Below are 200,458 nucleotides of genomic sequence, written 5' to 3'. Positions count from 1 at the left end.
ATTGTCGTGAGCATAAACTTGCCAACACGTTTAGCACGTGAAGGAGTTTGATCTTTTTTAACCATATTCTTCATATCTCTTTCAACTTTTCTTTATTATATGATATATAGCATACATGATTAATTATATTATATAAAATATAATATGCAACAATTTTTTAAAAGATAGGAACATTAGAGATGAAATTTAATAACAGTAACCCAAGCTTTCCAGATTACAACTCCTAAGCTAAAATCAAAAAATCTTTCACTTTTAGTAGAGTATCATTTATAGAAAAAAAGCCTGACTTTATTCTGTATAGTGAACAAAATCAGACTTTTATTTTTGTTATATTAATACTAACCTATCTGTACCAGATAAGCTTACAATCCTTTATTTGGAACTAAGAATGGCTAATGGAATAAGTAAGATATTCTTCTAGATATAGTACATCAATTGTATATAGCCTTTAACTGTAGAAATGATTTTTCCAAAGATGAACGTAATTTATTTAACCCTAAATAGCTTAATGTGGGAAAGAATATTTTATTAATGTTTTGATCATCTTTGGTTTGTGTATACAAAATACATTCGTTACCAAATTCTAGACGAATTTTTTCATAAGCCAAATCATCATCTATTTTTATATTATTAAGTTCAGTAATTAATTTTTTTGCATATACCAAATTCTTAAATAGCAATACTAGTGCTGCATTGTTTAACGTTGTTACAGTTTCATGCCTCCAACTAATATTATGAACAATATCATATGTATTTTTTTGATATTTTTGTATGAGCATCTGTGCCAAACCAATGATTCGTTTTCCAGGTAAAAGAAAAAGTGTATTACCAAAATTAAATAAGTCTTCATAGCGCCAGTTTTTAATTTCTGATAATAGCTCTTCTAAACGTTTAGTATCTCGTGGCATAAATAAATTTTGTCCCGTATCAGACTTTAAAAAGCTACAGGCAACTGCAGCTCTCAATAGCAAAGTTCGATTATAAGGCTTCTTTTGACTTGCCTTTAAATATATTGAAGCTAAGCTCTGAAGTTTTTTGTCGTTATCAGTTAAATAAGCTGAAACAATCTTTTGATAGTCAATGTTATCGTTTAAACTATCGGTAACAAATTCAGATGGCTTAATACGCATGCGTTCAAGCATTGCAATCACTTTTTCAAAAGACATATTAGCCTGTCCTTTTTCCCAATAATATAAAGAAGACTTAGAAGTAATGTCACGAGAAACTATATCTAAACTCATCCCTTTTTGTTTTCTTATTTGTTTAAATTTTTCGCCAAACTTAATATTCATAAAATCTCCTAATTTAAAGCATAAATTAAATAATACTTATTTACTTAACGGTGATTTTATCTGCAACAAAAAGATATTGCCTTAACAATTCCGCAAAATGCTTTACTAATCGACACGTAACGACTGTTTCAATAAGTTCATAATCAATTTATCTATTCTCTTATATTATATATAGCCAAACCAAATATTTTGGCAAGATGAAATTGTGCTTTTGCAGTAAAAAATAATCGGAAATTTGTTCTGTATACAGAAATTTTCATTTTTGTAATTAAGATTTTATATATTATTCATAATAAGAGGAATGCTGAAAGTAAGGAGATAAAGATGAAAAAAATCAGCAAATTGTGTATTTCGCTATTCGTCATAATTGCTTTACTATTTATTGGTATAAAAGTAAGTAATAATAAGCAAAATGCTAAGGCAGATCAAACTAAAATTACCTACGTAAAAAAGAAGGGTAGGACTATTAAAGTCTTTAATGTTCCTGCCTTTGAAAAAATTAACGTTAATATTAATAAAGCTCGTCTAGATAAAAGATTTATCAACCTTAAAGTTTCAACTGGAAAGAGTTTTCAGGTCAAGGCTACCGGGCCAGATGCCAAAAAAATAAAAGCTACCGTTAACAATAAAAGTCTCACTATTTCTAGCTCACACTCAATCCGTAAAGGCAGATACAAAGTCAGTGTAACGGTACCTAATAGCGATGCCTTGCAAAGCATTACTGGTTATAGCTATGGTAGTAACGTTAGTCTCCACAAATTGAACCTTACTGACATTCAACTAGCCGCAATCTATGGTGATGTTACATTAGACAAGATTAAAACTAATGAGCTAAAACTACGTCAAGTTTACGGAGATTTTACAGCAAGCAATTCAACTATAAACAAGGCAAACTTAACTACAGATACCGGTGATACGGTAATTAGTAGTTGTAAATTCCAAATGAATGCAAAGTATTCTGGTGTATGTGATGTTGAAGTTGAAGATGATTCCCAGATACTAGGCAATAGTTCGTTTAGTCTACATGAAGGAGACTTCATCATGTATGATTCACCAAAGATTGGTTATAACCTATCATGCAGCAAAAAAAATAAAATTAAATTCTTTGGTAAGTCGCACTCAACTCATTTTGAGCGAACCATCAATAATAAGCCAATGCTTACTGTTAAGGATAGGAAAGGTTATATCAGTATCAAAGATTAGAAAATAACAAGCATGTATTTCAAACAAAAGCGTTTATTTTTTACACTTTATTGTTTAATAGCTAGAAGGTAAAATACGATGAATAAAAAAATTAAATTATGTTCAATTATAATAATTCTAGGTCTAGCTGTTTTTTGCGGTGGCAAAGCAATATCCAACCAGCAAAATGTTACAGCAGCTAATCCCTCAGCCACTCAATCAGGTGATACGAGTCGAGTAATAAAAGTTGATCAGTTCAACAGTATTAAGTTCGCAGCTTATCGACCTGACATAAAAATTTCTTCAGGAAATAATTTTCAAGTTACTGTAAGTGGGAGCCAAGGAGCAGATATCAATAAAATCAAGGCTGAAGTTAAAAACAAGCAATTAGTAATCTCAGATCAACCCGAAAAATCATATCGGGATGGAAACTACTATATAAATGTTACTGTTCCTAATACAACAACAATTAAAAAACTAACTGGTTTCTGTGATTCCGGCGATTTCAGCTTGAACCAACTAAATGTTCCTCAAGTTAACATGTCATTCCACGTTGGTGACGTTAAAATTAACCATCTTAAAGCAAAAAATATTCGTCTTAAGCTAAAAAGCGGTGACCTTAAAGTTACTAGTTCGAACTTTAACAAGGCTTCATTCGCCTTAGACGAAGGTGATTTTTCTATCAGCAAAAGTAAGTTTAAAGCCAATGTAACAATGGGCGAAATGGGCTACGCCAAAGTCAAAAGTTCAAAATTGCTTGGTAACAGCTCTTTTAAATTAGCTGAGGGCAACTTCCAAATGTCCAATGCGCCAAAACTTAGTTATAAGCTTGCTACCAAACATTCAGGCATAGTTAAAGTTCATAATAAGTCTCATCATCATAATTTTTCTAAAACTTTATCACATCGATCACTTCTTAAAGTCACTAGTAAAAGCGGTGATATTAATATTAAGTAATCTTAAACAGCAACTGGGAGCTTATTAAAGTCGAAACTTTAGCAAATCCAAGATTCCACAAAATTAATGTGTTTTTTTACATTTATAGATGTAATATAGTCGTAGCCTAATCATATTAGTAACCGTTAATTCACTTCAATTAAAAAATTTAGGCTGATATTTTTATTCTAGCGTGGTAACTAAATGATTGGCTATTAATCAAATGTTTTTAAAAATAATTCTAAGTATGTTAAGCGGCTTAGTCTAATTTCACTTACCATATTCTAGAAAAATAATTTATATTGAGGTGATTTTATGAATCTAAATAAAAAAATAGTGTTCGGTTCAGTCGCAAGTATTTTAGCGCTGGGCTCAGTAGTACCGATAATTCAAAATTCAAATCTATCAACTGTATCTGCTAAATCAGCAACTATTACTTTAAATCATAATTCCTACATTTACAGCTCTAATGGTAAACGTACTAATTCCAATGGTAAAAAGACCTTAAAAACAGGTACGGTTGTAAATTCAAATGGAAAGATTTCAACTATTAATGGTAAGAATTATTATTCCATTACTAACAATGCTTATATTAAAGCCAGCAATGTAGGGATGATTGATGATCAAGTCCAAAAAGGCAATTTGCAGTTAAATTATAATTCATTTGTCTACGACAAAAACGGCAAGCGCTTATCTACATACCGTGGGAGTAAATCTAATACCCATATCAAAAAAGGCACTCCTTTAAAATATGCCACTTCTATTGAGCCTGTTGATCGAAATAGTAAACATTTTTATCTTTTAAATGACGATGGTTACAATCAATCTTGGCTACCATATGAAAAAATCGGTAATAAATATTACTACAATATTGGTGCTGGAGGCTATATCAATGCTTCGAATGTAGATAAAATTGACAATAAGCCCCTATACACTACTGAAACTTCTGTTACAATTGAAAACTCAAATATTAAGCAGCCATTTACGATTGGTACTGGCAAAGACAAAACAGAAATACAGAATGGTAAGACCTACAACGTTGACAGGATTACAGGTGTAACCGCTGATCCATCTAGTCTTACAGAATATCGTATCAGCGGTACTACCGATGCCTTTATTAGTTCTAACCTTGTCAAAACTAGGCCTCGTCAAAGATTAGAAATATATACGTATGCCACATATGTAAGTTTTAATAAATCTACAAGTACATATGACGCACATGGAAAGGCCCTACATATTGAAGGTACCCATTCTACTTTTAATAAAAATGATAAATATCCGGTTGAGGATTTAACATACATTTGGATTCCTGAAGAAAATAAGGCTGAACTATTTTACTTACTACAATATTCCTGGACTAAAAATGGTATCAAAAATAGTATACCGGGTAACTTTGTGAATGAGAGTTATCAAGGACTTATCTACGTTAAAGCATCTGATGTAAATTACTGTTCTGGACCTTATCTGAAACCAGATAATTCTCCTGAGCAGGCAAAAGCAGATGCTAACGTGGCCAAGGAAGCTGATAAAAAAGAGCTTCAAAACTTAATTAGTCAAGAAAATACGATAGTTGCCTATAAGAAGAATAATGTTATCAGATTTTGTGACGTATATTATAGCTATGCCTTAAAATTTGCTAAGAGCATAAATGACTCAAATACTGCAAGTATAGCAGAAGTTAAAAAAGCCACTTCATTATTATCTACAGCTCAAAAAGCAGTAATTAATAGTACTCCTGAACAAGACCAAATAGATAATATTTTGATAAACACTAATCCCTATCTTTATATAAAATAGAATAGCAATAATCAAAGCTAATACAGTTTAAAGCTTCATTTCGATACTTAATCGGAATGAAGCTTTTTATTTATTATTGGATTAAAACATAATTAAGACTAGTACGCTTGAAGGTTTGTTTAATCGACATTTATAGCCTCGTTAGCATGTAGTCTTTTGTAGCTTTAATATACATGTTTTTACTAATTAGCGGCATGTAACAAATCGCAAGCAGTGACTAGTATTTATTAATAGTCACTGCTTTTTTGTGTAACTTACTTGCCAAAATTTTTTCAACCTTAAAGCACTAGTTAATCAAGTTAAATTACAGTTTTATCAATGCCAATAATTATTCTACTATCAATAGTTTAGCCATAATAAAAACCTCGAAGTTGTCTTAACTTCGGGGTTCATATCAAATATCTACTCACTCTTCTTTTAATTTGCTAATAGGTCACCTGGATACTTACCAATTAGAAGTACCGGTGTTTCTGATATATCTTTATGCTTTAAATAACGTTTTAATTGTTTAATTGAAGTATCAGCTATTTGTTTATTCTTACCAGTTAATTCGCTAGCTAACGTTTGCGCTTGCTCTAATAAAGCCGAAGTAGGTTCATTATTATCTTTAGCATCCATTACTTTTAGTTCAGCATTAATTAGTGGTTGTAAGCCCTTATTAAATAGATTTTTGTTATAAATACCATTCACGTAGTTCGTATAACCTTTATATTTACCATCCTTAGAAATCAAATCAACGGAAATGCTGTTTTTAATGGTTGTCAGCTTTCTGACCTTAAATAGTGTATGGTTTTTAACAAGCTTCTTTAATACCTTTCGGCTATATGATTTACCACCCTTGGCTGCTGTATTCTTATATAACACACCTTTAGCAGCATTAGGTAATACAAAAACATACCCAGCTTTAGCTAACTTCTTAGTCCAAGCTTTATTAGTTACAAGCTTAGGTTTTTCAATTTGTGCGGCTTGGACTGTAGTATTACTTGTGGTAGCCAACAGTTGTCCCGCCGATACTATCGTTAAAACAATTAAAACTTTAACTATTTTTTTCATATGCTTTCCTCACTAGTACCAATGATGTGCTTGCCAAAATGGTTTAGCTTTTACCCATGAACCATACCGATTTTTGACATATCTATCTGCAGTTTTTTCTAGATTTACTTTACTGTAATCTCCATTAAGGTAAGACTTAGTTAATTGAAAATGCCCATAGTACTGACCATTAGTTGCCGTATACCTATAGGTGGATTCATTATAAGCAATATAAGCAATCCATACTTTTGCCGATCTATTTGCACTGCTTAAATTATCATAATACTTACGTTTTATACTTGCTGGAATATTAGCATACGGGTTACCAGTAGAATTATAACCATAAGCTCTTAAAAGATCATTGTCAAAATTTAAAATGGTATTGCCGTTAACCGTGCCTTCACTATAATCATCAGCATTTTCAACATTTTGTGGTAAGTAAATTGGTGTTCCACTAAGGATCGGTGTATCAGGATCAAGATTATTATTAAGTTGCTCAACTACTGATAACTCAAGATTATTGTTTTTAGCAATTTGTCTTAGTGATTGATCAGCTTTATTAGCAACCGGAGCCATATCATTCTTAGAAATCGAAGACAGTGCTGTCGACTTCGCTGATACAGTGCTAGTGGTCAGCATCATGGATGCTGGCACTGTTGCTAACATAATTGCAGAAGAACCTACTTCCAAAATTTTTTAAATTACATTTTTACGCCTCGTTTATAAAAAGGTAATTATAAATTACATATTATCTTTAAAGCAATTATAACATAAATTTTATTTTTTATGTTTATTTAAATATCTACTAATCTAGCTTTACTTAATGTGCATTACGCGGATAGGCGGCCATATTTTCTGCATAGCAAATTTAGAAAAAATAAAATCCTAATTTCTTCATTATTGATAACAGACTTAGAAATATACATATAGGTATCAAAAAGTCTCAAAAGCTTTTTAACTCTTGAGACTTACTACAAAAATATAATTTAACAAACAGTAATGTCGTGAAATACATGTCCCTCAAATATTTTGTGGTTAACTTACAACCCATTTCTTATAAATTAATTTCCCAAAAGGCTAACGTCGCGTACTCTAATTTTAAAAATTGGCTTTATATCATAATTTACAACACAATGCTTATGATTAATTATTCCGTCATATTCAAGTATATTACCAGTACTTTGATTCTCACTAGTTATCTTAAAATGCCTGTCTTTACTTTGTTTCAATACATCATATGTTTTCTGATCATATGAATAATACCTAAGACTGCTTTCACTTTTAAAAGCGTTATAGGCTATTGTTTCTAAAGAAAAATGATATAAGTTGATACCCATATTTAGGATAAAATAAAATACAATAGCAGCTACAATAAATTTTTCAATCCGCTTAAAGAAATCCACGATTATTTCCTCATAATGCCATAATAATATTGATTATAACTATATTCTACATCAGTTAAATCTTTATCCAAATCTTCCTGTACTTGCTTTCTATGCTTTATCTATAATATTTTTAACAATAGTAAAACCCTCTAAATTTCTTTTTGTTTTCAATCTAGGGGGCTTACATTATAAATTTATAGTCAATTAAGAAACTGTAAATGCTTCTTGTAAAGACAATGTGCAGATTTTCGCTTTATGGAGGAAAAGTAGCGAACGATAATATTAAAACTAGATATTTTGAAAAATTGAAGGATCTAACAAACTAAAATACACGGCTCCAATTAAATATCGAAGTCGTGCGTTAGTTCTTGCTTAATAATAAAGTGTTTATTTTTTAGTTGCAATTAAATTTCAGGGTTTTAGTTTAGGCTAAGCAATATTTTGACAAAATTAACGCTTATCTAAAATTTGATATGCTCTAGATAGTAAGTTATCCAAATCTTTGTCACTAACATGGCCAACAATTCTACCATGTCGACCGAAAAAATCATAATTAGGCATGAAAAAAGTAATTACACTATCAGATACTCCACTATTAATGTCAGCAAAATGACAGTATAGCTCACCCTTATCTTTATTAAGGCCATGCGTAAGAGGCATACAGATAACTAATCCCGTTTTTTGATTATATGCATTATTTGATATAACTATTGCTGGTCTCTGAATATTGCCAGATTGAAAACTATGCCCACCTTCTTCTCGTCCTGCATGAGGTTCAGCATCTATCCAAATAATATCTCCTTGTTTGGGCGCTACCACGGCATGTTCTCCTTACCAATCTGCATCGTATCAGGATTGCCTACTTTTTTAATTTCTTTTTTAAAGTCAATATCGTCATATTCACCATTAAACCACGGATTAGAGTCAATAGCCTTATAGATTAAAGTGCCATTATTTTCTTGAGTCAATTCAAATCGTTGACCAAGTTTAACACCTGCCTTACTAGGAACCGTGAGAGCAGTAGAATTACCAACTTTTCTAACAACAAAGTTACCTAATTTCTTTTCCATTAATATTAACTCCCTAATTAACGTTAGTACAAGTATACACAATTTCTAAAAAAATTGCAATTATATCTTTACAAAATCTAAGCAATATAGTCATAACATTTATTTAACATAATTTAATAAAGGCTATAGTCATTTTACACAAGATTATTTAAACCCCTATCTAATTTAACTATGATATTATAAACTGAGTATTATATTTTTCAGTTTTTATAATTATTATTTCGAAAGTTATTATGATTGATTATAGACAAAAAATAATAGACAAATTACAAACTCAATCTAAACTAAGTTTATCGACTTGTGAGTTTCAAGAAATTAATGATCTCAATCTAGATCAGTTTAATGCCATTGGATACATGGGTAATAAATTTTCTTATGTTTACTCCACTTATGATGGCAAGCTACTACATAAGATGTCAGTAATGGGAGATAAAAATCTGAGCCATGTAGAAAAAATTTTTAAAGACATAGAACAAACGTATCAAATAGCAAATTCGAAAGTTCTTATTTATATTAAAGAAGATGTTATGTTATATATGATCTGAGAAATCCTAATTTTATGTCTAAGTTCACTGCTCTCAACAGCATGGAAAATAATGGCTGTAAAATTATTAAATCAGCACAATATCATTGTAGATTCGGATTCAAAATACCTACCAATCTTGTTTTAAAAGATTCCGATAGAAAAAGCATATATAATTTATATAAGCATAGATGTGTATATTGTAATAAAAAATTACGTAAAGATGATTTTCAAATAGATCACATTGTTCCTAAGAATGAAGGCGGCAATAACTACTACAAAAATTGGGCTTTGACATGTGAAGAGTGCAATGAAGATAAAAATAATTTGATTTTTTCCTGGGATAGAAACAGTTTGGCTTTTAAAGGTAAAATGTATCTAATAAAGCTAACAAATAACTATCATTTTTATAAAATAAAAATTGGTAATGACTATAGACTAGTTAGAAAGCCAAAAAATTTTGATTTTAAAGTATACTTTACGATATACAAAAAAGTGAATAATAATATATATGTCAACAGAGATAATATAGACAGTGGTTATCAATTTATCATAAATATTACTAACTCAATTGACCTTGAGGAAATTACTGAAAATGGGAAAAAGATTGATAATAAAACAATTGAAAATATATTAGTCACCCGAAGAATAAATAAATGTAGTACAAATAAAATTGATGATTGGCTTAAGTAGTAGAAACTATTGCTATTAACCTATCTAAGAATTGGTAGTTTTTTAAAGCTAAACACAAATAAAGTCTGGCAAAGGCTATTTAAACCTTTGTCAGACCTTTACTGTACTTTGATTAATCTCCTTTTAAATTTAAATCTAAAAAGTGCAATGGTTGAAGTTAACTCTAGACTCTTTAGACTTTATTATTTTTTTATCGACTAATTTGTTTTATCTTGGTGGGCTTGTTTTTCTGCATCTTGGGCAGTGTTGCTTGGCTTTAACTTAATCCCGTAAACGAACTTTACTTCGCTACTTTTAACATAAGCATCGCCAACATCAATTTTTGAGCAGATTTTTAATTCTTTATATTAAATAACCAGTTGTTTTCAATACTATGTTTTAGTGGTTTTATCTTTTATTACTGTTTACTTCAAACGCATAGCCTACTTTAGGAATTGCTACTTTAGCAGACTGGCTGATTTTTTTACCAGTTTGGTCTTGACGAATAGTAAAATGCCCTGTTTTGCCTTTGAGCAGGCCAGCAGGAAAAACTACTTGCGTTTTTTCTGAATCAGCCGTAACAGCATACATTTTGTGGTTATTGTAGTAAAAATTCAGTGTACAGCCCTTGTTTGTTGCTATTTCATAAGTAACACTTTCTTTTGTTCGATTGCCTTTAACAGCGCACGGCACAGGTGCAGCATAATCTTTACTGGTGAGTTTTACCTTGGTAGTTGCTTTCTTGTTAGCTTTATTTATACCATACAGAGTGAAATTCTTGTAACCTTTAAATTTAAGGTTAGCGGCAAAATTGCCTGATTTATTAACTTTAGCTGTTTTAACATTTTGCTTATTATAAAATATTTTTACTTTCTTTAGTCCGTTAGCTTCACCAGTTAACTTTACTTGATTTTTATTATTATCATAAAGTGCATGAATATTTCTTAATTTGGGAACAGCTTTAACATAGGTAGTAACTGTTATAATGTCGTTTGTATCGTTAATTTCTTCCGCGCTGAATAAGGCTGGTGTAGAATATATCGCATTCATACCTCTAATATCGCAAGATTGAATACTATAAAATCGATTTGATGGATTCATCACTGATATACTATCAGAGGCATTGTGATCCAACCCCAATGCGTGTCCTAGTTCATGTTCCGCTACATTAACTCGTTCACTCTTTGAATAATTATAATATGAAAGAGCAGCTCTATTTAATAGAACCTCATTACTAACAATTTGACCAGTACTAGTATTATATGAAGTATGAGTAACACCTGTTATTCCCAATTCATTTGATCCATCATAGCTACTTACAGTAGTTTTAGAATTATTTGCAGCTTTTTTCCAATAAAATCCATTATTGCTCCATGCGTTAGTAGCTGCATTCCAAACATCTTTATAATAACTTGATGTTGATAAATCATAATAATATGCATTGGAATATTTATATCGCCAAGGATTAGCAGGGGTAGTATAAATGGTTGCTGCATTAACTTGAGATATTTCAACAACACTACTACTAATAATTCCTAGTCCTATTATTGCTATACAAAAAGATGATAATATATTTATTTTTATTTTCATTTTCATAAGACTCATATCTTTCTAATCAATTTATCAAACCAAACTATACCTTTTATTATAAAGAAATCGCTTTCGAAAATTATTATAGTAAATTTACTAAAAAATTCAAACCGAAAATTTTATAGCTGTATCAACCAATGGTAGTATCATTAATAATAGAGAATATGCTAAATTAGGTAGATTTCTAATGGTAATAGCATGAACTGTCAGCAACATGAAATCGATCAAAATTGTAATTGCTGCAGTTATGAATGCCAATATTCTCCACCCTTTGTTTAACCACAACGTATTTTTAGTATTAAAAATTATTTTGTGATTTTCCATTTATATTATTTTTAAAGTTTGCCCTAAGCAAATCTGCCTTTGCTTATGCTGTATCCATCTTATTCGCATAACTATTATGACTTTAAAGCACTACTTTATCTCGGTTAACTTATTATTTTCTAGTACCCAATGCCGAAAGCCCAAGTCTTTTGCCCGCTGGTAATTAATGTGATGTGAAATCATAATGACCGTTTTATTAATGCTTGCAAGCATTTTTTCCACCTGTAAAGCATTTGCCGGGTCAAGGTTAGCGTCTATTTCATCGGCTAAAATTATTTGTCGGTTAAACACTAATGCACGAGCAATTTCCAGTCGCTCGCACTGTCCGCCAGATAAGTTGCAACCATTGCCTTGGCAAACATACTCTAAAGGCTGACCACCAAGCTCTTGATCAAGGCCCACTTCCCTTAAGCAGGTTATTAACAGTTCATCAGGGAACATTAAACCTAAACTTAAATTGAAGCGTATTGTTTCATTAAAAATATAGGGGCTTTGCTGAATTAAAGCAAAGTACGCGGGATTAATCTCAGGTTGAGCTTGACCATCGACGCGATAAGCCAGCTTCCCTTCAGCTGGGTGCAAAGTTCCCATAATTAAGTTAAAAATAGTGCTTTTGCCAGCTCCCGAAGCGCCAGTTAACAAAATCTTATCACCCTGATTGATTATAAACTGGGCATGATCAAGAATCGTTTTCTTTCCAAAAGAAAACGTTATTCCTTCTCCTGCTATTTTATTTATCGTCGCCTTATCACTTGTAATTTGTGGCTTTTCCTCAACAACTCGTTTAGAAAGAACATTATTAATTGATTTTCTGAGCGCAATTGTTGTTTTGATCGTTGCAAAATCGTTAATTGCTTCTCTTAATGGCTGCATGACCTGCCCACTAGCCAAGTAAATAGATAAAATAATTGAAGAAGTCACACTTTGCTGGTCGATCATTAAATAAAAGCCAAAGCCAACTGGTAAAAACAAAGCAATTAGAGAGCAAAGCCAGGAAATTATTTGCACGTTCATTCTGCCATTATTCAAAGATTGGTAGGAACGTTCAGTTGTAGCCAACTGGTCGTTGATTTTTTGATCAATTGGCTCAAAGGCGCCATAACGCAAGATTGTCTCCCTACCGCCCAATAAATCACGCATCTTTTCAACAAATTTACCATTATTTTTCGACCAAACGGCTGAGCGCACTGATAGCAGTGGTTGAAAAAGCCTTGGTACAAATAATTGGGGCAGTGCAAAAACAATAAAGACAATACCTAAAGTCACATTAAGCCGCAAAATAAAAATTGTTGAAAAAAGTGACATACATAGATCAGCAACCACCTCAACTAATAAATTAAAATAATTTGTTTCAATTAACTTAAAGTCGTTAATTAAAGTTGAAAGTTCCGTATTAGTATCAATTCGTTCAAAAGTGGCCTTTTTGATATAGTCAGATTTCAGTTGTGTATTGAGCAAATAAATGATTCGGTTCTGAATTCGAGTGTGTAACCAAATGGCAACGTAAACCACAGAATAAGCTAGAACTGAAATACAAATGAACTGAATAAATTTCTCAACTGAACTATTTTGAGTGAAATTCGGTAAGTAACCAATAACAGCTGAATTCACTACACCTTCAAAAGAACTTACTAATAAGGTAATAAATAGGATGATAAGCAAGCTTTTGGGAATAATTGCGATCATTTTTTTAATTCCCATTATTGATTTCCTCAAGCAATATATATAAAATTTTCTTTCATTATATTTTAATTTTTTATCAGTATAATTTACTTTTATATAAAAGTCAAACAATACTGTAAAATATTTTTCTTTTCTTACAAAGTGTATCTTAATATAATATATTATTATATAAGCAATATACAATCATGCTATATTAGATAAATTTTTAAATAAAAATAGTCTAGCTTTTTCTCTAGACTATTTAGACTTTATTATTTTTTTATTGACTAATTTGTTTTATCTTGGTGGGCTTGCTTTTCTGCATCTTGGGCAGTGTTGCTTGGCTTTAACTTAATCCCGTAAACGAACTTTACTTCGCTACTTTTAACATAAGCGTCGCCAACATCAATTTTTTCGTTAACATCTGGCTGAGTAGCATAGAATTGATGACCTTTAAGGTGATAGAATAATTCTGCCTTATTTTCAGCAGGCACCCAAAGATATAGCAGCTTATCTACTTTAATGAATCCACCCTGTTTTCTGATTCTTTGACCGTGATGGTCTTGCATAGTGCCGTCTGCATTATAAACATCTACGTCTTTAGTAAACTTGATGTACGAAAAAGTCTCATTATCATAGTCATGAACAGGTAATTTCTTGGCCGCCTTAACATCTACTCCCCAAAGCCAATCATGGGTGCCTTTAATACGATAAATTGTCCCATTTGGCACAGCCGTGCTGATTGCATCAGCACGGCTACCTTCTTCACAACGATCGACTTTGAATTTTGTTCCCTTTTTAGCGTGCTTTATAACTCTAATCATACCGTTATCTTCATAAATTGGCGTACCTAGAGTAAAGGTGACCGTTACTGTGGTTTCTTCAGTACTTGAGCCAGTTATCGCTCCTAAATTTTGCGCTTTGATATATTGCTTTTTTGGACCACCGATGCGGTAATATAATAGACCATTTTTAAATTGATAGGCACCGCCATAGGTAGTTACCGTACTGCCAGCTTTGATGACTTTTGGTTCAGCTTTACGCGTGCTAGAAGCATAAACATACGAATTATGGTTTACTTTACGCTTTACACCGTCAATATTATTAGCTTTTAGGTATTGCTTTTTATTTTTTACTTTATAGTAAGGAGCATGCGGCTCAGTTCCAATAATTATCGGCTGATCATCAAGAATAACTTTGGAATAAGCATGGTATTTCCCTTTAACTTTTTTGCCTTCCTTAGAATAGGCCTGAGCATCATGCATAATTGTCTTGGAAATAGAATGACTTGCAGCATGAACTGAATTTAGTTGGCTGCTTGGACCAAAAGAAATGACGCACAGTGCTGCAACTATCAAATATTTAACTTTTTGCTTCATAATTAGTTGCCCCTTTTTACTCAACTTTAATAGTACATTTTTATTATATGTAGTTTTTGGGTTGATTAAAATGAAAAAAAATAATATTGATAAAATAGACAACGATTTTAACGTAATGAGCTTCTCGAAGCTCATTTGATTATTAACAAATCGCTCGTCAGAGTGAGAAGTTCACTAATTTTGCCAACCAAATTAATTGCAATATTGACATTAAAATATACCAATCATTTTTCTGCTTTTATTTCTATTATTACCCCATTAAATTAATTGAAATTTTGCTGTGTAACTACTATTACATAGCATATTTATGGCATGCTTAATGCGTCCAAATACTTCTTTAGATATTTTTTTCGATCTTTCGGGTTATATTGTGTAATAAAGCGTGGATGCTCCAAAGGGATTATTTTTCTAAAGAACTGAAAATTATTATTAATCTTTTTCAATTCTTTATAATTATCTCCACAACCGATGCAATAACAAATTGAGGTATCTATACCAAAATTTATTTGAAGTTGAATTGATTTAATAATAAATGGCATTAGTAATTGTTCAACTTGCTTGTTTTCATAGTAATTACAATTAACCTCATTACCTCTTGAATTAATTTTGCTCAATCCTAAAGGAAAAACAAAGCCTAAATAAAAGTGTTTATAAAATTGTTCAGTTCCACCATAATTATCTATAACTTCATGTAAAAAATCCGAAGAGGCCTTGCTAACATGATAATTTTTAATATAATATCCAGTCAACTCTTGTAAACGATTCATATCCTCAAATGGAATACCAGTAATTGCAGTTCCTCTCCTTGCTGGAGAGCTTCCTAATATTAAGCGACGCTTAATATTATCATCGAAATATATTTTGTAAAAAGAATTAGATATTTTACGGACTAAATTTCCTTCTTTTCCTTTGTATGGGTTAATCAATTTAAAAGGGCAAGGTAATTCAATAGACAATTTCCCTAATTTTTCGTTAAATTTAATTATTTTTGTATAATAAGGTTGGTTCATAGTTTTTCTATTATCAATATTGATTTGTTTGATTGCTGTATAAGTTGGAATTTCTTAAAGTATTACTTTTATCAAGTTTGCTTAAATATTATAAAAAGTTATTGACAAAGTTTTTTCGGTTACTGATTTTTTAGAATTCTATATTACACGTTTTTAATACCATTCTTATATACTCTTTTTTTATTTATTTCCATTTTTTTAACTATGTCTTCCCCTAAGTCACTATCAAGAATCTCTGAAATTCCCAATAAAAAGATTGCTACATCTGCTAATTCTTCATTTATATTTTCTTTATCCTTCTTATGCCATGCTTCAAAAAGTTCATTAGCCTCGCCATATAATCTAAGTAGTTCATATTCAACATCAGTTGTATTAAAACCATGTTTCTTTTTGTTTTCAATAATAGCCTTTTGTATTTTTCTTGTATCAATTATCATATTACATCCCTCCAAGACAAAAACATTACCTACATTCAAGGCAGCGAAGTCACTGCCCTTTATCTGGTTAACAAAATTAGATATAGTATTGGTCATGCTCTAAAGCAGTTTCATCAAAATTAACTATTTTAAATACATAGTTCTCAAAAGAGTACATCCAATTATTGTCATAGTCTTCAAAGTCTTTATAGGTTGTCGACCTTTTGATTGTTTCACTATCATCATCTTCGTCTATGTCTGATTCTGCTATAAACGGTTTTGAAGAAATGTTAAAATTCGCATGTATAGCTCCCAAAAGATTTAGTAAATTCAAAAAATCTTTTCCTGAGTTTACACAAACGGTTAAAGATTTGAAAGAATTATTATTTTCTCCAAGATAAGCTCTTGCTCTATTATAATCTTCAACAGACTCCGCCTTGCAATTGTCTATACTAGTTATATTTTCTTTAACAGTAACTGTCGGAGCTTGCTTTTTTAAAAAATCCAGTATCTTTTTTAATTTTAAAAATTGTTCAGCATTCATTTCTTAATCATACCATTTAAAAGGACGTGTGTGGAAACATGATTTTCCCCAAGAAGCAATCAATATTACCGCTTAAAACGGCATAACCATGTCGCCCACGCGTATAGGAGTGAGAATACTGCCACCAAGCTTGGTATCGACCTATACCTCAGCTGATCTTAAGATGTTTACATAGGTTTTTTTAGAAGAAGCTAAGGTAGTTTCCATATTGAAACTTTGTTTATTAGCAATAAAAGAATGAATGTTTTTAACTTCAATTCTCATTGCTTTCAAGTTGCTTACAGGGTCGCGCCAATCCCAGTGGTTTTCAGGGGCAATTTTATCAGCATTAGCACGCCAATTTTTGGTCGTTCACTTGCAGCTATTGAGCTATACAAAGTTGATTTTCCAGCTCCATTAACTCCTGCAAACATATAAAGGTCTATGCTCATCTGATAAAATCTTTACGATTAATTATCTGTTTCTGTCTTAATTGTAGCGCGCGGTCACGGATTGCTAGCCAAAAGTTGGTATCAACTTGATTAGTCGAGTTGTCAATCATTTTGTTAATCTGATCATAGTCCACATTCTTAATGTCTTCTTCTAATTGCTTTGGACTAACCATTATTTTTACTCCTCTCTTATAGCCTGGACGCTACTAGTTACGACAATTATATCATTTAAAAGTATGTGTTCTATTGTAATGTCTTGTTATACCAATTAACTTAACCATAGAATTGCTTTTTCAGCGTATCTCTTATCTGAGTTGGTTATCAATTTTAATTAAAAACTCTATAATCGTAAACAACTATCTTTAAGTAAATAATCAACATAGTGAGCCCTACCATATTATTCACAAAACAATTAACAGTCATTTTATATCAACTGCTTTAAAAATTTGAGGATCTATCTCCTCATTTCTATGTGATACTACTATGACAGTTTCGACATGGCTAAGTAAATTATTCAAAATATCTTTAGCTGATTTAAGATCAATATTTGAAAAGCTTTCATCTAATAAGATTAGTTTACCTTTAGGATCAAGTATACGCGCTAAGGCAACTCTTTGCTGTTCTCCACCGGATAATGAATCTGGATTCCAGCTATTATCAACTTTGTAGTTGTTCTTAACCTTTTCTAGCAATTTACCACTAATATTACGTCCTAATTTAATATTATAATCTATTGATTGTGGAAATATCGTAACATTCTGTGGTTCATAAACAATAATATTATTAATTACAGTTTGAGGTATCGTTTTAATATCAACCCCATTTAGAAGCACCTTACCTTTTTGAGGCTGTAATTGATTAGTTGCAAGTTTTAAAAGTGTACTTTTTCCACGACCTGATTTCCCATTTAGCTTATAAAAGTTATTTTTATTAAAAGTAAAAGAAAAATCGGTTAGTATCTGATTTTTTGAACCAGGGTAAGAAAAGGAAACATTTTCAAATGACAGGGATACAAACTCCTTGGGGAAGTCCATAGTAGCAAAACTTTGAGTATTACGCATGAGCTTCCTAGAAGGAACTAATTTAGCAAATTTTTCAAACAAACTAGTGGTTGATAATAACTGAGAAAAGTATTGATCAACAATATTAGTAGAATCAAAAACCTTTGTTGCTAATTCTGCAGTAGCCAATATGGCCCCTGCTGTTAACAAACCCTTGAAATGGAGATAGCCCGTAATACCAATAATTATTAATTGACTACCAATATTTATTACTCCAGTAACTATACCTATTATTGACCGCCTAACAGCATTCTTAACATTTGCTTGTTTTAGTAAGTTTGAACCTCTGCTAACTAATTTTTTTAATTCTCCTAAGACATTAAATGCATATAAAGTTTCATATCCGTGTAATCCACTACTTGTAATTTTTAAAAATTGTTCATTCGCTTCTGAAACACCCTTAATTCCATTTGATAAATAATTTTTACAAATCTTGGGGACTATAATCATAATAATCACCAAAACAATAGCAGCAATAAAAAGCCAAATATTATAAGTATATAAAGCAAATAGGGAGAAAATTGCATTCCCAGAAAAACGGATAATCAGAAAAAAGGTATCAATGCCTTCTTTTTGTATCATGTTGGTATCGTTCTGTAAATAAGATTCATAATAATCAACAGGTTTGCTCTTAAATTCAGACTGTGTTAATTCAACAATATTATTGGTAACTTCTGCTCGAATATCAGTTAACATATTTTGGGTTACGGTTTCTTGAACATAACTTTCAAGTAAAGAGATAATAAAGCTTGTAACCCACAAGGCGAAAATAATAAGGAGTGTTTTGCCGAAATATAATAGTTGCTTTCCAATTAAATAGTTAGCAAGTTGCGCCATTTTAGTAGCAGCATACACCTGTAATACTGAATTACATAATAAAAGAAAACATGTTAATAAAACTGCACCAAAATGTTTTTTAAAATATACCCTCATTGCCTTCCCCTCATAAATTTTTTGTAAATTAGTGATTAGGTATTTTTAAAAAATGAACAGTCCTCTAATTTACAGGAATTTTTAAAATCTCCTTTTTAAGTTCAACCTGATTTACTTCACCATAGAATTCAAGGGTGGGCCAACTTCGGCTATACTCTTTTTGGTAAAAATAATAACTGATGTGGCAAGATTCAGACCTAAACTATCAAATAAACCAACTGCTTGCTTTTTATCAGATAGACTTAATTGGAACCTTTTTCTGTATCTAGCTTTACTAATCATCTTATTAAAAATGGATCACCCATCAAACACACAATGTATAGTCATTAGATTACTATCAACAGGGAAGCAATTCAATACTTACTAAAAAGTGATATAAAAATCCTCCAAATTGGGCTACAATTCGGAGGATAATTTTTAACTATTAGGTCAAAATCTTAGAAAGTCTTTTAAATAAATTCTTATTCGATGTCTGCATGATTTTTACGCATTGAAGTTTCATCTATACCAGTAATTTTCATCAATTTAAGCGAAATTGCATCAAATAATAATAATGACATCTGTTCAAATAATGAACCCATTGGTTGCAGAGAAGTAGTTTGTGAAACTTTAGATTGCGCAGCAATCTTAATTACTGTATCTGCTACCTTAGCCAAGGGAGAATGTACATCAGTAGTAATTATTACTACCTTAACGCCATTACTAACAGCAACTTTAGCTTGCGCTAACAATTGCATTGAGCATCCCGAAGCTGAATTAATTATTAACAAATCGCCCGGTTGAGTGTGGGGCTCACTAATCTCACCAACCACACTAATAGTGAAGCCTAATTGCATCAACCGATTAGCAAACGCTCGAATCATTAATCCTGAGCGGCCCGCACCAGAAAGATAAATGCGCTTAGCATTACGGATTAACCGGATCAATTCACTAACTTCTTTACTAGCTAAAGGATCCGGAACATGTGCTAACTCATCTAAAATTACTACTAACTCACTCAATTTGTCATTTCCTTTCCTGTCAATTTATCCGTTAAATTAGCAGCTAAATCAACCAATGGCAGATTAGTCAAATCGTGGATAAATTCTTCTGATTGGAATAACTTCATTAAATTGCGAAGCATTGTCAAATGCTGCTCACCTTTAGCCAAGGCCAGGTTAAACAAAAACTTACATTCAACCTGCTTTTTAGCATCTTCCATTAGTCCGAAACTTACAGGCTGAATTAAGCGAACAAAGCTAATACTACTTTTTTTAACTAAATTTGAATCACCATGTGGAATCGCAATGCCTGTCCCATCAGCTAGCCTGAGGCCAGTGGGAAATTGCTTTTCACGATCAATACAAGCTTGTGAAAAAGCTGGGGTAATTGCATCTTTTTTCAGCATTGCCTGACCAGCAAATTTGATTGCTTCCTGATAAGTTAAAATATCTGGGGTTCCTTCATTTACAAAAATCTCAATGTTCATTGCATGCCCTTTATTTAGTTAATTCATCTTTAATTTGCTCTAAAACTTCGTCTTCATTTATCCCAGTTAACAATGCTGAGCCAACAATTACTGGCGTTTTTACGCCTGGACGATCAAGCTTGGTTGAAGAAACGATTAAATCCTTACTATTAAAAGTATCATCTGTACAGTCCATGAGTGAAGCTTTATCAAGTTCTGCCTGCACTCCCTGTTCATCTAAATAATCTTTTAATCCGGCCAACATAATTGATGATGAGGCAATACCATTACCACACACTACTAAAACTTTTTTCATTTTTATTCCTCTTTTCGTTATCTTATTACCTATTAATTAGCGGTAGAATTATCAATTTCAATTTGTTTTCGTTCCCGCTTTTTTAGCCAGTAACCGAATAAAATTACGATGGCTGCAACTGCTAAATAACCAAAAATTCCTACGTGTGAAACTGCAGCAAATAATCCAGTTAAAGGATTTGCCGATGGGTTTAATGACGAATACATTACGCCCTTTTTTGCACCAGCACCAAATTGCTGAAATACCTGGTTTGTAGCTGGTGTCATCCAGGAAGCAATATATAATCCTCCACCAAACAAGAATACAGAAGCAAGCCAAGTTCTAATAATATTGCCTTTAAAGACTGGAACCATTGCGGCAATAAAGAAAACAAATTGGGATAAATCACCCATTGGCATAACTTTGTTACCTGGAAGAATAACTGCTAAAATCACAATAATTGGAATCAGTAATAAAGCAGGTGCAATTACCGCTGGATTACCAATAATTAAAGCAGTATCCATTCCGACAGTGATTTCACGATCTGGAAAACGTTTGACCATTTTTTTACGAACAGCATTGGATAAAGGAACTAATCCTTCCATCATAATCGAAGTCATCTTCGGCAGTAATAGCATTACAGCTGCTAAGTACATCCCTAATTGCAGGCTGCTAATAATTGCATGGTATGGATCGCTCCAACTATAACCAACTAGTCCCAAGCAAACCCCAATCAGAAAACCAACCATTGTCGGATCACCGAAAATACCAAATTTTTTCTGTATACTCTCAGCCGTAGCATTCCAGTGACGGACACCAGGAATGTGATCAAAAAGCCAGTTAAACGGGTACGCAAAGAATAAATAAGTATTAGCAACAGGGTGCGAAATTGAGACCCCTTTTGGCAAATTGTAAAATTCATTATTGTTTTTGGCACCCAAATCGGCTCCAATTAAGGCAATCATGTGAAAGATTGCTGCAGTCAATACACCATAGAGAAAATTGCCTGAATAGGCATAGACAATTGCACCCATTGATGCGTTTTGGTGTAAGTTGAAAACATCCACATTAACACAATCTGTTAGTCGCAAAACTAGCATAATTATATTAGTGGCAACACAAAGTGGAATGATAATGGCACCCATACTAGAGCCAAATCCCATTACTGCTGTTGCGGCACCACCAACATCAATTGCAGATAGCGAGGAGCCCGTCTTAGCTGATAAGCCCTTGATTGCTGGTTGCATCTTTTCGAGCATGAATGTTACTACCATGCTCAAAGCGATAAAACCAATCCCAACTTTCATTGCTGATTGGGTCGATTCTGCCCAAGACCGCCCAAGCAGTTTCATTAATAGTAAGAAAATTACGGGAATAAAAATAAAATTCCCAATATCATTAATAAACTGAGTAATAATCGCCATCAGAATCAAGCCTCACAATCGTCTTCAAAACCCATATTCCATGCTACAAAATCCGGTTTAGACAATAGCCGATTATCATCAGCTTTCGCTTCCAATAGGTTCTTTTTTGAATTTTCACGAGCAGTTCTAAAATCAAACGGCTCATCCAAAAAAGCATCCAGAATCATTTCATGGTAGGGTAAACCATTAACTCTCATCCCTAAGCCAATAATTTGAACGTTGTTACTAAGCCGCGCCCGTTTAGCTGAATACGGGTTAGTTACGGCAGTTGCTCTAATTCCCCAATGCTTATTGGCTTGCATTGTAAATCCAATACCTGTCCCGCAAATATAAATTCCTAAGCGACATTGATCTCGCTGAATTACTTCAGCCATTTCATCTGCTAATTTAGCATAAGTGTTTTTGCCATCTTGAGGTACTTTAACAGGATCAAAAACTATTTCATATCCCTTAGTATTCACTAAGTAATCCTTCAGTTCCTCTTTTCGGGTAAACCCAATATCATCACAAGCAATTGCAATTTTCTTTTTCATCTAATCATCCTTTCACAAAGCCAACTAAATAATCCGCTTTCATTGATTAAAACCAATTATAAACTTTGTTTTTATTGTTTTCAATTGCTTTTTTATTGTTTTTTAGCCAAAAAACCAATTTTAAAATTGGTAATAGTTTGTAGTTATGGCTTAAACTACTTTTTAATTATTAGTGAACAGCTTTTTAGTGGTATCATAATTACATGTTTAATAAATCGAGGTAAAATCATGAAGTTAATGGCCGATCGCCGCAATAATATCTTGGAAGAAGTCTTAAAAAAAGGGACTGTTTCCGTCCATGACTTAGCGCAAAAATTTGGCGTTTCTTATGAGACAATTCGGAAGGATTTAACTTATTTAGAAAGCCAAAAGCTGATCATCAAAGGTCATGGTGGAGCAACTTCAATTCAAAATAACGTTGAAAACCCCTTTAATGTTCGTTCAGAAGAAAATATCGAGTTAAAACAACAATTGGCACAATCTGCTATGTCCTTAATTCCAAATGGAGCAACTGTTATGCTAGGAACAGGCAGTACAGTACTGGAACTAGCTAAACTGCTAATTATGCGTGATGATTTAAAAATATTCACCAACTCTTTGCCTGTTGCCACTTATCTATTAAGTTCAAACAGTGAGTGTTATTTACTTGGTGGTAAATTGCGCTCAAAGAGTTCCTCTGTTTACGGCGGTTGGACAGAGAGTCTGCTTAAGCAAATTCAAGTTAGCATTTGCTTTTTAGGATCTGATGGTTTTTATAATTTTGCGGGCCCAACCAGTCCATCATATTCAGATGCTTCAATTGATGCCGTGATCTTGCAGCAAGCACGGAAAAAATATATCTTAGCCGATAAGACTAAGTTCAAACGTACTAGTCTCTATCAAATTACCCAGTGGAGTAATATCACCGGCTTAGTTACCAATAAAAATGCCGAAGAAGATCTGTTAGCTAAAGTTAAACAGCAAACGGTAGTAATCACAGCCTAACGATTACACTGTTTAAATTAATTTGAACACCAAAAAACCCCTAATTAGCACTTCTAATTAGGGGTTTACTTTTAATTATTTAAATGAATTAAATTACTTTTTTGCCTGATAACGTGACTTACCGTTCAAGTAAGTTTCGCTCAATGTCATATCAGGGTTCAAGACAATAAAGTCAGCAGGCTTATCAGGAGCAATTGAACCACATTTATCTAAGATATTTGCGCTTTTAGCTGGTACATATGACGCCATCATAATTGCTTCTTCTGGGGTGGCGGCATTCCAGTCAACTACATTCTTAATAGCGACATTTAACTGCAAGATACTACCAGCAAGGTTATCGCCGTCCTTAAGACGGGCCATACCATCTTTGACGTAAACTGGCAATTCACCAAGCATATAGTCACCATCTGGCATCATTCCAGCTTCCATACAGTCAGTGATTAAACAAATATGTTCTGCACCCTTAATCTTAATTAATGACCGAACCAATTCTTTTTTCACGTGGTGCCCATCACAAATCAATTCATCAGTAACATTATGCAAGTCCATTGCTGCATTTGAAATTGATGAGTCATGGTGTGACGGATCAGGCATGCCATTGAAAGTGTGCGTAAACATGGTTGCACCTGCTTCAACGCCAGCTTTAGCTTGTGCGTAAGTTGCACTTGAATGGCCCAAGGAAACGACAACGCCCTCTTTAACAACAGTGCGAATGAATTCCTTCGCACCCTTTCTTTCAGGTGCAAGGGAAATTTTGTTAAGTAAACCTTCTGATTGATCACGCCAATCATTAAATTGCTTAATACTTGGATCTAGCAAGTACTTCGGGTTCTCAGCACCAGCATGTTCTGCAGTAAAGTATGGACCTTCAAAGTGCAGTCCCTGAATCTTAGCACCAGTTTCTTCACCCTTACGGGCACCGAACATTTGACAAATTCTAGTTAAAGTATTTTCGTCCGCAGTATAAGTAGTAGGCAACCAGCTAGTAACGCCTGAGCGCAAGAAGCCTTCAGACAAACGGTTAATACCATCCCATTCGCTTACCATTACATCTTCTTTTAAAGAACCGTGAACATGCGTATCAACCAATCCGGGTGCAATCCATTTACCAGGATAATCAACAATCTTACCTGTTGGGGTTTCGTTTTCAGGGTAGTAAAAACCAAACTTACCATCATCTTGAACTTCAAGGTAACCGCCATCTTCAGTTACATTTTCAAGAAAAAACTTGTCAGCATGAATATAATACGTCATAATTTTTGCCTTTCACTTAAAAACTCGAACTTTGTCTTTATAAGTCCATTTTAGCTTAATGCACTGGTCATTACCAGTTGAATTACAAATAGTACGGAAAGTTTTGTTTTTTTAGTTATAATAGGTATAGGTAGACTATATAGGAAGCAAAATCATGATACAAGACACGCAAATAAATAGACATCAATTAGGGGCATTGACCGGTGCAAGTAAGTGCGATAACTATTATGAGTTGCACTTTGCAACTGGTGAAGTGGCGCACTTCTACATTTTGGCCGATGGAATTTTTCGTCTAATCCTTGATCCCGAACAAAATTTCACTGAACAGCCAGCTTCATTTATTCAGCTAGCTAAATTTGATAACAATGCTTTTGAGCGTTCACAGGTACGGGCAACTAACGACTCATTAATTATTCACTCGGGTAATTACCAAGTTATTTTTTGGCAAAAGCCGGCTATTATGAGTATCTTCGATGAAACTTTGCACCGAACGAGAATGTCGCAATCTAGCCCATTAGAGCTTGGTGCTGAGCAAACTAGCGAATTTTTAGTCCAAAATAAAAACGAATTTTACTTTGGTGGCGGTTTACAAAACGGCTATTTTAGTCACAAGGGCCGGAAAATTCAAATTAAGCATGACCAGATCACAGGCGACGGCGGGGTTGTCACGCAAGTACCATTCTTCTGGTCCAACGCAGGCTATGGTGAATTACGTAATACTGTTCAAAGTGGTACATATGATTTTGGGCAGAAAAATCACAGCGTCACTACGTTGACACACCAAGATCAACTTTTTGACAATTTTTACCTGGTGGGCAACACCCCGCAGGAACTTCTTGCTAAATTTTATCAGCTAACTGGAAAACCTGTCCTATTGCCTAAATATATGCTTGGCTTAGGACATCTAGGTAATTTTTGTACCACTCTTTGGCAGCCTAGTGCAGCATCAGTTCGCAACGCAACAAAAATTAACAATAATTTTTATCTGCGGACGCGCGATGAAAATTCTGCCTCGGGAAAAGCATCACTTAACGGTGAAGAAAATTATCACTTTTCAGCAAGGGCAATGATTGACCGTTATAAAGCCATGCACATCCCATTAAGCTGGTTTGTACCCAATTACGGCGTTCGAGCAACTAATGAGCAAGCTCTCGCCTTTTTTAACGACTATGCGTTAAATCAAGGCGTTCATCCCGGCTTATGGCATGAAGAAGACGCAACTTTACCAGCAAAAACTGCCTTTACTTACAGTAATAACCCCAACTTAACTGCTTCGGATACTGAGAAACTGAAAACAGAGCTGCAACGTAAGCGGCCACTGGTCTTAAGTAACTCCGGCTTTGCCGGTATGCAAAAAGACGCCGCCATAATCTATGGTGATGTTGGGGGTAATTGGGAGAGTATCGCCACTCAAGTTGCCGGTTTAGTAGGCTCTAATTTGTCAGGACAGCCACTTGCTGGAGCGGCAGTTGACGGCCTTTTAGGCGGTGGCAATGCGCAAATTAATGTTCGCGACTTCGAATGGAAAGCATTCACACCCCTTCTTTTCAACATTGATGACCAAGGAGATTTTAGCAAGACACCGTTTGCTTATAATCGTAAAATTACGGAAATTAACCGCGCCTATTTACAGTTGCACAGCCGTCTTAAAAATTATTTATACACTCTTAATGCACAGGCACGCGAAGGCAATCTTATCTTGCAGCCACTATTTATTGCTTTTCCAGATGAACGGACTAATTACACCGAACAATTCGGTACCGAGTTTATGCTAGGTAACAATTTGCTAATTGCACCTATTACTAACGGCCGCGAAGATGAAGAAGGCAATTCCCGCAAGGACAATTTATACCTGCCGGGTAAGCACACGATGTGGATTGATCTTTTTACCGGCGAAAAATATGCTGGTGGTCGTGTTTACAATAACTTAACCTACCCAACCTGGCATTTGCCAGTCTTTGTCCGTGGTGGCAGTATCTTTGATTTTGGCAAGCGTGACTATGTCATTTATCCGCAAGGAAACAGCCAGGCAGAAATATACGACGATGATGGCTTAACCGATTTTGAACATAACTATTGCAAGACTCAGGTTGCCAGCAAGCTTGATGAGGAAAAGCTGACAGTTACTATTAATCCGGTTAAAGGCGAATACCCTGATCTGGAAGCAGAGCAAGGAACCAATTTAACTTTATTATGCGATTTTTATCCTGATAATGTTATTGTTAAAATAAATGACCAAATTGTTCCACTCCAGGTCTACGGCTCGCTTGATGCCTTTAACCTAGCGCACGAAGGGATTTTTTATAATACTAACTATTCCTTAGCTGAATTTGATCAATATCATGACCAAAAGCAAAAGGCCCTCCAAATTAAGCTTGCTAGCCGTGAAATTGCGACTACCAAAATTGAAGTGACGGTGCGTAACTTTACTTACAGCAGCAAAGTCATGGTTCATTCAATTACCAGTGGGATTATTCCCTCACCGAAACTTCCTTCAGTTGATTCCAGCAAAATCACAGCTCATTCATTTGAACTCGCTTGGTCGCAAGCTGACGAAGTTCAAGTTGAAATTAACAATATCCTGTACGAAGGAATTAAGGGTAATAGTTTTACGTTCCATGAACTGACGCCTAATACCCGCTATATCATCCGAATGCGCTATGTTGTGGGCAATCGCGTATCAGAATGGTCTGATTTTTTCGGCGTAATTACTAAGCACGCAGCCGAGGACTATGCAATTCAGGAGATTACCGTTTCCAGCAACTGCGATAGCAAGCCGCACCATCCACTCGCATACTTGACCGACCTCAAGATGGCCAGTGAATGGCAAACTGAGCAGAGTATTGCGCCTGATAAGCCTCTGGAATTAACTTTTACCTTTAATGATATTGAAAAGTTAAGTCGGATGACCTTTGTTCCCCGTAACATTGATCACGAAGGCGACCCCATCGATATCAGTGTTTCTGTTTCAACTGATGGTGAAAATTACAACTTGTATGCCGAGCACCTAAAGTGGCGAGCCGACAGTAAAAATAAAGTAGTTGGCTTACGCGATGTGCGGGCAAAGGCCGTTCGTCTCACCATTTATCAAAGCTCAGGACCTTTGGTTGCTGCGCGTGAAATCATTTTTTTCAGAGCTAAACGATAACTAAATAGCGGTAAAACAAAAAGAAGAGTCTGAGTAGAAACTAGCTCTTTGAATAAAGAAACAGGCAAAACACTTTTTTCAGTATTTTGCCTGTTTTTTAAATACTTTAGTATATTTGATTGTTTTCATCATTTATCTCGCAAGCTTCAACTATTCATCCGAGTTGAGCATTTCTTCTAATTCTTCAAAACTATGAGCCTCTGGCAGCTTCTTTTTTCCAGCTAAATCGTCGGTCACTTCTTGTAAAGAGTCGCTTAGCTCTTGGTTAGGAAAAGAATAGTATTTAGGTAACCCATTGTTAGCTACAGTAGTTACTATCATTCGAACAAATTCAGAAATAGTCAAACCATGATTAGCAAGTACTGCTTTTGCCTTATTTTTAGTTGCTGAATCAATTCTAGCTTCAATTCTATCCATATTTACCACCTCATTGTCATTGTACGCCAAAAGTCGTACAAAAGCCATTATATAGTTTTAATCAATGATATTAAGAAGCGCCACTTTTTTAATTTAGCAGTTCTAGAGAACTAATTTCTACTTATGAGATACTTAGTCATTCAACATATTTATTACAAAAAAACTCACATGGATCAAGGTAGAAGAATTAAAAGCTGTAATCAAGAAAAAGCAGAAAAAACACTAAAAAATGTTTTTTCCGCTTTATTTTAGTTTAAAGAGCTAGTTTCTTGCCAAACTCTTCTTTTTTGTCTCTAAAAACTTAGTAAGCTTAAAACCAGGTAGTCGAAGATAAAGCAATATCTTCATTTTTATCTGGCTGATTTAACTTAGTAAGCAAGTCAATGCCCTCCTTAGATAGCGTCATGCTTCGAGCAAGCTCACTTAATTTGATTAATAGCCTGCTTCGTACCTGATACTCATTTTCATGTTGCTTTAATTGCGAAATTGCGGCAGTAATTAAAGCTTGTTCATTTTTCTTGGGTAAGTTCTGCTTTTCTAATAACTTCAGTAAATCCATTTTTACTACCATCTTTTCGATACCTAATAACATAGTATTTTAGGACTAGTTCGCCCTAATCATAGCAGTTTTAGCTTTAATATATAACTAAAATTCTATCATGATTTTAAGCTGATGATTCATTAAAAAATCAACTCTTGAACTTAATCGTTTGAATTTCTTGTCCGTGTTCAACTTCACCAGGTGAAATTGGTGAAACAGAATCAATAATATCCATATTAGTATAAACAATAATCACCGTATCATCATAATTTGCTCCAGTAATTGCCGCTGTGTCCATCTCAGCCAGCGGAGCACCTTGTTTAACTGAATCACCCTCTTGGACAAAGACATTAAAAGGTTCTCCCTTTAATTCAACCGTATCAATCCCCAAATGAACCAATATTTCCAAATTATTTTTTGCCGTGATTCCGATAGCATGCTTGGTGGGAAAAACGGTAGTAATTTTACCTGCAATTGGAGCATAAATTTTCCCATCTGTTGGCTTAATCGCAAAACCGTCTCCTAACATTTTAGTCGAAAACACTTCATCTTTGACTTCTGTGAGTGGCAACAATTCGCCGTCTGCCGCCGCACTTACCGTAAAATCTTTCTTTTTAAATAAATTAAACATTTGTTATCACCTTTTACTTCTTACTACTTAACCAAATGGTCAAAATTAAACACAAGCCAAATATAAGCAGAAAAATTACTGAAGCTCCCCGAATCAGTTTATTATTACTCTGCTCTTTCTGGTTTATACCATTTGTGCGAACAAGTCCACCCATAGCCAATAATACGCAAATAAAATTACCCGCCATGACTTGACCAATTGCCTGGCACAGCATAAAAAAGCGGTAAGTAGGTAAATCGGTTAAAATTTTTTCCTTATTTAGCCACAAATAATAGCCAAAGATAAAGTTGATAATCATCATAATCATGTCAACTGCAATTATCGGAGTTGCCGTTAAGATCACGGCTAAACTTTGTGCAGTTAAACTGGCTTCGTAAGCAACAAAGCCGGCAAAAAATAGCGGTATGATAATTAAAGCAGCAATATAAGTGTTTAAAATTTTGCCGGTATCTAAATGGGCTCTATCTAAAAGTCTAATAACAAAATTGTTCGTTTTACTTATCATTTTGTTCACTTTTTTCTTTCCGCCAAATATCAAACTTATTTACCAAAAAATCAACTAATGAATAAGCCATAATAAATGAGGCATTTTTGGTAGTAGTAAATTTAATTGTAGGATAGTAAAAATTATAATCAGAAAGCGAAGCAAGTTCGTTTTGCTTTAAGTCCGTGAAAGAAACGTAACGTAACTTATTATTAACTAATTCAAACTTCGTTAGTTCGTCATTAATTTCTTTATTATCGCCTGTGTATGAAATAATAAACAGCATATCCCCTTTTTGCGCAATTTTACCCACCATTTCCAACTCGCTAATCGCGGCAGGCAGTACAATCGAAGAAATACCAAAAAGTAACAATTCATGCGATAAATAATTGGATAACATTTGCTGAATCCAGCCTGTTGAATAAATATAAACGTTACTAGCATTGCTTAGCTCAGTATAAAATCTGGCCAAGTCAAGCGAGTCAAAATATTTACGTAAATTCTCAGTTTCTTTTTCCAGATCTGCTCCAAAGTTATTGGCAAAGTTCATTTTATTGTTATTCTGCTCATTTTCTAAGCAAACCTCATTTAAATAAAATTTTAATTCGGTATAGCCACTTAAACCAAGATGCTTACACAAACGAAAAATTGCCGATCTCGAAACATACAATTTTTCTGCTAATTCGGAAAGACTCAATTTCTTACACAATTTAGCATTGTCTAGAACAAATTGAATGATCCGTATTTCAGAATCATTCAACTTGCTACTATTTTGATAAATTAGGGATTTTAATTTTGACATTAATACGCTCCATATAAAATAGTTACTAATTCATTATACTTAACTTTTAATTATAACTTTTAATTATAAAAGCGCTTTAAAGTCATTGAGCTTTGTTCTAATTAAGATCGTTTTTTATTAATTCTTGCATAGCTTCAAGAACTTGAGCAACATCTAGCCCCACAATAACCTGGATGGCTTTGCCATGATGCACAACGTTAATTGCTTTAGCTTCTTTAAACTGGGCATCCGAGCCCATTTTAGCGGGATCCTTGACAGATACTCGCAAGCGGGTCGCACATGAACTTAATTCAGTAATGTTTGTGGAACCACCTAGCAAGTCGAGAAAGGCCGTAGCCCTAGTAATGTAGGGATCACTTTCCGCCGAGCTACCTGAAGTTTGAGCCTGCTGCTTGGCCTTTTTGGCTTGATATTCTTTCTTATTTAACAAATGAACATCTTCGCTGTCTGCTTCTCGGCCGGGAGTCGCATAATCAAATTTTTCGATCATAAACTTAAAGATAAAGAAGGTAATTGCCGCAAAAATCAAGCCAATTGCAAATTGAACTAAATAGGTCTGCCAGTGGTTTGCCCACAAAGGAATCCAGTTTTCAGCTGCCATATCGATACTTCCAAAAATAAAGTTACCAACTACACCAAAACAAAACATTACAGTATTCATAGTAGCAGCTAAAACAGAATAAATGATCCATAAAACAGGAGCTGCAAATAAGTAAGTAAAGTCGATTGGCTCTGTAATGCCAGCAAAAAAGGAAGTTAACGCAGCCGGAATCAATAAGGCTGAAGTCTGTTTTTTCTTGTCCTTTTTAGCAGTAACATAAAAGGCTAGACAAATTACTGGAGCCAAGAAAATTTTTTCGTTGCCCCATAATTGAAAGCCCATTGCCGGGGCTAATTGCTTTAAAGGCTTTGTACTTAAGGCAAACTGGGTTAGATGCTTTAACCACCAAGGCTGCAAACCTCCAGCTACTACTGCTGGACCATATTGAAATGGAATATAAACCAAGTGATGCAAACCCGTAGGAATTAAGACTCGATTCAAAAAATTATAAATCCAAACGCCAATTACGCCACTATTAAGGATAAAATGTTGCATTCCACTAATTCCCAGCTGAACTTTTGGCCAGCCCCAGCAAGTGATGAAGGCAAGAGGAATCATGACAAAAAAGCCAAGAATATAAACATATGTTGAACCCTGAAAGGTTCCTAGCCATTCAGGCAGCTTTTTGTCAAAATAATGGTTATGTAACCAAATTACTATTCCTGCAACTACCAATGCGCCAATCATACTGGTATCAAGTGTCTTAATACCAGCTATTTCCGTCAAGCCATGGTTGGTTGAGTTTTCTATTAGTTGAATTTTAGTAAAGTTAGGTATACCGAAGCTTGCACCCCAATGTGTTAAAATTGCACCAATAAAATAATTATATGTCATATAAGTAATTAATGACTCCATTGCGGCCCTTCCCTTAGCCTTATTAGCTAGGCCAATTGGTAAACCGACCACAAAAAGCAATGCTTCCTGTTTAAAAACCGTCCAGCCACCGGCTGTAACTGTATCCCAGATAGAGTTCCAAGTCGTACCTTGATTGGCAAGCGAACCAAAAACAGCTTGATTAGTAAACAGACTACCAATTGCTACTACAATTCCCGCAAACGAGAACAAAAGTACAGGTACGAACATTGCCGCTCCAAACTTTTGGAATTTCTGCATCATAAGCAATCAGCTCCTAACTAGTTAAGTTCTGGCCAGTATGGCTTATTTACTAGAATCATATCGTCAAGAATCTTTTTGGCAACCAGAGCATCTGGAACAGTTTTATTAAGTGCAAACGCCTGCCACATTTTGGTATAAGAATGGTGTTCATATGCATCAACCACAAGTTTCTCACAAGTTTGTTGTTCTATTATCATCGCACGTTCAAATTCGCCGGATCTGCCAGTTGCCATTGGCTGAACACCGTCAGCACCAAACCAGCACGGTACTTCAACCACCGAATCAGGATCAATATTAGCAATTGCCCCATTATTAGGAATGTTAGCAAAGAATTTTTCGTGCGTATTATAGGCAATTGCATGACAAATATCGACAATATAATTTGAATGTTCCACGTTTGCTTCCCAGATATTACCTTTTGCGGTTCCTGCGTCCACAATGCGCGCACATTCATCAAAGACAATCTTTTGTCGATATTCCCGGATCTCATCGGTTCTAGTGTGTTGTGGGTCAGCATTTGCGACTTCATATTGCGGATAATAATAATATTGCAAGTAAGTATTAGGCAAAGTCTCTGGATCTAGTACATAACAATCCTTAGCTTTCTTAAATGTTTCCGCCCAGCTTTTTTCGGTTTCCTGATCAAATTTGCCTCCAATCCAGTAACCATTTTGAGCAATATAATCTTTAAGTTGTGGCATTAAATCCTTACCAGTTTTTTTGTCACGAACTTCCTTCCACCAGCCAAAGTGGTTAAGGCCATAATAATTAACATCCAGGTCATGGTAATCATTTAAGCCACAAATCTGAGCCATTCTAGTCATGATTTCAACCGGCATGTCACAAATATTGATTACTTTTGCATGCGGCCGCAAGCGTCGGCATGCTTCTGCAACAATGGCAATGGTATTAGAATAATTAATCATCCAAGCATTTGGTGAATATTTCTCCATCCAGTCGATAATTTCGATAATGGCTGGAATTGAGCGCAGGCCATAAGCCATCCCGCCGGGTCCGGTAGTTTCTTGCCCATTAACCCCATATCTTAAAGGAATTTTTTCATCATAACTGCGCATTTTATATTTGCCGACCCGAATTGATCCCATTACGAAATCAACATCAGTAAATGCTTCTTTAGGATCAGTGGTATACGAAAATTCTATTTGGGGTGCACGTTCTTTTATGATAATTGCGCAGGCATCACCAATTTTCTTTTGTCTTTCTTCATCGTTATCATAAAATTTCAGCTTTCTGAGTGGAAAACGATCCTCATTAGCAATTAAGCTTAAGACAAAGCCGGGTGTAAAAGTGCTACCCCCACCGGCAATTACGACAGAATAACGTTTATCAGTTGCAGACATTGTTTTCTCCTTTTTTAATCAAATTGCCCAATTTGAGCTGTCTTCATAAGCTAGCTTATTTATATTTATATCAGATTTTGCTCATTTTGTATCCGCTTTCTGAAAAAGCGAATAAGTATTTCATAACTTGAAATAAGCGTTTCGCGCGCTGAAATATATTTCAAAAAGAATTATCCCAAGATCTAGTTGTACTAAAAAAGCACTGTAGTTACTCACCTACAGTGCTTTTAAAATGATTTTTAAAGTTAAAAATGACTAAATCCTGGTCATTCAAACCGGTCTTTCTTAATTACACGATAAATGGAAATGACCAAAACTAAGATTGCACAGAGTATGGCAACGTATGCCATAGGACCAACACTAATTGCAGCTTGTGCTTGCTGACTAGCCATTCGGTTTTCCACCGCGTATTCCACAATCCATTTACGCAATAACCGTGGAGTCAAAATAAAAGTTATGGTAGCAATGACTGACGCGACTAGTGCCGTATTTCGTGAATAAGGCTCACGGAAAAACTGTGCCATGACGCAGAATGCTGGTGCTATCATCAACACAAGAACCCAAATAATAATCAGCCTGCCGGCGCTACTATTCATCATTTGCGCACTATTAGTCGCATAGCGGTACTTGCCCCAAAGTTGTCCCCCAGTAAAAGTATTGAGCAAGCTAAGAATATATGAGCCTTGTTGCCCATAAATCCCGCCACGATTCGATAAAATGCCTTGGATAACTTGTAAGCCGTCGGTTGAGCCTGCTTCCGGAAAATTAACAGTGACAACTTTCTTCATGTAAGTTGCTAAAAACATGAGAATAGAGCCACCAAATTGCAGTGCGCGCAGCATATTAAGCTTTCTGGAAGCCTTCATTTTAAATTCCAGGCTGAGAACACGATCTGGGTGATGGCTATGACCGATGATGAAAATGCCGACAGCCACTATTATTGCTAATAGCAATAATAACCACCATAATTTAGCCATCACAAAAAAGATGGCCAATACAACAATCGCCACTGCGACATAAGGCCGATCAGAAAAGATTTCCCAAAAGTTTAGTTTAAGGTGACGGTAATCAGCTCGTGGTGATTCAGCCGGATTCTCTTTAGCGGGCCTTTTGGTAGCAGCAGAATTAACCGCTTCAGCATTCTCATTCGCATACTTTTTGCGATATTCACGTCTAGTCATATGTGAATCCTGACTCATACAGCACCCTTCCTTTCAGAGACAATATCTTATCACGTTTTGGGGCTAAGTTTACCCTTTTTTGCAAATTCTTAGCAATTTTATTGTGCTAGAATAAAAAAGATAATGTTTTTGTTAAAAATTCAAACGGAAAGATGAGGATACTTTGAAAAGTTCAGATAAGTTGCCAGCTGGATGGCACAAAGCCTTTTATACCCTGTGGCTAGGTTGTTTCATTACAGGAATGGGTTACTCGATGACAATGCCCTTTATTTCACTGTTTATTGCCGACCTTGGTCATTATAGTCAATTACAAATCAGTCTTTACTCAGGCTTGGCTTTTGCAATGACATTTATTGCCCAGGCAATAGTTTCACCTTATTGGGGCAATTTAGCTGACCGTAAGGGCCGCAAATTGATGTGTATGCGTGCTTCAGGCGTAATGGCTCTGACTATCACAGCTACCGGATTTGCTCCCAATGCAATTTACATCATTGTCATGCGGTTTATTCAGGGAGCTTTTTCTGGCTACATTAATAATGCTACCGCATTGATTGCTGGTGAAACTCCTCATCAAAAAAGCGGTTGGGTTATGAGCCAAATGATGACCGCCGGAACTGCTGGAAACTTAGTTGGACCTTTACTTGGCGGAATTCTATCTAATTTCTTTGGTAACTGGCTAGGTGGAGCCTGGGGATACCGAATTCCCTTCTTCATCACTGGGTTTTTAATGGTTTTAGTCTTCTTAGGTTCAACTTTCTTAGTTCACGAAAAATTTACCCCGGTTTCGCGTGAAGAAATGAAGCCAATGAAAGAAATTATGCATACTTTGCCTAATGTTAAGTTAATTATTGCGATGTTCGCAACAACGCTGTTAGTTCAAGCCGCCAACATGTCAATTGACCCGATTGTTTCACTTTACGTAAAATCAATGATGCCCAACAGTAAAAATATTGCCTTTGTTGCTGGTGTCGTTGCTGCAACACCGGGACTTGGTACGTTGATTGCCGCTTCTAAAATCGGCCACAAAATGGACGAAATTGGCCCGCTAAAGATTCTTCGCGTTGGACTAATTGTTGGCGCCATCCTCTTTATTCCAATGGCACTCACACATTCACCGTGGGTATTAGCTGGATTGCGCTTTTTGCTGGGAATTGCCAGTGCCGCAATGCTGCCAGCGGCTCAAACGGTTTTAACTCTTAACACGCCACCAGAAAGCTTTGGTCGCATTTTCAGTTACAACCAGTCCTTTCAGGCAGTCGGATCAGTCTTTGGTTCATTAATGGGGTCAACCATATCCGGAGTATTTAATTATGCGACTGTCTTTTGGACTACTGGCTTAACTTTATTGATAAACTTTATTCTGATTATCTTTTTTAGTTTTCACCAGCCCAAACGTCAGTAAGCACTAGCTCTTTTAAAAAATAAAATAAAAACTAAAGGACTAGTTCGAGCTATTAGCTTAGAACTGGTCCTTTTAGCTTGTTCTTAAATTCAGTAAAAACCGGACTTAATTTTCCTTGGTTTTAATCATGACGACAACCGTAATACTGAAAACTAAAATACTGGTAATCAGCATCCCTAACAGAGCAACGTTAGCATTTGATGCCGCTGAAATACTGGTAAACAGGATTGTCATTAATGGTGTAATCACTAACAAAATTGTATTTAACAGGCCAACTGATGATGACAAAATCTTGCGGTCAACCGTTGCAACCAGCCATTGCGTTAACTTCGGACTAGCTGTTCCTACAAAAAAGCCTAATAAGGCATAAGTAACTAAACAAAAAATTATTTGTTTACTCATCGTGGACACGAGAACGCAGGCTGCGGATAATAAAGCCAGTAAAACGATCACATAGACCGAAACCTTTTTAAAAATCATTGTTCCCACAATACTGCCTAGAGCAGAGCCAACCGCTGCTGCTGCGCCAATAATTGCAATTGTGAAAGTATAGGTCCCAATGACCATTACGCTTTTATTGCCAGCAACAACAATCGATAATATTGGCTCAATTGTACTCAAAATACCATTCATTAAAGCAATAACCATCACGGTAGTTAACAGGCCTCTCGCCTTTTTAACCTGGCGAAAAGACAAGGCAAGCGTACCCAAAAAGCTTTGTTCATCAACATCTTGATTAATTGCTGTTTCTTTATTTTTACGGGCAATCGACAAATAAATTAGTCCAGCAACAATAAAGGTTAAGCCATTAATAACCGCTAAAGTCGAATAAGACATGAACAATAACAATCCTGAACCAACAAACTGCGCAATGGTCGTAATCACTTGGGAAACGCCACTTGTGAAACCTGTTGCCTTAGCAACTTGGTCTTCTTCTACTAAATCAACTACTAAAGGTGTTGACAGGCCACTTGAATACGTTCCGGCTGTATCAGAAATGAAGTTAATGACGATAACCATCATTACCAGATTCCAGCCGGCAATATTTTGACTAAAAAGAAAACCAACTAATAAATAGAGTGCCCCCCTAATCATTGCAAGCCAAACAATCTTTTCGTATTTGTTATGCGTCCGATCGGCAAGATAGCCCCCGACACTTGAAAGCAGTCTAGGTACCGACTCGGAAATGGCAATCAGTGAAAGAGCTAATGAGTAATTTTTTAGCTTGCTAGCATAAGTCATCAAGGCTAAGTAAAAAAGAATATCACCAGCACTTGACAGGATACTAGCGATTGAAAATCGTCGATAATATTTATTTTTGAAAAATATATCCATGAATTAATTTACACCCTCTATTTATTTACTAATAACTTAATTATATTTGTGTTAAAATTTTAAATAATGAAAGTGTCATATATGAAACTAATTTTCGGAGAAATTTTGATGACTATTGGAAATTTATTACGGCAATATCGGCAAGAGGCAGGTAAGACGCAGCGGGCATGGATCGGTGATGTTGTTAGCCCCTCGTTTTATTCTAAAATTGAGAAGAATACTACTAGGATTTCTGCTCAGGATTTGATTGAAATACTGCGCTACAACCATATTGATCTTGCTAGTTTTTTTAGCAAATTAGATTACCGGTCAAAATCTGAAGACGAACTCAAGAAAAACGTAATTTCCAAATCAATAGATGCCTATTATGAGTTTGATATCGATCAGCTCTCAGCAATTAAAAATGCCATCGCTAAAAGTGCTGTGTATAACAAAGAAGACCTGATTCTTAAGCTCAATACCTTAATTTACACTGCCAACAGTTCACCTGAAAAACTCAGTTTAAAAGAAAAGCAACAGTTAAAAGCCAAATTTTATAATGAAGATAATTTGGACCAAGAGTCACTAAAAAATTTCTGTAATTACATGTATTTTTTTGACTTTACCAGTAATTTAATGATTACCAAAAAATTTCTCAAAAAATTTGGTAGAAGTAATGATGAAAAAATCCAATTTTTAGTCCTTGGTATTTTAATTAACATGGTTGGTATTAGCATTAAGCATCAATCTTATGAAAATGCCGCACAAATGATCACAATGTCAAAGAAAGTGCCTACTAAACCCAGTACATGTTTCAGTAAAATGGTGCTCTTCTTACTAGAAAATTTAATTAATTATCACTATGAGCCATTACAAGTTTATCTTGATAATTGTGAAATGCAGGTTAAACAGCTTTCCTTAATTGGAATGGAAAAATTCAGTCAGCAATGTCAAAAATTGATCGATGAAAATACCAACTAATCGCTAATTTTGGGTTTAAGAAAAAGCGTGATTTAAAATCACGCTTTTTCTAATATTAGCTAAACTCTATTTTTGGCCAGCATTATAATACTTCAAACTGCCAATTTCGCCGACCAAGTTAAATTTACCCTTTTGTAAACTAATTTAGTGACCGAGTCATTCGCAAGGCCGATTCCTTGAAAAGTAGGGTAATTTTGCGTTGACAAAAAGAGATTAATTGCCATCCCAGAGCTCACAACTAAAACGTTTTCGCCTTTGTGCTGACTTTTTGCAATTTTACCGTCATTCGCTTTTGAATAGCTTCAGTACTTTCCGCACAATATTGTGTTGGTAAGCTGGTATTCAACTTATTTTCCTAGTCTAAGACATAATTTATTTTGAAATAGTTTGCCTGTCTTAGCTTGAAAATCAGCAATACTATCATAGCCAAAGCATTGGGCAATTTCTGGTACATTCTGCGCAACATCAGGGCGGCCTTCATAGCACCGTAGTTACATTCACGCAAACGCCAATCAATTTTTAGTTTAACTTTTTGATTGCCAGAGTATTTTAAGGCTCCTTGTGCAGTCTTTTCCTATCTTGTTAAGTCACCGGAATAAGCTGCTTTAAACTTAATTCCCTTCAGACCTTTACCAATATACCCGGCACCCTTTACATCATTATCAGTTAGGGTATAATCCTTCCAGCCTTGAGCAAGGTGCATCACGTTAGCAGTAGTTTCGCCATGACGGGGCAAATAAATCGTCACCGGTTTATTATTACTTTTTGCCTCGGTTTGATTAGTGCCAATTGTGACTGCTCCGATAAGACTTGCTAATGCTAACAAGAATTTTGTCACTCGCTCGCTGTTCCATTTTCTTACTTACTCCGAGTTATTCCCTAAATTTAGGCTAAATCGCCACCATTAGTTTCAATAACTTTCTTGTACCAGTCGAATGACTTCTTCTTGTAACGGTTGAAGGTACCCTTACCTTCATCGTCTTCATCAACGTAGATAAAACCATAGCGCTTTGACATTTCTCCTGTAGAAGCACTGACTAAGTCAATACAGCCCCATGGCGTGTAACCCATTACGTCTGCACCATCATCAATCGCTTCTGAAATGGCTTCAATGTGTTCACGCAAGTAGTCAATCCGGTAATCGTCAGCAACATAGTGATTTTCATCAGGCTGATCAATGGCACCCAAACCATTTTCAACGATAAACAATGGCTTTTCATAACGATCAGATAATTCGTTAAGTGCAATTCTTAAACCGGTTGGGTCAATTTGCCAACCCCAGTCACTTGATTTCAAGAATGGATTCTTAACTCCACCCATCAAGTTACCGTTAGTTGTTTCTTGGTTTTCGTGAGTAACATCAACAACAGATGACATGTAGTAGCTAAAGCCAATGTAATCAACCGGGTATTTAGCTAGCAAGTCAAGTTCTTCATCGCTGTAGTCAATGTCGCTTAACTTAACGCCTTGACGAGCTAATAAGCTCTTCGTGTATGCTGGGTAATGGCCCCGAACTTGTACGTCAGCGCAGAAGAAATTGTTTGCTTGGTTTTCTTGCAGCGTAGCAATTTGATTCTTTGGATCTGAATCATAGCTATAAGTTGTTGCATAAAGAATCATGCAGCCAATCTTCATATCAGGATTTAATTCATGACCGATTTTAACAGCTTTAGCACTGGCAACGAATTGGTTGTGCCATGATTGGTAAACATTCTTCTTGTCAAGAGCACCGTTACTTACAGTCAAGCCTTGGCTCATGATTGGGAAGTGAGCAGCACTGTTAATTTCGTTAAAAGTCATCCAGTACTTAACTTTATCCTTGTAACGAGTTAATACAGTTCTAGCAAAACGTTCATAGAAGTCGATCAACTTCTTGTTCTTCCAGCTACCATATTCAGTAATCAAGTGCAAAGGAAGTTCATAGTGTGAAATCGTAATTACAGGTTCAATATTGTGCTTTAAGCACTCATCAATTACCCCATCGTAGAACTTAAGTCCTTCTTCATTTGGCTGCTCTTCGTCACCGTTAGGGAAAATACGTGACCAAGCGATTGAGAAACGGTAGCATTTGAAGCCCATTTCCGCAAATAGTTCAATATCTTCCTTATAGTGGTGATAGTGATCAATTCCAACGTGATTAGGATAAACGTATTTAGGATCGATTTTGAAATCAAAATCTGGTGAAGCAATAATCTTCATCCGCTCTTTACCACCAGGTAAAACATCAGGAAGAGATAATCCTTTGCCTCCTTCTTGATACGCACCTTCGAGTTGGTTAGCCGCTGTGGCTCCACCCCATAAAAAACCTTTAGGGAAATTGTTTGTATTCATGTGTATACTCCTCTTTCTCGCCCGATTATTCTAAGTCTAGCAGCTGATCACCGATTGATACTTTGCCACTAGCAACAACATTAACTTCGTGGTAATTGTTAGTATTGGTCACAATTACCGGAGTTGTGACTTCATAACCAGCCTTCTTAATAGCTGCCAAGTCAAATTCAATGAGTGGATCGCCCGCTTTAACAGATTGACCCTTCTCAACTAATATTTTAAAGCCTTTACCATCTAATTCAACCGTATCCATACCAATATGGATCATTACTTCCGCGCCCTTAGCTGATCTTAAACCAATTGCATGTCCAGTTGGGAAAGTCATGGCAACTTCACAATCAAATGGTGCACATACTTTGCCTTCTTTTGGTTCAATTGCAACACCTTGACCCATTGAGCCGCTAGAGAAAACTTCATCTTTAACATCTTTTAACGCAACGATTGTTCCGTTTAATGGTGCAACTAATTTTTCAGGTTCATTGTAAGAAACTTTAGCCACTGGTTTGGCAGCAATTGTAGTTTCTGCAGGAGCGGTGGCGGAATCTGCACTTTCTGCTGCATTCGCATTAGCCAAAGCAACTTGCTCATCAAGTGTTTCGTCAACTGAATTACGGCCAAAAATCATTTGCAAAGCAAAACCTAAAATTGTTGCGACAATCATGGCAATAATTAAGCCATAAACAGTGCTATCAACGCCATTTTTACCAATAGCACCAGGAATTGAGAAGATTCCCATTCCGGCCATGATGTAAAGCTTGGTCTTGAAAAAACCGATTAAACCACCTCCGATTGCTGAAGCAATACAACTAATGATAAATGGTTTTTTACGTGGTAATGTCACGCCATAGATTGCTGGTTCAGTAACACCAAAGATTCCAGAAACAAATGCAGGAATCGCAATACCACGGGTTTTTTCATTTTTAGTTTGGAAAATAATTGCCAAAACAACACCTGTTTGGGCAAATGATGCAGCAAGTGATAAGCCAACGATTGGGTCATAACCCATAGCAGCAATGTTGGTCATCATAACGGCAACAAAGCCCCAATGAACACCAAAGATAACAAATACTTGCCAGAAAGCACCCATCAGGATACCAGCTAAAATCGGACTAAAGTTGTAAATGGCACTGACAACTTGAGCAATTGCGTTACCTACCCAAGTAGCAATTGGTCCAATAACTAAGAAGGTAACCGGAACAGTAATCAATAAGACAACAAAAGGAACTAAAAAGGTCTTAACCACATCAGGAATGACTTTTCTCGCCACTTTTTGTACCTTCGAAGCAAACCAAACTGCAATAATGATTGGGATAACTGAAGTTGTATAGTTCATTGAAATAACTGGAATACCCAAGAAGGTCATATGAACCGGTGCCTGTAAAAAAGTCCCCTTAAACACCGTGAATAAAGTAGTCTTGCTACCGGCCATCGCTACAATCGATGGGTAGCAGAGTGCAGCACCAATGGTTGCTCCTAAGTAGAGGTTAATACCAAACTTTTTAGCCGATGAAATTCCCAAAATGATTGGCATGAAGTAGAACAAACTGTCACCAATTGCATTCAGAATAATGTAGGTTCCGTTATTAGCAGTTACCCAACCAAATGCCAAAAACATGGCGTTAAAACCTTTGATCATTCCAGCAGCACACAATGCACCTAAAAGTGGGTTGAAAATACCGGAAATCAAGTCAATAAATTTATCTGTCAAGCTCATGTTGCTTGTATCAACATAATCATCAGGAACTGAACCGCCATCACCAAAACCACCAATTTTAATTAGGGTATCGTAAACATCAGCAACGTTATTACCAATAACAACTTGGTATTGACCACCAGACTTAACTAATGATAAGACACCGTCAGTTGCCTTCATTTTTTCATCGTTTGCCTTTGAAGCATCCTTTAACTTAAAGCGCAACCGTGTTGTACAATGCACCACGCTGGCTACATTATCTTTACCACCAACATTGGCGATAATTTCACGACTTAATTCTTCGTAAGCCATTTTTTCCTCCAAAAATAACAAAACCCGGGGACTTAAAGAAGACCTCTTGCAAACATTCAATTAAGAATGAAACAATGAAGTTTTCTTTATGTTCTCGGGTTAATGCCTGTAAAACAGTAACACACCGTTTAAACAAATTATTTTTCATCGGCTGGAATTTGCTTTGCTTCCGAATCAGTACCATCTTTTTGTCTGTGCGTTACCCGCCAGACATGGAGCGTCAGATAGACCTCATCATCAGGTTGCAATTTCCAGCCAGCTTGCTTAGATAAATAAGTGCCGATTTTTAAAACCGTCTCGTATGCTTTCTTGTACTTAACCCTCATTAATTCAAGCAATGAATTATCAAGTTCGCTGCCACTATTCTCATCACCAACTTCATAAAGATGCCGTACCATGAATGAACGTAAATGCGTCATAAACCGATTGAAATTAAATGATTCCGGATCAAGCTGCATCCCATACTGATATTCAATGATTTCAATCACACCATGAATTAACTTGGTGATTTTGATTGTATCTTGAAGCTTAGTTTGATCAGAACTAGCATTGATAAAGTGATAGGTCAGATAAACAACTTCTGCGTTGGGAAAAGTTAGCTTAGTTTTTTCCTGAAGCAGCTTCAGCGCATCTTTCGCAGTTGAATATTCTTTAGGAAATAGCTTCTTTAATTCCCACCCCACAGTACCTTGGCCTAATTCAAAGCCCTCATCAGTTCTTTTAAGCATAAAATCAATGTGATCAGCTAAAACCAAGTACTGATAATCAGTAAAATTAACGTTTAGTCTCTTTGAAACAAGATTGATTACATCAGTTGTTAGAGACAAAGTACGTTTATCAATATCCCTAACACTGTCAATCATCTTGATATTCTTTTCGACAGCAACAAAACGACGAGTAATTTTTGTTTCATCAATTGGATCATTGGGCTTTTTCCCAAAACCAATTCCGTTTCCAATTACTACCCAATCAACACCAGATTCATCCGACACTAAAGCAGCATTGTTGTTAAAATTTTTAATAAATTTCACTCAGCAAACTCCTCTTTTCAATAAAAAAACCTATGAGCAACACTAAAGCCTTGTTGTTCATAGGTTAATGCCTGATCGAATCAGTAACACACTTATTTACTCCTAAGATTATAAAACAGTGTTAAAGCGATTTCAATAGTTATTTGAAGATTTTTTATCAGTGTTTCTAGTTATTTCTCAAATAATTAGGCATTTTACCGATTTATCATTAAAATAAGAGGTAATTTGAATAACTTTCGCAAAATCAGAGGACAAATAGCAATGACAACTAAAAAACAAAATTTAACCACCAAACAAAAAGTCTGGTCTACAATCCAGGTTCTATTTATAGGTATACTTTTTTACTTGGGGGTAACACTTATTTTCTTCGGTTCCGGTTTTGGTGACTCCTACCTTGTCCAGCAAAACGCAGAGCAAGCTTCTTCAGGATTAACATCTAAAAAAGCGGATCAAAATAAGCACCGGAAAACAACTTATGACGCTAGTAAGACCAAGTCAATTAGTACAACGCGGATCCTGCGGTCAAAGAAAATTAAGGCTTATGCTATTGGGCGAATTTCGATTCCAGCCGTTAACATTCACAATCCGCTGTTTGCCGGATATGGCAGTGAAAACCAAAACTTGGAATACGGCGTTGTTACTTGCCTCCCGGACCGTGTAATGGGTGGAGCCAACAACTATGTGCTAGCAGGACATTATATGGGAGCATATGGCCCTGCTGTATTAGACAATTTACATTTGGTAAAACGGGGCGACTTAATCTATGTGACCGATCTTCATCACATTTATGCTTACGAAGTTAAAAGAATTTCTTTTGCAATTAAACCAACACAAGTTGAAGTCGAAAACAACATAAAGGATAGAAGCATGATTACCTTAATTACATGCTCAGACTTTAACACTTCGAAATACGGGTATGGGCAGCACCGCACAGTTGTGCAGGGTGATTTAATCAGCAAAATTAAGGCAACCAACAAGAATTTATCTGCGACTGAATTAACTGCTAATTTTTCTGCAAAAAGAGGCCAGAAAAAGGTCGCTTTACCAACCAAAAAGGGACGGCATACTATTAAAAAGAGCCAACAAATTCGCGCGAAAGCTCAGCCTAAGTTTTTTCAAAACATGACTCTTATTAAAGCTGCCATTATTATTTTTAACGTTATCTTCTTTCTAATTATTGTCTGGCGTCTAGTTAGAATTTGGCGCTCATAACTAGAGCGTAACACCAATTTAATTCGCTCATTATTAAGTCGTAATTGGCACTATTTTGCCAGTTACGGCCTTTTTTTACTATATAGTCTTTTTTTTATTAACAAGATTAAAATTCCTAACTTCAACAATTAGTAACTTGGTTTTTAATATTGTTAGAAAAATAATTACTTGCTGTTTGCGATATCGTCCGAGAACATTATTGCAAATTAGACTTATTTTTTGTTAATAATTTGGCAGTTAAGTGCTGAATAAATAGTTAATCATGGTAGCTTAATATTCGTATATAAGCAGTTTATAAATACTGTTTTTATATGTTTTAGGTCTAATCATTGCTATGTAGCAGCTATTACATAATAGGCTTTAAATAATCTTTAAGCTGCTCTGGTCTTAATACAAATTGAATTCGTTATTTAGAACATTATCAAAATGGCTACTAATACAATGATATTTCAAAGTTTAAGTTGTCAATTGACCCATCTACAATTTATAAAACTAGTAAAAAAGATAGTTATAATGTTACCCTAAAAATTCTAAATTTCTAAATCATATTTTTATGTAAAAATAACATTTAATAATATTAGTTATACTTAAAAAATTCTAAAAAAGATTCAAAAATCTAAAAGTACTATTTTTCTCGCTATTCAGCAGTTAATCAATTATAACAAATATTAAGAAAATCGCTTGTAAAAGAAATGAAAAAAATAAAAAATATTTATGTTTAACATTTTTAATAAAAAAACACTTAGTTATATTTTGGCTTAACTAATAAATTACTATTTTACTAATATTAAATTTTTTAATAACATAAGTAGCAGACCTAAAATAAATTATTATAATTTTTATTTTGTTTACACTATACATTCATTCTAAAAGATGATAAAATAAGAATATAATAAAGTTAATTTATATGATTAGTAGCCTTGCTAGAATAAAAGAAATAGAGATTTTTTAAAATATAAAATGAATAACAAAATAAACAAGCATAGAAAAATGGAAAAATTACTATTTGCCACTTTTGTTGTGATTGCTTTAGGAATCTTTTCAGTTGAGGCAAACAGAATTAGAGCAGAATCTGAGCCTCTAAGTGATGTTAGGACATGGGCACATAAAAGCAAAATTAACTCTGAAAAAAATGATATACAGTCAAAGTCGCGAAAAACAGCAAAAACTGGTTCAAAAACTTTTGTACTAGGTGCTAGTCAAGACAATTCTTCACCGAACGTATCATCTAGGTCAAACAATGTTATTGTGCATTACATTGATAAAAAGGGTAAAATTCTTGCACCTAATCAAGTTTTAAAAGGTAGAGTAGGTAGTAATTACCATACCGTTGCTAAGAAAATTCCCGGCTATATGTTAATCTTCAAGTCTGACAACACATCTGGAGTTTTTAGTGATAAACTGCAAAATATTACTTATGTTTATAAAACAAATGATAAAGTAGTTAATCAAAGTTCCAGCGGTGTTGCTTTTGGGGAGGCCGATGCCAAGATTTTCAAGAAAGCCAAAAAAGCTATTCGTAGCGATAAAGCCAAAACTGTGGCTCATGCTCAAGACAATCTTAGAAGTCATATAGATCTACATATCGTTAATGAAATAGGCAATAAATTACCACAGACAAGTCCAGATAAAAGGATTCAAAGAATATTAACTGGGTTAGGTTTCCTATCAATATTTGGAGGCTTGATAGGTTTCAGAGCGTTCTGTCGGAAGGGAAAAAATAATATTTAGCTTTTAATAATTAAAAACACTACTTTTGATAGTGATGATATGAGGGCAAATTTTTCGGTTCATATCAAATACTAATTGGAAAGTTTTTAGTGTGTTTTTTAAGGAGGTTTTTTAACAAATAGCCATGGTTTTAATTATTCAATAAAAACTATTCTCATTTTATTCTATGGCTTTCTACAATATAATAATGAAAAATTCCATTCTTATTATTCTGATAGAGCAAACTGCTTTTGTGTATAATAACTTAACAACTTTGATTGTTCTTTGTGAAAAGTTTTAAAAACGCCGTTACTTTTTTGTTAAAGCTATCCAAGCTAGCACGGCTAACAGTTCTGACCCTGGTCATCTATTACAAACAGGTACTGACAAAAAAGTAAAAGTTGCTGTTACTACAACCGGAGCAGTTTTACTGTTTGGCAGTTTAGCAGGCATTTGGCTTAGTGTCGCAAGAAAAACTAAATATTAAACTAAGAAAGCCAATTTCTATGACGAATTTGGCTTTTTTCTTTTCCCATATAAATTTTAAAGTCTTTCATTAATTTAACCTTAAGCTTAAAATAAGATATTAATTACAATTTATAGTATTAAAGGAGATACCATGGGACTTAACAAACCACTTTTATTTGCGCTTAGTGATGCACCGACCGGACAACGAAATCTAATTACCGATGTTGCTGGCGTGACCGTTGGCCATAAAACAATTGTTACTGATCGTTTGCAAACAGGTGTAACCGTCATCAAGCCTTGCCAGGATAATATTTTTCGTGAAAAAATGCCGGCAGCTGCGCATGTTATCAACGGCTTTGGTAAAAGCACTGGTTTAGTTCAGATAGAAGAACTGGGTACGATTGAAACACCGCTAGTCTTAACTAATACTCTAAGTGTCGGAACCGCCACTACTGCTTTAGTGAAAAGAATGCTTGCTGAAAATCCAGAAATCGGCCTGACAACGGGTAGTGTTAACCCGATAGTAATGGAATGCAATGACAGTAGTATTAATCATATTCGCGATTTAGGCGTTACTGAAGAAGACGTTAACGAGGCCTTTGCGGCTGCTTCGTCTGAATTTGCTGAAGGTGGCGTAGGCGCTGGTACTGGAATGCGCTGCTATGAACTTAAAGGCGGTATCGGTTCTGCTTCACGCAAAATTAAAATTGATGACCAGACTTTCACAATGGGCGCTTTAGTCATGTCTAATTTTGGCCTTAGCACCGACTTAAATATTTACGGCCGAGCAATTGGCAAAAAGATTGTTGATAATAAAGATAGTAAAGAAAAAGGTAGTATTATCACGATTATTGCAACGGATATCCCATTTAATTCGCGTCAATTAAAAAGAATCGCTAAACGCTCTAGTATCGGCATTACTCGCAGCGGTTCATTTAGTGGCAATGGCAGTGGCGAAATTACACTGGCCTTTTCAACTGCAAACCGGGTTAGTCATTTCCCTGAACATGAATTGAGCTCGATTCAAGCAATTACTGATGATAAGATTGACCGCTACTTCAGAATTACTGTCGATATTGTTAATGAAGCTATCCTAAGTTCACTAGCTCATGGCAAAACCACGCCAGACCGTGATGGTAAACCGCTATTAGGCTTAAAAGATGCACTTGCTCAATTAGGTAACGATCAAGATGCGCTAGCTTTACGCAATGAATTAGGGATTTAAGCGTTACTAATCACTACTTAAATTCAATAAAAAGAAAGAAAAAGTACATCGATTGAATTTAAACCTCTAGATTGGATCAAAAGTTCATTAAAATGCTGCCAAAAAGTTGGACGCTTTATGATTAAATAAGCATTATTGCACGACTCCAATATTTAATTTAGGTCGTGTATTTTAATTTGTTTGATCTTTTAATATTATGTTTAAGCCTATGAACATAATTTCGCAGTGCTTTTGTCATTCTTGCTAGCGAACTGGTCTCAATTTGGTTGGGTTTTTCACAGAGCATTATTGTTGCAATTACCCTTGTGTGACAGTATTGAAAACTTTTATCTGAATGCAAAAAACTGTTTTAGGCAACTTTAGCTTGAGCTCTAATAGCAGTAATCCTCATCACTTTCTTAGAATTACAGCTTTAAAAGCAGCGCATTTATGGCTGATCCAAACGATGCTTACAGTTATCGTAATATGTTTTACGGTTAAGGTGCAGCTTTCTTTTAAGCATGACTCCTAGCAGAACTTCTGGACATTCAGACTGAATGGTCCAGAGCTATTTTTTGCCGGTTGGTAAGTGGCAGTTGCACAGGCATCAGGAGATTAGGTTACCTAAAGCTTTTTATGCCTCTAGTCAGCTATCTGAAGGCTACTTTACTTTGAAAAGCTCAAACCGATGACTTACTACTGACAGCTTAAGATTGAAACCTTGACCACTTTGAATATTACCATGTGATATTTATGACAGAAACGTACCCGGTAAACTTAAATCCAAAAGTATAAGTTTACCGGGTACGTTTAAACTTTGAGACAGTCTCGTGCATTAGTTCTACCCAAGCTCTGCACTTGGTACTGTCAATGCCATATTCACATTCTAGTTTAACTAAAGAGGCTTGGTAAATTATGTACTGCTGACAATTTCAATATTATAATTGCTTGAACATTTAGTTAATAAAAGTGTTCCAAAACAGATTAATATCCAACCATTTATGAAGTTTCATTTAAGGTAATTTGGGTGCATGTCGTAAAATGCTCTTATTTGCTTTTTGTAAACACTAGGCAACCCAAAGAAATTTCTGAAATGTCAGACTTACTTTTATCTAACTGTTCGGTTCCCATCAAGTAAAATAGTTTGTCCTTGTATATAAGAATTTTCGGGACTGGCTAAGAAAAAGGCCAAATTAGCAACGTCAGCAACAGAACCAATTCTTCTGACGGCAATTTGATCCAAAAGAGGCTTTAAACTTTCTTTTGTTGGATAATGAACGCTTAAAAGACCAGAGTCAATGACTCTTGGAGCAATTGCATTGACAGTTACGCCTTTAGGTCCTAATTCTTTTGCTAATCCTCTCATCAAACCTTCTCCACCAGCTTTAGAGGCAGGATAGGCAACTCCACCACCAGTGCCACTTAAAGCAGAACCCGAACTAATAAAAACGATACTACCCTTATTGTGTAAAAATTCTCGATAAAATGCCTTTACAGTATAAAAATAGCCATTTAAGTTAATGTTTATTACTTTTTGCCATTCTTCTGGTGATATTTCATCAACTGTATCAGCATATGCAATTCCGGCATCCAAAATTAACACGTCAATTCTACCAAATGTCTGAATAACCTCATTATGAACATGTTCTAAGTCAGCATAATCTGAAACATCAGTTTTAATAAAAATAGATTTTTCATATTTTTTTGTTATATCATCAGCAGTCTTTTGTCCCTTTTTTTCATCATAATCAACGATAACTGTATGCGCACCATTCTGAGCAAACTTTTCAGCAATTCCCTTACCAATGCCATTGGCGCCGCCAGTTACTAAAACGACTTGTTTTTCAAATTTTTTCATTTTATTTTCCTTTCAAAACTATTCAAAATCTGCGTGCCGCTTGAGCATTGTATCATTGGTTTCGCCATTTTTATCCATTAAATTTAGTACAAGACCGTCAAACGTTAGGAAAGCTAACTGCTCAAAAGCTGAACCCATAGGCTGGCTAAATTTAATAGATTCACTTTTATCAACTTTGGACTTTCCGGGTACACACATGATGGTATCAGCCAGATTGCCAATAGTTGAAGTAAGAGTAGTTGTGAAAAGTACGATTTTTACACCACTTTTATGTGCTTTTTTAGCTAAAACCCTTAAACTGTCAGTTTCACCTGAACCAGAACAAATTATTAGTAAGTCTTCGGGGTGTGAATGTGGCGAACTGATTTCACCAACTATGCTAACGGAATAACCAAGATGCAACAAGCGATTAGCGAAAGCTTGGATTGCAATACCTGAGCGCCCGGCTCCAGCAAGAAAAATGTGATGTGAATGATTAATTTGTTCAACAATTTGCTCTAATTCTTCAGTATTTTCTTCCTTAGCATATTCTGTTAATTGTTCTAAAATATCCAATGTATAATTTTTCATTTTAGATGACCTCATTCAATCGCCGCACGAAGTTTTTTCAATTGATGATCAACATTGTTTCCTTTAAAGAGGTACCCACCAACTACCATCATCTCAGCGCCTGCATTTGAACACTCTTTCGCAAATTGATCATTAATCCCTCCATCGACCTCAATTTTAATATTACGGTTACTAGTTATTTTTTGTACATTCTTTATTTTTTCAATTGTTTGAGGAATAAAACTCTGTCCAGGTTGTCCGGGATTAATTGACATTACTAATACATAATCTATTTCATCCAAAAGATACTTTAAAACAAACTCTGGCGTACCTGGATTTATCGCAACTCCAGCTTTTCTACCCGCTTGTTTGATTTTTTGTAAAATATAGTGAATATGAGGTGTTGATTCATAATGCACACAAAGCATTTCCGCACCTGTTGCAATTGCATCATCAATATGTTCAAGCGGATTTTTTAACATCATATGAATGTCAAATTTCATATGACTATGTTCTTTCATTACCCTTATTTGATTAGGTCCAAAGGCAATATTTGAAACATAGTTGCCATCCATCATATCTACATGAAGCGTGCCTACCTTTTCTTTTTCTAAAATATCGATTTCATCCTGCAGATGTAATATATCTGCTCCAAAAATTGATGGTAAAATTTCTCGCATTAAAAAGGCCTCCCAATTTTATCTAAATAATCGTACTTAACCAATAAATAAACGCATTCCACGGCTCTGAAAGAGTTAAATCTGAAGAAAGTCCACCGACATGAACTCCACCTGTCTGAATCATCTTGGTTGCACCTGGGGCAACATATGCCTCAAGATACAACGTCACACTGCAGAAAATCACACCAATAATAATCGTTCTAAATAAATTTCCTTTTGTCATTAATGTTCCGGCAACTGAAATATAAATAATTGACATTAAAAGACCAACAGGAAACAACTTGATATTTGGCAAAAGTAAAGCGCAAATAATCACCAGCGGAATAGTAATAACAGTAGCTGTTTCCGTCGTAGGATCACCTAGTCCCAAAGCTATATCCATTCCAATATTTAAGTTAGTCTTTTTGCCCATTTGATTGGACATCGTAGTTCGAGCAGCTTTGCCAACGGGAGAAATTCCTTCCATTAGTACCCCTACCATTTTGGGCATTAAAACCATTACACTGGCTATTCCAATACCCATTGTTACTGTATTGGCAAGATTTTGCTTAGTTAATAATGCTAAAAGTAGGCCAACAATGGTTCCAATTACTGATGAATCACCAAAAACGCCTAGTTTTTTATTCACTTTATCTAAGTTCAAATCCACCTTATTTAAGCCTGGAATAAAGTCAATTAATTTGTTAATTATCCAAGCAAATGGCATTACCCAAGCAGTGTAAATAATTGTCGTACAAGTGGTCCCTTCAAGGCCAAAATATTTCTGCCATTTATTTGCCAGCTTATCTCCAATAAAAAGCGAAGCAATGGACATCCCAACTGTAACCAAAAGACCTATCCAAAAATTATTAAATAAGACATATGCAAGTGAACCGGGAATTAAAAAATGCATATAATTCCAAATATCAACATTCATTGTTTTGGTCCAGCCAACTCGAACTAAAACAATATTAAAGATAATTCCGAATAGAATAGCTAAACCAGCAAACGGAGCAACCCATGATGCGGCCCCTATAGCTGGCCAGCCTATATCAGTAATGGTGTACCCAGCACCTAATTTAGAATAATATTCCACTGCTGGCTTTAAAGATGAAGTTAATAAATTGACGACCAAAGTTAGTCCCATGAAACCGATGCCGACAGTCAGTCCTGATTTAATTGCATCGCCAATTTTCATTCTGAAGATCAATCCCAGAATGAAAATAATGATTGGTAAAAGTGCTGTTGCACCAATGTTAATGATGGTTTTAAAGATTTGTCCCAGTATTTCCATATTCTCGCCCCTATTCTTGAAGTGATAACAATTTTTGTCCCACCTTTTTCTTTAGTTCTTTTGTGTTTATACCGGTAATAAAACCAGTCACACTAATCAGAGGTTTTGAAATTTTCCCACGATAGTTATTAGTGGTAAAAACAATATCAAAATTATCGCTTTGACTTGGCATTTCGGTCATACTGCACTTAGAAATTGTGTAATTTTTAATACCATATTCAGCACATACATCCTTTATTTCTGCCGCAGCAATAGTTGAAGTTGCGACTCCACTTCCACAAGCCACCAAAATATTAATTTTCTTGCTCATATATGTCTCCTTTTAATGCTTTTTCAGCATCTTTTATTACAAAATCAACTTCGTCTGTACTGTTGCAGGTCCTAATTTTTTTAACAAATGAGCCTTTTTGCAACAGTTTCATAATATCCTGCAGAAGATACAAGTGATCTGTACCGTTACCCAAGCCTAGTATAAAAAGCGTATCAATATTTAAATTTCTTGTTATATCGTCCATTTGTTTCATCAAAATTGGTTTTAGCAAAGTAATTACCGCAACAAATGGTTTGTTAATATACTTTGGATCACCATGCGGAATCGCTACGGTATAATCTTTGAGCTGTAAACCAGTTGGATACTTATCCTCTCGATTGTTAAGGAAATCTAAAAATCCTTTTTTTACGTATTTCTTGCTCAAAAGATCCTCTGTCACTTGAGAAAAGAGTTCAACTCTATCTCGCGCTTGGCAATTCAAATAAATCGTATCTTTTTTAACATAATCAGCTAATGACAAAACCAAACCTCCTTTTTCTAGTGGTTATAATTTTTTATTTTTTCAACTGCCTCTTCACTGCTTGAAACTTGGATCAGTTCTTTAATAAAGGCCTCATCCTCTGCTATGTGCTTCAATTTATATAATAGTTGCAATTGATCTGTTTTATTTGGCGTCGTCAATAAGGCCACGAGGTGAATTTTATAGCCAGCGTACTCTAAGCCATTCTTAGAAATTAAAAAAATCAGTCCTAGTTTCTGTTTGAATAAGTCCGGATTCAGGTGTAGTAAGGCTATTTTTCTATTCAACAAAATGTATTTTGGTTGTTTAAGGTATTCTTTTTTTAATTCGAACCAAAAATCATTTCGTACAACCTGATCTTGAATTGCAGGCATTACTATTTTTTCTAAAATCTTATTCCACGGCATAGATTGCTTAACCAAAATCAGCTTTTTATATACATTCGCATTATTATTTGAATGTATCTCCCACTCGGACAAATTACTTTCAGGAATTAATAGCTGCGCAATGCCATTTTCTAGTCCCCTTTTATCTTTAATCTCAGCAAATCGCCCTACAGTTGAAATAACCTTCTGAATGTCAACATTTGCAAAATTCAGGTTAAATAATTTTTTAAAAACATCATTTCGCAGTTGAGCAATGCTGCGCTCATTTAAAATTTCATTAACAATAAAAACTGTTTTAGTGGATTTTAAAGGAACTGTCGCAAAAACCAAATCATATGGCAAAACAAAATGCTGATACTCACGAACTGAGCAAGCGGGATAAAAAGATAGTTCTGGAAAAGCGACCCGTAAATTACTTTCAAGCAGCTTGGACGCAGAAATGCCATTCGGACAAACTGGAATAGCACGAGCAACTTTTCGTTTGAATTCGTTAGTTTTATTTTGAACAAGATGGCCACCTATAAAGATCGTGACATAAGCTACTTCATCAGCTGAAATGGTTGTCCCAAAAAACTTGTTTAGTGGTCCAATTGACTGGAGGACAAACTCATAAAGATTACGATATTTGTCGATAATTTCAGCAAACATTGGATTAATTTCTGGCAGTTTGTACTTAATTCGAAAATATGCTGGCCTAAAATGATCCATTAATTTTTTGAGCAAATTCTTTTTATCCGGTAAAACGATAAAAGATTTTAATTCAAATTCGTTTAAAAATTCCCACAGAGCATTAGTTAGTTGAGTCTGCATAGAAACAGTTATCGCTTCTTGCCGTTTAATATTCGCACCTAAAATGAATAGAGCAACAAAACTTTTTTCTTGAGGAACCAAATTAGCAAAGATTGTATTTTGCAATGCCGTATATTCCTTAGTTTGCTTAATCTCTTCATCTGACAATAGTTCCTTGTTTTTCAGCAATTTGCCTTGTTCTATTCGGTATAAAACCGTTGACAAAAATCGCGCTAAAACGAAGAAGGCGTCATCTGTAAATTTTCGACACAATTTTGACTCGATGTTCACTAAATCTTTTTTTACATCAGCATAGTTATTTACAGCGTTTGCATTCCAGAAAACGTAATCTTCGAAATTGAATTCGGCATAAAGCTTTAAATAATTTTGGTAAAGTGTTATACGCTTATCCCATTCACTACCAATGATCGTGTAGCCGGTTTTTCTAGAAAAAACAATTTTTACATTCGCTTTTTTTAAATTTATTTTTAATTTTTTTAAATCGGCGAGAGCAGTATTTTTACTGATATTCAAAGTTGCAATGAAATCATTTAAATAAACTGGTCCAGTTCTACTCAATATCATTATCACCATTAGAATGCACCTTTCTTCTGGTGGGAAAAATCTCTTTTTAGTCTCTTTGACATTATTAATAATTTGACTTGTTAGGTCCCTTTTGGTGGAATAAGTTTTATTTTTTAATACTATTGATGGCAAGTTTCGAGCTTTAAGATCGACATTAATGTTGTTGATTGCATAATTGATTTGTCGATCAGTTAAGGAAAATTCCTTTCGAAGCTCCTTTTGCGAAACTAATCCTTCTTTAACGATTTTTAATAAAATCTCTTTATTCCAGTTGGTCAATTTGCTTCACCTCCTCTCTATTGTTAAGCCTTATTATAACCGCTTACATCTCCTAAGAATTGCCCTTTAAGTCCAACTTATGTTACGTTCAGATTTTCACTTGTACTTCACTATTTTTATTAAAAATTAAGTAAACAAAAAGTAGCAGTTTTATCCAAACTGCTACTTTTTACCTCTAATATCTAATTTCTAATACAGCACATACATCACTAAAAAGGACCAATACGTCCACACTTTGACGCTTTATAAAAAAATTACTTCAGGCAATTCTAGAATGCCTTTGTTGGCTTTTTCATGTCAAAAATACATAATAATGTAAAATCAAAAAGCTTTATTCAATAGCTAAATAAATCATATTATTAAAATATCCTTATTAATTTATCCATTTAATCAATAGTGCATAATCATTATATAATAATTATATCTTTGAAATTGATATTCAATTAGATAGGTTAATGTCAAAGTTTAAGCTTTTTTAAATAAATTCATTACCTCTCTTTTTTATCTAAGAAAGGTTTTATGGGCTGCTTTTCATTTTGAGGAACTATTTGAACGTAAACATTCATTCCTTTATTTAGCAAGCGGTAGAAACACTGATCTTCTTCATAACTAGTAGAGATATACTGATATAACGTATTACGGCCATCCTTTGCACCCATTCCGCCTAAATCCAAGTCCTTAATATCAATTCCATGATTAACCATGTACTCAATTGTTTCCGGAACTTTAACTAAAATCATTGTTGGCGCTTCTAATGACTGAGAAAAGAACTTGACACCATCTTCTTTGTTAAACACTCCTATACCAATGTCTTCGGGTACTGCTTGCTCAAAAACATTAATCATAAACTCATTTTTAGATGTTGCATCATCAATAATAACAACATTTTCTGCCCCAGTTTCCTTAATCCATTTTGTCATTACTTGGCCATGAATCAAGCGATCATCAATTCTTGTTAAGACTAAGTTTTGCATGATGTAAACCTCCTAATTTAGTATTTTCAATACCCCAGTTTTCTTTAGCAAGCGCTACATTAATCAATTCTTCAATTGAACTATTTTTAGTTCTTAAAGTGACAATACTCAATAACATCGGAACATTTACGCCAGTAACAATTTCTAAATTATGATTTTGCTTTAAAAGCATTGCAGTATTAAATGGTGTGCCGCCCTTTAAATCGACTAAAACCAATGCTGGCTGTTTACTCGTATCTTCTAAAATTTGACTAAACTTTTCCGCATAATCTTCAGGACTTTGACCTGGCCTAAACGATATCGTTTTAAGGTTATCAACTGATCCAGCAATCATTTCTACTGTTTGTTTAATACCTAAACAAAAATCTCCATGACTAGCTAAAATAATTTGTATCAAGTTAAACTCTCCTTTAAATGACCGCTAAAATTCCAAGATAAGAACATAAAATTCCGACTATGAATATTCCAACCACAATGATACTTGCATTAACTTTTTTTCTTAAAAGCCACCATACTAATAAGGTAGCTAATAATGGAATTAGACTTGGTGCCAGCTGATTAAATAAAGCTTGCAATTTAATCACGCTTTGCCCAACATGCCAAATTAATGGCGTTTTAATAGTCACTCTCGTAGCAGCCATTGTACCAACAACCATTAAGCCAACAATTGAGAACGCATTAGTTACTTTATCAAGCAATCCACTTTTTAAAATAGAAACAACTGACTCTTTGCCTTTCTTATAGCCATACATAAACATCCAGTATCCAATAGCGTAAATAATTAATTCAAAAACTACTGTAAACATAATCGGACCAAAGTAATTGTGATCCAATGCCATGGTCGCACCAATACTTGCAAGTATTGGGAAGATAATGCCTTGTTGAACCGTATCACCGATACCAGCAGCTGGGCCCATTAACCCAGTTCTAACACCATTAATGTCCTCAGCACTAACTTCGGCACCATTTGCACGAGCTTCCTCCATTGAAAGAGCTATACCATGAATAACTGGACCAACCATGTGTGGTTCCGTATTGAAAAATACCATGTATTTCTTTAATTCATCAGCTTGTCTTTCTTTCGGGTATAGTTTTTTAATAGGATAAATCATCATGTTAGTTAAGCCTAATGCTTGTAGGCGTTCATAATTATATGCGGCTTCATCTGACTGTTCCCAGAGCCAAGTTTTTACTAAATCACTATGAGTTAATTTAATTTGATAATTCAAAGGAGAAATATTTTGAGCTATATTTGTCCCTGGTTCTAGCGCTGCACTAGCATTTTCTTGTTTGCCAGTTCTATTTTGAAGAGTCAGCCTGCGTACTTTCTTCTCTGTAGGTTCAGCATCTTTCTTCGTTGCATTAGCCTTTTGATTGATATAAAGCAGGTAAGCAAGTAATCCTGCAAATATAGCAATTGCCATTATTTGCAGTTTCAGATATGCAGTTAAGAAAAAACCAATAAAGAAATACGGAATCAATGATTTTTTACCCAAATAATTGAGTAACATTGCAATACCCAAAGCCGGCATTAAAGCTCCTACGACTTCTAAAGCCGTAGTCAAACTTTTAGGAATCATATTAAGCATTCCCTGTGCCCAGCCTCGGCCAAAGAATACCAAACAGAACGCTGGAATACCATACACAATTATTGCGACAATTAGAGAAGGAACATAATTCAAAAATCTAATCGCTTTAACATTACCTCTTGCCAGCTCCGCATCTGCACGGTGAACCCAAAAAGAGTTAACACTCTGATAAATTTCCACCATTAAAAGCCCAATAAGAGAAAATGGAACTGCAAAAGTCACAGCTAATTTTGGGCTAGCGCCTGATAAAATTGTTAAAGCAGTTCCAAAAATACCAGCAACCATTGTATTGCTTGGCATAACACCACCAGTATTAATCCAACCCAGATAAACCAGTTGGATCGTAGCACCAGAAAGCATTCCTAACATAGGATTGCCCATAAATAACCCAACCAATAGCCCAGTTGTTAAAGGATAAGTTAGGCATCTTGTTACCGGCGCAAAAAACCACCATTGAGAAATAGTAGCCAGAGTGGCCACTAACAACGCTGATAAAAACATTTCTTAAGCCTCTACTTTCTTAATTTTTAAAGTTATAAAATTGAGAACCCTAGTGCCCTAACATCTCTGTTAAAGTCTTGAACTGTTTGCAGTGAACGTTCTTCTGGAGTTGTGCCGATTAATGGAAACTTGTCAATTACCGGAGAAGTACACGTAATAATGTCACACCCACAATTATCAGCTTCAAAAACATTGATTACTTCTCGACAACTTGCCCACAGAAGCCAGCCATTTCCATTTTCATGACAAAGTTCTGCTGCTTTTTTCATTAAAGGTGTTGGATCTATTCCAATATCTGCTAATCGACCAGCAAAAATAGAAATAATATTATTTGAACCAGGTTTTAAAACTGCCAGAACGTCTTTTACTTGCTGAAGTGTAAACATCGCAGTTACATTAACTTTAATGCCCTCAGCAGAAAGCTTTTTTATCAATGGAACCGAAGAAACTCCTTTAGTATTAGTAATTGGTATTTTTACGAAAACGTTATCGCCAAGTGATGAGATTTTTTTGGCTTCTTTTTCCATCGTGTCAAAGTCATCAGCAAACACCTCAAAAGAAATTGGCATTCCAGTAACTTTAGCTAAGGCCTCCTTGGCAAAATCAACGTAATCTTTTACTCCGGCTTTTTTCATTAAGGATGGATTAGTCGTAAATCCCTTCACAACTCCACTTTCTTTTGCCTTTACCATATCATCAATGACTGCCCCATCAGCATATACTTTAACGTTCAAATCACTAATTTTCATAATTTCTCCTCCTACTATAAAAATATTTTTGCGGTAACGTTTGCGCAAATGGTAAAAATATAAGTCCTTTATTTAGGACTTTTGTCATCTTTTTATGCAAGCGTTTTCGCTGATTACATTTTTATTGTATAATGTTGTTAACGCGATGTAAAGTATAAAATAAAAAATAAAAATTAATAAGGTCAGATATTATGTCAATAACTTCAATAAAAGACATTGCCCGATTAAGCGGCTTTTCAGTTTCAACAGTTTCAAGAGTTTTGAACAATACAGGACGCTTTTCTGAAACTACTAGAGAAAAGATTATTAAAATTGCCAAGGAAAATAATTATTCACAAAATATAATTGCTAAAGGAATGAGAAAAGGTAGATTAGCAATAATTGGTGTCTTAGTCCCAGATATCACCAACTCCTACTACGCTTCGATAGTAAAAAAATGTGAGCAATATTTTTTCAAAAAAGACTATCTAACCATTGTTTGTAATACAGAAAGAAACGCTAGCCTTGAAGAAAAATATATTTCGAAATTAAGTAATCATATGGTTGATGGATTAGTTGTCATTTCTACGCAAAATGTAATTAGAAAAGAGCAAGTTGATCTACCAACAGTCTTTATTGATCGTTCTCCCAAACTTAACAACAACATGATTACAGTTTCTTCGGATAACTACACAGGCGCTGTTTTAGCAACTAATCATTTAATCGACAAGAATTGCTTTCCAATTATGTTAACTAATAAAGATAACGAGTTTTCAAGCAATGAAAGTCGTATTAAAGGCTTTACTGAAACTGCACAAAACCGCGGTATATCAAAGCCAATTGTTATTAGTACTAATACTAATTCAGATGAAATTTATTTAGCAAAAAAGACAATTTGGGCTCAACTAACAAGACTTTGGAGTAAACATAGCAAATTAGGTGTTTTCGCAATTAATGACAATGTCGCAAGCTATATCTATCAAGTAGCAATTGAAGAGGGTTTAGATGTTCCTAATAAGCTTAGTATAGTGGGTTTTGATGATGCACCGATTGCTAAAAAATTACAGTTATCTACAATTCATCAAAGCACTTCAGAAATTGCTAAAGTTTCTTGCTCTAATCTTTTAAGACTTCTTAGACATGAAAATATTTTAGAGCATAAATTTACTATTCCAATTTCATTAATTAAAAGAAAAACCACATAGTTGTCTTTAAATTTATATGTATTATAAGTATGCTTATTCCAGTACTACTAGAAAATGAAAGACTTAATTAGATACCGGTAACAGGGCCAAGCCCAGGCTGCACCATGTTATAATTTGTCTAGCATCTCAAGTTAACGCTTACAAATGGGAGGAAAAATATGACACCTTGGTGGAAAAATGCAGTTATCTATCAAATTTACCCTAAATCATTCCAAGACAGCAATGGTGACGGTATTGGCGACCTAAACGGGATTATTAACCGCCTAGATTATTTACAAAAATTGGGAATTGATGCCATCTGGCTCTCACCCATTTATCAGTCACCTGGCGTTGATAACGGTTATGATATTTCTGATTATCAGGCCATTGACCCGCAATATGGGACCATGGCTGATTTAGACAGGCTGATTGCAGAAGCAAAAAAAAGAAATATCCGCATTATTATGGATCTCGTCGTTAACCATACCTCTGATCAGCACCAGTGGTTTATCGAAGCACGGAAAAGTAAAAATAATCCTAAGCGTGATTTTTACATTTGGCGTGATCCTATCAATGGGCACGAGCCTAATGACTTAACTTCTAATTTCTCTGGTTCTGCGTGGCAATATGATCAGACAACTGGCCAATACTACCTCCACTTTTTTGCCCCTGAGCAGCCTGACTTAAATTGGCAAAATCCTGAATTACGACAAAAAATTTATGAGATGATGACTTTTTGGCTTGATAAGGGCATTGGCGGTTTTCGCATGGATGTAATTGAGCTAATTGGTAAAGAGCCTGATCGCAAGATTGGCGCAAACGGACCAAAATTGCATCCCTACTTGCAAGAAATGAACCAGAAAGTATTGGCCAATCATGATATCATGACCGTTGGCGAAACATGGAGCGCCGATTTAGAAACAGTTACTAAGTATTCAGATCCAGCACGGCATGAGCTTTCAATGGTCTTTCAATTTGAGAATCAGCAAGTTGACCAGCAGCCAGGCAAAGAAAAGTGGGATCTTGCCCCCTATCGACCAGCTGCTCTTAAAAAGATTTTGCTTAAATGGCAAACGCAACTAGACTACCGCCATGCTTGGAATAGTCTTTTTTGGGAAAATCATGATCTTCCCCGTGTCATCTCGCGCTGGGGCAGCGACACTACTTATCGCGTGCAATCAGCTAAAATGTTCGCGATTGCTCTCCATTTAATGCGCGGCACGCCGTATATTTATAATGGTGAAGAAATTGGGATGACCAATTATCCGGTTAAAGATATCGCTGAAGTTGCAGACCTTGAAAGCATCAATATGTATCATGACCGACTTCAAAAGGGCTATTCTAAACAAGAACTCCTTAAGGCAATTAATGCCAAAGGTCGCGACAACGCTCGGCGGCCAATGCAATGGTCGGATCGGCTGCAAGCCGGTTTTACCAGTGGTGAGCCTTGGCTTAAAGTTAATCCCAATTACCGGCAAATTAATGTTCAAGCCGCTTTAGCTGATCCTAATTCTATTTTTTACACTTACCAAAAACTAATTCGTTTGCGCCATGAAAATGAAATTGTTGTTACCGGCTCATTTAAGCCGCTAACAGCTTCTGCTGATGTTTTGGCATATTACCGCGAATTAGGCGATCAGCGCTGGCTAATTGTCGCTAATCTTAGTGAAAATAAAGCGCAATTTACTGCACCAGATCAGCTTAAACAGGTTTTACTCAGTAACTATTGCGCTCCGCAAACTTTACGGGCACTTACCTTAAAACCATATGAAGCCTTTGCTGCAATTGTTAACTAAGTTAAATAAAAACTCGTGAACTTGATAAAAACCGTCTACTAGTTAGCAGATGGTTGATCATTCACGAGTTTTTTATTTGGCTAGTTCTTTTTGATAAAGCTGAAATGTTGCGTTGTCAAAAGCACACATCGTAACTTCCATCTTAGCTGAAGGATTTTGCTTTAACCAGTCTTTTACTGCTGCAAATGCAATTTCAGCCGCCCTTTTTGCAGGAAAACCGTAAGCACCAGTTGAAATAGCCGGAAAGGCAATACTGTGTAAGTTATTCTGCTTGGCTAAAGATAGCGAATTAAGGTAACAAGCGCGTAAAAGCTGGCTATCGGTAGATGACCCTGAATAAACCGGGCCAACTGTATGAATCACATGCTTAGCAGGCAGGCGATAGCCCCGGGTAATTTTTGCTTGACCGGTCTCACAACCGTGAAGTCCGCGACACTCCTGAAGTAAGTCGGGGCCAGCTGCTTGATGAATTGCGCCGTCAACACCAAGACCGCCAAGAAGTGAATTATTGGCAGCATTAACAATTGCATCTACGGCTAATTTGGTAATATCTCCCTGAATAATTTTAATCATTAGCTCACCTTCTTTTTTAGTTATATTTTACCTCAATTAAAAATCTTGGACGTAAACAAAAAAGTGCGACTGCTTATAGTCGCACTTTGAACTTTTTGCCGTAAATTAACCTTTTTCGGCACCGGCAGTAATGCCATTAACATAAAATTTTTGCATGAAGATAAACAAAATTGTAATTGGAATAGCAATAATAACACAGCCAGCGACAAATTCCGCAAAGAACTGGGTCGCATTGCCCTTGGTATTATGTACCATGTTGTACAAACCATAGGCAATTGTATATGTTTTGGGGTTCCCCGAAGTCGATAAAATAATGCCGGAGAAAATGAAGTCAGTCCACGGAGCAATAAATGCCGTCAAAGCAGTGTAGACGATCATTGGTTTTGCTAAAGGTAAATCCACGTTAGTAAAAATCTGCCACTTAGTTGCCCCATCAATCTCAGCTGCTTCATCAATTGAGAACGGCACCGTATCGAAGAAGCCCTTGGCAACATAGAATCCTAGTCCGGCACCACCGACATAAACTAGCAATAATCCGCCCAGATTGAGCATGTTGAGTCCCTTTAAAATATAGTAAAGAGCAATCATTGACATGAACCCGGGAAACATTCCCAAAATAAGGGCAATTTGCATAAACGGTTTACGAAACGAAAAGCGCAACCGCGATAAGACATATGCCACTGAAATAGTTAAAAAGGTTGAAATAATCATTGATAAAATTGAGATGATCAACGTATTAATAATCCAATTAACTAATGGATACTGGGAATTGGTAAAAATACCAATATAATTATCAAACGTGAACTTATCTGGCCAAAAAGTCGAAACAAAGCCAGTATCATTGTATGAGAAACTCGCTAAAATAATCCAAATGATTGGTAAAATCCAGACAATCGCCAAGATAATTAATAAAAGATAACGGAAAAATAGCGAAAGGCGTTTTTGATTTTGATAAGATTTCATCTTTAGCCCTCCTTAAAAGCATTGGTATGACGATAGGCCAGCAGCGAAAAGACGGCACTAATGATAAAGATTAAAATACCTAAAACTGCTGAAGCATTGTAGCGCTGCTCTTGACCAAATGTCAGATTGTACAGCCAAGTTACCAGCAAGTCCGTTGAACCTGCCCCGTTATAGCGATTATTCATTGGCGCACCACCAGTTAGCAAGTAAATGACATTAAAGTTATTAATATTGCCGATAAATTGCTGAATTAAGGAAGGGGCCATAACGAAGAGAATCTGCGGAAAAGTAATTGATTTAAAAATCTGCATTGCGTTAGCACCGTCCATTTTAGCAGCCTCAATTTGATCTGTCGGCAGGTTTTGAATAATAGCAGTGGATACTAACATTGAAACCGGAATACCAATCCACATGTTAACGATAATAACCGTAATCCGCGCTACTAAGGGCGAAGCCTGACTATCAATGAAATGAATTGGGTGAGCTATCATGCCAATATTCATCAAGATATTATTGAGCGCACCCTGATAATCAAGAAATTGTGCCATCATCAGTAAAGAAACAAATTGTGGTACAGCCCAAACAATTACAAAAATTGTCCGCCAAAAGCCTTTATGCTTAATGCCCTTTGATTCAATTAACAGCGCCAATAAAACGCCAAAGAAGAAAGTCGTCGCTGTAGCGGCTATTGCCCAGACAATTGTCCAGCCTAAAACTGGGAAAAAGGTACCGGATAAGTCCCCGCTAATCACACTTCCAAAAGCCTGGAAACCAGTCCAAGAAAAAGCAATGGGATGCTGCCGGTCATAGTTCGTAAAAGCCATTGAGATCATAAAGATTGTTGGCAAAATGGTAAAACACAGAATTCCTAAAATAGGAAAAGCCATTAACGTATCGTGCAACCGGGAATCAAACAAACTTGCTAGCTCTTCTTTATTAGTTAAAATGTGTTTGCCATCACGACTCAAGACGTAATTCTTTCTGGTCGAGCGCAAGTTAACGATATAAAGATAAATCATTGCAATACAGATAATGACAGCAAGGAGCCCAAATAACAGAATTAACACCGAATTTGACGGCTGCTTAGTGATATAAACGCCTTGGGCACTATCATAAACCACTTTTTTGGTCTTATTTTCTCCCAGAGTAGTCAGCATACTAATTGCCGATATTCCGCTAAAAATAAACCAGATAATAAATGCAACTTCTGCTAATAGCAGTGTTAAGCCCTTAACCCACTGCTTATTCTCAAGGGCATTGCTACCCATAATAAAGAAGGACAATTTGGTTGCAATACTGCCTTTAGACCAAACCTCACGAAAAGTTGCCTTAACAGCAGCATGCTTTTTCTTTTTAAACATAATTTCTCCTCTTCCTGAGCAAAAAGGTTGGACGCTGCCTGCCCAACCTTTAGTGCTTAAGATTAACTATTTCTTTTCAGAAGCCTTGGCCAATTTAGCAAGTTGAGCCTTGTATTGTGCTGGTTTAACTTTGCCGTCATAAGCACCGTTAACTAGAGGAGGAACATCATTCCAGAAGACTGACATTTGTGGTAATTTTGGCATCAAGACTGAGTTGCCTGGTTTAGACATTTCAATTACCGCATCAGCCACTGAATCCTTCTTCACAGCTGGATCGTTAATTGCTTCTTTAAGAACTGGAATTTGCCCAGCTTCCTTATGAGCGATTAATTGTGCTTTCTTATTTGTGATGTAAGCAGCCAATTCTGACGCAGCTTTTGGATTCTTGGTGTGAGCATTAACTGCAAAACCTTCGATGCCAAGGAATGCCTGCATTTGAACTGACTTACCGCCAACTTCAATCATTGGATACTTCGCAACCGCAAAGTTCTTGCCTAGAATTTTCTTGATATTGGCAGCATTCCAAGGACCATCTAAAATAGCTTGCGCATTACCCTTCTTCAATTGGTTTAATGCGTTTGAAGTCTGCATTACGCCCTTATTATTTCTTTGTTCAGCGTACCATTTCAGTGCATTAACACCCTTTTGTGAATTAAACGTTGAGCCCTTTAAATCTTCACCGCTGTCACCATACAACTTTGTACCAGCTGAGAAGAAGACTGGCCACATAACATAAGCGTTAGTAAAGTCCGTTGCAACAACACCTTTAGAAGTTAAGGTTTTCCAATTTTTGACATCATTAGCAGATAACTTAGACTTATCGTAATAAATTGTCTGTGCCTGTTGTGCGTATGGATAGGCATAAATTTTTCCTTTCCAGGTTACTCCCTTAGCAGCAACGGCAATGTAATTAGCCTTAATATTGCTGGTATCTTTTGGTGAGAGCGGGTTAATGTAACCTGAGTCTGCCATTTGTCCTAATTGGTCGTTAGGTGCTTCAAAAACATCGGCAGCTTTTGATGGGTCCTTGCCGACATCAGTTTTGGCATTAGCTGAACCAGTTGGATTTTGCGTAACGCGAACAGTGATATTTTTATGCGATTTAGTAAAATCACTAGCAATTTTCTTATAATATGACACTTGATTAGTATCAACCCAGAGCGTCAATTTCGTATTTTGGCTGCTATTTCCGCTTGATGATTTTGAATCATTATTTGAGCAAGCTGCAAGAGACATTGCCGCTAAAATTGCTGTACTACCTAATGCTACTTTCTTCCAAATTTTCATGTTATTTACCTCCTAATTTAAAACAACATGCTTTTTTATTTTCAGTTCCCATTTGGCAACTGAATTTATTCCCTAATTAACGATTGCCAGCGTGGTGTCTTGATCAAAAAAGTGGGCCTTGTTGAGGTCAAATCCCATCTTGACTTGATCACCGGGTTGGTAAAGATCCCGCGCATTAATATTGGCAACGAATTCCGTATCAGCAACTTTTTGGTAAAGCTGAATTGTTGCCCCTAGTAATTCGGACACAACGACCGTCGAATTAACCACCGCGTTCGGCCAAGTTTCGAGAAACGCTTCTTCAGCGTGAATATCTTCAGGTCTAATGCCCAAAATCAAATCACGGTCGTTATAGCCTTTCTTTTCGAGCAATTTTGCTTTCCCCTCAGGTATTCCCATGTCAATGCCGCGATTATCAGTCACACGCCCATTATGATAATGGACATTAAAGAAATTCATCTGGGGCGAACCGATAAAGCCTGCTACGAATTGATTAACGGGATGGTTATATACTTCTTGTGGGGAACCAATTTGCTCAACTTTACCAACCGACATTACAACTACACGGTCAGCTAAAGTCATCGCCTCTGTTTGATCGTGCGTGACGTAAATCGTTGTTGTACCTAAATCCTGATGCAGCTTGGCAATTTCGGCCCGCATTGATACCCGCAATTTTGCATCCAGGTTGGATAAAGGCTCATCCATTAAAAAGATGGGTGCATCCCGCACGATTGCTCTACCTAAAGCTACCCGCTGTCTTTGACCGCCAGATAGCTCAGCTGGTTTTTTATCCAAGTATTCTTTCAGGTTCAAAATTTCAGCTGCATGTTGCACCCGCTGATCAATTTCACTTTTCTTGTAATGACGCAGCTTTAGCCCAAAGGCCATATTGTCGTAAATTGTCATGTGCGGATAAAGCGCGTAGTTTTGAAATACCATGGCAATATGGCGGTCCTTTGGCGCTACATCGTTCATTACCTGATGATCAATCTCGAGTGTGCCCTTGCTGATATCTTCCAATCCGGCAATCATCCTTAAAGTAGTCGATTTACCACAACCAGAAGGCCCAACAAAGACGATAAATTCCTTATCTTTGATATGTAAATCAAAGTCCTTCACAGAATACTGGTCATTACCCTCATATTTTTTGCATAGATGGTTTAAATCAACTTCAACCATTCTTTTTACCTACCTTCTTAACTAGCTGTTTATATAAGCAGCCACGATCTTATCTAACTGCAAGTCTTTGGTTGAAGCGACAAGATAGTCGGCTGCTTTCAACGCGGTGCGGTCGCCAATACCGACGGCAAATTGCCCGGCCGCTTTAATTGCAGCAACCCCAGCTGCGGCATCTTCAAAACTGATCACTTCACCCGCCTTTAAGTGCAAAAGTTGTTGCGCCTTTTGATAGATTTCCGGATCTGGCTTGCCCTTGTTAACTGTTGCCGCATCGACAATGCCAGCAAACTTACTGGCAATCTTCAATTTGTGCAATATTTTAGGCGCGTTTTTCGAAGCCGAAGCAATGCACATTTTTAAATTGGCCTCTTGTGCATCCGCGAGTAGTTGCGGAATGCCAGGTAAAATGTCTTTCGGCGTCATCGTATCTACTTGCTGTAAAAATTTCTCGTTCTTAGCTGCCGCAAACTGCTTCTTCTGCTGCTCAGTATATTGATTAGTTTGATGACCATATTGCAAGATTAAATCTAGGGAATCCATGCGAGAAATTCCTCGTAACGAGTTCAGTTGCTCGTTTGTCAGTCTAATTCCTAATTCTTTAGCTAAATCATTCCAAGCGGCTAAATGAAACTTCGCTGAATCTGTCAAAACGCCGTCTAAATCAAAAATCAAACCTTTAAGCATGCCACTTCACCTTCTTTCAATTCAACCTGTTGGTCTTTAACCATGACTGTGAGCTGCTTACCACTAATCAAATCAAGCTTAACTTCATCATGGCTAATGGCTACTTTAATTAAACGATTACGGTAGTTAAGTTTGAAACTATAATTTTGCCAGTTATCGGGAACGAACGGATTGAACTTTAGCTGCTCTTTGTCATAACGCATTCCCGCAAAACCTTGAACAATTGCAAGCCATGAACCGCTCATTGAAGTTATATGTAGTCCATCGGCAGTATCATTATTGTAGTTATCAAGGTCTAACCTGGCTGTTCGTTCATAAAGAGCAACCGATTGTTTCTTTTTACCTAATTCAGCCGCTAAAATTGAGTGAACACAAGGCGAAAGAGAACTCTCATGAACGGTGAGTGGTTCATAAAAATCAAAGTTGCGCTCCTTTTCTTCTTTAGTAAAGCGATCATCCAAATAGTAGATTCCCTGCAAGACATCTGCTTGCTTGATAAACGGTGAACGAAGGATTTTATCCCAAGACCAATGCTGGTTAATTGGACGTTCAGTTGCCGGAATTTCCTTTGCTGGCTGCAAATCTTTGTCTAAAAAGTCATCTTGCTGTAAAAAGATGCCGCGTTCATGATCTTCCGGCAAATACATATTAGCGATAATGTCCTGCCAGTTAGCTTTTTCCTGTTCACTAACGTGGACCCTCTTTTGGGCTGCGGGATCAGCTAGGGGCAGGCGCTCTAAGGTGTATTGCAAAACCCATTGCGCCATCAGGTTAGTGAACCAGTTATTGTTGACATTATTCTCATACTCATTCGGCCCGGTTACACCGTGCATGACATACTTTTGCCGCCATTTTGAATAGTGAACCCGGTCTGCCCAAAAACGTGCTGTTTCAACTAAAACATCCATTCCCTCGTTTTTAACATAAGACTCATCCCCGGTATAACTGGTATAACGCTTAATTGCAAATGCAATATCAGCGTTACGGTGAATTTCTTCAAAGGTAATTTCCCATTCATTGTGGCATTCAAGACCGTTAAAGGTCACCATTGGGAAAAGCGCACCCTTTAACCCAAGATCTTTAGCATTCTGATAGGCTCCTGCCAGCTGATCGTGCCGATATTGAAGTAGCGCCCTCGTCACGTTTGGCTTAGCCACGCATAAATACATCGGGAAAATAAAGGCTTCAGTATCCCAGTAAGTCGCACCACCATACTTTTCGCCGGTAAAACCCTTGGGACCAACATTGAGTCGTTTATCTTCGCCATAGTAAGTCATAAACAACTGTAAAATATTGAACCTAATTCCCTGCTGGGCCAAATCATTACCGGTGATTACCACGTCACTTTTTTCCCACCGTCTTTGCCAGATAGCGGTATGCTCAGCTAGATTTTCGGCAAAGCTCTTGGCCTGCAAGCGTGTCATCAATTCGGCGGCTTTTTGAGCTTGCATTTTTGGTTCAACATCGCGACTAGTAACAACAATCACGTCTTTTTCAAGGTTATAGCGATCACCAGAATTGAGGTCAACCGTTAACTTTTCACTGAGCCCAGCTTTAGTTGTTGTGACCATTCCTTTGACAAAATGATTGTTATGCCGCAATCCCTGCTTTAAAAGAACTGTAAATTGCGGAACTCCATATGGATTGGGGATTGTTTTAACCTGAATCGTGCGCTGATCGCTATCTTCACCGCAGCTTTGCCAGAAATGCTCATTGTAGTTGCTGTCTTCATTAGTAACTGTGCCATCCAGCGTTGCTGTAAAGGTAATTTTGGCTTTTCCCGTTAAGACCGTCGCCACAACGTTAATCAGTGCCGCTTCTTTTTGTTTAATATGTAAAAAACGTTGAAATTCAAACCTAACCGTGGTCGTTGTTCCCAAATAAGTAAAGCTCCGCGTCAAAAGGCCTTGATGCATATCCAATGAAAAAGAAAAATCTTTGATCTTGCTGGTTGCTAGATCCAGCTTTTCGCCGTTAATATTAATGCCGATGCCAATAAAACTGGGGGCATTGATGGACTTGCCAAAGTACTTGGGATAACCATTTTTCCACCAGCCCACTCGTGTCTTATCCGGAAACCAAACTCCAGCCAAGTAGGTTCCTTGCAAGCTATCGCCTGAATAACCCTCTTCAAAATTACCGCGCATCCCCATGTAATCATTACCAATTGACGTAATGCTTTCCTGCAGACGTTTATCTGCCGGATTAAACTCATGCGTAGTAACTTGCCAAGGATTAATCTCAAAAATCCGTTTCATCTGCTTATCTCCTCTTGTGCGGTTTTGTTTACGCTTTCATTATTCGCCAAAATGGAGCATCTTTGCAATCCAAAATCCTCTGTTAACGGTATCAAAATAATTATGAAAAAAGCAGCAAGCTTTCTTTGCCTGCTGCTTAGATATTATTCAACTTCAATTGCAATTCCCTTGGGCTTTAACAATCCATTGGCAAAGTTTTGCTGTAAGATTGCTTGCCCCTTAAGTGCGATATTTTTGGTAGTTGTGTTGAAATATGCCGTAATTTTGACGTCTTTTGTCCGAACAACTTTAATTAAACCGGTTGCAGTAACAGTTAAAGATATTTCACCTTGGCCCAAGGTATCTGCGTATTTTTTCCGAAAGGCAATTAATTGCTGTACCTGCTGCCAAACTGCACTATTTTTCTTACTCCAATCCATCGGCTTACGGCAATCTGGATCATTTCCACCAGTCATGCCCATTTCGGTGCCGTAATAAATACATGGACTACCAGTCTGCATAAACATAAAAGTTAACGCCTGCAAGGCCAATTCTTGATCACCCTGTGCCAGTGTTAAAATTCGGGCGGTATCGTGAGAATCTAGCATATTCATCATGGCTTGGTTAGTGCTATCGCGATATAGCATTAACTGATCAGTTAGCGCCGCAACCAATGCTTGCGCCGTTTTTGTTTTCTTAAAAAAGTGCTCCTCAATCTGCAAAGTATACGGATAATTCATTACAGCAGTGAACTCGTCGCCATTTAGCCATGGTCTAGCGCTGTGCCAGATTTCACCAACAATGTAAAAATCCGGCTTAATAGCGGTCAGAGCAGCATGAAATCTGCGCCAAAAATGATGATCAACTTCATTTGCCACGTCAAGCCGCCAAGCATCAATGTCGAAATATTTTACCCAGTAAGTGGCAATTTCTAAGAGAAAATCCTGCACTGCCGGGTTGGCGGTATTAAGTTTAGGCATGCTTGGTTCAAAGGCAAAAGTATCGTAATTGGGCATTGCTTTTTGACCAGTTTGATTTGGGTTAACCGGAAATTGATTAATGTGAAACCAGTCAGCAAATTTTGATTTTGCTCCGTTTTTAACTACATCTTGCCACTGCAATGATTGACTCCCTAGGTGATTAAAAACGGCATCAAGCATCACGCGCATCCCTCGCTTATGTGCCTGCTCAACTAGCTCGGCAAAAAGCTGTTTGTCACCAAAAGCAGGATCAATTTCTAAATAGTCAATTGTGTCGTATTTATGATTGGAACTTGCCTTAAAAATGGGGCAAAGATATAGTCCTGTAACGCCCAATTCTTGCAAATAATCTAAATGGTCGATGATTCCCTGCAAATCGCCGCCATAATAATCTTCTCTTCCGGGATGATCACTAGGCTGCCATTTTTTCGTTCCCTGCGGGTCGTTATTAGTATCCCCGTTAGCAAAACGTTCCGGGAAAATTTGGTACCAAACCGTCTGCTTTACCCATTGAGGTACCGTTGTCATGTCAATTGTGTGCAAATAGGGTAATTTAAAATAGCTGCTGTCAGCGTTCAGATTTTGCGAGTTAAAGCTGCTAATCCCGCGATCGCCGACGATAACATGGCTGTCGTCTTTACCAATCACTTCAAACGTATACTTAAGGCGCCGGTAAGGGGCCTTTAAAGTTATACCCCAGTGATCACTCACTTGTCCGTGACCCAGTAATTTTAAGTCCGCTTTTTTATCTGTCTTAGTATCCAGATAATTATCGGTATAATGAGCAACTACCTTGGCAACATCATTTTTTGCGCTATGAAACCGAATCCGAACGTGGTGCGGACTTATAACAAAGCAATCTTCACTTTCTGTTCGGTGCTTTAAGGCTGCTAATTGCATCTTTTATTCTCCTTTATTTACTTAAAACAACACCAGAATATGGCATCAGCACTAACTCGCCATCAGCCAAATAATATTTCCCTGCAGTTAATTCTTCATGGTGATAAGCACGCGGAATTCTTATTCTTGTTTTTTGACTACTTAATGAAACAGCAACAAGTGCACTACTATTGCCCAGATCACGCTGATAGACATAACTGTCTTGACCCGTTTCCCGTAAATAAAAGCGGCCAGCCTGAAACAATTTTCTTTTCTTCAGCGCAATCAATTGACGGTAAAAATTGAAGATACTGTCCGGGTCTGCTACTTCAGAACAAGCATCAACCTTAACCATTTTTTGACCATCAAGCCACGGCTTAGTGGATGAAAAGCCAGCATGCGGTTCATTAGTCCACGGCATTACTCCCCGAGCAGGCAATTTATGCGTTGCACTGACCATTTTTAATGCTTCTTGCTCACTTATTCCCATGCTCTTTGCTTGGGCAATAAATTGGGTAACCGTTTCGTCGGCAAACTCCTTGTCTGAAGTAAAAAGCAAATTTGGTAAACCCAGTTCTTCGCCATAATAAATAATCGGAATACCGCGCTGCAAATACATCAACATTGCTAGGCTTTGGATCTGAATTCTGGTATGCGCCAAACGAGTTGCCATTCTTGGCATATCATGGTTATTCCAGTAAAGAGTCGGTAACGAAATCTCTGCCAGGGTTTGCTGCCAGATAGCTTGCGTCTGCTTGAAGATTTGCCAGTCAAGCTCTTTTGGCTGATACTGCGCTGGTAAACGCGGATTAATTTTGCTCTCATCATCCGTGAAATAGCGAAAAGTAATCACACTATCTAGCAAACTATTTTTCTTACTTGTATAATCGGCTGCTAAGTTCACGTTTGCACTTGCTGCTTCGCCCAAGAGCAAGGCGTCAGGAAAGTCACGCTTTATTTGCTGACAAAATGGTTGCAGCCACTCTTGCACTTGGGGCAAGTTAGCAAAAAACGGTTCCGCAATAACTGGTTCAGCATCATTTGGTGCCGGAAAATTTTGACGCAAGTCAGCCTTGGCGATATGAATAAATGCATCTAGCCGAAGACCGTCAATTCCTTTAGCCAGCCAATATTCAGCAACTTGGATCATTTCCTGTCTGAGTGCCGGATTTGCCCAGTTTAAATCGGGCATGTGTTTATCAAACAAGTGAAAATATGACTGACCGCTATTTTTCGGGTCACTCTCCCAAACACTACCGCCAAAGAAGCTGCCCCAATTATTTGGCCGCTTGTTGTTACTGCCCGCGAAAAGATAATAATTGCGGTACTTGCTTTTTGGATTATTAATCGCCTTTTGAAACCAAGGATGTTGATCGGAAGTGTGATTAAGTACCAAATCGAGGATAATTTTAATTTTTTCTTGATGCAGCTGCTTAATTAACTGCTCAAAATCTGCCATTGTTCCCATTGCAGGATCAATCGCAAAGTAATCTGCCACATCATAGCCATTATCAACTTGGGGTGAAACAAAGATTGGATTGAGCCACACCGCGTTAATCCCCAGCTTTTTCAAATAAGGAATACGCTGTCTAATCCCATTCAGATCGCCAATCCCATCACCATTACTATCTTGAAAAGATTTGGGATAAATTTGATAAATTATTGCGTTATCATACCAATGCGTCATTTGCTTAATCCTCCAGCTGTAGTTTAGCGAAGAACTGCAGTTAGTTACAAGACAGTAGTGAATGTTACCGGTATCAAAAAATGGTTTTTGGGTGGACAATTAAATATCTGCGTATATTTTTTGGGCAAAGTATTGCATTTGAATGTTAAAAAGCTCACAATAACTTTGAAACTATTAAAAAATTATAAGAGGAGGAAATTTTGATGCAAATTAAAGCAGCTGTCGTTAAAAAAATGGGTAGCCAATTTGAAATTGAAGATGATATTGATTTACACGAAGTTGGACCAACCGATTTGCAAATCCATATGGTTGCTACCGGTATTTGTCACTCAGATGAAGCCTTGCGCAAGGGCGATTCCAGTGTTGGCTATCCCGTAATTTTAGGCCATGAAGGCGCTGGAATTGTTGAAAAGGTCGGCAATCAAGTTAAAAACTTCAAAGTTGGCGATCACGTAATTTTGTCGTTTTATGCGGACGGAATTTGTGATAATTGTCTCAAAGGCATTCCTACTCAATGTCGCCACTACAGTGACTATAACTTATCAGGCGTCCGGGCTGATGGTGAAGATCATTTTCAAAAAAATGGTAAACGAATTTGTGACATGTTTAACCAATCATCCTTTACCACTACTACCGTAGTTGATCAGCGCAATGCAGTTAAAGTTGATAACAGCGTTGACTTACGTAAAGCCGGTCCTCTTGGCTGTGGTTATGTTACAGGTTCTGGAACCGTCTTTAATACTTTGCAACCTAAACCTGGCGATACGATTGCCGTCTTTGGTACGGGCGCTGTTGGCCTTGCTGCCATGATGGCCGGCTCAATTAGTGGCTGCACTAAGGTAATTGCAGTTGATGTTGTTCCTGAACGGTTAGAATTAGCTAAAAAATTAGGGGCAACAGCAGCAATTAACAGCAAGACAGATGACCCAGTTGCTAAAATAAAAGAGCTTACTAATGGCTATGGTGTTGACTGGACCGTTGATACTACAGGGATTAGCGGTGTAATCAAGAATGCAGTTGATGCCTTAGCACAAGGCGGTACCTGCGCGGCAATTGCAGTGACTGCTCAAAATCTAACTGTTTCTACCTGGAATGATCTATGTGTCGATGATAAAAAAGTTGTCGGCGTCAACATGGGGGACGCAATTCCACAAGTTGACATTCCGCGGCTGCTTGAATTTTATCAATTAGGTAAATTCCCATTTGACGAAACCGAAAAGTTCTACAAGTTTGAAGACATTAATCAAGCAAACGCCGATTCAATTTCTGGTAAGACGATTAAGCCTGTATTAATTATCGATCCAGATTACCAACCAGAATAGCTAATCTGTCATATGACAATACTAAAAAACGTTGAGAAAAAACTCTCAACGTTTTTTGGTTTAGTCTGAAAAATCGCTTTTTCCTCAAATCGAAATTCATGCATAAACCAAACAAGGTGCGGATCAGATCGATTTTTCAAACTATAAATTCAAACTAAATATTATCGTACGTAATCCCAATAAGAGCAAGAAAACTAGTACATTCTGTTTAACTACTGACAAGCGATATGTCATAACAAACACTAATACTAACCAGACTATTATCATTACCAACAATATTAATAGTGAACTAATAAGATTACTTATATCAAAAGCAGTTAAGTGGACTATGACAAATAAAAGTAAATACGAGTATTCTTTAGGAGCTAAGCCCCTTATTAAAGCCTGTAGCTTGGGTTTACGCACAAGAATAAAAGATTCGATTGAATTTCTTTCCATTCGGGGCAGGATAATCGTGACATAATCAAAAACAAAATTATTAGCGCTTATTAATGCCAGTTTCATTGGACTTCTAATCCAACCAAAACTTGCCTGCACCAATTGAGGTAACTTTAAATATACCGTATTCCAATTTTGTCTAGCCAGCAAAACGATTAACGCGGAAATAACGGCATAAATAGTGAAAGAATATTTTTTATTCATTAAGCAAAATTCCATTTTGTAGTGTTAAGTCCTGATCATAGTTAATCTCGTCAATTTGATCATGACTAGCAATGATTACTGTTTTATTTTCCTGTTTCAGTCGATTTAGGAGGGTCAAAAATTGCCCAATACTTTCTTGGTCAATACCGCGTGTGGGCTCATCAAGTAATATTATGTTTTGCTCCTCCATTACTGCTTGAATAATACCTACCTTTTGACGCATACCTACCGAATATTTCGCGATAGCCTGGGAATCATCTGGATCAAGCTCAAATTGTTGTAATAAACTTCTTACCCGCTTTTCATTAAAACGATGATTGAGGTTAGCTAGAAAATGCAAGTTTGTCATGGCAGATTCATATTCCAAAAAACTAGGATTTTCAATTAGTGCCCCTATGACATCACCATGATCTAGCTCTACTTTTCCACTATCCGCTTCTAACAAGCCAGTAACAATTTTAAAAATCGTCGATTTACCTGAACCATTAATTCCCGAGATATGAATTAGTTGGCCCGGTTTAGCAATCATAGATACGTTTTTTAAAACCGATTTACGACCAAATGATTTTTTAATTCCTGTAATTTTTAACATTTTGATCCTTCCTTAAAAGCCGCCTTGTATATGGTGTATAATGCGATAAACCTCATCATACATAGGACTATAATTTATTAAAAGTTTCTTCTCAATATAGTAGTGATATACCAAATCTAGGATAATCACTAAAATCAAGAATAAATATGGATAGCGTGAATTATAAGCTCCCACCAATAGCCAGAACAAAAATAATAGGACAGCTATATGCAAAACTATCAGTGCTGTACCCAATAACGGATTGCCATACTTAAATAATGGATGATCTGAAAAGAAATACGGTACAAACAAGGCTACTAAAAATAGTGTGCAATATATTGTACCTAATCCCAGCAGCTTTAATATCATTAAATTTGTCTTTTGTCTGACGCCGACGAGTAATCTAATCCGGTGAAAGGTTAACACATGGTTATAAAATAAAATTAAAATTACTGGTTGTAGATATAACGAAACAAAACTTAAATTAAGGTATTCGTTTGGAAGTTCCATCGTCTTAGCGGGATTTCTTAATAAAAGATTTATCGCGCCAGCTAAGCCAATTAACATGATTACAAGGCCAATTAGCATTAATCGACTATTTACTCGTTTTAATTGTTTCATCGGTTAGCCTAACTTTCTTTTTCTTTTATACCAAGTAGTAACTAACGTAATTGTCACTAATAAATACAAAATCACAGTAACGAAGAAAATTAAGTAGCTATTTAAGATAGGTATCCGGCTACCCAAGGCAAACTGGCCAGGAGCCAGTATTGTAAAAGGAAAGGAAATATTGGCAATTGTATACCAAACAGGGTTTTGGAGATTACCCAATAATGCAAACAAGATCAAAGCAATTGCTATAATAGGCCCCATTATATAAAAAAGTGCATTCTTTTTTACAAAAAGCCCAACGCTAAAAATTAGTACTGCGAAAATACCCCAGCCGATAGCAGCAAAAATAATATAGAAAATGACATCAATTAGTTCATTAGAAGAAAAATATCCAGGTCGCGCATCCCGATAAATCTGTGCAGGCTGCATTTGAAAGACTAATGGATAATAGAACCAATTAATTAATCCTAAACGGTAAATATTAGTAAAGACTGAAATTAATGTTGCGACTAAAAAACTATTGGTAAGCCCCTTTTTCAAAAAAGCAGAATAATCAATTCGTTGCTGCACATCAGCGAACATACCATTATTTTTCAAATAAATGTAAAGGCCTGCTCCTAGAGTTGGCAACAATGCCATCATAACTATTTCGACAATAACATTTTCATCCCAACCATTGGGTTGCAGCGAAAAGAAAAGCTGTACTGAAGCATCAGATACTTTACCATTTTTAGGAAGGACGCCTAAATTATCATTGATACCTGCGAATACTTGCCAAGTAATTAAAAGCAAATAAAGCAAGATACTTATAATAATTATTCTTTTTGTTTTCTTTAGCATTATCAATCACCTTTACATTTTGTGTATTTAATTCCTATATTTTTTAACATTTTGATCCTTCCTTAAAAGCCACCGTATATATGGTGTATAGCACGATAAAGCTCATCATACATTGGACTATAATTTATTAAAAGTTTCTTCTCAATATAGTAATGATATACCAAATCTAGGATAATCACTAGAGCCAAGAATAAATATGGGTAGCGTGAATTATAAGCCCCCACCAATAGCCAAAACAAAAATAATAGGACAGCTATATGGAGTACTATCAGTGCTATACCCAATAACGGATTGCCATACTTAAATAATGGATGATCTGAAAAGAAATACGGTACAAACAAGGCTACTAAAAATAGTATGCAATAAACGGTAGCCAAACTTAACAAGCGAATAATCATAAGATTAGTCTTTTGCCGCACACCAACAAGTAAATTAATTCGGTGAAAAGTGAGCACTTGACTATAGAACAGCGCCAAAATAGCTGGTTGCAAATATAAAGAAATTAAGTGTGCGTTAAGAAAAGCATTAGGCAACTCCATAGTATTGGGATCATTTCTTAGTAACAGTTCAAAACTTCCTGCTAGTCCGAGTAGAATCATTATGAGCCCAATTAATATGATACGACGGTGTATTCGTTTATATTGCAAAGTCAACCCTGCTTTCTTTTATACCATATTTTGATTAAGCTCGCAGCAATTACTAAATAGATAATGGCCGCAATGAAAAAAGCTACAAGAGAATTTATTGGTGGTAGTTGCCCAGCAAAAGTATATTGTCCCGGCGCAGTTAAGGTATAAAAAAACCAGGAAAATGCGAAGGTGCGCCAGATTAGGCTATTCATATTTCCTAAAACGGCTAATAGTACCAAAGCTAGTCCCAAAACTGGTCCAAGAATCAGATAAAGCGCATTCTTACGAACAAAAAGTCCCACACTAAAAACTAGCACTGCAAAGACTCCCCAACCAATAGCCGCTAAAATAATGTATAAAATTAAATCAAATAATTCATTAGGCGAAAAATACCCTGGTCTATATCCCTGAGCTAATTTTCTAGGGATAGTTTTAAAGACGAAAGGATAGTAAAACCAATTAATTAATCCTATTTGATACAGATTAGTTATTAGAGAAACGCTCATAGCGCCGAAAAAAGTGGTAACAACACCTTTTTTCAAAAAGGATTTATAACCAATTCTTTGTTGAACAGCACTAAACATATTATTGTTTTTTAAGTAAATGAAAAGACCCGAGCCTAAAACTGGAGCTAATGCCATCATAATAACAGCTGCAATAATATTTTCATCAGCTCCTTTAGGCTGTAATGAAAAAAAGAGGTTTATAGAAACATCAGATACTCTGCTACCTGATGGAAGAATTCCTTGGTAGTCTTCAATACCAGCAAAAGCTCCCCAAGTAATCAGTGATAAATAAAATATCATAATAACAGCAGAAAAGATTTTGGTTCGTTTTAACATTATTATACCTTTTACTATATATGGTTTTAATTTAGTATTCATTAAAGCAATATATTCCAATAAAATTAAAAAAGGGGGGGATAACCCCCTTTCTAGATTCAGTTATCTCTAAGATAATATTACGTAATTACTTTGTATCAGCACTAAAGTGGAGTTTAGGTGCAGCTTCACCATTAAATGGAGCATAATTATCATTTGTTTTTTAAAATCGGACTTAGTATCTATGCTCCAAGTGCAACCGCCATATACTTTCACATTGTCAATGTTAGTAGTTGCTTCTGTATCATTATCTATTCCTGTAGCAGCGGTTACTACCCCAAAAATATTTTTAATCCATGCCACTTGATAATCTTAGTTTACAACAGGAAAAATTGATTTTTTCCTACTTTTCCCAAATTTGAGAATCAAATTCTATATTTTTATAGAGTTTTGTTAATATCATTATATTGTTTTCTAAATGATATTTGAGGTCTTTCATTTCCAGATAATCTAACACATTGTAAAGGGCTTTTAATTCTGCTGTCTCATCTTCCTCAATAAATTTGATTGCAGAATCTAAAAAACTAATTTCAATTTTTTCTAGTGAGTCATAATCAGAAAAAATCAGTGATTTTACCTCAAATAAGATTTTTTTGGCATAGATAATATTTTTTCTTATTAATGCATTTGTCGTTTCAAGCAGTGCTTGTAATACTATATGGCGAAAACTGCTCTGTTCAAGATTTTCTTGTTTTGCATAGTCAAGTAAATCATAAGCAAACATATAAGCTTCTTTTCCCTTTAAAAGCATTACGATATTTTTAAAGAAGAAAATATTTTTATAGTTCCAATAATCATTTTCAGCAATGATATTAGAAAAATACAATCTGAGTCTTACTTGTACACGCTTTGGACAAATGCTTTTATTTGTGTGTTTTTTATAGAGGTCACATGCAACTGCCGCCTCAAAGAAAGCTTTTTCATTTAACGGATCTAATTTACAAGATTTCAAAGCATCAAGCGCATATTTCTCCAAAAGGGAAGTTTGACCACGAACAAAAGCACTCTGAATCGCTTTAATATTTACTCCTAAATAAGAAGCCTTACTATTTTCTATAAATTCAACCGGATATATGTTATTTTGATCAAGTAGTTTTAGAACATTTCCCCAAGATAGATTATCGTAGCCTAATTCCCAGCGGGCTAGGCTTGATTTTGAAATTACTCCAGTAGAAGCTTTAACCAAGCTTAAGCGTTTAAGCTTTCTGATGCGTCTGAACTTCTTTCCATAAGTTTCATCTCTCATCAATATACCTCACTGTTAGTTCATATTTAACGAATTGCTTTATAAGATATATATTAGCGTATATACAAACGCATTGCCACCATTTATAATAATTCTGTAATTTTTCAATAATTTTATACTAAATAAAAAAGGACTATTTCTTAAAGAATAGTCCTTGACCAAAATTTAGAAAACTACTCGAACTTGGTTATTCAGAGCAATAAATATAATTATTAGTACTTTTAGTTAGCATTAGTCAGTTCAGGCATCAATTGATCTACCGTAGCCAATAATAGTGGCTCGCCTAATTTAACAAAGTCTTTTTCTTTCTTTTCAGAAACAATATCATCAAAATCTTTTTCATTAGTAACAATAACCGAGGCGACAGTATCATAACCTGCTTCTTGAATTTCCCTAATATTAAACGTTTCAAGCAGGTCTCCCTTTCTGACTCTTTGACCTTCTTTGACCCTCAATTTAAAATATTTTCCTTTAAGATTTACTGTATCCAAGCCAAGATGAATTAGTAGTTCGACACCATTTTCAGATTTTAATCCAATTGCATGTTTTGTAGGGAAAACTGAAATGACGTTACCATTAAACGGAGCACGTACTTCATTATTTGTTGGCTTTATGGCAATCCCTTTGCCAATCGTACCCTTTGAAAAAACAGGATCATTAACATTTTTAAGCTCAATTACAGTTCCTTGTAGAGGAGAAGCAATTGCCTGATCCTTCACGCTAATGTCTGAAACATGATTTTTATTGTTTTTAGCATCAACTTTATCACCCCATAAAAAAGTAATGATAAATGCTATTACAAAAGCAACTGCTAAAGACAAGCAAAACCCAATAAAGCTGAAATTTATTCCTGCTTTTGGATCAATGAACATTGGTATACCAAAAATTCCTCCTGATGCAAATCCACCAAACATCTTTGCACTTGAAAATGCAGCTACGGCTCCGCCAAAGGCAGACCCAATTGAACCAAAGATAAAGGACTTTTTATGTGGAAGAGTTACACCATAAATAATTGGTTCGGTAATACCTAAAAAGCCCGAAATAACTGCTGACCATCCTACTTCTTTAAATTTCAAATCTTTTGCTTTGAGTACCATTGCTAGAGCTGCTCCTGTTTGACCAAAAACTGTGCAGTATAGCATGGCATTGATAGGATCAAATCCTTTAGTTGCGATATTGTTTAAAAAGATTGGAATAAATGCCCAGTGTAGTCCAAGAAGTACTACAGCCTGCCAGATACCCGCTAAGACAAACCCAGCTAAGATATTCGCACGTGCATAAACCCAAAGAACAATATTTGCTAAGCCTTGACTAAGCCAAGAAGTAGCAGGACCGACCACTATATAAGTTAGCGGAACTGCAACAGCAACAGTGATAAGCGGCGTAAAAATAAGTTTTAAGGATGCGGGTAATTTTTTATTTAACAACTTATACAGTATAGATGCCAACCAAACCGCCACAATAGCTGGAATCAATGTTTGCGTATAACTCATTAATACTACAGGAATACCAAGAAAATTAATGCTTTGCTTAGCCTGATACGCTTGTACTAAAGTTGGATAGCAAAGAGCTGCACCAATAATTGCACCAACATATTCATTAATTTTAAATGCCCTAGCTGTAGAAAAACCTACCATGATGGGTAAAAAATAGAATAAAGCATCTCCTGCAGCATTTAAAATCATGTATGTTCCGCTTTTAGCACTGAGAACATTTACCACAGTTAATAAAACCAAAAAGCCTTTTAAAACGCCCGCTGCTGCCAGTGCTCCCAAAAATGGCGTAAATATTTTAGTCAGTAACTTGATAAAGCGATTAATTAGATTCTTATCCTTAGGTTCGTTTTCACCGTCTTGACTAGGTTTACTCAAATTTAATAATTGCATTGCTTCTTTATAAATATCCGAAACATTATTACCAATAATTATTTGATACTGTCCTCCAGCATGAGCAATGCCCATAACCCCGTTTAAATTCTTAATAGCATCATCGTTAGCTTTCTGTTCATCTTTTAACTTGAAACGCAAGCGGGTAACACAGTGAATTAAACTAACAACATTATCTTTATCTCCTACTAGCTTTATAATTTGTTCAGCTAGTTTTCGATCTTTTTCTGTCGACTTGGACATTTGAATTTCCCCTTTCCTAGTATTTATACAAGTTTTGTTATCATTGAGTACCTTCATTAAGAAAGAATAATATTGCTCAACATCACTACCTAATAAAACTTGCAACTGTCCATCACAAAATTTGAACTCATAAACTTCATTAATCTTACCTAGTTTTGTATAATCTACTTTTTGTTCATCTTTCAAATAAAACCTAATTCTTGCAACACAATGAAAAGCTTCATCGATGTTGTCTTTTCCTCCAATTGCAATCAGAAGCTCGTTAATCGCTTTAGCATAATCATTCATAATTTTCACCTATTGCACAGCATTGACTCGATGAATATGAATCGTTAAAAACAGAATTTCGTCATCAGAAACACCATAATTAAACTTTTTCATCACAATTCCCGCAATTCTCTGTGCAATAAGGTATTCTGCATGATAATCACGAATAATTAGGTCATAAAGTGTTTTATCAGGAGGAAATTCCTGGTGTTGTCTTTTTTTTATTCTTTGTACAAAAAACTTTAAATGTGTTACTAATCGGTAATAGGAAACGGAATTTAAATTAAACTCTTTCTTAAGCATTGCACTAATTACTTTCAGAAATTGGTTAATTAAAGTTATCGTCTCTTCTGTATTTTCTAAAATGTCTCCTTCTTCTGCTGTTATTAGGTGCATTGCAATATTGGTAGCTTCATCATCAGGAAATGTTAAACCTGTTTCTTGCGCTAAATAACTTAAAGTATGTTTACCCAATTGAAACTCATCCGGATAAGTTTGCATTGTTTCAACCGTCAATTTATTTTGAATTAGCATTCCCTTTTTTAGCCGTTCAACTGCAAACTGCAGATGATCTGGCAGAGAAACATAGATATCATCGCTTAATTTTTTTCCTGAACTAATAACTGCCTCAGAAATAATTCGATCAGATAGCTCAATATATTTGGGATCAACTTGTGCTAGTGTCTCACTTATTGAATTTGCTGCATCCTCATTTTTGGGATAAAAAGATTTTTCAATTTTGTTTTCAAGAATAGCTTGGCCAGCCTTTTGATGAAAAGCGATTCCACTCCCAAGAGCAACTAACGTCTGATTTTGTTCATCCGTTGCAACAACTGCGTTATTATTTAACACTCTCTTGATAACAATCATGAAAATTACTCCCCTAACAAAAAAGCAAGACCAATAAACTTAATTTAAAGTAAGTTTATTTAGGTCTTGCCAACTAAATGTAACAATCCGATTTCTTATTTCAAGCTTAGTATAGCATAACAGAAAGCGATTACAACAATTTATAAAAAATAAATATTAGTTTAGCTCTTATTTAAGCAAAATAACCACGCTTTATTTTTTTACAACTACCACTTCATCCTCAACCACGGGCAATAGCTGCAAAACGTTATTCAATACTTTTCCCGTTAAAAAATACCGTTTTTGCAAATCAATAACCTGACAGGTACTTACTGTAAGACCAAAACTTGTAAAGTCTAACTTTGTAGGACTAGGTAAATATATTAATAAATATTGATCATTCTGAGCAGCTCTAATAGTTGGATTATTCTTAACTGGTACTGCAATTGGCGATAGTCCCGACTCTGCCAATTGCATGACAATTGTCTTTAAAAAGCCCATATCTTTTGCGCCACTAAATTTTAGACAATCTCGCCAATCATATGGTGTTAATTGAACGTTAAAATTACTTTCTAATTTTTGCTCTGGCTTTGCAGTATCATTCCAAGGCCAAATACCGAAGGCACCATAACCTATTCCGGCATCTGCACCCGATAAGATTGCTCTCCATGCAGCACACCTAACATCACGGGCACAATATCTTTCTGGCTCAGGGGCTTTCATTTTCGTTAAGCCCTCATAGCATAGTTCAGCATCAATTATCGGTCCCTCATATCTTTCTTTATTTCGTAAGATTAATGGAATTTCATATGCGGAAGTCTGACCATAATAACCGTGCCCTGACTGATAGCAATAAAAGTCTATTTGATCAACAAATTCCTTTGGTAAATCATGGCTTTCGCCATTAATATGAAATGTAAATAATCCTGCTGGATCAGCCTTTTTAGCTGCGTTTAATACTTCACGATAATATTTCACAGCTGCATTCGGCTTTTGCTTGCCGTTGTCAGTAAAACCAACATCCCCACTTATACACCAAATCGGGTTAAATCTCTTAAATCTATTTACTACATAAGTTACATAGGATTCTATTAAATCAAATGGTATAGTATTATTTTTAATATACTTACTCATCCATGTATCCGGTACATAATTACCCCATAAAAGGACTAAGACTGGAATCATCCCACGATAACTCATTTCTTCTAGCATCTTTTCTGCGTTTGCAAAATATGACTCATTAACTTTACGAAAATCATATTGATACATTCCATTAGCGGAGTTTCTTACAGCAAAGGGCTCACGTATGGGTTGACTCGAATCCCATTGTCGAAGGACATTTATTTGAATTACATTAACGCCCTCTGCTTGACGTGCATCTAGATAATATCGCCAGTCTGATAGTTGAATACTAGTGAATGCGCTCCAGCAAGTATCCGCCAAATAAAAAAATCTTTTATTATCTTTGAATAAGTATTTACCTTTAATTTTCAGCATCTTAGTTCCCCCATCAATAAAAAAAGCAAGACACATAACAAAGTTATTTACTTTATTATGGTCTTGCCAACTAAATGTCACAATCCAATAATTAAGAAAAGTTACACCTAATTTAATAAATATTAGTTTTTTAAGTTAACAATATTTGGTTTTACTTGTTATAAACCTGCTTTTTGAAACTAGTGACATTCTTTTTCGTCACAATCTTAACAGCTACTTTGTCATTTTTAGGAACCTTTTTGCCTTGGTAAAAGTCGTAAACCATTTGAACTGATTCCTGTCCGATTTTATTCCACTGTTGGCCAACAGTTGCTGTTACTTGCCCTTTTTGAATTAAGTTTAAACATGCAAGTGCACCATCAAAACCTATAATTGTAATTTTTTTATTAGCAGATTTTACGGCACGAGCGGCACCAACTGCTTCTTCATCGTTTTGCGCAAAAATTCCTTTAATATCACCATGGGCCTGTAAAATGTTTTCAGTAACCGTTAAAGCTTTGGCTCTATCAAATTGAGCAGTTTGTTTAGTAACTATATTTAATTTTTGATCACCAATACTATCAAATCCTTTACCCCGCTCACGTGTAGCAGATGCTCCTGGAATTCCTTGAATTTCAGCAATTTTTGCCTTTTTACCTAATTGTTCTATCAACCAGTTGGCAGCCATTTTCCCACCAGCTACGTTATCAGAAGCTACAGTTGAAACTACTTTCCCAGAATCAGCACTGCGGTCAACGCAAACAACTGGAATATTAGCTTCGTTTGCTTTCTTGACTACCGCTGAAATTGCAGACGAATCACATGGATTTATAATTAGTGCATCAACTTTTTGCGTGATGAGATCTTCAACATCATTGTTTTGTTTTGAAGTGTCATTATTTGCGTCATCTACGATAACTTTTGACCCCTGCTTTTTAGCACTGTCACTTATAACATTTTTCAGGTTAACAAAAGCAGGATTAGTTAACGTTGAAACAGATACTCCTATTTTTAAATCCTTTGGTGCCTTTTTTTCTACCTTAGATGAGGAATCTGATCCATTGCTTAATCCAGTAGAACCACAACCACCTAAAATACTGCCGGCCATTACTGCGATAGAAGCAATCGCTACCACTTTCATTAAACGCTTAGAAGTCTTTTTAAAATTCATTTTATTTCTCCTTAAATTCTAAACTTTCAAACAATTTATTCACGGTTCTTCTGAGTTTGCGAATCTATCATAACCGCAATTAAAATTACAACTCCTTTGACAATTTGTTGATAAAAACTATTAATTCCTAATAAGTTCATCCCGTTACTTAGAGAGGCAATCAGCAATGCACCAACCAAAGTACCTGCCATTCGGCCTTTACCACCCATTAAGCTGGCTCCACCAATAACTGTAGAAGCAATCGCATCCATTTCGTATGACATACCAGCATCAGGCTGTGCTGAGCCAAGCCTAGAAGTTAAGATAAAACCAGCAAGAGCAGCAAATAATCCAGAAAGGGTATAAATAATAATTAGCATTTTTTTAGTCTTTACACCGGCAATAAAGGCAGCTTTTTCATTTCCACCTAACGCAAAGGTTTTTCGACCAAAAGCTGTTTTATGAAGCAAAATAAAGCAGATGATGAATGCAATTAAAGTGATAATAACAGGAAATGGAATTCCGAAAAGATATCCCTGACCAATAAACTGAAAAAAGAAACTCGTATTCATTTTTCCACCTGTAATTGGGTTACCGCCTGTAAACACATAAGTTGCTCCCCGCCATATGGTCATTGTTGCTAATGTGGCAATAAAAGGTGTAACTTTTCCCCATGTAATGAACACGCCATTTAACGCACCTAGTAATGCACCGATTCCAAGCCCGATTAGACCTGCTAGCCAGGCTGGAGTACCTCCAACGACCAAGCTAGCCATAATTGCTCCTGTAAAAGCCAATATTGATCCCACCGACAAATCAATACCAGAAGTTAGAATGACAAAAGTCATCCCAAATGCAATTAAAGCATTGACTGATGCTTGACGCAGAAGGTTTAAGAGATTGTTAGGTGCGATAAATTGCGGATTTAATGCTGTAATAATAATTACTAATATAATTAAGGCCACTAAAGCCATATACTTAGTAAAATCAAACTTTTTTCTAGCCTTTATTGTTTTGGATTTTTCCATTCTACTTTCCTCCCGTTGCCAGTTTCATTACCTGCTCTTGCGTTGCATTCTTAGCATCTACTATTCCCATTTGTTTTCCTTCATAGAGAACTTCAATCCGATCACTCATACTCAAAACCTCGGGCAAATCACTTGAGACCATAATTATTGCCACTCCTCGATCAGTCAATTGGTTCATTAGTTCATAGATTTCCTTCTTAGCACCAACATCAACTCCACGAGTAGGTTCATCAAGAATCAGAATTTTTGATCCACTTCCTACCCATTTAGCCATTACAACTTTTTGCTGATTTCCTCCCGACAAGCTACCAGCAGGAACTTGGGCATTTTCCGCCTTTACAGTAAGGCGTTTAATAAGTAAATTAACGAACTTATCTTCTGCCTTTTTATCAATAATTCCGTATTTACGGAAACCATCAATACTTGGTAGAGCTACATTGTCTTCAATAGATTGTTCGGTAACCAAGCCTTCATTTTTTCTATCTTCTGTCAAAAAGCCTATCCCATGCTTAATAGAATCATATGGACTAGTAAGTTTTGTTTCTTTTCCGGCTAAATAAATTTTTCCTGAATCTAATTTATCAATTCCAAATAAGGCTCTCATTGTCTCTGTTCTCCCAGCTCCCATCAAACCGGAAAAACCAAGGATTTCTCCCTCATGAACTTCAAAACTAATATTTTGAAACTTTTTACCTGATAAATGTTCTGCTTTAAGAGCTACTGCACCTAATTTAGGATTTCTCTTCGGATAATAATCACCGATATTACGGCCGACCATATCATGAACTATTTGATCATCTTTAACGTCTCTTGTGGAATAAGTATTAACAGAAATCCCATCACGCATAACCGTAACACGATCACAAATTTCCCATAATTCTTCCATTCTGTGCGAAATATAAATAAAGCCAACATTCTTAGACTTTAATTCACGAATTGTTTTGAACAAAATATCTGTTTCATTTTCGGTTAGAGCAGCTGTAGGCTCGTCCATAATTATTATTTTTGCATTAGTCATTAAGGATTTAGCAATTTCAACCATTTGCTGTTGTCCAACAGTTAAGTTGCCAATTTTACTATCAACATTGATGTCTGAACCCAATTGGCTTAAATATTTTTTTGCTTCCGCTCGCATTATTTTTTGATTCATTAAGCCAAACTTAGTTTTTATTTCCTTATTTAAAAACATATTGTCAACAACGCTCATTTCAGGAATATTATTCATTTCTTGGTGAATAAAACTAATTCCATGGTGTTCAGCATCTAAAGCACTGGTGTAAGTTGTCACTTTGCCATCGATTTTAATTGAGCCGTTGTCCTTTTTCAGTAAGCCAGTTAATATATTCATTAATGTCGACTTGCCAGCGCCATTTTCACCCATTAGTGCATGAACTTCGCCAGAATTAACGGTAAAATTCACACCCTGTAGAACTTTATTTCCCCCAAAAGCTTTTTCAATGCCTTTCATTTCAATTTTCATATAAGGGTCTCCTTTAAAAAATCACGCCACTTTCAAGAATTACATTAGAATATGGCGTTTCTTCACCTGTTCTAATAAAGGCCTTAGCTCTAGTTAAGTTTTTCTTTAACTGACTATGAGGTATAAACTCTATCTCAACATTGGGTAAAATCTTTATTATATTTTTCAATTGTTCAGGATTTTGACTTTTTATTTCTTCTGCAACATAAATTTTTTGTACAGATAATTCTTTTAATATTTCTTCTAACACAACAGAAAAGGAGGGTAAACCAGCCTTAACCGCTAAATCAATTTTTTCTGTTTCTGGTGGGACGGGAGTTCCGGCATCACCAATTCCTAGCCAATCCATATGACCCATATTCGCTACTACACGGGAGATATCAGAATTTAAAATACCTGTTTTCTTCATTTTAAAGTTCCTTTCCGTAAGCTTTTTCTACCATTTCTCTAGTTGGAATAGATGGTTGTGCTCCCATAACTTCAATAGTTATTGATGATGCCTTTTGTCCATAATCAATTGCTTCAAAAATATTGGAAAAATCTGGCTTTAATATTGATGCCATTGCTCCAACAAAAGTATCACCAGCTCCCGTGGTATCAACAACATTTACTTTGTGGGCAGGAACTAGTTGACTTATCGACCCAATTGAACAATGAACTCCGCGTGACCCCAAAGTTATCAGGGTTACTTTTACACCTTTTTCTTTGAAATACATATCGGTTTCATGCATCGCATTTTGATTATCAACTTTTATTCCCGTAATGATTGCACTTTCTGTCTCATTTGGAGTAATAATATCGGTTACACTTAACAATTCATCACTAATTTTCAAAGCAGGAGCTGGATTTAAAATCGTAGTAACACCGTGCTTTTTTGCGATTTTGAATGCATCGAGAGTTGCTTCAACTGGTGATTCAAATTGCGCAATAATGTAATCAGACTTTGCAATCGTTTTTTCAGCTTTGATAATTTGCTCATGGCTTATTGAGTTATTTGCACCTGCATAAACTAAGATACTGTTTTGTCCTTTTTCATCTAGCAGTATTGTTGCTGCACCAGTTTTTTCATTATTTTTTATTTCTACATTAGTTAAATCTATCTTTTCTTTTTTTAGTAGGTTTAGCATATATTTACCTGCACTATCATTACCGACAGCACCAATAAAATGAACATTTGCTCCACTACGTCGTGCCGCAACAGCCTGATTGGCCCCTTTTCCTCCGCCAGCATATGTTTTCTCTTTAATTTGGAGTGTCTCACCAGGCAATGGAATTCGAACAAGATGATAGCTAGTATCTAGATTGATGCTACCTAAAACTGAAATATTAATACTCATTTTCTCCCCCCTCGTTCATAACAAGTATTAAACATTGCACAAGTTAAGTAATAAGTTTACTTAGCTATGTTCAACTTGTATTATCCCAGTTAATGCAATCGCTTTCAATAATAGCTTAAAATATTTTTTTAGTTTAGCCTTAGTTAAGTACAAAAAGAGCAAGAAGTCTGATTTCTTCTTGCCCTTTTTAAATATTTGAATATTTATTTTTATTTCTTATTTAAGATGGTTTCATGATTACCATACCAATAGGCTTTTACCTTATCTGCAATTGGATCAAAATAATCTGGTTTTACATTGATGTATTTACATGCTTCAGTAAGAATTGGTACAACGTCTGCTCGTACCCCTGCCATATGATGAATATATGGACCATAAACATATTTAGCTTCAAATCTATTCAAGTCTGCAAATTGGAACCAAGCATATGTGCCTTGTTCATATGGCCCCTCACAAGTTTCCGCATTACCCATTAATAATGAATATTTACCATGATCTCCATCAAATCTAACAAGTGTATATGTTCCGTCCTTAACTTCAAAAGCAGCTGACCCAGGATAATTAAAGACAAAATGAGATGGAGGCAGTACGGGACGATTCTTAGCAGTCTGAAAAGCAAATGTACCCAGATGCTGAAGTAACTCACCATTTTCATTATCTGGGTGACGGCAATTAACATCCGCAAATAATGCTTTTTCCTCACCTAAAGAAGCTGCTTCGGCAAGTACTTCTGAAATTGCGCCATTAATATCAGTTTCGCAAGTTACCGGCATTCCTTCTGTTTGTAATAATGCTTCCGATGCATATGGTAAAATACCAATTTCGCGCTGTAATTCAGTCCAGCACTGAATAGTGCCACTATTACAACCATATTCAATCATCTTATCTTGCATTGCCAGTTTCAAAGCCGCAATTTTAGTAAAGTCTTCTTCACTAACTTTGACTTCCGCCCACTTTAAATAAGTTTTTTTGGTCTCTGAAATTCGGGGATCATTCTTATCAATTAGATTATTCATCCGAGTTGTCAGTTCACCTAATGGGATGGGAGACAATTGGATCCCAAACTTTTCTAATAATTCACCTTCATTAACAATCACTGACCAGAAATCAAACGGTCGCGGGCCAATTTGAAGGATACGCGTATTCCTGAATGTTTTCACAACATTACATACTTTAATAAAATCAATTATGCCACGACTAAAAGCTGGGTCCTCAATATTACTATTTTTCAAATAGGTAAATGGCACATTAAAATGTCGTAATACTTTGCCAATTGCAAATAAACCGCATTGGGTATCGCGTTTTCTTGAACCGTCTGGAGCAGGCGCTTCATCCTTAGGGCCCCATAATAAAACAGGAACGTTAAGTTTAGCAGCTAGTCTTGCTACCTCATATTCAGTTCCAAAGTTTTCATTAGCTATGAAAAGACCATCAATTTCTGCTTTTTGAAATTTCTTAGTAATTTTTTTAAGACCATCATCATCATAAAGTAAACCATCATCGTTAATATCTTTGATATCAACATAGTTCACACCCAAGTCAGTCAATTTTTGTCTTGTTTTATCTGCGAATTCAATTGCAGCGGTTGCCGAAAAAATATTTCTTCTTGTTGGCGCAAAACCTATTTTTATTTTTTTTAAATCCTTTTTCTCAACCATTAACATAATCTCCTAGTTCAACTCATAATTTTTGCATTCGCTTACAAACAGAATATAGACTAAACTAGAAGACTAATCAATCAATTTTTATATTAATTAGGCTAAACTAAATTAATAAATTAGAGAGATTCCCTTTTTACTAACTTTGTTGAAATAAAGCATTTTTGCGGCAACCATTTTTTATCAGCAACCTTATTTTGTATCTGATTAATTGCCTGAGTAACAATCTGTACAATCGGAACATGCATTGTTGTCAGTTCGGGTGTTACCATAGTATCTTCAAAAATATCGTCAAATCCCATAATCGCAACTTCTTCAGGAATTTTAACTTTTTGCCTATTCAATTCTTTCAACAATCGTAATGCCATATAATCATTCTCGCAAAAAAACACTTCAGGATAAACCTTGTTCAAATGAATAAATTGAGGCAGAGTACCTCTTAATTCAGTAGGATTTAAGCCAAAAACAAATTCAGGAGGTAACTCAATCCCTTGCTCATCCAATGCTTGCTTAAACCCATCTCTTCTTTGTTTAAAATTAGAAACTATATGATTAGAAGCTACATAGCCGATCTTACGATAACCCTTGCTAATGATATATTTTCCAGCCTGATATGCTCCTTGAAAATTATCAATTGAAACAAAGTCAGCATTAACATCTTGAAAATAATTATCAATGAAAATAACATTTTTAAGTTTTTGATTAATTAATTTAACCTGTTCTTTATTTAAATCTGTTGCCAAAACAATTGAGGCTTTTGATTGAAGTAAAGAATTTTCTCTTTTTAAATCATCTTGCAGATGATTTATATCAAGCCGATATATCTGCAACTGGCCACCAAAGCCACCTATATTTTGTGTAAGGTTAGATACCAAAGTATCAAAAAAGGGGAGACTAGCATAATTACGGCTCATCATACCGTCTTTGTCATGAATAATTATTAGACTGATACTAGCTAATTTACGGACACCCCCCTTTTTATGACTGCGTAAGGGTTCATAGCCCTGTTCTTTAATAACTTTAAAAATCTTTTTTCTAGTTTCTTCACTAACTCCTGGTTTCCCATTTAATGCAAAGGAAACTGCAGCTTTAGAAACACCTGCCATCCTGGCAATATCGCTCATCTTTAGTTTCATAAATTCCTCTTCGACTTAAAAAATGACTTAATTAAGCTAAACTAAATAAATAGTATAACTTAATTGTTTATAAACATGATACCCTCATATTGTAAGCAATTTTTAGTGATTTTTACAAATGAGGTTTCCTATGAATATACTAGAACTTAGAAAAAAAGCAATCGAGTTAAGAAAAAGAACTTGGCAGTTAATCCACTCTCATAAAAACGGTCACACTGGTTCTGATTTATCATGTGCTGATATTTTAGTCACACTTTACTATCAGGTAATGAATCAAACCGTTGATAATTTTGGTAAAAAAAATACCGATGTTTATATCCAAAGCAAAGGACATGCTATTGAGATCTGGTATGAAATCTTAGCAGATAAGGGCTACATTGATCGAGCAGATTTGGAAAATAGGTACTCTACTTTTAATAGTCCGTATATTGGCCATCCAACTACTGATGTAAAAGGAATAGAATTCCATACAGGCTCACTTGGACATGGCCTTGGTTTAGGAGTTGGTGTTTCACTTGCCGCAAAAATCGACCATGATAAAAAGCATGTATATGTATTAATGGGAGACGGTGAACAAGCTGAAGGCTCTATATGGGAAGCTGCAATGGCAGCAAGTAATTATCATTTGGATAACCTTACCGCAATTATTGATCATAATAATTTACAAATTACCGGTAAAACTGACACGGTAATGCGTTCAAATCCTTTAGGAGCCAAATATGGTTCCTTTGGTTGGGATGTACAAGAAGTTAACGGTAATGACGTATCCGCCTTAGTTGATATATTAAATAAACCAAATACTACCAAGCAACCAAGAATAATTATCGCTAATACCATTAAAGGAAAAGGGATTAGTTTTGCAGAGAATCAGGCAGTTTGGCACCATAAAATACCAAATGAAAAGGAATATCAAGAAGGTCTACATGAATTAGATCAACAAATGGAGGTACTCAACAATGACTGAAATAGAACAAAAATTAACTGCTAATGAAGTTATCGCTACCACTTTAGTAGCCGCAAGTAAGAAAGATCCTAACTTATTAGTAATAACTTGTGATTCACGTGGATCTGCAGGACTAAATTCTTTTACTGCTACATACCCAAACCAAACAGTTGAAATGGGTATTGCTGAACAAAATGCTGTAACTGTTGCCGCAGGATTAGCTCATGAGGGCAAGCATCCTTTTGTTTTTTCCCCAGCCGCGTTTTTGGCAATGCGAGCAATTGAGCAAGTCAAAGTTGATGTAGCTCTTAACCAGACTAATGTTAAGTTAATTGGCATCTCTGGTGGTAATTCATATTCTTGGCTTGGTAGCACTCATCATTCCCTTAATGATGTAGCAATTACGCGAGCAATTCCAAATCTTGAGGTTTATCAGCCCTGTGATAAATACCAAACTAGAGCCCTGTTTAACTATTTGCTCAGGTCTTCCAAGCCTGCATATGTTCGAATTGGAAAGCGAAAGCTGGATGATGTTTACGACCAAGACTTTGCTTTTATTCCCGGTAAATCAAAAATAATTTGGCAAGGCAGCGATATTTGTTTAATTTCGACTGGAGAAACATTAAGTTTTGCCTTAAAAGCCGCTAAAAAACTAGCTAGCTATAACATCAGTGCAGCTGTTGTCGATCTTGGCTCAATTAAGCCGTTAGATACGCAGACAGTGGATAAATTGGTCAAAAAATTTGATCATATTATTACTATTGAAGAGCATAGCATTATTAATGGAATTGGCGCGGCTGTGGCCGTAGAAGCCGCTAAATATGGCCATGCTAAGTTAAAGCTTCTTGGTTTTCCTGACCAGCCGATTATTCAAGGTACACAAGATGAAGTTTTTCAGTATTACGGCATTGACACAGCTGGGATTATCAAAAGTGTACGTCAAATTCTTGGTAAATAGCATTGGAGAATGATATGACAGAAAAATATCTATTAGCAATTGATCAAAGTACACAAGGTACTAAAGCTCTTTTAATAGATCAACGTAATCAGGTTTTCTGGAAAACTATTTTAACTCATAAACAGATTTCTAATCATCCTGACTGGATTAGCCACGATTTAGCTGAAATCAAAGCAAATTTATTCTTGCTTTTTAAAAAAGCTTTGCAGCAAATTAAGCCTGAGCAGCTACTAGGATTAGCTATTACCAATCAGCGTGAATCTGCTGCAGCATGGTCTCGAAAAACAGGTAACCCCCTCTGTCAGACAATTGTTTGGCAGGACAATCGAGCATCGAGTGTAGTCAAAAGTATAGCTAATCCTGAACTACAACGTGAAGTTAAAGCATTGACCGGCCTAGCACTTTCTCCGTATTTTACTGGAGCAAAATGGAACTGGATGCTAATAAATGAACCAAAAGTTGCACAAGCAGCAAAAAATAATGATCTGTGCTTAGGAACAATGGACAGCTGGTTAATCTATCAATTAACAAATGGTCAGAGCTTTAAGACTGAGCCGTCAAATGCTTGCAGAACACAATTAATGAACATTCATACTGGCAGTTGGGATAAAAAATTAGCCCAAATTTTTAAAATTGACTTGAGCTATTTGCCAGAAATTATTAGCTCTAATGGTTCGTTTGGCGAAACTGATCTATTTGGTCTCTTACCATTTCAAATTCCAATATTAAGTGTCTTGGGTGATTCTCAAGCCGCTTTATTTGCTCATGGATGTTTTCTTCCAGGAGATTATAAAATTACATTTGGAACAGGCTCCTCAATTATGCTCAACATCGGCAATCATTTACCCCAAAACATCCAAAACAAATTAAACACTTCAATTGCATGGTCACTAAATGGTAAGACGACTTATGTCCTTGAAGGCAATATTAACTATGCTGGAGCGAGCATTTCATGGCTAAAAGACAAATTAGACCTAATTAAAACTCCGGCAGAAACTAGTAATCTGGCACTCAACGCCGATTCCGAAGACCACACAATTTTAATACCAGCGTTTGCTGGCTTAGGCGCACCGTATTGGAAAAATGATATATCAGCAGCTTTTGTAGGAATGAAAATTACAACCAGTAAAAATGAATTAGTCAGAGCAACGCTTAATTCTCTTGTTTACCAAATTACTGATGTGCTAAAAGAATTTAAAACACTTTATCCAAACGTAAACCATGTTATCCATGTTGATGGAGGAATGATCCATAATAAATATTTGATGCAATATCTTAGTGACATTACGCAAAAAAAAGTTAAGGTTGCTACAATTTCGGAACTGAGTGCTTTAGGAACTGCTATGAATGCAATGAAACATACTAAAGCAGCAGATTTTAATCAGGTCTATATTCCTAAAATGAAGGCAGGACTTGCCGATTCCTATCTCCAAGAATGGCATCATTGGCTTAGCAAATTAGATTAGCTTAACTTTATTTTTTAGTACTAACTAATTTATAATTATTTTTTGTATAATCTCAGGAAAATTATAATTAACTTATTTTATAATTTTCCTGAGATTATACAAAAGGACACGAAATTTATACCTAACTTCGTGTCCTTTAATTTAACAATTTCTATTACCTCGTTGACTGCCTGCGAATCAACTTAGGTTTAAGCATTGCCTCGCCTTGGGGTGAGCCGTCCTGCTCAATTTTTTGTAACAGCATCTTAGCCAATAATTCACCCATCGCAAAAATTGGTTGCTTGACCGTTGTTAATTTTAAATTTGAAACCTGATCTAAAAAGACCCCATCATAGCCGATCACGCCAAAATCTTCGGGTACCTTGGCCCCTTCGTTCAACAGCTGGCGTACAACACCAATTGCAATCCGATCGCTGGCACAAACAAAGCAAGTATCGTGTTGGAACTTACCTAAATTTTCCTTAATTATTTTCTGGGCCGCATGACTATGATTAGGTATCCTGTATATTTGCGGAATCAATTTATTTTGCTGTAATGTGTTAACATAGCCTGTTTCACGTGAAACTTCAAACGGCTCCCGGACATCGATACCAATAAAGATTACATTGCGATATAGACGCGATAAGGCATATTTAGTGGAAATTTCGCCACCGAGCTGATTGTTGTTATCAACAAAATCAAAACCGCGGTGATTTTCACCAAAAAGAACAAACGGCTTAGCTAGTTCGTCAAACAAACTATAATCAGATGACCGCGCACCAGTAATTAAGTAACCATCAAAATTGCCTTCTTTCATTTGCTTGCGATCAGTGACTAGCTGAATAGCGTATTGCTTTTTAGATAAACCTTTAGCAATACCAAAAAGCAGGTTCATGTAATAGGGCTCAGTTGTATCAATATCTTCAAGTGTAACGAACTTAACGACATTAGTCCGGTTATTTACTAGGACTTGTGCGACATAATTCGGTTGGTAATTCAATTCCTGCATGGCCCGTTCAACTAATTCACGTAGTTCATCTGTCACTTGTTCGGGATGATTAATGACTCGCGAAACCGTCATCTTTGAAACGTTGGCCTTTTTAGCAACATCAAGCAAAGTTACCACTGATTTATGCCCCTATTCTAAATACATTTGCCTTAATCTTGCCAAGTCGGTATCATTAAAGCCCAATTCTTTTTTAAAAAAGGTATTAAAGTCGCCCCAGCCGTCGCGAACAGTCGCGGTAATGCCGCGAATAGCAATCCCTTCACCTTTGGTTACATTCATTTTGGCAACCATCTGTGAAATTTCGTCATTGCTTGGCATTTGACGTGAAACGGCGAAGTCATATAATTTGTTAGTTAATAAATAGTCACGGGCAATTGTATCATCATCAACACCTAGTGCCATTAAAATTAAAGCAGAAACCATTCCCGTTCTATCCTTACCGGCACTGCAATGATAAACAAGAGCTTCGTTAGCAGGCATTTCTAGTAATTCACTAAAAATACGGGCAAACATCTTACGGCTATGCTCGCTAAGCAAAGTCTGTTGGTAAATTTGACCAATAAAATTATTGCTTAAATCCGGAATATGATGAAGAAAACGATAAATTTTGTGACCATTAGGTCGATCCTCAGGATTTTCAGAATAAACCGGTAAATCTAGATAATGAACATTTAGCCACGCTTTGTCCGGTGAAGAATGTTTTTCGTATTGTGAACGTAAATCACAATCAATTGTGATATGCAGTTCCGTCAGTTTTTCTTGATCAGATTCCGTTAGGGTACTAAGTGAATCAGAGCGATAAATTTTATTCCATTTTATCTTTTGGCCATTCTGATTTTGGTAGCCACCAATATCCCTAAAATTTAACGGACCATCTAATTTAACAATTCGATCATGTGCCAATTTTCTCACCTCTCACTACTGTATCCGCACTTTTATTCGCCGTGAGCAAATACTTGGGTTGCCTTGACCGCACGTTTCCAGCCTTGATATAAATGCTCACGTTCTTTTTGTCCCATTTTGCTTTCGAAAGTCTTGCCTACAACAAAAATATCTTTCAGTTCGTCAACATCTTTCCAATAGCCTACTGCCAAGCCTGCTAAAAACGCAGCTCCCATTGAAGTCGTTTCAAGCGTCTTTGATCGTTCAATTTTAGTACCCAATATATCAGCTTGGAATTGCAGTAAGTAATCATTATTTGATGCCCCACCGTCTACACGTAATGTTGGAATCTGTATTCCAGAATCAATTTGCATAGTGTCAACTACATCACGAGTCTGGTAAGCAAGTGACTGCAAAGTTGCCTTGATTAAGTCATTGTTACTTGTTCCACGTGTAACGCCAAAAACTGCACCCCTAGCTTCGGAATCCCAGTAAGGCGCGCCTAGTCCCGTGAAGGCAGGTACAACGTAAACCTCATTTTCTGATTTGGACGCACGTGCCGCCTTTTCGGATTCTGCCGCCGTTTTGATCATCTTCATTGAGTCACGCAACCACTGGATTGCACTGCCAGAAACAAAGATTGAGCCTTCTAAAGCATAGTTAATTTTGCCATCAATTCCATAAGCAATCGTTGTTAACAGGTTGTTATCAGACTCTGTGGGTTCTTCTCCTGTATTCATAACAATAAATGAACCCGTGCCATAAGTATTTTTAACCATCCCTTTTTTCAGGGCCAATTGACCAACAAGAGCAGCCTGCTGGTCACCAGCAATCCCACAAATGGGGACTTTACCACCGAAAAAGGTATAAGACTTAGTGTAGCCGTAAATTTCTGAATTCGATCTTATTTCAGGCAACATCTTTTTCGGAATATTAAGTAACTCAAGGATGTCATCATCCCATTTTAGGTCATGGATATTATAAAGCATGGTCCTTGAAGCATTAGTATAATCGGTAACATGAACTTCGCCATCAGTTAATTTCCACAAAAGCCAAGTATCAATGGTGCCAAAGAGCAAATCACCCTTTTCGGCTTTTTCTTGCGCACCTTCAACATGATCTAAAATCCAGCGAATTTTAGTTGCACTAAAATAAGGGTCAATAATTAAGCCCGTTTTCTTATGGATCATTGAACTATAACCGTCAGCTTTAAGTTTTTCAGCTAATTCAGTGGTTTGTCGCGATTGCCAAACAATTGCATTGTAAATCGGCTTACCGGTTTTTTTATCCCAGATTACCGTAGTTTCACGTTGATTAGTAATGCCTATACCCTTGATTTGTTCCGGACGAATACCTGAATTAATAATTGCATTAGCAATTGTGGTTTGAACAGCATGCCAAATTTCCTCAGCCTTGTGTTCAACCCAGCCAGGCTGAGGAAAATATTGGGGAAATTCTTTTTGCGAGGACGAAACTTTATGCCCCTCGTGATCAAAAATCATTGCGCGTGTTGATGTAGTGCCTTCATCAATTGCCATAATGTAATTTTTTAACATAATGTATCCTTCCTTAAGAAAGCGGTTCACTATAATTTTACTATTTGCCCCTATTTTTACAAGAAATAATTATAGCATTACCCTTATTTTAAGTTATACTGTGAACATAAAGTTTCGATTAAAATGAGGATCCATAATAATGAAAAAAGAAATTATCACTTTAACTATCGCTGGCAATGATAGCGATGGCAGCGCTGGAATGACAGCCGACCTGCATTCGTTTTATGCCAGACAGGTGTACGGTATGGGGCTCTTAACAGCTGCTGTTGCTGGCAACACTACCGGTATTTACGCACAAGAAATAATGCCAGTGTCATTTATTCAAAAGCAATTTGACGTCCTAAATGACGACTTTAAAATTGCCGCTTTAAAGACGGGAATGCTAGCTAATAAAGAAGTCATCGCCTGTGTAGCTGCCAATTTGCGCAAATACGATATGGGCAAAATTGTTCTTGATCCCGTGATTATGACCAAGCACGGGGATACGCTCTTGGATGGTGATGCTTACCAAGCTTTTTTAGACGACTTAATGCCGCTTGCTGATATTATTACGCCCAACTTTTATGAACAACAAAAGTTAACGGGCATGCAACTAGATACTAAGGAAGAAATTCACCGCGGCGCCGAAAAATTGCAGAAGATGGGTGCTAAAAACGTCTTGATGAAGGGCCGACACGATAATGCTGCTCAAAGCGAAGTAACCGATATTCTCTTGGCTGAAGACGGTCAATTCTACGAATTTACTAAACCATTTATCAACACAGAAAGAATAAACGGAACTGGTGATACTTTATCCGCAGTTATTGCCGCCGAACTGGCTAAAGGCAGGTCAATTATTGCCAGTGTCCAAACGGCCAAAGACTTCACCTACGAAGCAATTGCCCACCCAATTGAAGTTGGCTCTAAATATGGCCCGATTAATCACTTTGCGGCACAGGAAGATACGAAATAATTACATAATTTCGGCAATTACATTACTAATTAGTACAAAATTGTTCTGCTTTATTTTGACAATTCACACGGTCAGAATTTTAGCGGAACAATTTTTTCTTAAACAATTAATCTTTTAACGTGTTTGCTTATTTTATGTAAGTTTTTTTAAAAACGAGAAAAATAATTATCTTTTGCCCCTACTGCGCCTTTAAGATATACTTTAACAAGATAGTAGGAGCTGATGCACAATGGCAAGCAAGACAATTAAAATTGCATACTTATATGAAGATTTAATGAATACCTATGGTGATTCCGGTGATGTCAAAATCATTCGGTTTTTACTTAAAAAACAGGGCTATTCTACTCAAATAGACAATATTTCCTTAGGTGATAAGTTCGATGCTTTTGACTATGACTTTGTCTTTTTTGGTGGTGGACAAGACTTCGAACAAACCGTGATTGCCAAAGACCTTCCACGTCATAAAGAAACTTTGACAAAGTATATTAATGACGGCAAACCAATGCTGGGCGTTTGTGGTGGCTATCAACTGGTTGGAACGTATTATAAGACCAACTCAGGCGTTACCATCAAAGGACTAGATATCTTGCCTTTCCATACCGTATTTAAAGCTGATAAACGGATGATTGGCGATACCCGCTACATGAGTGAATGGGGTGAAGTCAGAGCCTTTGAAAATCACTCGGGACAAACTTATTTTGACGATCCCGATAAATTGCATCCTTTGGGCACAATGATTGAAGGCTACGGCAACAACCCACAAGATCACGTTGAAGGCCTGCGCTACCGCAATTTTATCGGAACCTACTCTCATGGCCCAATCTTAAAAAATCTTAACGTGGCAAATGCTATCGTTAAGATGATTTTAGAATGGCACGATGAGCGCATAAAAAAAGAACTTGTAGAGTGTGAATAATTTCATAATAAAAACCTCGAAGCTGTCCTAACCTCGGGGTTCATATCACAGATTAAAGTTGGTGCTTTTGATTTAGTTCTATTTCGCCCTACTTTTGATATAGCGTTAAGAATTAAAAATTTAATATTATTCGGTTTAAAACTTTTTTAAGAAATATCAACACCACCATTAATTCGATTAAGAAAACTAGTTCCGTTTTGTGGCATTTCTACGCCAAAAAATTCTGCACCCGTTGCTCCAATATCAGAAAGAGAAACTCTTTCTCCTACATATTTATGATAAACGTTTTCTTTGTAAATAAGTAGTGGAACCTTCTCTCTCGTATGCTGTGCATAGCCAATCGTTGGATCATCACCATGGTCAGCCATTACAATTAAAATGTCATCACCTGTAAATTGCTGTTCAGCTTCAGGCAATCTTCTATTCACGGTTTCAAGAATATCTACATAATGATCAGTATCTTCAGAGTGTCCAGCAAGATCAGTTTCCTGAATATTCATAAAGATAAGCCCTGTCCTAATTTCTTTGGCTTGCTTAACAAACTGGTCAAATAGATAATTGCTATCAACGCCGGGGAACCTTTTTTTCGTATCACCACGAACAATATCTGATGCTTTGCCAATCAAGGCGACATCTATGCCATGGCGAATTAAAATGCTTGCCAATTGTACATTAGGATCTATTCCGTATCCAAGATGCACTACGTGATAATTTCTCTTATAAACTCCCGATTCGGGGGCAGAGATGCCAACATACTTTTCATTTTTTATTTGACGGGCATTAAGAATATCTTCTATAGTGACGTCACTACCGCCAAAGGCAATTACTCGAGATACTTTTACCACTTTTCTTACCGCTTCGCCAATCTTAGTTATCTCATCAAAGGATATTTTATCTAAAGTTGCAGTTACATTATATACTTGTCCTGGATCTGCTTCTAAGTTATCCGCTATCGTTGCACAATCGTTAACAACTAATATCTCTAAGCCAGGTTCACCATATCGTTTAACAAAGAAGCCGTCTTTTTTTACTTGATCTTCCACTTGATCAATAACTTCGTTAAAAGGTTGCAACAAAGGCATCGGTGGATTAGTACCCATAATTTCCTGATGGCCTAAGTATGAGTCAGCGCCATGATGCTTTAGTAACGACGTTCCCCAATTCGCGTCTGGCGAAAAAACGTGTCGACCCCATTCAACACCAACTGCATTCATTAAGCCAAGCTTTTCTAAATTTGGAATATCAATATTAGGTTCCGCCTTAATTATATTCAAAGCAGTATTAGAACCCACATCATGAGGACGTACTTTCGGGACATCCGCCATTGCTCCAACACCAAATCCGTCTAAAACAATTACTCCAAATTTGCTCATTATATTACCCCCTCTGGCATAAGTCTCCCCTGGCTATCATACAAACCTAATAGCCTAGGATTGCCTGATTGCAATCCATCTACGACAGCAACAGCACTTCTTGTAACAAAAATCTGCGTTCTAAAATCAGTGATAACCGTCGAGCCCTCTGGATAAGCTCTATCAAGTTCTAAATAATAATCAATACTTTTGTCATCAAACGGAAGTACTTTGCATTTATATTGCTGCTTACGAGTAAATACTAAAGCATTTTTTAAATGGCCTCTCCTATAATATCCGCCACCGTAAAAATACCCATGCTTTCTGAAGTTGTGTGAAATTTCGCTAACATAACAGTATGCGGGCTGCTCCGGCTGTTTCGATTCTGCATGCAAAGGAGTAGTTCCTGATAAGCCATGACCAGGCTCACCTTCATTTCCACCAAGTTTTTTAATTAAAGGAATAGAGGCTGAACAAGTTGCTGATGGTAAGCTGATAACTTTTAAGGGATAGTTATGTTCACTAAATATCGTCTTTACAGCTTCAACAGTTTTGAGATTAGCTGTAGGTTCAATTTTTTTACTGCTGTCATTAAATAGCAACGCAGGAAAGCAGGTAAGCCCAACCAATTCAATGTTGGACAAGCTGATAATTTTAGCGAAATTAGCTGCAAATTCTGTCAGCGTTAAGCCACCAACTTGACCGGGATAAAGCTCATCTTGCTCTCCAATAACTTTGAAGATGACTTTTTGCTTTATTTTAAGTTGCCGTGCAATTTGATTGATATATTTCAAATTGCTCATTGAATAGACAGTGACATATTTAGTTCCATAGGCTAGAATGCTTCTAACTAAATGTCTAGGCATCTGTACTAAATTACCCACATTACCAATATGCAAGCCATAATGCATAAACATTTCCGCTTCGCGATAGTCCACAACTACAGCTGACTTTATGCCTGCTTTTTCAATGGCTTGAGCCACAATTGGATTACGTCCGAACTGCTTAGTCATATAAAGAAGTTCGACTTGATATTTTTTAGCAAATGTCACTATTTTTTTAGTATTGCTTTTAATTGCTTCCAAATCGATAACGTACGTATCTGGTAAAATTTCACCGGTCTGATGAAGCTTTACTGCATACTCAATTAGTTGAGGATTATATTTTTCAAGAGATGATAAAAACATTATTCCATCTCCTTCATACATTTCTTTAATAAGTTTATGATAGTATCTGGCCCACCTCGATAGGGGTTGATTCGAATAGTGTTTTCTAAAAGTGAAGGGTCAAAGGCCTTAAAAGTGCCTGAAACACGATAAATCATTGGTGCAATTTCATATTTAGATTCTGCTCCAATTGGGTTTGGTACCCCACCATACTCAACTGCATTTTTTAAAATTACTTTAGCAATTGGTTTTTCAAACTCTACTAGTAATACCTTTGACTGTGCATTAGCAATATATGCCCTTTTAACTCCAGATATTTCATGATTATTAAGTCTATCCCTTAACTCAGTAACTACACGTGCTTGATTTGCTAATGATACGGGTGCATACACTAAACCTTTCAAAACATCTAAGGATTCGTGTCCTTGAACCTGAGAGCCACCTGAATAGTTCTCTTTTCTCAGTTTTTCAATGTATCTCTTTTTACCAACTATACAGCCTATGCCCTCTGGTCCCAGTAGTTTAAATGTTGAAAAGCAGCTCAAATCTGCTCCCATTTCAGTACCAATTTTATGAACTTTCATAACTGCATAATTATCATCTGTTATAATTGGCATTTGCTCGCCATAGTGTTCTTTTAAGGTTTTTAGCACATGATTCATATCATAAGAATCATCTGGTTTTTGCCTTGTATATTGAACCAAAATTCCATTAATATTTTTCGGCAAATCAGCAGAAACAATACGGTTAAAATCATATTCTTTTGTTTTTATACCCATCATCTCTATTGACACCTGAGTTGTCGGATATATTGGAGCTTGATGGATTAGCAAGGTATCACCTGACTTGACTGCAGAATGAAGCGCGCTTCTAATTGCACCAGTACCTGAACCTCTGACGAGGATTGCATCTTCGGCACTAAAAAAATGTGCAATAACATTTTCTACTTTTTTGGTGTACCGCGGTTCGTTTAACCCCGGAATGACTCCTAAATCCCCTCTTGTTATAATTTCGTCGCCACGGAAAATCTTGGTGATTTCGTCAACTAATTCCCATTGTTTATGCAATGCTTCACAAGGAGATATGCTTTCCAAAGGATAAGTCTTAAACTGTTTAGACATCCCAGCCACCCCCAAAAACTCTTTGTGGATTATCCATAAGCATTTTTTTAATAAAGTCCTCGGATATGCCTTCCTTTCTGAGCTGAGGAACAAAAGTGTCAAGCAAATATGAATAGCCATTGCCACCATTGGCTTTCAAGTGTGATTTCCTGGTAATATCCATCGATAAAACAACTTGATTTGTATATCCTGCCTCTTGAACTGCCTTGATTATTGCCACCCTTTGTGAATCTGGCATATAACTATTTTTACCAATCGTATCAACTTCAACGTTTACGCCTGTTTTCAACATTTCTAATACATATTCGGGATTACCAGTTAGGTCAACATGACCAATAATAATTTTATGCAGATTGGCATTTTCCCTTTGAAAAAAACGTACTTGTTCATGACCTAAGGTGCCATTTGAAGTGTGCGTCATAATTGGCGTATGAGTCTCATTGCTAGCAATAACTGCTGCCTTAAATACCTTTTCTTCTTGCTCTGTCCAATTATTTTTGGTTGTCGCAATTTCTCCTATCACACCAGCTTTTATTTCTGTATTTTTTATCCCAACTGTTATATCGCTAATCATCATTTCAGCTAGTTGGGTAATTGAAAGGCGATAAACTTCGAGAGGCAAAAAAGCTGATTGATACCACCCTGTAGCTTGAACAATGTTAATTCCTGTTTTTTGTGCTACTTTTTGAGCATAAGCAACATTTCTTCCCATGCCACGGCATGTTGCCTCAATAACATTTCGTACTCCCTTTCGATAAATGTCTTTAAATTCTTCTATCACTAATTCTTGTGAATCTAGCAAAGTATCTTCATTTTCAGTCACTTCTGAACGATCAATTGGAATATGTTCATGAGCATAAGTAATCCCAGACTTTAACGCTGTCATATAAATCTCCTTAGAATAGGTGTATTATTTTCAAAATATTTAATAATAGGCCTAAAGCAATAGTAGCTATTGGTCCAACTGCCATATCAACTAAAGGCTTTTTCATTTTTTTGTTTAGCAGCCAAATACCAATTACCCAAAAGAACCCAAGATTAGGAATCATATTATTGCAGGCAATAGCAGCACCTATCAGTAAAGAAATTGAAATGGTTTCCATTAAAGATGTCCGAATATGATCTCCCATGTCACGTAGGCCAGGGAATTTATCCATTCCTTTAGCAGTAATGCCTAGAGCTTGTACTTCAATCCACATCCATACTGCACCAGCAATAAATGCAACTAAAGGCTGATCTTTTAACAATAAACCGATTACAAAGATTAAAGTTGTCCCTGCCATACCATAAACACCAGTCACAATTGCAGTAGAAAATACTAGTGGAATAAAGCCAATCGCTCTTGCAAAAGTTGCCATCGCTGCTGCTTCAATTTGTCCCTTTACCATTAATTGTTGAGGGAGAACATCAACTGCAACGATTAACTGACTTGACGCTGCAGTAATCAGACCACCCATTAAAGATAACCAAATCCAGTTCTTCTTAATTCGACTGATTCGAGCTGAGAAAACATTAATTAGTTTTTCGTTTGAATTGCCATTGCCTTTAATTTTGGCTGCATAATAAATCATGCAAATCATGGCAACAAGTAACGCCATACCAGTTGCATTTAAAGTAATAGCGATACCTTTTCCTAGCTTAAATACTCCAAATTTGCTAGTTATAATGTAAGTTACAAATGTCCAAACAAAAGTGATCATACCTTTTTTAATATTATGCTGCTCTGCAACTGCAATAGCAGGAAATGCACAGAACGCTAGTAAAATTGGACTTCCCAAAAGTGAAAGAGCTCCAAAAAAATTAAACGGTAGCATCTTAAACAGTCTGACAATCCAAGACAAACCTAAAAGCAGTCCTGCACCGTAAATTGAACCAGCAGCAAAAGCAGCAAAAGTTCCCCAATTAGTTTCTGGTGTCCATGTTCCAAAAATATCACATGCAAGTAAGATACTATGAGCTAATAATATGGTTGAGCCAATTGATACCGGTATCCCAAAGCCAATAATTAGGCCAAAGCTAACCCCAAAAGAAGTCAAAGCAAGCTCTCTTCTATTAATTTTATGGTCAAAATATTCTGGATAAATAGGCCGCAGTCCATCATTAAAAACGGCAATGCCTTTATTTGCTAAAACTGAGCCAACGCCTCCAACAAGAGCAATTAAAACATAGTTTAATATGGTAGTTATTGACATTTTATTCCCCTCCTTATATATTCAATATTCAGTTTATTGAATATTAATAATAAAAGATTATAATTTTAAAGCCTCAACTATTTCTGGTAGCACCGTATTTTTTGCATTAAAGGTAAAACCAAAGGCTATTTTCCCGTCATCTACTTCCTTTTTAATTTCTTCAAGACTCATAACTTTTGTTGGAGATGCAACTGTTATGGCCTTTTCTGATCCAAGTATGGCTGTGACCATTGCTAATGCTCCACCTGCTCCAGTAGCGCAAGCTCCAACATAATAATCAGCTTGATGGTTTTGAACGGCCATAGCTGCATCCAGGTCACTAAGTATTTCTATTTGAACTCTATTTTCATGAATTAATTTATGAAGATCCCCTTCAATTTCCTCTTTTCCCATTTGGCCGCCTACAACGATTTTTTTCATGGTCATTTACCTCTTTTGTCATAACATTTACCAAATGCATGATAATATATTGACTTTCATTCTTACCCAACAAAATCGGTGAGTTTTTTTCATTAGTCTGCCAATACTCTTTAGCCTGTTGATAAACTGGTTTGCTTATTATTTGTTTCCAAAGTTCATCTGGTATTTTGTCAATTTCCTGATTATTTCTTTTTCTAAATAAAGACATTGCCACATGAATTAAAAGCATTTCTTCTTTGCTGCCACCGTCAAATTTTGCTAAGTCTTTATCTAGCTTATTTAAAAAAGCAAGATCAGCAAAATTGATTTTATTTGCTTGAACCAAAATTGTTAACTTCTTTTGTGTTTGCTCCCGCATTATTTCAAATCACTTCCTTAATATTCTGGAAGAATTTCTCCAGAAAGAACTTTTTGTTGCGTATCTAACAACTTATCTACGTCAATAGTCCTTTGCAAAATACTTTTAACAAAAGGGTCTTTTTTCTTACCAACAATTACAGCTTGAGAAGCACGATCGATTGATTCACAACTAATCTCTTTAATACCGAGGGGGTAATTATGTTCTACTACTTCATCCCTATTCCAAATGGCAAAATCAATTAATCCTTCTTCGATACTTTTACTTACTTGGTTATAAGGCATATTGATTAATTTAACGTTATGATTTTTGGTAACATATTTCGTTAGCAACGTGTAATCAATCGAATTCATATCTACACCTACTTTTGCATTATCTTTAATTTGAGAACTAGAGCCTTTTCTATAAATCAGGATATGCTTGGTAACATACGTCTGTTTAGGTAAAACCAAAAATTCTTCTAAGCCATCATAATTCTTAATTAAATAATCGGCTGTTAATCCTGAAGTGATAATAAAGTTGTTCCGATTTTCTAGCAATCCTGAAAGCCTTTTTTGACTACCATTCATATAAGAAAGACTAATCCTAATCTCACTATTCAAAAATGCCTTATAAATTCCTGTTGCCAAGCCTTCATATTTTTTTGTATATGGCAAGGGTAACGATCCTAGTAATGTTCGATTTCCTATGTAAGATAATAGCTTGTGATGATTAACACTCTCGACAAATGTACCCAAATGCCCTCTCGCCCTTGTACTTATTGCACCTTCTTTCTTTAAGATGTTAATTGCAGACTGCATAGTACCCTGAGACATATTTGCTTCTTTGCAAAATTCTTCAACTGTCGGAACGCGATCGCTTGGTTCAAGGAGAAAATATTTTTTGGCCAAAAATGTAAGAGCTAATCCTCTCATTTTATACTGTTCAGCTTGCAACATTAAAGAGTCCTTTCTAATCAATATTCAAAATACCGTATATTGAATACGGTTTCAGTATGGATAAATTTAAGCAATTTGTCAACACTAATTTGATTCTCTTGTTAGCTTCCTAATGCTATTTTTAATTCACAATATTGAAATAAAAGCAGCATTAACCCAAACACTTAATTAGAACAACTATTTTTCTAGGTGCTAATTATCAAATTTCATATCTTTGTATATTTTTTATCGTTAAGTATTGCAATTATTTTATAAAAAGACCACAATTGTCTTTAGCAAACGCTTACATTGAAAAGGGAGGAAATTTCGATGAAAATTAAAGCAGCTGTTGTTCAGGAAATGGGTAGTTCTTTTGAAATAAAGGACGATATTGACCTGCATGAAGTCGGACCAACTGACTTGCAAATTCACATGGTCGCTAGTGGAATCTGTCATTCAGATGAAGCATTACGTAAAGGCGATTCTAGCGTTGGTTATCCAGTAATTTTGGGCCACGAAGGCGCCGGGATTGTGGAAAAAGTTGGTGGCCAAGTTAAAAACTTCAAAGTTGGTGACCACGTCGTTATGTCATTTTATGCAGACGGGATTTGTGATAATTGTTTGAAGGGCATCCCTACGCAATGTCGCCATTATAGTGACTACAATTTATCTGGTGTACGTGCCGATGGCGAGGACCATTTTCAGAAAAATGGCAAACGTATTTGCGACATGTTCAACCAATCATCTTTTACCACTACTACCGTAGTTGATCAACGCAATGCCGTTAAAGTTGATGACAGCGTTGACCTGCGCAAGGCTGGTCCTCTTGGCTGTGGCTACGTCACCGGCTCAGGAACTGTCTTTAACACTTTGCAGCCGAAACCTGGCGACACCATTGCCGTTTTTGGTACCGGTGCCGTTGGTCTTGCTGCAATGATGGCGGGTTCAATTAGCGGCTGCACCAAAGTTATTGCAGTTGATGTCGTGCCAGAGCGCTTAGAATTAGCTAAGCAACTAGGTGCAACTGCTGCAATCAACAGCAAAGACACTGATCCAGTTGCCAAAATTAAAGAGCTAACCGGTGGCTACGGTGTGGACTGGACAGTTGACACCACGGGGATCAGTGGCGTCATCAAGAGTGCTATTGATGCTTTGGCACAAGGAGGAACTTGCGCTGCAATCGCGGTTACTGCTCAAAACCTTACTGTTTCAACTTGGAACGATTTGTGCGTAAATGATAAAAAAGTAATCGGCGTTAACATGGGTGACGCTATTCCACAAGTAGACGTCCCTCGGCTGCTTGAATTTTATCAACTAGGCAAGTTTCCATTTGATAAGACGGAAAAGTTCTACAAGTTTGAAGACATTAATCAGGCAAACGCCGATTCAATTTCAGGTAAGACCATAAAGCCTGTCTTAATTATCGATCCAGATTATCGGCCGAAATAAAAAATAGTTTTATTTTGATTAGGTAAGAAACTATGATTTCATACATTATTCCAATTTTGCTGTTAATTAGTTTTTTCCTTTTTATTTATTTCATTTTAAAAGGTGGCAATTTAACAATTGGTTTATTTGTTATGGCTGTCTTATGGGCGATTATTGGACTTGTCCCATTTAATGTGGCAATCAATAAGATCTTTACTGAGCCTGTATTAAATTATGGTTCAACAATTATTTATATTATTTTCGGTTCATGGTTTGGCCGCGTATTAGTTGAAAGTGGAATTGCATCAGCAATTTCAAGCGAAACAAATAAAATTGGAAAAAACAAACCTTTATTATCTGCAATCTTAGTTTTACTTGTAACTTCATTCATTTTTATTAGTGCATATGGAGTTGGATCAGTAATAGCAATCGGAGTTATTCTATTACCAATTATGCTATCAGTTGGTATTCCCCGTGATTTAGCATTAACAGCTTTTTGTTTGGCTATTGGGGCACCTATGTACATTAATGTTGTTTTATTTAATCAAATAAAACCTTTTTTCCCGGCTGTAGCTTATGATAACAAGTATTTATCATTTGCTTGGGTTGCAGCGATTATTCAATTAATAGCTGTCATTATTTTGTTAGTTATAAATAGGAAAAAGATTGATAGCTCAAAAGCCGCCGATAATCTGAAAATTATTGGTGCAAAAATTAACACCGATGGTGAAAAAGGCTCTAAAGTTGCTAAAATTGCTTATATCGTTCCCATTGTTCCGGTAGCAATGAACATGCTATTTAAATGGGACGCAGTGCCTTCACTTACTTTAGCAGCACTTTTAGCCATGCTTTTGACAGAAAAAATGAACAACTATCAGGCATTAGTTGCCTTTATTAATGACACCGTTAAGAAAGCGATCTCTGATATAGCTAGCCTAATCATGTTCTTAATGGCACTTACTATGTTCACTGGAGCTGCTAAAATCGATGCAGCACATTTTAAGCCATTATTCAATGCAATCTTACCGCATGGACACCTAGTATTAGCTATTATTTTTGGTGTCTTAGCACCACTCGCACTTTTCCGCGGACCACTACATGTTTGGGGAGCTGGAGCTGCTACTGCTGCTGTTTTGTCAGGTACTCATCTTTTTAGTGATTATTTTTTACTGCCTTTATTGCTAATTCCAAGCTTATTAGCCGTTTCAACTGATGTTACACAATCATGGAATATCTGGGGCCTCGATTACATGAAAGTTGATACAAAGAGTTTCTTAAAATATGGTGTGCCAACAATGTGGATAGTTTCAATTATTAACGAAATAATTGCATTTTGTTTCTTTGGCTAACACACAATTACTTTAAAAATATGGAGAATAAAAATGAAAAAAGAATATATTTGTCCAATTTTAACCCTATTAAAAGATGAAAATACAGTTGACTTTGAGGCAATGCATAAACTGTATGATCGGCTAATTGATGATGGCATTGCTGAAATCGCATTACTTGGTAGTTGCGGCGAATTTTACGCGCAGACATTTCAAGTTTGCAACGATTTAGTAGAAGACGCTATTCAATATATTGATCATCGTACAAAAGTTTTAGTCGGTGCAAATCGTATGGATGATCAATTAACTATTAAATTTGCAAATAAAGCTTTAGAACTCGGCGCCGATGGGATTCTATTGGTCGGTCCCTACTACATGTCATGTGATCCTACTGGCATTATTACTTTTTATCAAAAAATGGCTAAGGCTATTAAAGGTAACATTATTATTTATAATTACCCTGATCGCACAGGTTATGATGTCAATGCCGAGATACTGCTTAAGCTCTTACCAGACTTTCCAAACATCATTGGGATTAAAGATACTGTGGGTGATGTCAACCATACATTAACTACTATTAAAGTCGTCAACGCCAGATATCCTAAGTTTAAAGTTTACACCGGTTATGACAGTAACTGCATCAAAGTCGTTGAAGCTGGTGGACAGGGTGTTGTAGGGGGCTTATCTAATTTATACAGTCATACCTGCGTTGACTTATTAAAGAGCTTTGAAGCCAACGACCAAAAACAAGTGGTCTTCGACCAGCAAAAAATCAAACAAGCCGGTGCTTTGCTTAATATTGCGAATCCTTTTATGACACTCTTTAAATATATTTTAGATCAACGAGAAATTCCTAATGCAATCGTTAGCCTATCGCCTTCAGCACCGCTAACGGATGCCCAAAAACAAAAAGCTTTGGCTATTTACGATCAACTTAAATAATTAAACAACCTTTTATATACCTTGCATAAAACGCTCCGCTGGATGTCTGCGTACCAGTATTTTGGTAGACAATTCAACTTTCACAACTTAAAACAAGTTATTTAAGTTATATAAACTTATTGACTATAAACATAGTGAAATCAATTAGTTTGGTTGCAAAGTATTATGTAATAACTATTTCTAAACAAATTTAATATGTCTTATTTGTCATCAAATACAATAAATTGATGTCATAATAAGGCATATTTTTTGCCATTTTTATTTACAATCTGAATTATGCAAATTAATACCTCTGCATTTAAGTAGTCTTTAAGCCCTATGATTGCAAAGTAGTAACTGTCTCACTGTCACGCTCAACTAATTTACTGCTGCCGACTTATTTCACCAGCTATTATGCCCTATTCTAATCTTAATTTTGCCAATTAATCACTGCCGAAATCTAACTCTTTTTCAAAGAACTTAGCAAAATTTTCCCGGCCGTCCCGTCACGAATTGTTTCAGTATTCCGCGAATAGCAGTGTCCTCACCCCTAGTCACATCCATCGTGGCAATCATTTAGACAATTTCATCATTGCTTGATAGCTGGCGTGAAATTGCAAAGTCATATAGCTTATTGGTTAATAGGTAAACACAGGTAATTATATCATCATCAACGCATAGTGCCATTAAGATCAAAACAGATGCCATCCGTGTGCAATCTTTGCCCCTACTGCAGTGGTAAACGAGCGCATCTTCTTTTGGCAAAGTTAATAATTCGCGATAAATCCAGGTAAACATTTTTTGGCTATGTACATTTAGCAACGTCTGTTAATAAATTAGGCCAATAAAGTTGTTGTTTAGGTCAGGTATGTGATGCAGAAACCGAAACAGCCTGTGTCCTTTAGTACATTCTTCAGGATTTTCCGCATAAACCATAAACCGACAGGTCAATGTAATGAAAGTGCTGCTATGCCTTGTCTCGTGAAGAATTTTTTGGCACTGCAAGCGTAAATCACGATCTATCGTAACACGTAGACGTGATAACTCTTCTCGATCAGTTTCAGATAATGAACTAAGCGAATCGAATCGATAAATTTTATTCCACTTTACCTTTTTACCGTTCTTATTTTGATAGCCGGCGACATCCCGAAAGTTCAATGGGCCGTCTATTTTAATGATTCGATCATGTGCCATTTTTTACCCCTTCTTATCTTTAGCTTCTAATCATTTGCATTCACCGGGAACACAAACACCTGCGTGGCCTTAACAGCATGCTTCCAGCCCTGATATAAGTGTTCACGCTTAGCTTTTCTCATTTGGCTTTCAAAGGTTTTGCCAACGACAAAAATATCTTTCAGTTCATCAACATTCTTCCAATAACCCTCAACTAAACTCGCCAAGAAAGCAGCTTTCATTGAAGTGGTTTCGAGTGTTTTTGCTACTCAATCTTCGTGCCTAAAATATCAGCTTGAAACTGTAAGAAATAGTCATAGTTTGAAGCGCCACCATCAACTTACAGGTCCTGAATTTCAATTTCAGAGTCCCAATCTGCATTGTATCTGCAACATCCTGCGTTTGATACGCTAAGAACTGCAAGGTTGCCTTAATTTGTTCCGCGCGTGACGTAAAAAACAACTCCTTTAGCCTCAGAGTCCTAATGCGGTCCCCCGTGCCCCCTAAAACGGTAAACGCAGGAACAACAAATACTTCATTTTATGATTTCGAAACAAAGGCAGCCTTTTTAGAATCATCTGATGTTTTAATCATTTTCATTGAATCACGTAGCCACTGGATCGCACTTCCCGATACAAAAATCGAACCCTCTAAAGAGTAGTTAAACTTGCCATCAAGTCCATAAGCAATAGTGGTTAGCAAATTATCGCCAGACTCAGTTGGTTCTTCATCTGTATTCATTACGATAAATGAGCCCGTATCATAGGTGTTTTTAACCATGCCCTTTTTTAAGGCCAGTTGGCCAATCAGAGCTGCTTGCTGATCGTCAGTAATACCTGAAATTGGTACTTCGCCACCGAAAAACTTATTTACTTTGCCGTAGCCATAGACTTCTGAGTTAGATCTTACTTAGGACAGCATTTTTGAGGAATGTTGAGCAGTAGAAATGGACCGACTTAACCAGCTGATTGAACGTGAACCGAAAGCAATCCCGGGCTGGTCTAAGCAGAAGCAAAAATGGCTGCACTTAAAAGCTGCTTCATCGGATCCGGCACTGAACGGCTTGATCTTCCATACCGATCAAGGCTAACAATATCAACATTACAAGTTTCAGGCGTGGCTTAAAAATCATGGCTTTATCCAATCAATGTCACGCAAGGGCAATTCCCTTAACGATAGGTTAATGGAAGGCTTCATTGGCTTACTCAAACGAGAAATGTTTTATGGTTTTGAAAAGCAGTTTGAAAATCTCAATGAACTGGAAGACACAATCAGAGACTACATTGAGTATTACAATCAAAAAAGAATCAAAATCAAACTAAAAGGACTAACTCCGATTGAATATCGAAAGTTAGTCCTCAGTTAGCAGCTAATAAAGTGTCCTAATTTTAGGGTCACATCATTTTCGGTGTTTTGTCTGCTTTTTTTGCTTAAAGAGCTAGTTCCTTCCCAGACTCATAAATATTGGTATTTTTACTTAATCTTGTTCAAAGCATCTCTAACAGCTTCTTTTAACCCACGAGTCGTATTAGAAGCTCCCGAAATTGCGTCAACGTCGACCGTATTTTCTTTTACCATTCGATGTGGCAATTCATTAATAGCCTTTTGACCATAGTCGTCCGATTCAGCTTGCTTTAGAACTTCAATATTCTTCAGATTTTTTTGCTTATCAGCCGTTACTCTGACCACAATTTCATCGCCCATACCTTTAGTTGACTTGCCAATATACTGGTCAGGGCCAGTCGAAAATTCTTCTTTTTTTAGGTCAGAAGTAATCTGGCGTGGCATAGCATGTTTCTTAGGCTTCTCGTTTTTTACTGGACCTACACATGCATCTTCAATATCATCTTTGGGATGGGCTGCATTTTGACCAGCAATCTTACCAAAAATCAGACAATCTCCTAAATCAGAACCGCCTTGATACAGGTTTGACATGTTGCTGCCAAGCTCACCAGCACCATATAAGTGTGGAATTGGCTTGTGATCTGGATCAAGTATTTCTGCACGGGCATTTCTTCTCGGACCTGCTTCTGACCAGCCAATAGTTTGGACAAGTGGGACAGCATAATATGGGCCGCTTTTTGAAAATGCACTCATCGTTTCAGGAGCACGGTGAAAGGCATAATCATGTTGCTTTTCTGCAAAGAAGTTGAATTCGTCAACTGTGTTTTGTAGTTTTCCAGCTTCAACGTCCATCTTTTCCGCAAGACTGGCAATCGATTCAGCTTTAATAACAGAATTAAGTGCTTTGTTGTCTGGGAAAGAATCAATTGCATTAATTTTGTCATACTGTTTTTGATCAAAGACAAAGTACGGATGAATCGGGTTAAGCGGTTTGTACCATGAACCGTGATTTTCAATGTACCCTTCTCGAGCAATTTGGTCTTCCTTAAAGTAACGTGTTCCATCATCACCAACAGTAAAAATACTACCAGTAAAGAAAATTGGGTTCCCCATGTAAAACGGCGCGCGCTTCATTTTCGGCTCATAGAAAGCAAAACTCTGCTGCATTCCACCAGCTGCATACATGGACATATGCCACATATCAGCACCAGCCTCATGAGCCAAGTCTATACCTTTACCCTTGTTGTAAAGTGAACCAAGTGGTACTAGTTTATTTGAACCAATATAGTCTTGAATCATCTGCGGATTATTTTCAATACCGCCTGTTGATAAAACAACGCCATTTTTAGCATAAACATTTAGTAAAACGTGGTCACGTTCAATCTGCGCACCGATAACCTTCTTATCTGGGGTTTGCAAAAGATGAACAACTGGTGAAGAATACCAAACATCAATCATATCACTACGATCAAGTACATTTTGTCGCAAGATGTTCCACAGGGAAGCATTAAAGATGCCTTTTTCTATCGTAATCATGTCATAACTTTTGGCCCCTGGAAGGTCTGGGTGGTCTGCAATTACAGCATCATCGGTTAACCCAAGAATTGTCTTGTAGCTTACCGGCTTATCTATACCCAAGTACTTCTTAAAGTATTCTTTCATATGTGTTATGCCGTGGACGACAGTATTTTCAATTTCAGGGTCAATATTGAAATGCTGTGCTAAGTGCTCATAGTAATCACGGTAATCACTTTCATTACTGCTGTAACCAACCAGTTCTGCTGCATATCTAGTGTTACCACCTTCATGTCCTTCAGGAGCTGAATCAACAATTAAAACCTTAGCACCACAATCTGCCGCAAAACGTGCAGCCGTTGCACCGGCACCGCCAAAGCCCAAAACTATTACATCATAACTCGCATCATAATAAGTGTTTTTATTCACAATCATTATCTACTATCCTCCTATAAAACTTAATTTGCCGCAAAGTCGGCTGCGTTTTTACCAGCTATCCTGCCAAAAACAGTGCAAGTAGTAAGCATTGTTCCAGTTGACGGATAAGTATGAACAAAGATTTGACCAGTAGCAGATTCACCCGCTGCATAAATTCCCGGAATTTCGTGATTCATAGTATTCAGAACTTGTGCATTTGTGTTGATTTTTAAGCCGCCAAAACCAGCAACCGTAGTCGGATAACCTTCAACTACGTAATACGGGCCATCCTTAGCTACCGCAACGATATCATCACGACCAAATTCCACATCTTCTTTACCCACAAATGAGTTATACCGTTCAGCTGTTTTCAAAAGAGTTTGATAATCGCATCCAATTACCTCAGCTACTTCAGCTAAAGAGACACACTTTTTTGCTTCCACAACCTGACTAGCTGCTTCAAAGGAAGGATTGTTTTTATCAAAAATCCAGAAAAACTTATTTCCTTTTGATTTTAATGCATCATTGTACATTAAGGAATAGTGCTGGCCCTCTTTAGTGAATCTTCTACCTAAATTATTAACAGCAAGAGCTTTACCCAAAATGATTAGGGAATTTGCACCACCACCTACGGAAAGATAATTCGCGGTCATAATGCCCATTACACCATCTTTAAATTCAGTTGCGGCATGCAAATTCTTAGTCAAACCGATATAATCAGCATTGTTGTATGGTGTAGAAAGTGACCTTGTGCCCTTAGCACTCGGTGCATATTCATCACGAACCTTGCGAGCACCATCAAAACCACCAACTGCAATCACTACTGCTTTACATTTAATATCGTAATTGTCATATTTGCCCTTAGTTGTGACACCAGTAACTGCATTGCCAGAAGTTTTAATTTCTTCATGAGTTTGCTCATAAAGAACTGGAATATTTAATTCCTTCACTCGTTTAATTACCGGTCCCATAATTGCTACAGGGCCGAGTTCAAAATTAATATGCGTTCTTGGCTTTTTAGATATACCTAACGGCATTGCAGTAAATTTCACGCCATATTTGTCTGCATAATAATCAACGGCCGCTCCTGAATTTTTAGCGATCACTTTAATTAGATCATGATTAACTTTTCCACCATCTTTTTTGGCAAAGTCTTCGTAAAAATGAATTAAATTATCAGGGTCATTATCTTGATCCCTATTAAATTTGCTACCAGTTGCATACATAAATCCACCGGAAACCACTGAATTTCCACCTAAGCGGCCAGTTTTTTCAATTAAAACAACATCCGCACCATTTTCTTTGGCTGTAATTGCAGCATCTAAACCTGCAAGACCAGTACCAAAAACGATTACATCAGTCGCAATCTGATGGTCCTTTTGGACAATTTTTTCATGATTTGCAAATTCGGTACTTTTTGCTCCTGCTTCAATTAGTGCCTTTCTGACGGCGCTAGTTATTCCCTGAGAAGTAAATGTTGCTCCTGTAACTGCATCAACTTCAGTTGATTGGTTTTCAAGTATTTTTTGTGGAATTAAATTAAGTGCATTATCAGATAGAAGTGCCGTTTCCTGATGCTCAATTACCTCTATGTCAGTAATTTTTCCGCTACTTAAAGATACGGACACCTTAATATCTCCATTATGTCCTGGTGCTGTTTTTTGATATAAGCCATCTTTTACCATCGCTAATTCTCCTTAAGCAAATGCTTTATTTATATTGATTATCAAATACAATAATTGGTTTAATCGTACTGCCTTCCACAGAGGCTTTAATAGCTTGATTAATCTCCTCTGGTTTGTAAAATTTAACAATTTTGTCAATTGGAAACCTACCTGCATGGTACAAATCAATCATTTCAGGAATAAATTCTTGTGGAACCGAGTCGCCTTCAATAATGCCAGAAATACTCTTTGATGCCGCTAGAATGTCTATCATCGGACTAAGCTCTTTAATAGTTTTTGTTCCCATCGCAACAACTGCAAATTGTCCCTTTATCGTTAGCGCAGTCAAACCTTGTTTCATTACTTCAGGTTCACCAGTAGTGTCAATAACATAGTTCAAACCTTCGCTACCTACAATCTCATTAATTTTATCAATTATGTTTTCCTGAGTATTATTAATAGTTTCAGTAGCCCCAAAATCTCTAGAAATTTTTAGTCTCATATTGTTCTTGTCTATTGCGATTACATGTTTACAATTAGAAACAGCAGCACCCATAATTGCAGCTAAACCTACAGAACCGGTTCCTAAAACGGCTAAGTTAGAGTTGACTTCAGGTTTTATAGCATTAAGAACTGTACCGGCTCCTGTCATATAGCCACATCCTAAAGGTCCAGCTAAGCGTAAATCCAAGTCATTCGGTACCTTGACCAAATTGTTTACATTGGCAACAATATGGTCCCCAAAAGAAGATTGACCAAAAAATACACCTATATCTTGCCCGTCCTGCTTATGCAGACGATAGGTACCATCCAGCATTGGTCCACCACTAGTATTTAATTTGTTAAAGTTAACACATGATCCTGGCAGGCCATTTCTACAGAATCGACAATTTCCATCATATGCAAAGCCAACTACAACGTGATCGCCTTTTTTGAAATCAGTTACATTTCTTCCAACCTTTTCAATAATTCCGGCTCCTTCATGGCCCAAAATAACTGGCATTTGAATTGGAAACCCACCATTTTGAAATTCAATATCACTATGACATATGCCTGATGCAACAGTCTTTATTAAAACCTCATTACTTTTAGGGTCATCTAGGACAACCTCTTCCAAGTTCAAATCAGAATCTGATCTATTTAAAACGGCTGCTTTGATTTTCATGGTAATAACCTCTTCATTCTAAAATACTAAGCTTCGCTATTTTACTATGTTACTTATATCACATAACCGCTTACATTTTAATATGGTTTACAAAAATTTAAACAAGTAATTTTGATTATAAAATTCAATTAAAGATTGCTTTTCAATCGAATTTTATGAAAGTGCAAGTAATTTTTTAGAAAAAGTAGAATATATAATTTTAATATTTGAGATATATTTCTCGTTAGGAAAAAGGGTAAAATTTAAGCAAAAAATGTTGATTTAAGCACAAACCACAGTTTAATTGTTTAATTTAGCAATCCCTAAATAGCAGTGTTAAAAATATTAAGATAGGTGTTAAACATGATTTACTCATTATTCTAGGCTGCAAACTTGGGTATTCATCACAGTTACAAATATTGAACAAAAATTATGCTACGAGTTTAGAGGCATTAAATAATTTTATTAGCTTAATTTTATTTGTTTCGCCATTTGCACTAATATCAACCTGGTAAGAGAAACTAACCGTCAAAACAAAAAGTCGAAATCAACTAATTTTAAAGAAAAAATAAGCAAAAGATCTTTGACACATTATTTATCAAAACAAAGCTTGCATTTGTAGAGTTTAAAAATAATATGTTAAGCAAAATTGTTTTATAAAAGTATTGACTGTTTATATAGACTTTTTACTAAATAATTAGTTCCGAAATTTGAAAATTACTTTTTTAATTAAAACAATTCTTTAGGTCAGAAAAGCTATTGCCACTGTTCTTGCTCATACGCCATTTGCCAAAACCGGCATTCATAATAGCTGCTGCGCACAAAGGCTTTCTGCATCTGCCCACGCTCTCGTTCTGAAGCTTGCGCAGCTAAGTTATTGGTCAACTTTAACATGCGACTAACATTGACGTCATACCAGTCGCTATCATAGGTCTCGATCCATTTCTGGTAAAGTGCAACCGGTGAACCCGTTTGCGCCAATGCTTGACCAATTTCCTGGTACAGCCAGTAGCAAGGCAAAATGGCACAGACACAAGGAGCAAGACCATCTTTTTCAAGCGTTTTAAACAGATGATTAACATAGGCGTACGCCGTTGGCGCTGCGTCAGTTTCTTTAATCTCATTAGATGTGACTTTTAATTCCGCTAAAAAATGTTGCTGCATCGTTATTTCACATTCTTGCAAATCTTGGGCACCTGCCAGCAAGAATTGTTGCACTTCTTGACTAGTAGTTTTCTTTGCCATTAGCCGGTGAATTTTGCTAAATTCAGCTAAATAGTACCTGTCTTGCAATAAGTAAAACCGAAAAGTAGCCAATGGCAATTGGCCACTTTGCAGCTCTTTAACAAAGGGCTGCTCCATGCTTTTTTCCCACAAATCCTTTGCCGCATAACGCAATTGTGCTGTAAATTCAGTCATTATTATCTCCCTCGCCCAATTAATAGTTGCGTGTTTTTTAGTAGTTAGTTTACCTTAGTCGAGTCACTGCAGCAATTCGGTTAAATTAGTTATTGTCTTGCCCAGCAAAAGTCGCTATAATTGAAACCGATAACACGAGGGGTGCCTTTTTGAAGGCTGAGATGGCGGATAGCCAGACCCTTTGAACCTGTAAGCTAATTCTTGCGTAGGAACGTGTCAAAATCCACTTATGCTTTGACACAAATATGTCAAAGCTTTTTTATTGACCTATAAACGGCGCAGGAGATTTTTAAAGGAGAGATTATGAAACTAAATCTGTTAGCTATATTACGTGAAACTAATCCAATTGTCCTTAATGCCGCCAATTTTGTGACCGTTCAAGATGTCGCTAACGGCTTAAATGCGCTGGGTGCCTCGCCTATCATGAGTAAGGAAATTGCTGAGGTCGAAGAAATGGTTCAGATGGCATCAAGCATTGCCATCAACCTCGGGACTTTGACTAAATTGCAAATTATGCAAATGAAAGAAATGGGGCTACTTGCCGCGCAAGCTCAAAAACCGGTTGTACTTGATCCCGTTGCCGTTGGCGCAGTCAATTACCGCCTGCAAACCGCACAAAAATTGCTAGAAGCTTTCCCAGCTACAATCATTCGTGGCAACGCTGGTGAAATTGCCTCTTTAGGTGGTTTTGCCTGGAATGCCAAAGGTATTGATGCGGGTTCAGGCAGTGGCGATCTTGACGAAATTACGCGTAAAACTGCGCAAAAATTGCATTGTACAATTATTGCCAGTGGCGTAACAGACACAATTAGCGATGGTCAAAATATCGCTCATGTTTACAATGGTACCCCGCTATTTCAGGCACACGTTGGTTCAGGTGACATGCTCTCAAGCATTGTTGCCGCCTTTGCGGCCATCTGCGATGATTCTTTTGAAGCTGCGCAAACAGCTTGCCTAGTTTTTGCAGCTACTGGAGAATTGCTCGTTAATGATCATCCTGAAGTAGGCCCTGGCACATTTAGCATGTATTTGATGGATTATTTAGCTAAAGTCAAAGAAACCGAGATTACAGCTATTGCTAAATTTGATTAAGGAGGTTAGCAATAATGACAGAAGAACTAAATTCATTTCCCCAAGTTTTGACCATTGCTGGGACTGATTCTGGTGGTGGAGCCGGAATTATGGCGGATCTAAAAACTTTTCAGATGCAACATGTTTTTGGGACAGCGGTGGTTGTAGCTGTGACTGCCCAAAACACGCTCGGAGTCCAAGACTCGTTTTTATTACCACTTGAAATGGTCGATGCCCAATTTGCGTCATTAGCCTCAGACTTTAAGATTAAGGCTTGTAAAACGGGGATGTTGGGAGATGCAGCGCACGTCCATCAAGTAGCTCTTAATCTGCAAAAATATGACTTTGGTCCGGTAACCATTGACCCAGTTATGGTGGCTAAAGGCGGAGCGCCTCTTCTTAGCCAAGATGCTATTACCACCGTTAAAAATGAGCTATTGCCGCTAGCTAACCTCATTACGCCTAACTTGCCTGAAGCAGAAGCTCTTACCGGAATTAAGGCTACTAGTGAACAAGAATATCCCCAATTAGCACAAAGTCTGCAAAAAATGGGTGTAAAAAACGTGCTTATTAAAGGCGGACATTCTAACGCTGAAGTTGTGAGCGATTACGCTTTATTAGCAGATGGCACCGACTTTTGGGTTAGCAGTCCACGGACGCACACTAACAGGACTCACGGCACTGGTGATACTCTTGCAGCCGCCATTACTGCTCAATTAGCTCTAGGCCATACTCTCAGTGAAGCAATTAAAATCGGCAAACAGTATGTCACCAAGGCGATTGAACAAACGATTCAGGTTGGTCACGGTCATGGACCACTTAATCATTGGGTTAAGGTAGATTAGGAGGAGATTATGGCTCAATTTAACGCAACACAATTAACTGCATATTTCGTCTGCGGGACACAAGACTTGCCAGCCGGAAAGACTTTACCTGAATTAGTCGAAGAAGCTTTAAAGGCAGGTATCACTGCTTATCAGTTTCGTGATAAAGGACCAAAGTCAACGTTAAACGAAGATGACCGCTTACCAATGGCAAAAGAGCTTCATGAACTTTGCCAAAAATACCATGTTCCTTTCTTCGTTGATGATGATGTCAAACTTGCCCAAAAGGTTGGTGCCGAAGGAATTCATGTTGGACAAGACGATGAAGATATTTCCCGGGTAATAAAAGATGTACAAGGAAAAATGATTGTCGGTTATTCTTGTTCAACAAGTGCTGAAATAAGTCTTGCGGATCATATTAGCGGAATTGATTATTACGGTAGTGGTCCCATCTTTGCTACTCAGTCTAAAGATGATGCTGATCCAGAAATTGGAATTGCTGGACTGACAGAATTGGTCCAACAAACGGACCGTCCAATTGTTGCAATTGGGGGTATTACAGAAAAAGATTTAACCCAAATTGCGGGCACTAAAGCTGCCGGCGCCGCTGTTATTTCAATGATCGCACAAAGCAGTAATATTGCAGAAACCGTGGCCGCTATGCTAAACGCTAATTGGTAGCATTAAAACTGCCCGCTATTTTAAACACACAAAAACTCCGTTTATTAGCGGAGTTTTTTATTGATTTAATTTTAAATAACTAACTACCGTCTCATGTTACTTTAGCCCTAATATTCTTATTACAAATTTTTTAAATAAGTTTCATAGACCGGGCACAATTCAAAGGCATAATTACGGTAAGTTCTAGTTGCCAACTTATCTGTTGAGTCAAATTCACCAGTTAAAGTCTGATATTTTGCTTGCGCCCAGCTTAATTGCCGTTGTTGTAAAAAATTCAGTAGTTCTGGTTTTACTGCTCCCATCCAGCTCCACGTTAATTCACGTGGATGATCTTCAAAGGTAAAACAGTAAGCAGCAAGCTGATTTTTTACTCTTAAAACTAGTGGCGCATTTAGCAACTGATCGGAATAAATAACTTCTTGCCATTCTTCTAAAGAAAGATCAGCCACTGGGTTAGCCCGGTGATTTTCTTGGTAATCGGCATAACTTTGCTGGGCTAATTCTGCTATTTGCTCTGGACATTTTTTTAAAGCAGTCAGACTTAAGAGCTCAAAGTTACCCACAATTTTAATTGCTTTGGTCTGCTCTAGAGCTGAAGATAAAGGCATCTTGGGCATAACCGTGGTTCTAATTAAGTGAAAGCCATTGTCCTTTGCCATAGTATTAAAGACTAGTTGCGGAGCATAATCACAAGTAATCAGGGCTTTCTTTTGCTTCTTGCGAGCAACTTGCTCCAGTTCTCCGATCATTTTCTGAAAGAGCCGTTCTTGTTCGGCTAAGGTTACTTGAGGTGAAAGATAAGCAGCAAAATTAAGAGCAGTCGGATGAAAGTCGTTAATCCAATAGGTGCTGGTCCCAATCGTTTTTCCCGCTAAAAAGTAATTTTGTTGATGTTGGGAAAATTTACCCACCATTTCTTTAATCATACGATCAGCGACCACGTTTTTAAGTAGGTCTTTAATCATTTTTATAACTTCTTATACATAATTAATCGTCACTTCACCGAATTTGCTTGATCCCTGCAAAATCACTTTAGGACCACCGCCGATTGAAGTACCATTGATTTCAACTTCACCAAAAACAGCTGCTAAATGATCTTCTATTTGCCAAGATAATGGCAGATAAATTACTACTTCACCCATTGAAGCATTCAGATTAATGACAACCGTATCACCAGCGGCCTTAGCAGAATCAAGATAAACATTAGTTTCACCTAAAGTAGAATTAATCGTCACACTTTCTAAATTTTGTGAGTGAACGTAACGTGAGACCTCAGATAAACGCTGATTAATGACAATATTGCGGTCGTTTTCATCCCTACTTCTAGAAGAAAAGTTATCGCCTGTGGTTTTAAACTTACCATCTTCCCAGATTTGGTCATATTTATATTGGTGATGATTGATGCGAAATGGCGTGTCACGGCGCCAACCTTTAGCAAAAATCAGGCATAAGCCAACATATACCAAACATGCGGCCAGTAATAAGGTCCACGGGACAATTTTAGTAATATGAAGCGGTCCAGCGTAAACAATTAGTAAAAATGTTACTGAAAAGACCATTCCAAAGATGCTTTTACCAGCAATGCTATTAATCAGTAAAATACCAAAAACGGCTGTCCAAAAAATAGTACTTAAGCCTAAATGAAATGATAAAAGGTGCATTTGATTCATAACAATATAGACTGCTGCAGCAACTAACCCAATGCCCCAAAGTATTTCTTTAATTTTTTGTTTCTTCATGACGATGACCTTCTCTCGTTTAATCGATCACTTAAACTGTGATAATAGCGGCGCGATACATAGACGGTTTTATATGAATCCCGAAAATGAACTTGACAATTTGAGATTGACCTAGTTAACGCATAGATCTGTTTTAAATTTAAAATTGTTGATTTTGAAATCCTCATAAATTGGCTGCTCAACAAATTTTCTAATTCATAAAGTTTGTAATTGACAGTAAAAGCTTCCGCTTTCGTATGCGCGATTACCTGACGCCCCTCAGTTTCAAAAAACAAAATATCCGCTAGATTTACATAATAGGTTAATTCATCTTTATGACACTCGAGCTGATCAGGTCGTCCATCCAATTCTTGCAATTGGCGATAAATTTGTTCCACTTCGGGGGACAGTTCCCGTGCATGAATGGTAACTGACGGTTCTTCTTGTTCTGGGTCAAGCTCAATTTTCACCTTCAAGATTCTCACCTGCCTTTCATCTGATATTTTTATTAAACGCTAATTAATTTTTAAAAGCCAGTTTATTTTCTCAAGTGGTTACTTTTTTTGCTTAAGTGGTCAAACAAAAAGAGCTAAACTGTAGGACGCAAAATTTTTCTTAGAGTCTGAAAACAGATAAAGAAAAAGAATTTTTCGTCTTTAAGTAGCTCTAGATAGACATATCCTTAAATAATACACACTTTATCTAGTAGGGAGTTAATTAAGTTATCTTTGTCCCATAATTGTTAACAAAAAAGTATAGATGAACCAACTCAAATACCTTTTAGATGATAAATAGATTTTGGTATAACTTTCACTGGTAATTTAATCTTTCTTAGGATAATAATTATCGTCACTAACTGTGGAAAATACAATGGTAAAGATAATGGTATTACATATGTAAAAATGTTTGCGTTCTATTCCAGATAAGCATTGCTTTACTGCCAGTGTACATTTTATTTATAACTAAATATCTTCATTTGCGCCGTGTGCTAGACAGCTCATCACACCTTTATAAATTAGTGATTAAGCCTCAAATTTATGTAGTCACAGTCACATATAATTTGTACGTTATTTTCATTAGTTAAAAGTGGTTAAATAGATTTTCAATTATGATAATATCATCTTTTATTTCAAATCAATAACAAGTCACTGACCAAGTGTTTGTATTAATCTTAATAATCCTTTTTTTGCTGTTTCGAATCATTGCTCGGTCGTATATTTGATATAATTGTATTCATGCTTGTCAAAGCTAAACAAATGATTGCTTAATAGTCTGTGAAGAATTTACATTCTTGCCTGATCAAACTGATAATTTTATCAATAAGACAAATCTTAACTTTTTATACATCAAGTGATAAAGAAATTCAGTAACAAATATAAACATACTATATGACACTAAAAATATCACAAAGTTTTTCAAAATATGCCAAGCACTATAATTTATGCATCATAGCTAAATTGATATTAATGACGGTAATAAAAAAACAGATTGATACTATATTAATAACTATGTCTAGAAGATACTGTCGAAATCGTCACTTCAATCACCTTTTGCAACATTTACAAATGAAAGACTTGAGACTGGTTATAATAATTGTGAAACTTTACTTTTGAATGAACTTAATATTATTAACTCAAAACTTTTTCGAAAGTAATTATATTAAATACATATTTTGAAAAGTAATCCATTCCTTAGCTAAATTTTTCCGTATTAGAACTTTTTCTTGCTTTAGCCATCGTGATTGCTAACGGGACTTGCATGTTTGCTTTTTCTAATAACTTTGAAGCTTCTTTAAGTGAAATATTAGTACAATCACAAATTATTCTTTCAGCTCGATTAATTAATTTATTGTTAGTAGGTTTAACATCAATCATTATGTTTTGATATACTTTTCCTTGCCTTATCATGACACCAGTTGAAATCATATTAAGAATCATTTTTTGAGCCGTTCCTGCTTTCATTCTGGTTGACCCAGTGATTACTTCTGGTCCTACTACGGCTTCAATTGGAACCTTTGCTATTTTCCCTATTTTACTGTTTTTAACACATGCAATAGAAATTGTGAGCGATCCGATCTTTTTAGCATACTTTAGACCACCAATTACATACGGGGTTCGCCCACTAGCAGCTAATCCTAACACAATATCAGCAGATGATAGCTTTATTTTTTTTAAATCTTTTTCAGCCAGTTTTTCAGAATCTTCGGACTTTTCAATGGCAGTATACATTGCTGTACTACCACCAGCAATTAATCCAATAGCTCGTTGAGGGCTAATTCCATAAGTAGGAACCAATTCCACAGCATCTAAGACTCCGAGTCGACCACTTGTACCTGCACCAATATAAATTAAACGACCACCCTTCTTATAATTATGACTTGCTAAGTCAATTGCTTTCGCAATTTTAGTTTTTTGGGTACCTACAGAGACTGCAACTTTTTGATCTTCTGTGTTGATAGCTTTCACCATGTCAAGAGTAGACATAGTATCAATGTGTATGGTATTGGGATTTCTTTGTTCAGTTATTAAATCTTTAATGGACATGTTTTCTAACTCTTTCTAATATTTTTAACTATCCTCTTTTAATTGATTGGTTAATAGTTCGGTGTTTCTCATTTTTTCCTTTAAATTTGGTACGTTATTAATGGAAGCTAAATAAATTAAACTTGATATATACATTTCGGAAAGAAGTGAGTCAATTGCACCTATACGCAATAACTTTTCTCTATCTGGCAGACTAACAATTATATCAGCAATGCTTAATAAAGCTGATGCCTGTCCTCGTGTAATAGCTATAATGGGAGTCTTGTTTTTCTTTGCTTGTTTAGCTATATAAATTATTTCTTCAGTTAGTCCACTATAAGAGAAAATTATTACTACATCCTGCGGTGTAGAATAATATATTCTTTCAAGTGCTATATGAGAATCGTCATTATAGCATACACTCTTGCCACTTCTAATAAATTTAAAAAACAAATCTTGTGCTGCTAATCCCGAAGCTCCCACTCCTTCGATATAAATCTGATTTGCTTTCTGCAATTGCACTACAACTTTTTGTAATGTACCAACATCTAGTAAAGCATAAGTACTTCTTAAGTTATTTATAACATTCCGATAAAATATTTTGATAATTTCTTCAAGAGTATCATTAGGACTGACGAAGGTATTTAATTCTGAAATTTCATTTTTTGACACTCCTTTTGCTAATACAATCTTAAAATCTTTCAGTCCTTTAAATCCCATTTGTTGACAAAAACGAATTATCGAAGCCGAACTTGTCCCGGTTTCAGTTCCTAAGTGTTGCGCATCTAAGTTTAAGAATGTATTAGAATTTTTCAAAAGATAATCCGCAATTTTTTTAGAAGATCCTTTAAAGTTGGAATAATTATTTGTTATTTTATTTATAAGATCCATCCTAACAGCCGCCCTTTCGATGATTATTATATAAAATTATTACATATATAGTAATAATTTTATTATATATCATTAAAAGAGGGCCGTGAATTAATATATTAGTTGCCGCCCTCTTTTATTAAATATCAAATTAACTTATTTATTTCTTTCTGCATAATAATCATTTGTTCAATCAATGATTGTTCCGACATTGTTGTCATAAATTGATCTTGAGCATGAATTAATAGTAATGAATTTTCTAATTTTTTGTTTAAATCTTCTTGAATAAGTTTGGTTTGAACATTATGAGCTAATACCAATTTATCATCTACCGATTTTAATAATTCTTCAGTTTTATTATAATTATTTCCTCGTGTTTCTTTTAATGCCTCATACAAGTCAGCTCTAGCAGTCCCAGAATAAGTAATTAGCTTAAATATCTCATTTTCTACCTCTTTTGGATCCATATAACTTAACCTTTCTAAAAGCGATATACAAACAAATACATTAATATACCACTTACAATCATTGTCATTACCGCAAAATATATATACCGCTTAAAATTAAATTTTTCTTTATAATCACCATATAGTAAAGTGGAAGGAAAAAGTAGACCGATAGAAACAACATTACCAAAAAACATTAGTGCCTTACATGGCCAAACATCCATAACTACAATGATAATTAAATTTACAATTGCCAACCCAGCGACAAACAATATCGTCCCTTTAAATTTTAATTGAGTTTTCTTAGTGTTATTCATCTTTTTCATCTGGTACATCCGCTTGTTCTTTAGCCAATTCATTTTTGTCATACATCATTACAAACGGCCAATAAATAATAGTAGAAATTAGAATATTTACTAAGCAAAGTATAATGGCACGCCAATCACCGCCAGTAGCTAGAAAGGCTCCAATTGGAGCTGGAAGCGTCCAAGGTGGCTGAACAAACATCATATGTACCCAGCCCAGTTTAAATGAAACCCAAGTTACTGTTGTCATTATAACTGGAGCCATTATAAACGGAATCAAGAATATAGGGTTGAGCATAACTGGAAATCCGAAAATGATAGGCTCATTAATATTAAAAATACTTGGTATTAAACAAGCTCTTGTAATTGATTTTGTATAATTAGCCTTTCCAATACAAATTGCTGCAATTATTAGTCCAATTGTAGCACCAGAGCCACCAATCCAAATAAACCATTGGAAGAAGGTTTCAGGAGCAATATGGGTTGGTTGTAAGCCATGAGTCATTCTTTCAGCATTTTCACTAAAATATTGCAGCCAAATAGGTCTAGCAACGGAGCCAACAATAGAGTCACCATGAATACCAAAAAACCAGAAAAATACGACCAAGATTACAGGCACCAAAACGCCAATAAAAGTATCACCAGCTTTAACAAGTGGCGAAAAAATATTTTGAATTAATACTTCGATATTAATCTTAAATACCACATTAATTAGTGTCATAATCAAAATTATAATTCCAGCCGGAATAATTGCCTCAAATGAATGTGCTACTGAGCTCGGCACTTGTTCAGGCATTTTAAATACCAAATTATGTTGCTTACAAAAACGTAAAATTTCCACCGAACAAATTGCTAGAATCATACATGGGAAAATACCCACTGAACCTAGAGAAGCCATCGGCAAAAGAATATCTCCTGACTTACTAATTATCGGCATAATACTTAATAAGAAAGCAGCAACCGATAATTGACCACCAGCTAATGGATCTAATTTATAACTTTTCGATAAATTATATCCAATGCCAAAACAAATATATAATGACATAATCCAGAAAGTCATCCGATACGGAATTAAAATCTGTTGTACGTGTTTTGTTGCCCAAATATGATAGCCCCAATCATTTGGAATAGGTGGCATTGCAATAATTAGGAAAAAGCTTCCAATAATAATTAATGGGATTGCTGAAACAACACCATCTCGAATAGCCCGTAAATGTCTTTGCTCAGAAATTTTAGATAAAGGTTGGGCAAACTTAGAATCTAGTCTATCAAAGAATTTATTCATGAAAACCACCTTAATTCTCTGTATCCTCTTCAACAAGGTTTAAGACATGCTTTCCCCCCAGCGGACTGTAATCTCTAGGTGGAATGGCTCTTATTTTAATTCCCTTTGCCTCAGCAAATTTTTTAAAAATATCAAATCTATTTCTAACTTGTGGTGCAACCAAAATAATATCCCAAACGCCTTGGTTTATAGCATCTTCAGCTTGTCCTGAACCTACAGCACTGGATTCAATTTGTACTCCGGCTTTTTCAGCCTCGTCTTTCAGGGCTTTCTCAATAATTGCACTAGACATGCCCCCTGAACAGATAAATAACACTTTTTTCATTTTTACTTACTCCTTTTTCTTTTTTCTTTGAGACTCAATAAAATGTTTATACCAATCAAAGCTATCTTTTTTATACCGCTTAAACGTCCCGTTGCCGGTGTTATCTGCATCTACATATACCACACCATATCGTTTATCCATTTCGCAACTGCCAGCAGATATAATATCTATAATCCCCCATGCAATATAAGCTCTGACGTCTACGCCTTCTTTCACTGCTTTTATAATTTGGTTGAAGTGTGCATTAAAATAATCAATTCGATATTGGTCATGAATTTTATGATCCTTGGTCAAAATATCTTTAGCACCCATACCATTTTCGGAAATCATCACTGGCTTATTGTATCGATCATAGACTTTATGCAAAGTGGTTCTTAAACCAATAGGATCAATTTGCCAACCCCATCTAGTTGCTTTTAAAAAGGGATTTTTGGTTGTAGCAACTAAATTGCCTGCGGTTTGATTCTCGTTTTCTTCAACCGAACAAATACTAGAATCATAGTAAGAAAATGTGACAATATCGCATATATTATTTTTTAACAGTTCTTTATCTTGGGCAGAAATTTTAAAATGAACGTCATGCTCCTTAAAGAATTGCTTTGCATAATAGGGATATTCTCCTTTTGCCAAAACATCCATACAAAACCATTGATTAATCTCTTCTACCTTTACCTGTTCTAAATTGTCCTCAGGCTTAGGAGTTAAAGGATAGTAACAAAAGCAAGAAATCATCGCACAAAATTTGCCTTTTATATTAAGTTCCTTGCCCAATTCAATTGTCTTTGCACTAGCAATAAACTGATGATGTAAGGAAAGAAAAATATCATTGTAGCTATATGTACCATTTTGGGGCTTAACTAGCGCCACACCATTATACGGGCTAAAGTAGCCGGCATTAATTTCATTGATTGGCAACCAGTAGTCAATAATTGATCCCCATTTTTGGAGAAGAAAGGACGAGAACCTCATATAGGCATTCACAGTTTTAATTGATGTCCATCCTTTATATTTTTCAACTAAATTGAGAGGAATAGCATAATGATCAATTGTAATAAAGATTTTGATTCCAGCATCATGGAGTTTATTTAAGATCTTGTCGTAATATTCTACCCCCACTGGATTTGGTTTAAGCTCTTCACCTGTCGGAAATAGTCTTGACCAACTAATAGAAAGTCGATAAATATCTAGATCCAAATCTTTTAGCAAATCAATATCTGATAGTCCATATTCATATCCTTTTGTTCCTACTCTAAACGGATAATAATATGGGCTTTCTTTGTTTTTCGCTTCATCAATTTGTTTTTGGGTTAACAGTCTAGTTTCTGTAGTGGCATTACTAGTCCTTGGCAGATAGGGACGGCAATCTTGAGTATCAATACCCTTACCATCTTTAAAACCGCCTTCATACTGACTTGCAGATGTTGCTCCACCCCATAATATATGTTTCACCTCTTAGCCTTCTTTCTTTGTAATCACTTACATTTTTATTATAGCAACTTTTTAAAAATTTGAAATAATATTTCAAAATATTTTTTTGCTTAATCTAAATTTTAAAAAATACTAATTGAAAGCTATTAATTCGATATAATAGTTGTATTTTTATTACAAAGGCTACATAATAAAGATATAATAATATATCAAAGAGGTAAAGAACCATGCAATATCGAATTGGCGTAGACAGCGGTGGGACACACGTAGTCGCAAACGCATATAGTAAGGATTTAAACTCATTATCATCTGTAATTTTTGGGCCTGGAAATATTTTTACAAATGCAGAAGAAGCAGTAACAAATATTAGCTCAGCTATTAAAAATGCTGCAATCAAAGGCCAAACATGTGAAAAAATTTTAATTGGAATTGCCGGATTAGAATCATCACTATCCCCCGAACTATATCTTGATAAAATAAAAACAAATGTAAAAGAAATTTGTACGGATATTCATTTTATAAGCGATGCAAAGCTTGCATTAATTAATGGTTTAAAAGGAAAAGACGGCTTTTTAACTATTGCTGGAACTGGGTCAATAGTTTACGGCAAGCAAAACGAAAAATATTTACGTGCAGGTGGATGGGGATATTTATTGGATGATATTGGTTCTGCTTACCGAATAGCTCAAGAAGCTACTATTAATATGTTGCAAGACTATGATTCAGGTAAACCATGTTCATATCAGCAAACAATTTTTAAATACTTTCACGTACAGACAGTACATGAATTAATCTCTAAATACTATCAGATAGAACATACTCAAATTGCAAATTTCTCACTAGAATTGGCTAAAATTGCAGAAAAAGGTGATCGACAAGCAGTCAAAGTTTTCGAACTTCAAGGAAAACAACTGGCCGAAGAAATAATAAGATTAATTCAAAGGTATCCGGCAAATGAAATTGAATATCGATTAGCTTTATCAGGTTCTGTGTTAATTAAAAATTTAATCGTTCAAAATAAAGTGAAAGAAGTAATTTTAAAAAAATTTCCTCAAATGAAAATTACTATTTCTACTCACAATAATAATATGGCTGTTAATTACATATAAAGCTATAAATTTATCAATTTTGACCATTTTTCAACTTAAAAAAAGAACTAGTTTTCGTTAAATAGCGAAAAGTAGTTCTTAGTTAATAGTATTTTGTTTTATTCTAAACCGACTTTTTTAAAAATATCGTCAACGTGGCGCAAGTGATAGTGGTAATCAAAAGCATCCGCAACATCATCTTCTGAAAGATAATTCATAATTCTACTGTTCTCAACTAATTTTCTAAATGAAATTCCTTCATTCCAAGATTTAGTTGTCAGTTTTTGCACCATATCATATGCGTCTTCACGAGAAAGCCCTGCTTCATCGATTAGTTTAAGCAGCAGTCTTTGTGAATAAATTAAGCCATAAGTTTTATCCATATTCTTGAGCATGGTTTCGGGGAAAACATCAAGATTGGTCAAAATTCGGTTAAATCGATTTAACATATAATCAATGCCAATCGTGGTATCAGGCAAAATAATTCGTTCGGCACTTGAATGCGAAATATCGCGTTCGTGCCAAAGAGTGACATCCTCATACGCCGTTACAATGTGCCCACGCAAAACCCGCGCCATTCCACACAGATTTTCTGAGCCAATTGGATTGCGTTTATGCGGCATCGCGGATGAACCCTTTTGTCCCGCACGGAAATGCTCTTCAACTTCATGAATTTCCGACCGTTGCAAGCTGCGGATTTCTGTTGCCCAATTTTCAATGCTAGTGGCAATTAAGGCTAGTGTAGCAATGTATTCTGCGTGCAAATCGCGGGGCAAAATTTGACTTGTAATCGGCTGTTGAGTCAGCCCAAGCTGTTGAAGCACACTGGTTTCAATTTCCGGTGGCACATTCGCAAAAGTACCAACCGCACCAGAAATTTTACCGGATTCTACGCCTTTAGCAGCATGTTCAAAGCGATCAATATCGCGGTTGATTTCTGCATACCAGCGAGCCAGTTTTAAACCAAAAGTAGTAGGTTCAGCTTGCACACCATGCGTGCGACCCATTTCAACGGTATTTTTGTATTTACGCGCTTTTGCTGCAATCGTCTTTTTCAATTCCTGCAAGTCTTGCCTAATGATTTCATCGGCTTGTTTGAGAATATAACCTTGGGCAGTATCAACAACATCAGTTGAAGTCAGGCCAAAGTGAACCCACTTTTTCTCCGGGCCAAGGCTTTCAGAAACCGTTCTAGTAAATGCGACAACATCATGATGCGTTACTTGTTCGAGTTCAGCCACTCTTTCGGCTGTAAAACGAGCATTTTGCGCAATTTTGACAGCATCCTCTCGTGGCACTTCGCCGATTTCGCTCCAAGCATTTGTCGCAGCAATCTCAACTTTTAGCCAAGCTGCATATTTATTTTCATCTGACCATATTTTGCCCATTTTGGGGCGAGTGTATCGTTCTAACATCAATTACATTTCCCAAGGATTACGTAAAACAATTGTTTGTTTACGTTCTGGTCCAACCGAAACGGTCACCAGCGGAACGCCAACTAACTCAGCAACACGGTTTAGGAATTTTTGCGCATTTTCAGGCAAATCTTCCCAGGTTTTGGCATTAGTAATATCTTCTTGCCATGCAGGTAATTCTTCATAAACTGGCTTGCAGCGCTCTAATTCTTTTAGACTGGCTGGATAGTAATCGATTTCTTGACCATCTAGTTCATATGCGGTCGCAATCTTAATTGTGTCAAAACCACTGAAGATATCAAGCAAGTTCAAGCTTAAGCCGTTAATGCCAGCAACTCGTTTAGCATGACGCAATGCAACGGAGTCAAACCAGCCAACCCGCCGTGGTCGACCGGTAACTGTGCCGTATTCATGAGCAGTTTCACGGATGCGGTCGCCAGTCTCATCAAGAAGTTCTGTTGGGAATGGACCAGCACCAACACGAGTAGTGTAAGCCTTGCAAACACCAATTACAGTGTTTAGTCGGTTAGCGCCAATCCCAATTCCGCTAGCAATTCCACCTGAAATTGTATTTGATGAAGTTACAAATGGGTATGTTCCTTCATCTAAGTCGAGCATAATTCCCTGTGCACCTTCAAACAGTACTTTTTCATCGTTATCTAGCGCATCATTAACTAATACAGAAGTATCAGTTACGTATTTTTTCATTTTTTGGCCGTATTCATAGTACTTGTTGAAGATTTCGTCATAATCAAGTTCAGGCTTGCCATAAATTTTAGTAAATAATTCGTTTTTAGCAGCTAAATTAGCGCGTAATTTTTCTGCAAATGTATCTTTTTCAAGTAAATCACAAACTCTAATACCAATTCTTGAAGCCTTATCCATGTAAGTTGGCCCAATACCATTTTTGGTTGTGCCAATTTTATTTGCACCTTTTGCTTCTTCTTGATACTCGTCTTGCTTAATATGATAAGGCATGATGACATGAGCACGGTTGGAAATTCGTAATTTGCTGGTATCAATCCCATTTTTTTTAAGGTTTTCAAGTTCACCTAATAAAACCTCTGGGTTAATTACTACACCATTACCGATAACTGCTCCTTTAGCAGATGCGAAAATACCGGATGGAATTAAGCGCATCTTAAAAGTTTGATTATCGATTTCAATTGTGTGCCCAGCATTATTACCACCATTGGAACGAACGGAGTAAGCTGCTTCCTTACTCAAAAAATCGGTTATTTTACCTTTTCCTTCGTCGCCCCATTGGCTACCAACAACTGTAACTGCTGTCATTTTCCTTCACCTCATTAAAAATCTACAAATATCACGTAAATAGTCTAGCAATTTAAGCTATCATAGTCAAATTTAAATGCGAATTATTCTGACTAATCTATTTTAAATAGTTCGATTTTTATATTGACAAGAATATGCTTTTTGATTATAGTAACTTGGTTTGGAAAAAGACATTTAAATAGGAGCCGATTTACTTATGAGTAATTATTTTAGTGTAGAAGCCTTTGATTACGATGATATTCAACTTGTTCCTAACAAAGGAATTATCAAAAGCCGTCATGATGCGGATACCAGTGTTAAGTTTGGAAGCCGAACATTTAAAATTCCGGTTGTTCCAGCAAACATGGAGAGCGTGATTAATGACGATTTGGCTATTTGGCTTGCGGAAAACGACTATTACTATGTAATGCACCGCTTTCACCCAGAAAAGCGACTGGATTTCATCAAAATGATGCATGAAAAAGGCCTTTTTGCTTCAATTTCTGTCGGTATTAAAGAGGACGAATATAGCTTCATTGATCAACTATCAGCTGAAAAAATCGTTCCTGAATATATTACGATTGATGTCGCACACGGCCACTCTGTCTATGTCATCGACATGATTAAATACATTAAAGAAAAATTACCGGATACTTTCTTAACTGCGGGAAACATTGCCACGCCAGAAGCTGTTCGTGAACTAGAAAACGCTGGTGCTGATGCTACCAAAGTTGGAGTTGGTCCTGGACGTGCATGTATTACCAAACTTAAAACCGGTTTTGGTACTGGTGGCTGGCAGCTAGCTGCTCTTAGAATGTGTAGTAAAGTTGCCAGTAAGCCACTAATCGCTGATGGCGGTATCCGTTATAACGGCGATATAGCAAAATCTATTCGCTTTGGTGCAACAATGGTTATGATTGGGTCAATGTTAGCCGGTCACAAAGAATCCCCAGGTAACGTTATCAAAATTGACGGTAAAACCTACAAACAATATTGGGGCTCCGCATCCGAAGTTCAAAAGGGAGCCTACCGCAACGTTGAAGGTAAACAAATGCTTGTACCATATCGGGGACCAATTGCTGATACCTTGACCGAAATGCAGGAAGACTTGCAATCTTCTATCTCTTATGCTGGTGGTAAAACGCTCAGTTCAATTAAGCTTGTTGATTATGTTATCGTTAAAAACACCATTATGAACGGTGATAAATAGTTGCTAATTTATCCAGATAAGTAATTTGTTATAGCATAAAATAACTATTTCCGTTAAAATAATAATATCTCAGTGCGATTAGGTAGCAGCACTGGGATTTTTTTGTTTTAGCTAATAATTAAATCTTAGAAGATAACTGGTTGAGCCAAGATCTAGCAGATCTTTGATTGTCATAACAATAACCAAATAATAATATATTTTAAAATTTTTCTTGAAAATCATTTTAATTGCCCTTACGATTGGTTTTGTCAAAGCTTGATAAGATATTTTGATGTAGGAGGTTCAAAGCATTGATGAAAGAAAAATTTAGCGGTATTGAAGAATTTAAGGATATTGAAATCGCATATATGCGTAGAACGGGTGCTTATGGCCCGGGAAATAATCAATTAATGGACGATTTCAAAGCACACTTAAAAGAGCATAACTTACTCACAGACGATAGCACCATACTTGGGATAGCAATGGATGATCCAATCCAAACGCCACCAGAAAAGCAAAGATATGATGTAGGTATTATTATCACCGATGGCGAAAAAAAGATTGATTTACCTACTCGTAAGATTCCTGACGGACGTTACGCGATCTTTGAAGTTGCTCATACCGTTGAGAGAGTATCACATTTTTGGGAAAATATTCAAAATTTAACGAGTGATTTACCGGTAGATAACACTAAACCAATAATTGAGCGGTATGCTTCTTCAAAAGTTTCAGCACACTTATGCGAATTTTGTATTCCTGTGAGATAAATTAATGAAAAAGGTAAGTTATTAATGGAAAAACAATCATGGGTATTATGTCCTACTTGCAATAGCAAGACCCGAATTAAGGTACGTGAAGATACAGAGCTATTAAGGTTCCCACTATTCTGTCCCAAGTGTAGACACGAAAATCTAATTAATATAAAACATGGAATTATTACAGTTATTAAAGAGCCAGACGCGAAGACGCAGAGCCAATAATTTGTAGGAGATACTCTTACAGATTATTGGCTCTTTAATTTTTGAATGTGATATTTAATTGATTTCACACTAAGTTGCCAAAGATTGTTACCAGATACTTGCCTAGCAATTCATTGAAAAAATAATAAGGCCCCGAAGTTAGAACAACTTCGAGGCTTTTATTATGACTAAATTAAGATTTTAAATCTTTGACACAACTATCAAACCGTATTCATAGAATCGGGGCTCTATTATACCAGTGCTTTATCTTGGCAGTCTGTCTGCTCTTGCTAAAAATGACCGAAATGGGCTGTGGGGCTCAGTTTGATACCAATAGGCAACCGTCGAAATATCATCTGAGCGCTCATATAAGCCAATATCATCATTGCCAATATCCTGAAAAGTTACTTTTAACCGGTTGGAAAAAGCGATGGGATCCGACAAGTGCCAGCTGTACAAACCATGCCGGGGCAGTCCATCATTACCACAAGCATGAAAAGAATTAGGATTGGGTTTCCCAGCGCTGAACAGGTCACGGGTATGATCCTACGTTTCATGAAATGGATAGCCCTGAAATGTCGTAGAATAAGTGTAAGTTTGTGGCAATTGACCGTATTCATGCTTTTGAAAGGCCCACGCACCACCAAAGATTCAATCCCAGGATCTTATTTTGACCCTGAGAAGTACATGACAGCAACGTTGAAAATGTTTAAAGCAGTAAAGCAAAAGTATGGCTCAAAATTTCAGTTAATTCGTGATGTTCACGAAAGACTAGCTCCTAATCAAGCACTACGTTTTGCTAAAAAAGCAGAAAAATATGATCCATACTTCTTAGAAGACAACATATTATCCCCTAATCAAAATGAATTGCTGAGATAGCTCCGAAATCAATCGGTCACACCACTGGCGATAGGTGAATTATTTAATAACGCAATGGAATGGAAGGAGCTGGTTCAAAATCGCCAGATTGATTTTCTGCGCGCACACGTTTCTCAGATTGGAGGAATAACTCCTGCCCTTAAGCTTGCACACTTTTGTGAAATCTTTGGTATTCATATGACTTGGCATATCCCACCAGACATACTCCTATTGGGATTGCAGTCAACACTCATTTGAATATTCACCGTCATAATGCAGCTATTTAAGAAAATGTGCCCGTCCCAAAGAACACTAAAAAGTTATTTGGCAGAATTCCTGAAGTTAAAAAAGGATACTTTTATCCAATCAAGCGCAGCGGTATCGGGGTAACTTTTGATAAAGAAATGGCAAAAGAGTTTCTGATCGTATACTGTCCTCATGAGTGGTCCCAAAGCAGAATACCAGATGGAACATTCGTTACGCCTCAAATCAACTTAACATAATAAAGTGTTCTAATTATTTTCCAGAATCGTTTTTTACATTACCTAATGACAAAATTTGTTTTGTAACGCATATAATTTCGAAAAACTCATACTTTCCGAGGCTTAAAAAGCGAAAAAGACGGAATTCATCACACAGGATTTATTGAGCAAAATATACCAAGGGCAATACATTTCTAACAAGTTGCCTTACCAACAACAGCTTGCAAAGATATACCAAGTGTCAAGATTTACAATTCAAAAAGCAATTGCAGACTTAGTAGACATGGGGATCGTTTCCGCTGTTCAAGGATCTGGTATCTTTATTAATGAGAAAGCAATAGTTAACCCTCTCATTTTCAATTCTATAACTAAAACGCTATATAAACGACTAAATTCTAAAATGCTAAAATTTGAAAAACGATGGGCAACACATACTGACCAACAAATTTTTCAGATTAGTCCTGAAAGCAAGGTTTGGTATTTTGAAAGGGTCAGAATCGTCAACTACAAAATCGAACAATTGAAACGCTCTATCATGCCTTTAGCTCTATTTCCAGACTTATCGCAAGACAACATTGAAGGTTCAATTCAGCATTATGTTGAAAACAAGGGGGCTAAAAATATCACATTATATTAAGAACTATATGCCAATAACTGCAAATAAAAGGGAGGTAAAAATTCTTCTATGACCCAATGGAACGCCAATGATGAAAATCTTCAATCGTGCCGTCTTGAGCAACGAAAAAATTTTTGAATACAGTAATATTTCAACAATCAATTATTCAGTCACTTATTTTAGGCCGTATAATAGTGAGGGACAAAGCCTTAGAACACTTTAGTCATATGTTAATTTTTAAGTAAAATTACTATCGCTGTAATTGATTACCGCTTTATTCAACCATTATGGCTCTTATCTCAAGAGCGATTGCTAAGTTAAAGTTTCCTCCAATTGTTAACTTTAGAGCTCTGGCAACCAAAGCATAATCAAACATTTTTTAAAAAATACATATGGATGCTCGTGAAATATATCTTCAACGAGTTCATTTCCCATAACCTTTCCTTTATATACATACATTTGGTAAACCGGAGCTTAAAAAATCCGTCCATGATCTGTCATTATGCCTGCTGATTTTTCTATTAAAAAAATGTGTTCATTTACTAAATGTCACGGGTTAAATCATTATCAAAAACCTTAATTCCTAAAACTGCTTCAAGATCTTCATTAACTTTATTAAAAATATTTTTTTACCCTCCTATACTTATTTGATAAAATTAAGTTAAAAATAATGTTATTAAGTTTAGGAAAGAAAAAAATGAAATGGAAAGCTTTAATCTCAATATCTATCAATACCTTATCTTTACTAGGAATGGGTTTATTTACAAATACGCAAACGGTTTCTGCCGTCAAAAATAATATCTTTTTGCCTGGAAACATACATATATATGATCATAAAGGAAGAGTAACTAAAAAAGTTTTTAGAAAAAAACAAGAGCTAACATATACTTCTATCAAAAGCATTAAAAAACAAGAATTTTATCGCATTGGCAAAAATAAGTACATTAAGTCGAACAGTGTTTTTCGTATTAATCAGGCTGAACATAAAAAGCCAAATCAAAACGCTAGCAAATATGATACAACAAAAAATGCTGCCAGCCTAATGGACTTTATTTCCAGTGATACTTCGCTAACTTCTGCGCAAAGAAAAGAGGCTCAGAAAGCTGCCAATTTACTTAGAACAGGAGAAATAGTTGATCACACACCAACAGGAGACAAGTCATGGGGAAAACCATCATGGTTTGATGAATGCGTTAGTTTAGGTGACAAATCAGACTCTACGAACGCTTTAAATATCAAAGCAACACTCATTAGTCTTGAACGTGTTAACAAGGAACGGGCTGCTGTAGGTATTAATGAATTAAAGGTTTCACCAACTTCAACAGCTATTTCAATGATCGATGCTGATTACCAAAAAAAGTTTGAATTTGATCATCCACTACATTATGGTTATCGTTTTAATAGAGAAAACCTGTCACTTGGTAGCGGAGAACCAGTTGGAATGTGGATGACTGAGAAAAATGATTGGCTGTGGAATGTAAATAAAAATCCTAGTTTAGCGCCTTTCGAATTTTCACCTAACTGGAGAGATAAGGACTATGATGATGCAATTTTAGGTTTAAACGGTTATAAGACAGCTGGTCACTATACTAACTTGGTGGATAAAACATATCGTGTAATGGGGTTAGCTCGTATAATAGATATAGAATTCAATTACGGTTCATACAACGCTACTAGTCAAGGAGAAGATGGCGCAATTTCTGTTGCTCAGTACAAGAATCTGGTTAATGAGTGGCTAGAAAAGTAAATTTTATTAATTTATAATGTTATAAATAAAAAAAGTCCTGTCAATAGTATAAATAAACCAAAATAATCTATCAATAGGATTTAATATAGTGCCAAAAAACGTTGAACTTGTCTGCTCAAAGTTTTTTAATGGTCTATAAAAATAGTTTTCCTCCAGTCTCTTTTTATTTTTAAAGGAAAAAATGAAAAAGAAAGTTCTTATCTCGATGCTTACCATAGCCTTAATGTCAGTGGGAGTAGAATCAATTACGGGTACGCAAATTGCTTTTGCAGCTAAAAATGAAATAATTTTACCGGGTTATATATATCTATAATCATAGCGGTAAAAGAACCAAAAAAGTTTACAAAAAGAGAAAGCGCTTGTCTTACACTTCCATTAAAAAGATTAATGGCCAAAAATACTATCGTGTTGGTAAAAACAAGTATATTCATCTGTATGATGCATTCCCAATTCAGCCAAATAATTATTAAAAATCAAATAAGAATGATCCTTCAAAAAATGATGCTAGCTTAATGGACTTTATTGCAAATAATCCTTCATTAACTTCCGCCCAAAGACAAGAAGCTCAAAAAGCAGCCAATTTACTCAGAACAGGTATAATAGATGACCAAGTACAAAAAGTAGCCCCTTCATGGTTTAATACTTATGTTAATCTAGGTGGTAAAAATGATGCTACTAGCAGTGCAAATATTCAAGCTTCACTTCAAAGTCTTGAACGTGTTAACAAAGAACGAACTACTGCAGGTGTAAGAAGTCTGAAGATATCACCGATTTCAACAGCGATCTCAATGATTGATGCGGACTATCAAAAACAAGGCTTTTTAAATCATCCAAAATTTTATGGTTATCGTCAAAACCTCGAGAACCTTTCTGCAGGTTCAGAAGCAATTAGCAACTGGATGACTGAACAGGAAGACTGGCAATGGAACGTAAAGAAAAATCCTAGTTTAGCTCCTTATGAATTTTCACCTAACTGGCAAGATCCAGCATATACACAGGCTGTTTTAGGCTCAAACGGATATAGAACTGCTGGTCATTATACTAACTTTAGTAAATAAAGAACATCGAGTAATGGGTATGGCCCATATGACGCAAACTCCTTACGGGATTGTTGATGCATTTAATGCCACAAATCAAGGCGAAGATGGAGCAATTACACTAACTCAGTACAAGAATTTAATTAAACAATGGTTGAGTAAATAAAATATTTAAATTTAGGGCTAAACTCTAGAGCACTATAATCATTTTCAAACAAAAAGCGCCTCAACAAGGCATAATAACTCTTGTTGTGACGCTTTTTACTATATGAATTTCTATCGTATTACCAGCTTACTGCTTTGCTTACATATTACTGCCCGAATTTCGGCATCAGTGACTAAGTTAAAGTCGCCGCCAATCGTCAGCTTAAGAACACTAGCAGCTAATGCATAATCAAGCATTTCTTTTTTCGAAAATTCGTGCAAAAGACCATGAGTCAAGCCTGCAGCTACGCCTTTCCAGACACGCATTTGATAAACCGGAGCTTCAAAAACCTACCCATGATCAATCATGATGGCTATCCATTCTGAGTCTTCTACTGAATGAATGTTGCGCAAAATGCTGGCAACCGTTTGGCACTTAGGATATTTAGCCGAAATTTCTTTCATTCCTTTAATGAATGCATCCGTTTGCTCAATGCCGCGGGTCGTGTCATTATCAAAAGCTTTAATTCCTAAAACGGCTCCAAAATTTTCATCATGTGCAAGACAAATATCAACATACGGCATTAGTTTTACCATTGTTGCTTGTGCCTATTTTGGTGACCCCATTTTTCCGTGATAGTTAAAATCGTTCACAACTTGAATATTATGTTTTGAACAATACTGACATACTTCCAACACTGCCTGACACATCTTTAGCGAAACCGCTGTTGTAATACCCAAAAAATAGCTTGTATCTGTCAAAATCTGCGACCAATCGTATTCTTTCGCCTGCAAGATTACAAAATAACTACTTGTACGGTCATAACCCACGCTCGTGTTGCGGACGCTAGCCCTCACTTATTAAAAAAATAAATTTCTAAACGGAGGACCGAAGAACTTAGGGTGTTTACGCTATAACAGCGCAAGGGCGGCTCGCTGGATGGTGGGTTAATGGAAGGCTGCTTTAGCATCTTAAAGCGGAAAATGCTCTATGACTTTGAAAAGATCTTCAAGAATTTAAGCGCACTTGAAGAAGCAATCAGAAGATATATTAATTACTACATACTAAAAGAAGCAAAAACACACTGAACGGACTAACCCCGATTGAATATCCGGCGTTAGTCCTCATCAGCTAGGATTTATTAAACTGTCCTAATTTTAGGGTTCACCTCAACTCTTTTTATTATCTTTTTTTAAATTACTGATTCATAATTTTGTTCCATTGACTGATCCAAGCGGACATATGATTGTTTACATAATAAAAGTCAATTGTTTTTGCACGTTTAGCAATATCGCCATACGTTTTGTTAGCTGCTTCAGCCGGCGTTAGCTTAACCTGTGAATTAACCGGTGCATTGTTCAGAGAAGAAGCACTAGCAACCTTCTTTTGAATCGCTTTGCCTAAACGGAAATCGATAAACTTGTACGCTGCATTTGCATTCTTGCTGTTCTTCAAAATACCCATGTTATCATAATTAGCGTACGTCCCCGAGACTGGAACAATGTATTTCAAGCTTGCATCAGTGGCTTGCAGCATGCCGACTGCATAATCGCCAACAACGGCAGCACTAATTTCACCGGTTTTAAACATATTACTCAGGTCTGAACTTTGTGAATATGTCTTTACGACATTTGGTTTCAGATCTTTAATTGCTTTAAAAGCAGCTTTACCATTATCACTAGGCACGGCAACTTTGGCATGATCTCCCGCAATATAAAGCATCGCTGGTCCAAACGTAGTAGTGAAGTCAGGAATAGCAATCTTGCCTTTTAAATTACTAGACCACAGGTCATTCCAATCCTTGATGTGCACTTTTTTCGGATTGTAAATAATACCTAAACTGTTAAGCGTATAAGGAACGGTATTAGTATCCTTGGCTAATTTTTGCTGGTCACTTGATAAATACTTAAAGTTTTTAATTTTGGAAAAATCCAGTTTCTTGAACAGTTTCTTTTTAGCACCCGTAACCGCATTGTTTTGAGCTAAATCAATAACATCAACTGCAGAATTAGGATTATGCTCAATTTGTGTCAGTCTGGTTGAGCTATCCCCGAACTGGGTGGTAATTTTAACGTTATTTTGCTTAGCAAAAGGATTAAGAACATCCGAACGCATTTGTTTGGTTGACAGACCAAAGGTAGAAACAACCAGTTTGGCATCACTTGATTTTGAAGAACAACCGGAAGTAGCAATCGCTACTCCAGCAGCAACCAAGCCAGTAGCCAGTAAACACACTTTTTTAAATTTCATAATTAGACCTTTCTGAAATAAATTGACTATTTTAATAATGGATGAAGATGTTTAGCCGGAAGAGTTAAGGTAACTTCATCTCCTGAACTACGCATCTTTTGACGCGTCTCCTCAACTTGAAATTCACCAAGTTTGGAATGAACAGTGTACTTGAAGCTTTGGCCCAGGTATTCGCGGTTAATAATCTTGCCGGTAAAAGTATTTTCGCCGGCAGTTTCCGAATTTAAGGCAATATTTTCAGGACGAATAGTTAGAACTTTAGCATTTGAATTGGTTTCTTTAGTAGCTAAAACCGTTTCAGCGACTTTAATATGATATTTATCTTGACAGCTATCTGGACTGACCGGTATGAAATTATCATATCCGATAAAGCGAGCAACATATTCTGTACGCGGATGGTGGAAAATGGTTTGTGGCGTATCAAATTGGTCAATACGGCCGTGTTTCATGACTAGAACTTTGTCAGAAATGGCAAAGCATTCTTGCTGATCATGCGTCACAAACAGCACAGTCATTTTCATTTTCTTTTGGAGACGAGAAATTTCTTCCCGCATCTTCAATCTCAATTTTGCATCGAGGTTGCTAAGTGGTTCATCCATCAACAATAATTCTGGGTTAATAACTAAAGCTCTTGCTAAAGAAACTCGCTGTTGCTGACCGCCGGAGAGCTGTGCCGGAAACTTAGTTGCCAGATCATTTAAGCCGGTCATATCTAGCATGGCAACAACTTTTTCTTTAATCTTACTTTGGGCCATCTTGCGCATTTTCAACCCAAAGGCAACATTTTCAAAAACGTTTAAGTGTGGAAATAATGCGTAACTTTGAAAAACCATGCCGAAGTTTCTCTTGTATACTGGCACTTTAGTAATATCCTTACTGTTGACCAAAACCTGTCCCGAGGTTTCTGGAATTAAGCCAGCTATGATTCTCAGCGTAGTGGTTTTCCCGCATCCTGAAGGACCAAGTATTGAAACAAGTTCCCCATTTTTGATTGAAAAAGAAATGTCTTTTAAGACTTTAGTCTTACCGTCATATGATTTTGCTAAATTTTTAACTTCTAAATCTGCCACTATAATAACCTCTATTTAGTAATATTCTTAATGCCAATTACTTTTTCAACTAAAAACATCATAAGTGCGGTAAAAATCATTAATAATACGGAGATTGCAGATACGGTTGGATCATAGTTGTTTTGCAAGTAGTTTAAAATTGCTGGTGGCAACATGGTTAGAGATGGTCCGTTCATGAACAAGGAAATAGGGATATTATTGAACGAGTTGATAAAACACATCATAAAAGCTGCAATAATGCTGGCTTTAATGTTCGGCAAAACAATTAGAAAGAATCCTTTTTTTGGTGAACAGCCGCATATCCATCCTGCTTCTTCAATATGGTTGTCCATTAGCAACATGCTAGCAGTGATTAAACGGATAACATAAGGTAAACAAAGCAAGAAATGACCAATAATTAAACTGATAAAGATTGGTACCCTTAGAGTAATGACAACTGCTTGATAAAGTGCAAACCCAATTACTATTTCTGGAATCAAAGTAGGACTCAGGAAAAATGACTGAAACCAAGCAGCATGGTGAATATTGTAATGAGTTAAAGAGTAAACCGCAGGAATACCGATGATAAGTGCTAAAAAGCTGGCAATTAGGGCAACAATCAGACTTGTTTCAAAACCGGTAATGAAATCTGGTTCCTGAAAAATGTTACTGTACCAAGAAAATGTAAAACCTTTTATAGGTAATGAAATTGATCTTTCATTATTAAAAGAAGTAATCACGACTAAAATTAAAGGCAACATGATTAATGCCAAAATAATAATCGAGATTGTCGTTAATGTCTTATTTTTACGATCAAGCATTATCAGGCCTCCGATCTAAGTAGTGGCTCATTCGTCGCATAATCCACATTGAAAGAGCAGAAATGAGAATCAGAATCAGAGCAATCACGCTTGCGTTTTGCCAATTTCCTAAGGTCATAGCCTGCTGATAAATCAAAGTAGACATCACAAGATGCCGATTTCCACCAAGAATCTGCGGTGTAGTATAAGCTGTCATGGAACCAGCAAAAACAAGAATGCATCCGGTTAGGATACCCGTGGTTAGCTGAGGAATAACAACTTTAAACAATGTATGCCAAGGATTGGAGCCGAGGATTGCGGCTGCTTCCTCGATTTCTACATTTAATTCCGAAATACTACCCACTAACGAATTAATCATGATTGGTAAAAACAAATAAACAGAACCGATAATAATAGCGGAATTAGTGTAAAGAATATCAAGTGGCACGTTAATTAGGTGTAGCGCTAATAAAAACTTATTAATAATGCCATCATGACCCAAAATGATAATCCACGCAAAATTTCTTACCACAGCATTCGTTAACATTGGGAATAAAATCAACAGACTTAACACCTGTCTCGCGGTCGTCTTCTGTCTGCCTATCCAGAGAGAAATTGGTAATCCCAAAATTAAAACAACCACAACTGTAATAATTGCAATTAAAAAAGTACGCCCAATAACTTCCCAGTTATAAGAGCTTTTAAGAAATTGTGTATATAGAGCAAAGAAACCATTAGAACTTTGAAAAGTTGGAATCGCGATTTCAATAAGTGGAAAAAATGTAAACACTAAAACTCCCAAAAACGCTGGAATTATCAACCAGACCGCTGACTTTCGATTCATATATTACCTCCGCTTTGTTTTTAGATTAGCTATTTTTTAAATATATGTCAAGATAAATTCGAATAAAATCTGCATTATCTTAAATAAATGTTTGATATATATAAATATTTTAGCTTTATATAGTTAAAATATCATAATTTTTATTTAAAAAGCGAACATTGCTTAAAAAACTAATCTTACAAAGCGAACTAATTTAAACCAAATTATCGCGCACCAAACACTCAGCAATTTCAACCGTGTTGCTGGCAGCACCACGTAACAAGTTATCGGCCACTACCCACATGTGGAACGCTCCGGCGTTTTCTTCATCGGCACGGATTCGGCCCACAAAGGTTTCACGCTTGCCCGCTGCTTGTAGTGGCTGCGGATAAAGCTGCTTTGACGGGTCATCTTGTAAAACTAAGCCCGCTGTTTGCGCAATTATTTGCTGAATTGCCTTAACGCTTGCAGCATGATCTTTCACAACAAAGTAGACAGTTTCACCATGACCAATTTCAACCGGAACCCTGACACAAGTTGCGGTAACTTTAATTTGACTGGAGTCCTGGTCATTAAACAAAATTTTCTTAGTTTCATGAATCATTTTCCATTCTTCGTGAGTGTAGCCGTCATTTTCAAAGACATCAATCTGGGGTAGCAAATTAAAGGCCAAAGGATAGTGCTTGCGATTAGCCCCGGTTGGTAAAATTTTGGCTTGAGGCTGTTGCCCATTCAATAAATCTTGAGCCTGCTGCAGCATTTCATCCCAAGCAGCTTTTCCAGCACCGGACACCGCCTGATAAGTTGAAACAATTATCTGGCTTAAGCCAAAACGCTGAAAAATAGGATACAATGCAGCAACCATTTGAATAGTTGAACAATTGGGATTGGCAATGATGCCATGATGATGGGCTAATTGCTCATCGTTTACTCCAGGAATAATTAGTGGTACGTCATCGTCCATCCTGAATGCACTTGTATTATCGACGCAAACCGCACCGCGCTTAACCGCTTCTGGCAATAATTTTTGAGAAACTGCACCACCGGCTGAAGATAAAACCAAATCAACCCCGGTAAATGATTCAGGCGTAGCCTCTTCGACGGTGATTTCACGTCCCTTGAACTGCAATTTTTTTCCGGCGGAGCGCTTTGAAGCCAGTAGTTTAACTTGTTTAACCGGAATATTCGCCTGTTCAAGCTCACTAATTAAACGCTGACCAACCGCACCGGTTGCTCCTAGTATCGCAACGACATATTCTCTCATTTGTTATCATCCTTTGTTACTAAAAAATTCTTAATTCTGTTTACGGCTTCATGTAAGTCTGCATCACTAGCAGCATAAGAAAAGCGGACATGTCCCTCTCCTCCGGGACCAAATGCACTGCCGGGGGTAACGCCGACTTTAGCTTGCCGCGCTAAGTCAAGTGCAAATTTTTCATCGTCTGTCCCGTATTCAGCTGGAATTTGGGTAAAAACATAAAATGCCCCCTCGCTGGTCATCGTCTTTAAGCCCAAATCATTAAGCGCTTTAACCAGGTAGTCACGCCTTTTTTGATAAATTGGTCGCGCCTGTGCTGGATCATCATCGCCATGTTCTAGCGCTTCTGCAGCCGCTGCCTGGGCCGGATTAGACGGAGCTGTCACTAAAAAGGCATGCATTTTAGCAATTGGACTGATCAAATTAGCCGGACCCGCAATATAGCCGATGCGATAGCCTGTCATCGCGTGTGACTTAGATAGGCCATTAATTAAGAGGGTACGGTCGGGCAAATAACGGGCAATGGAAGTATGCTTAATGCCATAAGTCAGTTCACCATAAATCTCATCAGAAATTACATATAAGTGATTTTCTGCAATAATCGGGGCCAGCTGAGCCAAAACGCTGCTAGAACATTCGCGACCGGTAGGATTGGTCGGATAATTGAGCAAAATTGCTTTGGCATGAGGATGCTGCCGTAATGTGTCTTTCAAGGCTTCCGGTGTCAGAACAAAATTGGTTTTAGCGGTATTAATTGGCACCAATTTTGCTTTAGTAAATTGAATTAGCGGAAAATATAAGGCATAAGATGGGGTCGGCACAATAATTTCATCCCCTGGCTGAAACAACGCCAGCATCGCGCAAGCAATCGCTTCTGTCGCACCAACCGTAACAATGACTTCAGTTTCGGGATCATAAGACAAATTTTGTTTGCGTTTTAAATAGGCGCTTATTGCTCGACGCAATTTTGGAGTACCCTTTTGGGCCGAATAATGGGAATCATTATCTAAAATGCTTTGAACAGCTGCTTGTTTAACGTGTTCAGGTGTATTTAAATCTGGTTCTCCTAAAGTTAATTTAATTAAACCCGGAATATCATCAACTTTTTGGGCAAACGCACGAATCCCTGAAGGTGGTATTTCGGCCAAGGGCGTGGCAGTTATTGCAGTTAAATCAGCAGCTAAATGAGGCATTTTAATTACTCCTTTTCTTTATAAGATTTTATCTAAACCAACAATTAATTCATCCAGATCCATGATTTTAGCTAATGCTACTTTTACTCCTTGCATGAACGAGGAGCGGTCAAAAGAATCTTGCCTAATGGTCAGGGCTTCGCCTGGTCCACCAAATAAAACTTGTTCATGAGCAACATAGCCCGGTAAGCGAACCGCATGAACGGGAACGCCAGCACAATTGGCACCACGCGCTGGATTATCGTCGCAGCTATCAGCTTGGGGCTGCTTTTTGCGGCTTTGGGCAATTAATTTAGCAGTGGCGCTTGCCGTACCAGATGGTGCGTCAAGTTTATCGGCATGATGCATCTCAATAACTTCTGCATCCGGAAAATACTGAGCTGCTTCTTGAGCAAATTTCATTAATAAAACGGCCGATAGTCCAAAGTTAGGAACAATAATTCCACCCATTTTTTGTTTACGCGCAATTTCTTGTAATTGTTTTATTTGTTCATCACTTAATCCGCTAGTACCAATGATTGGGCGCATATGATGCTCCAAGGCAAACTTCGTATTAGCGTAAACGGCACTTGGAGTAGTAAAGTCAATCCAAACATCCGCACTAAGATTAATATCTGCTAGTTGCGTAAAGCGAGCTACCGAAGCACTCACTTCACCACTAGTCGTTGCATCTGGTGCCAAAACGCCAACTAATTCACAGTCAGGTAGTTGCGCAATTAAGTGGGCAACCTTTTTTCCCATTGAACCTGTTGCACCAGCAAGTAAAATTTTTTTCATGATTAATTCACTCCTAATTCTTTAGGCAAGCGGTTAAACAAAGCCGTTTCATTTAAGCCTAGATGACAGGCTAACTGTTGTTTTTCTTCCTTATTTAAAGTAACGATTGGCAACCGGCATCCCCCAGCAGCTAATCCTTGTGCATTCAAGACCGCTTTTACCGGTGACGGTGACGGATACATAAATAAAGCCTGCATTTTAGGCACTAATTGTCGTTGCAGCTTACCGGCGAGAGCAATATTGCCCCGAGCTAATTCATCATACATTTGCCGCATAACTTGGCCGTAAATGTGGGAGGCAACTGAAATTACGCCATGTGCTCCAAGCGTCTTGGCAGCTAAAGCCTGCACATCCTCACCCGTATAAACCAAAAAGTCATCTGCAGTGTGCTCGATAATATACTCTAAATCTTCCAGTTCCGTGCATTGCTTGACACCGGCAATTTGCGGATTTTGTGCTAATTCCACAATTGTTTCTTTTGCAATCGTAATTCCTGTTCTGCCTGGAATGTTATAAATCATTAGCGGAATTTGCGCTTTTTTGGCTACAGCCTCAAAATGGGCCTTAATGCCACGCTGGTTAGGCTTGTTGTAATAAGGTGCAACCACTAAAGCTAAATCAATTCCAGGAATTTGACTGACCTCTGCAGTAAATTCCGCGGTTTGTGCCGTGTTATTGCTACCCGTGCCAGCGATGACTGGCACACGGCTATTAACTATCTGTGCAAATTTGGTGTAAAGCTGAATTTTTTCATCATGGGTCATTGTGGCTGTCTCACCAGTTGTGCCGCCAATGACAAATCCCCGGCTGCCCGTTTTAAGCAAATGCTCGGTTAATTCTTCTAAGCCAGGATAATCAACCTCACCTTGTTCATTAAATGGTGTAATGATTGCTGTCATTAAGTCTGCTTGCGTAAAATCCGTCATCTTGTTCTTCCTTTCAATAGAGTTACATGTGCTGCTTAAAGAAACCGACAATTGCATCAATTCCGACTTTAATAGCTTCTTCTTGCGGACTAAAAGTTGCCGAATGAAGCTGTGAATCATCCTGCACGCCTAGCCAAAACATGCTGCCCGGAATTTTAGCTAGTAAATAGCCGAAATCTTCTCCCGTCATTGCTGGTTCCGTTTCTTGATAATTAACAGCAGAATCGTTTTTTAAATAGGTAATCAACTGAGCAGATATCTCCGGATCATTTTCAACTGGCCAATAGCCACCCTGATTAATCTCCAATTTAACTTTTGCTTGAAAACTTTGACCAATACCGGCAGTTACTTCGCGTAAACGTTGTTCAATGCGTTCAATCATCGTTTGCGTTAATCCGCGAATTGTTCCTTCTAAACGTGCATGTCCAGCGATTGCGTTTCTAATCGTCCCCGCCTGGATCTTGCCAATCGTGATTACCCCACCGGCAATTGGATCGATGCTGCGGGAAATAACGGTTTGCACTTGCTCAATTAGAGCTGCCGCAGCCACAACCATGTCATTTGCCCGTTGAGGATAAGCTGCATGCCCATCTTGCCCGTATAAATCGATGTTAACTTCTGCTGCTCCGGCAAATAAAGTGCCATTGCGGCAGCCAATTGTTCCAGTAGGCAGATCAGGAGTAACATGAAGTGCAAAAAATTCATCAGGACGCCACTGACCAGTGAAGACCCCTTGCTCATAAGCAAGTTTGCCCCCATTTTTACTCTCTTCGGCTGGTTGAAAAAAGAACAGCAAATTATCTTTTGGCTGGTGCTCACTAAAATAGTTAAGAACACCCAAGGCTACGGTCATATGGATGTCATGGCCACAGGCATGCATTTGACCATCATGTTTTGAAGAAAAAGGCAACCCCGTTTTTTCTGTTACCGGTAAGCCGTCAATGTCAGCACGATAGCCAATGGTTTTAGTGGGATTGCTTCCCTTGACTCTGACTAAAATAGCAGTTGGCAGTTCAGGCACAGTTTTGCATTCCAAATAGTCTTGCCGAAATTGGTGGATAACCTGTAACAAGTACTTTTGCGTTTGTTTTTCTTCTAGGGCTAATTCCGGTATTTGATGTAAATCACGGCGGATTTGGATTAATTGCTCATTTGTTAGCATTGGCTTACAGCTTTCTTAAATCTTGTTCAATCTTGGTCTTACTTGTGGTTTTTTCATCCCGCTGCTTAATAATTTTAGCTGGGACACCGGCTACCACCGCATTTGCTGGCACATCAGCAGTAACAACTGCTCCAGCAGCAATAACTGCGTTATCACCAACTTGAACTCCTTCTAGGACAACGGCATTGGCGCCAACTAAAACGTTTTGGCCGATTCTAACCGGTTTAGCAGAAGCCGGTTCAACCACGCCAGCAATAACCGCTCCCGCACCAACATGAGTATTGGCACCAATAATTGCGCGCCCACCAAGGACAGCATTCATGTCGATCATGGCATTTTCACCGATTTCCGCTCCAATATTGATTACTGCTCCCATCATAATTACCGCATTAGCACCAATACTTACTTGTTGGCGAATCAACGCACCAGGTTCGATCCGGGCCGAAACATTTTTTAAATCCAATAAGGGAACGGCCGAATTGCGGCTACAATTTTCTACTTGATAATCATTGATCTTAGCCGCATTGGTTCTTAAAAACGGCACTAAATCCGCCCAGTCACCGAAAACCACCCCAACATGATCATTTACAAAGGGTCTTACTTCTACTGGCCAGTCTAATTTTGCCAGGTCACCTTTTACATAAACCTTAACTGGCGTTTTCTTGGGTGCATTGGCAATAAAATCAATTATTTCTGTCGCTGACATATTCTTCATTTGAATTCCTCACTATTCTTGATAAAAACGATCATGACTGACTAAATCTTCATTGGTTTCACGTGTAACAACTTCTTGTGCGTGACCATTTTCTGCAAACACAACAGCTGGCCGAGGCACCCGGTTATAGTTCGATGCCATGCTGTAACCATAAGCACCAGTTGCTAGCATTGCAATTACATCACCTGCTTTGGTCGCTGGCAGCGGCAATTTTTTGATTAATAAGTCCCCTGATTCACAATAGCGCCCAGCCAAGTGGACTGTTTCGCTAGGTTGAGCAGCGGGATCACGGGCAAGAAGTGCTTCATAATCAGCTTGGTAAAGAGCCGGCCTAATATTGTCACCCATACCGCCATCTACTGCTACATAGGGCATTAATCCGGGAACATCTTTACGTGCGCCAATCGTATACAAACTGTAGCCCGCGCTACCGACGATTGAGCGACCAGGTTCAACCCAAACAGCTGGAACTTTCAGTTGATATTCTTCAGCTAACTGGCGAAGAGTTGTCACAATCTGTTCAACAAAAGTTCCTAAAGCCAATACTTGGTCTTGGGCGGTATAACGAATACCAAAGCCGCCCCCAAGATTTAAGATTTGGGGCTGATAATCATATTTTTTGGCCCATTCACGGACAAGTTGCATTAGTTTTTTAACTTCAAGCTTAAAGCCGGTCGTTTCTAAAATCTGTGAACCAATATGTGCATGAAGACCAATTAAAGTCATCTGTTCACTAGCCTGTACTTGTAAAAAAGCCTGCTCGGCTTGCCCAGATTTGACGTCAAAGCCAAACTTACTGTCTTCTTGACCGGTCTGATCATATTCATGAGTATGTGCCGTAACGCCGGGGGTAATTCTTAACATGACCTGAATATGACTTTTAGTATCAGCAAGAACTTCCTCAAGAAGTTTAATTTCATGAAAGTTATCCAGAATAATTACGCCAACTTGATTTTGCACCGCCATTAAAAGTTCTGCCCTAGTTTTGTTATTCCCGTGAAAACTGATTTTGCTACTTGGAAAGCCAGCTTTAAGGGCGGTAAACAATTCACCGCCTGAAACGACATCAATATGGCCGTGTTCTTGATTGACCACCTGATACATCGCAATGGTGGCAAAAGCTTTACTAGCGTAACTGATTGCATAATCGATGTGCTGTTTGGTAAAGGCTTGCTGCAAAGCCCGAAACTGTTGCCGAATTTGAGTAACATCGTAAACTACAAGCGGCGTGCCGTATTCACGGGCTAAATCTAGTGCATCAACTCCACCGATCGTTAAGTGTCCTTGATCATTAGTCTCGTAATAATCATCTGCTGGCATCTGGTAACCCTCCGTTTTCTTGAATAAAAAAGGACTCTTTTGTGTGCGCTTAGCATACAAAAGAGTCCTTCAAAAAATTAAAATTAATTATTATCTGGTTCAATTTTGACGAGCGCTCCGCAAATTATTAACTTGCGACAGTCCGTAATCTCTTAAATTACGTCCCAGCCAATTAATTACCGCAATAATTAACGCTTCGGCAACCGCCCCTTTTACTGGTTTCTTAGTTTTTGCAGAAACTCCACCAGCTACTCTTGTTGGTCGCGACCTCTTCGATTAATAAAAATCTTATTATTAATCATAGCCGATGTCAACATTTTTTCATAAATAATTCACTTGCCTAATTTAAACACGCACTAAATCGCCTTTTCGGTTGCAGATTAAAATTAAAATGTTAAAATGCGTTACTATCAAACTTAAAATAATTTAATCAAGCAGGTGATCGAGAATGAAAGTTGTTAAATTTGGTGGTAGTTCTCTGGCAAACGGAGAACAGTTTCAAAAAGTGCTTAATATTATAAATGCTGATCCAACCAGAAAAGTAATTGTTACTTCAGCACCTGGAAAAAGATTTGAGCAGGATACCAAGGTGACTGACTTATTAATTGATTATGCTAAAAAAACGATCAAGCACCAAGACTGTGCCGCAATCGTTCAACAAATTTGGGCTAGATATAGCGAAATTGCACAATTTTTTGATTTAAATCCGGACACAATTGCACCTTTACACCAGGAATTGTGCGACTTACCCACAATTTCGTATCCAGACAATGATTTTCTCATGGCTGCATTTAAAGCCCACGGTGAAAAGCTCAACGCTCAGCTGCTAGCCCTTCTTTTACAACAAAAACATTTTCCGGCGCGCTTTCTCGATCCCCAAGAAGCCGGCTTTTTAGTCAGCAATGTCGCTAATGATGCTCAAGTTCTGGAAGAAACCTACCAAAATCTCTCTCGCTGGCGCGACATACCTGAAATTCTTGTTGTTCCGGGATTTTACGGTGTTACCCCAACTGGCAGCATTGCGACCTTTTCACGGGGTGGTTCAGATATCACCGGCGCAATTTGGGCCCGCGGAACTGCGGCCGACTTGTACGAGAATTTTACTGATGTTAATGCCATTTATGCTGCTGATCCAAGAATTGTGACCAAACCGCACCCAATCAAAATCATGACCTACCGAGAATTACGGGAATTATCTTATGCCGGGTTTTCGGTTTTTCATGATGAGGCACTAATTCCAGCGATTCAAGGTCAAGTATATATCAACGTGAAAAATACTAACCACCCTGAGCTTCCGGGTACGCTAATTGTTCCCGAAAAGAATTTTCATCCCAAAAATATTATTACCGGTGTCGCAAGCTCCAATCACTTTGCCGCTTTATACTTACATCGATATTTACTTAATAAAGAAACTGGTTTTACGTTAAAACTACTAAAAATATTTTACCAGTTTAATATCTCATATGAGCATATGCCATCTGGAATTGACGATTTAACCGTTATTTTTGACAAACGCCAGTTTACTGAAAAACTGCGCCAACAAATGTGCGCCGAAATTAAGCGAGTTCTCCAGCCTGATCAATTAGAATGGATTGATGATTATGCCATCATCATGGTTGTCGGCGAAGGCATGCGTAACAAAATCGGTGCCATGCAAAACATCACTACCCCACTGGCCCAAAGGCACGTTGCAATTCATATGATTAATCAGGGGGCTTCCCGTATTTCAATAATGCTGGGAACTAAAAAAGAGGATGCGGCTGCCGCCGTTACCCAGATTTACCACCAATTTTTCAAATAATTTTCAAGGGAGTTCAAACAAATGGTTTACATGCAAAAAGTTCATGGTTCGCAGAACACTTTTTTCTTACTCGATCAAACACAGTTAAAGCAGACACTTTCACAAGCAGAATTAGTTCGTCTGGCAAAGCAATTGACCAATTCCAAAACGGGCCTATTGGGTGGAGCAGATGGTCTTTTGGTAGTCAGTTCATCAAGCCACCAAAATGTTCTTGGAAAAATGCAGGTTATTAACGCAGATGGGTCAATTGCTTCCATGTGCGGTAATGGTCTTAGGACCGTTGGGCGCTATTTAGCCGAAAAATATCACCAAAATTCGTTTAAAGTTGAGACCCAACAAGCGGATCTCAAGGTGAGTGTTGAACCCGACTGGGCAGAGAACGTCAAAGCGATTAGTGTTGAAATCAGCCCCGTCAGCTTTGCCAAGCAGGATCTATCTTTTGACCAGTTGAATTGCAATCAGCTCATTAATCAAGAAGTGCCCGCTTTTGCCCCGGGCCTAAAGTTTACTGCTGTGGCTGTCCCCAACCCGCATTTAATCAGCATTGTTTCTGCGGAAGTTTTAGCCAGTTCCTTATTAGAAAAACTGGGCACCAAGCTCAATCAACCGAATCCATATTTTCCCGATGGCGTGAATGTCAGCTTTGCCCAAGTGATTGATTCACGGCACCTTTTTGTCCGTACTTTTGAGCGTGGGGTTGGTTTTACTAATGCTTGTGGCACGGGAATGTCGGCCGCCAGTTTAGTATTTGCACTAACGCACCAGCAGGAAAAAGTTTTTAATCACTTACTCACCGTTTCCAATCCAGGCGGCTTCGTTCAAACTAGAGTGCACCAGCAAGAAGATCATTATTGGATTGAGCTCATCGGTAACGCTACAGTCACACATAATATCAATGCTGACGAAAGTTTATTTCACCAGGATTTGCCGGACTTCAGTCTTTTTCAAGTTGAGCAGACCTCAGAAAATGCGGCATATCAAGCCTTTATTTCAAATAATAAATAGTAAGTAAGCTTGCCCTTAAATTCGCAATTTTGTATTTATATAATAATGTTTTGCTTAGCTGCGGAAAGCTTGCGGGCGCACCTAAAGTCCAAGCAGCGGTCACAACTGCCAACATTTCTGCTATGTCGCCGAGTAAAAACGCAGCCAATTTCATGGATTTTATTGCCAAAAAGAAATCACTGACATCTGCGCAGAAAAATGAGGCCAAAAAAGCAGCTAAGTTGCTTAGAACAGGTAAGCTTGGCGCTACAGCGGCCCCTTCTTGGTTTACTACAACTGTCAAATTAGGTAGTCCTGATGATGCAACTAGTGCGGCTAATATTGCTGCATCCCTTCCCAACTTGACTAGTCTTAACCAAAAAAGGGCTAAGCTTGGTGAGAAGCGGCTAAAGATTTCGCTTATTTTAACCGCAATCTCAATGATTGATAGTGACTACCAAAAGCGTGGCGGACTCGCACATCCGCAATACTATCATTATGCTGGTAACCTAGAAAATCTTGCTGCTGGTGGTAATCCAGTTACTATGTGGCTGGGTGAAAAAGCAAACTGGAAGTGGGATGTTAAGAAAACGCCGAGTCTTGCTCGCTATCAATTTGCACCCAATTGGAACAATAAGAAATACACGCACGCTGTTCTAGGAACAAATGGTTACAAAACCGCCGGACATTATACTAATGTCGTTAACAAAAATCATCGGGTGATGGGAATGGCTCACATGACGCAAACCCCTGACTATGGCTATGTTGATGCCTACAATGCTACAAATAAAGGAGCCAAGAGCGCGATTACACTAACTAAATATCGCGCCTTAGTAAAAGAATGGTTAGCTAAAAAAGGATAAAAGCTTTTTAAAGCATTGAACAAAAGTCTGCCAGATTTGGTAGGCTTTTTTTACTAACATTAATTTTAAAAAGGCCTTATCTGCCAGTTTGAGGTGCTTTTCTGGACTTTCTTTTTCTTTTTGATGAAGTACAATGTTTTTAGTAAAGCGATTACATATAAAAGGAGTGCTAGATATGGCAGAACCAGATTATCAAAAATTAGTCAATGATATGCGTAAAGAATTTAAGGAGGGTGATGACAAGCGTGACGCAGGCTTGCCAACCCACATTCCCGAAGTGGAGCGTTTCGATAATATTCCTTATGGCAAGGATCCCAAATATCAGATATTAGATGTTTATTTACCAAGTAAGCGCACCGAGGCTAAATTACCTGTCATCGTCAATATTCACGGGGGCGGCTGGGTTTATGGCACCAAAGAAACATATCAATTTTACTGTATGGCACTGGCTAAAGAGGGTTTTGCCGTTGTAAATGCGAATTATCGGTTAGCTCCCGATGTTGTTTATCCAGGTGAACTTGATGATGTTAATCGCGTTTTTCATTGGGTAGCAAACACTGCTAATGCCCAAAAATACCAGTTTGACCTTGATAACGTCTTCATCGTCGGCGATAGTGCTGGCGGTCAAATGGGAGAACAAATTTTAGCAATTTATACCAATGACAATTACCGCAAATACTTTGGTTATGCGTTACCACAACTAACAATTAAAGCAGCTGCACTTAATTGTGGTGCTTATTTCTTAACGGAAATCAATTCAATCGCAGGAGCACCAGAAGCATATTTCCGGCCAGAAATTCGCTTAACTGAACATGAGCAGCTAAACGTTGAACAATTTTTAACAAAAGACTTGCCGCCAATTTACCTAATGACTTGTACGGATGACTTTTTACGCGACAATGCCTATATGCTTTCGGGTTACTTACATGCTAAGGGCATCTTCCATGAAATTCACTTTTACGGTGATGCTGAGCACCGCCGCGAGCATGTTTTCCATGTGAACCAAAGAGACGAGCTAGCTAAAAAATGTAACTTGGATGAATTAAACTTTTTCCGCAAGTATTTAAATTAGAATTTCATCTCGTTGTAAAATAATGGTTGAACTAACATGGTAGTTCAATCATTTTTTTGACTAAAGGAGGAGTTTCTAGTGCCTGATAAACACGAACTGGTCCAGCTAGATAAACTACCGCTATACATTGAAATTCACCAGCAAAATAATGAGTCAGACGTGGCGCCGCATTGGCACCAAAGTATTGAACTCAGTTTTACCATGCGTGGTCAAATTGCTCACTTTATTATTAACGGTGTCGATCATCATACACATCCAGGCGAGATCTTAGTGATAAATTCCCAAGTTGTTCACAGCGTCCGAAGCAGTACATCCTCTTGCTCGGACTTGATGCTTACCATGCTTTTTCCTTATTCACTGGTTTTACAAGTATTTCCTGAAATGGATCAATATATGATTGACCTTAAACCACTAGCCGAATTATCAGTGGAACAAATCGCTCAATATCACCACTTACAAGCTCTACTTAGCCGCATTACCGAGACAGAGTTAGCTAATGACAGCTAATTCCAAAACTTGGAACTAATAATTCTGAGCTATCAGGTGTTAGAAATTTTACTTAAGTATTTTTTACGGACTCGCGACAATAATAGTCAGCTATCAAGCAATCTATTAATTACTGGGCACTTAAGGCGAGCATTAGATTTCATTCAGGATCATTATCAAGAACCATTTTCATTGCAGGATATTGCAGATAGTTGCCATTTAGCACGACAATATTTACAACGAATTTTTCGGCAAAACATGGGCATTACTTTGGGTAAATATATTAGAAATTATCGTGCTCAACGTGCCTATCAAGAATTATGCGGTACTTCTCACACGCTAACAGCCGTTGCCATGAATAACGGCTTTAGTGGCGTCAGATCATTGAATCGGGCGATGGTCGCTAATTATGGGCAGACCAGTATGCAAATTCGCAAAGGTTCCTCAGCGCCAGATTCAGGCGACTGAAAGCGTTATTTCAAATAGAAAAAGCAAGTATAATATTAACGAAAACGATTTATAGCTGAAGAAATAAGGAGCTAGTATGAAAAAAGTTAATCCAAAATCTGGATTGTTCAAAGTTGCCTTATTATCAATTTCTTTATTATTGATGATAGCGCCTCAAATTTCATCGGTACTGCCATTAATGTACTCATCATTCCCAGATGTCTCACGTGCAGCCGTTGAAACTTTAAGTACTATTCCAAATATTGGAATAGTTGTTGGCTTAGTATTAAGCCCATTTTTAATCAAATTATTGGGTACCAAAACAACCGTAATTACGGGTCTTATTATTGCACTTCTAGCCGGAACTTATCCGATGTATGCCACTGGCTATACCCTAATTTTGGTATCACGTTTCTTACTGGGTGCAGGAATTGGTCTATTTAATTCCCTTGCAGTTAGCTTATTATCCAAATTCTATGCGGGCGATGAACTATCAACAATGCTGGGTTTCCAAAATTCAATGGGTAGTGTAGGAGCAGCTATTTTTTCATTTTGTGTTGGCATATTAGCAGTTAATGGCTGGCACGCAACCTTCGCTATTTACCTAGCGGCTTTGCCTATTCTACTGTTGTTTGGTTTTGTGGTTAAATTACCTGATCAACAACCAACTGATAGTACTGACCAATCAGCTAACCGGGAAGAAAACAAAATTAATGCCAGCGTGATTGAAATCGCCATCGTTATGTTCTTTATGTATGTTTTCTTTATGCCAATGTCTTTCAAACTACCGCAATTGGCAACAAGCCAGAAAATTGCAAATGTTAGCCAAATCGCTTTCGTTTCAAGTGTAGTTACACTTATTGGAATTCCTGTAGGCATGTGCTACGGCTTTTTGAAAAAGAAACTGCATGATTTGATTCTACCGATCGGTTTGTTTTTACAAGTTGCCGGCTTGCTTGCAATTGCATATGCTGTCAACTTGCCAATGTTATTTGTAGCCGTTATCGTCTTAGGTGCTGGCTTTGGCCTATCAGTTCCTTATATTTTTAACTGGCTGGATGAAGCAGCCCCGAAAAATTCCGTTAACTTTGCTACAACAATTACCCTAGTATTAGTAAACATTGGCTGTGCCGTTTCACCAACTATCATTAACTGGCTTGGTGCCACTTTGGGTTCAGGTACTCCACGTTCAGACATGACAATGGCTGGAATTGGAATGGCAATTTTGTTCTGCTACAGTATTGTGCACTACTTCCAAATTAAAAAACAGCATAAATAAAGCAAAAAACGACATTCTTGTTAGAATGTCGTTTTTAGTTACACATTTACTATAATTATGAACATAAAAACCGTGAGTTAAGGATTTAACTTTAATTGACGGTTTGTTTTTTACCCAAATAATTACTGCTTATTTTTTTGCCACCGTGAAAACCAAAACATCAATAATGGCAAAATGATAAAGCCAAACACCATCATGAATATCGCATACCAATTGACACCAACGACTTTGCCATTTTCAATAATGCCAAACTGTGCTTGCCAATTGTACTTCACTAATAGAAAAATGACTAAAGCAATCGATAAAAGCGGTACGATGATGTCTGTCCAAATGTTCTTTGGCGCTGGCAAAATTGGTTCCTTGTTCTTACCAAAGTAAAAACAAATGACCGCTAGGGGCACAATCATAAAGCCTAGAAACCGCACCATTGCACTCAGTGTAATCAAATTTACCATATTATATTGAAAAGCAAGTGGAACTAAGATTGCTAAAGCCTCAGAAATAAAGAAGGTTCTAACAGGAAAGTTTCTTTTGGTTCTTTTCGTGAGTGAAGAAGGCAACTGATTTTCACGCGCCATCGCTTCTAAAATCCGGGGTGCATTAAAGCTTGAGGCCACATTGATGCCTAGCATTGATACTAATGCTCCCACCAAGATCACATCGCGCAAGATTTCATTATTAAAAATTGCACTGATTGCTACTACCTGTTTAGTCGTCATCAATGCTTTCGGATTTAGCATCAAAGCAACAGCCACTACCCCAATATAAATTGCAGCAATAATAAAAATTGCCAGCGGAATAGCCTTAGGCAGGTTCTTTTCTGGCTCCTGCATATCATCAGACCCAGAAGCCACCGATTCAAAACCGGTAAAAGCGTAAAAAGCAGAAACAACAGCCATCACGAAACCTGTGGTTGTCAGTGTCGGAACAATTCTGTGGCCATTTTGCGTGATTTGGTCAACCATTGTTAAGTTGTGTGACGCCCCCGTCGTAATCAAAAGTACCACACCAGCGACAATAATTAGCACTAACGCAAACAACTTTCCTGCTGTCGCGAGGTTCATTACCAACTTGACAAATTTTTGACCAAATAAGTTAATCACTGAAATTATTAACATTAAAACCAAAAAGCCAATGGTTACATTTAATACGCTGTCTGGATTGCCACCGAAGATGGAAATCGTTGACTTAATCACACCTACTGCCATTACTCCCCAAGCAACACTAGCAGAAAAATAGCGCAAAATACCGACATAAAAGCCGACATTTTCACCAAAAGCAGCCTTTGTGTACGCATACGAAGCACCAGACTTAGTCACATATTTGGCCGCAGCCGAAAATGAAACGGCCAAAATCGCCGCAAAAATTGCTGCAATTAAGTAAACAATCAAAGACTTGCTGCCTGCCTGAGTAACAACACTTCCGGGAGTTAAAAAAATACCGGAACCAATAATTGAGTTAATTGCTAAAAGTACAATCGACCAAAAGCCTAACTTGTCATTTGCCTTCTCATTTGTGTTCATAATTATCTTCTTTTACTTTGCATTCTCAATAACGAACTTAAACAAATTATTTTGGAATTTAGTATCTGGATTTTTGTGAAGCATTTCTGGATGCCATTGAACAGCCAAAACATTGCCAGCCTTGTTTTCCAAGCCCTCAATAACACCATCACTTGCATGAGCAACTTCAATCAAGTCTGGTGCGACCTTATTAATTAGCTGATGATGGAAAGAGTTTACCATAAATTCTGTCTTGCCTAATGTTTGAGCAAGTACACTTCCCTCTTTTACTTTCATTCCATGCGTTGGCAAATCTGGCGTATGTTGTTGATCATGCTTAAGCGTCTGTTCTTTGCGGTAAGCCACATCTTGATACAGGCTGCCACCATGAGCAACATTAATAATTTGCGCACCCCGACAGATTCCCAACACTGGCTTACCCATTTCTTCGGCCAACTTTAAAAGAAGCATATCAAAATGATCACGAGCGGGCCAAATTTCACCAATATTAGGCTTGAGTTCTTCACCGTATAGATGCGGATCGACATCGTGCCCACCAGATAAAATCAACCCTTGAACATGTTCCATTTGTGCTTTAACTACATCATCATTGCCAGTAAACGGAATAACATATGGCACACCACCATTTTGAACCACTGAATCAACGTAATCTTCATTAATATAGCTACGGCGATACCCGAGAAAAAGGCCCTCAGTATCAATCATTTCCGAGCCAGCAATTCCAATAATCGGTTTTGTCATTTTCTTCTCCTACTTTTTTAACTCTAATTTTCTATTTTTATTATAGCAATAAATTTAAGTTTGAAGGGAAAATCTGTTTGCCTCACATACTTTTTCTGCTATACTCTTTTTTTACAGATAGGCAAGAAAGAAATAATCTAGAACTTAAAACTATGCGCCAGCATGAGCAATAAATTTAGTGACCAAGCCAACTGAAAAAGCAGAGGTGAAAGTTAAAAGTGAGTACAATGACCAAATTTTTTAAGGAACAAAAGATATTATGGCTAACTATGCTAATATTAATTTGTACTAGTATTGCTTGTCATGCTCTTCCAAAAACAGCAGATATTAACTGGGAAACTATTTTCTCGCTTTTTAGTTTAATGCTGGTTACCCAATATCTAATCAAAATTAATGTTTTAGATTATCTCAGCCAGAAAATCATTGACTTAGCCAATACTCATCGCCAAGTTACACAATTGTTAGTTTTATTAGCCAGCTTTTTAGCGATGTTTTTAACTAATGATGTTGCTATTCTCAGTTTGGTGCCACTTTTTTTGGCTATTCATCGCCAAATACGTGGTCCGTTTATTTTACCGTTAAGCTTAATCACAATTTCTGCTAACCTAGGCAGTGCATTAACACCTTTTGGCAATCCCCAAAACCTGTATCTATATAATCACTATCACTTGACTCTCAGCAATTTTTTCAAACTATCATTGCCACTAGCCCTTATTAGTCTATTGTTATTAGTTGTAGCAACAATGACCATTCCCAAAACATCCTTGCCTAAGTTAGCCCAGACTAAGCATGCTTTACAACCTATTCAGCTAACAGCAGCAATTATTCTACTTGCCCTTGCATTCGCTGGAGTATTACACTTCATCCAACTAACAATCTCGACAATTGCTATTTTTGTCATTATTTTTCTTGTGGACCGCTCTACTATCGGACAAATTGATTACGGAACTTTACTAACTTTTATTGGTTTTTTCCTAATTGTTGGAATACTTGGTCGTCAAGTAATAATTATTAAACTAATTACCCACTTTTTACACCAGGGAACACAAATTACTTACTGGACCGGAATCATGTTAAGTCAAGTAATCAGTAATGTGCCCGCAACTTTATTGATCGCCAACTTCTCAACAAACATTGCCGCTATCTTTTTTGGCGTAAATGTTGGAGGACTGGGCACGCCCATTGCCTCATTTGCTAATTTACTGGCATTGAAACAAGCACAAGTACATGACTGGAAAACAGTTACTGGCTTTTTATTTGTCAACTTTAGTTTTCTGATTGTTTTAGCTTTATTAACACTAATAATATTAAAATAATTAGTTATTTTCACTTGAGTTAATATTTCCTGGGAAATATTAACCGCGGATTTGGTTAACGGATAGTAGGTTAGAGTTAAAGTCTTAACTCTTGAGTGTCCTTATTAAAAATTGATTTAGCCAATTTTTCCGTTCCATACTAAGCACCTACTTTTTAATAAAGAAAAACACTGCTAATTAGATTACCTACAATCTAATTAGCAGTGGATAAAAAGCAGTATTAAATAAAATAAGGTTTAGGTGAAATTCAGTCCTCAAATTCTGAGTTATTAGCAAAATACTGTATCAACGGCACTAATCTGTTAGCAACAGTTTTCACCCACCTTTTAATTTTATTTCATTCCAAAGCTTATTCAACTTTTTCAAAAACCTCACAAACCATTGGCGCTTGCGGATAAAAAGCGCGTTTTTTACTTTCATATTCTTTCTTGAAAAAATCATCGTGAATTTGTCGCCAATTTTTGTAGGTACCATCGCCTTCATGATAAGCATGTTCAGCGGAAATCTGATTGTAGGGGACAATCTCCACAACTTTTTCACGAACCACGCAAACTGGTTTACCAGCCTCATCAAGAATAACACTCAATTCCCCCACTTGAGGCAATGGCTTATCTTCATAAAATTCATAAGCCGAGGTAGTCGCTGTTTTGATGCCACGGTTGACTTTATCAGCTAAACCGTTTTTGTCTGTACCAAATGACCAAGCATCAAACTTGGTACTCTCATCCCAATTATGCTTTTGACAAAAATCACGCCAAAATTCTTTTACTTCTTGTTTCATTATAACCACCATTCTGGCGTCAATTCGCTCATTTTTACTACCTTATCATGCCGATAATCCATCATTACTTCAACATTCTGGTAATCTTTTTCCATCAACTGGACGATAAATTCACGGCATGCTCCGCATGGCGCACCATTTTTGCCATTTGACATTAGGGCTAAGACACGTGACACCCTCGTTTCGCCCTGCGTAATCATGTTAAAAAGAGCATTTCGTTCAGCACATACTCCAAGACCACATGCCGTATCAACGCAAACTCCTGTATAAATTTTTCCTGACTCACTTAAAACAGCTGCAGCTACCCCGCCAGCTTCCATATGTTCGCCAATTTGATGAAACCTCTGCACTTGGCTAGCGGCTTCATACATTTTTTGCCATTGCTGATCCATTATTGTAATTCTTTCAAAATATTCTTATTTCTTTATTTCTTTTGCCATTAAAATAAAGCGATAAATACCGCCATTAGAAGCCTCGTCTTCTGACCCAGTAATGCGATAGCCTGCTCGTTGGTAAACTTTTTGCGCCCGCTTATTGAATTCAGCAACCGATAAAATAATTTTATGGTACTTGCCAATTTGCTTCACATAGTCTTCAATCATTTGCATTAACTTTATACCAAGGCCATGTCCCGTTAACTCCGGCGCCATTCCTAGTCCAACTTCAACCTGATCATTCTTATCTTCAATCGGATCTAAACAAAAGAAGGCTGTCAACTGGCCATCATCTGCCAAAACTTCAAAGTAATGGTCTTTTCGCAATGCAGGCGTAATAATTTCATCGTAATCTTCCTGGTCATTTTCCATATCATAAAAGGAATATTCACCATCATAATGCCATTTAGTAGCAATTATTTCTGCATTTTTTTGCGATAATTGCTGAATTTGGCTAAAAACTATTTTCATTTTAAAAAATCTTTCAATTATAGTAATAAAATAAGGTTTAAGATAAGTTAATTATACTATAGAATTTTGCTTAAATATAGATAAGATCTTGATTGCTTTATTTTAATAATTAATCGTTTTTATCATTAAACTGGAAAAAAGTAAAAAATTAGACATGCAAAAACGCTTCTGCCTGCATTACAAGTAGAAGCGTTTTTTAGTAATAATATCTTTTACAAATTAATTCCTTGTCCACCAGTTGCACCATATACTTGACCAGTAACATAACTAGCCAAATTGGATGCTAAGAAGATATAAATAGGAGCTAATTCATCAGGTTGACCTGCTCTATCGAGTGGCTCTTCATGACCAAAGCTAGGTACACCAGATTTTGGCTGACCACCACAAACTTGTAATGGTGTCCAAATAGGACCAGGAGCAACACTGTTAACCCGAATTCCCTTTGAAGCAAGTTCTTGTGCAAGGTTAATTGAAAAGTTAGCAATCGCTGCCTTAGTTGAAGCATAATCCAATAAAATTGGCGTTGGCCGGAATCCTTGAACTGAAGTAGAAGTTAAAATGACACTACCTGGTTTCATATGTGGAACTGCAGCCTTTGTCATTTCAAACATCGAAATAATATTAACTTCAAAAGTATCATGGACGCTATCAAGTGACAGTTCTTCTAAACTGTCAGAGTGTTGCTGGATGGCAGCATTCATAACCAATAATTCCAAGCTGCCAAATTCTTTTACAGCATCATTAACAACACGTTCAGCTTCACCGCGTTTACGTAAATCTGCTGGAAGCAAAACTGCCTTGCGACCGGCCTTTTCGATCAATTCGGCAACTTCTTTGGCATCTTCTTCCTCATCTGGCAAGAATGAAATAGCAACATCAGCGCCTTCTTTAGCAAAACCAATTGCTACCGCACGACCAATTCCAGAATCGCCGCCAGTTACTAGAGCGTGGCGCCCAATTAGTAATTCATGACCTTCATAATCAGCCATATCACCATCAGGTTTAGGATCCATCTTGCTTTGAAGTCCAGGGTAGTCTTGTGATTGCTCTGAAAATTCTTCATTGCGGTAACGAGTTAACGGGTTTGATAAATTATTATCCATACTATGATCTCCCTTCTTAAAAATCCACCTTCAATTTACAGCGTTTGCATACGCAAAACAAAATATATGCTTACAATATTTAACAAATCATATTCTTTGATGTATTAAATTTTTCGTTTTATGATGGTGTTGATAATACTGTAGTCAAGGAGGCTATACCTATGATTAATACGTATAAGAAATTTTGGAAAAATATTTTCAACTTTTCTGGGGTTGCAAGTTTGGGTGAATATTGGATTCCCGTAATTATTAACATAATTCTAGGATTTGTTTTAACCTGGATTGTGCAAACAATTTTAGGTCATTCTATTGAAGATATTTATACTTGGGGTGACTGGAGCGCTAAGACAGGTTCACTAGTTATTAGTTTTATTGTTTGGCTTGCCACTTTATCACTAAGCATTCGGCGTTTACATGATACTAACCGCTCGGGTTGGTGGATTTTAATTAATATCCTGCCGTTTATCGGCCAGATCTGGTTTGTGATATTAATGCTCTGGCCTTCACGTCCAAATAATTATTAATAAAAACGACTCAAATTAAACGTACGTAATTGACACAGTTAATTTGGGTCGTTTTTATTTATTAACGATTGTCTTTATCAAGTGCAAACTTACTTTAATGGTGAGTTATTGCACTTTTTCTTTTCCAGCCAAAATTCCTTCTAACCATTTTTTGCGGTCATCGCGGCAAACATCTAAGCTCTGCTCTTTAATTGCTTCATCATAAAAATTAATTTTGCGATCTATTATTCTCATTGATTTTTTTAAAGCAGCTATCTCTTCCGTTACCTTTTGTCGTTGCTGCAGAAACATTGCTTTTCGCTGCTCGGCCGTATCAATGCCTTCTCCAACTAGCTTTAGGTATTTTTTGATTTCTTTTAATGGCATACCGGTTTGTTTCAGGCAAATAATGGTATTGATAGTAATTAAATCACTGGCTTCAAATTCACGAACACCACTTTTATTTCGCTTTACAAAGTTGAGTAAACCAATTTTCTCATAATAGCGCAAAGTGTAAGTACTAACTCCGAGCAAATCACTTACATCCTTGATTTGGTATTTTTTCATCATGTTCTCCTGCCACTATTTACCAATCATAATTAACTTACTAAAAATAACTACTTTATCTTTAATATTAACACTTTCTATCAACTAATAAACTAGCAAAAAAATTTGACTTAGAGTTGCTCGAAGGCAATATACTTTGTATTAATTAGAAAAAGAGGTGCTTTCAATGAAATTATTAATTTTAGCAGCAAACGGTCAAATAGCACGTTTAGTTGAAAATCGGCTTTTAACTGAGCCAGAATTCCAAGATATCAATTTGACGGTTGGCTTGCGCAACGCCCAAAGACTGGCAAATTTAAAACCTAAGGTAAAAGTAATGGAAGTTGACTTAACTAATGCTAACGAAGTAAATGATGCCGTTAGCGGCCAAGATATGGTTTTTGTAGCAGTAGTTGATCATACCGCGGGCAATGTCATGACCAAAAATGTAATTAATGCCATGAAAAATAACCATGTTTCACGTGTAATATTTACTAATATTTTGGGCATTTACAATGAAGTTGGCGGCGAATTTGGTCGGTGGAATCACGAATACACATTGCCCGGTTTGCAAACTGCAATTAATTCGGATAAGCTGCTTGCCGAGTCCGGCCTGCAGTATACTACCCTGCGTTTGCCATGGCTCAATGATCGAAATGAAATCAAATATACCATTACTACTCATGATGAGCCGTATGTAGGTGTTTCGGGTTCTCGTCAAAGCATTGCAGACGCTATTTTAAAAATAATTCGGGACCCAAATCTCTACGTTGACGATAGTATTGGTATTGCTGATCCAGCAACCCAAGGTGAAGATCGACCAGTATATTAAGGAGAAAATCAAAGTGAAAGCAGGAACATTTATTAAACCAGGCAAAGTAGAATTAAAAGACTACCCGATGCCAGAATTAAAATCAGAAAATGATGCAATTATCAAAATCGTCCGCTCTTGTGTCTGTGGCTCAGACTTGTGGTGGTTCCGTGGCATATCGCAGCGCAAGGCAAATTCGACTACCGGACACGAAGCAATTGGTATTGTTGAGCAAGTTGGTGCTGAAGTAACTCAAGTTAAACCCGGCGATTTTGTTATCGCCCCTTTTACGCACGGATGTGGACATTGTGCCGCATGCTTAGCAGGGTTTGATGGTAATTGTTTTAATCAGGGAAACGAAATTAACGGTGGTTACCAAGGAGAATACCTCAAATTTCACAATGCTAATTGGGCCTTAGTAAAAATTCCCGGCAAGCCTTCAGATTACACTGCTGAGCAGCTAAATGACTTTTTAGCATTAGCAGATGTCATGGCCACTGGCTACCATGCAGCTGCTAGCGCAGAAGTAAAAACTGGCGACACATCAGTCGTTTTCGGTGATGGTGCAGTTGGCTTATGCGGTGTAATCGCAGCTAAACTACGTGGTGCAAAACGAATCATTGCCATGAGTAGGCACCAAGATCGGCAAAAATTAGCTGTTGAATTTGGTGCAACTGATATTGTGCCAGAGCGTGGTGACGAGGCTGTCAAGCGGGTATTAGAGCTAACTAACGGTAATGGCGCCGATTCGGTTTTAGAATGCGTTGGTACAAAACAGTCAATTCAAACTGCACTGCAAGTTGGTCGTCCGGGCGCAATTGTTGGTCGTGTAGGTGTGCCTCAGAATCCAGCAATTGATACAACCGCTTTATTCTGGAAAAATATTGGTTTGCGTGGTGGTGTTGCCCCCGTTACTACTTACGACCGCGATATTCTGCTTGATGCGGTTTTAAGCGGTAAAATTCATCCCGGTAGAGTTTTTACCAAGAGTTTTAAATTGGCACAAATCCAAGAAGCCTATGAAGCAATGGATCAACGTGAAGCAATTAAATCTTTATTAATCGTTAACCAATAAGTTAATTACTCTTATTTTGGAAGGGAAGTAATTAAAATTAACATCGTTTTTATTAACGCTAGTCAAAACAGTTCAGGAACTACTAGTCGCATGGGGCAAAATTATTTAAATGGCCGAAAATACCAGCAAATCAATCTTGTTGATTATAAAATCTACCAAATTAATCAAAGCTATTCTGACGACCAATTTGACGAGGTTTTTGCAAAATTACAACAAGCTGATTGGATTATTCTCGGTACCCCAGCCTATTGGCACTATATGAGCGGCTATCTAAAAACATTCATTGAAAGAATCGGTCAAAGCAAAGATTTTAATACTTTAGCCGATAAAAAAATTTCTGTTTTTATCCAAGGGACTGATCCAACAGATGCCATTAAGCCAGTAACTGATGTTATCGCCCGTTTTGCCTCTGTTGCCAACATGAACTTTGTTGATATTCAAAAACAATTTATTAATTAAAAACGTGAATAGAATGTTTCACGTAAAACAATTTGACACTATTAGGAGGTAAAAAAATGAATAAGAAGTTTAATCTGCTGAAAAAACTGGCAATTTTTTTAGCAATCATTGGCCTAGTCGCAGGAACAGCCGTAATCACAACACGCTTAAATTCTGATTCTAGTTCTGTTACGGCCAAATCCAAAGCAAAAAAGAAATTTGTTAAGCCGCGCCATACTAATCAAGGTGCCAGACGGGTATTTATTAACGCTAGCCAAAATAAAGATGGTAATACGGCCAATCTTGCCAAAAAACTATTTGGAAGCAGCTCATACAAACAAATTAATTTAGTCGATTACCACATTCCCCAAATTGGCCAAGGAGATGGCGACTTCCCTAAAGTATGGAACCAATTAAAAGGTGCCGATGTTATCGTTATCGGAACTCCTGTTTATTGGTCAAATATGTCGGGCTATTTAAAAACTTTTATTGACCACCTAAACATCAATAATGACCTTAAAGGCAGTGATTTATACGTTATTGTCCAAGGAGCTGACAGTAACCAAACTTTGGCTATTAATTCAACTTATGGAACACTAAACCGTGTTTCAAAAAGATTTGGTTTGAATTTTGTTGGTATCGCACAGACAAACTCACAGGCAAATACTTTACACAATAAGATGATTGGCAAAAAATAATTTAATAACGATTACACATAACTAAAACGTATCCCTTGTGTAACAACGTTTATCTCAGTCATAGTAGTTCTTATAACTGCTGTGACTTTTTGTTTTAACACTTTTTTATTCACTCTTAAAAAAGCTAATTAATTATAAATAAGATGTTAAAAAATTAAATGTACCGCCACAATTTTTCTGAGCGTATCAAACCAATCTCTATTATGCCCTTGCTATAATGAGGTAACAGGAGGTGTATTTTATGCACATTGAAAAATACTTCGTTAATTGGTCACAAACTTTATTACGCGCCAAACCAACACAGCAAATATTAAAACAAATTGGCCAAACAACCAGTCATATGCCAAAAATATGGCAGGAATTGCACACCAAAAATTATTCTTGGACTCAGGCTGGATTGGAACAAGTGCAGAACTTATTACAATACTGTGCGGGCCACAGCAAAAAGGTTCAAGTGCAATTAAAGCAACTCTCTCATGAAGCCAGTGCCCAGTTAATCCCCGTTTTTAAAAACCAAAATTTCTTAAAAATTTTAGCAGACAAAATGAAACTACCGCCGCAAACTGTTAAAACAATCCAAAATCTGCTAAATAAGTTTACTAACAATGGTAGTCCCTTCTCACCCGCAAGCTTGTTGATAATCGTGTTATTCATTGCCATGGGTGCGCAAGTACCGCTGCTTCTCAAAGGATCATTTAGCGGTAAAAAAGTCTTAGTGACCGTCACTACCATTTTAGATTATGTTGCAACAGCACTGCAATTAGCTCAACATTTTCAAAAAAATAAAAATTAAGGAAATCGGTCATTACGACTGAGAATTTAAAAGCACCTCTACTTTTTTAAAATCAAACAAAGGCACTTATAACGGCTCAATAGTAGATTAGAAGCTAAAAAGTGAAACATGATTCCGGTAATTTACCAGAGTCATGTATTTTTTTGCAAAAAACTTTCTAGTCCTGCAAAAGCCCCATAATTAATTATGGGGCTTAACTTAATTATAAGTACTTCGTTAGAGCAGTTTAATTAGTAGATTAACATTATCTGCTGGATTTTTTATTACTTTGATATTTCTTTATGCCATCACTTAAGCGCTGCAAACCGTCTTGAACCATTTCTAGTGGACAAGCCAAGTTAATCCGCAAAAAGTCAGCGCCATTACCACGATAAATATTCCCTGGTGAAACAATTAATCCAGTTTCCTGGCGTAAGAACTGCGCTAATTCTGCTGAATTATGACTAACTTGTTGAACATCAAGCCACATTAAATACGTGGCATCTCCCGTAATTACCTTAAGCACAGGTAGATTTTTGGCAATAAAATTAGTGGCATAGGTGAAATTATCGTTAAGCTGAGCAATTAAAGCTTGGCGCCAGCTCTGCCCCTCAGTATAGGCGGCAATAGTACCTGGAATTGCAAGTAAATTTGGCTCAGCCAATTCATCGCTATTAAGACCCCGATTAACAATTTCACGTAAATTATCATTAGGGATAATCGCAGTCGCTGCATGAAGTGCCGCAACGTTAAAAGTTTTACTAGGAGAAACTAACGAAATAATGTTTTCACGTGAAACACCATTAACAGCAAACGCTGGTGTATAATCTTTGCCAGTTCTGACTAGATCGCCATGGATTTCATCTGACAAGAGAACCACGTGATGCTTAAGACATAAATCTGCTATTTTTTGAACTTCTTGCTTTGTCCAGACCTTGCCAATTGGATTATGCGGATTACAAAAAATCATTAGCGTTGTTAATGGTAATGCCAGCTTTTGCTCAAGGTCCTGCCAATCAATCTGATAATTTTCACCAGTAAAATGCAAATCACTTGCTAGAACGTGACGACCATTGTTTTCAATCGAATTGTAAAAGACATTATAAACCGGTTCTTGTACTAAGATATTATCGCCAAGGTGGCTAACACGACGTACAATTGAAGAAATAGCGGGCACAACGCCAGTTGTAAAAATCATCCAATCAGGATCAGGGCGATGGCTGTGCTCTTTGTCATACCAATCTGCAACGGCATTGAAATAAGCAGCACCAGGCCATTCATAGCCAAATGCTTTTAAGTTAATTTTTTCCTTCATCGCTGCAATAATTTCCGGAGCGGTTTGAAAATCCATGTCAGCCAAAGACATTGGTAGTTCACCTGGCTCAACATCCCACTTAATAGAATCTGTCTTGCTTCTGTCCGGTGCATTAGTAAAATCGTAATTTGTTTGCATATTCATTCCTTTGGTTTCTGATTTTGATCTGAACGAGCTACTTTTACATCAATCTTAGCACAGTTTATTTTAGTCTTCGCAGGATTTATTTTGGCCGGATCCATAATCAATTTACCTATGCATGGCGCAGTTATTTTACCAGAAATTGGGTTTTTTACACTATCGATTTTAGTCACAATATCCGCATCAAGGTTAGAAACATATTCAAAGGCTAAATCAGTATGAGTCAGACTTACATTCGTCAATACTAAATTGTCGATATAATTTAGTCCCTGACTGCTTTGAATTTTACAGTTAATAAATTTAACGTTTTTACTATTCCAGGCTAGATATTCACCATCAATAGTTGAATCATAGACCGTTACGTTTTCACAATTCCAAAAAGCATCCTTAGAAATAAAAGTCGAATTGTGAACCTCAATGTTTTTGGCACCATCAAAAACGTAATTGCCTACTACACTAACATTATCTAAATAAATGTCACTGCTGTCTTTGCCGAAATAGTCCCCATTAATTTGACTATTAGTGACTTTAATTTTTCGGCATGTCCACATCGTTTCTTCAGCATTGGCAAAGTGCACACGGTCAAGAACAATTTTTTCAGAACGCCGAAACAATTTAGGTGCTTGCATAGCTGAATTATAAATTGAGATATTTTTGGTATACCAAATACCACTGCGAGCCATCGTTTCAAAAACCGTGTTTTCAACCCTAATATCATTGTCATACCATAAAGGATATTTCCATTTAAAAACAGAATTCTTTAGTTTAATCCCTTTTGCTTCTTTAAGCGGCGATTCGCCATGACCAAAAGTAACATTTTCTATTTCACTGCTACTCAAGCCAAAAAGAATTCTTTCACCCTCAAAATAGTGGTCTCTAATATTATTCATTACTGCTTCTTTCCTAAGTCTTAAAGTTACTAATCTTATACTGCTATTATTTATCAAAATAGTAAAAATTAAAAATACTTATTATTAAGACTTTTCAATTACTATTAGTTATCACAACTTAAGTACGGATTAGAAATTTATTTCCTAGGAAATAGGGAGATAGATTGTGACTTAATTATCGAGCAACTTTAATTAAGCATTGTAAATACGCAAATTATCACACTTAGTTTTTAGTTTCCATTTCAATAAATTCAGTAAAGCCACCCTTTTCAGCTCGTTTTTGACCAACTATTTTTAGAAACTCCTCTTGACTAACACCCTTAAACTCCAAATAAGCTCTTAAAACTTCATAAACATCACCTAGCTCTTCAATCAAATTAGTCTCACTTGTCGCGTTGACAACTTCTCCAGTTTCTTCAATCAATTTTTTCTTTAGAGCTGGTTCAATTTCACTTTGTGTAAGATGACGATAATTAGCATCTTTAGCAAATTCAGGTATTTTATCTCTAACTAATTTTTTCATATTTATTCACCCTCTTATTAAAATCATTATACTATTTAGTTAGTTTAGTTGTTTATTTTTATTGACATATATATCGGGCCACGATATATTTAATATATCGACATCCGATATACTTTATCTGGAGAAAGAGCATCACTCACAATGAACAAACAACAAAATGCTTTAACTGAAGCATACTATTACATATTATTGTCTCTATTTAAGCCGCTTCATGGCTATGGCATTATGAAAAAGATAGCAACAATGACTAATGGACGTATCAACATAGCCGCTGGTACATTATATGGCGCACTTAGCAAGTTAGAACAGTACCAATGGATTAGTGCTTTGCCAAATAGCAGCTCTGAACAAAGAAAGCAGTATATTATTACTGACAAAGGAAAGGACGTTATTTTAGCTGAATTTAAGCGACTAAAAGAATTAGTCAAAAATGGACATTTGATAATTGAGGGAGAAAACCAAAATGGAAAAGAAACGAATTAGGTGGTTTTTGCCAAGCAAATACCATCAAGAAGAAGATCGGCTTAATAGAATGGCAGAACAAGGCTGGCAACTGAAAAAAGTCTCTGGTCTAATTTACACTTTTACTGATACCGAGCCTGCTTACACTTACCGTCTAGATTTTAAGGCAAAACTATCAAAGAGCAAACGTCAAGACTACTATAGTTTCTTAGCAGATACCGGAATTGAAAAAATTGGTCAGAGGGGTAAGTGGACATACTTTCGCAAACTCAAGTCAGAAGGTGCATTTGATCTCTATTCAGATCAAAAATCCAAGTTACAGTTTTTGTTTCGCATCTCTAATCACCTGTCAAACCTGTTCATAATACCCCTTTTTCTTTTTACCGTATTTATTTCAGAAATTATTAGCGGGATTACTGATCAGCCTGCATTAATTGGAGCGATTGCCTGTTGTATAATTTTCTTTGTCTTTGATTTCTGTCTGATCATCCAAATAATAGAGCTAAAAATTCAGAGAGATCAAATAAAGCAGAAAGGATAAGAGTGACAAAGTCCTAATTTCAACTTAATAGGGCTTAGTCATATTAAAATAGAGACTCAATTCAAAGCAATATTAAGAAAACACCAATTGTTAGCCACCGAATTTGATGATGCTCAATCACAATTACTAGCTAGTCGATGCGGACGTGATCTGTTAATTGGAGATATTATTAATGTCGGGACTGGTTGGTTTTCTGACAAATCAATTTCAGCTGATACCAGTTTTCAAGAACTGCTAATTGCTAATTTAAAACTGATTAAGCAAAAATAATGTTCTCACTGAAATATAAAACTATTAGTGGTCCACAAAAAGCGGTCAAACTTTTACCAGATGTTAAAGTTTGACCGCTTTATTTTTTATTACTAATATTCGTTCTATTACCCGGGAAATAAGCATTTCGTTCTACTTAATTGGCCTGCTTCAAGGACCGTTTCTTGCTATAATCAGTTTAAAGGGCCACATTCTTATCCTAATATAGTCTTAACTGTAGAAGCAGGAATAAAGACATGGTTATCAGGAGTAATTGCAACCACGTAGAAGGGACAGCAAATGAAAAATGATCAACTAAAAGTAATACCTATTAATACCAAAGCTAAACTAGTTTCTATCAACCATGAACCTACACTTTGCGTAATCAAAGCACAAAAGCTCTACGAGTTTGACGAAAACACTTATGCCAAATTAGCCGAGTGTGACTTTCATAACGGTACAATTGAAGTACAGGTACTTAGCCAGCTTTTGCCAGATGCTCCAGATTTTGCTCGCGGTTTTATCGGCTTAGCATTTCGCATTAATGAAGATGATTCAGCATTTGAATCTTTTTATATTAGGCCTACTAATGGTCAAACAACCAATCCGGTAAGAAAGCAGCATGCAGTCCAATATTTTTCCTACCCCAAATATAACTTTGAATATTTCCGCACTCATCACATTACGGACTTTGAAGGACCAGCAAATATTGCTCTTAACCAATGGATTGATTTACGTGCAGAAATAAAGGATGAAACTGGTAAATTTTATCTTAATGACCGTCTTGCTTTGAAGGTCGATCACTTAAAGCACGGTGCATCACCTCGGGGAACTATTGGTTTCTTTGTTGATATTGGCACCAAAGGTTTCTTCAAAAATTTGCAGATTACGCCAGCTGATTAAGTTATTCTAGCAATTATTTTTGCTTGGTCTGACTATTTTCTGTACTATTCATCATCAGAACTATTTTCAATTTGTTTTAAATGAATAACTAAGTATAAACGCTCACTGCTATTTAGCTGATAGTGCATTTCTTGGTAAAAATAATCCTGCAGTTTTTTTAGTGTCCCCTTCAATTCAGGAAACTGTTTCAAAAATGCGGCCAAAATTGTTTGATTATCAGCTGAAGTTACAGGAAGATAATCCTGATTATTTTGTATTTGCGTAATTAAAAATCTTAAATGAACCGTTAAGCGCTCAAGTGTTGTTGGCTGCTCTGGATAGCCTAAGTCTGCTATTATGATTTGAAGAACTTTACTTAAATGCAAACTCGTGGCATTTTCACTTAACTGCTGTTTTTCATTGATGGGCGTTATTTCATTTTCCACAAAATGAATTGCAATTAATCCCGCTTCACCGGATGGCAAATTAACGTTAAAAGTTGAGTTAATCCAGTTAACACTTTCAAGTGCTTCACTATACTCCAAAGGATACACATTTTTCACGCTGACCAAGGAAGAAACATCATTTCTTTTATTTCTTTTAACGGCAAAATAAATATGGTCTGCCAAGCTAATAATTAAAAACTGATTGAAGGTCGTATTGAGCTTTTTCTCGGCATGATCAACAATATTTTTAGAAACGGCTAAATATTCCAGCGGTACATTTTCTAGTAAACTCGATAACGAATTAAGCCATTCAGGGTCCTTGATATTTTTAATAAAAGTCTGAACCCCCTTAGTCTTAACAACTTCATCCCCTGGCTGTTTTTTAAAACCGATGCCATTACCAAAAAGTATTGCCTGTTCATGTTTTTCATCATCGACCAAAACAACGTTATTATTAAAGACTTTAATAATCTTCATACTCACATTCCTTATTCATCATCAGCTTCATTTTCGCTTGCATAATCATTCATATAAATCATTTGTTCTTTAGCCTCATTAACTAATGCGGCTATTTTTTTAGCAGAAAGGTGGTCACTGGGATCCAGTACAATTGACAATGCCAATGCTAAATTAGCGCCAGTAATAACGTTTATCCTTGGATTTTTGATTAGTTGGGTACAATTTTGATTAACACTGCCACCCAATAAATCGGTAAGGAGAAAAATCTGTTCTTGTGGTTCAAATGTAGCAATCAAATTTGTTAATTCTTTAATTGGAAAATTATTTTTGCCATTACGATAAGCACAAATATAGTGCAAATTGGGTATATCGCCAGCAAAAAATTTAATTGTATCGGCCATTCCCTGAGCCATCGTTTTGTGAGAAATAATTACTATTTGTTTCATATCAAGCCTTAAATATTCCTAATGCTGCGCCGACCATTGCAATAACAATTACCATTAAAATTAGGGTGGTCATTTTTCGCCCTTTTTTCAGCATCCAGTACAGCAAGCCAGTTAATAATACCGGCAGTAGTCCCGGCATAATTTGATCTAAAATTTGTTGACCCGTAAGTGAGACGCCTGCCTGACTAAATTTCAAAGCTAATTTAAAATTCACTGTCGAAGGTACTATAGCGCCAATGACCGCGATTCCTAATACTGATACCGCATCAGTTAAAGCAGCAAGCTGATCACTCATATTGGTCATTAAAGATGCACCTGAGTCATAGCCAAGTTGGTAAAGAAATGAACGTAAAAAGAAAAATAATACATAAACGGCAAAGTAGATCCACATACCGATACTATTGCCATGCTTTCCCATCGAAGCAGCAATTGCGCCTAAAACCGTTGGGAATAATACCCAAATTAAGGCATCACCAATTCCCGAAAAAGGCCCCATCAAGGCAGTTTTTAAATCCTGAACAGCTTGCAATGATTTGGTTTTACCTTTTTCTTCTACGGCCAAGGTTGCACCAGTAATAATGGGCGACATCCATGGATTACAATTATAAAATTTAAATTGATTATCGATTGAAGCTTGTAAGCCATCTGGATCGCCACGATAAATTTTACTGAGCGCTGGAAACAACTCCCAAACCAAGGTTGCTGCAAAGCCACTATCATAGTTATATGTACTAATAGCAAGGTAGTGTCGTCTCATTGCCCGCCAAATATCTTTTTTCGTTAGAATTCTGCCGTCTTGTTTTGCCGTGGTATTATTCATCTTCCATATCCTCCTGAGTTAAACCAGTAGCACTTGCTGCAGCACTAGTTTGATTTGTTTTATTTGAATAATTCATAAATGTTGGGATGGCGCCAGCAACGCCAATTAAGGCTACCCCTAAGACAGGCATTTTTAAATAGGCAGATAAAGCAAAACCAACTAATAGCCAATAGCCATACTTTTTTAATGGCATGTATGATAACAGCATAGCCATTCCAACTGCTGGTAGCATTCCTCCAGCAACATTTAAGCCAACCGTAAACCAGGTAGGCATCAAGTTCAAAATGCTATTAACAACTGTTTTTCCAAATAACACTGCAATAAAAACAGGGACAGCTGATTCAAGTGGCATTAAAGCCGTCATTACCGGAATTAACATTCTCATTTTGCGATATTGCCGGTTATTGGCTAATTCGTGTGCTTTATTGGTAATAAATGAATTGAGAATTTTAAGTAAAACATCCAGTTGTATGCAAAGCATTCCTACGGGTACACCTAGTGCCAAACCGGCTGCCATTCCTTTACCAGTCCCGATTGCTACAGCAGTTGAAATCATTGCACTAACAGCATAATCCGGTGCAGAACTACCACCTAACGCCGCTACTCCTAATGACATTAACTGGATTGTTGCACCAACAACTAATCCCATTTGAAAATCGCCTAAAATCGCACCAACTATACATGACCAAAACATATAATTCATTGGTACAATTTGCGTTGTTTCAAAATCTAGTCTCTGAAGATAGGCTAAAATTGTAACCAAAATTACTTGTCCAATTGTGAAACCCATTGTTAAGCACCCGCTTTTCTATTTTTCAAAATTTTACCAACGTCAACACTTTCATCTTGCGGAACATATTTAGAAATCACTTTACAGCCCGCATCTAAAATGGCCTGGTAAGTTTCTATTTGATTCGGCTTGATATAGGCCCTATTCGTTACTTTAAGTGCTTCAGTGTAAGTTAACGTTCCGCCTAACACGAGCTCTTTGATATCCTCGCCTTGCTCAAGTAATGCCAAGAAAACATCAGGTGTCTGAGAGACGATAAAAACTTTCTGCCTGTCATATTTATGCGCCTTAAAATTAGTTAATGCCGTTTGCTTAGAAATTATGGATACAGCCATGCCAGACGGCCTGCCTAATTTCATCGCTTGCTTTTTTTGCAAATCATTAGCTACATCATCATCAATTACCATTACGCGCGTAGCGTTAGCGTTGGGTGCCCAACTAGTTGCTACAATCCCATGAAGTAATCGGTTATCAATTCGTGCTCCTACTATCGACATTTTTTCCTCCTAAAAAATAAGAGACCAAAACAAAGACTCTTAATACCACCAGTAAAAGTGCATTAATCGTCAATATCTTGGTCTCGCCAGTTTTTAAACTGTTACGATCCTATATTAATTTGTTGTTATTTTTGCGCTTGTAATTTATCTAGCCAAAATTCATCTATGAGCTTTATTATTTCTTGCCCTCATCTTGAAGAATTCGAGCTATCTCTAAACACATATCCTCTGCTTGTGGTTCAGTGCCAAAAAAGTTCAGCGTACCATGATCACAGCCTAAATACTTAATAACATTTACGTCTATTTGATGCTGTAAAGCCTTTTTGATAAATTCCTCAGCAACTAATGTAATCAAATCATATTGGTTAAGAATAAAGGTTAGCGGCGGAATTTTAGCCCAATTTCTAATATTAAACAAGTTAACTATTTCATCACGCGGATCAATCTGATGATGCAAATAGTTTTCTTCAAAACTAGTCAATGAATTAAGCATTCGCTGTACTCGATTCTTCACATATTTTTCGTCTTCCGCACATACAGCAAACTTTTGCCAATCATAATATGGTGCCATATCGTTATCAATTGCTGGATACAGTTCTATTACCCGGGAAATAATTGAGCTATCTTTCAGTATGACAATGCATGAATTAATCAGTCCACTTCCGGCACTATCGCCCGCTAACACCATCTTCGGATTTGTAGAACCAAGCTCAGCGTGATTTTCCTTTACCCAGTTAATAATGCCGAGTACATCTTCAATTGCTGCTGGATAAGGATTTTCTGGAGCTAATCTATAGTGCGGGAAAACCACTGTTGTCTGGGCCTGTTCAGCAATATATTTCATTTGCTTACCAAACTCTTCAACTTTTCCTGTCATATATGCTCCACCATGTAAGTAAATCAAAACAGGATTTTTAGCGATAATATTTACTGGCTGATAAATAAAAGTATCAATATAATGGTCATTATTTATCTCAATTAGACTTTCTTTTTCCAGCACCTCACTTGTCGTTATGTCATAAGTGATGTTTTCTGGACGATTACGGTCAAAATTTAACGAAAATGGCTTGCTGCCAACACCTTCACTCATTTTTTGTTTGATAATCTGCTTGACATGAGGATCAAGAATATCTAATCGTGGCTTTCCCCTTTGCCCTGGCACGACTTTAACGATTTCTTGCACACCATTAATTACCTGGCTTAATGAATTAGTCTGCAATTCATTGACTAATGATTTTGAATATTGTCTTTGCGTCATTTGAACACTCCTTTTTGCATAAAAAAAACCGAAAAAGCATACAAATTTGTATACTTCTTCGGTTTCGCCAGTTTCTAAGCTGTTACGATCCTAACTAATTATGTTTTTATCCTAGCATATTTTTAAATATTTGGAAAGCGCTTCCTAAAAATATTTTTATTCTCTAATTATCCAATTTCGTTATGGCAATTGTGTTCATTATCGCAAGAACTTGTTCGCGCTTAACAAATCCAGTTTTTGTTTCCATTGCATTGGCTGTACCCGCCGCAATTGCTAAGCTAATCGCTTGCTTAAAGTCATATTTCCGATCAAGCGCGTATAATAATCCGCCAACAACGGAATCCCCTGATCCTTCGGTATTAGCTACTTCCACAGGCTTAAAATTGACTCGGTAAAAGTCATCATGATGTTTAACCAAAGCACCCCGATCACCCAGCGAAATGATGATATTAGCGATTTTATTAAGACTGCTAGCCCTTATTTCTCGCTTCAATTTCTGACAATCACGCGTTACTGGTGCTGCTAGTAGTTCAGCTGCTTCTTGCTCATTGGGTTTAATAAAATCCGGCAAAGCGGTACTTTGTAGCACCTCAGTCAATGCCTGGCCAGACGTATCCAGCACGATTTTTACTTGTGGTGCAAGCCTGCGAATACTGGTAATGATTTTAGAATAAATATGCTGCATATTAGTTGGTGGAACACTACCATTCAGAGAAATAGCTGTCACGTTGTGCTTGACAATTAGCGAGGATAAAGATGCAAGCAAATTATCCATGCTACTTAGTGCAAGTCGATCGCCTTGTTCATTAATTTCGGTTTTTTCACCATTATTTTGAATAATCGTGTAACAATTACGGGTATTGCCTTTAGTAGCGATGAACTTGCAGGTATAACGGTCATTCTTGGCCTGATCTAAAATATATTGGCCATTTGGACCAGCCAAAAAACCGGTGGCGATAGTTTCGGCGCCAAGGCATGCTGCCACACGAGCAGCATTAATGCCCTTGCCACCAACCATTTTCTTCACCAACTGCACCCGATTTAACTCACCTATTTCTAAATGATCAAGTTGGTACAGACGATCAACGGACGGATTAATTGTAACTGTGATATCCATTTCTCTTCCTATTCTGATGTAACTAGAAAATAACTTTAGTATATTGCGAATATTTCTTGATCTCTTCTTTACTAATTTTGCTATCAGTCACTAGAAAATCGAATTGATCAAGCTTTTGAAATGTGATGATATCTGAATGATTTAATTTAGTATGATCGGCAACAATCAAAGACTTTTCGGCATGTTCCATTGCAATATTTTGAATATTGCCTTCAGGAATTGTACTTGTAGTAACGCTATTGCCATTAATACCATTAGTTGAACAAATTGCGTAATCAAAATTTAAGCCGTCAAAAATATTCTCAGCTTTTTCACCGAGAAATTCTTCAGTATTACGGTGCAACTCGCCACCCGTTAAAAATAAGCGGCAATCACTTTTATTGATTTCATTAAAGGCTACTAAACTATTGGTTACAAAAGTTAGATTTTTCGTAACCAATAATGGTACTGCCTGCAACAGAGTTGTTCCTGCACCCAAATAAATTGTTGAATTGTTAGCAATTTGCTTCGCTAGCAACTTCGCAATTTCCTTTTTTTCATCAATATTTTTTTGCAACTTTTCATTAGTAGTTGATTCTGCTTGGTAGTTGCTTTTTGCGCCGCCATAAATTCGGGTAATATCCCCCGATTCTTCCAATCTCTTTAAATCACGTCTGATAGTCATGGAAGAAACTTGTAAGTTCTTCGCAATATCAACCGTTGTCATAAAGCCGGTTTTACGTAAAAGATTGTTTATGGCTGTTAATCTTTTTTCTTGTAAACTCAAAAAAATCACTTCTTTTATTCAATTTTACCATCACACCAGAAGTATATCAAACATTGTTCAACATTTAAAGTTTATCTATGTTAAAGTTTGTTAAATTTAGGTTGACAATGTTCAACTAGCGTATTATATTGAAAACGTATTCAAAAGTGAAAGGAGGAGAAATTTTTGTTTTACCAAGATTTAATTGACTTAAATATTGCGGTTGATACTGAAGAACAGCTATTTGACTTAGTCGGAACTAGAGTTATCAGTCAAGATTTTGCCAATCTAGGCTATATTGCTAATTTAGAAAAAAGAGAGTTAGCATACCCTACCGGTTTAAAATTTACTGATATTGCCTTAGCACTGCCACATGTTGACCCGCAATACGTTAAGCGACCATTTATTTATCTTGCTCGCACTATTAGTTCCTTAAAACTTAAGCAAATGGGTGACGGCTCTGACATATCTGCCCAGAACTTTTTGTTTTTAGGTCTTAAAAATGGCGAAAAACAGCCTGAATTGCTGGCCAAAATTATTGCAGCTTTTCAAGATCAGAACTTTGTTGAACAGTTTCAAAAAACAAAGGATTCACAAAATATGCTTCAGCTCGTTGAAGCGAAATTTAGGGGGTTATCAAAATGAAAACAATTTTAGTTTGTTGTGGTACGGGAGTAGCAACCAGCCCGCAAGTCGCTAATAAGATTAATGATTTCTTAGCAGAACAAGGGTTGGATCACCTGGCAAAAGCCACTCCTGAGCCAATCGGTGAAGCAAAAACCACAATTGAGAATGATGATAATGTCATTATCTATGTGGGCATTGCCCCCGCAGATGGTGAACTGCAAGAAGTTCTTGATGCTAATCACGTTGTGGGCATGGTCGGTTTACCCTGGCTAACTGGCATGGATCAGGACAATGCCAATCAAAAAGTAGCTGATATCGTCAAGCAGGCGGAATAGCATTTCATCATTGGAGGTGAATTTAATGGATTGGAATGGAATAGTCCAAGGGATATTGAGCGTTGGTGCCCAGGTTTTAATTCCGATTTTAATTATGATCTTAGGGCTAATTTTTGGAATGAAACCCTCTAAAGCTATCCTTTCCGGACTCTATTTAGGAACCGGATTTATTGGCATGTCAATGGCGATCAACCAGTTGACTGAAACCGTTAGTCCTGCTGCAAAGGCTCTGGCTAAATATACTGGCATCAATTTACCGGCAGTTGACTTTGGTTGGACTGGTGCAGCTGCAATTACTTGGAGTTGGACCCTAGCTTTTTTGTTTTTCGTCGTAGAAATCGTGGTTAATTTAGTCATGATTTTTACCAAAATGACTAATACAATGAACGCCGACATGTGGAATGTTTGGGGTATCGCACTGACAGCTTACATGGTTTACCAAATTTCTGGCAGTTTAATCTGGGGCTTTATCTGTGGGGCCATCCAAGTTGTTATCTGCTTAAAATTGGGCGATATGTGGAGTAAAGAAATTGCCAATATGCTTGGGTATGAAGGTGTTACCGTAACCCACATTGAGGCATTTACAGCAATTATTATGTCCCCGATTAACAAATTGATGGACTACATCCCCATTTTTAACCGTGAATGGGATGCAACATCGTTAAAACGTAAGATTGGTGTCTTTAGTGAACCAGTAACAATGGGAGCCATTATTGGCCTAGTGTTGGCACTAGCTGGACGCTACAGTATCGGCGATGCCCTTAATCTTGCAGTCACCGTCGGAGCTGTTATGGCGATTTTCCCAGTAATGGCCAAGTTCTTTATGGATGCTCTAACACCATTTGGAACTACTATGAGTAATTTTATGAAAAAACACGTTAAAGGAAGAACATTCGTTATTGGATTAGATTGGCCAATCTTAGGGCAGAGTACCGAATTATGGGTAACCATGGTGCTAATGATCCCAATTTCAATTATTTATGCGGCTATTTTGCCAGGTAACAAGATTTTACCAATTGCAGGTGTAATTAATTATTGTATTGGCGTTGGCGGCTTACTACTGACTGGTGGCAATCTCTTACGAATGATGGTTCTAGGCATTATTTACGAACCAATCTTTTTGTACGGCGCATCCTATTTTGCTGATATTTTTACTAAGTTAGCGAAATCAAGTACTTCAATTAAAGTTCCAGCAGGTGCCCAAGTTTCTTGGAGCTCAATCGAAGCACCGGAATTAAGATTTTTAATGGCTTGGGTAGGTCGTGGTAACATCTGGGCGATTGTTGGTTTAATTGCCCTTCTGGCACTTTTCTGGCTCCTTTACCGGTCATTTAAAAAGAACCCGATTCCGGCATTGAAATATAGCAAATTAAAGTAATGGTGTAAAAATGGTAAAAAGCAAATTTTTTTGGACCTGCTTATCCTTTTTAGCCTTTAGCTTATTCTTTTTGGCAATTCTTTCCCATCAATATTGGTTAAACATTTTCGTAATTGGTTTAGGGATGCTAATCGATAAGAAAGGAAGTGGTATTCTTTTTTCTAAAAAAAAACAGAGTCACTACAACAAAAGATAATTAGAAAGGAAGAATTTGATGCAATATCCAGCAGGCAGAATACCATTTGAATATGAACGCGAGGATTTGGCCAAGGTCGTTCGTGAGGTAATGGAACGGCGCGATACCAATATTGTTGGTGGAAATATCAGTATTAAAGTGCAGGACGAAACCGGCAAAAACTATTATGTGATGACGCCAACTATGATGTCAGAAGCATACATGGGTTACCTAACGGCCGACCAGATTTTAGTCATTGAACCGCACACGCGCAAAGTTATTTCTGGCAACGGTAATGTTACACGTGAAATAAATATGCACGAAGCCATCTATGATACCAATCCCGAGATTAAGTGTGTTTTTCACTCCCATGCTGATCAGTGCATGTTTTGGGGAACAAGCGGTTTAAATATGCCGAATGTCACTGAGGCAACACAAAAATTACAAGAAATTAGAACCCTTACGTGGCATCCCATGTGTACGGAAGAATTAGCCCAATATGTCGCCGGTGAAATCAAAAAACTAGGCAAAAAGGCGTTACGCAACGGTTTTATCCTTAATTCTCACGGTACCCTCTTTACTTCTGGCGGCAAGGATATGGATCCGTTAACTGCTCTGCACAAATCTTTGGCTGATGTTGATATTACCGAATATAATGCCAAGGTTGCTTACAAGCAAACCGTTTTTCAGCAAATCGGCGTCTTAGACGGATATTATTCGGAAGATACCAAGATTGGCACTTGGGAAGATGTTAAAGCGGGTAAAGCTCTTTATAATCGGAAAAAAGAGCAAAATAAAAAAGGCGACTAACTAGTGCCCCTTTTATCAAATATAACTACTTTGAAAATATAACAAATTTTACGCAAATGCAACTTTAATCTCAGATTATTAGTTGATGGTCCGTAAAAATTGGTTATTCTTCCACTTAAAAAGCTGGCAAATTTTTGTCAGCTTTTTTGCGGCTATTGTAAATATAATTAGGAGATGTAGTTGATTTACCATAGCCTGCTAGTAATATTAATCCAGTGTTTGTACCCAACCCTCTGGGCCCTTCTTTTTACCGTATTGAATATCAACTAATTCATTGTACAATTTAGTTGTCACCGGGCCGGTTTCTGTTTCACTGTAAATAACATGCTTTTTACCATTATAGGTAATGGAGCCCACCGGCGAAATAACAGCGGCGGTACCCATTGCACCAGCTTCTTTCATCTTAAAAGCTTCTTCTAAGGTGATTTGGCGCTCAACCGGATTTAATCCCTGCTCCTTAGCAAGCTCTAACAAGGACCGTTTGGTAATTGAAATTAAAATCGATTTTGACTTAGGAGTAACAAATTGGCCTTCTTGGGTAATGCCATAAAAGTTGGCGCCACCAAACTCATCAACATATTTATGTTCACGTGGATCAAGGTACAAACAATCGGCATAGCCATTCTTATGCGCCTCAACCGATGGCAATAAACTGCTGGCATAGTTACCTGAGGTTTTAGCTTGACCAGTTCCCGCATAGGCAGCACGGTCATAATCGCTGACAATATAGTCGGCTGGGTTCAAGCCCTTGATATAAGCCCCTACCGGAACGGCAAAAATGCGAAAAATGTATTCATCGGCAGCTTGAACACCCAAAACATTTGAGGTACCAACCATGAATGGACGTAAATAAAGAGTTGCGCCACTATCATATGGTGGCACAAATTCTTCATTCGCATGCACCACTTGCTTTACTGCCTCTACAAACCAGTCTTCAGGAAATGGTGGCATTGCCAAGCGCTGAGCTGACAAAGTAAAACGATGAGCGTTTTGATCTGGGCGAAACAAGTTGATTTTACCGTCCTCACGCCGGTAGGCTTTCAAACCTTCAAAAATCTCTTGGCCATAGTGCAGTACTTCTGCCCCTTCGGAAAGGGTAATGGTTGAATTCTCAACCAACTTTCCTTCTTGCCATTCGCCGTCTTTATATTTAGCTTCATAGCGATATGGTAAATCGCGATAAACGAAGCCTAAATTTTTCCAATCAAGATCTTCTACTCGTTGTTTCATAACAATCCACCCTTTATTACTCCTTATGTTACATAAACTAATAATAAATTATTAGCTTTTTAATTAATAGTTAATTGTTAACTAATTTAGACCATAAATTTAATGATGTCAATCCTTTATTGCACAAATTACCAAAATATCTTTTTGGCAAAAAATAGTTAACTCTGCTTGAGTGTCACACGTGAAACAAATAGTTCAGTCAGTAGTTCAATACTAGGATAAAAGGCAAGTAACCATTGGGCAGGAAAAAACTTACTACTTCAAATTTAGACAAAAAAAGACTAGCTCCCGCGAAGTAGCGGAAACTAGTCTTCAATTAGTGTTTAGCAATTAGCCTAATTTTCAATTAGTCCTTATTTTCTTTAGTTTCAGATTTAGTTTTATCGGTCTTATCAGCTTTTGGTGTAATAGTTAAAACTGCATCACCATTTAAGTAAACATGCTGGTCATCTGCAGTAAACTTAACTTCTTTGTTGTCAGGCTCCTTCATTAGCAATTTTGCAATTGGAGTTTCCAGATCTTGCTCAACTACCCGACGTAGTGGCCGTGCACCAAACTTCTTATCGTAGCCTTTTTCTGCCAAATAAGCTTTTGCTTCAGGGGAAATTTCTACTTTCACATCCCTCTTAGCTAAGACATGTGACATCTTCTTTAAGTAAATATCGATGATCTTAGTCATATCTTCTTCGGTCAGTGAATTGAACGGTACGATTGCATCAAGCCGGTTCAAAAACTCTGGTCTAAAGTAGGCTTCTAAGGCTTGGATCATTTTATCATGGTCGACCTTGCCATCCTTGAGTAAGTTATCTGAATACCCAGCATTTGAAGTCATGATCAATATTGTATCTTTAAATGAAACAGTTCTACCTTGGGCATCGGTTAAGCGACCATCATCCATAATTTGTAATAATGCGTTAAAGACTTGTGGATTAGCTTTTTCAATTTCGTCAAACAGAATCAAGCTATATGGTTGATGACGTACTTTTTCAGTTAATTGTCCACCTTCACCGTAGCCAACATAGCCTGGTGCTGAACCAATTAGTTTATTAACTGCCATTTGGTCTTGGTACTCGGACATATCAAGTCTAATCAGGTGATTTTCACCGCCGAACAATTGAATTGCCAATTGTTTAGCCAGCTCAGTTTTACCAACACCAGTTGGACCAGTCAGTAGGAATGAACCAGTTGGACGATTGTTATCCTTGAATACTTGCTTACGGGCAATTGCATCAGTAATCACGTCAATTGCATTATCCTGGTCAATAACGGACTTCTTTAATTTAGCAGCTAAATCAAGGTTCTTTTGTCCCTCACTGGCATGAAGTTCGCTCATTGGAATCTTAGTTTTTGCTTCAATTAAAGCATAGATGTCTTGGTCGGTTACGCGTGGAGTTGCAGCATCATCAACGTGATCAGCTTTTTCACGTAACTCCTCAATCTTCTTCTTCAAATCACTAGCTTTGTTGTAGTCCTCATTTTTAGCGGCCTCTTCTTTTTCCTTTTCAAGACTAGCAATTCTCTTTTTAATTGATGCTTCATCACTAGGAATAGTGTCAAGACCCTTCTTAGCACCAGCTTCGTCCATTAAGTCAATTGCCTTATCTGGCAAATAGCGGCCCTGAATGTAGCGTTGTGATAATTCAACGGCTAAGCGTAAAGCACTGTCACTGTATTTAACGTGGTGATAGTCTTCATACTTTTTCTTCAGACCCTCTAAAATTTTAACCGTTACATCAGCAGATGGCTCTGGAACCTGTACTGGTTGGAAACGACGTGCCAAAGCAGCATCATTTTCAATTCGACGGTATTCTCCTGTTGTCGTTGCACCGATTAAGTTCAAGTCACCACTAGCCAGAGCTGGTTTCAAAATGTTAGCAGCATCGCCACTATTATTTTCAGAATCAGTTGAACCTGCACCAACAATGTTATGAATTTCATCAATGAATAAGATGATGTTTGGATTCTTCTTAGCTTCGTCAATTACCTTCTTCAGGCGCTCTTCGAAACTACCACGAAGGCTAGAACCCGCAACCATATCATTAATGTTAATTGCAATAATATGCTTATCTTTCATCTTGTCAGGAACATCACCTGAAGCAATTTTTTGTGCTAAGCCCTCAACAATCGCGGTTTTACCAACACCTGCAGGTCCGACTAAAACCGGATTATTCTTTTTACGTCTGCTTAAAATTTCAATTACTTCTTGGATTTGTTCATCACGACCAATTACAGGATCGTATTTATTGTTTTTAGCTTGCTCAACTAAGTCAACGCCAATTGGTTTTTCCTTTTTTGGTTGACCAGGCATTTGGCCGTTCTGGTTCATGCCTTGTGGAGAAATATTCATGCTCGAATAGTGAACTGGAATCGAGCCATTATCATCATTGTTAAAGAAAGAATTATTTAATTCGTTAAATAGATTGTCAAATTCGTTATCAAAATATGCCATACATATACACCCCTTTAATAGGTTTAAATTTTGTAATTAGCACTCGACGTTGTCGACTGCTAACTGCTTACATATAATATTGTAGCAGGTTATCCACAGAATGCAACCCTTTTTGCTTACTTTTCCACATTTTTTTGCTTAACTTGTGAATTTTTCCTTTTTTAACTAAAAAACCTTGATAAATCAACTTTATTGTTGTTATCAAGGTTTAATAATTATGCTATTTTTGATATAAATTCATGTGTTCAGCCAAATATTTGGCGGTTAAACTATCCTTTTTGTGCGATATATCCACAGGCTGCCCACATGCAACAATTTTTCCTCCTTGCAATCCACCACGTGGACCCATGTCAATCATATAATCACTATTAGCCATAATATCCAGATCATGAGTAATCGTAATAATCGTTGCCTTCTGCTTCAGTAATTTTTGAAAAACAGCTAGCAAGGTCCTAACATCGTGTGGATGAAGACCAACTGTTGGCTCATCAAAGACAAAAAGACTGCCTTTTTGCCGCCGGTGGAGATGACTAGTCAATTTTAGCCGCTGTGCTTCTCCGCCTGACAACGCAGGTGTTGATTCACCTAAATGCAGGTATCCTAGCCCCATATCATGCAAAGTAGTAATTGTTTTTTCAATCTTAGGCTCATCCCTAAATAACTGTTCTTTCAAAGCATCGTCAACCGAGTAATCAAGCACGTCTGCAATACTCAGTCCATGCCATTTTACACGCAAGACGTCTTGGTTAAACCGGTGGCCACCACAAACTGAACAAGTCTCAACCATATCGGGCAAATACTGAATATCAAGTGAAATTGCTCCAGTACCACCACATGCCGGACACGCACCTTCTTTATTATTGTAGGAAAAATGCGCTGCCTTATACTTTAGCTTTTGAGCTAACGGCTGGCGGGCAAATAATTTGCGCAAATTATCCATAATATCAGTATAAGTAGCGACCGTAGAGCGCTGATTTTTGCCAACCGGCGAAGAATCAACGCTAATAACGTTTTTGATTCCACCGCTAGTCAAATCTTTTACCCAGCTTGGACCATCTACCTGTTTTTCTTGCGCCTTTAATGCGGGAATGAGCGAATCAAGAATTAACGTTGTTTTGCCTGCTCCAGAAAAACCCGTAACTGCAGTCAACCGCCCAACCGGAATTTGCGTGTGAACATTTTGTAAATTGAAACGGTCAGTGACAGTAAACTTAATTGTGCCTTCACTAAAAAGCTTCTTTGTATCCACCTGTGGCCGCACATAAAGTGGAGCTATTCCTTTTAAATACGGACCAATTAGAGATTCTGGCTTCTGCGCAATTTCTTTTGGCGAGCCTTCAGCAATTATTTGGCCGCCCTGCGAACCTGATCCCGGACCAATTTCAACAATCCAGTCAGCAGCACTTATAATTGAAGTTTCATGGTCAACAACGACTAATGAATTGCCTTGATTGACCAGTTCGTGAAAAACCTCAATTAACCCAGCAACATTATCTGGATGCAGTCCCACAGATGGTTCATCCAGCACATAAAGTACTCCTGTAGTTTCTGTCCGCAAGGTGCGCCCCAATTGAATTCGCTGCAATTCACCAGTTGAAAGACTATTAGCCTGACGAGCTAAGCTCAAGTAATCTAACCCTAATTTTAGTAGAGGCTTGACCTGATGCAGCAATTCACCCGTCAGATTTTGCGCTAAAGCTTGCATATCATCTGGCAGCCAAGCTGCGATTTCTTTCATATAATCATCAAGTTCACCGAGCGTAAGTTGTTCTGCTTCAACAATATTTTTTCCAGCTACCAATTGACTCCAGCGACTTGGGTCAATCCGGTGCCCATGACAGCGCGGACAGGTTTTAAAACGATAAAAAGAATTAATCCGTTCCAGTCCACGCTCTGATTTCGTAGTTTTGCGTGAATTGGCCACAGCATTATAGGCATTTTCATATAAGGCATCGAGATGATAAACTCGGCCCGTTGAAGTAGGCAAATCCACCGGCACCTTACGTTCCTTGCCGTGTAAAACAATTTCCTTTTCTGCTTTAGTCAAGTCTTTGTACGGTACGTCTGTCCGGACACCAAGTTCTCGTGCGATTCGCCACATCCAATTGCGACCCGGAATCTGCCAGGTCGCCACGGCACCATTTTCTAAAGTCAGTTCTTCGTTAGCAATAATCTTACTATCATCAATTTGTTCTACTGTTCCTAAACCTTGGCATTTTTTACATGCGCCATCGGAATTAAAGGCAAAATCTTCTGCACTAAAAGCATAGAATTGTTCGCCACAAGTTGGGCAAGTAAGGCGCCCCATTGCCTCACCGGTTAAATCCATCGCTTCAGCAATCTTGATTGTTGGCGCAATCCGGTGGCCATTGGGACAAACTGGCGAACCTAACCGGGAAAAAATTAGTCGTAAAACATTGAAAACTTCTGTTACCGTACCAACGGTTGACCGGACGCCCGGAATACTCGGCCGCTGGCGCAAGGCTAGCGCCGAAGGGATGTGCTTTACCTCATCGACTTGTGCCCGCCCGACCTGACTTATTCGCCTTTTAGTGTAAGCCGCCAGCGAATCAAGGTAGCGCCGGGCACCTTCAGAATACAAAATGCCCATTGCCAAACTAGATTTACCCGAACCACTTAAACCTGATATTGCCACAAATCGGTGCAATGGAATGGCCACATTGATATTTTTTAAATTGTTGACCCTGCCACCAATAACTTCGATTTTAGTCGGCTGTTCTTGATATTTCATGTATTACGGTCCTTTCTTCTTGGTTTCAGCTGTTTTCCCGGCTTAACTGGTCGATCTGGTTTTCTCAGTAAGTATTCCCGAATTGCCTGGATAACCTGCTTATTTTGCGGTAAATCCGAGTGGTCGGCTTTCTCGCCAGTTACGGTCATTGCTGTATAAGACTTTACCTGATTTTGAAAAATAAACTTGCCCGCAGCAACGCTTGTTTCTGGTACAATGCCGTCTGATTCGTAGCTTTTGCCACCAGATAACGAATAAACCTTAAGGTTTTTAGGCAAAGCGGAACGCTTTTTAATAAAATCAGCTAACATTTGTGTGCGATTCTTGATATTGCTCTCAGTAAAATTATACGGCGTCCCCAATGTCATTAGCCGCTTCATTTTTGTGTCACTTGCATACTGTGCATAATAATGCTCCAGCCAATATGTCCAAATCAACCCACCGTTTGAATGACCGAAGGCCTTAAAATTATTAAACTTGTAATTTTGCATTAATGAGTCAAACGCAATATCCAACCAATAGGCTTGTTTCTTGATATTGGCATAACCATCCTTATTATTAGCAAAACCAATAATGATGATCGGTTCTAAATCATTTTTCCCAATTGAACCACTGTATGACAGTTTTGCTTCACGTGAAACAGTAACTTTGAGCACACTATGCTGATTCATGGTTGTTTTATTCAGTTGGTCAATCAAATCATTAAAGCGCTCGGTCGTTGCACTCGATCCCGGCACCATGATTACCGGTGAAAGCAGTGAGCGGCTGCGTTCGGCTCGGGCTTTATTATCCCTTTTCATCCAAAAATAACTGGGGATGGCGAGGACAACCATGAGTGTAATTAACAAAATCAACCATTTTAAATTAGGATTTTTGTGCAAACGCATTGCTGCTGCCCCCTTTACTCAACCTCAGTTTTAATTCTACTCTTTCATTTATCCTGATAAACGGCCACATTAAGCATAAATCCAGGGCAAAAAGCACCATCACAAACAAAAGAGCCGTCCAGTTGCCGTTAGTGCCAAAAAATGAAATCAATAGTCCCGGAGTTCCTTTTAAAATAGGATATGCACAAACAGGAATAATTCGCAATGTGATTGCACCTGCGGCTAAAGTCATGTTAATTAATGGTATTAAAATACTTGGTAAAATAAAAACAGGATTAAGAATAATTGGCAGGCCAGCCGCAAAGCCTAAACTTGACCCAAAAGCTGCTGGGATTAAATTAAGCCGTGCAATTGCGCCGATTTCCTTGTTTCCGTGCCGCAGTAGCAGTAAAACAATCACCGCTAAAATGACACTCGCGCCGCCCATCGTACCGTAAGCCTTAATTAACGAGCTACCTAAGTACTTGTAGGGCACATTCCACGAACTACCGTGCTGAAACGCATATGTCAGATTTTCAGCGGTGTAAGCATTATTTACCGTGCCGGCAAAAGCATGTAAGGGGTAGCCGATCCCCAACCAGTTTAGAAAAGTTACTATTAATGATAAGAATAAGACTTCTAACAGGTTGTTCGTGGTTTGCAGCCGGCTGACCAATTCATTAAAACTAGCAGAATTGAGTAGTTTGATTTGTAATTCATAAATAATAATCCCGAGCACCACTCCCAAAGCGAGTGAAACAAAAAAGGGCAACACTGCGTCCCAAGCACGATGCTGAATCCACTTTGTGCTTTCATTTTCTACTGGCACATAATTTTTTCCTAGTAAATGAAACACCTGTCCAACACAAAAACCAACAATTAATGCACTAAAAACAGCATTAATTTGTAACAGGCTGATTGTGAATGATACTTGATTGCTGTGGCCGCTGTTAGAGGCATATGAGCAAAAGAGCATAATTAAAACGGAAGTCATTCCTGACATCGTTGAATCTTTATGGTAGATTCTAGCGGTATAGCGCGCCATAAAATAGCTGGCATAAACGCCAAATACCCCAAACGTTATTTCAATCATGCCACGACAAACAAATGAACCCGCATACCAAATATGATCAGACATGATTTTATCAAGACTAAAAATGTTATAAATCAGGCCATCTGGAGAAAAGACCAAATCATTTAGCAGATTGAAAAAAGCACCAATAACAGCAATTGGCATTAGCATTACTAAGGTTCTTTGCGCCGCCCGCAAAAAAGTCCATTGCCTAATTCGCAAAACAGACTTTGTAAGTATATTTAACATTGTTCAAGCCCTTACTTTATACAGTATTTGGAATAAAATACTACTCCAATTATTCACTGCCAGCAATTTTTTTATTTGAAATATAATTTTGTTCCTTTCTGGCCGCCCTGATACGTGAAAATGTTATAATAGAAACGGTTATCGGAAGGTGGGAAAATGAGCAGGAAAAAAATCGAATTGAATGAAAAAGTAGAAAAACTGGCAGAAAAGTATCTCCAACTAACTAGAACTGATTTAGATGACCTAACCAATACTGCTTTAAAGGCTTATCTTATTGATCATTTAAATTCCAACCAAATTAAAGAAGCGCTAAAAGATACTGATGACATAAGCTCCGAATATACCGGAAAATTGTTTAATATTGATGATTTAAACAAATTTTAGCTAAACATTTAAACAAACTAAAAAGGATAGGCTGATTAATGAGCCTGTCCTTTATTTTGTTTTTTATTAAATTATTGTCTAAATTGATCACCGGCCAGATTACGGTAGAAGTTTGCCTTGGTCGTTTGCTCATACGGAATAAGCCAAATAAAGCCGATTCCTAGAGTAAGCCATGCAAGAATTATCCACCCAATGAAGCTGAGATCAAGTACAAATAATTCCCACTTGTGTCCGTTCATCAGCCGCCTACTTTCTGTAATACCGGTAGTTGCATGAACTTCATGACCACTATCAACCAGATCACTAACAATATAAGGCGTCATTGCATAAGAATAAGACTTAATGAGGCCGGGAATGACTAACAGTAATGACCACAAAAATTGAAAAATATTGCTTAAAAGATAATTAATTAGTTCCGGAATAAACCGATTATCAGTAAAAACCGAAAAAATAGAGCGCCAAAAATTAAACTTGCGACCTTCAGTAAAAGCTAAAAAGGTAATAACCATACTCAGCATAAAGAAACCGCTAAGAAATCCAGTTCCGCTATTGCCAAGTAGTCTTCCAGCCCAAATTCCCGGATTAAACACTGATTCTGGGTGGCTACTCCCCATTACCTCATTCATATCATTCACTGTTTTAAGTGTAGCATTAATACTTGGCCCAAATAAAATAGCATTTATTATTACAAGCACTAGGCTAACGCAAGCTGCCCAGACCCAATTACCATGCAGCTGACTTTTAGCTTCAGCTTTTAATTCAGCTCTTGTCATATTGATCTCCTTTATATACTCCTATTTAAATACATACTACTATTTTAAAGTACATAAATGCAAAGAAAATACAAAAAGCCTAGTCCCACCAACAATCGGAACTAAGCTCACACAGTGTTTGTGCCACCATTACTGACCACATATAGAAATTTACATTTTCGCTACCGGAGAAAATGAGTTCTTTCCCTATGGCGGCACAACAAAATTTTAGCATGCAATTAACTAAAAAACAAGGTACAACCAATTATATTTTCACTACTTATCGTGTTTCTTCAATAACTGCAACATAATTTTATCAATACGATCTTTCAAAACCACAAATTCGCCCTTCCGCGTCTTATTGGCCTGAATAATAATCATGGTCTTCGCCGTCTTC

Annotated in this window: 200 protein-coding genes, 2 pseudogenes and 2 riboswitches; of the genes and pseudogenes, 64 read left to right on the top strand and 138 right to left on the bottom strand. The window is 36.8% G+C overall.

Going from position 1 to position 200,458, the window contains the following annotated elements:
* Positions 1-431: 431 nt before the first annotated feature.
* On the bottom strand, positions 432-1,292 hold the full coding sequence (locus J3U71_RS07910; protein ID WP_267393636.1) for a helix-turn-helix domain-containing protein: 861 nt from the start codon (positions 1,290-1,292) through the stop codon (positions 432-434).
* Positions 1,293-1,616: 324 nt separating this feature from the next.
* On the opposite strand from J3U71_RS07910, the gene J3U71_RS07905 reads away from it, so the two are divergent.
* From J3U71_RS07905 to J3U71_RS07895, 3 genes are all read left to right on the top strand, one after another.
* On the top strand, positions 1,617-2,495 hold the full coding sequence (locus J3U71_RS07905; RefSeq protein ID WP_267393634.1) for a DUF4097 family beta strand repeat-containing protein: 879 nt from the start codon (positions 1,617-1,619) through the stop codon (positions 2,493-2,495).
* A gap of 78 nt (positions 2,496-2,573) precedes the next feature.
* Complete coding sequence (locus J3U71_RS07900; protein ID WP_267393632.1) at positions 2,574-3,431, top strand: DUF4097 family beta strand repeat-containing protein; 858 nt, start codon at positions 2,574-2,576, stop codon at positions 3,429-3,431.
* A gap of 294 nt (positions 3,432-3,725) precedes the next feature.
* Complete coding sequence (locus J3U71_RS07895) at positions 3,726-5,207, top strand: SLAP domain-containing protein (protein ID WP_267393630.1); 1,482 nt, start codon at positions 3,726-3,728, stop codon at positions 5,205-5,207.
* Between the two features lie 417 nt (positions 5,208-5,624).
* Here J3U71_RS07895 and J3U71_RS07890 read toward each other — a convergent pair whose 3' ends face one another.
* The 5 genes from J3U71_RS07890 to J3U71_RS07870 all read right to left on the bottom strand — a co-directional run bounded on the left by J3U71_RS07890 (position 5,625) and on the right by J3U71_RS07870 (position 8,694).
* Positions 5,625-6,260: a hypothetical protein gene (locus tag J3U71_RS07890; protein ID WP_267393628.1), complete on the bottom strand. Its 636-nt coding sequence runs from the start codon at positions 6,258-6,260 to the stop codon at positions 5,625-5,627.
* Between the two features lie 12 nt (positions 6,261-6,272).
* Positions 6,273-6,905 (bottom strand): peptidoglycan-binding protein, encoded by a 633-nt coding sequence (locus J3U71_RS07885; protein ID WP_267393626.1) that lies wholly within the window; start codon positions 6,903-6,905, stop codon positions 6,273-6,275.
* Between the two features lie 395 nt (positions 6,906-7,300).
* Entirely contained in the window at positions 7,301-7,642 is a 342-nt protein-coding gene (locus J3U71_RS07880; RefSeq protein ID WP_103753163.1) for a hypothetical protein, read from the bottom strand.
* Between the two features lie 432 nt (positions 7,643-8,074).
* Positions 8,075-8,443 (bottom strand): type II toxin-antitoxin system PemK/MazF family toxin, encoded by a 369-nt coding sequence (locus J3U71_RS07875; RefSeq protein ID WP_267393624.1) that lies wholly within the window; start codon positions 8,441-8,443, stop codon positions 8,075-8,077.
* Complete coding sequence (locus J3U71_RS07870; RefSeq protein WP_103753161.1) at positions 8,437-8,694, bottom strand: hypothetical protein; 258 nt, start codon at positions 8,692-8,694, stop codon at positions 8,437-8,439. The genes J3U71_RS07875 and J3U71_RS07870 overlap by 7 nt, the downstream gene beginning before the upstream one ends.
* A 233-nt stretch (positions 8,695-8,927) precedes the next feature.
* Between J3U71_RS07870 and J3U71_RS07865 the strand changes: the two genes are divergently transcribed.
* Both J3U71_RS07865 and J3U71_RS07860 read left to right on the top strand, forming a co-directional pair.
* A complete protein-coding gene (locus tag J3U71_RS07865; protein WP_267384899.1) occupies positions 8,928-9,239 on the top strand; it encodes a hypothetical protein in 312 nt (103 codons plus the stop codon).
* 14 nt (positions 9,240-9,253) lie between these two features.
* Positions 9,254-9,910: an HNH endonuclease gene (locus tag J3U71_RS07860; protein ID WP_103753159.1), complete on the top strand. Its 657-nt coding sequence runs from the start codon at positions 9,254-9,256 to the stop codon at positions 9,908-9,910.
* Positions 9,911-10,297: 387 nt separating this feature from the next.
* On the opposite strand, the gene J3U71_RS07855 is transcribed toward J3U71_RS07860, so the two are convergent.
* The 13 genes from J3U71_RS07855 to J3U71_RS07795 all read right to left on the bottom strand — a co-directional run bounded on the left by J3U71_RS07855 (position 10,298) and on the right by J3U71_RS07795 (position 22,938).
* Complete coding sequence (locus J3U71_RS07855; protein WP_267393623.1) at positions 10,298-11,479, bottom strand: matrixin family metalloprotease; 1,182 nt, start codon at positions 11,477-11,479, stop codon at positions 10,298-10,300.
* A gap of 414 nt (positions 11,480-11,893) precedes the next feature.
* Positions 11,894-13,504: an ATP-binding cassette domain-containing protein gene (locus tag J3U71_RS07850; RefSeq protein WP_103753165.1), complete on the bottom strand. Its 1,611-nt coding sequence runs from the start codon at positions 13,502-13,504 to the stop codon at positions 11,894-11,896.
* A 248-nt stretch (positions 13,505-13,752) separates the two neighbouring features.
* A complete protein-coding gene (locus J3U71_RS07845) occupies positions 13,753-14,844 on the bottom strand; it encodes an SLAP domain-containing protein (RefSeq protein WP_267393622.1) in 1,092 nt (363 codons plus the stop codon).
* 305 nt (positions 14,845-15,149) lie between these two features.
* A complete protein-coding gene (locus tag J3U71_RS07840; protein WP_267393621.1) occupies positions 15,150-15,854 on the bottom strand; it encodes a uracil-DNA glycosylase family protein in 705 nt (234 codons plus the stop codon).
* A gap of 143 nt (positions 15,855-15,997) precedes the next feature.
* On the bottom strand, positions 15,998-16,291 hold the full coding sequence (locus J3U71_RS07835) for a MazG nucleotide pyrophosphohydrolase domain-containing protein (RefSeq protein ID WP_220234899.1): 294 nt from the start codon (positions 16,289-16,291) through the stop codon (positions 15,998-16,000).
* Between the two features lie 76 nt (positions 16,292-16,367).
* Positions 16,368-16,814 carry a hypothetical protein gene (locus J3U71_RS07830; protein WP_267393620.1) on the bottom strand — a complete coding sequence of 149 codons (447 nt, stop codon included), beginning with the start codon at positions 16,812-16,814 and terminating at the stop codon, positions 16,368-16,370.
* 427 nt (positions 16,815-17,241) lie between these two features.
* The gene (locus tag J3U71_RS07825; RefSeq protein ID WP_220232421.1) at positions 17,242-17,418 is read right to left on the bottom strand and encodes a hypothetical protein; all 177 of its coding nucleotides are present in this window, start codon (positions 17,416-17,418) and stop codon (positions 17,242-17,244) included.
* Between the two features lie 246 nt (positions 17,419-17,664).
* A complete protein-coding gene (locus J3U71_RS07820) occupies positions 17,665-19,239 on the bottom strand; it encodes an ATP-binding cassette domain-containing protein (RefSeq protein WP_267393619.1) in 1,575 nt (524 codons plus the stop codon).
* A gap of 461 nt (positions 19,240-19,700) precedes the next feature.
* Positions 19,701-20,240, bottom strand: a complete 540-nt coding sequence (gene hxlB / locus J3U71_RS07815; protein ID WP_267393618.1) for a 6-phospho-3-hexuloisomerase — start codon at positions 20,238-20,240, stop codon at positions 19,701-19,703.
* Complete coding sequence (locus J3U71_RS07810) at positions 20,237-20,707, bottom strand: PTS sugar transporter subunit IIA (protein WP_267393617.1); 471 nt, start codon at positions 20,705-20,707, stop codon at positions 20,237-20,239. Before J3U71_RS07810 ends, hxlB (J3U71_RS07815) begins: the two co-directional genes overlap by 4 nt.
* 10 nt (positions 20,708-20,717) lie before the next feature.
* On the bottom strand, positions 20,718-21,002 hold the full coding sequence (locus J3U71_RS07805; RefSeq protein ID WP_220220285.1) for a PTS sugar transporter subunit IIB: 285 nt from the start codon (positions 21,000-21,002) through the stop codon (positions 20,718-20,720).
* A gap of 32 nt (positions 21,003-21,034) precedes the next feature.
* Positions 21,035-22,405: a PTS galactitol transporter subunit IIC gene (locus J3U71_RS07800; protein WP_267393615.1), complete on the bottom strand. Its 1,371-nt coding sequence runs from the start codon at positions 22,403-22,405 to the stop codon at positions 21,035-21,037.
* Positions 22,406-22,410: 5 nt separating this feature from the next.
* Positions 22,411-22,938, bottom strand: a complete 528-nt coding sequence (locus J3U71_RS07795) for an RpiB/LacA/LacB family sugar-phosphate isomerase (RefSeq protein WP_220220287.1) — start codon at positions 22,936-22,938, stop codon at positions 22,411-22,413.
* 228 nt (positions 22,939-23,166) lie between these two features.
* On the opposite strand from J3U71_RS07795, the gene J3U71_RS07790 reads away from it, so the two are divergent.
* The gene (locus J3U71_RS07790; protein ID WP_220220288.1) at positions 23,167-23,922 is read left to right on the top strand and encodes a DeoR/GlpR family DNA-binding transcription regulator; all 756 of its coding nucleotides are present in this window, start codon (positions 23,167-23,169) and stop codon (positions 23,920-23,922) included.
* Between the two features lie 93 nt (positions 23,923-24,015).
* On the opposite strand, the gene nagA is transcribed toward J3U71_RS07790, so the two are convergent.
* Complete coding sequence (gene nagA / locus J3U71_RS07785; RefSeq protein ID WP_103752507.1) at positions 24,016-25,176, bottom strand: N-acetylglucosamine-6-phosphate deacetylase; 1,161 nt, start codon at positions 25,174-25,176, stop codon at positions 24,016-24,018.
* A gap of 154 nt (positions 25,177-25,330) precedes the next feature.
* Between nagA and J3U71_RS07780 the strand changes: the two genes are divergently transcribed.
* Complete coding sequence (locus tag J3U71_RS07780) at positions 25,331-28,324, top strand: TIM-barrel domain-containing protein (RefSeq protein ID WP_267393611.1); 2,994 nt, start codon at positions 25,331-25,333, stop codon at positions 28,322-28,324.
* 150 nt (positions 28,325-28,474) lie between these two features.
* Here J3U71_RS07780 and J3U71_RS07775 read toward each other — a convergent pair whose 3' ends face one another.
* The 8 genes from J3U71_RS07775 to J3U71_RS07740 form a co-directional block, all read right to left on the bottom strand.
* Positions 28,475-28,741, bottom strand: coding sequence for a type II toxin-antitoxin system RelB/DinJ family antitoxin (locus J3U71_RS07775; protein ID WP_220234901.1), 267 nt, complete (start codon positions 28,739-28,741; stop codon positions 28,475-28,477).
* A 310-nt stretch (positions 28,742-29,051) separates the two neighbouring features.
* A complete protein-coding gene (locus J3U71_RS07770; RefSeq protein ID WP_220234902.1) occupies positions 29,052-29,300 on the bottom strand; it encodes a hypothetical protein in 249 nt (82 codons plus the stop codon).
* A 130-nt stretch (positions 29,301-29,430) separates the two neighbouring features.
* Entirely contained in the window at positions 29,431-29,913 is a 483-nt protein-coding gene (locus J3U71_RS07765) for a PTS sugar transporter subunit IIA (RefSeq protein WP_220232437.1), read from the bottom strand.
* A gap of 13 nt (positions 29,914-29,926) precedes the next feature.
* Positions 29,927-30,418: a hypothetical protein gene (locus J3U71_RS07760; RefSeq protein ID WP_267393610.1), complete on the bottom strand. Its 492-nt coding sequence runs from the start codon at positions 30,416-30,418 to the stop codon at positions 29,927-29,929.
* Complete coding sequence (locus J3U71_RS07755) at positions 30,408-31,199, bottom strand: MurR/RpiR family transcriptional regulator (RefSeq protein WP_220268646.1); 792 nt, start codon at positions 31,197-31,199, stop codon at positions 30,408-30,410. Before J3U71_RS07755 ends, J3U71_RS07760 begins: the two co-directional genes overlap by 11 nt.
* Before the next feature lie 97 nt (positions 31,200-31,296).
* Entirely contained in the window at positions 31,297-32,916 is a 1,620-nt protein-coding gene (locus J3U71_RS07750) for an alpha-glucoside-specific PTS transporter subunit IIBC (protein WP_220268647.1), read from the bottom strand.
* A 17-nt stretch (positions 32,917-32,933) separates the two neighbouring features.
* Entirely contained in the window at positions 32,934-34,277 is a 1,344-nt protein-coding gene (locus tag J3U71_RS07745; RefSeq protein ID WP_220268648.1) for a 6-phospho-alpha-glucosidase, read from the bottom strand.
* A 266-nt stretch (positions 34,278-34,543) separates the two neighbouring features.
* Positions 34,544-35,476 (bottom strand): cytochrome C5, encoded by a 933-nt coding sequence (locus J3U71_RS07740; RefSeq protein WP_267393609.1) that lies wholly within the window; start codon positions 35,474-35,476, stop codon positions 34,544-34,546.
* Between the two features lie 145 nt (positions 35,477-35,621).
* Between J3U71_RS07740 and J3U71_RS07735 the strand changes: the two genes are divergently transcribed.
* Positions 35,622-36,860: an MFS transporter gene (locus J3U71_RS07735; RefSeq protein WP_220268650.1), complete on the top strand. Its 1,239-nt coding sequence runs from the start codon at positions 35,622-35,624 to the stop codon at positions 36,858-36,860.
* Between the two features lie 105 nt (positions 36,861-36,965).
* Here the strand turns inward: J3U71_RS07735 and J3U71_RS07730 are convergent, their stop codons facing one another.
* The gene (locus tag J3U71_RS07730) at positions 36,966-38,195 is read right to left on the bottom strand and encodes an MFS transporter (RefSeq protein ID WP_220268651.1); all 1,230 of its coding nucleotides are present in this window, start codon (positions 38,193-38,195) and stop codon (positions 36,966-36,968) included.
* Between the two features lie 108 nt (positions 38,196-38,303).
* Here J3U71_RS07730 and J3U71_RS07725 point away from each other — a divergent pair, with 108 nt between their 5' ends.
* On the top strand, positions 38,304-39,155 hold the full coding sequence (locus J3U71_RS07725; RefSeq protein ID WP_267393608.1) for a helix-turn-helix domain-containing protein: 852 nt from the start codon (positions 38,304-38,306) through the stop codon (positions 39,153-39,155).
* Positions 39,156-39,729: 574 nt separating this feature from the next.
* Here J3U71_RS07725 and J3U71_RS07720 read toward each other — a convergent pair.
* From J3U71_RS07720 to J3U71_RS07705, 4 genes are all read right to left on the bottom strand, one after another.
* On the bottom strand, positions 39,730-39,993 hold the full coding sequence (locus J3U71_RS07720) for a histidine phosphatase family protein (RefSeq protein ID WP_267393607.1): 264 nt from the start codon (positions 39,991-39,993) through the stop codon (positions 39,730-39,732).
* 47 nt (positions 39,994-40,040) lie between these two features.
* Entirely contained in the window at positions 40,041-41,486 is a 1,446-nt protein-coding gene (locus J3U71_RS07715) for a glycoside hydrolase family 1 protein (protein WP_267393606.1), read from the bottom strand.
* A gap of 25 nt (positions 41,487-41,511) precedes the next feature.
* Positions 41,512-43,491 (bottom strand): beta-glucoside-specific PTS transporter subunit IIABC, encoded by a 1,980-nt coding sequence (locus tag J3U71_RS07710; protein ID WP_267393605.1) that lies wholly within the window; start codon positions 43,489-43,491, stop codon positions 41,512-41,514.
* 137 nt (positions 43,492-43,628) lie between these two features.
* Positions 43,629-44,522 carry a PRD domain-containing protein gene (locus J3U71_RS07705; protein ID WP_220268656.1) on the bottom strand — a complete coding sequence of 298 codons (894 nt, stop codon included), beginning with the start codon at positions 44,520-44,522 and terminating at the stop codon, positions 43,629-43,631.
* Positions 44,523-44,783: 261 nt separating this feature from the next.
* Between J3U71_RS07705 and J3U71_RS07700 the strand changes: the two genes are divergently transcribed.
* The 3 genes from J3U71_RS07700 (at position 44,784) to J3U71_RS07690 (ending at position 49,137) form a co-directional block, all read left to right on the top strand.
* Positions 44,784-45,734, top strand: a complete 951-nt coding sequence (locus tag J3U71_RS07700) for a class A sortase (protein WP_220268657.1) — start codon at positions 44,784-44,786, stop codon at positions 45,732-45,734.
* 990 nt (positions 45,735-46,724) lie between these two features.
* Positions 46,725-47,465: a MucBP domain-containing protein gene (locus J3U71_RS07695; protein ID WP_220268658.1), complete on the top strand. Its 741-nt coding sequence runs from the start codon at positions 46,725-46,727 to the stop codon at positions 47,463-47,465.
* Positions 47,466-48,063: 598 nt separating this feature from the next.
* Positions 48,064-49,137, top strand: a complete 1,074-nt coding sequence (locus tag J3U71_RS07690) for a P1 family peptidase (RefSeq protein ID WP_220232446.1) — start codon at positions 48,064-48,066, stop codon at positions 49,135-49,137.
* Positions 49,138-50,224: 1,087 nt separating this feature from the next.
* On the opposite strand, the gene J3U71_RS07685 is transcribed toward J3U71_RS07690, so the two are convergent.
* The 11 genes from J3U71_RS07685 to J3U71_RS07635 form a co-directional block, all read right to left on the bottom strand.
* Positions 50,225-50,974: an SDR family NAD(P)-dependent oxidoreductase gene (locus J3U71_RS07685; RefSeq protein ID WP_267393601.1), complete on the bottom strand. Its 750-nt coding sequence runs from the start codon at positions 50,972-50,974 to the stop codon at positions 50,225-50,227.
* 18 nt (positions 50,975-50,992) lie between these two features.
* Entirely contained in the window at positions 50,993-51,544 is a 552-nt protein-coding gene (hxlB, locus tag J3U71_RS07680) for a 6-phospho-3-hexuloisomerase (RefSeq protein ID WP_267393599.1), read from the bottom strand.
* A gap of 11 nt (positions 51,545-51,555) precedes the next feature.
* Positions 51,556-52,203: a ribulose-phosphate 3-epimerase gene (gene rpe, locus J3U71_RS07675; protein ID WP_267393597.1), complete on the bottom strand. Its 648-nt coding sequence runs from the start codon at positions 52,201-52,203 to the stop codon at positions 51,556-51,558.
* A gap of 22 nt (positions 52,204-52,225) precedes the next feature.
* Complete coding sequence (locus J3U71_RS07670; RefSeq protein WP_267393595.1) at positions 52,226-53,476, bottom strand: PTS transporter subunit IIC; 1,251 nt, start codon at positions 53,474-53,476, stop codon at positions 52,226-52,228.
* A gap of 10 nt (positions 53,477-53,486) precedes the next feature.
* Positions 53,487-53,786 carry a PTS sugar transporter subunit IIB gene (locus J3U71_RS07665; protein ID WP_267393593.1) on the bottom strand — a complete coding sequence of 100 codons (300 nt, stop codon included), beginning with the start codon at positions 53,784-53,786 and terminating at the stop codon, positions 53,487-53,489.
* The gene (locus J3U71_RS07660) at positions 53,770-54,267 is read right to left on the bottom strand and encodes a PTS sugar transporter subunit IIA (RefSeq protein WP_267393591.1); all 498 of its coding nucleotides are present in this window, start codon (positions 54,265-54,267) and stop codon (positions 53,770-53,772) included. Before J3U71_RS07660 ends, J3U71_RS07665 begins: the two co-directional genes overlap by 17 nt.
* 17 nt (positions 54,268-54,284) lie before the next feature.
* Complete coding sequence (locus tag J3U71_RS07655) at positions 54,285-56,306, bottom strand: BglG family transcription antiterminator (RefSeq protein ID WP_267393589.1); 2,022 nt, start codon at positions 56,304-56,306, stop codon at positions 54,285-54,287.
* A 488-nt stretch (positions 56,307-56,794) separates the two neighbouring features.
* Complete coding sequence (locus J3U71_RS07650) at positions 56,795-57,280, bottom strand: PTS system mannose/fructose/N-acetylgalactosamine-transporter subunit IIB (protein WP_267393587.1); 486 nt, start codon at positions 57,278-57,280, stop codon at positions 56,795-56,797.
* Positions 57,252-57,677: a PTS sugar transporter subunit IIA gene (locus J3U71_RS07645; RefSeq protein ID WP_220268661.1), complete on the bottom strand. Its 426-nt coding sequence runs from the start codon at positions 57,675-57,677 to the stop codon at positions 57,252-57,254. The genes J3U71_RS07650 and J3U71_RS07645 overlap by 29 nt, the downstream gene beginning before the upstream one ends.
* A 13-nt stretch (positions 57,678-57,690) precedes the next feature.
* The gene (locus J3U71_RS07640) at positions 57,691-59,370 is read right to left on the bottom strand and encodes a PTS system mannose/fructose/sorbose family transporter subunit IID (RefSeq protein WP_267393583.1); all 1,680 of its coding nucleotides are present in this window, start codon (positions 59,368-59,370) and stop codon (positions 57,691-57,693) included.
* 32 nt (positions 59,371-59,402) lie between these two features.
* Positions 59,403-60,119 (bottom strand): transaldolase, encoded by a 717-nt coding sequence (locus J3U71_RS07635; protein ID WP_267393581.1) that lies wholly within the window; start codon positions 60,117-60,119, stop codon positions 59,403-59,405.
* A gap of 191 nt (positions 60,120-60,310) precedes the next feature.
* On the opposite strand from J3U71_RS07635, the gene J3U71_RS07630 reads away from it, so the two are divergent.
* A complete protein-coding gene (locus tag J3U71_RS07630; protein WP_267393579.1) occupies positions 60,311-61,303 on the top strand; it encodes a LacI family DNA-binding transcriptional regulator in 993 nt (330 codons plus the stop codon).
* A gap of 158 nt (positions 61,304-61,461) precedes the next feature.
* Positions 61,462-63,078 (top strand): glycoside hydrolase family 13 protein, encoded by a 1,617-nt coding sequence (locus J3U71_RS07625; RefSeq protein WP_267393577.1) that lies wholly within the window; start codon positions 61,462-61,464, stop codon positions 63,076-63,078.
* 72 nt (positions 63,079-63,150) lie between these two features.
* Here J3U71_RS07625 and J3U71_RS07620 read toward each other — a convergent pair whose 3' ends face one another.
* The 9 genes from J3U71_RS07620 to J3U71_RS07580 all read right to left on the bottom strand — a co-directional run bounded on the left by J3U71_RS07620 (position 63,151) and on the right by J3U71_RS07580 (position 74,908).
* The gene (locus J3U71_RS07620; RefSeq protein WP_267393575.1) at positions 63,151-63,651 is read right to left on the bottom strand and encodes an O-acetyl-ADP-ribose deacetylase; all 501 of its coding nucleotides are present in this window, start codon (positions 63,649-63,651) and stop codon (positions 63,151-63,153) included.
* Positions 63,652-63,756: 105 nt separating this feature from the next.
* The gene (locus J3U71_RS07615) at positions 63,757-64,614 is read right to left on the bottom strand and encodes a sugar ABC transporter permease (protein WP_220220310.1); all 858 of its coding nucleotides are present in this window, start codon (positions 64,612-64,614) and stop codon (positions 63,757-63,759) included.
* A 2-nt stretch (positions 64,615-64,616) separates the two neighbouring features.
* Entirely contained in the window at positions 64,617-65,975 is a 1,359-nt protein-coding gene (locus J3U71_RS07610) for a carbohydrate ABC transporter permease (RefSeq protein ID WP_220232449.1), read from the bottom strand.
* A gap of 66 nt (positions 65,976-66,041) precedes the next feature.
* A complete protein-coding gene (locus J3U71_RS07605; protein WP_220232450.1) occupies positions 66,042-67,262 on the bottom strand; it encodes an extracellular solute-binding protein in 1,221 nt (406 codons plus the stop codon).
* 72 nt (positions 67,263-67,334) lie between these two features.
* A complete protein-coding gene (locus J3U71_RS07600; protein WP_220232451.1) occupies positions 67,335-68,441 on the bottom strand; it encodes an ABC transporter ATP-binding protein in 1,107 nt (368 codons plus the stop codon).
* A 21-nt stretch (positions 68,442-68,462) separates the two neighbouring features.
* The gene (gene pgmB, locus J3U71_RS07595; protein WP_267393571.1) at positions 68,463-69,125 is read right to left on the bottom strand and encodes a beta-phosphoglucomutase; all 663 of its coding nucleotides are present in this window, start codon (positions 69,123-69,125) and stop codon (positions 68,463-68,465) included.
* Positions 69,110-71,383 carry a glycoside hydrolase family 65 protein gene (locus J3U71_RS07590; RefSeq protein ID WP_267393569.1) on the bottom strand — a complete coding sequence of 758 codons (2,274 nt, stop codon included), beginning with the start codon at positions 71,381-71,383 and terminating at the stop codon, positions 69,110-69,112. Before J3U71_RS07590 ends, pgmB begins: the two co-directional genes overlap by 16 nt.
* A 143-nt stretch (positions 71,384-71,526) precedes the next feature.
* Positions 71,527-73,242 (bottom strand): glycoside hydrolase family 13 protein, encoded by a 1,716-nt coding sequence (locus J3U71_RS07585; protein WP_267393567.1) that lies wholly within the window; start codon positions 73,240-73,242, stop codon positions 71,527-71,529.
* A gap of 13 nt (positions 73,243-73,255) precedes the next feature.
* Complete coding sequence (locus tag J3U71_RS07580; RefSeq protein ID WP_267393565.1) at positions 73,256-74,908, bottom strand: alpha-glucosidase; 1,653 nt, start codon at positions 74,906-74,908, stop codon at positions 73,256-73,258.
* Between the two features lie 203 nt (positions 74,909-75,111).
* On the opposite strand from J3U71_RS07580, the gene J3U71_RS07575 reads away from it, so the two are divergent.
* Entirely contained in the window at positions 75,112-76,230 is a 1,119-nt protein-coding gene (locus J3U71_RS07575) for an NAD(P)-dependent alcohol dehydrogenase (protein ID WP_267393563.1), read from the top strand.
* A gap of 141 nt (positions 76,231-76,371) precedes the next feature.
* Here the strand turns inward: J3U71_RS07575 and J3U71_RS07570 are convergent, their stop codons facing one another.
* The 17 genes from J3U71_RS07570 to J3U71_RS07490 form a co-directional block, all read right to left on the bottom strand.
* Entirely contained in the window at positions 76,372-76,872 is a 501-nt protein-coding gene (locus J3U71_RS07570; protein ID WP_267393561.1) for a hypothetical protein, read from the bottom strand.
* Positions 76,865-77,464, bottom strand: a complete 600-nt coding sequence (locus J3U71_RS07565) for an ATP-binding cassette domain-containing protein (protein WP_267393559.1) — start codon at positions 77,462-77,464, stop codon at positions 76,865-76,867. The genes J3U71_RS07570 and J3U71_RS07565 overlap by 8 nt, the downstream gene beginning before the upstream one ends.
* A 12-nt stretch (positions 77,465-77,476) precedes the next feature.
* Positions 77,477-78,064 carry a hypothetical protein gene (locus tag J3U71_RS07560; protein WP_267393557.1) on the bottom strand — a complete coding sequence of 196 codons (588 nt, stop codon included), beginning with the start codon at positions 78,062-78,064 and terminating at the stop codon, positions 77,477-77,479.
* A gap of 3 nt (positions 78,065-78,067) precedes the next feature.
* Entirely contained in the window at positions 78,068-78,895 is an 828-nt protein-coding gene (locus J3U71_RS07555) for a hypothetical protein (protein ID WP_267393555.1), read from the bottom strand.
* A gap of 62 nt (positions 78,896-78,957) precedes the next feature.
* Positions 78,958-79,494, bottom strand: coding sequence for a hypothetical protein (locus J3U71_RS07550; RefSeq protein ID WP_267393553.1), 537 nt, complete (start codon positions 79,492-79,494; stop codon positions 78,958-78,960).
* A 50-nt stretch (positions 79,495-79,544) separates the two neighbouring features.
* On the bottom strand, positions 79,545-80,408 hold the full coding sequence (locus J3U71_RS07545) for a hypothetical protein (RefSeq protein ID WP_267393551.1): 864 nt from the start codon (positions 80,406-80,408) through the stop codon (positions 79,545-79,547).
* A gap of 340 nt (positions 80,409-80,748) precedes the next feature.
* Positions 80,749-81,651 carry a helix-turn-helix domain-containing protein gene (locus J3U71_RS07540; protein WP_267393549.1) on the bottom strand — a complete coding sequence of 301 codons (903 nt, stop codon included), beginning with the start codon at positions 81,649-81,651 and terminating at the stop codon, positions 80,749-80,751.
* Between the two features lie 221 nt (positions 81,652-81,872).
* Positions 81,873-84,068 (bottom strand): beta-glucoside-specific PTS transporter subunit IIABC, encoded by a 2,196-nt coding sequence (locus J3U71_RS07535; RefSeq protein WP_267393547.1) that lies wholly within the window; start codon positions 84,066-84,068, stop codon positions 81,873-81,875.
* Positions 84,069-84,077: 9 nt separating this feature from the next.
* Positions 84,078-84,917 (bottom strand): PRD domain-containing protein, encoded by an 840-nt coding sequence (locus tag J3U71_RS07530; RefSeq protein WP_267393545.1) that lies wholly within the window; start codon positions 84,915-84,917, stop codon positions 84,078-84,080.
* A gap of 192 nt (positions 84,918-85,109) precedes the next feature.
* The gene (locus J3U71_RS07525) at positions 85,110-86,393 is read right to left on the bottom strand and encodes a DUF4038 domain-containing protein (RefSeq protein WP_267393543.1); all 1,284 of its coding nucleotides are present in this window, start codon (positions 86,391-86,393) and stop codon (positions 85,110-85,112) included.
* A gap of 151 nt (positions 86,394-86,544) precedes the next feature.
* Positions 86,545-87,543, bottom strand: a complete 999-nt coding sequence (locus tag J3U71_RS07520; RefSeq protein WP_220268679.1) for a substrate-binding domain-containing protein — start codon at positions 87,541-87,543, stop codon at positions 86,545-86,547.
* A gap of 35 nt (positions 87,544-87,578) precedes the next feature.
* Positions 87,579-88,550, bottom strand: a complete 972-nt coding sequence (locus J3U71_RS07515; RefSeq protein WP_220268680.1) for an ABC transporter permease — start codon at positions 88,548-88,550, stop codon at positions 87,579-87,581.
* Between the two features lies 1 nt (position 88,551).
* Positions 88,552-90,030, bottom strand: coding sequence for a sugar ABC transporter ATP-binding protein (locus J3U71_RS07510; protein WP_220268681.1), 1,479 nt, complete (start codon positions 90,028-90,030; stop codon positions 88,552-88,554).
* A gap of 13 nt (positions 90,031-90,043) precedes the next feature.
* Positions 90,044-90,439: a D-ribose pyranase gene (rbsD, locus tag J3U71_RS07505; RefSeq protein WP_220268682.1), complete on the bottom strand. Its 396-nt coding sequence runs from the start codon at positions 90,437-90,439 to the stop codon at positions 90,044-90,046.
* Between the two features lies 1 nt (position 90,440).
* On the bottom strand, positions 90,441-91,367 hold the full coding sequence (gene rbsK / locus J3U71_RS07500) for a ribokinase (protein ID WP_267393540.1): 927 nt from the start codon (positions 91,365-91,367) through the stop codon (positions 90,441-90,443).
* A gap of 209 nt (positions 91,368-91,576) precedes the next feature.
* The gene (locus J3U71_RS07495) at positions 91,577-93,025 is read right to left on the bottom strand and encodes an L-fucose/L-arabinose isomerase family protein (RefSeq protein WP_267393538.1); all 1,449 of its coding nucleotides are present in this window, start codon (positions 93,023-93,025) and stop codon (positions 91,577-91,579) included.
* A 119-nt stretch (positions 93,026-93,144) separates the two neighbouring features.
* On the bottom strand, positions 93,145-94,161 hold the full coding sequence (locus J3U71_RS07490) for a LacI family DNA-binding transcriptional regulator (RefSeq protein WP_267393536.1): 1,017 nt from the start codon (positions 94,159-94,161) through the stop codon (positions 93,145-93,147).
* A gap of 130 nt (positions 94,162-94,291) precedes the next feature.
* Between J3U71_RS07490 and J3U71_RS07485 the strand changes: the two genes are divergently transcribed.
* From J3U71_RS07485 to J3U71_RS07475, 3 genes are read left to right on the top strand one after another with little or no spacing between them, the layout of a single operon-like run.
* Entirely contained in the window at positions 94,292-95,125 is an 834-nt protein-coding gene (locus J3U71_RS07485; RefSeq protein WP_267393534.1) for a transketolase, read from the top strand.
* Entirely contained in the window at positions 95,118-96,062 is a 945-nt protein-coding gene (locus J3U71_RS07480) for a transketolase family protein (protein WP_220268687.1), read from the top strand. The genes J3U71_RS07485 and J3U71_RS07480 overlap by 8 nt, the downstream gene beginning before the upstream one ends.
* 14 nt (positions 96,063-96,076) lie before the next feature.
* Positions 96,077-97,528, top strand: coding sequence for an FGGY-family carbohydrate kinase (locus J3U71_RS07475; protein ID WP_267393530.1), 1,452 nt, complete (start codon positions 96,077-96,079; stop codon positions 97,526-97,528).
* Positions 97,529-97,682: 154 nt separating this feature from the next.
* Here J3U71_RS07475 and J3U71_RS07470 read toward each other — a convergent pair whose 3' ends face one another.
* The 3 genes from J3U71_RS07470 to glpK are packed head-to-tail and all read right to left on the bottom strand — an operon-like array spanning position 97,683 to position 100,954.
* Complete coding sequence (locus J3U71_RS07470) at positions 97,683-98,633, bottom strand: LacI family DNA-binding transcriptional regulator (protein ID WP_267393528.1); 951 nt, start codon at positions 98,631-98,633, stop codon at positions 97,683-97,685.
* A gap of 12 nt (positions 98,634-98,645) precedes the next feature.
* On the bottom strand, positions 98,646-99,419 hold the full coding sequence (locus tag J3U71_RS07465) for a tyrosine-protein phosphatase (RefSeq protein WP_267393526.1): 774 nt from the start codon (positions 99,417-99,419) through the stop codon (positions 98,646-98,648).
* Between the two features lie 32 nt (positions 99,420-99,451).
* Entirely contained in the window at positions 99,452-100,954 is a 1,503-nt protein-coding gene (glpK, locus tag J3U71_RS07460; RefSeq protein WP_220268691.1) for a glycerol kinase GlpK, read from the bottom strand.
* A gap of 139 nt (positions 100,955-101,093) precedes the next feature.
* On the opposite strand from glpK, the gene thiD (J3U71_RS07455) reads away from it, so the two are divergent.
* The gene (thiD, locus tag J3U71_RS07455) at positions 101,094-101,906 is read left to right on the top strand and encodes a bifunctional hydroxymethylpyrimidine kinase/phosphomethylpyrimidine kinase (RefSeq protein ID WP_416381434.1); all 813 of its coding nucleotides are present in this window, start codon (positions 101,094-101,096) and stop codon (positions 101,904-101,906) included.
* Between the two features lie 229 nt (positions 101,907-102,135).
* Positions 102,136-102,822, top strand: coding sequence for a type 1 glutamine amidotransferase (locus J3U71_RS07450; protein ID WP_267393524.1), 687 nt, complete (start codon positions 102,136-102,138; stop codon positions 102,820-102,822).
* A 146-nt stretch (positions 102,823-102,968) separates the two neighbouring features.
* Here the strand turns inward: J3U71_RS07450 and J3U71_RS07445 are convergent, their stop codons facing one another.
* Genes J3U71_RS07445 through yhfZ form a run of 8 tightly spaced genes read right to left on the bottom strand, consistent with a single transcriptional unit; the run spans position 102,969 to position 110,369 of the window.
* Positions 102,969-104,195, bottom strand: a complete 1,227-nt coding sequence (locus J3U71_RS07445) for a phosphopentomutase (protein ID WP_267393521.1) — start codon at positions 104,193-104,195, stop codon at positions 102,969-102,971.
* The gene (locus J3U71_RS07440) at positions 104,195-105,361 is read right to left on the bottom strand and encodes an alanine racemase (protein ID WP_220268694.1); all 1,167 of its coding nucleotides are present in this window, start codon (positions 105,359-105,361) and stop codon (positions 104,195-104,197) included. Before J3U71_RS07440 ends, J3U71_RS07445 begins: the two co-directional genes overlap by 1 nt.
* Positions 105,361-106,461 (bottom strand): aminotransferase class V-fold PLP-dependent enzyme, encoded by a 1,101-nt coding sequence (locus J3U71_RS07435; protein ID WP_220268695.1) that lies wholly within the window; start codon positions 106,459-106,461, stop codon positions 105,361-105,363. The genes J3U71_RS07440 and J3U71_RS07435 overlap by 1 nt, the downstream gene beginning before the upstream one ends.
* Positions 106,454-107,347 (bottom strand): phosphotriesterase family protein, encoded by an 894-nt coding sequence (locus J3U71_RS07430; RefSeq protein ID WP_267393517.1) that lies wholly within the window; start codon positions 107,345-107,347, stop codon positions 106,454-106,456. The genes J3U71_RS07435 and J3U71_RS07430 overlap by 8 nt, the downstream gene beginning before the upstream one ends.
* A 10-nt stretch (positions 107,348-107,357) precedes the next feature.
* Positions 107,358-108,653, bottom strand: coding sequence for a YhfT family protein (locus J3U71_RS07425; RefSeq protein ID WP_220268697.1), 1,296 nt, complete (start codon positions 108,651-108,653; stop codon positions 107,358-107,360).
* A 57-nt stretch (positions 108,654-108,710) separates the two neighbouring features.
* Positions 108,711-109,073 (bottom strand): DUF2620 family protein, encoded by a 363-nt coding sequence (locus tag J3U71_RS07420; RefSeq protein ID WP_267393514.1) that lies wholly within the window; start codon positions 109,071-109,073, stop codon positions 108,711-108,713.
* Positions 109,027-109,398 (bottom strand): PRD domain-containing protein, encoded by a 372-nt coding sequence (locus J3U71_RS07415; protein ID WP_220268699.1) that lies wholly within the window; start codon positions 109,396-109,398, stop codon positions 109,027-109,029. Before J3U71_RS07415 ends, J3U71_RS07420 begins: the two co-directional genes overlap by 47 nt.
* Positions 109,399-109,448: 50 nt before the next feature.
* Positions 109,449-110,369, bottom strand: a complete 921-nt coding sequence (yhfZ, locus tag J3U71_RS07410) for a GntR family transcriptional regulator YhfZ (protein ID WP_267393511.1) — start codon at positions 110,367-110,369, stop codon at positions 109,449-109,451.
* A 309-nt stretch (positions 110,370-110,678) separates the two neighbouring features.
* Between yhfZ and J3U71_RS07405 the strand changes: the two genes are divergently transcribed.
* The 3 genes from J3U71_RS07405 to J3U71_RS07395 are packed head-to-tail and all read left to right on the top strand — an operon-like array spanning position 110,679 to position 114,046.
* Positions 110,679-111,797 (top strand): NAD(P)-dependent alcohol dehydrogenase, encoded by a 1,119-nt coding sequence (locus J3U71_RS07405; RefSeq protein ID WP_220268701.1) that lies wholly within the window; start codon positions 110,679-110,681, stop codon positions 111,795-111,797.
* Positions 111,798-111,829: 32 nt separating this feature from the next.
* Positions 111,830-113,125 (top strand): gluconate:proton symporter, encoded by a 1,296-nt coding sequence (locus tag J3U71_RS07400; protein ID WP_267393509.1) that lies wholly within the window; start codon positions 111,830-111,832, stop codon positions 113,123-113,125.
* Between the two features lie 33 nt (positions 113,126-113,158).
* Positions 113,159-114,046 (top strand): dihydrodipicolinate synthase family protein, encoded by an 888-nt coding sequence (locus J3U71_RS07395; RefSeq protein WP_220268703.1) that lies wholly within the window; start codon positions 113,159-113,161, stop codon positions 114,044-114,046.
* A 555-nt stretch (positions 114,047-114,601) separates the two neighbouring features.
* Here the strand turns inward: J3U71_RS07395 and J3U71_RS07390 are convergent.
* The 3 genes and pseudogenes from J3U71_RS07390 to J3U71_RS07380 form a co-directional block, all read right to left on the bottom strand.
* The gene (locus J3U71_RS07390; protein ID WP_258562395.1) at positions 114,602-114,823 is read right to left on the bottom strand and encodes a tyrosine-protein phosphatase; all 222 of its coding nucleotides are present in this window, start codon (positions 114,821-114,823) and stop codon (positions 114,602-114,604) included.
* Between the two features lie 30 nt (positions 114,824-114,853).
* Positions 114,854-115,219, bottom strand: a complete 366-nt coding sequence (locus J3U71_RS07385; RefSeq protein WP_258562396.1) for a tyrosine-protein phosphatase — start codon at positions 115,217-115,219, stop codon at positions 114,854-114,856.
* 26 nt (positions 115,220-115,245) lie between these two features.
* Positions 115,246-116,139 (bottom strand): annotated as a pseudogene (locus J3U71_RS07380) (FGGY-family carbohydrate kinase); the annotation flags it as partial.
* Between the two features lie 5 nt (positions 116,140-116,144).
* Between J3U71_RS07380 and J3U71_RS07375 the strand changes: the two are divergent.
* Both J3U71_RS07375 and J3U71_RS07370 read left to right on the top strand, forming a co-directional pair.
* Positions 116,145-116,288, top strand: coding sequence for a hypothetical protein (locus tag J3U71_RS07375; RefSeq protein WP_267393650.1), 144 nt, complete (start codon positions 116,145-116,147; stop codon positions 116,286-116,288).
* Positions 116,262-116,564 (top strand): annotated as a pseudogene (locus J3U71_RS07370) (IS3 family transposase); the annotation flags it as partial. The gene J3U71_RS07375 and the pseudogene J3U71_RS07370, both read left to right, overlap by 27 nt.
* A gap of 107 nt (positions 116,565-116,671) precedes the next feature.
* On the opposite strand, the gene J3U71_RS07365 reads toward J3U71_RS07370, so the two are convergent.
* The 4 genes from J3U71_RS07365 to tenA all read right to left on the bottom strand — a co-directional run bounded on the left by J3U71_RS07365 (position 116,672) and on the right by tenA (position 122,701).
* Positions 116,672-118,492 carry an FAD-binding protein gene (locus J3U71_RS07365; RefSeq protein ID WP_220268704.1) on the bottom strand — a complete coding sequence of 607 codons (1,821 nt, stop codon included), beginning with the start codon at positions 118,490-118,492 and terminating at the stop codon, positions 116,672-116,674.
* Between the two features lie 23 nt (positions 118,493-118,515).
* A complete protein-coding gene (locus J3U71_RS07360) occupies positions 118,516-120,159 on the bottom strand; it encodes an FAD-binding protein (RefSeq protein ID WP_267393503.1) in 1,644 nt (547 codons plus the stop codon).
* A gap of 25 nt (positions 120,160-120,184) precedes the next feature.
* Positions 120,185-121,303 (bottom strand): NAD(P)-dependent alcohol dehydrogenase, encoded by a 1,119-nt coding sequence (locus J3U71_RS07355; RefSeq protein ID WP_220268706.1) that lies wholly within the window; start codon positions 121,301-121,303, stop codon positions 120,185-120,187.
* Positions 121,304-122,038: 735 nt separating this feature from the next.
* Positions 122,039-122,701, bottom strand: a complete 663-nt coding sequence (tenA, locus tag J3U71_RS07350; protein WP_267393501.1) for a thiaminase II — start codon at positions 122,699-122,701, stop codon at positions 122,039-122,041.
* Positions 122,702-122,828: 127 nt separating this feature from the next.
* A riboswitch (TPP riboswitch) is annotated at positions 122,829-122,930 on the top strand.
* Positions 122,931-123,004: 74 nt separating this feature from the next.
* Here tenA and thiM point away from each other — a divergent pair.
* From thiM to thiE, 3 genes are read left to right on the top strand one after another with little or no spacing between them, the layout of a single operon-like run.
* On the top strand, positions 123,005-123,793 hold the full coding sequence (gene thiM / locus J3U71_RS07345) for a hydroxyethylthiazole kinase (RefSeq protein ID WP_267393499.1): 789 nt from the start codon (positions 123,005-123,007) through the stop codon (positions 123,791-123,793).
* Between the two features lie 14 nt (positions 123,794-123,807).
* Positions 123,808-124,617, top strand: a complete 810-nt coding sequence (gene thiD, locus J3U71_RS07340; protein ID WP_267393497.1) for a bifunctional hydroxymethylpyrimidine kinase/phosphomethylpyrimidine kinase — start codon at positions 123,808-123,810, stop codon at positions 124,615-124,617.
* 9 nt (positions 124,618-124,626) lie between these two features.
* Positions 124,627-125,277 (top strand): thiamine phosphate synthase, encoded by a 651-nt coding sequence (thiE, locus tag J3U71_RS07335; protein ID WP_267393495.1) that lies wholly within the window; start codon positions 124,627-124,629, stop codon positions 125,275-125,277.
* 119 nt (positions 125,278-125,396) lie between these two features.
* On the opposite strand, the gene J3U71_RS07330 is transcribed toward thiE, so the two are convergent.
* The 10 genes from J3U71_RS07330 to J3U71_RS07285 form a co-directional block, all read right to left on the bottom strand.
* Positions 125,397-126,242 (bottom strand): hypothetical protein, encoded by an 846-nt coding sequence (locus tag J3U71_RS07330; protein ID WP_267393493.1) that lies wholly within the window; start codon positions 126,240-126,242, stop codon positions 125,397-125,399.
* A 12-nt stretch (positions 126,243-126,254) separates the two neighbouring features.
* Positions 126,255-127,016, bottom strand: coding sequence for a LiaF transmembrane domain-containing protein (locus tag J3U71_RS07325; RefSeq protein ID WP_267393491.1), 762 nt, complete (start codon positions 127,014-127,016; stop codon positions 126,255-126,257).
* Positions 127,013-127,471: a LytTR family DNA-binding domain-containing protein gene (locus tag J3U71_RS07320; RefSeq protein ID WP_220269723.1), complete on the bottom strand. Its 459-nt coding sequence runs from the start codon at positions 127,469-127,471 to the stop codon at positions 127,013-127,015. The genes J3U71_RS07325 and J3U71_RS07320 overlap by 4 nt, the downstream gene beginning before the upstream one ends.
* Positions 127,472-128,686: 1,215 nt before the next feature.
* Complete coding sequence (gene murQ, locus J3U71_RS07315) at positions 128,687-129,538, bottom strand: N-acetylmuramic acid 6-phosphate etherase (RefSeq protein WP_220268713.1); 852 nt, start codon at positions 129,536-129,538, stop codon at positions 128,687-128,689.
* Between the two features lie 24 nt (positions 129,539-129,562).
* A complete protein-coding gene (locus J3U71_RS07310) occupies positions 129,563-130,408 on the bottom strand; it encodes a MurR/RpiR family transcriptional regulator (RefSeq protein ID WP_220268714.1) in 846 nt (281 codons plus the stop codon).
* A gap of 125 nt (positions 130,409-130,533) precedes the next feature.
* On the bottom strand, positions 130,534-130,854 hold the full coding sequence (locus J3U71_RS07305) for a PTS lactose/cellobiose transporter subunit IIA (protein WP_220268715.1): 321 nt from the start codon (positions 130,852-130,854) through the stop codon (positions 130,534-130,536).
* A gap of 14 nt (positions 130,855-130,868) precedes the next feature.
* On the bottom strand, positions 130,869-131,159 hold the full coding sequence (locus J3U71_RS07300) for a hypothetical protein (RefSeq protein WP_267393486.1): 291 nt from the start codon (positions 131,157-131,159) through the stop codon (positions 130,869-130,871).
* Positions 131,143-132,423: a PTS sugar transporter subunit IIC gene (locus J3U71_RS07295; RefSeq protein WP_220268717.1), complete on the bottom strand. Its 1,281-nt coding sequence runs from the start codon at positions 132,421-132,423 to the stop codon at positions 131,143-131,145. Before J3U71_RS07295 ends, J3U71_RS07300 begins: the two co-directional genes overlap by 17 nt.
* A gap of 10 nt (positions 132,424-132,433) precedes the next feature.
* Positions 132,434-132,748 (bottom strand): PTS sugar transporter subunit IIB, encoded by a 315-nt coding sequence (locus J3U71_RS07290; protein ID WP_220268718.1) that lies wholly within the window; start codon positions 132,746-132,748, stop codon positions 132,434-132,436.
* Between the two features lie 6 nt (positions 132,749-132,754).
* The gene (locus tag J3U71_RS07285; protein ID WP_267393482.1) at positions 132,755-134,197 is read right to left on the bottom strand and encodes a glycoside hydrolase family 1 protein; all 1,443 of its coding nucleotides are present in this window, start codon (positions 134,195-134,197) and stop codon (positions 132,755-132,757) included.
* A 206-nt stretch (positions 134,198-134,403) separates the two neighbouring features.
* On the opposite strand from J3U71_RS07285, the gene J3U71_RS07280 reads away from it, so the two are divergent.
* On the top strand, positions 134,404-135,285 hold the full coding sequence (locus J3U71_RS07280; protein ID WP_220268720.1) for a BadF/BadG/BcrA/BcrD ATPase family protein: 882 nt from the start codon (positions 134,404-134,406) through the stop codon (positions 135,283-135,285).
* A gap of 98 nt (positions 135,286-135,383) precedes the next feature.
* Here the strand turns inward: J3U71_RS07280 and purB are convergent, their stop codons facing one another.
* Together purB and J3U71_RS07270 are read right to left on the bottom strand one after the other, a co-directional pair.
* Positions 135,384-136,679, bottom strand: coding sequence for an adenylosuccinate lyase (gene purB, locus J3U71_RS07275; protein ID WP_267393480.1), 1,296 nt, complete (start codon positions 136,677-136,679; stop codon positions 135,384-135,386).
* A 3-nt stretch (positions 136,680-136,682) separates the two neighbouring features.
* Positions 136,683-137,972: an adenylosuccinate synthase gene (locus J3U71_RS07270; RefSeq protein ID WP_220268722.1), complete on the bottom strand. Its 1,290-nt coding sequence runs from the start codon at positions 137,970-137,972 to the stop codon at positions 136,683-136,685.
* A 196-nt stretch (positions 137,973-138,168) separates the two neighbouring features.
* On the opposite strand from J3U71_RS07270, the gene J3U71_RS07265 reads away from it, so the two are divergent.
* The 3 genes from J3U71_RS07265 (at position 138,169) to J3U71_RS07255 (ending at position 140,120) form a co-directional block, all read left to right on the top strand.
* Positions 138,169-139,161, top strand: a complete 993-nt coding sequence (locus J3U71_RS07265; protein ID WP_267393477.1) for a GMP reductase — start codon at positions 138,169-138,171, stop codon at positions 139,159-139,161.
* Between the two features lie 293 nt (positions 139,162-139,454).
* On the top strand, positions 139,455-139,907 hold the full coding sequence (locus J3U71_RS07260; RefSeq protein WP_267393645.1) for an AraC family transcriptional regulator: 453 nt from the start codon (positions 139,455-139,457) through the stop codon (positions 139,905-139,907).
* A gap of 24 nt (positions 139,908-139,931) precedes the next feature.
* Positions 139,932-140,120, top strand: coding sequence for a cysteine-rich KTR domain-containing protein (locus J3U71_RS07255; protein WP_220268724.1), 189 nt, complete (start codon positions 139,932-139,934; stop codon positions 140,118-140,120).
* 243 nt (positions 140,121-140,363) lie between these two features.
* On the opposite strand, the gene J3U71_RS07250 is transcribed toward J3U71_RS07255, so the two are convergent.
* The gene (locus J3U71_RS07250; protein ID WP_267395731.1) at positions 140,364-140,543 is read right to left on the bottom strand and encodes a DUF2961 domain-containing protein; all 180 of its coding nucleotides are present in this window, start codon (positions 140,541-140,543) and stop codon (positions 140,364-140,366) included.
* Between J3U71_RS07250 and J3U71_RS07245 the strand changes: the two genes are divergently transcribed.
* The 8 genes from J3U71_RS07245 to J3U71_RS07210 all read left to right on the top strand — a co-directional run bounded on the left by J3U71_RS07245 (position 140,544) and on the right by J3U71_RS07210 (position 145,005).
* Complete coding sequence (locus tag J3U71_RS07245; RefSeq protein WP_267395729.1) at positions 140,544-140,978, top strand: hypothetical protein; 435 nt, start codon at positions 140,544-140,546, stop codon at positions 140,976-140,978.
* A gap of 54 nt (positions 140,979-141,032) precedes the next feature.
* Entirely contained in the window at positions 141,033-141,215 is a 183-nt protein-coding gene (locus J3U71_RS07240) for an enolase C-terminal domain-like protein (RefSeq protein WP_258562398.1), read from the top strand.
* Positions 141,216-141,602: 387 nt separating this feature from the next.
* A complete protein-coding gene (locus J3U71_RS07235) occupies positions 141,603-142,076 on the top strand; it encodes a GntR family transcriptional regulator (RefSeq protein ID WP_267393472.1) in 474 nt (157 codons plus the stop codon).
* A 676-nt stretch (positions 142,077-142,752) separates the two neighbouring features.
* Entirely contained in the window at positions 142,753-143,802 is a 1,050-nt protein-coding gene (locus J3U71_RS07230; RefSeq protein WP_267393470.1) for an SLAP domain-containing protein, read from the top strand.
* 181 nt (positions 143,803-143,983) lie between these two features.
* Positions 143,984-144,115, top strand: a complete 132-nt coding sequence (locus J3U71_RS07225; RefSeq protein WP_267395727.1) for a hypothetical protein — start codon at positions 143,984-143,986, stop codon at positions 144,113-144,115.
* Between the two features lie 46 nt (positions 144,116-144,161).
* Positions 144,162-144,272 (top strand): SLAP domain-containing protein, encoded by a 111-nt coding sequence (locus tag J3U71_RS07220; RefSeq protein ID WP_258562401.1) that lies wholly within the window; start codon positions 144,162-144,164, stop codon positions 144,270-144,272.
* 42 nt (positions 144,273-144,314) lie between these two features.
* A complete protein-coding gene (locus J3U71_RS07215; protein WP_267393468.1) occupies positions 144,315-144,860 on the top strand; it encodes a hypothetical protein in 546 nt (181 codons plus the stop codon).
* Between the two features lie 13 nt (positions 144,861-144,873).
* Positions 144,874-145,005, top strand: coding sequence for a hypothetical protein (locus J3U71_RS07210; protein ID WP_267393466.1), 132 nt, complete (start codon positions 144,874-144,876; stop codon positions 145,003-145,005).
* Positions 145,006-145,115: 110 nt separating this feature from the next.
* On the opposite strand, the gene J3U71_RS07205 is transcribed toward J3U71_RS07210, so the two are convergent.
* Together J3U71_RS07205 and J3U71_RS07200 are read right to left on the bottom strand one after the other, a co-directional pair.
* The gene (locus J3U71_RS07205; RefSeq protein WP_267393464.1) at positions 145,116-145,310 is read right to left on the bottom strand and encodes a hypothetical protein; all 195 of its coding nucleotides are present in this window, start codon (positions 145,308-145,310) and stop codon (positions 145,116-145,118) included.
* 24 nt (positions 145,311-145,334) lie between these two features.
* Complete coding sequence (locus J3U71_RS07200; RefSeq protein ID WP_267393462.1) at positions 145,335-145,580, bottom strand: hypothetical protein; 246 nt, start codon at positions 145,578-145,580, stop codon at positions 145,335-145,337.
* A 354-nt stretch (positions 145,581-145,934) separates the two neighbouring features.
* Between J3U71_RS07200 and J3U71_RS07195 the strand changes: the two genes are divergently transcribed.
* A complete protein-coding gene (locus tag J3U71_RS07195; protein ID WP_323848346.1) occupies positions 145,935-146,072 on the top strand; it encodes an IS3 family transposase in 138 nt (45 codons plus the stop codon).
* Positions 146,073-146,181: 109 nt separating this feature from the next.
* Here the strand turns inward: J3U71_RS07195 and J3U71_RS07190 are convergent, their stop codons facing one another.
* The 11 genes from J3U71_RS07190 to lysA all read right to left on the bottom strand — a co-directional run bounded on the left by J3U71_RS07190 (position 146,182) and on the right by lysA (position 157,257).
* On the bottom strand, positions 146,182-147,234 hold the full coding sequence (locus J3U71_RS07190) for an extracellular solute-binding protein (protein WP_267393460.1): 1,053 nt from the start codon (positions 147,232-147,234) through the stop codon (positions 146,182-146,184).
* Positions 147,235-147,260: 26 nt separating this feature from the next.
* Entirely contained in the window at positions 147,261-148,304 is a 1,044-nt protein-coding gene (locus J3U71_RS07185) for an ABC transporter ATP-binding protein (RefSeq protein WP_267393458.1), read from the bottom strand.
* Positions 148,305-148,315: 11 nt separating this feature from the next.
* Positions 148,316-149,104: an ABC transporter permease gene (locus J3U71_RS07180; protein ID WP_220268730.1), complete on the bottom strand. Its 789-nt coding sequence runs from the start codon at positions 149,102-149,104 to the stop codon at positions 148,316-148,318.
* Positions 149,097-149,927 carry an ABC transporter permease gene (locus J3U71_RS07175; protein WP_267393455.1) on the bottom strand — a complete coding sequence of 277 codons (831 nt, stop codon included), beginning with the start codon at positions 149,925-149,927 and terminating at the stop codon, positions 149,097-149,099. Before J3U71_RS07175 ends, J3U71_RS07180 begins: the two co-directional genes overlap by 8 nt.
* A gap of 193 nt (positions 149,928-150,120) precedes the next feature.
* Positions 150,121-151,170 carry an aspartate-semialdehyde dehydrogenase gene (locus J3U71_RS07170; RefSeq protein ID WP_267393453.1) on the bottom strand — a complete coding sequence of 350 codons (1,050 nt, stop codon included), beginning with the start codon at positions 151,168-151,170 and terminating at the stop codon, positions 150,121-150,123.
* On the bottom strand, positions 151,167-152,357 hold the full coding sequence (locus J3U71_RS07165) for an aminotransferase class I/II-fold pyridoxal phosphate-dependent enzyme (protein WP_267393451.1): 1,191 nt from the start codon (positions 152,355-152,357) through the stop codon (positions 151,167-151,169). The genes J3U71_RS07170 and J3U71_RS07165 overlap by 4 nt, the downstream gene beginning before the upstream one ends.
* A gap of 18 nt (positions 152,358-152,375) precedes the next feature.
* Positions 152,376-153,137 (bottom strand): 4-hydroxy-tetrahydrodipicolinate reductase, encoded by a 762-nt coding sequence (gene dapB / locus J3U71_RS07160; protein ID WP_220221222.1) that lies wholly within the window; start codon positions 153,135-153,137, stop codon positions 152,376-152,378.
* Positions 153,137-154,060: a 4-hydroxy-tetrahydrodipicolinate synthase gene (dapA, locus tag J3U71_RS07155; RefSeq protein WP_267393449.1), complete on the bottom strand. Its 924-nt coding sequence runs from the start codon at positions 154,058-154,060 to the stop codon at positions 153,137-153,139. The genes dapB and dapA overlap by 1 nt, the downstream gene beginning before the upstream one ends.
* Before the next feature lie 22 nt (positions 154,061-154,082).
* The gene (locus tag J3U71_RS07150; protein WP_267393447.1) at positions 154,083-155,222 is read right to left on the bottom strand and encodes an N-acetyldiaminopimelate deacetylase; all 1,140 of its coding nucleotides are present in this window, start codon (positions 155,220-155,222) and stop codon (positions 154,083-154,085) included.
* Positions 155,223-155,226: 4 nt separating this feature from the next.
* Positions 155,227-155,937: a 2,3,4,5-tetrahydropyridine-2,6-dicarboxylate N-acetyltransferase gene (gene dapD, locus J3U71_RS07145; RefSeq protein WP_103752563.1), complete on the bottom strand. Its 711-nt coding sequence runs from the start codon at positions 155,935-155,937 to the stop codon at positions 155,227-155,229.
* Between the two features lie 12 nt (positions 155,938-155,949).
* Complete coding sequence (gene lysA, locus J3U71_RS07140) at positions 155,950-157,257, bottom strand: diaminopimelate decarboxylase (protein ID WP_267393445.1); 1,308 nt, start codon at positions 157,255-157,257, stop codon at positions 155,950-155,952.
* Positions 157,258-157,360: 103 nt separating this feature from the next.
* Positions 157,361-157,538: riboswitch (Lysine riboswitch) on the bottom strand.
* 167 nt (positions 157,539-157,705) lie between these two features.
* Between lysA and J3U71_RS07135 the strand changes: the two genes are divergently transcribed.
* From J3U71_RS07135 to J3U71_RS07105, 7 genes are all read left to right on the top strand, one after another.
* Complete coding sequence (locus J3U71_RS07135; protein WP_220268737.1) at positions 157,706-159,058, top strand: aspartate kinase; 1,353 nt, start codon at positions 157,706-157,708, stop codon at positions 159,056-159,058.
* A 21-nt stretch (positions 159,059-159,079) separates the two neighbouring features.
* Complete coding sequence (dapF, locus tag J3U71_RS07130; RefSeq protein WP_267393442.1) at positions 159,080-160,063, top strand: diaminopimelate epimerase; 984 nt, start codon at positions 159,080-159,082, stop codon at positions 160,061-160,063.
* Positions 160,064-160,113: 50 nt separating this feature from the next.
* Positions 160,114-160,905 (top strand): CAP domain-containing protein, encoded by a 792-nt coding sequence (locus J3U71_RS07125; protein WP_267393440.1) that lies wholly within the window; start codon positions 160,114-160,116, stop codon positions 160,903-160,905.
* Between the two features lie 175 nt (positions 160,906-161,080).
* Positions 161,081-161,977: an alpha/beta hydrolase gene (locus J3U71_RS07120; RefSeq protein WP_267393438.1), complete on the top strand. Its 897-nt coding sequence runs from the start codon at positions 161,081-161,083 to the stop codon at positions 161,975-161,977.
* Positions 161,978-162,055: 78 nt separating this feature from the next.
* Positions 162,056-162,484, top strand: coding sequence for an AraC family ligand binding domain-containing protein (locus J3U71_RS07115; protein ID WP_267393436.1), 429 nt, complete (start codon positions 162,056-162,058; stop codon positions 162,482-162,484).
* Positions 162,485-162,520: 36 nt separating this feature from the next.
* Positions 162,521-162,931 (top strand): helix-turn-helix domain-containing protein, encoded by a 411-nt coding sequence (locus tag J3U71_RS07110; protein WP_267393434.1) that lies wholly within the window; start codon positions 162,521-162,523, stop codon positions 162,929-162,931.
* A 76-nt stretch (positions 162,932-163,007) separates the two neighbouring features.
* Positions 163,008-164,189, top strand: coding sequence for an MFS transporter (locus tag J3U71_RS07105; protein ID WP_267393432.1), 1,182 nt, complete (start codon positions 163,008-163,010; stop codon positions 164,187-164,189).
* Positions 164,190-164,311: 122 nt separating this feature from the next.
* On the opposite strand, the gene J3U71_RS07100 is transcribed toward J3U71_RS07105, so the two are convergent.
* Together J3U71_RS07100 and J3U71_RS07095 are read right to left on the bottom strand one after the other, a co-directional pair.
* Entirely contained in the window at positions 164,312-165,712 is a 1,401-nt protein-coding gene (locus J3U71_RS07100; protein WP_267393430.1) for an APC family permease, read from the bottom strand.
* Positions 165,713-165,724: 12 nt separating this feature from the next.
* Positions 165,725-166,453: a gamma-glutamyl-gamma-aminobutyrate hydrolase family protein gene (locus J3U71_RS07095; RefSeq protein ID WP_220220359.1), complete on the bottom strand. Its 729-nt coding sequence runs from the start codon at positions 166,451-166,453 to the stop codon at positions 165,725-165,727.
* A gap of 227 nt (positions 166,454-166,680) precedes the next feature.
* On the opposite strand from J3U71_RS07095, the gene J3U71_RS07090 reads away from it, so the two are divergent.
* A complete protein-coding gene (locus J3U71_RS07090; RefSeq protein WP_220232492.1) occupies positions 166,681-167,769 on the top strand; it encodes an SLC13 family permease in 1,089 nt (362 codons plus the stop codon).
* 349 nt (positions 167,770-168,118) lie between these two features.
* Here J3U71_RS07090 and J3U71_RS07085 read toward each other — a convergent pair whose 3' ends face one another.
* From J3U71_RS07085 to J3U71_RS07070, 4 genes are all read right to left on the bottom strand, one after another.
* Complete coding sequence (locus J3U71_RS07085) at positions 168,119-168,550, bottom strand: ASCH domain-containing protein (protein WP_220232493.1); 432 nt, start codon at positions 168,548-168,550, stop codon at positions 168,119-168,121.
* Entirely contained in the window at positions 168,550-168,942 is a 393-nt protein-coding gene (locus J3U71_RS07080; RefSeq protein WP_103752573.1) for a cytidine deaminase family protein, read from the bottom strand. The genes J3U71_RS07085 and J3U71_RS07080 overlap by 1 nt, the downstream gene beginning before the upstream one ends.
* A gap of 24 nt (positions 168,943-168,966) precedes the next feature.
* Positions 168,967-169,455, bottom strand: coding sequence for a GNAT family N-acetyltransferase (locus J3U71_RS07075; RefSeq protein ID WP_267393422.1), 489 nt, complete (start codon positions 169,453-169,455; stop codon positions 168,967-168,969).
* Positions 169,456-169,667: 212 nt separating this feature from the next.
* Entirely contained in the window at positions 169,668-170,558 is an 891-nt protein-coding gene (locus tag J3U71_RS07070; RefSeq protein ID WP_103752574.1) for an SDR family oxidoreductase, read from the bottom strand.
* 161 nt (positions 170,559-170,719) lie between these two features.
* Between J3U71_RS07070 and J3U71_RS07065 the strand changes: the two genes are divergently transcribed.
* Positions 170,720-171,082 (top strand): DUF805 domain-containing protein, encoded by a 363-nt coding sequence (locus J3U71_RS07065; RefSeq protein WP_267393419.1) that lies wholly within the window; start codon positions 170,720-170,722, stop codon positions 171,080-171,082.
* Positions 171,083-171,187: 105 nt separating this feature from the next.
* On the opposite strand, the gene J3U71_RS07060 is transcribed toward J3U71_RS07065, so the two are convergent.
* Positions 171,188-171,628 carry a MerR family transcriptional regulator gene (locus J3U71_RS07060; RefSeq protein WP_267393417.1) on the bottom strand — a complete coding sequence of 147 codons (441 nt, stop codon included), beginning with the start codon at positions 171,626-171,628 and terminating at the stop codon, positions 171,188-171,190.
* Positions 171,629-171,794: 166 nt separating this feature from the next.
* On the opposite strand from J3U71_RS07060, the gene J3U71_RS07055 reads away from it, so the two are divergent.
* The 5 genes from J3U71_RS07055 (at position 171,795) to J3U71_RS07035 (ending at position 175,422) form a co-directional block, all read left to right on the top strand.
* On the top strand, positions 171,795-172,439 hold the full coding sequence (locus tag J3U71_RS07055; protein ID WP_267393416.1) for an NAD(P)H-binding protein: 645 nt from the start codon (positions 171,795-171,797) through the stop codon (positions 172,437-172,439).
* Positions 172,440-172,452: 13 nt separating this feature from the next.
* The gene (locus J3U71_RS07050) at positions 172,453-173,493 is read left to right on the top strand and encodes a zinc-dependent alcohol dehydrogenase family protein (RefSeq protein ID WP_267393414.1); all 1,041 of its coding nucleotides are present in this window, start codon (positions 172,453-172,455) and stop codon (positions 173,491-173,493) included.
* 30 nt (positions 173,494-173,523) lie between these two features.
* Positions 173,524-173,952, top strand: coding sequence for a flavodoxin family protein (locus J3U71_RS07045; protein ID WP_323848347.1), 429 nt, complete (start codon positions 173,524-173,526; stop codon positions 173,950-173,952).
* A gap of 56 nt (positions 173,953-174,008) precedes the next feature.
* The gene (locus J3U71_RS07040) at positions 174,009-174,629 is read left to right on the top strand and encodes a flavodoxin family protein (RefSeq protein ID WP_267393412.1); all 621 of its coding nucleotides are present in this window, start codon (positions 174,009-174,011) and stop codon (positions 174,627-174,629) included.
* A gap of 241 nt (positions 174,630-174,870) precedes the next feature.
* The gene (locus tag J3U71_RS07035; protein WP_267393410.1) at positions 174,871-175,422 is read left to right on the top strand and encodes a hypothetical protein; all 552 of its coding nucleotides are present in this window, start codon (positions 174,871-174,873) and stop codon (positions 175,420-175,422) included.
* A gap of 244 nt (positions 175,423-175,666) precedes the next feature.
* Here the strand turns inward: J3U71_RS07035 and J3U71_RS07030 are convergent, their stop codons facing one another.
* The 3 genes from J3U71_RS07030 to J3U71_RS07020 form a co-directional block, all read right to left on the bottom strand.
* Entirely contained in the window at positions 175,667-176,854 is a 1,188-nt protein-coding gene (locus J3U71_RS07030) for a MalY/PatB family protein (protein ID WP_267393638.1), read from the bottom strand.
* Positions 176,855-176,856: 2 nt separating this feature from the next.
* A complete protein-coding gene (locus J3U71_RS07025) occupies positions 176,857-177,747 on the bottom strand; it encodes a DUF3737 family protein (protein ID WP_267393408.1) in 891 nt (296 codons plus the stop codon).
* A gap of 223 nt (positions 177,748-177,970) precedes the next feature.
* Positions 177,971-178,270: a nucleoside triphosphate pyrophosphohydrolase gene (locus J3U71_RS07020; RefSeq protein WP_267393406.1), complete on the bottom strand. Its 300-nt coding sequence runs from the start codon at positions 178,268-178,270 to the stop codon at positions 177,971-177,973.
* 141 nt (positions 178,271-178,411) lie between these two features.
* Here J3U71_RS07020 and J3U71_RS07015 point away from each other — a divergent pair, with 141 nt between their 5' ends.
* From J3U71_RS07015 to J3U71_RS07000, 4 genes are all read left to right on the top strand, one after another.
* Complete coding sequence (locus J3U71_RS07015) at positions 178,412-178,753, top strand: PadR family transcriptional regulator (RefSeq protein ID WP_267393404.1); 342 nt, start codon at positions 178,412-178,414, stop codon at positions 178,751-178,753.
* Positions 178,734-179,273, top strand: coding sequence for a DUF2812 domain-containing protein (locus tag J3U71_RS07010; protein ID WP_220220370.1), 540 nt, complete (start codon positions 178,734-178,736; stop codon positions 179,271-179,273). The genes J3U71_RS07015 and J3U71_RS07010 overlap by 20 nt, the downstream gene beginning before the upstream one ends.
* An 87-nt stretch (positions 179,274-179,360) precedes the next feature.
* Positions 179,361-179,543 carry a hypothetical protein gene (locus tag J3U71_RS07005; RefSeq protein WP_220220371.1) on the top strand — a complete coding sequence of 61 codons (183 nt, stop codon included), beginning with the start codon at positions 179,361-179,363 and terminating at the stop codon, positions 179,541-179,543.
* Between the two features lie 279 nt (positions 179,544-179,822).
* Positions 179,823-180,425 (top strand): hypothetical protein, encoded by a 603-nt coding sequence (locus J3U71_RS07000; RefSeq protein ID WP_267393401.1) that lies wholly within the window; start codon positions 179,823-179,825, stop codon positions 180,423-180,425.
* Between the two features lie 44 nt (positions 180,426-180,469).
* Here the strand turns inward: J3U71_RS07000 and J3U71_RS06995 are convergent, their stop codons facing one another.
* From J3U71_RS06995 to J3U71_RS06960, 8 genes are all read right to left on the bottom strand, one after another.
* Positions 180,470-181,327 (bottom strand): PRD domain-containing protein, encoded by an 858-nt coding sequence (locus J3U71_RS06995; RefSeq protein WP_220234961.1) that lies wholly within the window; start codon positions 181,325-181,327, stop codon positions 180,470-180,472.
* An 11-nt stretch (positions 181,328-181,338) separates the two neighbouring features.
* Entirely contained in the window at positions 181,339-181,755 is a 417-nt protein-coding gene (locus tag J3U71_RS06990) for a PTS sugar transporter subunit IIA (protein WP_220232506.1), read from the bottom strand.
* Between the two features lies 1 nt (position 181,756).
* Positions 181,757-182,575 carry a PTS system mannose/fructose/sorbose family transporter subunit IID gene (locus tag J3U71_RS06985; protein ID WP_220234962.1) on the bottom strand — a complete coding sequence of 273 codons (819 nt, stop codon included), beginning with the start codon at positions 182,573-182,575 and terminating at the stop codon, positions 181,757-181,759.
* On the bottom strand, positions 182,568-183,365 hold the full coding sequence (locus tag J3U71_RS06980) for a PTS mannose/fructose/sorbose/N-acetylgalactosamine transporter subunit IIC (protein ID WP_220220376.1): 798 nt from the start codon (positions 183,363-183,365) through the stop codon (positions 182,568-182,570). The genes J3U71_RS06985 and J3U71_RS06980 overlap by 8 nt, the downstream gene beginning before the upstream one ends.
* A 2-nt stretch (positions 183,366-183,367) precedes the next feature.
* A complete protein-coding gene (locus J3U71_RS06975) occupies positions 183,368-183,862 on the bottom strand; it encodes a PTS system mannose/fructose/N-acetylgalactosamine-transporter subunit IIB (protein WP_220232509.1) in 495 nt (164 codons plus the stop codon).
* Between the two features lie 175 nt (positions 183,863-184,037).
* A complete protein-coding gene (locus J3U71_RS06970; protein ID WP_267393397.1) occupies positions 184,038-185,120 on the bottom strand; it encodes an alpha/beta hydrolase in 1,083 nt (360 codons plus the stop codon).
* A gap of 163 nt (positions 185,121-185,283) precedes the next feature.
* Positions 185,284-186,237, bottom strand: coding sequence for a 1-phosphofructokinase family hexose kinase (locus J3U71_RS06965; protein WP_267393395.1), 954 nt, complete (start codon positions 186,235-186,237; stop codon positions 185,284-185,286).
* 22 nt (positions 186,238-186,259) lie between these two features.
* Positions 186,260-187,003: a DeoR/GlpR family DNA-binding transcription regulator gene (locus J3U71_RS06960; RefSeq protein ID WP_323848345.1), complete on the bottom strand. Its 744-nt coding sequence runs from the start codon at positions 187,001-187,003 to the stop codon at positions 186,260-186,262.
* 165 nt (positions 187,004-187,168) lie between these two features.
* Between J3U71_RS06960 and J3U71_RS06955 the strand changes: the two genes are divergently transcribed.
* The 4 genes from J3U71_RS06955 (at position 187,169) to J3U71_RS06940 (ending at position 190,307) form a co-directional block, all read left to right on the top strand.
* Positions 187,169-187,627, top strand: a complete 459-nt coding sequence (locus J3U71_RS06955) for a PTS sugar transporter subunit IIA (RefSeq protein ID WP_220268759.1) — start codon at positions 187,169-187,171, stop codon at positions 187,625-187,627.
* A complete protein-coding gene (locus J3U71_RS06950) occupies positions 187,624-187,944 on the top strand; it encodes a PTS galactitol transporter subunit IIB (RefSeq protein WP_220268760.1) in 321 nt (106 codons plus the stop codon). Before J3U71_RS06955 ends, J3U71_RS06950 begins: the two co-directional genes overlap by 4 nt.
* A 25-nt stretch (positions 187,945-187,969) precedes the next feature.
* Entirely contained in the window at positions 187,970-189,322 is a 1,353-nt protein-coding gene (locus J3U71_RS06945; RefSeq protein WP_220232513.1) for a PTS galactitol transporter subunit IIC, read from the top strand.
* A 214-nt stretch (positions 189,323-189,536) separates the two neighbouring features.
* Entirely contained in the window at positions 189,537-190,307 is a 771-nt protein-coding gene (locus tag J3U71_RS06940) for a class II aldolase/adducin family protein (RefSeq protein WP_267393387.1), read from the top strand.
* Positions 190,308-190,514: 207 nt separating this feature from the next.
* On the opposite strand, the gene J3U71_RS06935 is transcribed toward J3U71_RS06940, so the two are convergent.
* The 5 genes from J3U71_RS06935 to J3U71_RS06915 form a co-directional block, all read right to left on the bottom strand.
* Positions 190,515-191,537, bottom strand: a complete 1,023-nt coding sequence (locus tag J3U71_RS06935) for a branched-chain amino acid aminotransferase (RefSeq protein WP_267393385.1) — start codon at positions 191,535-191,537, stop codon at positions 190,515-190,517.
* A 346-nt stretch (positions 191,538-191,883) separates the two neighbouring features.
* Positions 191,884-193,986, bottom strand: a complete 2,103-nt coding sequence (locus tag J3U71_RS06930; protein WP_267393383.1) for an ATP-dependent Clp protease ATP-binding subunit — start codon at positions 193,984-193,986, stop codon at positions 191,884-191,886.
* 220 nt (positions 193,987-194,206) lie between these two features.
* On the bottom strand, positions 194,207-196,738 hold the full coding sequence (locus J3U71_RS06925; protein WP_267393380.1) for an ATP-binding cassette domain-containing protein: 2,532 nt from the start codon (positions 196,736-196,738) through the stop codon (positions 194,207-194,209).
* Positions 196,735-197,625 (bottom strand): alpha/beta hydrolase, encoded by an 891-nt coding sequence (locus tag J3U71_RS06920; RefSeq protein WP_103752591.1) that lies wholly within the window; start codon positions 197,623-197,625, stop codon positions 196,735-196,737. Before J3U71_RS06920 ends, J3U71_RS06925 begins: the two co-directional genes overlap by 4 nt.
* Positions 197,603-198,925, bottom strand: a complete 1,323-nt coding sequence (locus J3U71_RS06915; protein ID WP_267393377.1) for a PTS sugar transporter subunit IIC — start codon at positions 198,923-198,925, stop codon at positions 197,603-197,605. Before J3U71_RS06915 ends, J3U71_RS06920 begins: the two co-directional genes overlap by 23 nt.
* Positions 198,926-199,081: 156 nt before the next feature.
* Between J3U71_RS06915 and J3U71_RS06910 the strand changes: the two genes are divergently transcribed.
* On the top strand, positions 199,082-199,309 hold the full coding sequence (locus J3U71_RS06910) for a hypothetical protein (protein ID WP_103752593.1): 228 nt from the start codon (positions 199,082-199,084) through the stop codon (positions 199,307-199,309).
* A 71-nt stretch (positions 199,310-199,380) separates the two neighbouring features.
* On the opposite strand, the gene J3U71_RS06905 is transcribed toward J3U71_RS06910, so the two are convergent.
* A complete protein-coding gene (locus J3U71_RS06905; protein WP_103752594.1) occupies positions 199,381-200,082 on the bottom strand; it encodes a DUF975 family protein in 702 nt (233 codons plus the stop codon).
* Between the last annotated feature and the right edge of the window lie 376 nt (positions 200,083-200,458).

This window comes from Lactobacillus sp. B4015 (assembly GCF_026536055.1).
Lineage (GTDB): Bacteria > Bacillota > Bacilli > Lactobacillales > Lactobacillaceae > Lactobacillus > Lactobacillus panisapium.
Note: the sequence above shows the minus strand (reverse complement) of the source record. Positions and strands in the feature narration are given on the sequence as shown.

Bases quoted from the DNA above. Each gene is read 5' to 3' on its own strand.
- J3U71_RS07910 (WP_267393636.1), bottom strand. From the start codon at position 1,292: ATGAATATTAAGTTTGGCGAAAAATTTAAACAAATAAGAAAACAAAAA.
- J3U71_RS07905 (WP_267393634.1), top strand. From the start codon at position 1,617: ATGAAAAAAATCAGCAAATTGTGTATTTCGCTATTCGTCATAATTGCT.
- J3U71_RS07900 (WP_267393632.1), top strand. From the start codon at position 2,574: ATGAATAAAAAAATTAAATTATGTTCAATTATAATAATTCTAGGTCTA.
- J3U71_RS07895 (WP_267393630.1), top strand. From the start codon at position 3,726: ATGAATCTAAATAAAAAAATAGTGTTCGGTTCAGTCGCAAGTATTTTA.
- J3U71_RS07890 (WP_267393628.1), bottom strand. From the start codon at position 6,260: ATGAAAAAAATAGTTAAAGTTTTAATTGTTTTAACGATAGTATCGGCG.
- J3U71_RS07885 (WP_267393626.1), bottom strand. From the start codon at position 6,905: ATGTTAGCAACAGTGCCAGCATCCATGATGCTGACCACTAGCACTGTA.
- J3U71_RS07870 (WP_103753161.1), bottom strand. From the start codon at position 8,694: ATGGAAAAGAAATTAGGTAACTTTGTTGTTAGAAAAGTTGGTAATTCT.
- J3U71_RS07865 (WP_267384899.1), top strand. From the start codon at position 8,928: ATGATTGATTATAGACAAAAAATAATAGACAAATTACAAACTCAATCT.
- J3U71_RS07860 (WP_103753159.1), top strand. From the start codon at position 9,254: ATGTCTAAGTTCACTGCTCTCAACAGCATGGAAAATAATGGCTGTAAA.
- J3U71_RS07855 (WP_267393623.1), bottom strand. From the start codon at position 11,479: ATGAAAATAAAAATAAATATATTATCATCTTTTTGTATAGCAATAATA.
- J3U71_RS07850 (WP_103753165.1), bottom strand. From the start codon at position 13,504: ATGGGAATTAAAAAAATGATCGCAATTATTCCCAAAAGCTTGCTTATC.
- J3U71_RS07845 (WP_267393622.1), bottom strand. From the start codon at position 14,844: ATGAAGCAAAAAGTTAAATATTTGATAGTTGCAGCACTGTGCGTCATT.
- J3U71_RS07840 (WP_267393621.1), bottom strand. From the start codon at position 15,854: ATGAACCAACCTTATTATACAAAAATAATTAAATTTAACGAAAAATTA.
- J3U71_RS07835 (WP_220234899.1), bottom strand. From the start codon at position 16,291: ATGATAATTGATACAAGAAAAATACAAAAGGCTATTATTGAAAACAAA.
- J3U71_RS07830 (WP_267393620.1), bottom strand. From the start codon at position 16,814: ATGAATGCTGAACAATTTTTAAAATTAAAAAAGATACTGGATTTTTTA.
- J3U71_RS07825 (WP_220232421.1), bottom strand. From the start codon at position 17,418: ATGGTTAGTCCAAAGCAATTAGAAGAAGACATTAAGAATGTGGACTAT.
- J3U71_RS07820 (WP_267393619.1), bottom strand. From the start codon at position 19,239: ATGAGGGTATATTTTAAAAAACATTTTGGTGCAGTTTTATTAACATGT.
- J3U71_RS07810 (WP_267393617.1), bottom strand. From the start codon at position 20,707: ATGAACATTGAGATTTTTGTAAATGAAGGAACCCCAGATATTTTAACT.
- J3U71_RS07805 (WP_220220285.1), bottom strand. From the start codon at position 21,002: ATGAAAAAAGTTTTAGTAGTGTGTGGTAATGGTATTGCCTCATCATCA.
- J3U71_RS07800 (WP_267393615.1), bottom strand. From the start codon at position 22,405: ATGGCGATTATTACTCAGTTTATTAATGATATTGGGAATTTTATTTTT.
- J3U71_RS07795 (WP_220220287.1), bottom strand. From the start codon at position 22,938: ATGAAAAAGAAAATTGCAATTGCTTGTGATGATATTGGGTTTACCCGA.
- J3U71_RS07790 (WP_220220288.1), top strand. From the start codon at position 23,167: ATGAAGTTAATGGCCGATCGCCGCAATAATATCTTGGAAGAAGTCTTA.
- nagA (WP_103752507.1), bottom strand. From the start codon at position 25,176: ATGACGTATTATATTCATGCTGACAAGTTTTTTCTTGAAAATGTAACT.
- J3U71_RS07780 (WP_267393611.1), top strand. From the start codon at position 25,331: ATGATACAAGACACGCAAATAAATAGACATCAATTAGGGGCATTGACC.
- J3U71_RS07775 (WP_220234901.1), bottom strand. From the start codon at position 28,741: ATGGATAGAATTGAAGCTAGAATTGATTCAGCAACTAAAAATAAGGCA.
- J3U71_RS07770 (WP_220234902.1), bottom strand. From the start codon at position 29,300: ATGGATTTACTGAAGTTATTAGAAAAGCAGAACTTACCCAAGAAAAAT.
- J3U71_RS07765 (WP_220232437.1), bottom strand. From the start codon at position 29,913: ATGTTTAATTTATTTAAAAAGAAAGATTTTACGGTAAGTGCGGCGGCA.
- J3U71_RS07760 (WP_267393610.1), bottom strand. From the start codon at position 30,418: ATGATAAGTAAAACGAACAATTTTGTTATTAGACTTTTAGATAGAGCC.
- J3U71_RS07755 (WP_220268646.1), bottom strand. From the start codon at position 31,199: ATGTCAAAATTAAAATCCCTAATTTATCAAAATAGTAGCAAGTTGAAT.
- J3U71_RS07750 (WP_220268647.1), bottom strand. From the start codon at position 32,916: ATGATGCAGAAATTCCAAAAGTTTGGAGCGGCAATGTTCGTACCTGTA.
- J3U71_RS07745 (WP_220268648.1), bottom strand. From the start codon at position 34,277: ATGTCTGCAACTGATAAACGTTATTCTGTCGTAATTGCCGGTGGGGGT.
- J3U71_RS07740 (WP_267393609.1), bottom strand. From the start codon at position 35,476: ATGAGTCAGGATTCACATATGACTAGACGTGAATATCGCAAAAAGTAT.
- J3U71_RS07730 (WP_220268651.1), bottom strand. From the start codon at position 38,195: ATGGATATATTTTTCAAAAATAAATATTATCGACGATTTTCAATCGCT.
- J3U71_RS07725 (WP_267393608.1), top strand. From the start codon at position 38,304: ATGACTATTGGAAATTTATTACGGCAATATCGGCAAGAGGCAGGTAAG.
- J3U71_RS07715 (WP_267393606.1), bottom strand. From the start codon at position 41,486: ATGAATACAAACAATTTCCCTAAAGGTTTTTTATGGGGTGGAGCCACA.
- J3U71_RS07710 (WP_267393605.1), bottom strand. From the start codon at position 43,491: ATGGCTTACGAAGAATTAAGTCGTGAAATTATCGCCAATGTTGGTGGT.
- J3U71_RS07700 (WP_220268657.1), top strand. From the start codon at position 44,784: ATGACAACTAAAAAACAAAATTTAACCACCAAACAAAAAGTCTGGTCT.
- J3U71_RS07695 (WP_220268658.1), top strand. From the start codon at position 46,725: ATGGAAAAATTACTATTTGCCACTTTTGTTGTGATTGCTTTAGGAATC.
- J3U71_RS07690 (WP_220232446.1), top strand. From the start codon at position 48,064: ATGGGACTTAACAAACCACTTTTATTTGCGCTTAGTGATGCACCGACC.
- J3U71_RS07685 (WP_267393601.1), bottom strand. From the start codon at position 50,974: ATGAAAAAATTTGAAAAACAAGTCGTTTTAGTAACTGGCGGCGCCAAT.
- hxlB (WP_267393599.1), bottom strand. From the start codon at position 51,544: ATGAAAAATTATACATTGGATATTTTAGAACAATTAACAGAATATGCT.
- rpe (WP_267393597.1), bottom strand. From the start codon at position 52,203: ATGCGAGAAATTTTACCATCAATTTTTGGAGCAGATATATTACATCTG.
- J3U71_RS07670 (WP_267393595.1), bottom strand. From the start codon at position 53,476: ATGGAAATACTGGGACAAATCTTTAAAACCATCATTAACATTGGTGCA.
- J3U71_RS07665 (WP_267393593.1), bottom strand. From the start codon at position 53,786: ATGAGCAAGAAAATTAATATTTTGGTGGCTTGTGGAAGTGGAGTCGCA.
- J3U71_RS07650 (WP_267393587.1), bottom strand. From the start codon at position 57,280: ATGCAAAACTTAGTCTTAACAAGAATTGATGATCGCTTGATTCATGGC.
- J3U71_RS07640 (WP_267393583.1), bottom strand. From the start codon at position 59,370: ATGTTTTTATCAGCGTTGTTAGTGGCCACTCTGGCTACTATTTCTCAA.
- J3U71_RS07635 (WP_267393581.1), bottom strand. From the start codon at position 60,119: ATGAAAATTAGTGATTTGAACGTTAAAGTATATGCTGATGGGGCAGTC.
- J3U71_RS07630 (WP_267393579.1), top strand. From the start codon at position 60,311: ATGTCAATAACTTCAATAAAAGACATTGCCCGATTAAGCGGCTTTTCA.
- J3U71_RS07625 (WP_267393577.1), top strand. From the start codon at position 61,462: ATGACACCTTGGTGGAAAAATGCAGTTATCTATCAAATTTACCCTAAA.
- J3U71_RS07620 (WP_267393575.1), bottom strand. From the start codon at position 63,651: ATGATTAAAATTATTCAGGGAGATATTACCAAATTAGCCGTAGATGCA.
- J3U71_RS07615 (WP_220220310.1), bottom strand. From the start codon at position 64,614: ATGAAATCTTATCAAAATCAAAAACGCCTTTCGCTATTTTTCCGTTAT.
- J3U71_RS07610 (WP_220232449.1), bottom strand. From the start codon at position 65,975: ATGTTTAAAAAGAAAAAGCATGCTGCTGTTAAGGCAACTTTTCGTGAG.
- J3U71_RS07605 (WP_220232450.1), bottom strand. From the start codon at position 67,262: ATGAAAATTTGGAAGAAAGTAGCATTAGGTAGTACAGCAATTTTAGCG.
- J3U71_RS07600 (WP_220232451.1), bottom strand. From the start codon at position 68,441: ATGGTTGAAGTTGATTTAAACCATCTATGCAAAAAATATGAGGGTAAT.
- pgmB (WP_267393571.1), bottom strand. From the start codon at position 69,125: ATGCTTAAAGGTTTGATTTTTGATTTAGACGGCGTTTTGACAGATTCA.
- J3U71_RS07590 (WP_267393569.1), bottom strand. From the start codon at position 71,383: ATGAAACGGATTTTTGAGATTAATCCTTGGCAAGTTACTACGCATGAG.
- J3U71_RS07585 (WP_267393567.1), bottom strand. From the start codon at position 73,242: ATGCAATTAGCAGCCTTAAAGCACCGAACAGAAAGTGAAGATTGCTTT.
- J3U71_RS07580 (WP_267393565.1), bottom strand. From the start codon at position 74,908: ATGACGCATTGGTATGATAACGCAATAATTTATCAAATTTATCCCAAA.
- J3U71_RS07575 (WP_267393563.1), top strand. From the start codon at position 75,112: ATGCAAATTAAAGCAGCTGTCGTTAAAAAAATGGGTAGCCAATTTGAA.
- J3U71_RS07570 (WP_267393561.1), bottom strand. From the start codon at position 76,872: ATGAATAAAAAATATTCTTTCACTATTTATGCCGTTATTTCCGCGTTA.
- J3U71_RS07565 (WP_267393559.1), bottom strand. From the start codon at position 77,464: ATGTTAAAAATTACAGGAATTAAAAAATCATTTGGTCGTAAATCGGTT.
- J3U71_RS07560 (WP_267393557.1), bottom strand. From the start codon at position 78,064: ATGAAACAATTAAAACGAGTAAATAGTCGATTAATGCTAATTGGCCTT.
- J3U71_RS07555 (WP_267393555.1), bottom strand. From the start codon at position 78,895: ATGCTAAAGAAAACAAAAAGAATAATTATTATAAGTATCTTGCTTTAT.
- J3U71_RS07550 (WP_267393553.1), bottom strand. From the start codon at position 79,494: ATGATTCTACTCGGACTAGCAGGAAGTTTTGAACTGTTACTAAGAAAT.
- J3U71_RS07545 (WP_267393551.1), bottom strand. From the start codon at position 80,408: ATGAATACTAAATTAAAACCATATATAGTAAAAGGTATAATAATGTTA.
- J3U71_RS07540 (WP_267393549.1), bottom strand. From the start codon at position 81,651: ATGAGAGATGAAACTTATGGAAAGAAGTTCAGACGCATCAGAAAGCTT.
- J3U71_RS07535 (WP_267393547.1), bottom strand. From the start codon at position 84,068: ATGAATGATTATGCTAAAGCGATTAACGAGCTTCTGATTGCAATTGGA.
- J3U71_RS07530 (WP_267393545.1), bottom strand. From the start codon at position 84,917: ATGATTGTTATCAAGAGAGTGTTAAATAATAACGCAGTTGTTGCAACG.
- J3U71_RS07525 (WP_267393543.1), bottom strand. From the start codon at position 86,393: ATGCTGAAAATTAAAGGTAAATACTTATTCAAAGATAATAAAAGATTT.
- J3U71_RS07520 (WP_220268679.1), bottom strand. From the start codon at position 87,543: ATGAATTTTAAAAAGACTTCTAAGCGTTTAATGAAAGTGGTAGCGATT.
- J3U71_RS07515 (WP_220268680.1), bottom strand. From the start codon at position 88,550: ATGGAAAAATCCAAAACAATAAAGGCTAGAAAAAAGTTTGATTTTACT.
- J3U71_RS07510 (WP_220268681.1), bottom strand. From the start codon at position 90,030: ATGAAAATTGAAATGAAAGGCATTGAAAAAGCTTTTGGGGGAAATAAA.
- rbsD (WP_220268682.1), bottom strand. From the start codon at position 90,439: ATGAAGAAAACAGGTATTTTAAATTCTGATATCTCCCGTGTAGTAGCG.
- rbsK (WP_267393540.1), bottom strand. From the start codon at position 91,367: ATGAGTATTAATATTTCAGTTTTAGGTAGCATCAATCTAGATACTAGC.
- J3U71_RS07495 (WP_267393538.1), bottom strand. From the start codon at position 93,025: ATGGTTGAGAAAAAGGATTTAAAAAAAATAAAAATAGGTTTTGCGCCA.
- J3U71_RS07490 (WP_267393536.1), bottom strand. From the start codon at position 94,161: ATGAAACTAAAGATGAGCGATATTGCCAGGATGGCAGGTGTTTCTAAA.
- J3U71_RS07485 (WP_267393534.1), top strand. From the start codon at position 94,292: ATGAATATACTAGAACTTAGAAAAAAAGCAATCGAGTTAAGAAAAAGA.
- J3U71_RS07480 (WP_220268687.1), top strand. From the start codon at position 95,118: ATGACTGAAATAGAACAAAAATTAACTGCTAATGAAGTTATCGCTACC.
- J3U71_RS07475 (WP_267393530.1), top strand. From the start codon at position 96,077: ATGACAGAAAAATATCTATTAGCAATTGATCAAAGTACACAAGGTACT.
- glpK (WP_220268691.1), bottom strand. From the start codon at position 100,954: ATGTTAAAAAATTACATTATGGCAATTGATGAAGGCACTACATCAACA.
- thiD (WP_416381434.1), top strand. From the start codon at position 101,094: ATGAAAAAAGAAATTATCACTTTAACTATCGCTGGCAATGATAGCGAT.
- J3U71_RS07450 (WP_267393524.1), top strand. From the start codon at position 102,136: ATGGCAAGCAAGACAATTAAAATTGCATACTTATATGAAGATTTAATG.
- J3U71_RS07445 (WP_267393521.1), bottom strand. From the start codon at position 104,195: ATGAGCAAATTTGGAGTAATTGTTTTAGACGGATTTGGTGTTGGAGCA.
- J3U71_RS07440 (WP_220268694.1), bottom strand. From the start codon at position 105,361: ATGTTTTTATCATCTCTTGAAAAATATAATCCTCAACTAATTGAGTAT.
- J3U71_RS07435 (WP_220268695.1), bottom strand. From the start codon at position 106,461: ATGTCTAAACAGTTTAAGACTTATCCTTTGGAAAGCATATCTCCTTGT.
- J3U71_RS07430 (WP_267393517.1), bottom strand. From the start codon at position 107,347: ATGACAGCGTTAAAGTCTGGGATTACTTATGCTCATGAACATATTCCA.
- J3U71_RS07425 (WP_220268697.1), bottom strand. From the start codon at position 108,653: ATGTCAATAACTACCATATTAAACTATGTTTTAATTGCTCTTGTTGGA.
- J3U71_RS07420 (WP_267393514.1), bottom strand. From the start codon at position 109,073: ATGAAAAAAATCGTTGTAGGCGGCCAAATGGGAAAAGAGGAAATTGAA.
- yhfZ (WP_267393511.1), bottom strand. From the start codon at position 110,369: ATGTTGCAAGCTGAACAGTATAAAATGAGAGGATTAGCTCTTACATTT.
- J3U71_RS07405 (WP_220268701.1), top strand. From the start codon at position 110,679: ATGAAAATTAAAGCAGCTGTTGTTCAGGAAATGGGTAGTTCTTTTGAA.
- J3U71_RS07400 (WP_267393509.1), top strand. From the start codon at position 111,830: ATGATTTCATACATTATTCCAATTTTGCTGTTAATTAGTTTTTTCCTT.
- J3U71_RS07395 (WP_220268703.1), top strand. From the start codon at position 113,159: ATGAAAAAAGAATATATTTGTCCAATTTTAACCCTATTAAAAGATGAA.
- J3U71_RS07390 (WP_258562395.1), bottom strand. From the start codon at position 114,823: ATGTTTACCTGGATTTATCGCGAATTATTAACTTTGCCAAAAGAAGAT.
- J3U71_RS07385 (WP_258562396.1), bottom strand. From the start codon at position 115,219: ATGGCACATGATCGAATCATTAAAATAGACGGCCCATTGAACTTTCGG.
- J3U71_RS07375 (WP_267393650.1), top strand. From the start codon at position 116,145: ATGGACCGACTTAACCAGCTGATTGAACGTGAACCGAAAGCAATCCCG.
- J3U71_RS07365 (WP_220268704.1), bottom strand. From the start codon at position 118,492: ATGATTGTGAATAAAAACACTTATTATGATGCGAGTTATGATGTAATA.
- J3U71_RS07360 (WP_267393503.1), bottom strand. From the start codon at position 120,159: ATGGTAAAAGATGGCTTATATCAAAAAACAGCACCAGGACATAATGGA.
- J3U71_RS07355 (WP_220268706.1), bottom strand. From the start codon at position 121,303: ATGAAAATCAAAGCAGCCGTTTTAAATAGATCAGATTCTGATTTGAAC.
- tenA (WP_267393501.1), bottom strand. From the start codon at position 122,701: ATGACTGAATTTACAGCACAATTGCGTTATGCGGCAAAGGATTTGTGG.
- thiM (WP_267393499.1), top strand. From the start codon at position 123,005: ATGAAACTAAATCTGTTAGCTATATTACGTGAAACTAATCCAATTGTC.
- thiD (WP_267393497.1), top strand. From the start codon at position 123,808: ATGACAGAAGAACTAAATTCATTTCCCCAAGTTTTGACCATTGCTGGG.
- thiE (WP_267393495.1), top strand. From the start codon at position 124,627: ATGGCTCAATTTAACGCAACACAATTAACTGCATATTTCGTCTGCGGG.
- J3U71_RS07330 (WP_267393493.1), bottom strand. From the start codon at position 126,242: ATGATTAAAGACCTACTTAAAAACGTGGTCGCTGATCGTATGATTAAA.
- J3U71_RS07325 (WP_267393491.1), bottom strand. From the start codon at position 127,016: ATGAAGAAACAAAAAATTAAAGAAATACTTTGGGGCATTGGGTTAGTT.
- murQ (WP_220268713.1), bottom strand. From the start codon at position 129,538: ATGTCCATTAAAGATTTAATAACTGAACAAAGAAATCCCAATACCATA.
- J3U71_RS07310 (WP_220268714.1), bottom strand. From the start codon at position 130,408: ATGGATCTTATAAATAAAATAACAAATAATTATTCCAACTTTAAAGGA.
- J3U71_RS07305 (WP_220268715.1), bottom strand. From the start codon at position 130,854: ATGGATCCAAAAGAGGTAGAAAATGAGATATTTAAGCTAATTACTTAT.
- J3U71_RS07300 (WP_267393486.1), bottom strand. From the start codon at position 131,159: ATGAAAAAGATGAATAACACTAAGAAAACTCAATTAAAATTTAAAGGG.
- J3U71_RS07295 (WP_220268717.1), bottom strand. From the start codon at position 132,423: ATGAATAAATTCTTTGATAGACTAGATTCTAAGTTTGCCCAACCTTTA.
- J3U71_RS07290 (WP_220268718.1), bottom strand. From the start codon at position 132,748: ATGAAAAAAGTGTTATTTATCTGTTCAGGGGGCATGTCTAGTGCAATT.
- J3U71_RS07280 (WP_220268720.1), top strand. From the start codon at position 134,404: ATGCAATATCGAATTGGCGTAGACAGCGGTGGGACACACGTAGTCGCA.
- purB (WP_267393480.1), bottom strand. From the start codon at position 136,679: ATGTTAGAACGATACACTCGCCCCAAAATGGGCAAAATATGGTCAGAT.
- J3U71_RS07270 (WP_220268722.1), bottom strand. From the start codon at position 137,972: ATGACAGCAGTTACAGTTGTTGGTAGCCAATGGGGCGACGAAGGAAAA.
- J3U71_RS07265 (WP_267393477.1), top strand. From the start codon at position 138,169: ATGAGTAATTATTTTAGTGTAGAAGCCTTTGATTACGATGATATTCAA.
- J3U71_RS07260 (WP_267393645.1), top strand. From the start codon at position 139,455: ATGAAAGAAAAATTTAGCGGTATTGAAGAATTTAAGGATATTGAAATC.
- J3U71_RS07255 (WP_220268724.1), top strand. From the start codon at position 139,932: ATGGAAAAACAATCATGGGTATTATGTCCTACTTGCAATAGCAAGACC.
- J3U71_RS07240 (WP_258562398.1), top strand. From the start codon at position 141,033: ATGGAATGGAAGGAGCTGGTTCAAAATCGCCAGATTGATTTTCTGCGC.
- J3U71_RS07230 (WP_267393470.1), top strand. From the start codon at position 142,753: ATGAAATGGAAAGCTTTAATCTCAATATCTATCAATACCTTATCTTTA.
- J3U71_RS07225 (WP_267395727.1), top strand. From the start codon at position 143,984: ATGAAAAAGAAAGTTCTTATCTCGATGCTTACCATAGCCTTAATGTCA.
- J3U71_RS07215 (WP_267393468.1), top strand. From the start codon at position 144,315: ATGGACTTTATTGCAAATAATCCTTCATTAACTTCCGCCCAAAGACAA.
- J3U71_RS07210 (WP_267393466.1), top strand. From the start codon at position 144,874: ATGGGTATGGCCCATATGACGCAAACTCCTTACGGGATTGTTGATGCA.
- J3U71_RS07205 (WP_267393464.1), bottom strand. From the start codon at position 145,310: ATGCGTGTCTGGAAAGGCGTAGCTGCAGGCTTGACTCATGGTCTTTTG.
- J3U71_RS07200 (WP_267393462.1), bottom strand. From the start codon at position 145,580: ATGGTAAAACTAATGCCGTATGTTGATATTTGTCTTGCACATGATGAA.
- J3U71_RS07195 (WP_323848346.1), top strand. From the start codon at position 145,935: ATGGAAGGCTGCTTTAGCATCTTAAAGCGGAAAATGCTCTATGACTTT.
- J3U71_RS07190 (WP_267393460.1), bottom strand. From the start codon at position 147,234: ATGAAATTTAAAAAAGTGTGTTTACTGGCTACTGGCTTGGTTGCTGCT.
- J3U71_RS07180 (WP_220268730.1), bottom strand. From the start codon at position 149,104: ATGCTTGATCGTAAAAATAAGACATTAACGACAATCTCGATTATTATT.
- J3U71_RS07175 (WP_267393455.1), bottom strand. From the start codon at position 149,927: ATGAATCGAAAGTCAGCGGTCTGGTTGATAATTCCAGCGTTTTTGGGA.
- J3U71_RS07170 (WP_267393453.1), bottom strand. From the start codon at position 151,170: ATGAGAGAATATGTCGTTGCGATACTAGGAGCAACCGGTGCGGTTGGT.
- J3U71_RS07165 (WP_267393451.1), bottom strand. From the start codon at position 152,357: ATGCCTCATTTAGCTGCTGATTTAACTGCAATAACTGCCACGCCCTTG.
- dapA (WP_267393449.1), bottom strand. From the start codon at position 154,060: ATGACGGATTTTACGCAAGCAGACTTAATGACAGCAATCATTACACCA.
- J3U71_RS07150 (WP_267393447.1), bottom strand. From the start codon at position 155,222: ATGCTAACAAATGAGCAATTAATCCAAATCCGCCGTGATTTACATCAA.
- dapD (WP_103752563.1), bottom strand. From the start codon at position 155,937: ATGAAGAATATGTCAGCGACAGAAATAATTGATTTTATTGCCAATGCA.
- lysA (WP_267393445.1), bottom strand. From the start codon at position 157,257: ATGCCAGCAGATGATTATTACGAGACTAATGATCAAGGACACTTAACG.
- J3U71_RS07135 (WP_220268737.1), top strand. From the start codon at position 157,706: ATGAAAGTTGTTAAATTTGGTGGTAGTTCTCTGGCAAACGGAGAACAG.
- dapF (WP_267393442.1), top strand. From the start codon at position 159,080: ATGGTTTACATGCAAAAAGTTCATGGTTCGCAGAACACTTTTTTCTTA.
- J3U71_RS07120 (WP_267393438.1), top strand. From the start codon at position 161,081: ATGGCAGAACCAGATTATCAAAAATTAGTCAATGATATGCGTAAAGAA.
- J3U71_RS07105 (WP_267393432.1), top strand. From the start codon at position 163,008: ATGAAAAAAGTTAATCCAAAATCTGGATTGTTCAAAGTTGCCTTATTA.
- J3U71_RS07100 (WP_267393430.1), bottom strand. From the start codon at position 165,712: ATGAACACAAATGAGAAGGCAAATGACAAGTTAGGCTTTTGGTCGATT.
- J3U71_RS07095 (WP_220220359.1), bottom strand. From the start codon at position 166,453: ATGACAAAACCGATTATTGGAATTGCTGGCTCGGAAATGATTGATACT.
- J3U71_RS07090 (WP_220232492.1), top strand. From the start codon at position 166,681: ATGACCAAATTTTTTAAGGAACAAAAGATATTATGGCTAACTATGCTA.
- J3U71_RS07085 (WP_220232493.1), bottom strand. From the start codon at position 168,550: ATGAAACAAGAAGTAAAAGAATTTTGGCGTGATTTTTGTCAAAAGCAT.
- J3U71_RS07080 (WP_103752573.1), bottom strand. From the start codon at position 168,942: ATGGATCAGCAATGGCAAAAAATGTATGAAGCCGCTAGCCAAGTGCAG.
- J3U71_RS07075 (WP_267393422.1), bottom strand. From the start codon at position 169,455: ATGAAAATAGTTTTTAGCCAAATTCAGCAATTATCGCAAAAAAATGCA.
- J3U71_RS07070 (WP_103752574.1), bottom strand. From the start codon at position 170,558: ATGGATAATAATTTATCAAACCCGTTAACTCGTTACCGCAATGAAGAA.
- J3U71_RS07065 (WP_267393419.1), top strand. From the start codon at position 170,720: ATGATTAATACGTATAAGAAATTTTGGAAAAATATTTTCAACTTTTCT.
- J3U71_RS07060 (WP_267393417.1), bottom strand. From the start codon at position 171,628: ATGAAAAAATACCAAATCAAGGATGTAAGTGATTTGCTCGGAGTTAGT.
- J3U71_RS07055 (WP_267393416.1), top strand. From the start codon at position 171,795: ATGAAATTATTAATTTTAGCAGCAAACGGTCAAATAGCACGTTTAGTT.
- J3U71_RS07040 (WP_267393412.1), top strand. From the start codon at position 174,009: ATGAATAAGAAGTTTAATCTGCTGAAAAAACTGGCAATTTTTTTAGCA.
- J3U71_RS07035 (WP_267393410.1), top strand. From the start codon at position 174,871: ATGCACATTGAAAAATACTTCGTTAATTGGTCACAAACTTTATTACGC.
- J3U71_RS07030 (WP_267393638.1), bottom strand. From the start codon at position 176,854: ATGCAAACAAATTACGATTTTACTAATGCACCGGACAGAAGCAAGACA.
- J3U71_RS07025 (WP_267393408.1), bottom strand. From the start codon at position 177,747: ATGAATAATATTAGAGACCACTATTTTGAGGGTGAAAGAATTCTTTTT.
- J3U71_RS07020 (WP_267393406.1), bottom strand. From the start codon at position 178,270: ATGAAAAAATTAGTTAGAGATAAAATACCTGAATTTGCTAAAGATGCT.
- J3U71_RS07015 (WP_267393404.1), top strand. From the start codon at position 178,412: ATGAACAAACAACAAAATGCTTTAACTGAAGCATACTATTACATATTA.
- J3U71_RS07010 (WP_220220370.1), top strand. From the start codon at position 178,734: ATGGAAAAGAAACGAATTAGGTGGTTTTTGCCAAGCAAATACCATCAA.
- J3U71_RS07000 (WP_267393401.1), top strand. From the start codon at position 179,823: ATGAAAAATGATCAACTAAAAGTAATACCTATTAATACCAAAGCTAAA.
- J3U71_RS06995 (WP_220234961.1), bottom strand. From the start codon at position 181,327: ATGAAGATTATTAAAGTCTTTAATAATAACGTTGTTTTGGTCGATGAT.
- J3U71_RS06990 (WP_220232506.1), bottom strand. From the start codon at position 181,755: ATGAAACAAATAGTAATTATTTCTCACAAAACGATGGCTCAGGGAATG.
- J3U71_RS06985 (WP_220234962.1), bottom strand. From the start codon at position 182,575: ATGAATAATACCACGGCAAAACAAGACGGCAGAATTCTAACGAAAAAA.
- J3U71_RS06980 (WP_220220376.1), bottom strand. From the start codon at position 183,365: ATGGGTTTCACAATTGGACAAGTAATTTTGGTTACAATTTTAGCCTAT.
- J3U71_RS06975 (WP_220232509.1), bottom strand. From the start codon at position 183,862: ATGTCGATAGTAGGAGCACGAATTGATAACCGATTACTTCATGGGATT.
- J3U71_RS06970 (WP_267393397.1), bottom strand. From the start codon at position 185,120: ATGACGCAAAGACAATATTCAAAATCATTAGTCAATGAATTGCAGACT.
- J3U71_RS06965 (WP_267393395.1), bottom strand. From the start codon at position 186,237: ATGGATATCACAGTTACAATTAATCCGTCCGTTGATCGTCTGTACCAA.
- J3U71_RS06950 (WP_220268760.1), top strand. From the start codon at position 187,624: ATGAAAACAATTTTAGTTTGTTGTGGTACGGGAGTAGCAACCAGCCCG.
- J3U71_RS06945 (WP_220232513.1), top strand. From the start codon at position 187,970: ATGGATTGGAATGGAATAGTCCAAGGGATATTGAGCGTTGGTGCCCAG.
- J3U71_RS06940 (WP_267393387.1), top strand. From the start codon at position 189,537: ATGCAATATCCAGCAGGCAGAATACCATTTGAATATGAACGCGAGGAT.
- J3U71_RS06935 (WP_267393385.1), bottom strand. From the start codon at position 191,537: ATGAAACAACGAGTAGAAGATCTTGATTGGAAAAATTTAGGCTTCGTT.
- J3U71_RS06930 (WP_267393383.1), bottom strand. From the start codon at position 193,986: ATGGCATATTTTGATAACGAATTTGACAATCTATTTAACGAATTAAAT.
- J3U71_RS06925 (WP_267393380.1), bottom strand. From the start codon at position 196,738: ATGAAATATCAAGAACAGCCGACTAAAATCGAAGTTATTGGTGGCAGG.
- J3U71_RS06920 (WP_103752591.1), bottom strand. From the start codon at position 197,625: ATGCGTTTGCACAAAAATCCTAATTTAAAATGGTTGATTTTGTTAATT.
- J3U71_RS06915 (WP_267393377.1), bottom strand. From the start codon at position 198,925: ATGTTAAATATACTTACAAAGTCTGTTTTGCGAATTAGGCAATGGACT.
- J3U71_RS06910 (WP_103752593.1), top strand. From the start codon at position 199,082: ATGAGCAGGAAAAAAATCGAATTGAATGAAAAAGTAGAAAAACTGGCA.
- J3U71_RS06905 (WP_103752594.1), bottom strand. From the start codon at position 200,082: ATGACAAGAGCTGAATTAAAAGCTGAAGCTAAAAGTCAGCTGCATGGT.